The sequence below is a fragment of the Pseudomonas sp. NPDC090201 genome, assembly GCF_044746825.1.
GTDB lineage: Bacteria > Pseudomonadota > Gammaproteobacteria > Pseudomonadales > Pseudomonadaceae > Aquipseudomonas > Aquipseudomonas putida_AD.
The window spans coordinates 794757-1025442 of record NZ_JBIVCX010000001.1 but is presented as its reverse complement, the minus strand read 5'-3'; the positions used below and the strand labels follow the sequence as shown (position 1 = coordinate 1025442).

Here is a 230686-nt window from a genome sequence, read left to right as displayed (position 1 = left end):
ATCGCCTTCAAGACCTCGGCCACTCACGGCCGCTGGCGTCACAACGCCAAGGGCGAATACAACCGCGAAACCCAGGATGACCTGACCACCACCAACAACTGGAGCGCCGAGTACTCCATTGACCGCTTCCTGACCGACAAGTGGTTCTGGGATGGCCGCCTGACCTACAAGCACGACGGCATCGAAGACCTGCGCCGCCAGCGCACCGTGGGTACCGGTCCGGGCTACCAGTTCTGGGATGACGAGTTGGGCGCGTTCAAGGTCGGCACCCTGCTCAACCGTACCGACTTCGAATATTCCAACGGCGCGAAAGACAATTTCTACTCGGTTTCCGGCACCTGGGACTACAACCGCTACCTGATCGGCAAGAAGGTCGAGTTCTTCACCAACGGTGAAGTGGGCAAGCCTATCGGCAGCGTTGCGGACTACAGCCTGGATACCGAAGTCGGCCTGCGCTACAAGGTCACCGAATGGGCCTCGCTCAACGTCAAGGCCGAGAAGGACATCATCAGCGGCTCCGACGACGGCAACCTGAACAAGACCCGCTACACCGCAGGGTTTGGTGTGGCCTGGTAAAGCCTGCTTTATAAAGGTTGTATGCCAGTCGCGTAGTTGGCTGGCAACACGACCTGTAGGAGTGAGCTTGCTCGCGATTGCGTTGTGTCAGGTGTCGATGACTGTGATGACACACCGCTATCGCGAGCAAGCTCACTCCTACAGGGGCAGTGCTGAGTCGAAAAAAATTACGCGAAATCCCCGCAAAATCGTCACGCATCCTCAATCTGGCACCCGTTCGCGATAACGATTATCGTGTGGCCTCTACCTTCTGTTCAGGAGCCACACCATGAGCGTCAAAGCCAACCGGCAAGCCCGAGCCCTGCTGCTCAAGGAGTATCGCGGCGTGCTGTCGACCCATTCCAAGTCGATGCCCGGTTATCCCTTTGGCTCCGTGGTGCCGTATTGCCTGGATGACCAGGGCCGCCCGCTGATCCTCATCAGCCGTATTGCCCAGCACACCCACAATCTGCAGCGCGACGACAAGTGCTCGCTGCTGGTGGGCGAGCGTGAGGCCGAAGACATCCAGGCCGTAGGCCGCGTGACCGTCATGGCCCAGGCGCAGAAACTCACCGACGAAGCCGCCATCGCCGCCGCAGCACAACGCTACTACCGCTTTTTCCCGGATTCCGAGAGCTACCACAGCGCCCATGATTTCGATTTCTGGGTCCTGGTGCCGGTGCGCTACCGCTACATCGGCGGCTTTGGCGCGATCCACTGGCTCGACGAGGTGGCGCTGGCCAACCCGTTCGCGGGTCAGGCCGAGACCGGCATGGTCGAGCACATGAATGAAGACCACACCAAGGCCATCGCCCATTACGTCGAACTGGCCGGCCTGCCGCAAACGGAGCCTGCGCAACTGGTCGGTATCGACGCCGAGGGCATGCACCTGCGCATCGGCCAGGGCGTCTACTGGCTGGCCTTTGCCGAGCCTTGCAATACGCCGACACAAGTCCGCCAGGCCTTGGTTCAGCTGGCTCACGCCGAAAAATGGCCGACCGTTGAAGCAACCGAGGCTTGAATTAACGACTTTGCGACTTCACCTAGTGTCTACTGGAAGCCTTCTTCCGTTGAGGAAACTATTTGATGCGCGCTTTTCTACTGCTTTTATTGCTTTTTCCGGTGCTCGAGCTGTTCGTGCTGGTGAAAGTCGGCATGTCCATCGGTTTTCTGGCGACCTTCCTGCTGGTCGTCGCCGGTTCCATGCTCGGGATCTTCGTGATTCGCGTCGCAGGCCTTGCGACCGCCATGAGCGCCCGTGAAAGTCTGGCGCGGGGCGAGTTGCCCGCGCAGCAGATGATGGACGGCCTGATGATGACAGTCGGCGGTGGCCTGCTGGTGCTGCCCGGTTTCATCAGTGACGTGCTGGGCCTGATCTGCCTGATGCCGTTCACCCGCCGCCTGCTGGCGAACAAGGTGCGCCAGCGTGCCCAGGCCCAGGCCGACCGTCAGCGTGCGTTCGCCGACGACCTGCGTTCGGCGGGGCCGATGAATCCGGGTGCTGCTCGTCCCGGTGCCCGTCGCCCCGAGGTGATCGAAGGTGAGGTCATCGAAGGCGAGTACGAACCTGTCGACAAGAAGTGATCCGCACTGCGATGCGAGCACGGCACCTTCGGGTGCCGTGTCCGTTTTCGTTCCCGGGGTTTGTAAAAAAAAAATCCGGCCAGCCTTGTAATCAGCTTGCACGCCCTTATGTATGGGTCACCGCAAGGTTTCTGGCGCATTTCGTCAGACCGTATTCTGCGGTTCGCCTGCGAACCGCAACCGGCAAGCCCGGATGTTTTAACCGGCCGGTGTCAGCACCGGGCGTTCAAAAACCATAATTAGGAGATCGACAATGAAGCTTCGTCCTCTGCATGACCGCGTCGTAATCCGTCGCAGCGAAGAAGAAACCAAGACTGCTGGCGGTATCGTGCTGCCAGGTTCGGCTGCTGAAAAACCAAACCGTGGCGAAGTCATCGCTGTCGGCGCTGGTCGCATCCTGGACAACGGTGAAGTACGTGCGCTGGCCGTGAAAGTGGGTGACAAAGTGGTGTTCGGCCCTTACTCCGGCAGCAACACTGTGAAAGTAGACGGCGAAGACCTGCTGGTGATGAGCGAGAACGAAATTCTCGCGGTCGTCGAAGGCTGAGTTGATACCCCGCATTTCCCGTTACTACAAAGTATTTAAGGAATAACGATCATGGCTGCTAAAGAAGTTAAATTCGGCGACGCTGGCCGTAAAAAGATGCTGGCTGGTGTAAACGTCCTGGCCGACGCCGTCAAAGCGACCCTGGGCCCGAAAGGCCGTAACGTCATCATCGAGAAAAGCTTCGGCGCTCCTCTGATCACCAAAGACGGTGTATCGGTTGCCAAAGAAATCGAACTCAAAGACCGTTTCGAAAACATGGGCGCGCAGCTGGTCAAAGACGTTGCCTCCCGTGCCAACGACGACGCCGGTGACGGTACCACCACCGCTACCGTTCTGGCTCAAGCCATCGTCAACGAAGGCCTGAAAGCCGTCGCTGCCGGCATGAACCCGATGGACCTCAAGCGCGGCATCGACAAGGCGACCATCGCCATCGTTGCTGAACTGAAGAAACTGTCCAAGCCTTGCACCGACACCAAAGCCATCGCTCAGGTCGGCACCATCTCGGCCAACTCCGACAACTCCATCGGCGACATCATTGCCGAAGCCATGGAAAAAGTGACCAAAGACGGCGTTATCACCGTTGAAGAAGGCACTGGCCTGGAAAACGAACTGTCGGTTGTAGAAGGCATGCAGTTCGACCGTGGCTACCTGTCCCCGTACTTCATCAACAAGCCGGACACCATGGTTGCCGAGCTGGACAGCCCGCTGCTGCTGCTGGTTGACAAGAAGATCTCCAACATCCGCGAAATGCTGCCAGTGCTGGAAGCCGTTGCCAAAGCCGGCCGTCCGCTGCTGATCGTTGCCGAAGACGTCGAAGGCGAAGCCCTGGCGACTCTGGTCGTGAACAACATGCGTGGCATCGTCAAAGTCGCAGCCGTCAAGGCGCCAGGCTTCGGCGACCGTCGCAAGGCCATGCTGCAGGACATCGCTGTCCTGACCGGCGGTACCGTTATCTCCGAAGAGATCGGTCTGAGCCTGGAAACCACTACCCTGGAACACCTGGGCAATGCCAAGCGCGTCGTTCTGAACAAAGAAAACACCACCATCATCGACGGTGCTGGCGTTCGTACTGACATCGACGGCCGTATCGCCCAGATCCGTCAGCAGATCGGCGACACTTCGTCCGACTACGACAAAGAGAAACTGCAAGAGCGTCTGGCCAAGCTGTCCGGCGGCGTTGCAGTGATCAAGGTCGGTGCTGGTTCCGAAGTTGAAATGAAAGAGAAGAAAGCCCGCGTTGAAGACGCCCTGCACGCAACCCGCGCAGCCGTCGAAGAAGGCGTGGTACCTGGCGGTGGCGTGGCGCTGGTTCGCTCGCTGCAGGCCATCTCCGAACTGAAAGGTGACAACGCCGATCAGAACGTCGGTATCGCTCTGCTGCGTCGCGCTGTTGAAGCGCCACTGCGCCAGATCGTTGCCAACTCCGGCGACGAGCCAAGCGTAGTCGTCGACAAGGTCAAGCAAGGTTTGGGTAACTTCGGTTACAACGCAGCTTCCGGCGAATACGGCGACATGATCGAAATGGGTATCCTGGACCCGGCCAAAGTGACTCGCTCTGCTCTGCAGGCGGCGTCCTCGATTGCCAGTCTGATGATCACCACCGAAGCGATGATCGCTGACGTGGCAGAAGAAAAGCCTGCAGCTGGCGGCATGCCAGACATGGGCGGCATGGGTGGCATGGGCGGCATGATGTAAGCCAGCCTTACCCCGATGTACAAAAAACCCCGCTTCGGCGGGGTTTTTTTATGGGTGGGATTTTTTGAAAGGGGGCGTTGGGTTTTAGCCTGGTTTGGGATCGCCACGTTGATGCCCTTCGGGCGCATCGCGGGCAAGCGCGCTCCTACATTTTTTGCAACGTGCCGCATTCTGAAAGATCACCTTGTTCGCCTTTGGCATTCCAACCCGATTTCAAGTGAACCCCAAAGGCTACCAACTCGGTCCATGGGGCATGGCACGTTGCAACAAATGTAGGAGCGCGCTTGCCCGCGATAGCGCCCGCCAGGGCATCAGAGTAACGATCCAAAGCCAACTACCCCGAAACCGCCGCCCCCTCGACCACCTTGTCTTTCCCGCCCACCGGCCGGTACAACACGGCGTAATAGGCCCCCAGGCAGATCAGCCAGCAAAACACCGCCGTCCAGATGTTGTGAGAGAAGAAATGCGCGCCCTGCAGCATCCGGCCGACGGAAAACACCGTGCCCAGCCCGAATGCGAAGACCAGCCCGGCCTTGGCCAGACGGGGCTTGCGATCGCGAAACACAAAGAACAGCGCAAACAGGGTAAAGCCAGTCGCGGCATGACCACCTGGCCAGCAGCGACCCGGTTTGTCAGTCTGTGGGCGAGGGGCCAGCAGTTCGCTGTAGGTTTCCTGGCCGCCGAATTCGGTCAGGCTCCAGGGACACTGCACGGAGGTCACCACTTTGACCGGCGTGACGAAGCTGGTGGACAACGCCATCGACAGCACCAGGCAGCCAAGCTCGCGTTTCCATGACTTGAGCGGCCCGACGAAGAAAGAGGCGACGAAACCGGCAAATGACAGCACCCCCATTGCAATCACGGCCTGTTTGGCGCGGTCGTGAAGTATGTTTTCCAGAAAGTAACTGTGCTTGCCGATGAACCCGCCCGCAGCCGGATCGTAGGCCAGCTTGGCGATGTCCATGTCCAGCGAAGTGAGTTCCAGCAACAGCAGGGTGATGGCGGTGATCGCCGGAATACCCAGATAAACCCAAAGGTTGATCGGGCGCGAGGCGGGCCGTTCGAAAACGTCTGACATGGGAAATCCCGTGTAATGGCAAGGAGGTTGACCGAGAGCGTTCGGCAGTCTGTACCCCGGCCTGTCGCCGGGCTGTGAATCACGAGTGAAAAAAACGTTATGCACTCGGGCGCTGGCCCTCGGGCGCGCTTGGCCTTAAGCTGCCGCCAACTCTGACTCATCGAGTGCACAGGCTTGCGCTGTGCCCGGGTCACGCCGACAACCGCATATGGAGACATGCACCCATGAGAATTCTGCTGGTTGAGGACAACCGCGACATCTTGGCGAACCTGGCCGACTACCTGGGTTTGAAGGGCTATACCGTGGATTGCGCGCAGGACGGCCTGTCCGGACTGCACCTTGCCGCCACCGAACACTACGACCTGATCGTGCTCGACATCATGCTGCCCGGCATCGACGGCTACACCCTGTGCAAGCGACTGCGTGAAGATGCCCGTCGCGACACGCCGGTCATCATGCTCACCGCCCGCGACCAGCTCGATGATCGTCTGCAAGGCTTCCGTTCCGGCGCCGACGATTACCTGCTCAAGCCCTTTGCGCTTTCAGAGCTGGCTGCGCGCATCGAGGCGGTCCTGCGTCGCGCCCAGGGCGGCGGCCGGCGCACCTTGCAGGTGGCTGACCTGATCTATGACCTGGACACCCTGGAAGTCACTCGCGAAGGCCGCATGCTCAAGCTCAACCCGGTGGGCCTCAAGCTGCTGGCCGTACTGATGCAGAAGAGCCCTCATGTGCTGCGTCGCGAAATTCTCGAAGAAGCATTGTGGGGCGACGATTGCCCGGACAGCGACAGCCTGCGCAGCCACGTCCACCAGTTGCGTCAGGTGATCGACAAGCCATTCGCCAAACCGCTGCTGCAGACCGTGCACGGTGTCGGATACCGTCTGGCCGAGGGCCGCGATGGAGTTTAAGCAGAGCCTTGCCCAGCGGATCATCATCGCCTTTGCGTTGATGAGCGCGCTGGTGGCCGGGTCGTTCGCCATGGGCATCGTCGCGACGGTGCACCTGGTGGAAGAAAAGCTGATCTCGTCAGGCTTGGGGGGGGACCTCACCCGCCTGTTGTTGATGGACAGTGTCGAGGACTGGAGCCACCGGCCCGAGCCCGACCAGTTGTTCTATTTCAGCGGCGGGCCGGGTGACTTCGAATTGCCCAAGGATCTGCGGCATCTGGAGCCGGGCTTTCACGAAGTGTTTCGCGGCCCGCTGTCGTACCACGCCATGGTCGAAGTAGTGGACGGCCGTCATTACGTGCTGCTGCAGGATCAGAGCGACTTCGAAGAGCGCGAGCGCGTGCTGTTCGCCGTGGTGCTGGTGGGCTTCGTGCTGGCGCTGGCGCTGGCGGTTTTCCTGGGCTGGGTGCTTGCCCGTCGGGTCATGGCACCGGTGGTGCGCCTGGCGCGCCAGGTACGCCATCGTGACCAGTTGCTGGGCCTGGCACCGCCTCTGGCCCCGGACTATGCGGCCGATGAAGTGGGGGAACTGGCAGTGGCCTTCGACGCCACCCTGGGTCGCCTGCGCGATGCCTTGACCCGCGAGCGCATGTTCACCAGCGACGTCAGCCACGAGCTGCGCACCCCGCTGATGGTGCTGGCAAGTTCTTGCGAACTGCTGCTGGAAAACCCGGCGCTGGATCAGCGCGCCCGTGCCCAGGTCGAGCGCATCGAACGTGCCTGCGAAGAGATGCGTGATCTGGTGCAGACCTTCCTGATGCTGGCCCGCACCCAGCGCGACGACGCCAGCATGAACCCCCAGTTGACCCTGCAGGGCGCGGCCCAACAGCTGCTGACCCTGTGGCGCGAGCCTATCGAGGCCAAGGGGTTGTTGCTTGAATACCACCCCGAGCATGCGTCCCACGGCAATTACAACGCGACCTTCCTGTACGCGGTGATGGGCAACCTGCTGCGAAATGCGCTGCACTACACCGATCACGGCTTCATTCGCCTGACGCTGCTGGCGCAGGGCTTTACCGTCGAGGATTCGGGCGTCGGCATTCCCGAAGAAAAGCGCGAGGCGATGTTCCAGCCGTTCGTGCGCGGTAACGAGAAGCGCGGGGAGGGCCTGGGGCTTGGGCTGTCGCTGGTTCAGCGGATCTGCGAGAACCAGGGCTGGACGGTAAGCCTGGACCACATGCAGCCGAATGGCTGTCGATTCAGCGTCGAATTCAAGAAACGTACGGAGTGATAGCGGCAACACCGAGTTGGTACAAATGTACAGACAATGTAAAGTTTGCTGTGATCGTGCAGCTTATGGCCATATGCTAGCCCTATCTTCTGGTAAAACCTCGTAACATTTGCGCGGCGCTCTGGACGTTTTTTTCACATTCAAGTGACCTGAGGATCACGTAAATCCCCTTAGTTTTGGCGGTATCACCTTCAGGAGATACAGCCATGAGCAAGCGGGTAGAGCTTGATTTCTCACGTAAATACGACGACGAGCACGCCAGAAAATATTTTCGCAAGCACCGGGACGGATTCGCCCGGCAGATGTCTGATCGTCGCGACAAGCAGTTGGCCCGCCGCGCACTGGCGCTGGCAGGTGAGCCGGGACTGGTTCTGGACCTGCCCTGTGGCGCCGGTCGTTTCTGGCCGCTGCTGGCGGAAAAGGCCAATCGGGTCATCATCGGGGCCGACAATTCGGCGTCGATGGTCAAGACCGCCTGCGAGTCGCAGCCGGCCGAGGTGGTGAAACGGGTACAGCCCTTGCAGACATCTGCATTCGCCATCGACATGCCTGACAACGCTGTAGACAACATCTTCTGCATGCGTCTTTTGCACCATGTAGGAAACCCGGAAGACAGAGCAGTGCTGCTCAACGAGTTTCATCGAGTCACCCGCGACAGCGTGATCATTTCGTTGTGGGTCGATGGCAATTTCAAAGCCTGGAAACGCAAGCGTGCCGAGCGTAACCGCCATCAGGAGGGTTACCAGAACCGCTTTGTGTTACCGGTGGCCACAGTCGAGGCCGAGTTCGAACAGGCAGGATTCCGCATCCAGGAACGACTGGATTTCCTGCCGTTGTACGCCATGTGGCGAGTGTATCTATTACGTAAGAGGTAACAGGATGGCCGTGGATTTCGCAGCTGAGTTGACCGTTCCCGCCAAGGACCGTTTTGCCTATTTCTGGAATACCAAGGGTGATTGGGTAGAAGAGCCCAACGTTCGTCGCGGTGGGGAAAGTGGCGTTCAGCGTGTCGTGTCGGAGAATGGCCGCCTGCTGTACGTCAAGCGCCAGGTCGGTCACATCTACCGCAGCTGGCTGCATCCCTTCGGTCGCCCGACGGTGCTGCGCGAGCGCGATGCCCTCGAGGGCTTGCGTCAACTCGATGTCAACGTGCCGCGCATGGTGTTCTGCGGTGCCGAGCGTGACGAGAACAACCAGTGGCGAGCCCTCTTGGTGACCGCTGCGCTGGAGGGCTACGACGAGTACGAGAACTGGCTGAAGGCCGGTGGTCGCGAGCAGTTCGGCGAGGCTGTTCATGAGCAGATGCTCAAGGAACTGGCGCAGAACCTGGCGCGCATGCACAAGGGGCGCTGGCAGCACAGTTGCATCTATATCAAGCACGTTTTCGTCCGCGTGGTGGGCGAGGGTGCGAACGCCAGGCCTGAAGTGGCGCTGCTGGATCTGGAGAAATGCCGTCAGCGTCTGACCGCCTACGGCGCCGCCCAGCACGACATGAAGCAGTTGCGTCGCCATTCGTCGTTCCAGCCTGCGGACTGGAAGAAGCTCGTCTACTTTTACGAGACGGCGTTTGGCAGCCCCATCAAAGGTTTAGATCGATGAAGTTAGAACTGGCGCGAGGTTTGTTTGTAGTCGGGGCGTTGGGCATCGCATCCATAGCCATGGCAGCCTGGGAGCAACCCAGACCGAAGATTCTGAGCGCAGTACACGGCGAGGGGCAATGTGCCTTGCCGCGGGTGGCGAAGATCGACTCGCCCGTTCGCCCGGATCACGATCTGCTGTTGTTGATGTTCGGGCTGGCCCAGGGTTCGGGGCCGCAGCATTGAGAGCACCATGTGACAAAAAAGCCCCGAGGATTCGGGGCTTTTTTGTATCTGTTGGCTTTGGATTCTTATGGTGATGCCTTCGGGCCTTGTCGCGGGCAAGCGCGCTCCTACATTTGTTGAAACGTGCCATGGCCTGATGGACCGAGGCTAGTAACGCGATCCATCTGATGCGGCACGTTGCAAAAAATGTAGGAGCGCGCTTGCCCGCGATGCGCCCGAAGGGCCTCAATGTGGCGATTTCAACTCAACCCCGCCCTCACGCTGCGACTTCGAATCCCGTCCTGCCAACAAGGTGTAGAAACAAGGCAACACAAACAGCGTAAACAACGTCCCCACCGACATCCCCGTCGCGATCACCAGGCCGATGTCGAAGCGGCTCACGGCGCCTGCGCCGGTCGCGAGGATCAACGGCACCATGCCGAACACCATCGCAGCGGTGGTCATCAGCACCGGGCGCAGGCGGATGGCGGCGGCTTCTTCCACCGCCTCGCGGGCGCTCAGGCCCTTGTCTCGGCGCAGCTGGTTGGCGAATTCGACGATCAGGATGCCGTGCTTGCTGATCAGGCCAATCAGGGTCACCAGCCCCACCTGGGTGTAGATGTTCAGCGTCGAAACCCCGAGGAACAGCGGTATCAGCGCCCCGCAGATCGACAGTGGCACCGTCACCAGAATCACCAGCGGGTCACGGAAGCTTTCGAACTGCGCAGCCAGCACCAGGAAGATGATCGCCAGTGCCAGGCCGAACGTGACCCACAGCGCATTGCCTTCCTGCACGAACTGCCGGGACGCGCCGGCGTAGTCATAGGCGAACCCGGCCGGAGCTTCTTCGCGGGCAATGTCGCGGACCGTGTCGATGGCTTCGCCCATGCTCACCAGCGGAAAGCCCGAGATGATCGCCGAGTTGAGCTGCTGGAACTGGTTGAGCTGACGCGGTCGTGCCCGGTCGCTGACCGTGATCAGGGTCGACAGCGGCAGCATCTTGCCATCGGTGTTTTTCACGTAGTAGTTGGACAGCCATTGCGGGTTGTCGCGGTAGGCTCGCTCCACCTGGGCAATGACCTTGTAGCTGCGGCCATCGATGGTGAAACGGTTGATCTCCGCCTCGCCGAGCAATGTCGCAAGGCTGCCGCCCAGGTCCTGCATGGACACCCCCATCTGCGCCGCCTTGGCGCGGTCGATATCGACCACCACCTCCGGCTTGTCGAACGCCAGGTCCACATCCAGGAAGGCGAACTTGCCGGATTCGGTCGCGCGTTTCTTGATCCGGTCGACCACCTCCAGCAGCGCCGCGTAGTCGTTGGGCGTGTTGATCACGAACTGGAACGGCAGGCCCTCACCGGTGCCCGGCAGCGACGGCAGGTTGAAGCCGAAGATCTGCAAGCCGGTGATGCCTTCGAGCTTGGCCTGGACTTGCGGCAGCAATTCCATCTGGGTGCGGCTGCGCTCGTCCCACGGCTTGAGCAGGAAGCCGCCGACGCCGGTCTGCACGCCGTTGAAACCGTTGATCTGGAACGAGGAGTAGTACTCCGGGAACGCCTTGAAGATACTGATGAACTGGTCGGTGTACTTGTTCATGTAGTCGAGGTTGGTCGGCTGCGGCGAGGTGGCCATCATGAAGATGATGCCCTGGTCCTCGTCCGGCGCCAGTTGCGACTGGCTGAACTTGAGGAACACCGGAATCAGGCACAGCACCAGCACCGCGAACACGATCACCACCGGCCGCGTGTTCAGCGTGCCGTGCAGCAGGCGCTGATAGCGGGTTTTAAGGCCGTCGAAGATCCGGTCGAGGCGGTGGGCAAGGCCGCTGGGGTTCTCGTCGTGGCGCAGCAGCATCGCGCACATCATCGGCGAGAGTGTCAGGGCGACGATGCCGGAAATCACCACGGCACCGGCGAGCGTCAGGGCGAACTCCTTGAACAGCGCACCCGTCAGCCCCTGCAGGAAGCCGATGGGCGCGTACACGGCCGCCAGGGTGATCGTCATCGAGACCACCGGCATGGCGATCTCGCGGGCACCCTCCAGCGCAGCATCGAGGGGCGTCTTGCCTTCCTCGATGTGCCGATGGATGTTTTCCACCACCACGATCGCGTCGTCCACCACCAGGCCGATGGCCAACACCATGGCCAGCAGCGTCAGCAGGTTGATCGAGTAGCCCATCATTTGCATGAAGAACAACACGCCGATCATCGACAGCGGGATGGTGATCACCGGGATCAGCACCGAGCGCAATGCGCCCAGGAACAGGAAGACCACCACGATCACGATCAGCACGGCTTCGATCAGGGTCTTCGCGACCTCGTGGATCGAGGCCTGGATGAACAGCGTGGCGTCGTAGGCGATAGAGGCTTTCAGGCTCGGTGGCAACTGGCTTTCCAGCTCCGGCATGATGCGCCGCACTTCCTTGATGACGTCCAGCGGGTTGGAACTGGGCGTGCCCTTGATGCCGATGTACACCGAAGGCGTGCCGTCGAACGAGCTGACGGTGTCGTAGTTTTCCGCGCCCATCTCCACCCGCGCCACATCCCCCAGCAGCACGCGGCTGTCGCCGACGGTCTTCAGCGGGATGGCGGCGAAGGTCTCGGGGGACTTGAGGTCCGTGGTGGCGTTGACGCTGGTGACGATGTACTCGCCCTTCACCTCACCGGCCGCAGAAAGGAAGTTGTACTTGCGCACCGCATCCGTGACGTCGTTGGCGGTCAGGCCGAAACCTGCGAGCTTGACCGGGTCCAGCCACAGGCGCATGGCGAACACCTGGTTGCCGAGAATCTCCGCCTCGGCCATGCCCGGCAGCGTGGCGAGCTTGGGCTGGATGACCCGGGACAGATAGTCGGTGATCTGCGGGTTGTTCAGCTCCGAGCTGTAGAAACTGATGTACATCAGGGCCGAGGCGTCGGCGGCTTCCTTGCTCAACACCGGGTCTTCGGCGTCCTGCGGCAGCTTGTTCTTCACCTCGTTGGCCTTGGCCAGCAGCTCGGTGTAGAGCCGGTCGCTGTTGGAGCCAATACGCGCGTAGATCGAGATCACCGAGAAGTTCTGGCGGCTCACCGAAGTCATGTAGTCGATGCCTTCGGCGCTGGCCAGGCTCTGCTGCAACGGCTGGGTGATGTAGCCCTGAATGGTCTCGGCGTTGGCGCCGGGGTAGGCCGTGGTCACGGTGATCAGGGCGTTCTCCATCTGCGGGTATTCGCGGATGGTGAGTTTGCTGAACGCCTGGAAACCCAGCAGCACGATCAGCAGGCTGATGACGCTGGCCAGGACCGGGCGGCGGATGAACGGGTCTGTGAATGCCATCGATGAAAGCTCCTTTGACAGTCAGGTCGATCAGTCAGCAGATCCGGGCTTTGAGCCCTGGCTGTGCTGCTCGACGGGGGCTGCCGTATCGGCGCTGATGGCGACGCTGGCGCCGTTGTCCAGCTTGAGCTGGCCTCCGGTCACGACCTGTTCGCCGGCTTGCAATCCCTTGCTGATGATGACGAATCCGCCCCGGCGCTCGCCGGTCTGCACGAAGCGCCGCTCCACGGCCAACTGCGGTTCGCCTTTGCTGTTGTTTTCCGGCTTGCCGTCGGCGCCTTTTTTCGGCCCCACGACGAACACCGAATTGCCGTACAGCGTGTAGGTGATGGTGCTCTCGGGCACCACCAGCTCACGGCTGTCCTGGCCGAGGATGACCGACAGGCTGGTGAACATGCCGGGCAACAATTTGCCGTCAGGATTGGGCAGGGTGGCGCGGATCAGCACGTTGCGGGTGGCGTCCTCGACCTTGGGGTTGATGGCGCTGATGCTGGCGTCGAACGTGCTGCCGGGGTACGCGGCCACGCTGACCTGCACTTTCTGGCCGATCGCCAGTTTGGGCAGCATTTGCTCGGGCACGAAGAAGTCGGCGTAGAGGCTGCTCAGGTCCTGCAAGGTAGCGATCACCGTACCGCTGGCCAGGTAGTCGCCGACGTCCACCTGACGAATGCCGATGGTGCCGCTGAACGGCGCAAGAATGCGCTTCTTGGCCAATGATGCGTTGAGTTGGGCGACGGTGGCGGCGGCTTTCTTCTGGGTGGCCGCGAGCTTGTCGAACTCGCCGCGGGAAATGGCCGCGTCGCCCACCAGCTTGCTGCCCCGGGCGTAATCGACCTGAGCCAGACCCAGGTCCGCTTCGGCGGTGCCCAAGAGGCCTTTTTCCACGTCGCTGTCCAGTTGCAGCAGGGGCTGGCCGACCTTGACCTTCTGCCCGGATTCGAACTGCACAGCCTTCACGGTGCCGGCGATTTCCAGGCTCAGGTCCACGCCCTGAAACGCCTTGAGGCTGCCGATGGCGGGCAGGCGATTTTCCCACGAGCGTTCTTCGACGACCGCGACGGCAACGTTGATGGGCGGTTTGGGGGCAGAGAACTGCTGGATCTGTTTGTAGATCGAAAAGGCCTTGTACCCTCCCAGGGCCAGTACCACGATCACCACTACAGCCAGCATGAGCAACATACGGCGACGCAACATATTCCACTTCCTTGGAAAACGGATGAATCAGGCGAGCACGCTATTCGTGTCTTATTTTAGATCGTTACATGGATGCCCTTCGGGCCTGGTCGCGGGCAAGCGCGCTCCTACGTTTGTTGCAACGTGCCGCATTCTGATGGACCGCGTTGCCAGCCTCGGTCCGTCAGGCCATGGCACGTTGCAAACAATGTAGGAGCGCGCTTGCCCGCGATGCGCCCGAAGGGCATCCGTGTATGTCCCTCAAGCCAACTCCCAAAACCTTCAAACCAAATGCAAATGGTTGTCCCACAACCCCGCCGGCAATTCCAGCGGCTGGGGCGCGAGGATGTTCTGGCGGCAATCATAGAACCGGCAGCGGCCCTGGCCCGAGGTCACCACGAAACCGTCGGCCACGGCGCCGACACCGGCGCAATCGGGCAGTGGCGCATCGAGCTTCACTGCGCCGCTGTCCAGGTCCCAAATGAAGAAACGATTGCCGCGCGGCGCTGTTAAGGCCACCAGACGTAACTCATTGTGGATCGCCACGCTGGCGGTGTAGTGCGCCATCGCCTGCAACTGCTGTTCAGCCACGGGAAAGGCCTGAAACGGCTGTCCTGGACGCTTGATCGCCAGCAACTCGGCGGACTCGTGGGACGGCCCCATGAACTGCTGGCCGGCCACGATGGTGCCGTCGCGGGCAACGGCCATGTGGCGCACGCTGTTCATCTGCTGGCTCAGTGTCTCCTTGCTCAGCAGCGTACCGTCACGCTGCATCAGCACCAGGCTCGGCTCCATGGCGTCGAGGTTCATCTCCACGCGGCTTTCGGCCTCGGTGCGAATGCCGCCGTTGGCGACCGCCAGGGTTTCACCGTCAGGCATCCAGGACACCTGATGCGGGCCGATGCCGTGGGTGGGAATCTCGCCGCTGTGCTCCAGACGCTCACCGTTGAAGCGATAGACGCCCAGCAGCCCCCGACCGGGATCGGTGGTGTCGTTTTCCGTGGCGTACAGCCACTCACCGCTCTTGTGGATCACCGCGTGGCCGTAGAAATGCCGGTTGGGCCGTGAAGTGATGGTCTGCAACAGGCGGCCGTCGCGCAGGTCGATCAGGTAGCTTTCGGTGCCCGGACGGCGGGCGACGAACAGCGCAATCGAAAGGGTAGGGTGATCGATGATGTCGTGGCAACGCTGGGCCACTTGCGTGGCGAACACCCGCGTGCCATCCACCCGGTAACCCACGGCGTAGTGGCGGCCGTCGCTGTCGTCACGGGCGGACAGCAGCAGCGGGCTTTCCCCTTTTTTGCGCAGCAGCGTCCAGCCACCCAGCGTGCAGGCGCTGAGAACGAGGCTGCCCAGCGCAAGAGCCTGACGTCGCAACATATCAGTCACCATCGTTGGCGTTGAACCCCAATTGAATGCCTAGCGCCTTGGCCAGTTCGCCCTCGTGCAGGCGATGCACCACGTTGAGGCTGTCATAGAACGCATTCAACTGCTGACGGCCCTGTTCGGTCGCCAGCAATTCGACCAGCGGCGGCTTGAGCGCGGCCAGCTGTTTGCGGCTTTCGGCATAGGCGGCGTCGATCTTGTCGGCCAGCGGTTTCTGCTCGGCAGGCAACAGGCCACGCAGGCCTTTGTTGTCGACACCGGACCAGACGGTCTCGGCACTGGCCAGGCTCGCCTGCAGGCTGCTCAGCGAAGCCTTGCTGCGCCATGCATCGGCCTGGAACGGCTGAGGTACGCCTTTGGACTGGCGGCCCAGAGGCGTGCCTAGCTTCTTCTTCAGGGTGTCCAGCGCCGTCACCTGAACACGCAGCAATTCGGCGATGGCTTCGTGGGAATCGGCGTAACGCTGGTTCGGAAACTTGCTCAGTTGCGCGAGCATGCCGTCGGTGCTGTTCCAGCTGTTGAGGATCTCCTCTGCCAGGTTTTTCTGACGTTCGCCGATGGCGGTCAGCAGCGGGCAGTAGAGCGCTTTCTGGTCGGCAGCCGCCATGTCGATGTTGGCGTCGAACAGGATGTATTCATAGGCCGACAGGCCTTGCACCACCACGCTGGACTTGGCCAGGGCTTCGGCAGTGATCTGCGGCTGGGCAGTTACCAGCTGCTCGACCTGACGGCCCACGAGGTTCTTCTTGTCAGGCCAGAACTGCACCTGCCAGGAACGGTTGCCCTCGGCCAGCGGGCCGATCAGCAGCGGCTGCAATTCGGCCCAGGCCTTCTGCGCGTGAAGGAAGTCGGCACGGGCCGTGTCCAGGTCGCTCTTGCCCTGGCAGTAGGCGAGGGCGCTGACCGCCAGTTGCCGGTCGGCGTCTACCCAGCGGCTGTAGGTCGGCAGGATCACCTGCTTGGCGATGGCAGCGGACGTCACGGCTTGCGGATCCGAAGGGGCGCAGGCGCCCAGCGCGAGGGCGGCAAGGCCGGTGAACAACAGCTTGGGACGGAACATGCCCGGCTCCTTATTTGCAAAAAGTTATAGAGAATTCAGAAACGCCAGCAGCGCAGCCCGCTGCTGAGCGTCAAAAGCCAGGACCTGGCGCTGGGCCGGCAGCGCTTCGCCGCCGTGCCACAGCACCGCTTCCATCAGATTGCGGGCGCGGCCGTCGTGCAGGAACTGGGTATGACCACTGACCGTCTGGGTCAGCCCGATCCCCCACAGCGGCGCCGTGCGCCATTGCTGGCCGTTGGCCTGGAACTCGTTGAGGTTGTCGGCCAACCCTTCGCCCATGTCGTGCAGCAAGAGGTCGGTATAGGGGCGAATCACCTGGTTGGCCAGCTCCGGCTCCGGGGCGTTGGCCGAGGTGGTGAACTGCGGTGTATGGCACTGCTGGCAACCGGCCTTGAAGAACAGATTCTTGCCCTCCAGCACTTGCGGGTCGCCCACGTCGCGGCGCGCCGGAACACCCAGGTTGCGTGCGTAGAAGGTCATCAGCCGCAGGATATTGTCGCTGACTTCCCGCTCGCCATCCGGCCCTTCGCCGTTGGGTGCCTCAAGGCAGGCGGTCTGGGTCGGGGTGCAGTCATCGCGGGTCTTGAGGCTGGACGTCAGACCCATGTCGCCTGCCAGTGCATGGGCATTCTGTTGAAGCACGGTTGGCTGTGAGGCTTTCCAGCCAAAGCGCCCGAGCACGACTTTCTGCCGGACATCATCCCAGACCCAGTTGGGTTTGCCGGTGATGCCGCTGCCGTTGTGGTTCTCGGCGTTGGCGTTGGCCAGGATCGCCGTTTCGGGGATCGCCTCCAGAAGGCCAAGGCCGATCATGGGCGGCGCAATACGGGCCGAAGCGCGGGTTTGCGGGTGCATCGGGCCGTATCCCAGTTGAGTGATCTGCAGGGTCGGGCGGCGCAGTTGCACCGGCGTGCCGTCGCGGAAATGCACGGTCAGGGTGTCGTAGACCACGCGCACCTTGCCTTCGGGCACCACTCCGGGAACTGCCATGTCCTGCAATTGCGTGCCGTACACCGGCTCAGGCGTCAGGCCCATCTGCTGGATCTGCCTGGCGTAGGCGGGCGTACGCTCGCCCGGCTCATCCGGGATGGACAGGCGCACCAGCATGGAAACGGCGTTGTCCGCGCCGGGCTCGGGCGGGTGTCCGCGGCCGTCCTTGATGTGGCAGTTCTGGCAGGCGTTGGTGTTGAACAGCGGCCCCAGGCCATCCCGCGCCGTGGTGGTCGAGGGTGCGATGACCCAAGGGTTGCGGAAGAAACTGTTGCCGACACTGAAATCCAGCCGCCGCGAAGGTGACAGGTTGCCGGAGGGCAGGGAGAACGCGTTGCGGTCGTTCCGGTTGACCGTCGCAGCGCCGCCCGATTGTGCTTCGCCAGGTTCTGCCGAAGTAAAACGCGGGGCGTCATCGCACCCACCGAGGGCCACAGCCATCAGCAGGAAAAGCGAAAGACGGAGCCGCACAGTCATACAGATCCTGCAAAGGGCGTGAAATCGGGGCGAGCAAGCTTACCAGCCCCGCCTGTAGGGAATAAGAGGGATTTGCGTTTGGAAGCGCCTCTCGCAATAGGTTGTTACCAATTAGCGCTCCGCCCGGAAAGGCGAAGCGCAGTGCGGTTCACATGCCGGCAATTTCCAGCGTCGGGTTTTCGATCATCAGTTGCATCAGGCGTTGTTCACCCTCGACCACTTTGAACGAACGGTAGTCGCCCACGGTGTCGAGCTGCCGTTCTCGCTCGCGGATCGCCAGCTCCTTGGCCCGTTCATAGCCGTAGTACTCGACCCGGAACGACTTGGTGACACTGCTGCCATTGCGCAGCGTGGTGCGCGCCACCCAGTAGGCAGTGCCTGTGTAGCAGCGGTAATGCACGCCGGGATAGCCGCTGGTGTTGGTGGCGATGATGCGCTGACGGATGTCCCGGCTCAGGCGGGGCAGGTGGTTGAGCAACAGTTGGTCGCGACAGGCGTCCGCCGCCTTGCGTGCCGCCTCGCGACCGCCGTAGCGGGAGAATGAGAACAGTCGGTTGAAGGTTGTGCCGTCACGATAGATCGTCACCTTCCAGGCACGAGGCCCCTTGATGCCGACCAACAGGTGGATACCGTAATCGTTGGCTTTGAGTTTACTGACGCGGCGCCTTTTCTTGTTTCCTCTGGGCACTTTCTGTCTCCTCCTGGATGGGATGGGGCAAGGAAGTACGCATCATCGGCGGCGAAAACCCAGTGTTCAATCCGACATCGGACGATCAGGAAATGCCCTACAAAATTTACGGATCGGTCCTGAAAAGCCTGTTTTTACAAGGAGTTTCAATATTTTTCAGAGCATGAAAAATGCCGATCCATTTCTGGATCGGCATCCGGTGTTACTGCCTGCCGCGCGCCGCAAGACGCGCCTGGGACTCGGGATCAGAACTCGTGATCGGCGTTGTCCGGATTCAGGTCGGTGATGCCCAGTTTGCCTGCGGCCTGTTCGATGGCGCCGGTCTGCTTGACCAGTGCTGCGATGGCGTCGCGAACCACCTGGTTGCCAGCAGTGTTGCCTGCGGCGATCAACTGATCGAAGTGCTCGCCCTTGTTGGCGTGATCGACGATGACCTGCAACTTGGCCTGGGTAGCGTCCAGGTCGGCGCGCAGGGTGGCGTCGGTGGCGGCATCGGCTTTTGCCACCAGCGACGACAGGCTCGGGCCGCTGACTTTGCTGCCGTCTACGCGGGTGTACTCGCCCAGATAAACGTTGCGGATGCCCAGGCCGTTGTAGAAGTGCGAGTTGTGGGTGTTGTCGCTGAAGCAGTCGTGCTCGTCTTCGCTGGAGTTGGCTTCCAGCGCGACCTTCATGCGCTCGCCCGCCAGCTCGCCCAGCGACAGGCTGCCCATGCCGAACAGCATCTTGCGCAGGCCGCTGTCGCCTGGTTCGGCTTCCAGCGAGGCGCGATAGTTGTCGGCAACGCCCGGCTTCCAGTTGTTGACCATTTCTTCCAGGTCGCTGACCAGCAGGTCGGTGACCGCCTTCAGGTAGGCGCGACGACGGTCGTTGTGGCCACCGGTGCCGCCTTTGCCGTCGATGTAGTCGCTGGCAGGACGCTCCCCGGCGCCTGGGCCGGTGCCGTGCAGGTCCTGGCCCCAGAGCAGGAATTCGATGGCGTGGTAGCCGGTGGCGACGTTCGCTTCGGAGCCGCCCAGCTCGTTCAGGCTGGCGAGTTTCTCAGGGGTGATTTCGCTGACATCGACCTTGTCTTCGCCAACCTGAATCGATTTATTGGCGATGATGTTGGCGGTGGCGCCCGGGTTGCCGAGGGCGTGCTGGTAGTCCTTGGCGACGTAGTCGATCAGGCCTTCGTCCAGCGGCCAGGCGTTCACCTGACCTTCCCAGTCATCGATGATGGTGTTGCCGAAGCGGAAGACTTCGGTCTGCATGTACGGAACGCGGGCGGCGAGCCAGGCATCGCGCGCGGCCTTGAGGGTCGCGTCGTTTGGCGTGGCGAGGAAGGCGTCGACCGCGGTGCTGAGTGCCTTGGCGGTGGATTCGGCGTCGCTGAATGCGGCAAAGACCATGTTCGCGTAGTTCGCGACCACGGCCTTGGCCTCGGCATCGCTGGTCTGGGCTGGCGCTGGGGCCGGAGCGGCAGCGGGCGCCTGTGCGGCGGCTGGGGCCGGAGTGGGCGCGGCAGCGGCGGGCTTGTCCTTGCCTTGGTCGCAACCGGCCAGGGCGATAGCGAGGGCCAGCAGACTGGCAGTTGCCAGGGGCGTACGAATCATGACGGAATCCTGCGTCGAAAGTGTGTGTGAACGGTGGCGAACGCCAAAAAAAGCTGCGACATAATGCGAAAGATTTGCATTCGGTGTAAAGGCGAAACGCCGTTACGCAGGCGGGGGAGATATTTCAAGCTGTTACAAGAATTTACAGCCAGTCAAACGTCCGGACGACTGTAGGAGCGCGCTTGCCCGCGACCGCGCCGTGTCAGTTCCCCATCCGGTCTGACAAATCGCAGTCGCGGGCAAGCGCGCTCCTACAACGCCCCTCGCTACAGCACCCCGACGTAGGAGCGCTGGGCGTTCTTGAGGTAGGACAGCAACTCCCGGGCCGGCAACGGCTTGCTGTAGAAGTAGCCCTGACCCTCGTGGCAGCCTTCGGAAATGATGTAGGCCTCCTGCTCGGTGGTTTCCACACCTTCGGCAATGACCTGCATTCCCAGGCTTTTGCCGAGCTGGATGATGGCGCGCACGATGGTGGCGTCGTCATCGTCGTCGATCAGGTCCTGAACGAAGCTCTTGTCGATCTTGATCTTGTCCAGGGGCAGGCTTTTCAGGTAACTCAGCGACGAGTAGCCGGTACCGAAGTCGTCAATGGCGATCAACGCCCCCGAGCGGCGCAGGCTGAGCAGATGCTGGGCGGCGGTGCTGATGTCTTCCATCAGGCCGGTTTCGGTCACTTCCAGCTCCAGGCTGCGCGGCGGCAGGCGATGGATCTGCAGCAGGTTGTTCACCACCCGTGGCAACTCGGCGTGGTGCAACTGGACGGTGGACAGGTTCACCGCCATGCGCAGTTCGGAGAAGCCCTGGTCGTGCCATTCGCGCAGTTGCTTGCACGCCTGGTCCAGCACCCACTCGCCGATGGCGATGATGGTGCCGTTCTGCTCGGCCAGCGGAATGAACTGGTCGGGCGGCACGAAGCCATGTTCCGGGTGAATCCAGCGAATCAGTGCCTCGACACCGACCACGCGCTGGTCGCGATAGCTGATCTGCGGCTGGTAGACCAGGTGGAACTGGTTGCGCACCAGTGCCTCGCGCAGGTCCTTTTCCAGCTCCCGGCGGCGACGCATCTCGCTGTCGACGCTGGCGATATAGAACTGGTAGCGGTTGCGTGATCGGGTCTTGGCCAGGGTCATGGTCTGCTCGGCTTTTTGCAGCAGCTTTTCGGTGCTGTCGCCGTCTTCGGGGAACAGGGTGATGCCGATGGTGGCGCGCAGGCGGATTTCCTGTTGGTCGACCGCGAATGGGGCTTCCAGATCATCGAGGATGCTTTGCGCCAGCTCCGCTGCTTCGTAAGGTTGTTCGATGTCGGCCTGCACCAGCGCGAACTGGTCGCCACCCAGGCGCGCCAGTGCGCCCAGGCGTCCGCTGTGCCCACGCAGCCGATCGGCCAGGGCGAGCAGCAACTGGTCGCCAGCCTGATAGCTGAATTGTTCGTTGATGCCCTTGAAGTCGTCCAGGCCTACGCAGAGCACGGCGACGCGGTGCTGCACGCGGCCTGAGTCCACCAGAATCCGGTCCAGTTGCTGCTGCAGTTGCTGGCGATTGGGCAGGCCGGTAAGGAAGTCATACTGCGCCATGCGCAGCAGGCTGGACTCGGCTTCATGGCGCAGGTGGGTGTTGCGCTCGATGGACGACAGCAACTGGTTGGCGGTGGTGACCCAGATGCCCAGTTCGTTCTTTTCGTGACCCTTGAGCAGCGGCAGTTGATGCTCGCTCGGGCGGTCCGGGTTGATGCTGGTCAGGTGCTCGATGATGCGCGAGAGCGGCTTGGTCAGCAGCCAGTGATAGACCAGGTACAGCACCATGCCCATCGCCAGGGCACGCAGCACGCCGGAGATGAAGATGATCAGGGAATTGGTCAGGAAACCTTCGCCATAGGTGGCGGTGTCCAGGGTAATGCGCAAGTCGCCGTAATATTCGCTGTAGGGGCTGCGGCCCACCAGTTGCGTGGTAAAGCTGCGCTCCTGGCCGAGGATGGGATCGGTCAGCCAGCGGGTCGGGGTTGCGGCCAGATCGCGGGTCTTTTCGGCCAGCAGGGTCTCGTTGGGATGGCCGATGGAGGCCATGCGCACGGCCTTGTCCTGAAACAGACCTTCAATGACCTGCATACCCATCTCGCGGTCCAGGCTATAGACAGCCTGCGTCGAGGGGTCGCGGAACATGTCCAGAATCCGGCCGGCGTCAGTGGCCACCGCCTGGCGGGTCTTGTAGGCGTCGTACACGATCTGCGCGCAACTGAGCACAACGCCCACGACCAGCGCCGATAGCAGCACCACGCGTAGCAGCTTCACCGACAAGCTGTTCTTGAGTTCCAGCTTCAAATGGGCATTCCTTCATCCATGCGATAGCGGGTTGTTGCAAGCATTGGCATGCACACAGTCCACGTCAAGGTCCTGATACACCCTTGACCTGTTTCATCCAGATAACGATTTCCTGCGGGCAAGTAAGGCTATCGGTACTGTGTCGGTAGAAAGCAGGTGGAACTTGAGCGGCAATTCGTCTAATCGGGCCGCCACTGATATTAGTCCGCTATCGTTGTCCGACGATACATAAAGGACGAACAGAAGGCGAAAAAAAACCCGGACATGCCGGGTTTTTTTCAGACAACCATCTGATGCGCGGATCAGGCGGTGAAGGTCTTGCCTTCGAACTGCTCGGCAACGAACTTCCAGTTGACCAGGTTCCAGAACGCCTCGACGTATTTTGGACGCAGGTTACGGTAGTCGATGTAGTAGGCGTGTTCCCAGACGTCGCAGGTCAGCAGCGGGGTGTCGCCGTTGGTCAGCGGGTTGCCTGCACCGATGGTGCTGGCCAGGCCCAGGGAGCCGTCAGCCTTCTTCACCAGCCAGCCCCAGCCGGAGCCGAAGGTGCCGATGGAGGTCTTGCTGAACTCTTCCTTGAACTTGTCGAAGGAGCCGAACGCTGCGTTGATGGCATCAGCCAGTGCGCCGGTAGGTTGGCCGCCGGCGTTTGGCGCCAGGCAGTTCCAGTAGAAAGTGTGGTTCCAGACCTGGGCTGCGTTGTTGAAGATACCGCCCGAGGAAGTCTTGACGATTTCTTCCAGAGTCTTGCCTTCGAACTCGGTGCCCGGCACCAGGTTGTTCAGGTTCACGACGTAGGTATTGTGGTGCTTGTCGTGGTGGTATTCTAGGGTTTCCTTGGAGATGTGCGGTGCCAGAGCGTCATGTGCGTAAGGCAGCGGCGGCAATTCGAAAGCCATGGTGATTCTCCTACTCAGGTCAGGTTGCGGTTAGCGCAAGGCCGATCACGGGCGGCCGTACAGAGTATGCGTCGGTGAGTTTCTACTCTTTTGCGACACAGGGGCAGGATCATAGCACCGGCCCCAGACCATAACCACGCAACAACTGTGTGGGATAGAGGTTCCAGAGCGTTGGCAGGAATAATGGGTTGGGCATCAAGCGCCGAGCTTTGATCGTTCCCACGCTCCGCGTGGTAACGGCTGTCTTGACGCTCCGCGTCTTCCCGCGACGTTGAGGTCGTGTGCATATCCGTTGTCGCGTTGGCTGGGCTTATGGGTTTCGCCCCTTACGGGCGACCTACTTTCCTTACGGGGAAAGTAGGCAAAGCCATTGCGACAGGCTGGGGCCCTTCGGGCTTCCCTCGCTCCGGCGCCGTTCCGGGGGCACGCCGTCCCGTCCATATGAGCGCCGTCCATGGCCCGCACGGCTTTCGCGGCATCCATGCCGCTCATCCCCCTACACGACGCCTGCGCTCGGCCTGGCGCCTTAACGTCGCATTTGGCGGCGCCTGCACCATCGCGTAAGAAGATCAAAATCAACATCTAAAACACACCACCGTCCCGTAGCAGCACGGCTTGCCGGCGGGGGCGGCCTTGAGATCGCCCCCGCCGGCAAGCCGTGCTGCTACGGATGATCTGCGGCGCTCTTGTAGGAGCGCGCTTGCCCGCGACGACGACCGTAAGATCGCCCTCGCCGGCAAGCCGGACTGCTACGGGTCGGTGTTTGCATCTATAGGAGCGCGCTTGGTCTGGGCCGCATTCGGACGACGGCGGCCTCAAGATCGCCCCCGCCGGCAAGCCGTGCTGCTACGAAGGGCTCACGCCGATCTGATGAGTTGCACGGCCACGCTGAACATCATCACCGCGACCATCAAGTCCAGTAGCCGCCAGGTTGCCGGGCGGGCGAGCCAGGGGGCGAGCCAGGCGGCGCCGATGGCCAGGGTGGAGAACCACACCAGGGACGCGCTGGCCGCACCGGCCACGTAGGCGCCGGGCATGGTCTGCTGTGCGCCGAGGGAGCCGATCAGCAGCACGGTGTCCAGATAAACGTGGGGGTTGAGCAGGGTCACCGCCAGTGCCGTGAGCAACACCGCGCGGCGGGAGCGCTGGCCGCTGCCGTCACCCTGTTCCAGGCTTTGCGGCGTCAGGGCGCGGCGCAGTGCCTTGGCGCCGTACCACATCAGAAAGACCACGCCGCCCCAGCGTGCAATGGCCAGCAGTGTCGGGTTGTGGGCCAGCACGTTGGCCAGGCCGAAAACCCCGGCGGCCACCAGCACCGCATCGCAGAGGATGCACAGCACCGCGACCGACAAGTGATGTTCGCGGCGCAAGCTCTGGGCCAGGACGTAGGCGTTCTGGGTGCCGATGGCCATGATCAGGCCAAAGGCGACCAGCAGGCCGTTGAGGTAGCTTTGCCACATGGTGTCGTGCTCCGGGAATTCGATGAGGCGAGGTGCATTTGAGGTGGCCATTGTCGGTGTAATGGCTGTATAAGAAAAAGCAATAATCATCATCGCCCATTAGGAAAATTGATGTTCGACTACAAGCTGCTTTCAGCCTTGGCGGCAGTGGTGGAGCAAGCCGGATTCGAGCGTGCGGCGCAGGTGCTGGGCTTGTCGCAGTCGGCCGTGTCGCAGCGGATCAAGCTGCTCGAAGCCCGTGTCGGCCAGCCGGTGCTGGTGCGTGCGACGCCGCCGAGTCCGACGGACATCGGCCGCCGCCTGCTCAATCATGTGCAACAGGTGCGCCTGCTGGAGCGCGATCTGCAAAGCGTGGTGCCGGCACTGGACGAGGGCGGCATGCCGGAGCGGCTGCGCATTGCCCTGAACGCCGATTCGCTGGCGACCTGGTGGGCGCCTGCCGTGGGCGATTTCTGCGCCGAGCGCGGGTTGTTGACCGATCTGGTGGTCGAGGACCAGGACGTGGGCCTCAAGCGCATGCGCGCAGGCGAAGTGGCGGCCTGTGTGTGCGCAAGCGAACGGCCGGTCGCCGGCGCGCGCAGCCTGCCGCTCGGCGCCATGCGTTACCGTGCCCTGGCCAGCCCCGATTTCATGGCCCGGCATTTTCCCCACGGGGTGACGGCAGAGTCCCTGGCGCGCTCCCCGGCACTGGTGTTCGGCCCGGATGATTTCCTGCAGCACCGGTACATGGCGTCGCTGGGTGTCGAAGGCGGGTTTGCGTACCATCTGTGCCCGTCCTCCGAGGGTTTCATTCGCATGAGCGAGGCCGGGATCGGCTGGGGCCTGGTGCCGGAATTGCAGGTCAAGGAGCAGTTGGCCAGCGGCAGGCTGGTGGAATTAATGAGCGATCGCTGCATCGATGTGCCCTTGTACTGGCATCATTGGCGCAACGGCGGGCAACTGTTGAATCAGTTGACCGACCATCTGGCGAAAAAAGCCGGGCAATGGTTGGTGCCGCTTGAGGGACAATGAGCGTCATCCACTGGTCGTCGCAAGGCCATGATGCCCTGTGGGAGCGAGCTTGCTCGCGAATGCTGACTATCCGCCACCAGAGATGTGGCGGATGTACTGGCCTCTTCGCGAGCAAGCTCGCTCCCACAGGTTTTGCATAAGCCTTCGCGGCCGACGATTTCCTGTGCATAGAGATGTGGAGCGGTAAATGAAGATTCTGGTCACCGGCGCAAGCGGCTTCATCGGCGGGCGCTTTGCGCGTTTTGCCCTGGAGCAGGGCTTGAGCGTTCGGGTCAATGGCCGTCGCGCGGAAGGTGTCGAGCATCTGGTGCGGCGCGGGGCCGAGTTCATACAGGGCGATCTGAATGATCCAGACCTGGTGCAGGCGCTGTGCGATGACGTCGAAGCGGTTGTGCATTGTGCCGGGGCGGTCGGCACCTGGGGGCGGCGCCAGGATTTTCATCAGGGCAACGTGCAGGTCACCGAGAACGTGGTCGAGGCCTGCCTGAAACAAAGGGTACGTCGCCTCGTGCACCTGTCGTCGCCATCGATCTATTTCGATGGCCATTCGCACCTCAATATTCGCGAAGAACAGGTGCCCAAGCGTTTCCACAACCACTACGCCGCGACCAAATACCTGGCCGAGCAGAAAGTGTTCGGCGCCGAGGAGTTCGGCCTGGAAGTGATCGCCCTGCGTCCCCGTTTCGTGACCGGGGCAGGCGACACCAGCATCTTTCCGCGGCTGATGCAGATGCAACGCAAGAAGCGCTTGTCGATCATCGGCAACGGCCTGAACAAGGTGGATTTCACCAGCATCCAGAACCTCAACGAGGCGCTGCTGAGCAGCCTGCTGGCCAGCGGTTCAGCCCTGGGCAAGGCCTACAACATCAGCAACGGCACGCCGATTCCGGTCTGGGACGTGGTCAATTACGTCATGCGCCAGATGCAGTTGCCGCCTGTCACGCGCTACCGCTCCTACGGCCTGGGCTACAGCGCTGCGGCGCTCAACGAGGCGGCGTGCATGCTCTGGCCGGGCCGACCTGAACCGACGCTGTCGAGAATCGGAATGCAGGTCATGAGCCGTGATTTCACCCTTGATATCAGCCGCGCCCAGTATTATCTGGATTACCAGCCCAAGGTCAGTGTCTGGACCGCTCTGGACGAGTTCTGCAGTTGGTGGAAAGCCCAGCACGGCGGGGCGTTGTGAAACATCGACCATTGAGAATGGTCTTGATTAGCGGCGGTTATAATGCCGCCAGCAGATTTACCGGTTTTTAAAGGGAACCCCATGCGTAAAGATCCGTATGACGACGTCGATGACGTCCCGAGCCTCAGCGCCAAAGATGACGATGACGATTTCGTCCCCTCGGCCGGCGCCCGCGAGCGCACCACGGTCTATTCGCGTACCACGCCTGTGGTCAAGGTCAAGGCGCCTGGCACCGGTGCGCTGTGGGCGTTGATCGGCGCGTTGTTCATTGCGTTCTGCGGCCTGGGCTGGTGGAGCTTTCAACAGGTCTCGTTGATGGAGCAGCAACTGGTCGCGACCCAGGAAAGCTTTGCGCGCATCAGTGAGGAAGCGGCGGGGCGCCTGCAGGCGATTTCCGGCAAGGTCGTTGCTACCGAGTCGGTTGCCACCAGCGGTGGTGAAGCGATGAAGGCGCAGATCAAGGAGCTGCAGGATCAACTGGCCGAGCAGGGCAAGCAGGCGCAAGGCGTGGCGGGTCTGCAGGGCGGGCTGGACAAGCGACTGGAGCAGATCAGCAGCCAGTCGACCCAGCAGCAGGCGACCAATCAGCAGTTGCAGGAACAGCTCAAGGCGGTGGCCACCGAACTGGCTGCGGTGAAGGCGGCGATGCCTGACGGCAAGTCGGCCCAGGCCGAGCAGGAGCGTCTGGATACCCAGATCAAGAGCCTGAGCGCGGATGTCGCGAACCTCAAGAAGAGCAACAACAGCCAGGCCATCGAGCGTCTGGAGCAGGACATGATCGTGCTCAAGAGCGAGCAGGACAATCGTCCCGCTGCGGCAGCCCAGTCAGGCGCCAGCACCCAGGAGTTCGATGCGTTTCGCGGTCAGATGACCCGGAACCTGAACACCTTGCAGAGCCAGATTCAGAATCTTTCGCAGCAGATCAATGCGCGGCCTTAGATAGGCTGGCCATCGCTACATGGATGCCCTTCGGGCGCGGTCGCGGGCAAGCGCGCTCCTACATCTTTTGCAACGTGCCATGGCCTGATGGACCGAGGCCAGCAACGCGGTCCATCAGAATGCGGTACGTTGCAACAAATGTAGGAGCGCGCTTGCCCGCGACCAGGCCCGAAGGGCATCAAGGTAACAATCTAAAGCCTTGAAACGGCTGACGCCTTACATCGCCGGATAATCCAGATACCCCACCGCACCCTTGCCATAGAACGTCTCGGGACGCGGCTCGTTCAGCGGTGCATTCTGGGCGAGTCGTGCTGGCAGGTCAGGGTTGGCGATGAACGGCACGCCGAATGCCACAGCGTCAGCCTTGCCACTGGCCAGCCACTCATTGGCCGAGGCCTTGGTGAATTTCTCGTTGGCGATGAACACCCCACCAAAGGCTTCTTTCAGGCGTGGCCCCAGGCTGTCGTCCAGTTCACGCTCGCGGGCGCAGATGAACGCCACGCCACGTTTGCCCAGTTCGCGAGCCACGTAGGTGAAGGTCTCGGCCAGGTTGTCGTCGCCCATGTCGTGGGAGTCGGCACGGGGAGCCAAGTGCACGCCCACACGGCCCGCGCCCCAGACTTCGATGGCCGCATCGGTGACTTCCAGCAACAGACGCGCGCGGTTCTCCAGCGAGCCGCCGTAAGCGTCGGCGCGGGTGTTGGTGCTGCTTTGCAGGAACTGGTCGAGCAGATAGCCGTTGGCGCCGTGGATTTCCACGCCATCGAAGCCGGCCGCCTTGGCGTTTTCGGCACCGGTGCGGTAGGCCTCGACGATGTCTTCGATTTCAGCCAGTTCCAGGGCGCGCGGCGTCGGGTAGTCGGCTTGTGGACGCACCAGGCTCACGTGGCCCTTGGGTTGAATGGCGCTCGGCGCGACAGGCGCCTCGCCGTTCAGGTACATCGGATGCGAAACCCGGCCCACATGCCACAGTTGCAGAACGATCTTGCCGCCGGCCGCATGCACGGCCTTGGTGACGTTGCCCCAGCCGCGCACCTGATCGTTGGACCAGATGCCGGGAGTGTCCGGGTAACCTACGCCCATCGGCGTGACCGAGGTCGCTTCGCTGATAATCAGCCCCGCCGAGGCGCGCTGCACGTAGTACTCGGCCATCATCGCGTTCGGTACGCGGCCTTCGTCGGCACGGCAGCGGGTCAGCGGCGCCATGATGATGCGGTTGGCCAGTGTCAGCTCGCCGATCTGGATCGGATCAAAAATCGTAGTCATCGGGGATATCCTCAATGAAGTCTCAGGGGTGAATCCGCAGTCTTTTGTCGCAAACGCCGATGCGCTGATTCTCGGCGATCAGTTGGCAACGGCAGCCAGCCCGGCATCGCCGCGCTGACGGAAATTGATCAGGGTGGCCAGCAAGGCCAGCACCGCCAGCGCACCGGCTGCCAGGGGCACGCTGGTCAGGCCATAGCCGTGGGCGATGACGCTGCCGCCAACCCAGGCGCCCAGCGCGTTGCCGACGTTGAAGGCGCCGATGTTCAGCGTGGAAACCAGGTTGGGTGCGTCCTTGCCGAAGGTCACGACGTTGATCTGCAGGGCAGGCACGGCGGCGAAACAGGCGACGGCCCAGAGGAACAGCGTCACTTCGGCGGGAATCAGTGCAGCGCTGGTCCAGCTCAGCACGGTCGACACCACGGCCATGGTGATAAAGACGCCGATCAGCGTGGCGGCCAGGCGCCGGTCTGCCAGCTTGCCGCCGATGATGTTGCCAACGGTCAGGCCCAGGCCGATCAGCATCAGTGTCCAGGTCACGCCCCGAGGCGAAACACCGGTGACCTCGCCCAGCAATGGCGCGACGTAGGTGAACAGCGCGAACACCGATGCGGCGAACAGTGCAGTCATGCTCAGCGACAGCCAGATACCGCCGCCCTTGAGCATGGCCAGCTCGGCGCGCATATCGATTTTCTCTTCATTACGGTTGGCCGGCAGGAAGCGGATCAGGCCGATGAAAGCGATCACGCCGATCACGGTCACGGCGTAGAAGGTCGAGCGCCAGCCGGCCTGCTGGCCCAATGCGGTGCCCAGTGGCACGCCCAGAACGTTGGCCAGGGTCAGGCCGGTGAACATCAGTGCTACCGCCGAAGCGCGGCGGTTGGCCGGAACCAGGCCCGCTGCCACCACCGAGCCAATGCCGAAGAAGGCACCGTGGCACAGCGCGGTCACGACTCGGGCAAACATCAGGATGTTGTAGTCGGCGGCGACGGCGCAGAGCAGGTTGCCCACGATGAAGATGCCCATCAGCGTCACCAGCGCGGCTTTGCGCGGCAGCCTGGCGGTGGCCATGGCCATGAACGGCGCGCCGATGGCCACGCCCAGCGCGTAGCCGGTCACCAGCCAGCCGGCGCCGGGAATGCTCACGCCAAGGTCAGTGGCGACATCAGGCAACAGGCCCATGATGACGAACTCGGTGGTGCCGATGGCGAAGGCGCTCAGGGCCAGAATAAGTAGCGAAAGAGGCACGTGGCGTCTCCTGGAAGTCGTGGCTAGAGCTGTTCGCTCAGGGCCTTCAAAAACGCCTGGATGGCGTCTTCATTGCGTTTGAAAAAGTGCCACTGGCCGTGCTTCTTGCTGGAGATCAGCCCGGCGCGCTGCAGCGTTGCCAGGTGCGCCGACACCGTCGATTGCGACAGGCCCGCGCGCTGGTCGATCTGCCCCGCACAGACACCCAGCTCCAGGGAGTGGTGCTGGTCGGGGAAGCAGGTATTGGGTTCTTTGAGCCAGTTGAGGATCTGCCGGCGGACCGGATGAGCCAGGGCTTTTATTATTTCGTCGAGGTCGATAGGCATGTCGTTCTCAATCTGTGTGTAGCGGTATATCGCGATGGGGCGAACTTTATATCCGTGCATCGCGATATACAAATATGTTTCGGTGCTAAGCTCAGCCTGTTTCGCTATATCGGGTTATAACGATATGGTTTTTGCCCTGTAGCAGTCCGGCTTGCCGGCGTCGCGCCCTCAAGGTCGCTGTCGCCGGCAAGCCGGACTGCTACGGGGATTGTGCCTTCTGCTACATTGGCCTCCATGAACTACCTCGCACACCTCCATCTGGGCGGTCAGTCGCCCGCGCAATTGCTCGGCAGTCTCTATGGCGATTTCGTCAAAGGGCTATTGCCGGGGCGCTTTCCCGTGGACATCGAAGAGGCGATCCGGCTGCATCGGCGCATCGATGTGTTCACCGATGCCCACCCGGTCATCAAGCAGGCCATGGGCCGCTTCCCTGCCGAGCGCAGGCGTTACGCAGGCATCGTGCTGGACGTGTTTTTCGATCATTGCCTGGCGCGGGACTGGCCGCAGTACTCGGACGTCTCCCTGCACGACTTCACCCGCAAGGTCTACCGCGTGCTGGCCAGCGAACCTGCATTGCCCGAGCGCCTGGCCCTGATCGCCCCGCGCATGGCCGCGCAGGACTGGCTGGGTTCGTATGTGGATTTCGAGGTGGTGGGCGATGCGCTGGCCGGGATTTCCCGACGCCTGTCACGCCCCGAGGGACTGGCCGGCGCCATGCAGGAACTGCAGGCGCTTTATCGGCCGTTGAGCGAAGATTTCAGCGAGTTCTATCCACAGCTTCAGGCCTTCGCTCAGGCGGCCCTGGCGGATGCCGCCGGGCGAACCTCGGCAGGCTGAGCCACGTCGCCGGTCTTCTCACCGAACAACGCCACCTGCACCGCTTGCTGAGCTTCGAACGCCAGAGCAGCGCGTTCCTTGCCCTGCGAGGCAAGCGGCTTGAGCAAGTGGATGTGCACGTCACTCACGTCATTGGCGAACAGCCGACGCAGATGCGACAGCAGGTCATCGTCACCGATGAACGGAGCGATCTGATCGGGCTTGCCGTTGCGCAGGTACTGGATCGCTACCGGTTGAACAGGCACGCCGGTATCGATGGCGCTGGACAGCAGGCGACCGTGGAACGTGCGCAGGCTGCGGCCATCGGTGGTGGTGCCTTCCGGAAAGATCACCAGCGAATGATTGCCGGTCAGGTGCTGGCCGATCTGTTTCTGAATCAGCTTGCTGTCGCCCGACCCGCGACGGATGAACAGCGTGCCGGCCTTGAGCGCCAGCCAGCCGGCGACCGGCCAGGTGCGCACTTCGGCCTTGGACAGGAACGACAGCGGCGCCAGCTTGCCGAGGATGGCGATATCGGTCCACGACACATGGTTGCTGACCCACAGCATTGGTTGGGCGGGCAGTTTGCCATGGACGGTGACGCGAAACGGCAGGGCGGCGGTCAGGCGCGCCATGAACCAGCTGGTCCAGCGTTGGCGACGGGCCATGGAGTTGCCGATGCGCAGCCGTTCCATCAGGGCGAAGGTGCCGGCGATGGTCAGCCCCAGGGCGATGACCCACAGCACGCGGATGACTCGCGCATGACTGCGCAGCGCGCTCATCACACGGCTGCCTTGAAGTGACGGGCATAGCGCGGGCAGAGTTCGTCGCGCTTGAGCAGGATGAACACGTCGGCCACCTGGAAGTCTTCGTCCCAGCAGGGCTCGCCGCAGATCTTCGCGCCCAGGCGCATGTAGGCCTTGAGCAGCGGTGGCATTTCGCAGATGACGTTGTTCGGGATGTCCAGGCTTGGCAGCGGGTTTTTAGGCTCGGCACGCAGGTGCTCGGTGCTCAGGTAACGCTCGCGCAGGCGCTGCATGATGGCGTGAGCCTGGATGCCGCCGTCCTGCATCGGGATGCTGGCGCAGCCCATCAGGTAGCTGTAGCCGCCTTCGTTGAGCACTTCGGCCAGCTCGCTCCACAGCACCGCGATGGTGCCGCCGTTGCGGTAGGCCGGGTCGACGCAGGTGCGGCCCAGTTCCAGGATCGGACCTTGCAGATGGCCCAGGCCATGCAGGCTGAATTCTTCTTCGCTGTAGAAGCGGCCCAGGGTGTTGGCGGCCTTGTGGTCCAGCAGGCGGGTGGTGGCCACCAGCTTGCCGCTGTTCAAGTCACGCACGCCGATGTGCATGCAATGTACGTCGTAATCGTCGATGTCCAGGCCCAGTTCGGCGCCCTTGAGCTTGGCATTGAATTCGCCGCTGAACACACTGAAGCGCAAAGCCTGTGCTTCCTGCATGGCTTGAGGCCCGATCAGGCGCTCGGCCTGCAGGCGACGTTCGGAGCTGGTGTCTCGAATACTGGCGATCTGAGTCATGTGGCGTCTCCGTGGGCCAGCCTTCGTCCAGGCCGGTCGACTGATTATTCGAAGCATTGCTGTACGAATGCAGGCTAGGGAGGGCCGATGTCATGACCATTAAGCTTTGGTGATGGTTGCGTGACAGGGATTCGGGAGTAGGGTTGACCGGTAAATGATTCAACCGCTGACGAGCACATCCCCCGTAGCAGCACGGCTTCCCGGCGGGGGCGATCTCCAGGCCCCCATCGCGGGCAAGCGCGCTCCTACAGGTTTGGGGTAAACCACACTCGTAGCAGTCCGGCTTGCCGGCGGGGGCGATCTCCGGGCCCCCATCGCGGGCAAGCGCGCTCCTACAGGTTTGGGGTAAACCACACCCGTAGCAGTCCGGCTTGCCGGCGTCGGCGATCTCGAAGACGCCCCCGCCGGCAAGCCGTGCTGCTACGGGAAGGCGGCGGAGCGTGGGAACGATCAACAATGTAACGATTGGCTGCTAGGGTTTCTCGCATCGCGTATTCGAGACCCCTTCATGAGCCGTCTGCTATTCCTTCTGCTGCTGTTGACCTGCTCAGCCGGCGCACAGACCTGGCCTGACGAACAATGGCCTGTCCACAAACTCACACCCAGCCCCGCCCTCAAGGACCTGGAAACCTACGCCTTCCCGCCCCGCGATGAGCAAGAGCGCAAAGGCGTGCGCACCGACGCCCTGCTGATCATCCACGACGGCGAACTGGTCTACGAACGCTACGCCGGAGTGACCACGGCCCAAACCCCACACCTGACCTGGTCAATCAGCAAAAGCATCCTGGCGACGGTACTCGGCGTGGCGTTCGGCGAGGGGCGTTTCAAGCTCGCTGATCCGGTCGCCAGCTTCTACGCCCCGTTCAACGCCCATCCCGATATCAGAGTCCAGGACCTGCTGCACTGGGCCTCGGGCCTGGACTGGCAGGAAGACTACGAATACGCGCCGCTCGATTCCTCAGTGGTGGCCATGCTCTACACCCGAGGTCGCACCGACATGGCACGCTTCACCGCCGAGCACCCTGTGGCCAGCGCCCCCGGCACGTCCTATCGCTATTCCAGCGGAGACAGTACGGTCCTGGCGGCAGCATTGCGGGGAATGGTCGGCGAGGCCGCCTACGCCGACTATCCCTGGACTGCACTGTTCGACCCGCTGGGCATCACGAGCGCCGTCTGGGAAACCGACGCCACGGGCACCTTCGTCGGTTCATCCTATGCCTACATGACTGCCCGGGATCTTGCGCGCATCGGCCTTTTGATGGAGCGCCGCGGCCAGTGGCAAGACCGCCAGTTACTGCCAACCCAATGGGTGGATTTCAACCTCGCGCCGTTCAAGTCGCAAACGCCGACCAGCGAAGCGCCAGGCGGCCATTGGTGGCTGAACAAGACCGCTGACGGCCCTGGTCCCTGGCCCGATGCGCCGCCCGACACGTTCGCCGGGCTGGGCCATTGGGGCCAGGCGCTGTATGTGATCCCCAGCGCAGGCCTTGTGATCGTGCGTTACGCCGATGATCGCGACGGAACCTACGACCACGACCAGTTGCTCAAGCTGACGTTGAAAGCCGTGGCCGGGGAGGGTGTCAAATGACTGCACAGAAAAGCTTCATCCGCCGCCGACCGTTCAGCAGCCTGGGCGTCCTGATCCTGCTGGTTCTGCTCGCGCTGATCTGGACCTGGCGCGTCCAGTTGCAGGCATTTCCCACGATCATCAGCGCCTACACTGCGAAGGAGTACTGCTCCTGCCGCTATGTGATGAACAATCCTGTGGATTACTGCCAAAGCTATGTGAAACAGTGGCTGCCCAGCACCCTGACCGAAAGCCTGAGCGAAAAACGCATCACCGCCACCGGCATGGGCCGCGAGAGCAGCGCACAGTGGCAGGGGCTGCGGCAGGGGTGTCGGCTGGTGTCCCCGGCGAGTTGATGGCGAACATCCCCATTTGCCTGTGGTCTGACTGCCGGATAAGGTTGCCTCAACCGCGCATCTGGAGTTCGCATGCCCATTCTCACCCGCCTGTTGCTGGCCTCGCTCGCTGTGCTTGCGCTGCCTGCCCAGGCGAACTGGTATCTGGATAACGAGTCTTCGCGACTGTCGTTCATCTCGACCAAAAACGCCGATGTTTCCGAAGTGCATCGTTTCCTCAACCTGCACGGCAAGGTCGACACCAAGGGGGTTGCCGAACTCGAGGTCGAGATGGATTCGGTGAGCACTGGCATTCCCCTGCGCGACGAGCGCTTGCGCAGGCAACTGTTCGACATCAAGCAGTTCCCCGAAGCACGAATCAGCGCGCAACTGGACATGCGCCCGATCAACGCGCTCGCACCCGGTGCGCAGCTCGAATTACGCCTGCCGCTGAAGGTGCAATTGCACGGCCAGTCGCAAAGCTACAGCGCAGAACTTCTGGCCACGCGCCTGGATGACCGGCGTTTCCAGGTGGTGACCCTTGAGCCACTGGTGCTGCATGCCGAGGATTTCGGCTTGCTGCCGGGGCTGGATGACTTGCGCAAGGTGGCGGGTCTTTCAGCCATCGGTTTCTCGGTGCCGGTGGGCGCCGTGCTGATCTTCACGGCGCGCTGATCATGAGAGGCGCGATCTTTCCGTGGCGAGACGACAACCAGTTCAACCTGCTGATCGACGGGCCGGCGTTCTTTCCGCGCATGATCGCCGCCATCGACGCGGCCGAACAGCAGGTGGACCTGGAGTTGTATCTGGTGGAGGCCGGGAGCTGTGCCGAGGCGGTTGTGCAGGCGCTGGTCAATGCGGCCAGGCGCAAGGTGATCGTGCGTTGCCTGTTCGATGATTTCGGCTCGCTGGCGTTCACCCTGGGCCTGCGCACCCGGCTGACCGAGGCGGGCGTGATTCTGCGCTTCTACAACCGCGTGCACTGGCGGCGGGGCATCCGTAATTTCTACCGCGACCACCGCAAACTGCTGCTGGTGGACAAGGAGCTTGCGGTGGTGGGCGGAACCGGGGTGACCGACGAATTCTGGCGCCCCGATCAGGACACCAGCGAATGGCACGAAGTGATGGTGGAAATTCGCGGGCCGCTGGTGCTCGACTGGCAGGCGCTGTTCGACCGGCAGTTCCACGCCAATGCCCGGCCCCGTGCCTGGCGGCCTTCGGAAAATTTCGGCCTGCCGCGCCTGCCCAAGGCGCCGGTCAGCGGACAAGGGCTTGGTCGGGTGGCCTACGCCGACTCCCGCCAGCACCGTGACATCCTGCAATCCTTGATTCACGCCCTGTACACCGGCAAGAAGCGCATCTGGCTGGCGACGCCGTATTTCCTGCCGACCTGGAAAGTCCGCCGTGCCCTGCGCCGGGCGGCTTCAAGAGGCATTGATGTGCGCCTGCTGCTCACCGGCCCCCGCACCGATCACCCGTCAGTGCGATACGCCGGGCATCGCTATTACCCTCGATTGCTCAAGGCCGGGGTGAAAATCTTCGAATACCAGCCGTGTTTCCTGCACCTGAAAATGGTGCTGGTGGACGACTGGGTCAGCATTGGTTCATGCAATTTCGATCACTGGAACCTGCGGTTCAACCTTGAGGCCAATCTGGAAGCCCTCGACCCGGCGCTGACCCGGGCGGTGACCGAGAGCTTCGAGCGGGATTTTCTGGTCAGCAGCGAGATCAGCCTGCAGGACTGGCAGGCCCGGCCGCTGTGGCAGCGGGTCAAGCAACGGATCTGGGGCTGGGTGGACCGGCTGGTGGTCAATGCGCTGGATCGACGGGGCTGATTGCTTTCGGCGCCTGTCTGCTGCGTAGCAGCACGGCTTGCCGGCGGGGGCGGTGGGTCAGTCCAAGCGTGCGTGTCTGACACAGCGCCGTCGCGGGCAAGCGCGCTCCTACAGGGGTGATTTGAGACAGGCACCCTGCCACGGGACCACCGACGACCTTGCGTGTGTAGTACTACGCTGTTACCAGCGCCTGCAATATCGGCGATATACTGGAACGACATCTCACTCACCGCAACGGGTTCGGAGGGCTTGCGCACATGGCTGCCAAGAAAATTCTCATGCTGGTCGGCGATTACGTCGAAGACTATGAAGTGATGGTGCCGTTCCAGGCGCTGCAGATGGTTGGCCATACGGTGCATGCCGTCTGCCCCGGCAAGAAGAGGGGCGAGGTGATTCGCACCGCCATCCATGACTTCGAAGGCGATCAGACCTACAGTGAAAAACGTGGCCATAACTTCGCGCTGAATTTCGATTTCGACAGCGTGAAGTCCGCCGACTATGACGCACTGCTGGTGCCCGGCGGGCGGTCTCCCGAATACCTGCGGCTCAATGCCGATGTGCTGGCGCTGGTGCGCGAGTTTGGTCGCGACAACAAGCCCATCGCCGCCGTTTGCCACGGCCCGCAACTGCTGGCCGAGACAGGCGTGCTCAAGGGCAAATCCCTCAGCGCTTACCCTGCCTGCGCACCCGAGGTGCGGCTGGCCGGTGGCGAGTACGTCGAGATCGGCATGGAAGAGGCGCACACCGACGGCAACCTGGTCACAGGTCCGGCATGGCCTGCTCATCCGGCGTGGCTGGCGGCGTTTCTGAAGCTGCTGGGCACTCAGATCATCCTGTAGAACGCGAGGCGTCATCATGTGCGAACTCTACGTAAAAGCCGACCCGATCCTGTACGAATCCCGCTCGCGCTCATTGCGCATCTGTGGCGTGGTGACCACCTTGCGTCTGGAAAACCAGTTCTGGGACATCCTCGCCGAAATAGCCGGGCACGACGGCATCACCACCAACCAGTTGATCAGCAAGCTCTACGAAGAAGTCATGGATTACCGGGGCGAGGTGGTGAATTTCGCCTCGTTTCTACGTGTCAGTTGCATGCGCTACCTGAGCCAGCATCGGGTGAGCGCCACACCCTTGAGCCTGGTGCGCCACGCTGCGACCTGAATGCCCATGAAAAAGCCCGGCACAAAGGCCGGGCTTTTCGGGGTTGCCAGAAAGTGCTTACTGCACTTCCACCGCCAGGCTCTCACTGATCTTCTTCTGCCAGATGGCAGGACCTGTGATGTGCACCGACTCGCCTTTGCTGTCGACCGCGACAGTGACCGGCATGTCTTTGACTTCGAACTCGTAGATCGCTTCCATGCCCAGTTCAGGGAATGCCAGGACCTGCGATTTCTTGATCGCCTGGGCCACGAGGTATGCAGCACCGCCGACGGCCATCAGGTAGACGGCTTTGTTGTCCTTGATCGCGTCGATAGCGGTCGGGCCGCGCTCGGACTTGCCGATCATGCCCAGCAGGCCAGTCTGCTCGAGGATCTGACGGGTGAACTTGTCCATGCGGGTGGCGGTGGTCGGACCGGCCGGGCCGACCACTTCGTCACCGACCGGATCGACCGGGCCGACGTAGTAGATGAAGCGGCCTTTGAGGTCAACCGGCAGGGTTTCGCCCTTGTTCAGCATCTCGACCATGCGCTTGTGCGCCGCGTCGCGACCGGTGAGCATCTTGCCGTTGAGCAGGACGGTTTCGCCCGGCTTCCAGCTCTGCACGTCTTCGGGCGTCAGGGTGTCGAGGTTGACGCGGCGGGCCGACGGGCCGGCTTCCCAGACGATTTCCGGGTAGGCGTCCAGCGGTGGCGCTTCCAGCGAGGCTGGACCGGAACCGTCGAGCACGAAGTGGGCGTGACGGGTGGCGGCGCAGTTCGGGATCATGCAGACCGGCAGCGAGGCTGCGTGGGTCGGGTAGTCCATGATCTTGACGTCGAGCACGGTGGTCAGGCCGCCCAGGCCCTGGGCGCCGATGCCCAGCTGGTTGACCTTCTCGAACAGCTCCAGACGCATTTCTTCCAGACGGTTCGACGGGCCGCGAGCCTTGAGCTCGTGGATGTCGATGGATTCCATCAGGACTTCCTTGGCCATGACCGCAGCTTTCTCGGCGGTGCCGCCGATGCCGATGCCGAGCATGCCAGGCGGGCACCAGCCAGCGCCCATGGTCGGCACGGTCTTGAGGACCCAGTCGACGATCGAATCGGACGGGTTGAGCATCGCCATCTTCGATTTGTTTTCCGAGCCGCCGCCCTTGGCCGCCACGTCCACTTCCACGGTGTTACCCGGGACGATGGAGTAGTGGATGACCGCCGGGGTGTTGTCCTTGGTGTTCTTGCGAGCGCCTGCCGGGTCGGCGAGGATCGAGGCACGCAGGACGTTTTCCGGCAGGTTGTAGGCGCGGCGCACGCCTTCGTTGATCATGTCGTCCAGGCTCATGGTGGCGCCATCCCAGCGCACGTCCATGCCCACGCGTACGAAAACGGTAACGATACCGGTGTCCTGGCAGATCGGACGATGGCCGGTGGCGCACATGCGCGAGTTGATGAGGATCTGGGCCATGGAATCGCGCGCGGCGGGCGACTCTTCGCGCAGGTAGGCCTCGTGCATGGCCTGGATGAAATCGACGGGGTGGTAATAGGAGATGAACTGCAGGGCGTCGGCGACGCTCTGGATAAGGTCATCCTGCTTGATCACGGTCATGGGCGTTCTCCTCTATCAGGCGGGAACATTATATAGGGCGGCTCGCGCGGGTGCGTCGGGCAATCGCGCAAACGGCCTTTGGCTCGGCTACCGCTCAGGCGCTGCGGCAGGAAAAGGCGCGGCAGTATACCCCTTGGCCCTCGGCGCGACACCCTGTCGCAGGATAAACGTTGGTCTAAGGCGGGCAGGGCGCGCCGAACGGCAGTGTCCGGCGGGCTGAATCATCGCTCACCGGGCACAGCGGGGCTCATGCTGGATTGAAGGTCCGCCAGGTCGCCAGTTCGAAATGCTCGCCGGCGGCAAGGCGTTCCTGTGGTGCTCCGCGCAGTCGCTTGAGAAATGGGATCTTTTGCAGAGGCAGGTTGGTGTGAATGCCTTTTGGGCTGGTGAAGGTGCTGAGCGCGTTCAAGCGTTCGATAGTGGCGACGTAGATAGCTTTGTCGTACCCGACCACCGGCCTGCGCAACACGTTGGCCATAGCCTGTGCTGCGCCGCTGGATCCACCTTCGGAGGCAAGCAGTATGAGAGGGCGACCCGCAGTGTAGTCGGCAAGACGGGGCGCGATTTCGCGTCGGGCTACATTCGCGGCGGGTTCGAATATACCTTCAGCGTTGAGTAGATAGCCCTCGCCGCTCCCGTGGGTTCTGAAGCCCCTCAGGTCGTCCCCCCAGAGTCTGTTGTGAAATGTCACCTGAGGCACACCGGGTGGATGTTCGAGCAGGACCTCGGTTTGATGGTACCTGTACAAATTCGGAGTGGGCGCTCTCGCCCTGCGCCCGGCAAATCTTGCGACCGGGCCGGACAGCCCGCTCAACGCGCCAGCCGCAAGGCCCGTGCCGAGCGAAACCCAGCCCAGAACGCTGGCGACGTTTTGATCGGCACCGGTGTGCTCGGCAACCAGGCCGGCCACGCCGGTCCCCAGGGACACAAGATCCAGCATGCCTGCGGCGAGGACCATCATTGCGCTCGGTGTCAGCGCTGCCGAACCGGCGTAACAGATGGAGGCGCCTACTGTGAGAAGCGCGCCAAAACCTGCGATCGCCGACGCAACACCAATCGCCAGACCCGCGCCTGCCAATGCGTAATTCACCCAACTGTGTCCGTCCGGATCGATGCGGTTGACCGGATCGCCTGCGCAATAGGCATACGGGTTGATGCCGCCCGCGCCGAACGGGCTCTGGCTGTCCGGGCTCAGGAAACACATCAGCACCGGATCGTAGGGGCGATAATCGCCCAGTATCTGCCAGCCTGTCAGGGGCTCACGCCGTTGTCCGGCGAATCCGAAGGCCGTGCTGTCGGCCCCTCCGGCTTGAGCGCCGTGGCTGGTGTAATGGCGTGTGCGTAACTGATCGTCGGCTTCAAGGCGCACACTGCCCTGTGCGTCGCAGCCGAGCAGGGTGGTCCGACGGATGCCGGCCGCCACTTTGCTGATCGCGAACAGACCCTGTTCGCCCGAGTGAAATTGCAGGCAGGCATTGCCCGTCAGTTCGTGGGTCAGCTCGTCGCCGCTGAAAAAACTGCGATTGAGAACGCCATCGACGATGCGATCTGCCAGCCGGCCACGGGCAGTGTATCGGTACTGACAGCGCTGATTGTTGTAGTGAACTTCGGTCAGCCGATCCTGCGCGTTCCACACCATGCGCCGGCCCAGGCTGTCGCGGATGACTCGGCCACAGGCGTCATAGGCGAGCCTGATCACCCGCGGCCAGGCCGCATGGGTGTGGGTGACCTTCACCAGTTGCACCGGGTTGTTCACGGCATAGGTGAACAGGGCCTGGTCCGAGCTGCCATCAGCGTACCGGGTGACCACCTTTTCGTGGCCGTCCAGTGCATTGAAGGTGAACGACTGGCGCAGGATCCGGTTGCCGAATGGATCCTCAGGCGCGCAAGACTCATCGGCAGCATAGTTGATCAGCCGGCCTCGCAGGTCGTATTCGAAGGTTTCCGTGCCCGTCTGGCCATTGTCGGCCCAACTGCGTGAAGCGATCTTGTCGAATGCTGAATAGCCAAGGGTCTGAGTGACTGTCCGGGAGGCAGTGGTTCCTGTTTTGTCGACTTCGGTGCAGGTGAAGGTACGGGTGGATTCGCGGCCGAGGCTGTCGTAGGTCAGGGTGGTGGTGAGGGTGCGCTGGTTATCCGGGTCGTCCACGACGGTACGCACCAGACGCGACAGTGCATCGTAGGCGTAGTGGCTGGTGAGGTTGCCTTCCCGGGTGTGCGTCACTCGACCCTGGGCATCGAAGCTGCGCCGATGGCGGACCCCTTGCGAATCGTCGAAGCCCTGCAGCAAGCCGTTGAGCGAGTAATGCCATCGGGTTTCGTGGCAGGCCTGGTCGATGGTCCAGTTGTCCTGGCTCGGTTGGCCAGCAGCGCTGAACCCGAATGCCTCGGTCCCGAGCGCCCCGCTGGCCGAGACCGGCATGCCCAGCCTGTGATAGGTGATCCGCTGCACAGGCTCTGCGTCAGGTGTGACGCTGAGCAATCGGTTGTTCAACTGCGGTTCGTAGGTGAAGGCAACACGTTTTCCGTCAGCGAGCGTGTTAGCCGTGGGCGGAAGCTGCCCTTCGCGGTAATCGAAAAGCGTGGTGTAACCGGCAGCGTTGATCGAACGTTGCCGGCCGAGGCCGTCGAAGATCTGGCGACCTAGAATAAGAGGTGTGATCATGGTTCCGATCCTTGGAAGTTGAGTTCAGGGGCCGTTCGGGGATATGGCCGGATGGGCGCCTTAGAAGGGTGTGACCCTGCCATCAGGGTGGTAGATGTTTGACTGCGCTTCCCGAAAAGTGGCTTTCCAGGCCTTGACCGGGTTGCCCGAAGTCCGCAGGCGCTCAAGGTAGGGGATAGCTTCCAGCGGAGTATTGGAGGCATTGCGTGCGTTCTGAAGATTGGCGAAGCCTTTGACATACACCTTGTTGGAAAACCCTTGCACCGGGCGGCCCAGTTCCCGGGCGATTTCCAGCGCCGCGCCGTTTTTTCCTCCCCAGCACGACAAAAGCACAAAGGTGTCGTCCGCAGCCGTTCCAAGGGACTGAAGCCTGGGTGCGATCACATCTCTGGCGACGTCGGCTGCGCGCATCACATTGCCATTCGCACCCATGAGCAGAGCGCGGGCAGGATCGCCGTGGGTCAGTAGCGCGGCCCGGTTGGTGGCGTGATAGGTTTCGATGAAGCCGACGTCCACGGCTCTGGACGTGTGCTGGGCCAGGACTTCGCCGTTGCCCAGGCGGCCAGGTTTGGGCGGCATCCAGCCCTGTTTCAAGTCAAAGGATCTCTGGCGCATGCCCGCACGCCTCAGGGCGCCCAGCTTCATGCCTGCCCCGGCACCTGCCAGACCGGTGACCAGAGAGATACCGCCGAGAATGTCCGAGGCGGTGCCGCTTTGCCCCGTGGCCTGAAGCACTGTGCTCGCAACGCCTGTGGCCAGGGATACGATATCCAGCGTTGCCGCCGCAAGTGCAATGATCTGCGCGGTGGTCAATGTACCCAGCCCGGCACTCAACAAGGCCCCGGCGGCAGGCAATGCAGCCTGCAGACCCGGAATCAACGCCAGCGCACCCAGCGCGATACCGACCCCAACCAGCGCGTGATTCACCCAACTGTGGCCGTCGGGGTCGACGCGGTTGACCGGATCTCCCGCGCACCACGCGTAGGGGTTTATCCCGCCACGGCCGAAGGGGCTCTCGGTGTCCGGGGCCAGGAAGCACATCAGCAGCGGGTCATAGGGGCGGTTGCCACCGGGTATGTAAAACCCCGACAGGGGTTCGCGCAGCTCGCCAGCGTAGCCGAATGCCAGATTGCCGGATCGGGAGACGTCCGCGCCATGGGCGGTGTACTGGCGCCGGCGTACCGTGCTGTCGGCCTCCACGCGTACGCTTCCCTGAGCGTCGGTGCCGAGTAGAATGGTTTTGCGAACACCGCCGCTAACCTCGTTGATCGCAAACAACGCACCCATGTCACCGATCAACTGGACGCTGTCGCTCCCCGTTTGCCTGTGGGTGAGTTGGTCGGCACTGAAAAAATCCCGGGTCAGTGTTTTGTTTACCAGACGGTCAGTCAGCTGCCCGCTGGGATCGTAGCGGTAGCTGCAAGTACCTGCCGCTGAACGAACTTCGGTCAGTCGCCCCTGGGTGTTCCAGCTCAGGTAACGACCCAGGCTGTCTGCAATTACGCGGCCGCAGGCGTCGTAGCTCAGCGTGATGTTTTTGGGCCATGAAGGGTGGGTGTGAGTGATCCTCGTGACGCGGGTGGGATCGTCGCTGGCGTAGCGGAATCGGGCTTCGTCGCGGGTGCCGTCGGCATAGGTGGTGATTACGCGCTTGTGACCGTTCAACTCATTGAATGTGAATCTCTGCTCGACGATCCGGTTGCCGAATGGGTCTTGCACTGCGGCGGCAGCGTTGGCGGTGTGGCGCACGAGACGGCCGCGCTCATCGTACTCGAAGTGTTCTTCGCTGCGTTGCTCGCCGTCTGTGCAGATTCTGGAAGTGATCTGATCGAGTGCCGAGTATCCCTGGGTCTGGGTGATCGTCCTGACGCTGGCTCCAGTGGCCTGCACGATGCTGAACGTGCGGGTGTGCTCGCGGCCCAACGGGTCGTAGGTGATGGCGGTAGTGAGGGATTGCCCGGTTTGTGGATCGGTTACCCTGACGGTCCGTGGGCGCGACAGCTCATCGTAGCTGTAAGTGGTTTCCACGGTGCCGACGCAGGTTTTCGCGACGCGGCCTTGCGCATCGAATTCCCGCCGATGGCTCACGCCCTGGGCATCACTGAAGCCTTGCAGCAGGCCACTGAACGACTGTCGCCACGTGCTGGTGTAAGTCGTCCCGTCCACGGTCCAGCGGTCCATGAGCGGCTGGCCGGATGCGGTGAACTCGAAGGTCTGCGTGCCAAGGGCGCCTGTGATGGACGTGGGCAGGCCGTGTTTCGGATGACGGTTGATGAGTGTGGCCGTCTCGCCGTCGGCGGCGACACCGAGCAACGGTTGGCCCAGGTTTTTTTCATATTTGAACAGGGTGACCCTGCCATCGGCCAGGGTGTTCGACGCGGGTGGGAGTTGCCCCTTGTTGTAGTGAAACACGGTGGTGGTGCGGCCCACTTCAACGCTGAGTTGGCGGCCAAGGCCGTCGAAGGACTGCCGGCCGATGATGGTTGCTGTGTTCATGTCTTCGATCCTTGAAGAAATTACCGGCCAACGGGAAGCCTTCGTCAGGGCAAGGCTTCCCGCCAATGTTCGTGGCTACCGAGAGGTCCTATCTGGAGTTGGCGCGGTGACGGCGATGGTTTCGGGATGGTTGCCATCGCTGTGCGGGGCGTATGTCCAGTTCACCACCGTGGCGTCGGCCAGCCGTTGTTCGGTGAACCGTCCGTACACATCCAGCTTCACGGTGGTCACGCGATCCGGGAGACCGGGCACCGCAAGGGTGGTGCGGGTGACACGGTCCAGCCCGTCGCGCAGCCATGCGCTGCTGCGAACCAGCGTGCCATGGGTGTCGTACAGCTCGGCGCGGATGGCGCTGCCCGCCGCGTTGTGCCAAGTCAGGGTATGCGGCCCTTTCACTGTTCCGTTCTGCTGCCATGCCTTGAGCGTGAGCTGCACCGGATCGTGCTGGCTGTGACTCACGACCCCGTTGGGCGCGATGCTCTGGCTCACTTGCCCCCAGTCATCGTAACGGGTGTCGGTGGTCAGCTTGAGGGGCGTGACCAGTGCCGGGTTGTCAGGGTCGCGCAGCCAGTCCTGCTGGGTTTCGCTGATGGTTCTGCCTTCGGCATCGAACAGGTTGCGACCGATCTCGCGGAACGTGCCCGGCGCGTGATCGAGGTCTTCCAGCTCGATGCGTACGCTTCGCCCCTCGCCGTCGAGCCATTGGCGGTGATGCTGACCGGTGGCAAGCACGTTCTCGATCATCACCGGGTTTTCGCCCATGAGTACGTGCTTGAGCGCGACCTTGTCCCTCACGTGATAGGTGGTGGTGCAACGGGCTTCATAGGGGCTGCCAACGGCCGTGACCACAAGGGTCACGCGGCCGAGGCTGTCGTACTCGTAGCGCGAAACCGCTCCGGCTGCATTGGTTTCCCGGACCACTTGGCCGGTGCCCAGCGACCGCGTGCTGCTTTGGCTCGAACGCACCTGATCGGTGTTCTCGAAGCCGATGGTGGTGGTGCGAGTGGTCACTTCGCTGTCAGTCAGCTCATAGTCGTAGCGGGTGCTGGTGGCCTTGCCGTTGAGCGTGGTGACTTTGCTTCTGATGCGGGCGTAGTGCGGGCCTTTCTCCGTGATATAGGTCTGGGTCGTGGACTCGATTTCCCGTGAGTGAGATTCATCGCGGGCCGTTTCATGTTCTACCACTACGCATGGGCGCCCGCCCTCGATGAGCGAACCCAGCGCTTTATAGGTATAGGTGGTGGAGGTCTCTGATGCCCCGCCAAAGCTGCCGTCGGCCAGGCCCAGCGGCCTGGTGGTTTTCTTTTTCAGAAACCTGACGATGCCCAGAGGGCTGGCTGGGCAGAGCTTGGGATCCTTATCACCTTCGGCAGGGTAATACTCGCTGTGCTCTTCGATGCCGTTGGGCGTGCGCGTGAACAGGACGTTGCCGAACCTGTCATAGCGATACTCGGTCTGCTCGCTGCGCCTGAGGTTCGCGGCGCTGTGGTCGATGAAGGTCAGGGTCTGTTTGTGCGGCAGTTGGCACCAGGCGGGTTGATCCTTCCAGAGGGTGTCCGCAGCTATGCCGTAGGTGGTGTCCTGACGGATTTCGCAGTGGCCCCGGCGGCTGGTTTCCTGAGTGAGCAGGTGAAAGCGGTTCCAGGTCCGGGTGATGGTAGACAGCGGCTTTCCCTTGGCGTCGGTCTGGGTTTCGACCACGCTGTAGCGGTATTCCTGCTCCACTTGATAGAGATTGTCGCGGCCCTTCTGCCAGTCGAACGCCTGGGCGCTGGCGTAACCCAGGAAGTTGTGCGCGCCGATCCATGCATAGGTGCGGTGCAGCCGGGTATGGTCTGCGCCCGAAGAGTGGGTCCATCTCAGCACCCTCGGGAGGACCTCGAACGGCGCGCCGTCCGGAAGCTGATGGCCATCTTCGCCCTTGGCCCAGGTCACGGTGTCCGACGCCCCCAACGGGGTGATGAATTCGGTGGGCAGCAGCAGGTGAGTGGTTTCATCCAGAGGATGGTGGTCGTAGGCGATGGTGCAGGGTGTCTTGATGCCAGGGAGGTGAACGGCCACCAGCTTGTCGTTGGTGGTGCGCATCCTCAAGGTATGTGCTTCGCGCCCGGGCGCGGAAAATTCGATCTCGCCTTCGTCGTAGGCGACCTGCAGCAGCGTCCGCATTTCGTCGCGGATGCTCCTCAGCCGCAAGCCACTGCGAAACGGCGACCAGCGCACATGAACCCGTCGACCCTCCGGGCTGCGCATTTCGGTGACCAGAAACCGGCTGCTGTCTTCCTGGCGGGTCAGTATCTCGCTCTGGCCATTCTTGTACTCCACAAGGTAGGCATCGCTGCCCAGGCACGTGACCGCCATCGACTTGAGCTTGGCATCGAGCAGTTTCAGTTCGCTGCCCGGGGTGGTGGCCGGGCTGTCGGTGTCGACTGCAAAACTCTCCCCCGACGACAGGCGCAACGAGGGAGCGTCCTGATTGAGGTCCAGTTCGCTCAAGTCCAGCGACCAGCCCAGCCCGAAACCCTTGTCGTGGGTTGAGCCCAGCACGCTGAACGACAGCGTGGGGTTGAGGCTGGGGCCGCACATGTTGTTGGCGGGGATGATGGGAAGCTGGAAGGCCAGGGTGAATTGGCCGGTGCGGGCATCGACACCGGTCTTGATGAAATCGGTGAAGTTTGTGGCTTGTGTGTGAACACCTGAAATGGGCATGGAAAAATTCCGCAATGTCGTCGATCGTTGTCGGACGGGCACGCCGGTTCAACTATGACGGCTGAGAGGGCAGACCCGAGAGAAGTGAATGCACCGTGTTAACGAAGCATTCTGAAATCCATAAAGTTGCCCGCCCCCTCAATTGTCATTTTGATTTTGTACTTGTTACCGTACTGGTCGAGCACGGCGAAGGACCCTGGCGCCGGCGGCCCTGCCTCCGGTTTTGGGTCGATTCCACGTAATTGGAGCCGGATGAAATTCATGGCACCGGCGCGGGTGTTAATGGGGACGCTGAGGTGCCGATAGCCAAAGGCTTGAACTTGACTGAGAGGATCGACTAGATAGTGGAGGTTCATTTCCACCGATGGTGATGCAAAGTTGTTGCCCCAGAAAACTTCGCCGTCATCCCGTTCACCCAGAAAGGTTGCCGCCAATCCATCCTGAAATGCGGCATCGGCATCGACTATCCTGAAGGCTGGATTTTTGAACTCCAGATGATACAAGTCGATATCGACCGCCGTTTTCACTTTCCATGACTTGCGATCATGCTCGACGACGTCAGTCACGGTATCCATGAGCGCATCAACCCGCTCAAGCTTGAAGTCCGAACGCTGCCGGTTCGGACTGGTAATCGTCTCGACCTTGACCGATGAATTGAAGACGCTGGTGTGGCTGACGTAGTGGCTGTCTTCGTCACGGGTCACGGCGGCGTAGAGGGTCTTGATCGACCCTCCGGACGCGGTCGAGGAAACGTAGAATTTTCTGGAACAGGCCGTGGACTCCAGCAGCCGCGACGGGGCCATGCCTGTGTCGGCGTAATATTCGAACCGCTCATCCCGCTTGCGGGAAACCCGGTACTCGCCTGACAACTCTCGATACTGCCCATCATCATCAAGCGTGACCAGCCGGACGCTGTTCAGTTGCTCTTTGGTGATGCTCTCGCCCTTGCGGGGTGTCAACCCAACCGAAACTTGAAGCTGGTTGTTTCCGTTGTTGAATATCCGGTTCGAGTTGGAGGTGATGTTGATGTTCAAGCGGCTCAGCCAGTCGGCTTCGTTGATAGGTTTCATGCTGTAACCATCCTTGGTTTGTAAGGGCAGGGTTGCAGTGGAGGCTGCCTTGCAACTGGCTCCCCTACTCCGTCGGGATCCCATAGAGTTCGAAATCGACCAGGCGTCCGTCATACATCGTGAAGTTGATGAGATTGCCGTCCTGCTCCTGCGTCATTTCAATCAGGTGTTCATGTCCGTATTGGTCAAAGACGCCGAAGATCCTGGGCGCCCGGTACGCTTCACCCAGCACTGCGCCTGCGCCGCGCAACTTGAGCCGGATGAAATTCAGTGCACCGTCGCGGGTATTGGTCGCTACGCGGATGTGTCTGTAAATGAAGGTACTGTCTGCGGCGCGTGGATCGACCAGGAAATGAGCGTGCCGCTTGTAGATCCGTGGCAAGGGGGCGGTGGGCCAGCCGATTTCCTCCGCGAGCTGGGTATCGTCGTTGAAGTCGGAGTAGAAACAACCGGATCCACTGAAGAACGGTACGCGGACATCGACGATCCTGAAGGCCGGGTTCTTGAATTCAAGGTAGTAGAGATCCACATCGACGGACGTCCTGGCTTCAAAGGTGCTGTCATGCCAGCGGTAGGTATCGGTCACCGTGTCCTGGAGCAGGTCGACAGCCTCCAGCTTGAAGTCCGAGCGCTGGCGGCGCAGTTTGGTATTCGTCTCGATGGTCACCGATGAGTTGAAGATGCTGGTGTGGCTGACATAGTGCTCATCCGGCGCCCTGGTGATGGCAGCGTAGATGGCCTTGCGCGAGCCCCCGGAGGCGATGGAGGTGATATAGAACTTCTTGCGATAAGTGGTGGACTCCAGCAGCGCGGAGGGCATGGAGCCGGTATCGGCGTAATATTCGAAGCGCTTGTCCCGCTCGTCGGCGTAGCCATACTCGCCTGAGAGCTCCTGATAGCGCCCGTCATCTTCGAGAGTGACCAGTTGTATGCTGTCCAGCTGTTCCTGGGTCACGGTCTGGCCGTTGCGCGGCGTCAGGCCGACGGAAACCTCGAGCTGGTGGTTTCCGTTGTTGAATATCCGGTTCGAACTGGACGTGATGTTGATGTTGAAACGGCTCAGCCAGTCGGCTTCGTTGACAGGTTTCATACTCTGGACCTTCCGTGGTTGTTGAGAGGGCTCCAGAGTAGCGAGGCGCCTTGCGGGGGCTGATATATATATTTATCGCGTCGTTGGGGATCGGTATGCGAATGTGTCCGAGGCCTGGACGCGTCGCGCCGACGCACGGCGGACCGATACCTGCGCATTTGGCCCCTTGGCCAAGGCCGGGCACGTTGGCGAAACGCCACGTTTCCTCTACATTGACCACTTCCCGGATGATCGATGTACCCGGCCTGCGATGCGACCCATGTCCATCTCGCCACCCAGGACGAGCCCCAGATCCATGACCAATCAACCTCCCGTAGCGGGATCGATACAGCGCCTGTTGTTCAAGCGCTTCGCGCTGGCAGCCGCCACCTACGTCCTGCTGACTGCGCTGGTCTGGGTGGCATTCTGCGCAGGCTATTACCATGCGACGTTCTTTGGGGTGTGGCTGGCCAGCGTGCTGGTGCTGTTGTCGCAGGGCATCCTGAGCCTGGTGTTCTTCGGTGGTCACAACCAGCGATTCAAGGACCCCAGCCTCACTGAGTTTCAGGTGCTGATGGGGCTCGGCTGGCAGACATTCCTCTTGGCCCACATGGACGCTGCCCGTGGCACCTTCCTGGTGCTTTACGTACTGGTATTGTTATTCGGACTGTTTCACCTGCCGCCGAGAGTCTTCACCCGCTGTGCGCTGCTGGCGCTGGCGGGTTTCACCGGTCTGAACCTGTGGGAGGCCTTCAATGGCCAGCTCGACGACCCGGGCCTGGCGGCCCTTCAGACCTGCGCGCTGTTCATCGTCCTCGCCTGGCTGTGCCTGTATGCACGGTTCGTCCAGACGTCCAGACAGCGCATGCATCAGCGTCGGATCACACTGCAGGCCCACCAGGAAACCCTGCGCGGCATGATGTTCCAGCTTGAAGAACTGGCCTCTACCGACGAGTTGACCAACCTCTACAACCGCCGCCATTTCCTGCGCCTGGCCACCCGTGAGCTGGAAACCATGGAAGGCAATTACACCCTGGGCCTGGCGCTGATCGACCTCGACCACTTCAAGCGGGTCAACGATCAGCTCGGGCATTCTGCCGGGGACCGGGTATTGCAGGTGTTCGCCACCACGGCCAGCCAGTGCCTGCGCTCCGATGACATTCTGGCGCGCTACGGCGGTGAGGAGTTCGTGTTGCTGATTCCCCGCGCCACCCGCGCGCAACTGGTCGATTGCTGCGAACGGGTGCGCGTGGCGTTCGAGCAGGTATCCATTCCCGGTCTGCCGGGTCTTGAGCTGAGCCTGTCGGTGGGGATGACGCTGATCGAATCCGGCGATGATCTGGACCGTGCCCTGCAGCGCGCCGACCAGTCGCTCTACCGCGCCAAACACCAGGGTCGCAACCGCTGCCATGGCGCCTGGGATTACGTCGATGCCTGAGCTGCGTGCCGGTGATCGGCAGTGGAGCGTTGCGCCGGGCGCCAGCCTGCTCGATGCTCTCAATGATGCAGGGCTTTCAGTGCCGTTCAGCTGCCGCGCGGGCAGTTGCCATGCCTGCCTTGTGCGCTGCACCAGTGGCGAGCCGCTGGATGGCCTGCCCGAAGCACTCGATGCCGCCAAGCGCGAGCAGGGCTGGCGCCTGGCTTGCCAATGCCGGGTGGTGGGCGATCTGGCCGTGGAAATCTTCGATCCGCTGCGTGACGGCCTGCCGGCGCGTGTCGCAAGTTGTGAATGGCCAAGCCCGCATGTATTGAGGCTGCGCCTGGCGCCCGAGCGTGGGTTGCGTTATCGCGCCGGTCAGCACCTGGTGCTCTGGACCGCCAATGGCGTTGCCCGCCCGTACTCGCTGGCCAGCTTGCCGGGCGAGGACCCGTTCCTGGAATTTCATCTTGATTGCCGCCTTCCCGGCGCCTTCACCGATGTGGCACGCACCCTTGCGCCGGGTGATTCGGTGCGGCTGGGAGAATTGCGTGGCGGTGCCTTGCATTACGACCCTGACTGGCAAGCGCGGCCCCTGTGGCTGCTGGCGGCGGGCACCGGGCTTGGGCCGCTGTGGAGTGTGCTGCGCGAGGCACTGCGCCAGGAGCATCAGGGGCCGATCCGGGTAATGCACGTGGCCCACGAGCATTATCTGGCGAGCGAACTTCAGCGGCTGGGCGAGGAGCATGCACAGGTGCAGATCGAGCTGGTCGGGCCGGATGCATTCCAGGCTGCACTGGCCGGGTTGCGAGTCGCTTCTCGGCAAACCGTGGCACTGGTCTGCGGTTCGCCTTCGAGCGTCGAGGCGTTTTCGAAGCGGCTGTTCATTGCCGGATTGCCGCGAGGGCAGTTGCTGGCCGATGTGTTTCTGGAAAAGGCCTGACCGTCTCTGCCTGAAATGAAAAAGCCCCGTGCTCTTGCGAGACGGGGCTTTTTCGATCACAGCAGCGTCTTACACGATCGGGTCGCCGACGTGCAGGATCTTCATGCCGTTGGTGCCACCGATGGTGTGGTAGCTGTCACCCTTGGTCAGGATGACCCAGTCGCCTTGCTCGACCAGACCGCGTTTGACCAGTTCGTCCACAGCCGACTGGCTGACCTGACCCGCAGGCAGCGAAGCCGGGTCGAACGGAATGGTGTACACGCCACGGAACATGGCGGCGCGCGCCTGGGTTTCGCGGTGTGGGGAGAACGCGTAGATCGGCACCGAGGAGCGGATGCGCGACATGATCAGCGGGGTGTAGCCGCTTTCGGTCAGCGCGATGATCGCTTTGACGCCCGGGAAGTGGTTGGCGGTGTACATGGCCGCCAGCGCGATGCTTTCGTCACAGCGGGTGAACGAGTGACCGATGCGGTGGCTGGAGGTCTTGCCGGTCGGGTGACGTTCGGCGCCGACGCAGATGCGCGCCATGGCTTCAACGGCTTCGACAGGGTAGGAACCGGCAGCACTTTCAGCGGACAGCATCACGGCGTCGGTGTAGTCGAGCACGGCGTTGGCCACGTCGGACACTTCGGCGCGGGTCGGCATGGGGCTGGAAATCATCGATTCCATCATCTGCGTGGCCACGATCACCGCTTTGTTGTGGCGACGTGCGTGCAGGATGATTTTCTTCTGGATGCCCACCAGCTCCGCGTCACCGATTTCCACGCCCAGGTCGCCACGGGCAACCATGACCGCGTCGCTGGCGCGAATCAGTGCATCGAGGGTTTCGTCGTCGGCAACGGCTTCGGCGCGTTCGATCTTCGCCACCAGCCAGGCAGTACCGCCCGACTCGTCACGCAGCTTGCGGGCGTATTCCATGTCGGCGGCGTCGCGCGGGAAGGAAACGGCCAGGTAATCCAGGTCCATTTCAGCGGCGAGCTTGATGTCTTGCTTGTCTTTTTCGGTCAGGGCCGGTGCAGTCAGGCCGCCACCGCGACGGTTGATGCCTTTGTGGTCCGACAGCGGGCCACCGATGGTCACGGTGCAGTGCAGGGCATCGGCGGTCTGCGTGTCTACGCGCATGACCACTCGTCCGTCGTCGAGCAGCAGTTCGTCGCCTACGCCGCAATCCTTGACCAGATCGGGATAGTCGATACCGACGATTTCCTGGGTGCCTTCAGTCAGAGGATGGCTGGTGGAGAAGGTGAACTTGTCACCGACTTTCAGCTCGATCTTCTTGTTGGCGAATTTGGCGATGCGAATTTTCGGGCCTTGCAGGTCACCCAGCAACGCAACGAAGCGGCCATTCTTGGCGGCGATGTCGCGGATCAGCTTCGCGCGAGCCTTGTGCTCGTCGGGCGTGCCGTGGGAGAAGTTCAGGCGGGCAACGTCCAGGCCCGCCAGAATCAGCTTCTCGATGACTTCGGGCGAGTTACTTGCTGGGCCAAGTGTGGCTACGATTTTGGTGCGACGAACGGACATGCACAAACTCCTTAAATGAAGCGCAGCGAGAGGCTACTACTGTATTGGCCTGTAGTCATTGTTCCTTTGCACTACCTTGTCGCCCAATCACTGGGCAATAGGCAGATCGGCAGTACCCTTCAATCGGTCTTGAAGAAATCCGGCGATGCGCCGATACAGTACAGAGCACAGGAGACTCTCATGCGAATCGTGATGATATTAGTGGCGCTGACTGCATTGGGCGGTTGCACACGCTGGGCGATGAACAGCCATCTGGACAATGCCAACCGCGCGTACGCCAAGGGCGACTGCGATACGGTCATGTACAACCTGTCCAAGGTCGACCGCGAAAGCCGTTCGCGTCGGTACGTTCAGCCTGAAGTGTCGATGTTGCGCGGGCAGTGCCTGGAGCGCCAGAAGTTCTACGTCGATGCGGTGCAGACCTATCAGTTCATCGTGACGCAGTACCCCTACAGCGAATACGCATTCCGGGCGAAGGCGCGTCTGGATACGCTGCATCAGTTGGGCTATGACAACCTGGCCCCGCCTGCCGTCACGCGACCTGCTTCACTTTAGTTACACTCATCTGGATAGACGGTGGTTTTTTTGAGTGGATGTCGGCGCAAGTTGAGCTAGGCTGGAAAACGGTAGGGACCTAAAGATTTCATCACAGGAGTGAGGAAGTGCGCGCTCCATTGCCGAAGCGGTTATCGACAGGCTTTGTTTATCGCCAAATCGAATAATCGGACGAGTGACTTCGGCAATCACTGGTGAGTCAGATGACGTCCCTGTTGTAATAAACAGGTTGGTTCGACTGTGCCTGACCGACAGACGAATCTCTTAGCATTAGCGCGGCCATGCTCAATGGCTACCCGAGGACCAGTGTCCAATGCTTAATGAAAGACGAATCGAACGTCACCAGCTTCCGTATTACCTGCAGGTGTTCAATCGCTACACCGACAAACCGATGGGCTGCCTGGGCAACGTCTCGGAGCAGGGGCTGATGTTGATCAGCGACCTGCCCATTCTGGTTGCCGCCGACTTTCAACTGCGCCTGAAAGTGCCGGATGAAAAGAACGGGCTGTATCACATCGATATCAACGCCAGTTGCCTGTGGTGCCAGGAAGACGAAACACCGGGTGTTTTCGACTCCGGGTTCAAGATTCAGGCTGCGCCACCAGAGTATTTCCACCTGATACAGGCCTTGCAGCGCTATTTCAGTTTTTATCCACTGGAAGCGTCTGCCTGATACCGGTGCCCTATAGAGTGCCGGCTTTTTTCCAGGTCAAGTACCGATTGACCAACTGCGGCCCGAGTTCTCCGGGCCGCACATCCAGTATCGCAATGCCATGAGCACGCAGGCGCTCATGGAGGCCTGCGCGTGCGTTGAGGAAATCCACCGTGCCGCAATAATCCAGCGCTTGCTGCCAGCTCTGTACCGGGGCAAGCCGCTGTTCGTCGAGCACCTCCTCGCGAAGGCTGGCAATCAATACGCGATGGTGGCGGCTCAGGTGCTTGACTGCAGCGAGCAGCTGATCGTCGTCCTCATCGCGCAGGTTGGTGACCAGCACCACCAGCGCGCGCCGTTTCTGCCGGGCGAGCAATTGCCGGATCGCCGCGCCGTAGTCGGCGGGGTGGCGGGTGCTGTCCAGGTCGTAGACGTGGTTGAGCAGCAGGTTCAACTGGCTGGCGCCCTTGACCGGAGGGAGGTGACGATTCTGCTCGGCGGCAAAGGTCGAAACACCCACTGCGTCGCCCTGGCGCAGCGCGACGTAGCCCAGCAGCAGGCAGGCATTGAGCGCGTGATCGAAATGGCTGAGCTCGCCATCCTGGCTGCGCATCCGGCGCCCGCAATCGAGCAGGAAGACAATCTGCTGGTCCCGCTCGTCCTGGTACTCCCGGGCAATCGGTGTGCGCTGGCGGGCGGTGGCCTTCCAATCGATCTGCCGCAGGCTGTCACCCTCGCGAAATTCGCGCAGTTGATTGAACTCCAGGCCCAGGCCCCGACGTTGGCGCTGGCGCACGCCGATCTGGCTGAGCCAGTTGTCGACCCCTTGCAACTGGCCGCCGTGCAGCCTGGTGAAGTCGGGGTAGACCCGTGCCGAGCTGGAAGCCGGCAGGTAGCGCCGCGACAGCCACAGGCGCAACGGGCTGCGCAGCTGGATCTCGATGCGCTCGAAGGTGAACAGGCCCCGGCTGGTGGGGCGCAGACGATAGCTCAAGCGTGCGCTGCGCTGCGCCCGCAGAACCACATCCTGGGACAGGTGTTGGCCTTCGAATCGGTTACCCGGCCCCACGGGCCCATGATCGAGCATCGTCAGCGGCAGGGCACGAGATGAATCCTGGGCGATCTCGATGCTGACGTCGCTCCAGCGACCCAGCGCCAGGCTGCCGGGCAGGTGCCGCTGGACGCGAGGGGAGGGCAGGCGCCACAACCAGAAGGCGTCCAGTGCTGCCAGCCCGCCGATCCCCCAGAACAGCACCCAGAACAGGCCATCGAGTTTTGCCACTGGTCCACGCCCCAGCGCCTGGAGAACCCCCAGCAAGAGGGCGATCCCGGTCAGGCTGGCAAGCCACCAGAGCAGGCGCGGGGAGGGCTTGAGCAGTTGCTTCATTGGCGCGGCGCCGGGACCTGATCGAGCAATTGCTTGAGCACCTGATCCACCGACATGCCTTCGATGTCCAGTTCCGGCGACAGCCTGACCCGATGCCGCAGCACCGCCAGGGCGCAGCCCTTGATGTCATCGGGAATCACGAACTCACCGCCGCGCAGCAGCGCCCGAGCCCGCGCACCGCGCACCAGTGCGATGGAGGCGCGCGGCCCTGCGCCGAGGGCCAGGCCCGGCCAGGTGCGAGTGGCGCGAGCCAGCCGAACGGCGTAGTCGAGCACCTGTTCATCCACCGGCAAATCGCTGGCGATGCGTTGCAGCGCCTGCACATCCTTGGCGTGCATCAGGGTGCGCAGAGGCTGCACCTCGAGCATGTCCGAGCGGGTGGAGCGGGTCACCTGGCGGACCATTTCCAGTTCCTGCTCGGCCTGGGGGTAATCCATGCGCAGCTTGAGCATGAAGCGGTCAAGCTCGGCCTCGGGCAACGGATAAGTACCTTCCTGCTCGATGGGGTTCTGGGTCGCCAGCACCATGAACGGCTGCGGTACCGGGAGGGCGCGGCCTTCGAGGGTGACCTGGCGTTCCTGCATCGCTTCGAGCAGGGCTGCCTGGGTCTTGGCCGGCGCGCGGTTGATTTCGTCCGCCAGCAACAGATGAGTGAACAACGGGCCCTTGCGCAGCTTGAACTGCTCGCTCTGCATGTCGTAGACCGCATGGCCGGTGACATCGCTGGGCATCAGGTCCGGGGTGAACTGTATGCGGGCGAAATCCCCGCCAAAGCAGCGTGCCAGGGCACGGACCAGCAGCGTCTTGCCAAGGCCGGGAACGCCTTCGAGCAGCACATGGCCGCCGCCGATCAATGCGGTCAGCACGTCATCGATCACCGTGTCCTGGCCGATGACGGCCTTCTGCAGCTCGTGGCGCACGGCCTGGGCCAGGTGGATGGCCCGTTGCCGCTGCTGCGCCGGATTGCTGGCCGGGGCCGGTTGATGTTCGGCGTCCCGTTGCTCGGCGGCGGGCTGCTCGAGGTGTTCGGCGGGGCTCGCTACGCTGCTCGACGGGCTGGTCGGTTGATCGCTCATAAGGCATTCCTGAGGGTTTGCAGGTAGGCAACCTGACGGGTGAATTCGCTGCTGGAAAGGCGCTCTTCAAGGCGCGGGCGCAGTGCGTGGCCGATGTCACTGGTGGGCTGGCGCGTCACGCGCGCCAGCATTTGCCACTGCTCGGTGACCGGCAGTGCGTCGAAGCCTGGGTGGCGCTGCCGGGCACGGCGCAGGATGTCCTGCTGCAAGGCACGCAGTAACGCCTGTTGGCCTCTGCGGCGCAACATGAAATCGGCGCTGGCGCGCAAATGCTCGCCCAACTGGCGACGGGCCAGGGAAGGCTCGGGTTGCAGTGGCCCCTGACGCATTCCGGCATGCCAGAGCCCTGCCCCCAGGCACAGCGCCAGAGCCAGCAGGGCCTGGGGGAAGTACTTCCAGAGCAGGCCGAAAAGATCGTCGTGATCGGTGCGCAGCAACATCGTGACATCGCTGTCCTGGCTCAGATACCACAGCAGCCAGGCGTTGTCGTACTTGCCGATGGCGCGGGTTTTCCACAGGTCCGCATCCGTCAGCACGGTGATCAGCCCGTCGCCGTAGACCATCTGCAGCATGTGGGTTGCATCCGCGCTGTTGGCCCATGACTGGGCATGATCCTGCGGGTCGTCCAGATGGAAGGCCGGGTCGAAGCTCATGTACGCCGGATCGCTTTCGTTCTGCACATACAGGCGCGTCAGTTCCGGCCAGGGCGTGGGCGGCGCCTTGACGTCCGGGGTGCTCAAGGGGATGACCGGCTTGAGCTGCTCGCGCTCCCGGCGTTTGTCCTGTTCGCGCAGGTCGCGGGTGAGGAACTGGCGAATCTGCAGTTGATCGAGCAACGGATCGCCGCTGCGCCCCTTTTCTTCGTCCCACAGTTGCTCGGCGACGAACAGCAGCCGTCCGCCGGCGCGGGTCCAGCTAAGCACGCGCTTGATTTCGGCCGGGGTCATTTTCTCCCGGGTATCGAGCAGCATCAGGGTCTGCGCCTGCTCGCCAGTATCGGGGAGCGTGTTCAGCGCCTGGATGGTCCTGACTGAAATCCCCCGCTGGCTCAGGAAGGTTTCGGCGGCCAGGTAAGGGTTGGCTCGCACTTCCGGAGACGGCCCCTGATCGACCGTTTCCTGATAGTGCTCCAGTTTCTTGAGCCACGGCACGGCAGCGGCGATAACAGACACCACAACCAGCGCTGCGACTAGCATCCCGAGGCGTCTGCTCATGTCGGCGCCCCGGTTCCGAACAACTGCCGCCAGTCATCGCACAGGGCTTTGTGCACCGCAGCAGCCGGTAGCTGGTGCCCGTAGGCGAGATTCTGCCAGTGCCGGGTGAGCTCCCGGCTGTAGCTGTGAAGCGAGGGCTGGTCCAGTGCGGCGACGCGCTCCAGTACCTGGCCTTCGGTATCGGCGTTTTTCAGCGGCAGTTGGTAGTCCGTCAGCAACCGGTTGAGCAGCCCCCGGTACAACAGGCTCAGGGCCTCGCGCGGTGACTGCTGCCAGAGCCTGTCTGCGGCAGCGGCGATGTCATCAGGCAGGCTTTCGGCGTTCACCTGCAGGCCAAACAGTTGCTGGGGGACGTCATGCCGTGTTTTTTTCCTGCGGGGCGTGCGATTGACGAAGGTGGCGAACCAGCTTCGGTAGCGCCAGATCACCCACGCCGTCAGTACGCCGATCGATGTCCACAGCAACACTTCGAACACCGTCGACAGGGTTTTGCCGACGTTGAGCAATTGCACGATCAACTGCGCCAGCCAGTTGGGCGTGTCGCTGGTTTTAGCTCCGTGTTTCTTTTCGGGCAGGCGCCAGCCCGAAACAGGTTTTGGATTCTTGAAGGGCGGGCTGTCCAGCACCGCCTTGATATCGGCTCGCGAGTCCTGACTGTTCAGTGCCTGGCCCAGCAAGCGGGCAGCGGTAGGCCCGGCTACCTGTTCATCGGCCAGTGGTGAATCCAGTGGCGGCAGTGGACAGCTGTAGGGTTGCTCATCCAGAGGTTCATCCGCCATGACCGGCTGCGAGGCCAAACCGAATGCCAGGGAGCAGCCGATCAACAGGACGTAGGCGCTGCCAATGACGCGCTGGCGCAGGCGACGGAACGTCAGTTCGATGTCCCAGCCCTCTAGCGTGGTGCGCCGATTGAGGTAGAGGGCGAAGCCACAGGACACGTAGACAGGGCCCCAGATCACCAGCACCAGGGCGTAGAACGCGTTGGTCAGGTGTTCGAGCCAGTTCCACCGGCCTTCGATGTCCAGCAGGCTGCGCCATGACCAGTCGAGCTCGATCTGCTGGGGAAGCAGCGCATAGAACAGCACCAGCAGGCCGACCCAGAGGGAAAGTTCCAGCGAGCTGCCCATGGAGGTCAGGCAGCGCGCCACCCGCAGGTTCTTCTCCCCCAGCAGGGCGATCCGCTGTGCGCGGGCCAGGCCGTCTAGCCCTTCGAGTTGCTGAACCGGCAGATTGAAGCTGCGGCTCAGGCTGAAACGCCGCCACGTCAGGCTGGCGATCAGCTGTGGCTTCAGGGCGCGCGGCCATGCCTTGAGTGCCTGCCTGAGCGAGGGCGCCTCGCCGAACAGCGCCTGGGACAGGATCAGCAACGGCAGCCGTTCGAAAGCGGGCTTGAGCCACCAGAACAGCAAGATGGCCAGGGTCGGGTAATCCCAGAGCAAGGCAGTCAGCAAGGCGAAGACCGGGATCGTGACAATCGCCCAACTGCTCATCAGCAGACCCCGATGCCGGCCCGCGAGTACGACGCCCAGGTCGACCGCTTCCCAGGGATTGCGTGGGCGAATGGCGACGCAGGATTCAGTCAGGCGCATGGGCGGTGCGTCCGGCGAAAGTCAGATAGGCGGCCACCAGGGCCCACAATGCGGCGCCGACCAGATACTTGGTGACGGGGTGTGGCCAGGTCATCGATGACCAGTACGCCTCGATGAACGCGGCAATCAGCAGGAACAGCATCACGCCGCCGATCAGGCGCACGCTGGTCTTGGCCGCTATCCGCAAGGCTTCGCCCCGTCGCAGCGGGCCGGGGGCCAGCAGCGCCCAGCCCAGCTTGAGACCTGCAGCGCCCGCCAGGGCAATGGCGGTCAGTTCGAATGCACCGTGGCCGACCACGAAGGGCCAGAAGGTTTCGCCGAAGCCGACGCGGGTGAGGTGCCCGGCGACGGCCCCGATCATCAGCCCGTTGAACAGCAGGAAGAACAGGCTGCCCAGGCCAAACAGCAAGCCGCTGGCGAAGGTCTGAAAGGCGATGCCGATGTTGTGCATGATGTAGTAGCCGAACATCAGCCAGTCGGCGCTGGCCCCTCGCTCTGCCGCCTGGCCCAGACGCCGTGCGGCGGGGTCGTACATGGCTTCCATTTCAGTCACGTCAGCGGGGCTGACCACGCTGTAGATCAGGTCGGGGAAGGCGTGGACCAGCAGCCCCATGACGATCAGGCTGCCAAAGAACAGCCCGCCGGCCAGGGCCACCAGACGCCATTCGGCGCGCACCAGCCGTGGAAAGTCGGCCAGCACGAAACCCAGGACTTGCGCGCCGAACTGGCTGCGATGCCGGTAAAGCTGCTGGTGGCCGCGCATCGCCAGTTGTTGCAAGGGCTCGACCAGGTGCGTGCTGTAGCCGCGCTCCTGCGCCAGTGCCAGGTGCTGGCAGACTTGCCGGTAGTGTTCGGTGAAACCGTCCCCGGCCTGGCTGCTGCCCCGGCTGCGCTCGAGTGCTTCCAGGCGCTCACCGAAGTGCGTCCAGCTCTCCTGATGACGTTGTTCGAACTGGCTCTGTTTCATGGCGAACCCGCCAGACCACGGGCCACGCCGTTCAGATGATCGACGGCATGAGCCGGGGACGCGGGTGAGGGCATCTGCAACGGCACCGCCAGAATCGAAGCCAGCTCCTGGGCGCGAGCGGGTGAGAGCGCTTGCTGGCGCTCGGCGAACTCCAGCACCGCGCGCTGTTCCTCAAGCGTCAGCACCAGGGGCACGAGGATTGGTTCCGCCTCGGGCAGGACTGGCCGTTGCGCGGGGGCATCGCGGTAGATCACCAGGGTGCCCGCCGCCAGATCGCCCAGGCGTTTGAACCGGGGATGCTGCAGGCAGGTGAACGCCCCCAGGCAGTAGCCGACCGGCAGCATGTCGACGAAGCGCAGCAGGTTGCGCAACAGCGAAGCTGACCAGCCGACCGGCGTGCCGTCGTCGTGGACCACGCGCAGGCCCATCATCTGTTTGCCAGGCGTGCGGCCCTGATTCAGCACTTCGAACAGCACCATGTACCCCCAGTTGGCCAGAAACAGCGCCAGCATGAACAGGCCGGTGCCGAAATCCCCAAGGGCGCCAAGTACCAGGAACAGGGCTGTGAGCAACGCGCCGCGTATCAGCAGGTCGAATGAGAAAGCCAGCGACCGGGACAGCAGGCCGGCCGGGCGCAGGACCAGGTCGATGCCCTCCGGGGTTTCCATGCGGATGCGGGTGTCCAGCGGGGCAGGCTGCGCAGCGATCCTTGGCCAAGCTTGCGAGGAGGACATTGTGGGGAAGGGTACGCCTGGAAATAAAGTTTGATGCTAGCCAGCGCGGCAGTGCTAAGCAACCGGAGGTTTCATCGGATAGCTGTGGGAAACGTCTCTAATTGTCAGTGCCGGCCTCGGGCGGTCAGGCGACGAGGGTTCATCTGTTAAACTGCGCCGATCATCTGTTCAGGATCCACCCGTGACTTCCAGCATCTTCTGGTACGACTACGAAACCACAGGGATCAATCCGCGCAATGACCGGCCGCTGCAGGTGGCAGGCATTCGCACCGACGATCAGCTCAACGAGATCGGCGAGCCGGTCAATCTCTATTGCCAGCCCAGCGATGACATCCTGCCGCATCCGGCTGCGTGCCTGGTGACCGGCATCACCCCGGACAGGCTGGCCGAGAAAGGGTTGTGCGAAGCTGATTTCATGACCCGCGTGCACGCCGAACTGTCCTTGCCGGGCACCTGTGGCGCGGGCTACAACACCCTGCGTTTCGATGACGAGATGACGCGCTACAGCCTGTACCGCAACTTCTTCGATCCATACGGGCGTGAGTGGCAGGGCGGCAACAGCCGCTGGGATCTGATCGATGTTGTGCGTACGGCCTATGCCCTGCGCCCGGAAGGTATCGTCTGGCCGCAGGAAGAGGGCCGCGTCACGCTCAAGCTTGAACGGCTGACTGCCGCCAATGGCATCGATCACGGGCAGGCCCATGACGCACTCTCGGACGTGCGGGCAACTATTTCGCTCGCGCGTCTGATTCGTGACAAACAACCCAAGCTCTACGACTATCTTTTCCAGTTGCGCAGCAAGCACAAGGTCCAGGACCAGATACGCCTGCTGCAACCGCTGGTGCATATATCGGGGCGGTTTTCCGCAGCGCGAAGTTATTTGAGCATTGTTGTCCCGCTGGCCTGGCACCCGACCAATCGCAACGCACTGATTGTCTGCGATCTGTTCCACGACCCTCGCCCGTTGTTGGAGCAAGACGGCGAAACCTTGCGCCAGCGCTTATATACCCGGCGCGAGGACCTGGGCGAAGGCGAATTGCCGGTTCCCCTCAAGTTACTGCATATAAACAAATGCCCGGTAGTCGCACCTTTTAGCGTGCTGCGCGAGGAAGATCGTCAGCGCTTAGAGTTGGATCTGGATGTCTACAGGCAGCGTACCATCGCGCTGCGGGAAGGTCAGGAAATCTGGCAGGACAAGTTGAAAACGGTTTATGCCAGCGAGGAATTCGCTGTCAGCCAGGATCCCGAACAGCAGTTGTATGATGGTTTTATCAACGACCGCGATCGCCGGCTTTGTGAACAGGTTCGTATTGCCGAGCCGCAACAACTGGGCAAAGAGGCGTGGCCATTCGATGATCCACGACTTCCCGAATTACTGTTCCGCTACAGGGCACGCAATTTCTCGGAAACCCTGACTGTCGAGGAGCATCAGCGCTGGCTGAGCTTTTGCCAGTTGCGCCTGAGTGATCCGCAGGCCGGGGCGCCGAACACGCTCAAAGCCTTTACCCGCGCCCTGATCGAACAGTCGCTCAAGGCCACGCCAGAGCAGCTCAAGGTGCTGAGCCAGTGGCAGGACTACGCATTGCAACTTCAGCAACGCGTGGGGTTGTGACCGTTATTGAATCCGCAAGCCGACCCATAAAAAACGCCAGCATCGGCTGGCGTTTTTTCATGTCGCACATCACTGTACAACGGCTGGCGTACTACCCGGGGGATTAGCCCAGCAGGGTTGCCCAGCTTTCAACTTCGTCACCGCCCCACTTGGCTTTCCACTCTTTCAGAGTCTTGTGGTTGCCGCCTTTGGTTTCGATGATTTCGCCGTTGTGCGGGTTCTTGTATTGCTTGACCTTGCGTGCGCGCTTGGTGCCGGTAGTTTTGACGACTGCGCCGCGTGGTGCTTTCAGTTTGGATTCTGGATCCAGCAGCGCAATGATGTCGCGCAGGGATTTCTGGTATTCGCCCATCAGCGTGCGCAGTTTGCCTTCGAACTCAAGTTCTTTCTGCAGTTTGTCGTCTGCTTGCAGGTTTTGCAGGCGGGCTTGCAGTTCTTTGATGGCTTCTTCTGTTGCGCGGTATTCGTTGATCAGGGACATGAGGGCTACCTATGTTGTGATGGGCACGTCGTAATGACGCAATAATAGGCAGAGTATTAGGCCAAGTAAACATTTAAGATAAGTTTTATCTGACGCATTTTGAAATAGCTGTACAAAAAGGTCGTTCGAAGAAACAAGAGTTGTGCAGCCCGGTGCAAAACAGCGCCTCTGTTTAGTGCAGTTATCGCGGGCCGGCCTGGCAGGTGCGCGCGCCTCGAAAACACTGACCCATTACCGCCGATCGGATCCTGATTCGGGCCCTGCAAAATCATCCTCACCCAAATACTGCACAGTCGCCGGGTAATCGCTAGAATAGCCGCCTTTGCGAAGTTCTGGAGTTTCCCCTCATGCGCACTTTTCGTCTGGTGATTGCTTGCCCGGACCGCGTCGGCATCGTTGCCAAAGTCAGTAACTTTCTGGCGTCGTACAACGGCTGGATTACCGAAGCGAGCCATCACTCTGACAACCTCAGCGGCTGGTTTTTCATGCGTCATGAAATCCGTGCCGATACCCTGCCGTTCGATATCGAGGGATTCCGCGAGGCGTTCGCGCCTATCGCCGAAGAGTTTTCGATGGATTGGCGCATCACTGATTCGGATCAGAAAAAGCGCGTCGTGCTCATGGCCAGCCGTGAATCGCATTGCCTGGCGGACTTGTTGCACCGCTGGCACAGCGATGAACTGGACTGCGAAATCGCCTGCGTGATTTCCAACCACCAGGACCTGCGCAGCATGGTCGAGTGGCACAACATCCCTTACTACCATGTTCCGGTCGATCCGAAAGACAAGGAGCCGGCGTTCGCCGAAGTCTCGCGTCTGGTCAAGCAGCATGAAGCCGATGTCGTGGTACTGGCGCGCTACATGCAGATCCTGCCGCCGCAGCTGTGCCGCGAATACGCGCATCAGGTGATCAACATCCACCACAGCTTCCTGCCGTCGTTCGTCGGTGCCAAGCCGTACCACCAGGCGTCGCTGCGCGGCGTGAAGCTGATCGGCGCGACCTGCCACTACGTCACCGAAGAGCTGGACGCAGGTCCCATCATCGAGCAGGACGTGGTGCGTGTCAGCCACCGCGACAGCATCGAGAACATGGTGCGTTTCGGTCGTGACGTCGAGAAGATGGTCCTGGCTCGCGGCCTGCGCGCGCACCTGGAAGACCGCGTGCTGGTGCATGACAACAAGACCGTAGTGTTTGACTAATCGCCAATTGTAGGAGCGCGCTTGCCCGCGACCGGCCGTGTCAGACACATCATAGGTGTCAGGATGGACGCGGTCGCGGGCAAGCGCGCTCCTACAGGCAGCATTCTGGAGTCTTTCACCATGACCAACCCCCTCGATAAGGCCACATCCAAGGCACCGCCCACCCTGGGCGAGGGTTGCCTGAGCCGCTATGACCCTGACGCCCTGTCGCCTGAGGATGGCACTGACTTTGAAGGTGCGGCGCAGTTGTGGGAGCAGTTGAAGCCTGACGCCAAGTCCGATGACGAGCCTTCAGGCAGTCTTGATCCGCAGTAGCTTCATCAACAGCGGCCTGCCCACCATCAGCAGGAACACTGGCCCGCCCGCCACCAGATAGAAGTAATAGGTGACGATGCGCCAGATCAGGATCGCAGCCGCCGCCGTCGATTTCCCGACCATGGGCGCCAGCAGCGCGGCCGAGGTCAGTTCTGCTGCGCCTGCGCCGCCCGGTGACAGGCTGAATTGACCGGCACTGAGCGACAGCATCTGCACCAGAAACGTCCACGCCCAGTCGATATCCACGCCCAACCCCAGCAACGCCAGGTACATCACGCTGTAGCGCAGGCTCCAGTGGATGCAGGTGAGCACGAATACCTTGAACAGGATGCGATGGGGCATCTTCCAGGTTTCGGCCAGGGCGTCACGAAAATGCAGCAGCTTGCGCGCCCAGCGGATGCGGGTGCTGTTCTTGCGCTTGAGGGCCTTTAGCAGCTTTCCGTTGAACAGGATGATGCGTCGGTGATAACGGGCGAACCCTGCACAGGCGCACAACCCCGCGCCGATCAGCAAGGCGCTGGCGATGAGCATCCATTCCAGGTTTTCACTGAGCTTGTGGAATACCGCGTAGACCAGGATGCCGATCAGGGCCAGCAGAAAGAACAGCAGGTCATTGAGCTGGTCGGTGGCAAAAGCCGCCGTGCTCTTGGCCGGGCCGATGCCGCAACGTGACAGCAGCGCCACCAGTGTCAGTGGTGCACCGCTGCCTCCGGGCGTCGCGCAGTAGGCGAACTCGGTGGCCATGACCACCGCCAGGCTCTTGCGCATGCCGATGCCCTGGGCACTGTCTCCCAGCAGCAGACGCAGGCGCATGGTGTTCATGCACCAGCCCACCAGCACCATGGCGAACATTCCCAGCAACAGCAGCAGCGGAAAGTTGCGCAGCCGATGAAACATGTCGAGGCCGCCCATGAAGAAGGGGATCGACAGGGCCAGGATGAGAATGACAGCCAGCCATACGAGTCGCTTCACGCGGCGGGCCCGGAATCATGGCTCAAGGGGGCGGACCGGGCGGGCCGTTCTGGGGTATGCACGATGGGCACCTTTTTGTTTTGCGTCCTGTGTGGACCGTCCGCAGGGAGGGATGTTCGGCAAGCCTCGTTGGGTCGAGCGCCATTGTAGTGGTCATTTCGCGGGTTGAACTAGAGTGAAGAAACCGTCGCCGGCTGTCGAGGTGGGTCGCCGACGGCCATTTTTCGACAGACACGACCAGCGGGTGACCACATGCCGGATTCTCTACAGATACTCATCGGCGCCAGCCTCGACGGCCAGCCGGTCGGGCAGGCCATGCGCCTGGCCAACCGCCACGGACTGGTGGCGGGCGCGACCGGGACCGGAAAAACGGTGACCCTGCAGCGTCTGGCAGAAGTATTCAGCGATGCCGGTGTAGCGGTGTTCGCCGCCGACATCAAAGGCGATCTGTGCGGGCTGGGTGCGGCGGGCAATCCACAGGGCAAGATCGCCGAGCGGATCGCCGGGATGCCATGGCTCAATCACAAGCCCCAGGCTTATCCGGTCACGCTGTGGGATGTGCACGGCCAGTCCGGTCATCCGTTGCGCACGACGCTGTCGGAAATGGGCCCGTTGCTGCTGGGATCCCTGCTCGAACTGACCGACAGCCAGCAGTCTGCGCTGTATGCGGCGTTCAAGGTCGCTGACCGCGAAGGGCTGTTGTTGCTGGACATCAAGGACCTCAAGGCGCTGCTCAACTACCTGCGCGACAACCCGCAGGTACTGGGTGAAGACAGTGCCTTGATGACTACCGGCTCCAGCCAGGCGCTATTGCGCAGGCTTGCAGTGCTGGAGCAGCAGGGCGCTGAAGCCTTGTTTGGCGAGCCAGCGTTGCAGCTCGAAGACATCCTGCACCCTGCGAGCGACGGGCGAGGGCGCATTCATCTGCTCGACGCCAGTCGTCTGGTGCATGAGGCGCCCAAGGTCTACGCGACCTTTCTGTTGTGGCTGCTGGCCGAGTTGTTCGAGCAACTGCCCGAACGCGGAGACGCCGACAAACCGCTGCTGGCCCTGTTCTTCGATGAGGCGCATCTGTTGTTCGCCGACACGCCCAAGGCCTTGCAGGATCGTCTTGAACAGGTGGTTCGGTTGATTCGCTCCAAAGGCGTGGGCGTGTATTTCGTCACCCAGTCCCCCGGGGATTTGCCGGACAACATTCTGGCGCAACTGGGGTTGCGGGTTCAGCACGGGCTAAGGGCCTTCACCAGCAAGGAGCAGAAATCCTTGAAGGCCGTGGCGGATGGCTTTCGCCCCAATCCTGAATTCGATGCGCTGGCGGTGCTCACCGAGCTGGGGATCGGCGAGGCGTTGGTGGGGACGTTGCAGGAAAAGGGGACGCCGGAGATGGTCAGGCGAGTGCTGGTGGCGCCGCCGCAATCGCGTATCGGGCCGTTGAGCGAGGCCGAGCGGGCAGCGTTGATCGCGCAATCGCCACTGGCCGGGCATTACGACAAACCGGTCGATCGTGAATCGGCCTACGAGATGTTGCTGGCGCGCAAGGTGCCAGAGGCCCAGGCGGCACCGGCAGCCGAAGAAAAGTCCGAGGGCGGGTTTGCCGATATGGCGGGCGGGTTTCTCGGCGGATTGGCGGGGCAGGCGGTCAAGAGCGCCATGCGCCAGGCGGCCAGTCAGATTGGCCGGGAGTTGGTGCGCGGCTTGATGGGATCGTTGTTGGGCGGGAGCAAGAAGCGGCGCTAAAGCTAGTAGCAGCGCGGCTTGCCGGCGGGGCGATCTTGAGGACGCCCCGCCGGCAAGCCGTGCTGCTACGGGTCGTATGTCACAGTTTCCGTAGCAGCCGGGCTTGCCCGCGGGGCGATCTCAAGAGCGCCGCCGCTGGCAAGCCGGTCAGGTGTGCATCACGCCAACGCTTTGGACGCCAGCCAGAACAGGCCGGCCGACAACGCGACGGTGGCCGGCAGCGTCAATACCCACGCCAGCAGGATGTTGCGCACGGTGCCGCCTTGCAGGCCGCTCTTGTTGGCGACCATGGTTCCGGCCACACCCGAAGACAGGATGTGGGTGGTCGAAACCGGCAACGCGAACACGTTGGCCAGGGCGATGGCGCTGGCGGTGGTGATCTGCGCCGACATGCCCTGGGCGTAGGTCATGCCCTGCTTGCCGATCTTCTCACCGATGGTCAGCACCACACGTTTCCAGCCGACCATGGTGCCGATACCCAGCGCCAGAGCGACCGCCAGGATTACCCAGAACGGTGCGTATTCGGTGGTGGTCGTCAGGTCCTTGCGCAGCTTCTCAAGATCGGATTTTTCCCGCGCGTCCAGCGATGGCAGCTTGCTGACCTTGCGTGCGGTGTCATCCAGGCACAGCAGGTAGCGGCGCACTTCGATGCGGTGCTCCGGTGCCAGGCTGTGGTAGTCGGTCACGCCCTTGAGGGTGTTGAGCAGCGCGTCGATGGTCGGCTCGGTCTGCTCCGGGTTGCAGCTGAAACGCTCGGGCAGGTCCCCGGTTTTCGACTTGCCCAGCGCCAGGTATTCGCCCAGCGTCGCATTGTTGCGCTGATAGAACTGGGACAGGTGCAGGGTCGCGTCGCGGGTGCGCTCGATCTGGTAGGTAGTGGTGCTCAGGTCGAGTACGAACTGCGCCGGCACGATACCGATCAACACCAGCATGATCAGGCCGATGCCTTTCTGACCGTCGTTGGAGCCGTGCACGAAGCTGACAGCCATGGCCGAGATCACCAATACCAGGCGATTCCAGAACGGCGGGTGCTTCTTGTCGTCGATGGTGCGGCGCTGTTCCGGGGTCTTGTGCATCTTGGACAGCGGGCGCCAGGCCTTCAGGCCGATCAGCACCAGGGCTGCGACGATAAAGCCCATCAGCGGCGAGAACACCAGCGAGGCACCGATATCGATCGCCTTCTGCCAGTTCACGCCATCGGCCAGCGGAATGTGATTGATCAGTGCGTTGGCCAGGCCCACGCCCAGGATCGAGCCGATCAGCGTGTGGGAGCTCGACGCCGGAATGCCGAAGTACCAGGTACCCAGGTTCCAGGTGATCGCGGCCGCCAGCAACGAGAACACCATCGCCAGACCGTGACCGGTGTTGACGTTGATCAGCAACTCGACCGGCAACAGGTGAACGATGGCATAAGCCACGCCGACGCCCCCGAGCAGCACCCCGAGGAAGTTGAACACACCAGAGAAAAACACCGCCAGGTGGGGCGGCATGGCCTTGGTGTAAATGACTGTCGCCACCGCGTTGGCGGTGTCATGAAAGCCGTTGATGAACTCGAAGGTGAGGACGAAAGCCAGGGCGAGCAGCAGGCTCACAATCACCCAGGCATCCAGTCCGCTGAATAAATCGATCATGGAAGGTTTTCTGACCCGGTATTAAGGGGGCGGGATTATGACAGAAAAAAAACTAATCGATAGGCAAGCCGCCAATTGGTAGCGATCTGCAACGAAATTTCTGTCCGGCCACCCCATTGACTTCCTGTCGGGAAGCAAAAGGCATGCTTCAACCTTAGCTGAAACCGGGTCGGGTGCAGGCAGGGCGTGATGGTCGTCCTGCTTGAAGCCTTGGGCAGCCTGGAAGATTCACGGCTCTTCTTTGAGCTCGTTTTCCATTTTCTGCAGTTCTTGCTTGAACGCCTGGTCGAGCAGGCTGGCACGTTTGCGCCATGGCTTGCGTTCAGGCTCGGGCTGAGCGGCGTAGGTGGTTACCTCACCGCCGTAGACTTCCTTGTAACGTTGTTCCTGGCGCTCTAATTCTGCGCGCAGTTCATCTTTGGTCACGTTGTTACCTGATGGTGTCGAGTTTGATTCTGGCGATAACGCAGTGGCGGGAAGTACTGAAGGCCATCGGCAAGTCGACTGGAAAACAACCAACGCGACGAGTCTTGGGCAACAGTATTGAACACTTCTGTCACAAGCGGCTACGTACACCAGAACGACAAAGCTGTCGTAGCTACATTCACTTTGATCCGGGTTGCCAGAGTACTGGCGTATTGACCAGGCTTGCGGCCTGTCTATCGCCGGGCAATGCACTCGGGTAGTGCACGCGTTGCGTGGATTGGATCCAGGCCTTGTTGGTCTGGGAAGCCCGCGCCATGGCGTAATAGCATGTCAATTGACGAGTACTATCTCCAAGAAGAACGCTTGAGTCAACTCTGTGCAAAGCCGTAATTGAATTAATGAGGATTAAATCTGATTTCTTGTACGAAGCGTCCGAAGTTTGTAGCAGCGGATGTCGTGACAGAAGTTTGTTATCTCTGTTGCCGAATGCCTGAGACAAAAAACTGGCGGCGTAATTCCATGGAGTTACGCATCGGGGGATCGGCGGAATGTATCTGAATGTCTACAAATGACATTGTTGATGAAGGGCGTGGAGACAAAAACGGCCTTGCGGTTAGCAAGGCCGTTGCCTGGGACTTCTCAGTGGGTACCTGACCAGTATTTCCAAGAAGCCACACAGTGGCGTGTGAAAGGTATAAGCAACAGCGCAGCGGGTCAATTGCGATTATCGGCCAGTCGTTCGATAATCGCCCAAATCCCCCTTGCCGTCGTTCGAAAAAGAGGCGAGAGTGGCGCTATAGATGGCCTGCGTGGCTGCGACGAACGGTGTCAAGATGAACGATCAACTGCGTAATTCATTCGCCTCGCTGGCTCCGCCCATCGTCGCATCACCTGCCAAACGCATTGCCGCCCTCACCGGTGATCCTGATTTCATGACGTCGCTGGCCCGTGGGCTGGCGGTCATTCATGCGTTTCAGGAGCGCAAGCGTCACTTGACCATCGCGCAGATCAGCCATCGCACCGAAATTCCCCGCGCGGCGGTCAGACGTTGCCTGCACACGCTGATCAAACTCGGTTACGCCACCACTGACGGACGTACCTATTCGTTACTGCCGAAGGTGTTGACCCTGGGTCATGCGTATCTCTCGTCGACACCGTTGGCTGTTTCGTCCCAGCCCTACCTGGACCGGATGAGCAACCAACTGCACGAGGCCTGCAACATGGCCACGCTCGAAGGGGACGACATTCTCTATATAGCCCGTTCTGCGACTACCCAGCGGCTGATTTCGGTGGATCTGGCCGTGGGCGGGCGCCTTCCGGCGTATTGCACCTCGATGGGCCGGATTCTGCTGGCAGCGCTGGACGATGTGTCATTGCATGAGTATCTGGATCACGCTGACCTTCAGCCCAAGACGAGCCGCACCCTGTGCACGCCCGAGGCCTTGCTCGAATGCCTGCAGCAGGTTCGCCAGCAGGGTTGGTGCATCGTCGATCAGGAACTGGAACAGGGCCTGCGCTCGATTGCCGTGCCGGTGTATGACGCCTCGGGCCAGGTGTTGGCGGCGTTGAACGTCAGCACCAGTGCCGGGCGAGTGGCGCGCAGTGAGCTGGAGCAGAAATTCTTGCCGATCATGCTCGATGCCAGCCGGGATTTGAGTGCGCAGTTGTTTACCTGAGTTCGCTTGGGGGCGGCGGCGTTCTTGAGATTGCTCCCGCGGGCAAGCCCGGCTGCTACGGGAGCTGTGGCGTTCTGTATATCCAGGGCTTACCGCGCACCGTAGCAGCACGGCTTGCCGGCGGGGGCGATCTTGAAACTGTCGACGCCGGCAAGCCGGACTGCTACGGGATGACCCCTCCACAGGATCTGTTCGGTTATCGAACGCTTAGTCGATTATCGGATTGTCCCGCTGTGCGCTCAGGCATAACCTCCATCACATCCTGGCGATGCAAGCGTGTGCCGTTGCCAGACATGGTCAGGTAATGGGAGAAACATGATGCGTGACGTTTTTATCTGCGATGCAATCCGCACTCCGATTGGCCGGTTTGGCGGCGCGTTGGCCACCGTTCGTGCTGACGATCTGGCCGCGCTGCCGATCAAGGCCCTGATGGAGCGCAATCCTTCGGTGAACTGGAACGAGGTGGACGAGGTGTTCCTCGGTTGCGCCAACCAGGCCGGCGAAGACAACCGCAACGTGGCGCGCATGGCCGCACTGCTGGCGGGCCTGCCGTACACCGTACCGGGCGTGACCCTCAACCGCCTGTGCGCCTCTGGCCTCGATGCCGTGGGCAGTGCGTTCCGTGCGATTGCCAGCGGCGAGATGGAGCTGGCGATCGCCGGCGGCGTGGAGTCCATGTCCCGCGCGCCGTTCGTGATGGGCAAGGCCGACGCCGCCTTTGGCCGTGGCCAGAAACTGGAAGACACCACCCTGGGCTGGCGTTTCGTCAACCCGCAGATGAAAGACCAGTATGGCGTGGAAACCATGCCGCAAACCGGCGACAACGTTGCCGAAGACTTCAAGGTGTCCCGCGAAGACCAGGACGCCTTTGCCCTGCGCAGCCAGCAGCGCACCGCAGCAGCCCAGGCCAGCGGCTTCTTCGCTGAAGAAATCGTGCCGGTGCGCATCGCCCACAAGAAGGGCGAAACCATCGTCGACAAGGACGAGCACCCACGCGCCGACACCAACATGGAAGCGCTGAGCAAGCTCAAACCGGTCAACGGCCCGGGCAAGACGGTCACGGCAGGCAACGCAGCGGGCCTCAACGATGGCGCGGTGGCGCTGATTCTGGCGTCCGCCGAAGCGGTCAAGAAACACGGCCTGACCCCACGCGCCCGCGTACTGGGCATGGCCAGCGCCGGTGTCGAACCTCGGGTTATGGGCGTGGGCCCTGTGCCTGCGGTGCGCAAACTGGTCGAGCGTCTGGGCCTGGCCGTGTCGGACTTCGACGTCATCGAACTCAACGAAGCCTTCGCAAGTCAGGGCCTGGCGGTGATGCGCGAGCTGGGTCTGGCGGACGATTCACCCAAGGTCAACCCGAACGGCGGCGCCATTTCCCTCGGCCATCCCCTGGGGATGAGCGGGGCGCGTCTGGTGCTGACGGCGTTGCATCAATTGGAGAAAACCGGCGGCAGCAAGGGACTTGCCACCATGTGCGTCGGCGTAGGACAGGGCCTGGCTCTGGCGATAGAAAGATAAACGACACACCACGCGATCAACCACCCGAGCCCATCGGTTTGCCTCCACGAAAAGGCAACCCGAGGGCTTGGGCGGTTGTCCTTGTGATGTCGAAGTGTTACTGCTTAAGTCTTAGTGTTACAGGTTATGTCGTAGACTGACTGGCCTTTAAAAAATATGGGGAAACAATAATGACAACGACTCACTACACCGGAGAAGAAAGGAGCAAACGGATCTTTGCGATTGTGGGTGCCTCTTCGGGCAACCTCGTGGAATGGTTCGACTTCTACGTCTACGCCTTCTGCGCCATCTATTTCGCACCGGCTTTCTTCCCGTCCGACGACCCGACCGTGCAACTGCTCAACACCGCAGGCGTGTTCGCTGCGGGCTTCCTGATGCGTCCTATCGGTGGCTGGCTGTTTGGCCGTGTCGCCGATAAGCATGGCCGCAAGAACTCCATGATGATCTCGGTCCTGATGATGTGCGCAGGCTCGCTGGTGATCGCCTGCCTGCCCACCTACGCCTCGATCGGTGCCTGGGCGCCATTCCTGCTGCTGGTGGCGCGACTGTTCCAGGGCTTGTCGGTGGGTGGCGAATACGGCACCACGGCCACCTACATGAGTGAGGTGGCCCTACGCGGACAGCGCGGTTTCTTCGCCTCGTTCCAGTACGTGACCCTGATCGGCGGCCAACTGCTCGCCGTGCTGACGGTCGTGATCCTGCAGCAATTTCTCAGCGCTGACGAACTCAAGGCCTACGGCTGGCGGATTCCGTTCGTGGTGGGTGCCATCGCCGCCGTGATCTCGCTGCTGCTGCGTCGCTCGCTCAAGGAAACCACCACCGCCGAAGTGCGCAAGGACAAGGATGCCGGCAGCATGTCCGCGCTGTTCCGCAATCATTCCGGCGCGTTCATCACCGTGCTGGGTTACACCGCCGGTGGCTCGCTGATTTTCTACACCTTCACCACGTACATGCAGAAATACCTAGTGAACACCGTGCACATGGACGCCAAGACCGCCAGCTACATCATGACCGGGGCGCTGTTCATGTACATGTGCATGCAGCCGGTGTTCGGCGCGCTGGCCGACAAGATCGGGCGTCGTGCCTCGATGCTGTGGTTCGCAGGCCTGGGCACGATTTGCACGGTGCCGATCCTGATGACCCTGAAAACCACCACCAGCCCGGTTCTGGCCTTCGTGCTGATCACCCTGGCGCTGGCCATCGTCAGCTTCTACACCTCGATCAGTGGCCTGGTGAAGGCCGAGATGTTCCCGGTGCATGTTCGCGCGCTGGGCGTGGGCCTGGCCTACGCCGTGGCCAACGCCATCTTCGGCGGCTCGGCGGAATTCGTGGCCCTGAGTTTCAAGAACATGGGCTCGGAAAACACCTTCTACTGGTACGTGACCGCGATGATGGCGATCGCCTTCCTCTTCAGCCTGCGTCTGCCGAAGAAGCCGGAATATCTGCACGAAGATCACTGACGTCATTACGCGCGCCTGCGATCGGGCGCGCGTCATCCATACTCTTCAACGACTTTCTCGCAAAGTGCTCGACATAAAAGGGAGCTGCTATGGCATTCGTACAACTTGAAAATGGTGAAATGCATTACCAGATCGACGGCCCAGCCAATGCGCCGGTGCTGGTGATGTCCAACTCGCTGGGGACCGACCTGCACATGTGGGACGCGCAGGTTCCGGCGTTGAGCAAGTCGTTCCGGGTGGTGCGTTACGACACCCGCGGCCATGGCAAATCCCTCGTGACCCAAGGGCCGTACACCATCGAACAACTGGGGCGCGATGTGCTGGCGCTGCTCGATGCGCTGAAGATCAAGCAGGCGCATTTCTGCGGGTTGTCCATGGGCGGCCTGATCGGCCAGTGGCTGGGTATTCACGCCAATGACCGCCTGCACAAACTGATCCTGTGCAACACCGCAGCCAAGATCGGCGGACCGGAAATGTGGGATCCGCGCATCAAGATGGTGGAGGAGGGCGGCGAACAGGCAATGAAGGAACTGGGCGCCGGTGCCGTAGGACGCTGGTTCACCCCGGACTTCGCACGGGACCACGCCGACAAGGTTACGCCGGTGACCGACGTCCTGGCCTCGACTTCCTCCCTGGGCTACGCGGCCTGTTGCGCGGCGGTACGCGATGCCGATTTCCGCAAGCAGTTGCACACGATCACGGTGCCGACGCTGATGATCTGCGGTAGCCACGATGCAGTGACCACGGTGGCCGACGGGCACTTCATCCAGAACCACATTGCCGGTTGCCAGCTCTCGGATTACTACGCGGCGCACCTGTCCAATGTTGAGTTGGGTGAGGTGTTCACTTTGCGTGTGACGGAGTTCCTGCTGAGCTGAATGCGCGCCGCCTGCCTCGTAGCAGCACGGCTTGCCGGCGGGGGCGTCGTGTCAGGCAATAAATCTGTGCCTGATCCACCGCACCCGCCGGCAAGCCGTGCTGCTACGGGATCGCGGCGGTACGGTAATCCGAGACAATAAAAAACCCACCAAGAGGTGGGTTTTTTATTGAGCGATGAATCAGAACATCCGCATCGGCGGCACGTCGCCCGCCGTCGGTTTCTTCTCGCCGGTCTGGGTCTGTTCGTACCAGCCGCCACCCAATGCCTTGTACAGGTTGACCTCACTGGTCAGCTGCGACAGGCGATCGGTGATCAACGACTGCTGCGCGCTGAACAACTGACGCTGGGCGTCGAGGAAGGTCAGGTTGCTGTCGACGCCGATACGATAACGACGCTCGGCCAGGCGGTAGTAGTCCTGGTTGGCGGTGACGAAATCGGTCTGCGCCTTGAGCTGGTCGGTGAAGGTCTTGCGCGAGGCCAGGCCGTCGGAGACTTCCTGGAACGCGGTCTGAATCGCCTTCTCGTAATTGGCAACGCCGATGTCTTTCTGGATCTTGGAGTAGTCCAGGCTGGCGCGCAGGCTCCCGGCGTTGAAGATCGGCAGGTTGATCTTCGGCGTGAACAGCCAGGTGCCCGAACCGCCCTTGAACAGGCCGCTCAGATCACCGCTGGCGGTCCCGGCACTGGCCGTCAGGCTAATGCTGGGGAAGAACGCCGCACGGGCCGCGCCGATGTTGGCGTTGGCAGCCTTGAGGCTGTACTCGGCCTGCAGGATGTCAGGACGGCGTTGCAGCAGTTCGGACGGCAAGCCAGGCGGCATCTCGTTGAGCATGTCGGCGCTCAGCGGTTTGGACGCTGGCAGGTTGGCTGGCAGACCGGTACCCAGTAGCAGGACGAGATTGTTCTCATCCTGTGCCACCAGGCGCTGGTACTGCGCCAGCTTGACCCGGGCGCTCTCGACGGACGTGCGCGACTGCGCCAGGTCCAGTGCCGAGGCCACGCCGACTTCGCTGCTGCGCGAGGTCAGACGGAAGCTTTCTTCGAAGGCGCCGAGGGTGTCCTGCGTCACCTTGTACAGCTCTTTGTCGGCCTGCCAGGTCAGGTAGGCGTTGGCGACGTTGGCCACCAGGCTGATCTGCGTGCTGCGGCGGGCTTCTTCGCTGGAGAAGTACGTCTGCAGGGCTTGCTCGCTCAGGCTGCGAACGCGACCGAACAGGTCCAGTTCATAGGCGCTGACACCCAGGCCCACCGAGTACTGGCTGGTGATGCCGGCCTGGCCGCTCTGGGACAGATCGGCCGGCACCCGCTGGCGGGTCCCGGTGGCGTCAGCCGCGACCGCCGGGTACAGGTCCGCACGCTGGATGCGGTACTGCGCCCGGAAGGCGTCGATGTTCAAGGCCGCGACACGCAGGTCGCGGTTGTTTTCGAGGGCAGTCTGAATCAGTTGTTGCAGCGCCGGGTCCTGGAAGAACTGGCGCCAGCCTTGCTCGGCGGCGGCCTGGTTCGCCGCCTGGGCCGGCGAATACGCCGGGCCTTGCGGATACTGGGCGGCCACCGGTGCTGCAGGCTGCTTGTAATCGGGGATCAACGAGCAGCCGCTAAGAACGATCGCGGTCACTGCCAGAGAGATCAGGGACTTGCTCATTGGCCAGCCTCATCGTGTGGGATATGTTTCTGTTTGCTCTTGAACAACCCGGACACCGATACGAAGAACAGCGGTACCCAGAAGATCGCCAGGATGGTCGCGGTAATCATACCGCCGATCACGCCTGTACCGATCGAATGCTGGCTGCCGGAGCCTGCGCCGGTGGAGATGGTCAGCGGCACCACACCGAGGATGAACGCGGCAGACGTCATCACGATCGGTCGCAGACGCATCCGGCACGCTTCGACCGCTGCGTCGATCAACGACTTGCCTTGCTCATGCAGTTCCTTGGCGAACTCGACGATCAGAATCGCGTTCTTCGCCGCCAGACCCACCGTCACCAACAGGCCCACCTGGAAGAACACGTCGTTGGACAGCCCTCGCAGACTGGTCGCCATCAGCGCACCGATGACACCCAGCGGCACCACGAGCAGTACGGCAATCGGAATCGACCAGCTTTCGTACAGCGCTGCCAGGCAGAGGAATACCACCAGTACCGAAATTGCATACAGCGCCGGTGCCTGGGAGCCGGAGAGACGTTCTTCGAACGACAGACCCGTCCAGGAATAACCGATGCCCTGCGGCAACTGCTGCGCCAGCTTCTCGATCTCGGCCATCGCCTGACCGGTACTGTAGCCCGGCGCCGGAGTACCGAGAATCTCCTCGGCCGGTACACCGTTGTAGCGCGACAGTTTTGGCGAACCGTAGACCCACTCGCCGGTGGCGAAGGCGCTGAACGGCACCATGGTCCCGCTGGCGTTGCGCACGTACCACTTGTTCAGGTCCTCAGGGCTCATCCGCGACTTGGGATTACCCATGATGTAGACCTTCTTCACCCGACCGCGGTCGATGAAGTCGTTGACGTAGTTACCGCCCATCGCCACCGACAGCGTGGTGTTGATGTCGGTTTGCGTCACGCCAAGGGCGCGGGCTTTTTCGTCATCGATGTTCAGCTGGTATTGCGGCTCGTCCGTCAGGCCGTTGGGGCGCACGCCTGCCAGGATCTTGCTCTGCGAAGCCAGGCCCAGCAGCTGGTTACGTGCCTGCATGAGTTTTTCATGGCCAAGGCCAGCCTGGTCCTGCAGGTACAGGTCGAAACCGGTGGCGTTACCCAGTTCCAGTACCGCAGGTGGCACCACGGCGAAGGACATCGCGTCACGGAAGCCGAAGAAGTGTTGCTGGGCACGCTTGGCGACTTCGAACACGCTGTTGGACGAATCACGCTCATCCCACGGCTTGAGCAGCACGAATGCCAGGCCCGAACTCTGACCGCGACCTGCGAAGTTGAAGCCGTTGACCGAGAACACCGATTTGACGCCCGGGTCGGTCAGCAGGAATTCGCGCATCTTGTCCAGGGTGCCCTGGGTCCGCTCGGCGGTGGAGCCGGGCGGGGTCTGGACCTGAGCGAAGATCACGCCCTGGTCTTCTTCTGGCAGAAACGCAGTCGGAATGCGGGTGAACATCCAGATCATGCCGGCGAAGATCAACAGGTACGCCAGGAACGCCGGGAACTTGTGGCGAATGACGTTGCTGACGCCGCGCTCATAGCTCAATACGCTGCGGTCGAAAGTACGGTTGAACCAGCCAAAGAAACCCTTGCGCGGCTGGCCGTGCTTTTCAGGGTCGATGGGCTTGAGCATCGTGGCGCACAGCGCCGGGGTGAAGACCAGCGCGACCAGTACCGACAGCGCCATGGCAGACACCACGGTGATCGAGAACTGCCGGTAGATCACGCCCGTGGAGCCGCCGAAGAAGGCCATCGGCAGCAGTACCGCCGACAGCACCATGGCGATACCGACCAGAGCGCCCTGGATCTGCTCCATGGATTTGCGGGTGGCTTCCCGAGGCGACAGATGCTCCTCGGCCATCACCCGCTCGACGTTTTCCACCACGACGATGGCGTCGTCCACCAGCAAGCCGATGGCCAGCACCATACCGAACATGGTCAGGGTGTTGATGGTGAAGCCGGCTGCGGCGAGGATCCCGAAGGTACCGAGCAATACCACCGGCACCGTCATGGTGGTGATGATGGTGGCGCGGAAGTTCTGCAGGAACAGGTACATCACCAGGAACACCAGAATGATCGCCTCACCCAGGGTGTGGACCACGCCGGTGATGGATTCCTGGACCACAGGCGTGGTGTCGTACGGGTAGACCGCTTTCATGCCAGGCGGGAAGAACGGCTCCAGACGGCTGATCGTCTCGCGGATGGCCTTGGAGGTGTCCAGTGCGTTGGCACCGGTCGCCAGCTTGATCGCCAGGCCCGAAGCCGGTTTGCCGTTGAACTGTGCGTCGACGCTGTAGTTCTCGCCGCCCAGGCCGATGGTCGCGACGTCTTTGAGGCGGACTTGCGAACCGTCCTGGTTGACCTTGAGCAGGATGTTGCCGAACTGGTCGGCGTTCTGCAGGCGGGTCTTGCCGATGATGGTGGCGTTGAGCTGCTGGCCCTTGACCGCAGGCAGGCCGCCGATCTGGCCGGACGACACCTGGACGTTCTGCGCGGTGATCGCCGCTTTCACGTCGACCGGGGTCAGCTGGTAGTTGTTCAGCTTGTCCGGGTCGAGCCAGATGCGCATCGCGTACTGGGCACCGAACACCTGGAAGTCACCCACACCCGGGGTACGGGCGATCTGGTCCTGGATGTTGGAGACGATGTAGTTGGACAAGTCTTCCTTGCCCATGCTGCCGTCTTCGGACACCAGGCCGATCACCAGCAGGAAGTTCTTCACCGCCTTGGTCACGCGCAGACCCTGCTGCTGCACTTCTTGCGGCAGCAGCGGGGTGGCCAGGTTGAGCTTGTTCTGTACCTGAACCTGAGCGATGTCCGGGTTGGTCCCCTGGTTGAAGGTCACGGTGATGGTCATGCTGCCATCGGAGTTACTTTCAGAGGAGATGTAACGCAGGTTGTCGATACCGTTCATCTGCTGTTCGATGACCTGCACCACGGTGTCCTGCACGGTCTGTGCAGACGCACCTGGGTAGGTCACCTGAATGGCGATGGCCGGTGGCGCAATGGCCGGATACTGGTTGATCGGCAGCTTGAGAATCGACAGCGTGCCGACCAGCATGATCACGAGGGCGATAACCCACGCGAAAATGGGTCGATCGATGAAAAACTTCGACATGAATCAGTTACTCCCTTGGGCGGGAGCCGGGGCGGCAGCCGGTTTCACGTTGGTGGCGTCCGCTACGGTCACCTGGGCACCGGGCTTGACGTACTGCAGGCCTTCGGTGATCACGCGATCACCCGGGTTCAGGCCCTTGTCCACGACCCAGTCAGTGCCACTGGTACGGGTGGCCACCAGGCTGCGCAGCTCGACCTTGTTGTCCTGGTTGACCACCAGGGCGGTCGGTGTGCCTTTCAGGTCACGGGTCACGCCTTGTTGCGGCACCAGGATTGCTTTCTCGTTCACACCGGATTGCAGGCGGGCGTGCACGAACATGCCAGGCAGCAGGGTGTGGTTCGGGTTCGGGAACACTGCACGCAGGGTCACGGAACCTGTGGTCTGGTCGACCGATACTTCGGAGAACTCAAGCTTGCCGTCAACCGGGTACTGGCTGTTGTCTTCCAGGGTCAGCTTGACCTTGGCGGCGTTGTCACCGGCCTTCTGCAGCTTGCCGCTTTCCAGTTCGCGGCGCAGACGCAGCATCTCGGTCGAGGACTGGATCACGTCGACGTAGATCGGGTCCAGTTGCTGAATGGTGGCCATCGCATCGGTCTGGCCATTGCTGACCAGGGCGCCTTCAGTCACGAGCGAGCGACCGATACGACCGGAAATCGGCGCATACACTTTGGTGTAGCGCAGGTTGATTTCGGCGTTCTGCACGGCAGCCTGGGCTTCGCGGGCGTTGCCCACTGCGGTGTCGTATTCCTGACGGCTCACGGCCTGTTCGTTGATCAGCTGCTTGTAGCGACCGGCCAGCGAGTTGGTGGCATCGTAGGTCGCCTTGGCGCTGTTCAGGTTGGCTTCATACACGGCTGGATCGATCTGATACAGCTGCTGGCCGGCCTTGACGTCGGTGCCTTCGGTGAACATGCGCTTGAGGATGATGCCGTTGACCTGCGGACGCACTTCAGCGACGCGGTAGGCGGTGGTGCGGCCCGGCAGGTCGGAAACCAGCGTGTAGGGCTGGGGCTGGATGGTCACGACGCCGACCTGAGGAGGTGGTGGGGCAGCAGCTGCCGCTTCTTCCTTCTTACTGCATCCGCTGAGCAGCGATGCCAGGGCGACGGCAGTGACCAGTACGGTAACAGCTGGCTTGAATTGCATGAAAATCCTCGGGTCAGGAGCAATGCTCATGAGAAGTGAAAAGGGCTTAAAGGGTTTTCCGGCTGGATAAGTAGCAAGCTAATGAATATACTTACGTTCACGGTTGTTTGTAAACACCCGCACGTGCGACAGACGAACGCACTGCCGGTATCGATCGCTCTCGCGGGACAAGGCAATACAAATGCCGCCCGCTATGCTGTTCAGGCCACTCGACCGCAGAGCCTGAAGCATCTTCATTGAGGTTTTACTGCCATGGTTCGACGCACGAAAGAGGAAGCACTGGAAACGCGCAGGCAGATTCTTGAAGCCGCCGAGCAGGCTTTCTTCGAGCGCGGCGTGGCGCGCACCACGCTGGCCGACATCGCGACCCTGGCAGGGGTGACTCGGGGCGCCATCTACTGGCACTTCAGCAACAAGGCCGATCTGGTGCAGGCGATGCTCGACAGCCTGCATGAGCCGCTGGAAGAAATGGCGCGCGCCAGCGAGAGCGCCGACGAATTGGACCCTTTGGGATGGACACGTAAGCTTCTGGTTCATTTGTTTCAGCAAGTTGCTACGGACCCAAAAACCCGCCGCATCAATGAAATTCTTTTTCATAAATTCGAATTCACCGATGAAATGTGCGACATGCGGCGCCAGCGGCAATTCGTCTGGCTTGACGCCAACGAGCGAATCGCCCTGGCTCTCGGCAACGCCGCGCGTCAGGGGCAGCTCCCCGCTGACCTGGACTCGCAGCGAGCGGCCGTTTGTCTGCATGCTTATATACACGGCATTCTGGGCCAGTGGTTACTGGTGCCTGACAGCTTCCCTCTGTACGAGGACGCCGAACGACTGGTCGATACCGTTCTGGATATGCTTCGTTACAGCCCCGCCTTGCGAGGCGCTGCGCCCCGGCGCCCAGCCGATGCCACCGCACTATAACGGCGTGGCGCATAGCCTGCATCTATACCTAGGTTCTACCGGGTTGAACAGGTGGTTTACCTGCTCTTTACCCTGAAATTTCTGTCATTCAGCCGGGCGACAGCAACGGGCCGTTCAGCGGTCCTTGTCTTCGCGGCCACGCAACACGGTGTTGGGCATCGCCAGCGCCGCCGACAACCCCAGTAACGAAACGGCGGCGCTTGCCAGCAACAAGTGCTGGAACGTCATCGCCAATTGACCTCGCAACAGCTCAAGCGCCGGGCCACTGACCTTGTTCAGGCTGTCCATCAACAGGTTCCCGGACTGCCCCTCGCCACCGATCGCGCCAGCGCTGAGCTGATCCAGACCGGAGCCTGCCAGCATCGCCAGCAACAGCGCCGACATGCTCGCCACACCCACCGCGCCGCCCAGCGAGCGGAAAAGGTTGGTGGTGCTGGTGGCCACGCCCATGTCTTTCATTTGCACCGAATTCTGCGAGCCCACCAGCGACGTCGGGAACTGCAAGCCGCAGGCGATGCCGGTCAGCACCATGAACAGGCTGGTCAGAATCACCGAGTCCGCCGGGGTGAAGGCAATGCCGATGATGGTCAGCGGCATCAGCAACGCGCCGCTGAGGATGATGGGTTTGTAATGGCCGGTCAGCGAGGTGCGGCGGCCGCCGAAGTAGGCGCCCATGGGCATGCCGATGGCCAGCGGCATCAGGTGCAGCGCTGCACTGTCCGCACCGCCGCCGGTGACAGTCTGAAAGCGCAAGGGCAGCAGGACGATCAGCGAAATGGCCTGGAAGTTGGTGAAGAACACCGTGCACCAGCACAACACCGCACTGCGGTTGGCGAACAGGTGCATCGGCAGCAATGGCTCGCGCGCGCGGCGTTCATGGACAACGAACAGCATCAGTGCCAGCAGGGCCACGCCCAGTTGCGTCAGCACATGAGGGTTGCGCCAGCTGTGGCCCTGGCCGATTTCGGTGATGCCCAGGAGCAGCGCGGTCAGGCCGACGATCATCAGCACCGTCCCCAGGTAGTCGATGATCGGCTTGCGCTGCGGTACCGGCAGGCCGATGAGAGTCTTGCGCGCCACCCACCAGGCAATGAACCCCAGCGGCAGGTTGATGATGAACACCCAGCGCCAGGACAGGTATTCGGTCATGAAACCGCCGAGCACGGGGCCCGCGACACTGGCGACCGCGTACATGCTGCTGAAATAACCCTGATAGCGGCCACGCTCGCGGGGTGGCACGATGTCGCCGATGATGGCCTGGCTGACCGAGACCATCCCGCCCGCACCAATACCCTGCAGCACTCGCGCCAGCACCAGTTGCTCCATGTTTTGCGCCATGGCGCAGAACAGCGAGGCGAGGGTGAATGTTCCCAGGCCAAACAGCATCAGGCGCCTGCGGCCGTACAGATCGCCCAGTTTGCCGTAAATCGGCACGGCGACGGTCAGGGCTACCATGTAGGCCGAGATCACCCAGGCGAGGAGGTCAAAATCGTTGAACTGGGCCGAGATGGCTGGCATCGAGACCGCGACGATGGTCTGGTCCAGCGCACTGAGAAAGACGGCCATCATCAGCGCGAAAAGAATGCTGCGGATGTCCGTATGGGATTGATTCAGACTGGTCACGGGGCAGGACTCGAACAGGCAGTTTGACCCGCCGCAACCACGGCGGGGGGAATGTGCCCAGTCTAATCCGTTAGCTTCCTAATCGATACCAGGCTGATGCCGTTTTATCGAGTCAGCTGGATGGGTCAGCGCAGTGAGCTGAAGGTGGCATCGGCGGGGGCGCAATGGCCGAAGGTGCAGACCAGTGCACCGCGTGGCTGTTGTCGCAGTTGTTCGATCCGGTAGGCGCCTGCGCCATAAATGGCCAGAACCACTGCAACGGCGACTACATAAACGCATTGTCTTTTTATTGTGGTTTGCATGACAGTTGCCTCGATCCGGTTAAAAAATGATCTTTTCTACGGATAAGGTCAGTGTAGGCCCGTATCGGGGGTGATGGCGTGGTGATGGGTATTGAATGTTTATATCGGTAGCGCCGGGGTGTTGGCGTTATGACGATGGAACTAAATCTGCTGATCGCGGTGATCGTTGCCACGCTCCGCGTCGGCTTGCGATGCTGACGTTGCGTTTATATCCGTTCGCGATGGTGATGCTGATTCAGTTTTCCGCCCTTACGGCGGGTCACTTTTTCCAAGAGCTGAAAAAGTAACCAAAAAAGCCCTGCGACAGGCTGGGGTCCTTCGGACTTCCCTCGACTCCGGCGTCGTTCCGGGGGCACGCCATGATGGGCCATCCATGGCCCGCACGGCTTTCGCGGCATCCCTGCCGCTCATCCCCCTCCAAGACACCTGCGCTCGGCCTGGCGCCTTAACGTCGCGCCCTGTGTCGCCTGAACCATCGCGCACCAAGATCAAAAGCAAGATCAAAATCTTTGGTTGTACACAGCTCCGTAGCAGCACGGCTTGCCGGCGGGGACGTCCTCAAAATCGCCCCCGCCGGCAAGCCGTGCTGCTACGGGCCGGTGCTCGCATCTGTAGGAGCGCGCTTGCCCGCGACGGCGGCCTGTCAGTCACATCTTCATCACCCGACACACCGCCATCGCGAGCAAGCTCTCTCCCACGGCCTCCGGCCAGAAACAGAACGAATTCACCCCACCAACCCGTAGCAGTCCGGCTTGCCGGCGTCAGCGCCCCCAAAATCGCCGACGCCGGCAAGCCGGACTGCTACGGGTCGGTGTTGGCATCTGTAGGAGCGCGCTTGCCCGCGACGGCGGCCTGTCAGCCACATCTTCATCACCTGACACACCGCCATCGCGAGCAAGCTCCCTCCCTCGGCCCCCGGCCAGAAACACTTCGAGGCCACCCCACCTAACCCGTAGCAGTCCGGCTTGCCGGCGTCAGCGCCCCCAAAATCGCCCCCGCCGGCAAGCCGTGCTGCTACGGGGCGGTGTTCGCATCTGTAGGAGCGCGCTTGCCCGCGACGGCGGCCTGTCAGCCACATCTTCATCACCTGACACACCGCCATCGCGAGCAAGCTCCCTCCCACGGCCCTCGGCCAGAAACACTTCGAGGCCACCCCACCAAACCCCTAGCAGTCCGGCTTGCCGGCGTTGGCGGTCTTGAACGCGCCGCAGGCTTTGGATCAGCGTTGTGCCGCCTGGATCAGCAGCCAGTCGAGCAATTGCTGAAGGTGCGGGGAAGGTGCGGTGCGGTTGGGGTACACGAAATAATAGGCCGCGCCGGTGCGCACCTTGAGGTCGAACGGGGTGACCAGCCGTCCGGCGCTGAGGTCTTCGCCGATCAGGGCCCAGTCGCCCATCGCCACCCCCGAACCCTGGGAGGCCACGGTCATCGCCAGGTCCATGGTGTCGAAGTGTTGCCCCTTGCCGAGGTTGCTGAGCCTGACGCCTGCTGCCTTGAGCCACTGCCCCCAGTCTTGCTCGCCCAGGGTGGGGTGCAACAGCATGTGGTGTTCTAGGTCGGTGAAATGCCCCAGAGGCTGGGCGGCTTCAAGCAATGAGCGTGAACACACCGGAGTCAGTTGTTCGTCGAACAGGTGGTGAATCTGCATCGAATCGTCAGGATGTACGCCGTACACCACCGCAGCGTCAAACCCTTCATGGCGAAAATCGACGCCATGGGCGATGGTCGTGGTCAGCTCGACGGGAGCGTCCGGGCGTTCCCTCTGCCACTGCATCAACCGGGGCAGCAGCCAACGGGTGATGCAAGTCGGCGCCTTCAATTGCAGTGCCTGGCGGCGTTCGCCGACCTGATCCACAGCGTCTTCGATCAGCCCGAAAATATGCTCGATACGTGGGAACAGCTCGCGCCCCTCGGGCGTCAGGTTCAACCCCCTGGCCTGGCGCTGGAACAGCCTATAACCCAGATGACTTTCCAGCCCTGCGATCTGCCGGCTCACCGCACCTTGAGTGATGTGCAGCAATTCGGCAGCCCGGGTGAAATTGCAGCATCGGGCAACCACCAGAAATGTGTGCAGCGAGGGCAGGGGAGGCAATCGTTTCATGGGGCTACTGGTCATGAGGCATGAGCTGGGGACATGGCTAAGCATGACATTTTTTGCGTTGTCACCGATATCTCCCCGCAGGTCCAATGTTCGCCATATCTGCCGCTTTTTCCAGGCAGACCCGTGAACCGGCAATCAGAACAACGAAAGGTCCAGGCATATGGCGACGTGCGGCGAAGTATTGGTCAAGTTACTCGAAGGCTATGGCGTCGAGCAGGTGTTCGGCATTCCCGGTGTGCACACGGTGGAGCTGTACCGTGGGCTGGCCGGTTCTTCGATCAGGCACGTCACTCCGCGCCATGAGCAGGGCGCAGGCTTCATGGCTGACGGCTATGCACGCACCAGCGGCAAGCCGGGGGTGTGTTTCATCATCACCGGGCCTGGCATGACCAACATCACCACCGCCATGGGTCAGGCCTATGCCGACTCGATCCCGATGCTGGTGATCTCCAGCGTGCAGTCGCGCAGCCAGTTGGGCGGCGGGCGCGGCAAGCTGCATGAGCTGCCTGCGCAGGGAGCTCTGGTTGCAGGCGTGGCGGCCTTTTCCCACACGCTGATGTCGGCGGCCGAGTTGCCGTCGGTGCTGGCGCGGGCCTTTGCGCTGTTCCAGGCAGGGCGTCCGCGGCCGGTGCACATCGAAATCCCGCTGGATGTGCTGGTGGAAAACGCCGATGACCTGCTCACCAGCCAGCCGGTGTCGGTCACCCGTGCAGGCCCGTCCCCTGCGGCGATCAAGCAGATGGCGAGTCTCTTGGCCAACGCCAGGCGGCCGTTGATTCTGGCCGGTGGCGGCGCCATCGATGCCGCACCTGCACTGACCCGCCTGGCAGAACAGCTGGACGCGCCGGTCGCGCTGACCATCAACGCCAAGGGCATGCTGCCTTCGCACCATCCGCTGCTGATCGGCTCGACCCAGTCGCTGGACCCGACCCGCGAGATCATCGAGGGCGCCGACGTGGTGCTGGCCATCGGCACCGAGCTTGCGGAAACCGACTACGACGTCACCTTCCAGGGCCATTTCAAGATCCCGGGCACCTTGCTGCGCATCGATATCGACCCCGATCAGACGGTGCGCAACTTCCCGCCGAAAGTGGCGTTGGTGTCCGATGCCACAACCGCTGCCCAGGCGCTGGTCGACGCTGTGGGCGAATTGACTCTCGCCGAGCGCTCCCAGGATTGGGGCAGCAAACGCGCCGCCGCGCTGAAAGCCACGCTGGACGCCTCATGGGATGAAGCCACCCGCGGGCAGACGCTGTTCCTCAACACCGTGCTCGAAGTGCTGCCGGAGATCGTGATCGTCGGCGACTCCACCCAGCCGGTCTACACCGGCAACCTGACGCTGGATCTGGACAAGCCACGCCGCTGGTTCAACTCATCCACCGGCTACGGCACCCTGGGTTACGCGCTGCCGGCTGCGATTGGCGCCTGGCTGGGCAGCCAGGACGCAGGCGAGCGCAACCCCGTGGCCTGCCTGATCGGCGACGGCGGCCTGCAATTCACCCTGTCGGAGCTGGCCTGCGCGGTCGAAGCGAAGACTCCGATCATCGTGCTGCTGTGGAATAACCAGGGCTACGAAGAAATCAAGAAATACATGGTCAACCGCGCCATCGAGCCGGTCGGCGTGGACATCTACACCCCGGACTTCATCGGCGTCGCCAAGGCGCTAGGCTCTGCGGCGGAAGCGGTGGACGGCGTCGAGTCCCTCAAGGCAGCGCTGCTGACGGCAAGCGACCGTCAGGGGCCGACCGTTATCGAAATCGACCAGCGCGGCTGGATGAATGGGTTGAAAGCATCGTGAGTGAGGCAACTGTGTTGAGTCCGGTTCTGGCAGGTCTGTACATCGATGGCAAATGGCGCTCGGGCGACGAGCAATTGCCGGTTATCAATCCTTCAACCGAGGAGCGTCTGGCCATCGTCACCGGTGGCGATGCCCGTGCGGTGGACGATGCAGTCCATGCGGCTCGCGCAGCGTTCGGCGGCTGGTCACAGACCACTGGCGCGGCGCGGGCGATGATTCTGCGCAGAATTGCCGAAGGGGTGGCGGCGCGTCGCGAACGGCTGATCGAACTGCAGTCGAGCAACAACGGCAAGCCGGGCTTCGAAGCGGCCATCGACGTGGACGATGTGATTGCCACCTTCAACTATTACGCCGACCTTGCCGAAGCGTCCGATGGCCAGCAGGATCGCGCAGTGCAACTGCCTGTCGAAGACTTCACCGCGCGGCTGCGGCGTGAGCCCTGTGGCGTGGTCGGGCTGATCGTGCCGTGGAACTTCCCGATGGTCACCACCGCCTGGAAACTGGCCCCGGCACTGGCGGCCGGTTGCTGTGTGCTGCTCAAGCCGTCGGAGGTCACGCCACTGGCCGAGCTGGAACTGGCGCAGATCATTGCCACCAGCGGTGTTCCGGCAGGCGTGTTCAACGTCGTCTGCGGCACGGGTGTGTCGGTGGGCGCGTCGTTATCTGCGCATCCGGGGATCGCCAAGGTTTCGTTCACTGGCAGCAACGCCGTGGGCGTGCAGGTCATGCAGCGCGCCGCCGAAACAGTGAAAGGCGTGAGCCTGGAGCTGGGCGGCAAATCTTCGCTGCTGGTCATGGCTGATGCCGATCTGGACCTGGCGGTGGATCTGGCCAGCGGCGGCGGCTACTTCAATGCCGGGCAGATGTGCTCGGCCACCAGCCGCGTACTGGTTGCGCAGGAGATTCTGGAGCCGTTTCTCGAGCGTCTGCTGGCCAAGGCCCGGTCGATCAAGGTCGCAGGCCCAGGCAACGAAGACGCCGAGATGGGCCCGCTGGTGAACCAGGCGCAGTACCGGCGCGTGGTCGCGCATATCGAGGCGGGCAAGGATTCAGGCGCGCGCCTGCTGTGCGGCGGTGTGCGGCCGGCGGATCAGCCTCGCGGCTATTTCCTCACCCCGGCGATTTTCACCAACGTGCCGCTGGACAGCGCCTTGTGGCGTGAAGAGATTTTCGGGCCGGTGCTGTGCGTGCGCGGTTTCAGCTCCCAAGCCGAGGCCATCGCCCTGGCCAACGACACGCAGTTCGGCCTGGTGGCCAGTGTGGTCAGCCGCGATCTCGACGCCGCCGAGCGTATCGCCAACGCCCTTGAGGCGGGGATGGTGTGGATCAACGCGCCGCAGGTGATCTTCCCGCAGGCCTCATGGGGCGGCTACAAGCAGAGCAGCCTGGGGCGCGAGCTGGGGCCCTGGGGTCTGCAGGCCTTCCAGGAGATCAAGCACGTGGTGCGCGCGGTCTGATCACAGCGTCTTGCGCAGGCGCGCCAGATCCCGCAAGGGCGGCGCGCCGAACAGCCGGCTGTACTCGCGGCTGAATTGCGAGGGGCTTTCATAGCCCACCTTGTACCCGGCCGCCGACGCTTCGAGCCCGTCGGACAACATCAGGCGGCGGGCCTCCTGCAATCGCAGCTGCTTCTGATATTGCAGCGGGCTCATGTTGGTCACGGCCTTGAATCTATGGTGCAGGGTCGAGACGCTCAGGTTCACTTCCTTTGCCAGCTCATCGATACGCAGCGCTTGCTGGAAGTTTTCGTTCAGCCATTTGATGGCCTGGGTCACGCGATGGGTCTGGCAGTTGGAAATGGCAATTTCGTACAAGCGATAGCCTTCGCTCCCACGCAGCAGGCGGTAAAGAATTTCCCGGGTAATCAGCGGTGCGAGCATGGGGATGTCTTTCGGGCTGTCGAGCAGGCGAATCAGCCGGATCACGGCGTCGAGCAATTGCGAGTCGATGCGCTCGACATACATCCCGCGTCCGCTGGGGCGGCTCGGAACGCTCATGGGACCGGCCTCCGCAATCAACGCATTGATTTGCGCAGGGTCGATGTCCAGGCGCATCGCCAGGTGCGGCTCGTCCGGTGTCGCGTAGATCACCTTGCCGCTGATCGGCAGGGCGACTGACAGCACCAGGTAATTGAGCGGATCGTAGGTAAACACCTCGTCACCCAGGGTCACGTCCTTGCGACCTTGGGCCATGATGCACAGCGCTGGATGCACAAGCCCCGGCACCGATTGCTGGGCATGATCGTGGCGCACCATGAACAGGGACTTGATGACGGTCTGAAAACTGCCATCGGTCGGCGCATGCCGGCGAATCAGTTCTGCCAGCTCGGCGCGCTGTTGCTCCATCTGCGGGGTCAGTTCTGCAATGGGCTGGCTATCTGTCCCGGCTGGCGGGGCGGAAGAGGCGACGGTGGGCAGCATGGGAAACGTCCTCTGGCGATGCATCGATGGGGCACAGGATATTTTTGTGCAATCGACGACGGTAGACGAATACTGCCGGATGATTGCCCGATTCTGCATCAGGTTGTTGCAGCGTGCGACGAAACCCCTTGCCCATCGGGGTTTATTGCTCAAAAGTCCAAGGCGGGCTGTGACAGCTTTGTGACGGCTCCCGGCCCTGAAAAAAAGTGCCGGCGCAGGATCAGGCAATTACCGGGCAGTAATTGGCTAACGACAGTTGCACCCATGCCCCTAATCTTCATTCCCGGCCGCAAAGCATTTCCTCTGTCGCGGCTGGACCAAGGGAGCACGGACAATGCAAAGCACCTCCATCGTCAGTCATCTGGTATACGCCCGCGCCAGCGCCGGGAACAGCGTGCAACTGGGCGCACGCCTGAGCACCTTGATTGCCCAGACCTCGAGAACGGCCGGCTGCCTGCATTTCGCCTTGCAGCGGTCCATGACCGAGCAGGATCTGTGGGTCATTTCCGGATTGTGGGCGGATAAATCCGCGATGAACGACTGGTTTGCCAGCCCGGAACTGAATGTATTCGCCGAGTTGATGAGTGAGCGAGTAGTGAGCAGCCTGGATTTTCAGACGTTTGCCAATGTGACGGCATTACAGGCCAGGGCCGCTTATGCCTTGCCGGATGCGCGGATGGCAGGATGATTGGCCTGGCTGTGAATGGCGCCGATCGCGAGCAAGCTCACTCCTACAGGTGCGCGCGGTTTCTTGTAGGAGTGAGCTTGCTCGCGATGGCGTCATCCCAAGCGATGAAAGTTGGCGGTTTTCAGGCGGCTCAGGTTTAAAATCCCTGCCTTTCCCTACCAAGGCAGATCTTGCTCTTATGGCACGCAAAGAATTCCAGCATCACGAAGCCGTTTCCGCCGCCGTTCCAGGTGAGGGCGGGTACAGTGCCGCCATCGCGGTCAAAGGCCTGGGCGCCGGGGGCGCGCCGACTTTTCACCGACTGCTCGTCGACCAGAAATTCAAGACTGCGCTGGACGCCGATCAGGCCGCCGTACAGGAGCTGGAGCGGCTGATCGACGTGACCAGCGAAGGCGAACTGATGTTTGCCCAGGACTGATCAGGCCTTTGGCCGGTACATCTTGAACAATGCCTCTGGGCCCAGCTGAAAATAGTCGGCCGGGCCACCGCCGCGCAGTATCGGCTCACCGGCAGCGGTGTCGTAGACGCCGTCCTTGAGCAGCCGCTTCTCGATATGCACGGCCACCACCTCTCCCAGAATCAACCAGCTCGGCACGACCTCTTTATCGGCGCGCTGCAACTGGATGATCTGCGTCACCTTGCACTCGAACGCCACCGGCGTTTCCTTCACCCGTGGCACTGACACGATGCGCGACGGCGCGGCTGTAAGGTTCGCCAATTCGAATTCGTTGATGTCGGCCGCTACCGGCGCGCAACTGGCGTTCATCTGCTCGGCCAGCGGGCGGGTGGCCAGGTTCCAGACGAACTCGCCGGTCTGTTCGATGTTGTTCAGGCTGTCTTTGCGTCCGATGCTGCAAAAGCCAATGATCGGCGGCACGTAGTTGAATGCGTTGAAAAAGCTGTAGGGCGCAAGGTTCAGGTTGCCCTGAGCGTCTTGGGACGAAATCCAGCCGATGGGACGTGGACCGACGATGGCGTTGAACGGATCGTGGGGCAGGCCGTGGCCTTTGGAGGGTTCGTAGAAATGAATATCGTCTGACATCGCGGCTCCTGGGAAATCAGGCAGAACGGGGCGGCTGCTGGTGAGCAATCAAGGCCGTCATAGTGCAAGCGCAGCGCCGATGATGCCAGTCCTTGCCCGTTTTGCAGGCAAAAAAAAGCCCGACATAAGCCGGGCTACAAAGGGAGTTCGGAGGAGAACTGTGAAACGTGAAGCGTGAAACCTTGAATCAGCTGACGCGGTTGGCGCCTACGTGGTCAGCGCCGTCAGCGGCCAGGCGGTTTGCACCGACGTGGTCAGCGCCATCGGCGGCTTGGCGGTTGGCGCCTACGTGGTCGGCACCATCAGCGGCCAGGCGGTTTGCACCAACGTGGTCAGCGCCATCGGCGGCCTGGCGGTTGGCACCAACGTGATCAGCACCATCAGCGGCCAGGCGGTTTGCACCGACGTGGTCAGCGCCATCAGCGGCTTGGCGGTTGGCGCCTACGTGGTCGGCACCGTCAGCGGCCAGGCGGTTCGCACCGACGTGGTCTGAACCATCGGAAGCCTGACGATAAGAGCCAGTGTGCGAAGCATTAGTGTGGGAAGAACCACCTTCGGCGACTACATTGCCGCTCACTGCAGAATGAGTATCCGAAACAGGCAGGGCGAAAGCGCTCGATGCCAGGATGGACAGACTAAGCCCAAAAAGGATGTTTGAAGTTTTCATGAGGGTTGCTCCAACTAAGTTCAATAATTTTTTCAACTTGGGTATGGAGCTAATGTTACGCGCGTACGGATTAAGTAGAAGTTAACAAGCTTGCTAACGATCATCGTTGAAAATGATAGTCCTCTGCAGCGCCCGGTTTTGAGGCGTTCCAGCGATTTTGGCTTCGAAATGGGGCGAAAACTGTCAGAACCGACAGTTCTGCATGTTGACAGATTTGATATTGTGTGATTTTTGTATTTGCTGCGTATCTGTTTGCGTGATGAGGCCCGATTCAGCCGATCCATGTCGCCATTTGCGCAAATAGCGATTTTGACCAGTCAATGTCCGGGAAAGGCCCGCAAATTCAAGGGGTTTGAGAATCTGGCCTGGCAGAAAAAACTAAGCCCGGCAGAAGCCGGGCTGGGAAGGAACAGCTTTTGAATCAGCTCAGGCGGTTTGCACCGACGTGATCTGCACCGTCAGCAGCCAGACGATTTGCACCAACATGGTCAGCACCGTCAGCGGCAACGCGGTTGGCACCTACGTGGTCAGCACCGTCAGCGGCAACGCGGTTGGCACCAACATGGTCAGCACCGTCAGCGGCAACGCGGTTGGCACCTACATGGTCAGCGCCGTCAGCGGCAACACGGTTGGCACCTACATGGTCAGCGCCGTCAGCGGCAACGCGGTTGGCACCTACGTGGTCGGCACCGTCAGCAGCGACGCGGTTGGCACCTACGTGGTCAGCACCGTCAGCAGCGACACGGCCGATGTTGGTGTGGGAAGAGCCGTTCTCTGCAACTACCGGTGCGTTGACTTGTTTGGTTGCGTCAACACTTGGAAGTGCAAAAGCGCTGCTAGCCAGAATCGAGAAAGCCAGGCCGAAGATCAGTTTGTTAGTTTTCATGGTAGTTGCTCCAGATCGATTTAAGTAGTGGGTAACTCGGTATGGAGTTAACTTTACTCGGCTCTGGATTATTAAGAAGTCAATCGCATTGGTAGCGAACATCGCTGAAATTGATACTACAAAAACCGGTTGAAGATTCAGTGGGTTAGCTGCCATGGCAGCGAAAAAAAGGGCGGCTCACCTGAGTGGCCGCCCCCTTCATTGCGTACGAGAAACCCGTAGCAGCCCGGCCGGCAAGCGGAACGCCGCCCGGCCGGGCGCTACGGTCCGTGTCAGTCGGTTTCGATCCGCGAGTGCTTCTGGGTGTCCTTCATGAACACGTAGACCAGCAGCGATACCGCGATGCAGCCCGTGACGTACCAGTAGTACCCGGTCTCCATGCCAATGCTCTTGAACCACAGCGCGATGTATTCAGCGGTGCCGCCGAAGATCGACACGGTCAGTGCGTACGGCAGGCCGACGCCCAGTGCGCGGATTTCGGTAGGAAACAGCTCGGCTTTGACCACCGCGTTGATCGAGGTGTAGCCGCTGACGATGATCAGCGCCGCCATGATCAGGAAGAACGCGCCCCACCAGGTCTGGATGGTGTGCAGGGTGCTGAGGATCGGCACGGTGCAGATCGTGCCCAGCACGCCGAAGGCGATCAGGATCGGGCGGCGGCCGATCTTGTCCGACAGTGCGCCGATCACCGGTTGCAGGCACATGAACAGGAACAGCGTGGCAGCAGAGATGGTGGTGGAGTCGGAGATGCTCATGCCGACCGTGTTCACCAGGTATTTCTGCATGTAGGTGGTGTAGGTGTAGAACGCCAGCGTGCCGCCCATGGTGAGGCCGACCACGGTCGCCAGTTCCTTTGGATGACGCATCAGGGTGCGCATCAGGCTTTCCTTGGCCTTGTCCTTTTCCTTCTTCTGGGTGAAGGATTCGGTTTCTTCCATGCCGCGACGCAGGAACAGCGCGACCACTGCGCACAGGGCGCCGATGGCGAACGGGATGCGCCAGCCCCAGGCGTTCAGTTGCTCGGTGGTGAGGGTCTGTTGCAGCACGATCAGCACGCCCAGCGCGATGAGCTGCCCGGAAATCAGGGTCACGTACTGGAAGCTGGAGAAGAAGCCGCGACGCTCCTTAGTCGCCATTTCGCTGAGGTAGGTCGCCGAGGTGCCGTATTCGCCCCCCACGGACAGGCCCTGCAGCAGGCGGGCGAAGACCAGCAGAATCGGTGCGCCGACGCCGATGGTTTCATAGCCTGGCGTCAGGGCGATGATCAGCGAGCCGAAGCACATCAGCAGCACCGAGGCCATCAGCGCAGCCTTGCGGCCCTTGCGGTCGGCGTACAGGCCCATCAGCCAGCCACCGATCGGGCGCATCAGGAAGCCCACGGCGAAAATCGCGGCGGTGTTGAGCAGTTGGGCGGTGGTGTCGCCCTTGGGGAAGAAGACTTTGGCGAAGTAGAGGGAGAAAGCGGCGTAGACGTACCAGTCGTACCACTCGACCATGTTGCCGACCGAGCCTGAGAAAATGGATTTCAGGCGGCTTCCGGTGGTTTTTTCAGCGACAGGCGTGGCAGCCGATCCGTGCGGGACAGCGTTGGGAATAGCCATAGGTTTTCCTGCAAGTCATTGTTTTTAGAGGAGCGCAGCGATGCGGTCTGACCTGGGTAATAGCAGGAGGTGTGCCAAGGGTTGAGAGGCCCGGTCTAGAAGGGTTTGCCGTGTGGTGATGAGCGGAAATCCGCCGATTGGCCCTGCATGCATAAGCAAGATTTCGCCGATTCATGAGGGCCTGTAGGAGCGCGCTTGGTCTGGGCCGCATCCGGACGACGCGGTGTGTCAGTCAGCGTATTTGTCACAGATACACCGCCGTCGCGGGCAAGCGCGCTCCTACAAGGTTGCGTCGTTTGAGAGGAACTGTTCGCGCACCAGCCCATGGCGCTGCATCTTCTCGTTCAGCGTCCTGCGCGGCAGCTGCAACTCGTGCATCACGGCCTTGATGTCGCCCTTGTGCCGGCTCAGTGCCGAACGCAGGCAATGGGCTTCGAAAGCCTCTTGCTGGGCTGCCAGGGACTGACCGCTGGGCGGCTCGACCGAGGCGGGACTGTCCAGCCCCAGCAACTGCCGCTCGGCAGCGTTGGCCAATTCGCGCACGTTGCCGGGCCAGTCGTGGCTGAGCAGATGGCTCAATTGGCCGCCGCTGAGCACCGGCGCCGCGCGGCCCAGACGTTCTGCGGCCTGGCGCGAGAAATGGCCGAACAGCAGCGGAATGTCCTCGCGCCGTTCACGCAAGGGCGGCAGGCGCAGTTCGGCGATGTTCAAGCGATACGCCAGGTCTTCACGGAAACGTCCGGCGCGGGCCTCTTCGAGCAAGTCGGGCTTGGTGGCGGCGATGATGCGCAGGTCAACTTCGATACTCTGGTTGGAGCCCAACCGCTCCAGGCGCCGGTCCTGAATCACCCGCAACAGCTTGACCTGCTGGGCCAGCGGCATGCTTTCGATCTCATCGAGAAACACCGTTCCACCGTGGGCGAATTCCAGCTTGCCGATGCGCTTGCCCTGGGCGCCGGTGAAGGCACCGCTTTCATGGCCAAACAGCTCGGCCTCGAACAGCTGTTCGGGAATCGCCGCGCAGTTCACCGCCACGAAGGGCTTGTTTGCCCGAGGCCCGAAGTCGTGCAGGCAGCGGGCGACCATTTCCTTACCGCTGCCGGTCTCGCCGCGGATCAGCACGTTGACCGGCAATTGCGCCAGATCCAGCACCTGACGGCGCAGGGTCTGCATGGCCAGCGACAGGCCCAGCAGCGTGGCGTCGAGCCGGGTGCGGGTGTCGGCCTGGTGAAGCAGACGGCGGTTCTCCAGCACCAGTTCGCGTTTTTCCAGGGCGCGGCGCAGGCTGTCCAGCAATGTTTGCGGGGTGAAGGGCTTTTCCAGGAAGTCATAGGCGCCGTCGCGCATGGCGTCCACGGCCATGGGCACGTCGCCGTGACCGGTCAGCAGAATCACCGGAAGGTCAGCGTCCCTGGCGCGTAATTGACCCAGCAGCTCCAGGCCGCCCATGCCGGGCATGCGTACGTCGCTCAGGATCACGCCGGGAAAGTGTTCCGGCAGTTGCTGCAGGCAGTCTTCGGCGCGGCTGAACAGCTGTACCTCGAAGCCTGAAAGTGACAGCCACTGCTGCACCGCCTCCCGGATGGGAGCTTCGTCGTCGACCACGATCACCGAGTTCAACATGCGGGTTCGACCTCCGGGGCACGGTTCAGGGAAAAGGAAAAGCGCGCGCCGTCGTTCAGGTTCTCGGCGCACAGGCGCCCGCCCGATTCATGGACGATGGCGTAGGACACCGCAAGCCCCAATCCCAAGCCATCGCCCACCGGCTTGGTGGTGAAGAAGGGGTCGAAGATGTCGGGCAGATGCTCGGCGTCGATGCCGCCACCGCTGTCGCCAACCGACAGCTGCCACTGGTCGCCATGCTCCTGGATACGGATTTCCAGGCGTTTATGCGGTTTGTCGCGCATCGCATCCAGAGCGTTGCGCAGCAGGTTGATCAACACCTGTTCCAGACGTATGGCGTCGCCACGGACCCAGGCCGGGCGGGTCAGGTCCAGTACACAGCAGATGCGTTCATCGCGGATGCGCGCATCGAGGAGCAACAGCGCCTGATCCACCACGCAGGCCAGGTCCAGCCGCTCGCGCAGGCCGCTGGGGCTTTTGCGGGCGAAAGTCTTGAGGTGCCCGGTGAGGGCGGCCATGCGCGTCAACTGTTGGTCAATCGGCGCCAGCGCCTTGTAGGCATCGTCGATCCGGCCATGATCAAGCAGCAGGCGCAGCGTTGCCAGTTGCATGCGTTGAGCGGTCAGCGGCTGGTTGATTTCATGGGCCAGCGCAGCGGACATCTGCCCCAGGGCCGCGAGTTTGGCGGATTGCACCAGCCCGTCCTGGGCGGTTTGCAGATCCCGGGTGCGCTCTTCTACCAGTTGCTCCAGTTCTTCGCGGCTGCGCTGGCGCAGTTTTGCCAGACGCCAGCGCTGGTAGAGGAACAGGCCCAGAAACACCAGGGTCAGCCAGGCACCTGCCGCCGCCAGTCCGGCGTTGCGAATGTCTTCGTTGGCCGGTTGCGGTTTGCGCAGCAGATGCAGTGTCCAGCCTTCCGGTTGCAGGGGCAGCGATTGCCACAGGTAGTCCGCCGGTCCGTTGGGCGCTTCGACGCGGTTCAACTGGCTGCTTTCGTTGAAGGTGCGAAGGGGCTGCCGGGTCAGGGGCGCCAGCGGTTGTTTGTCGTACTGACGTGTGCTGGCCAGCTCGGCGCGGTCCTGTTCGGACAAGTCATGCAGGGCGCGATAACGCCAGCCGGGCTGGTTGGCGATGAACACGATGCCTTTTGCGTCGCTGACCAGCAGCAAGTCATCACCCTGGGCCCAGGTGTGTTCCAGGTCGGGGAATTCGAGCTTGACCACCATTGCACCGATGAATTGCCCGGCATCGTCGCGCACGGCATTGGCCAGGAAGTAACCGGGAATGCCGCTGGTCACGCCCACGGCGTAGAACCGCCCGATGCCGGTGGCTTTGGTCTGGGTGAAATAGGGGCGAAAGCCGTAGTTGTGCCCGACGTAACTGCTGGGCAGTTTCCAGTTGCTGGCACCGACGGCAAGCCCGTTGCGATCCAGTAATTCAAGCGTCGAGGACTGCGCCGCGCCGTTGATCTGTTCCAGCTTGAGGTTGAGCGCCTGGGTCGTCTGCGGATCGACCGGGCCCTTGAGCGCGTCACGCAATTGCGGGTCCAGAGCCAGCACGGCCGGCAGGGCGCGGTAGCGCTCGATCAGGGTTTGCAGGGTGTTGGCGTATAGCGACAGTTGCGACTGGGCACGCGCGGCGTCGTCTTCCAGAGCGTGGCGCTGGGCCTGATGCATCGCCAGCGTGGCCACCATCGCGGCACCGGCGAGGATCAGGAGCACGTAGAGAAGAAGGCGAGCGGAGCGGGGCATGGTATCAGCCTGTACTCGACGATTTTCCGGTGGGTACACGGTCCGTAGCAGCACGGCTTGCCGGCGGGAGCGTCCTTGAGATCGCTCCCGCCGGCAAGCCGTGCTGCTACGGGACGGTATCGCCTGTAAGTCGATACTTACTGCAGAGTAAAGGTGGTTTCCTTCACGTCTGCCGAGTCCAGGCCGATCATCAGTTTGAAATCGCCCGCTTCGGCCGCGTACTTGAGCGACGGGTTGTAGAACTTCAGGTCTTCTTCGGTCAGGGTGAAGCTCACGGCTTTTTCTTCGCCCGGCTTCAACATGATTTTCTGGAAGTTCTTCAGCTCTTTCACCGGACGGCTCAGGGACGCCGCAACGTCGCGCAGGTACAACTGAACCACGGTTTCACCCGCGACCTTGCCGGTGTTCTTCACCTGAACGGTCGCTGTGATCTTGTCCTTGCGGGTCATCTTGTTGACCGACAGCACGATGTCCGAGACGCTGAACTGGGTATAGCTCAGGCCGTAACCGAACGGGAACAGCGGGCTGGTCGGCTCCTCGAAGTAGTTCGAGGTGTAGTTCGAATCGTTGACGCGATACGGACGCCCGGTGTTCAGGTGGTTGTAGTACGCAGGCACCTGGCCCACGGAACGCGGGAAGGTCATCGGCAGTTTGCCCGACGGGTTGTAGTCGCCGAACAGCACGTCAGCCAGCGCGTTGCCGCCTTCGGTACCCAGGAACCAGCTTTCGACCAGTGCATCGGCTTGCTTGTTTTCCTCGCCCAGCGCCAGTGGCCGGCCGTTCATCAGCACGATGACCAGCGGCTTGCCGGTGGCCTTGAGGGCCTTGATCAGGTCACGCTGGCGACCCGGCAGCACGAGATCGACCCGGCTGGCGGCTTCGTGGGACATGTTGCGCGACTCACCGACCACCGCAACCACCACGTCGGCGCCTTGAGCGACCTTGACCGCTTCGTCGATCATCTCCTGTTCAGGACGGCCATCGATGTGAATCTGGTCGTCCATCTTGTTCAGGTAGGTGATGGCTTCCTGGTTGTCAGTGACGTTGGAACCTGCCGCATACACGAGCTTGGCCTTGTCGCCGACGGCATTGGCCAGGCCGTCGTAGGCGCTGACGGTCTGACGGGCAAGACCCGCTGCCGACCAGCTGCCGAGCATGTCCAGCGAGCTCTTGGCCAGCGGACCGACCACGGCGATGGTGCCTTGCTTCTTCAGAGGCAGGGTTTCGTTGGCGTTCTTGAGCAAGACGATACTCTTGCGTGCCACTTCGCGGGCTTCGGCGCGGTGCAGGCGGTTTTCCGCGTTGCGGTCGACCGGGTCATCCACGGCGGCGCCGATGCGCAGGTACGGGTTGGCGAACAGGCCCATTTCCCACTTCGCGCCGAGCACTTCACGCACGGCGTTGTCCACTTCCTTGATCGACACTTCGCCGCTCTTGACCAGCGCCGGCAGTTCTTCGCCGTAGGCCTTGTCGTTCATGCTCAGGTCAACGCCCGCCTTGATGGCCAGCTTGGCGGCTTCGCGGAAGTCCTTGGCCACGCCGTGGTCGATCAATTCCTTGATCGCGCCGTGGTCGCTGACGGTGACGCCCTTGAAGCCCCAATCCTTGCGCAACACGTCCTGCAACAGCCAGGTGTTGGCAGTGGACGGCACGCCGTTGATCGAGTTGAGGGCGACCATCACGCCCCCGGCACCGGCATCGACCGCCGCGCGGTATGGCGGCAGGTAGTCCTGCTGCATGCGCACCGGACTCATGTCGACGGTGTTGTAGTCGCGACCGCCTTCTACTGCGCCGTACAGGGCGAAGTGCTTGACGGCGGCCATGATGCTGTTCGGCGCCTGGGTGCTGGTGCCCTGGAACGCACGGGTCATGGTGGCGGAGATGCGCGACACCAGGTAGGTGTCTTCGCCGAAGCCTTCGGAGCTGCGGCCCCAGCGGGCATCACGGGTGATGTCGACCATCGGCGCGAAGGTCATGTCCACGCCGTCAGCTGCCGCTTCGATCGCCGAGACGCGGCCGGCGCGGGTGATGGCGTCCATGTCGAAGCTCGAGGCCAGGCCCAGGCTGATCGGGAAAATCGTGCGCTGGCCATGAACCACGTCATAAGCGAAGAACATCGGAATCTTGTTGCGGCTGTGCAGTACCGCGGCGTCCTGCATGGCGCGGTTGTCGGGCAGGACCACGGAGTTGAACGTGCCGCCGATGCGACCGGCGGCGATTTCCTTGGCGATTTCCGGCTTGGGCATCTCCGGGCCGATGCTGATGAGGCGCAGCTGGCCGATCTTTTCGTCCAGGGTCATCTGCTTCATCAGATTGGAGATGAATGCACTCTTGGCCTGTAGCGTGGAGAGATTGCTGGCGGGTGTGGTGGCTGTCTGCGCCCAGGCGGACTGACTGGCCAAACCGACGACAAGACTCAATAAACACAGCTTATTCATGAATGATTTTCTCAGGACCTTGGCCGGCAACTCGCGCGTAATACCGGGCAGCCTTTGTTTTTGGTGTGAAACCTTTGGTTTTTATTGTCGCCAGGGCCGTGAGCCGCTGAACTCCTGATGCATCCGGGCATCACTAGCGCAGCGAGTTTTATCCGATTGCGCCCTGGCAATCCAGAGCCCTGATGACGCGATGGGGCAAGATTATGCCGGGGATCGTCCGATTTAGCTAAAGTCATGTCTGACGGGTGATTCTCCGAAGACGGATCGAAGGGCAGGAAGGAGCGTACAGACCATGCAAATAGAGCGTTACGGGCACATTCGGGGCAGTCGTTACAATTTGTCACTGACGCTGCTGATGTTGCTGAGCACCTTGCTGGCGGGCTGCGGCATCAACAACATCCCCACCTACGACGAACAGGTCAAATCCGCCTGGGCCCAGGTGCAGAACCAGTACCAGCGCCGTGCCGACCTGATCCCCAACCTGGTCGAGACCGTCAAAGGCTACGCCAAACAGGAACAGGAAACCCTGACCGCCGTCATCGAGGCCCGGGCCAAGGCCACCTCGATCCAGATCGATGCCAACACCCTGAACGATCCGGCCAGGCTCAAGCAGTTCCAGGACGCCCAGGGTCAGTTGACCGGGGCGCTGAGTCGCCTGATGGTGGTGTCGGAGCGTTATCCGGATCTCAAATCCAACCAGAACTTCCTCTCGCTGCAGTCGCAACTTGAAGGCACGGAAAATCGCATTGCCGTGGCCCGGCGCGATTTCATCGCCTCGGTCGAGCGCTACAACACCGAGATCCGCACCTTTCCCGGTCGGCTCTGGCATACGGTGATGTACAGCGACTTGCCGATACGCCCCAACTTTGAAGCCACTGCTGCGGATGCCGACAAGGCCCCGCAAGTGAAATTCTGATGCGCCGCCGCGCGCTGTTGCTGTGCCTGGCAATGTGCCTGGCGCTGTTTGCAAGCGTGGCCGAGGCTGCGCTGAAATTCCCGGCCTTGAGCGGTCAAGTGGTCGATGAGGCCGGGATGATCGACAACCAGAGCCGCGAGCACATCGCGCAGATGCTGCGTGCCCATGAAGAGCTGACCACCGAGCAGGTCGTGGTGGTCACTGTGCCCAATCTGCAAGGCAGCACCATCGAGGATTTCGGCTATCAACTAGGGCGCTTCTGGGGCATCGGCCAGCAAGGCAAGGACAACGGCGCGCTGCTGATCGTCGCGAAGGAAGAGCGCAAGGTGCGCATCGAGGTGGGGTATGGCCTTGAGGACCGTCTCACCGATGCCCAGTCTTCGGTGATCATCAACCAGATCATCACACCGGCGTTCAAGCAGGGCGATTTCGTCACGGGTATCACCCAGGGCGCCGAGGCGATAGTGCAGGTGCTGGGCGGCGATCCGTTGGCCGAGCCCGTGGTCGGGGCGTCGGGTGGCGACGATGTGACGGACTGGAAGATGAGCCTGTTGTATCTGGTGCTGTTCGTGGCCTTCATCTATATCAACATGCGCTGGGGCCGTGCGTTCGGCGGGCTAGGCGGTGGCTATATCGGCTCGGGCGGCGGTGGCGGTTTTGGGTCGGGCGGCTCCGGTGGTTCGGGCTCGGGGGGCATGCGCGGCGGTGGCGGCAGTTTTGGCGGCGGCGGTGCGTCCGGTGGCTGGTAGTCGATCATTGAAAAGGGTTGTTGTGCATGGCATTGCTTAATGAAGACGAACAGCGGCAGGTCGCCCAGGCTGTCGAGGCGGTCGAGCGGCTGACCGACGCGGAGCTGGTCACGGTACTGGCCGCCAGTGCTGACGACTACGCCTATGTGCCGCTGATCTGGGCGGGCCTGGTGGCGTTGCTGCTGCCGGGGCTCATCAATTTCTACCCTGGCTGGCTCAATGCCAACGAGCTGCTGTTGACGCAGATCGCGACCTTCATCCTGGTGGCGCTGGTATGCCGGCATCCGGACGTGACCTCGCGCCTGGTGCCCGCTTCGGTGCGGCACTGGCGGGCCGGGAGCCTGGCGCGGCGGCAGTTCCTCGAACAGAACCTGCACGCCACTGCCAATGGAACCGGGGTGCTGATCTTCGTCAGCGAGGCGGAGCGCTACGTTGAAATCATCGTCGACGACGGGATTGCCCGGCACGTGGACGATCTGGTCTGGCGCTCGATGGTCGATGTCTTCACCAATCAGGTGCGCGACGGCAAAGTGCTCGAAGGCTTTCTGGGTTGCATTCGGTCATGCGGCGAAGTGCTGGCCGACCAGGTGCCCGTGACCCAGCCACGCAATGAACTGCCGAACCGGTTGGTGGTACTGAACTCGTAGCAGCACGGCTTGCCGGCGGGGGCGTTCTTCAGGTCGCCACGCCGGCAAGCCGGACTGCTACGGGGGGAAGGCCGCGCCATAATAAAATGCACACATTGATCGTCCCGGCCTTAAAATACCGCCCTCGCATTTTCTGCTTCCGAGGCTGTACCCGATGTCCGCCACCGCACCCACCGCCGCTCCGGCACAGGATCACCGCGCTCAGTTCCTGAGCCTGCTCGACACCTGCCTGACCCAGAACTCGCTCGTCAAGCTGGTGCTGGCCAAGCATGTCGGGAGCGAAGCCGGGTTGCAGCGGATCATCATCAAACCCACCACGATCAAGGACCAGCCGTGCCTGTCCTTCGTCTACCGCTACCAGACCCGCGACATCACCAAGAATCACCCGCTGGCCGAAGCCCAGGCGCTGATCGCCGACCTTTTGCCGACGTCGTTCAAGAACGCCCACCTGCTGTCACTCACCGATGAAATCCAGCTGGAGTTCAGCAAGAAGGGCAAGACCACGCTGTTTCGCAACTCCTCCCAACAGCAGCGCGAGGCGCCTTCGGCCGGGCATGACCGTGAGAAAAAACGCTACTTGGAGCTGAGCCGTCCGTTCCTCACCGACCTTGGCGTCACCAACAGGCAGCATGAGCTGATTCCGGCGATGTCGCGCAAATGGAAGCAGATCAACAAGTTCATCGAGGTGTTTTCCCACGCCCTGACGACCTCGCCGATCAAGCTCGACAAACCGGTGACCGTGGCGGATTTCGGCTCGGGCAAGGGCTACCTGACCTTCGCCATTCACGACTACCTGCGCAACACACTGCAGGCCGAGGGCAACGTCACCGGCGTCGAACTGCGCGAAGACATGGTCACCCTGTGCAACGACGCGGCGGCGAAGCTGGAGCATCCGGGGCTGGTGTTCAAATGCGGTGATGTGCGTTCGGTGGCGCCGAGCGAACTGGACGTGATGATCGCGCTGCATGCCTGTGACATCGCCACCGATTACGCTATTCACACCGGCATTCGCTCCGGGGCATCGATCATCATGTGCTCGCCGTGCTGCCACAAACAGATCCGCTTGCAGATCCAGAGCCCGACGCTGCTCAAGCCGATGCTGCAATACGGCCTGCACATGGGCCAGCAGGCCGAAATGGTCACCGACGCGCTGCGCGCCCTGTTGCTGGAGGCCTGTGGCTATGAGACCAAAGTGTTCGAATTCATTTCTCTGGAACACACCAACAAGAACAAGATGATTCTGGCGGTCAAGCGCGCAACCCCTGCCGATCCGGCCGAGCTGCTGGCGAAGATCCAGGAATTGAAGACCTTCTACAACATCAAGGAGCAGTGCCTGGAGACGCTGCTCCAGGCGGATGGGCTGCTTGGTTAAACCCGGGTTGCCACCACGGGCCTGGGCGCGATGACGGCCGTCTTGCGCCCGATGGCCAGGGTCACCACGACACCTGCGGCGAAGATCCAGGTGATCGGGTCGATGTGTTCACCGAAGAACAGCGCCGAAAACGCCATGGTGAAGAACAGCTGCACAAGTTGAATCTGGCTGACCCGGGCAATGCCGCCCATCGCCAGCCCCGCGTACCAGGCAAAAAAGCCGATGAATTGCGAGAACAGCGACACGTAGCCGAATGCCCACCAGGCGCCTGGCGAAATCGGCCCCTGATGTTGCGATGCCAGGTAGCCGACCGGAACGATCAGCACCGGAATCGAAATCACCAGCGCCCAGCAGATCACCTGCCAGCCGCCCATCTGCTTGGCCAGCCGACCGCCTTCGGCATACCCCAGGCCGCCAATGGCTACAGCGCCAACCATTAACAGATCCCCCGCCTGAAGATTGCCTGCCCCGCTGATCAGCGCGTAGCCCAGTACCAGAACGCTGCCCATCGCCGCGCAGACCCAGAAGGCTTTCGACGGTCGCTCGTGTGACAACCACGCCGCGTAGATCGCCACCAGCAAAGGCTGCAGCCCGTTGACCAATGCCCCGTGGGAGGCGGGCAGGGTTTTCATCGCCCAGGCCGAAAGCACCGGAAAGCCGATGATCACCCCCAGCGCAACCACCATCAGCGCCTTGAACTGCGCGCGCGTCGGCCACTTCTCCCGGCGCCAGAGCAACAGCGCCGCCGCCGGTATCGCCGCAAACAGCGCGCGGCCCAGGCCGTTGAGCAGAGGATGGATTTCCTGGACGACAATGCGGGTCATGGGCAGCGTCAGGCTGAAGATCACCACCCCGATCAGCCCGAGGGCCATACCGGTGTTTTCGCGAGAGGACATGTTGAATCGTGCCTTGTTGTTATGAGTCGGAACAGGCATCCATTCAGCCATAAAACCTGCGCCAGCCCCCTTAACAGATACCGACAGAATCGACCGTACACTTCCCTCAAGGAGGGAAATGCCATTCATGAGGATTTTTCGCAGCAGGGCTCAGGCGGACTGAATATTGGTTCAAAACTTGAATGCAATCTTGCTGCAACAGTTTGAAGGTCAAATAGCTGCCGTCGAAATTAGCCAGGAGAACAATCGTGTCGGTCATCGGAAAGTGGGCGTTGCAAGGTGTCGTGATGTTGCTGTTCGCATGGATGGCGACTGTAGCGGCTCAGTGGTCAGCGAGCGTCGGCAATTCGACGAGCAGCGACCGCCTTGCCGCCTTGACCAGCACCCGGATCGGCACCGGGGCCCTCGCCGTCGGCGTCAACAAGCATGCAGCCGGTAACGTGGTCGTGGCCGGGGCCTTGTCGGAAGGTAACGAGTAAGCCATCGGCGCTGGGAAGATTGGAAGCGGCGTTGGTTTGAGGGATCAGAAACCGGACCTGTCGAGGTCCGGTTTTTTGTTTGTTGCCATAAAGATGAAGGATTGTGGTAGAGAAAAAATTTCTCTAGTATCTGCGTCCATGGCTACCGTACAAAGCGACCGCAATTGGAAAATCAAGATTTATCCGGACGATCATGCACCCCCTCATTTTCATGTGCAGACGCCGGACGGTGAGTCGTTAGTGCAGATCGACGGCTTGCGGATACTCGGCAAAGGCGCCGAGCCAAAAGCCCTGAAAGCCGCCCTGACATGGGCTCGTGCTCATACCGCGCAACTCTGGCGGATATGGTACGAGCAGAACCGGAGAACCTGACCCATGGCCACCAAACTACGCATCGCCAGCGTGCAGCCCCTGCCTGGCCGACAATCTCTGAATATCGAATGGAGCAACGGCAAGCGCTACACCGTTGATCTTTCGTCGCTTATCGAGCAGTTTCCGGCACTCGCCCCTCTGAGGGAGGATTCACGCTTCAGCCAGGTGACGGTGGGCGAATGGGGATTCGATGTAACCTGGGGCGATGACATTGAACTGGCGGCATCGACCCTTCACCGGTTGGCGCTGGAGCAATCGGGCGAAGTGATGCCGACACAGGATTTCAAGCAGTGGATGTCGAAAAACAAACTGTCGCTGTCTGCTGCCGCAGTCGAGCTGGGTTTCACCCGCCGAACCATTACCGCCTATAGCAGCGGTGCCGCGCTGATCCCCAAGCATGTGGCGCTGGCGTGCAGAGGGTGGGAGTACGAGCATCGCTGAAGCCGGGCCGGCTATCAGCCCTTCTTCTGCTCCACCATTTCCTTCAACCGGGCCACCGGCACTTGCAACTGCGGATCGCCGAGCGGGTGGGTTTTGGCGTCGAAGAATTTCAACTCGATGTTCTGCCCCTCGAACAATGCCGTGTAGCGGCGCTTCTGGTGCTGGATGAAGGCTTCGCTGCGGGGCAGGATCGAGATGGCCAGGGTCTTGGGGCGGGCTTGAAGTACGGCGTCGAGGATGTGCCGGTCCTGTTTGCCCAGCGCGTGGCCGAAGATGCACAGTGCGCCTTCATGTTGCGCCAACTGGGCGTGGCAGTACGACAGGTAGTCCGAGCCGCGGATGATCTTCATCTTGTCGGCGCTGCGGCCCTCGCAGACGAACAGTGGCACATCCTCCAGCGCGTTGACCGCGAAACTGCCGAGCAGGGTGCTTTCCGATGAGAGCAGCTTGCGTGCGCTGCCGTCGAAGTTCTTCACCAGGTGCATGCCGCCGTGCAGGTAAAGGATGCGTGTGGCATTGCTCTCGGTGCGATGCAGGTTGAACACGGCGTCGTCATCGAACAGGTCGTCGAACGGTTGCGCGCCGTGCATCACGGCCCAATAGGCGAGCAGGTCGTAGTTCGTCGAATAGACGGTCGCGTACTGACTCAGCGCCTTGCTGATCTGCGCGACGCTCGATGCCTGCATCAGGCGCCACGGGATATGCGCTGAGCGGATGCCGTGAATCAGCGCTTCCTTGATCGCGAAGTAGCGGTTGCGCGGCGACGACGAACTGATGGTCAGCGCGGCGTTGACCCGCATGGCGACCTTCAAGCCACTGAGCACAGGCTCGAAATTCTCGGTCTCCATGGACTTGAACAGCGCAAGCTCGGTCGCGCTCAGGGGCTTGTTGCGCGTGGTCTGCGCCAGTTCGAACAGCGAGTCATAGGAGAAGTTTTTCCACACCGCCAGGCTCGCGCCATTGCCCAGCAACAATCCGGTGCAGGGGTGGGCGGTTTGCAACTGGGTCCAGTCGGCCAGTTCGGCATCAAAATCCGTGAATTCCATTGTCTCGCTTCGCAATCAGGTGAGCAGGCTGACCTGCGGCCAGAACGGAGTGGACTTATAGGAAAGCGCGGTCGGTGTTGTCAACGCCCGATCATTCGTCGCACCGCCTGGCAGATATTTCGAACTGCCACACAGCGCCTGTTTCTAACCCTTGAACCCCAAATCCGGTTCGCTTGAGAGGCGATCATGAAAACCGATCCTGTGAACACCGCCGCCGCCCAGAGCCCCGGCCCGAACCCCAATCCCATGGAAACGACGAAAGGCACTGAAGCCGAGCGTCAGGCCCGTGAATTCGAACGGGTTGAAAAGACTGACGACCAAGCCCGCGAAACTCCACCACCACAGACCTGGAAGCACCCGGACGATGGGAAAAGCCTGTCAGAAAAAGACGAAGAAATACCGCTCAAACCCTGACGACCATCTGTCCAGTGCGCGCCTTCACGCGTGCCGTCGGGTGTAACGTCTTTCGGGATAACTGCACACAACACTCTCGAAACGAGAGGGAGGTTTCCATGCACAGTGCGATGCTCAGCAAAACGCATTTCAATGGTTACGACGTGATTAACGTCAACAACGGTCCATGGCGGGTCTGCACCCATCACGACCGCCTGGCGAGTTTTGGTACTCGTGAGGAGGCAATGGCGTTCGCTGCGTCTTTGCCGGCGCATCAGGAGCGTACGGCGATGCGGGCGCAGGAAAGCGTTGTGGAGATGAAAGCGCCCGAGGCGAAGAAAGCGGCGCCGAAGGCCAAGTCGAAGAAGTAGCGTCGGGTTTTCGAGAGCCTCAAGGTCATTGAGGCTCTTACCCATGCTGTTGTCATGCAACGCCTGCGAACAAGCTTTCATAGGGGATGTGCAAGCCGTCATGCAGCCGCTTGATCATGCTCACGCTCAGCCTGCGTTTCCTGTTCAACACTTCCGAGACTCGCCCACTGGGCCCGATGAACGGTTCCAGATCTCGAGGTGTGAGCCCTTGTTGATCCATTCGAAATTTAATGGCATCTACAGGGTCGCTGACATGAATCGGATAATGCTTGTTCTCGTACACCTCTATGAGCGTGACGAGGATTTCCATTTCGTCTGCTTCAGGGGTTCCCTCATCGGCTTGAAAGATGACCTCCAGCCGTTGGAAAGCCGCCCGCAGATCGGCGTCGTCTCGAATTGGTTTAATATTCATTGACTGTCTCCGCATCGATCTCATCGTATCGCTTGTGTGTGCCTACAAATTTCACCCAAACAATTCCTGCTCGATACTGTATCTCAGGAATCCGACGACATTCATGGTCGATCGTCAGCGTGAAATGTAATGAATTGTGTTATTCCCCCATCCCGCGCATCCCCATTACAAATCCCTGAAAGTCCGGTAAATCGCGGTTGATAGAATTTCGCTGTTGTGAATGCGATCTATTCTCCTCCACGAAGGCCGACTGATGTCCTCCCCAACCCGACTCAACCTTTCGCGCGGCGCCAGCCTGTCGCCTGTATCACCTCGTCCCCAAACCCTGGCTCCCCTGATGGGCCTGGCGACATTCATGGCGTTGCCGATGTCGAGCTGGGCTGCGGATCAGGCCCAGATCAATGGGCAGACGGTCACGGGTGACCTGACCCTGCCGGCCACCAGCATCGAGAGTCAGAGCGATGCGCCCTACAACAGCGACAGGCTCAGTTCGTCCAAGTCGACCGAGCCGCTGCTGGACACGCCGCAAAGTGTGACGGTCATCAACTCGCAGGTGCTCAAGGAGCAGAACGCCCAGAGCCTCAAGGATGCGTTGCGCAACGTGCCAGGCATTACCTTCAACTCAGGTGAAGGTGGCGGCGGGGTAGGGGACAGCCTGACCATTCGCGGTTTCAATGCCGACGGCAACATCTATCGCGACGGCGTGCGCGATCCGGCCAAGTATTCGCGCAACGACTTCTTCAACACTGAATCGGTGGAAGTGCTCAAGGGCTCAAGCTCAGCGGGTTGGGGCGTGGGCGCGACCGGTGGTGCGGTCAACCTGGTGACCAAGGCGCCAGTGCTCGATGACTTCAATCATGTCAGCGCAGGTGTCGGCACGGCAGACTACCGTCGTGGCACGCTGGACGTGAACCACACCCTCGACGGTCTGGGTGAGGGCGCCGCATTTCGCTTGAACATAATGGGTAACAATTCCGGGGTCGACGGTCGGGACTGGGTCAATGACGAGCGCTACGGATTCGCGCCGTCGCTGGCGTTGGGGCTGGGCACCGACACCCGTTTCACCCTGGCCTACGAATACATCCACGACAACAGCAACCCTGACTACGGCATCCCGACCGTCAACGGCACTAACGGCAGCAGCCCGAGCCGTGCCGGTGGTGCCAGCTGGAACAGCTATTGGGGCTGGCGCAACCTGAACTACGAGGACAATGAATCCCATCGCCTGAACATGAAGTTTGCCCACGACTTCAACGATGCGGTGAGTTTCGACACCCAGTTCACCTATTTCCATCTGGATCACGACTACTTCATCACGACCCCAGGCGGCGACGCCACGGCGGGCGCTCCGGGCATTCAAGCGGGCAGCGGCATTTACCGGCGCAACGTCAACACGCCTGCGCGCAGCCAGACCAACGAGACTTTCAGCAACCAGACCAACCTCACGTGGAAGGTCGACACGTTCGGCATCGGCCATACGCTGGTGGGCGGTTTCGACCTGAGCAAGCAGACGCTGGACTCCAAAACCGGCGCCCTGACCGCCGCCGACCGCGCGCGTATGGGCAGCCTGCCGGTGGCGAGTAACGACTGGTCGCAATACCCCTTCAGCGCCAACACCTACACCTCGGCCAAACAATCGGTGGAGCAGACGGACAAGGCGTTCTACCTGCTCGACACCCTGAAGTTCAACGACAACTGGCAGCTGCACCTGGCCGCGCGTCAGGATCACTTCGACACCCGCGTGACCGACAACGAAAGCCGCGCCAGCCAGACCGGCGCCTGGACTGACCTGGGCAATTCCGATCAGTCGGAAAAGCTCACCAGCGTCCACACCGCGCTGGTGTACAAACCGGTGCACAACGGCAGCTTCTATATCAGCTACGCCAACGCCAAGCAGCCTTCGGGCGTGTTGGCCGTGGCGCAAACCGGCAGCATCGCCTCGACCAAGGGCGATCGCGGCAAGACCTACGAATTGGGCACCAAATGGGAACTGTACGACGGTGCGCTTGAGCTGACCGGCGATGTGTTCGAGACCAAGCGTCAATTGACCTTCATCGATGATGACGAAGGTACGGCCTTCACCGGGGGCGAGGAGCGCGTGCGCGGACTCGAGTTGTCCGGCACCGGCAACATCACCCGCAACTGGTCGGTGTATGGCGGCTACATTCACGAAAACAGCAAGCTGACCAAGGCCTACAACGGCTCCGAGGAAGGGCTGGAGCTGGCGAACACCCCGCAGAATGCGCTGAACCTGTGGACCACTTACAAACTGCCGATGGATGTGTCGGTCAGCTATGGCGTGCGTTACGTCGATGAGGTGAAGATCTATCGCGGACAGGGCGCTGTGCTGACTCGCTCAGGCCAGACCACCGTACCAGACTACGTCGTCCACGACGCCATGGTCAGTTGGCAGGCTACCCCGGATCTGGATGTGCGCATGAACGTCAACAACCTGTTCGACAAGCACTACTGGTCCACCTACAACGGTCGTGGTTACGGTCTGCCGGGCGCCGGTCGCGGACTGATGCTGAGCGCCGACTATTCGTTCTGACAGTATCAGCTCCAAACCTCTGGGTGGCCCGAAGCGCTGCGGCTTGTTTTCGCAGCGCTCCGGGTTTAATCTCGAAATGAAATTGCCCAAGCGACGGATTATTGAAATTCGAGATAGCAGGTGAGACTTTGGACGTCATTGATCTGAAGGTGGTCGACGCGGTTGCCCGACATGGCAGCATGAACAAGGCGGCTGTCGAGCTGAACACCGTGCAGTCGAATGTTTCCTCAAGGATCCGTTCGCTTGAAGACGAGCTTGGCGTTTCGTTGTTCCAGCGCAGCGCCAAGGGCGTTCAGGTCACTCCCGCCGGCAGGCGCATCCTTCCCTATGCCGCCAGGCTTTCCAAACTGCTCAGCGACGCATCCGCCGCAGCCCGCGACGACGGCCAGCCCGCAGGTGTGCTGGAGATCGGCACGCTGGAAACCACTCTGGCCTTGCGCCTTCCATTGTTGATTGCCCGCTTCGCTACCGCCTGGCCCGATGTGCGGCCGCTGATTCGTACCGGCACCACCAGTAGCCTGATCCAGGATGTTGTCGATTGCAGGCTCGAAGGCGCCTTCGTTGCGGGCCCGGTCAGTCATCCCGAACTGCTCTGCGAAACGGCCTTTCAGGAGGAACTGGTACTGGTGACCTCCCGTGCGGTTCGCTCGCTGGACGCCGTGAACAGCATTGCGCACCTGAAAACCGTGGTGTTCCGCATCGGCTGCTCCTACCGGCAGCGGCTGGATTCGGTGCTGGCCGGCATGGGCATTCTGGCGCCCGAACCCCTTGAGTTTGGCTCTATCGACGCGATCATTGCCTGCGTGTCTGCAGGTGTCGGTATCACCCTGCTGCCCCGAGGTGTCGTCGCCAACGCCTGGCAGCAAGGGTTGGTGGCGGTTCATGAATTGCCGCCTGCTCTGTCCAGCGTGGAAACCCTGTTCGTACGGCGTCTGGACGGCCATTTCTCCAGTGCCCTGGCGGCTTTTCTCGACAGCGTGCATCAGGACAACGCCGCTCGCCTGCGCGCCGTCCCACAATTCGCTTGAAGTTCATGTGGCTGCGTGGTTTGCCCGGCGCGCAGCCACCAGATCGATGACAAGGGCCAGCGCAATGGCGCCGGTGCCGATCAAGAACAGCAGCGCATAATCCCCGCCGGTTGCCGAAAACAGATACGAAAATCCATAGGCCGCCACCGCCTGGAACAACGCAAAACCCACCGTCGCCGTGCGCCACGCCGGACCTTGCTGCGCGGGGTGATGCGCCAGCAATTCCTGCACCCGGCCCAGTACCAGCGGCACTGTGCCGGTAACGAATGCCCCCACCACGATGCTCGATGCCATCAGCCAGACACTACCCGTCGTGAGCGCCGGTATGCACACGCAAATCCCTTCCAGAATGAACGACAGGCGCAAGGCCCGGCCAAATCCAACCCGGTCCGCCAGCACCCCGGCCAACAGCGGCCCCAGCGTGGCCCCGATGCCGAACAGCACCCAATACTGCGCCCCGACCTCAAGCCCTTTGCCCAGGCCATGGGCGACGAACGCCACCAGGAAAATCATGTGCGGCACCCAGCCCGCGGCATTCAGCGCGTACTCGGCATACAAAGCCTTGAGGGTGTGATCCTTCGACTGACGCGGATGCTGACTCGCGGTTGCGGGCGCCGGATCCTGCTTCGGCCAGCCCAGCCAGGCAATGGCGGTGAACGCCAGAGAAATTACCCCCAGCCCGAGCCAGGTCTGCTGCAAACCCAGCTGCAACAACAGCGGCACCAGGGTTCCTGACGCAGCGACCCCCACGCCCACCCCCATGAAGATGATCCCGCCTGCCAGCCCGCGTTTAGAGGGCGAAATGTGCGCCAGCACCGCCGGCGCAGCCAGCACCATCAACGCCCCTCCGCTGATGCCGGACAGCAGCCGCCAGGTAAAAAACCACAGATACGACACCGGAAACGCACAGGCGATAAATGCAACACTGGCCAGCAACATCATCGCCCGCAGCGCAAATGCCGTGGACGAATTCTGCGCCATCACCCGTCCCGTCAACGCCCCGATCAGATACCCCGCCAGATTCGCCGCACCCAGATACGCCGCTTTCGAAGAATCGAACCAACCTGCATCGATAATCGCCGGCAGCAGGGGCGTATAGGCAAAGCGAGCAAGACCAATACCCACAAGGCTCGCGGAAAAACCTGACGCAATCCCCCATTTGCTGTTGTGGGATTGATCGCGGGATGTGGGGCTGTGAGTGGATGCCTGAAGCTTGCTCATCGTCGTCGCCTGCTGAATTCGGTTGGAGTCAGCGTACGCGCGCGCAGGGTATCTCAAGAAGCGAAAAGAAGAGATTGGGGGTATCTGTTATTGAGATTGTTGATGCGCATGAGGAGGCAAGGTATCTGCCGCTTGATAGGCAAACGGATGACTTGCGAAGTGCGGATCGGATCGAGCTTTAGCGCTTGGCTGGACGAAGGGGCGTTGCGGGAGGGAAGACTGGAGCGGGTGAAGGGAATCGAACCCTCGTTATCAGCTTGGGAAGCTGGAGTAATGCCATTATACGACACCCGCTTTTGACGCTTGCAGCGGCTGACTTTGTACCAGATGCAGGCACTGAATTGAAGCGTTAAATGCGTTGCGGGCCAAATCCTTTATTGCAATGACAAGGGTCGGGATTCATCCGCCGAGGGCTGTGAGGCGGTGGCTGGCGGATGAATCCGTTCCTTGAGACCGGCATGGTCAGATTGCAAATGCATGGTTCGCGTGTACCTGTCGGTAGCGGTTTCGGCTGGGCTCGGGCGCCGGGGTGAGGAAGCTCAACAGGGCGTTTCGCGAGTCCAGGCAGGCGCTTTTATGCTCCATGTCTAAAAAGTGGCCTGCATTCTTGATGGTGCTGAAGTGGCAGTCACGCACGTGGTTCTTGAACAACCGGGCGTCGACGGCCGAGGTGTATTCGTCCCATTCCCCGTTCATGAACAGCACCGGAACATTGATCCGTTTGGCGGCCTTCAACTGTTTGTGCGTGGTGGCTTCCATCACATGGTTGATGTGGTGGTGCATCTGCGCGTACTCGTGCAGGTCCAGAGAGCTGACGTGTCTGTAGTTGAAGCGCTTGAACAGCGACGGCAGGTGTTTGCCGATGGTGCTGTTAATCAGCGTACCGACTTCGTAGCGATCGAATGCACCCAGGTGTTGCTGGCCACGTTGCAGGTAGTCGCGCATCGGCTCGTTGATGACCGGTGAGAAAGAGCTGATCACGGCCTTCTCGATGCGCTTGGGCCGGTGGGCGAGGGCCACCAGGGTCGGCGCGCCGCCCCATGAGAACGACATGATGTGTTCTGCGTTGAAGTGGTCGATTAGCTCCAGCAGGATCTGTCCTTCGGTTTCCTTGGTCAGCGGCCGGTCGATGATGTTGTGGGGTTTTGATTTGCCCGCGTAAGGCTGGTCGTACAGCACCACGTTGAACTGCGGGTGCAGGTTGCGGACGGTCTGGGCGAAAGATGCAGTAGTGGCCAGTGAGCCGTTGACCAGGATGATGGTCTTTTCTGCGGCATCTGCGCGATAGAACTCCGTGTAAACCCGAAACTGGCCCTGTATATCAAGCACAGCGATTTCTGGCCTCATATCCATGTCTCCTGACGAAAAAACAGGTGTGCGCGCAACCACGTTGCACGAGTTTCGTGACAGGTAGGCAATAGCCTTGAAGGGGGCCCATGTCGGATCGGAACAGCTTGTCCGACAGGTATTGTTATTGGCGGGCGGTTTGCCGAACGTGTCGCTTCGAGGCGGTCGTGACGACAAAAGGTTTCTTAGAATAGGTTGGTGACTCATCAGTCACATGTGGACCGACGATTGGATTCAAGCAGGCGATCCCGGAACCCGCAAGTGCCGTTCGTGAATTGTCCTACACGACCTGCCGGGCGGTCGAAAGACGTCAGATTTGCTGAATCTCTTCAGCTGTCAGCGGCCGGTACTGCCCGGGGGCAAGCGCAGGGTCGAGCACCAGTGGGCCCATGCTTTCGCGGTGCAGGCGCACGACCTTGTTGTCGAAGAAGCCGAACATGCGCTTTACCTGATGGTAGCGGCCTTCGACGATGCTCAGGCGGGCGCGGTGGCTGTCCAGCAGGGTCAGTAGCGCGGGCAGGGTGGTGAGGTCTTCGAAGGCGAAGTAAAAACCTTCGGCGAATTTTGTGACGTAGTGCTCACCGATTTCCTGCTCGGTTTCGACGTAGTAGATCTTCGGCAACTTGGTGGTCGGCTGGGTGAGGCGGCGGGACCACTGGCCGTCGTTGGTGATGAGCATAAGCCCCGAGGTGTTGAAGTCCAGGCGACCGGCGATATGCAGGTCGTGCTTGTCGGGCTCGTCGAGCAGGTCCAGCACGGTGGGGTGTTGCGGGTCGACGGTGGCGCTGACGCAACCTTGCGGTTTGTGCAGCATGAAGTAGCGCGCGGGTTTGCCGGATTGCAGGAGTTCGTCGTCGAGCATGACCTGGCTGAACTCACGGACTTCATGCAGCGGATCTCTGATGGTCTGGCCATCGACCCTGACCCGGTTGGCCAGCAGTGCAAGGCGCACCTCCTTGCGGCTGAAGCGGGGCAGGTTGCTGAGGAAACGGTCGAGGCGCATGGGGTTTGGGTCGGTGTGTGGGCCCTCAATGGTACGTGAAAACCTTGGAGCTGGATTGACCTTGAGGACGCCCCCGCCGGCAAGCCGTGCTGCTACGGGCGTGGGGCGGCGCAAATCGTTGTAGCAGCCGGGCTTGCCCGCGGGGCGATCTTGAGGACGCCCCCGCCGGCAAGCCGTGCTGCTACGGGGTCTGTGTGGGTTCGAGGAGGCCCGCGCAGCGCGGACACAGGCACGCCTTGTTGCGCAGTTCTTCGGGCAGCGCGGCCAGGACGGCGGGGTCGATGGTTTCGCTGAAGCACCAGCAGGCCTGGTCGGCCGTGCGTGGGTCGGCCAGGGTGCATTTGTTGCTCTGGCCGCAGACGGGGCAGGTGTCCGGGCTGGTTGAAACGGTGGTCATGCGGGCTCTGCCATCTCGGTACAGACCCGATTGCGGCCGCTCTGTTTGGCGCTGTAGAGCGCCTGGTCGGCGCGGGCGATCAGGCTTTGCAGGGTGTCGCCTTCGTGCAGCTCGGTGAGGCCCAGGCTGACGGTAACTTGCAGGGCCGAACCCGTGAACACGTAGGTGTGTTGCTCGGCCAGCAGGCGAATTTTCTCGGCGACGCGTCGGGCACCGCTGGTGTTGGTGTCCTTGAGCAGGATGATGAACTCTTCGCCACCCCAGCGGCAAATGATGTCGCTGTCACGCAGGCAGCGTCTGACGTCGTCGGCAAACCCGGTGAGCACTTCGTCACCGGCCAGATGACCGTGGGTATCGTTCAGACGCTTGAAGTGGTCCAGGTCCAGCAGCATGGCCGACAGCGCCTTGTGGTCACGACGAGCTTCGGCAATGGCGCTCATGGCGACCTGATCGAACCCGCGCCGGTTGGGCAGACCGGTGAGGCTGTCGAGCATCGCCTGGCTCTCGATGCGCATCTGGAAGCGGCGGATGACGCGATTGAGCAGGTACAGCACCAGCAGCATCACCGCCAGGCAAATCGTAAGGTTCAGGTACAGCGACTGACGAATGTCGGTCAGTGCGCCGTCCTCGCGCTTGTCGACGAACAGGTACCAGTTCAGCTCGGGGATGTATCGCACGTTGAGAAAATGCGAGTCGTCCGGCGAGTCGTATTGGTAGCTGCCGCTTTGCGGCTTGGGCATTTGCTGGCGCAATTCCTTGAGGTCGGGAAGGTCGCGCAGCACCTGGCCGATCTTCGCGCCCTGCGGCCCGCCCTCGGCGCCAGTCAGCACCAGGCGCCCGAAAGCGTCGACGAAATACACGCTGCGTTGGTAGCGCTGCTGGTAGCGGTCGATCAGTTTGATGACGGCATCGACGGTCAGCCCCACGCCAGTGGCGCCGATGAGCTGGTCGTTGTAGTCGAAGACCTTGTAGTTGATGAAGAAGGTCAGGTTGTCCTTGTTGGCAAGGTCCGGGTCGACGTTGATTTCGTACGGCTCGGCCATGTCGCGCACGCGGTAGTACCAGACATCCCGGGGCTCGTCGGGGCTGATCTTTTTCAGCACGCCCTTGGCCTGGTAATAGGTCAGGCTTTTGTTGGAGACGAAAAACGAGGTGTAGGCGCCATAGTGATCCATCACCTCCTTGAGGTAGCGGGTCATTTGTTGCGGATCTTTCTCTCCGGCCACGACCCAGTCACGCACGAAAGTGTCGCGCGCCATCATCGAGGAGATCAGCACCGGGCGCACCAGGTCCTTCTGGATCTCGGAATAGACCGTGTCCGAGGTCAGGGGCAGCTCGGTGTTGACGATGCTGTCGCGGATGGCGTCTCGCGAGGCAAAGTAGCTGAGCAATGACGTCGCCAGAAAGCCGCTCCCCAGAAGGATCACTAACGTCAACAACAGGGAGCGCTGTGAGTGGAGCGTGGAACGAAAGGGCATGACCAGTCCGCTTGAGTGAAAAAGAGTCCATTAATAGAGACATGCTAGCCTGAGGCCACCCTGTTGCGCCATGCCAGCCTCGCTTTTATGAACCGGATGTTTCAGGGCGTGATCCTGTGCGTTCCCCCGGGCGCATCGAATGCCGGCGCTCGTCCCAGCACTGCCTTGATCGCCGAGCATCGACAGTGCACCAGCAGGATCTTGTCGTAGTGAATTCCCAGGCGTTGCAGCTCGTTGAACAGTTCTTCCAGGCTTGGGCTGGTGACGCCGAAGCGATTGCGTATGGTCAATACGTCCATCGGCGTGGCCGGCACTGTCGGCCAGGATGCGTGTTGGCTGTCGCTGACGAAATTGCTGATGTCCTGGTAGCTTTCGTAAGCGTCGCTCTGGAACTTCATCAGCTTGTAGTTCTTGATATGCCCCGGCAGGGTGGTGCCCGCCAGCAATCGTTTGCCCTCGGTCAAGGTGGCGAAGGGCGCCACGCCGGGCCCGGGGACGGCGCGTGTGTTGTCCAGCAGTGCGTAGGGCTTTATCAACTGGCTGACCACCTTGTGCAGCCCGGGGTCGACCAGTTCATGGCCATGGGGGGCATACAGCCGAAGTTCGGTGCCGTTGGGTATCTGTGTCGCCCGGCTCCAGGGCAAATGGTAGCCGTGGCTGCTGACCACAAGCGTGCGGGCCTGGGCGCGTTGGGAAGTCCACAGCAGGAACCGCTGTCCCAGCTTCCACACGCGCACCGATTCGCTGGCGAACGCTCGGTTGGCGGCCACATCCCAGTTTTTCAGGGTAAGACCTGTGTTGAAGTAAGGGCTGAGCACCGTTTTGCGTGGATGGGTGAGGCGTTGCAGCCAGGTGCCGAAGTTGCGCAGCGGCACGGAAGGTGCCACGGAGGGCGCAAGCCTTGCCCTCGCGCCCACCCGCATGAAGCTTCCCAGCAGGCGTGGGGTCGCGGGGCCCAGTTGCAGCAATCCCAGAGACAGGATCGCCACCAGCACCTGGCGACGCTCCGCATCACGGTCGCCGGGTAGACTGGCCGCCTGAATCTTCAGTGCCAGGCTGGCGGCGCTGGCGGTCAGCGAGGCAATGGCCACAGGTGGCAGCAGCAAGGCCATCGGCGCCAGCATCAATTGCAGGCGATCGACCCACCGCGACCAATAGTTCAGCGTGAGTTCACGCTGGGTGACGATGCTGTCTTGCGCATCATGGAGGCTGTCGCTGCGCAAATGCTCAAGGATGAAGCCGGTGGGCGATTGCGCCACTTCGTGCATGAAAAACACATGATTGCTGGCCTTGTGGATGGCATCGTTGTACAGCCTGATGGATGTGGGCCGCAGTATCGAGGGCGGCAGCGGCGGCTGTTCCACTCCCCCCCAGATCTGCAGTATGTAGTCCAGCCGCTCATGGAAGCGCATCGGCATGTACTGTAGAAGCGTCCGACGCCAGTCTTCATTGGCCGCCGATTGGCGAAGATGGGCGACCAATTCTGCTCGGTCCCGAAGCTCCACGAATGTGGCTTGCTGACCTGACTGATACAGGATCCAGCCAGGCTCGCGCTCATGGTGCAGTAACAGCAGGCCCGGACAAGGCGGATTGACGCCACCGGTCAGGTGACCGCTGTCCAGTTGGAAACCCAGTGCGCTCCAGCGCGTCTGACGTGTGATGGGAGACGTGCGGTCCTCCTCCAGTGCGAGTACCAGGCAATTGAACCCCTTGCGCGTCAGCTCGCCGTTTTTCAGACAAAACAGCGCCTGCGCTATCAGGGTGGACGAGAGTGCGCGCTCGATGGCCGTGGCTTTGCGTTCCCAGAAGCTGTTGAGCCGCGCGGTCATGACCTCCAGAAACCCGATGCTTCTGATGTAGGCCTCGATGCTGGCCGCCTTGACCGGAATTTCCTTTTCCTGCTTCCAGGTGCCTTGCCCGCTGAGGTCGGTGTAGACCACCCAGCGTCCCCCCAGGTCGTCGTAACCGCTCGGTTCAAGGGCCCGGAAATTCTGTACCAGCGCCTGGCCGAGGGCGACCGGGCGCTCGCTCGGCACTATCAGGATGTTGGTCGCCGGGGTTGTTGCGCTACCCCAGGGCTTTCTCGACGTCCCCGGCCGGTAGCGGATGAACACTCGCCTGGGGTCCAGATCGATCCCGTGGGCCTGTTTGAGCCACTTGCCCATGATCCGGTCAGCCACTACGTGTGGCGTAGGAATGCTCTCGCGCAGACCGGGTTCGCTGTGCCAGCAGCCCAGCGCAGCGAGGATTGCCAATGCCGGTTCTATGGGAGGCAGCAGGTAATCCTGTTGCGGCAGCTCACTGCCGTCGAACACCTCCAGAAACCCTTCAGTCTCGGGGTGTATCAGGGCAAACAGACGCTGTGCATTGCACAGGTAGGTAAAGACATCGCTGATCTCGCTGCCCAGTTCAAGGCCATTTGCAGTCGGTGCCAGGTTCAGATGCAGGCGGTGCCAGGGCGATGCGTTGAGCGCCTGCATCACCTTCTCGGGTTTCCAGGGGGCGGTATCGCTGATGTATTCGTGACAATAGGGTTGCTCGCCCAGCACGTGGATGTAGCAATGCCCGGTGGTCCGGGAGCGCTGGTGGAATACCCCCGGGATGGGGTCGTCGTTGAGCATCACGCCGTGCAGGGTCGAACGGTGGGTCAGTGCGGTTGTGCCCAGGCGCTGCAGGGTGTCCGGCAACTGCACGAGCCCCAGCACATCCAGCCCGAGCCGGTAGCCGTCGCTGCTGATTTGCCGACGTCGTTGTTGATGATCCAGGCCGTCCAGAAACGACAGCTTGGCAAGCATTTGCCAGGTCTGGCCGTGACGGGCCCAGAAGTGGCTCAGCTGCTGGTCGTATTCCCACGACCAGTTGCCTTGCAACAGCAGCTTGAAGAGTTTTTCCAGGGTAAAGCCCGGCAGGTCATCATGCACCGCGCGGTCGGGAACCGCGCCGCGTTGCAGGGCCAGCAGCGAACGGGTTTCCAGGGTCATGCGCCCCAGTTGCCGCAGGGACAGGCGCCATTCGAAGTGTTCATTGCCAGCGGCATCCACTGCAGGATCCTGATCGGTGGTGAAGTCGACATGCAGCGCGTCCAGGTTCACAGGTTTGCCCAGATGGCTGGCCAGGGCCTGACTCCAGCGTTCATCCAGCCAGGTCAGAATCGAGGGCGGGCAGTCCAGCGCCAGTTGCCAGGCCTTGAGCAGCCAGGGCGAGCCCGAGAGCAGCCTTGCCACCCGCCGGTTGCGCAGTCTTGCCAGATGTTTGTGATGCAGCGTTGCAGGTGGGGTGCGGGGTGGGGCGGGGTTGCTGTTGGTGTTGTCCATGGCGGGCATTCAGTGAGCTCAAAAGCTGCTCACTATGGCGATTTCTGGCGGCAGAAAGCGGTAACTATGTACCACCATCGTCTGTCGCCATGGTGCTTGTTATTGCGGTGCACAGATGCCGCAGGGGCAAGGCGCGATACCGGCCGCCTTGCCCGCAATTGTCAGCCTTGCGCTTGCAGCACCACCACTCGCTGCCCGGAGCGCACGGCCGAACCCGGCTGCACGCGAATCTCGCTGACCACCCCGGCAAACGGCGCCAGCACCGGGATTTCCATTTTCATCGACTCCAGAATCACCAGCGTGTCGCCTGCCTGCACTTGCTGCCCGACGCTGACCTGTACCTGCCAGAGGTTCCCGGCGATGTGGCTGTCCACGCTCATCTGCCCCGGCAGCAGCGCAGCCTCCTCGGTGAGTTCGGCCACTGCTTCGTCGCTTTCGAACGTGGCCTGGCCGTTGGCGATCCAGCGCTCGCGCTCGGCGTTGAAGGCGCTCTGTTGCTGAGTGCGAAACGCCTGGATGCCTTGGGCTTCCTGCGCCAGAAACGCCTGGTATTCAGCAAGGTTAAGCGTGCTGTGTTCGATCGAAAGCGGGTAGCGCCCCAGCGGGAAGTCGCGGCGGATTTTCAGCAGTTCATCGGCGCTGACCGGGTAGAAACGGATCTGGTCGAAGAAGCGCAGCAGCCAGGGTTTGCCGTCGAAGGCTGCGATGTCCCGGTAGCGGTTCCACATCTGCAGGGTGCGGCCCACGAACTGGTAACCGCCGGGGCCTTCCATGCCATAGACGCACATGTAGGCGCCGCCGATGCCCACCGAGTTCTCGGCGGTCCAGGTGCGCGCCGGGTTGTACTTGGTGGTCACCAGACGATGGCGCGGGTCCAGCGGCGTGGCCACCGGCGCACCCAGGTACACGTCGCCCAGGCCCATCACCAGGTAGCTGGCGTCGAAGACCGTGCGCTGTACTTCGTCCAGATTGGGCAGGTCGTTGATACGGCGGATGAACTCCAGGTTGCTTGGGCACCAGGGTGCATCCTTGCGCACCGTGGTCATGTATTTCTCGATGGCCAGCTGACAGGCCGGGTCGTCCCAGGACAACGGCAGGTGCACGATGCGCGAAGGCACTTCCAGGTTGTTGCTGGCGCACACGTGTTCCCATTCGGCAGCGACGATTTTCAGCAGGTCGGCCAGCGGCAGCTGTTCCGGCTGGTAATGCACTTGCAGCGAGCGAATGCCGGGGGTGAGGTCGATCACGCCATTGAGTTGTTTGCTCTCCAGCGCCTGCATCAGCGCGTGGCCGCGGAAGCGCAGGACCAGGTCCAGCTCCGGCGCGCCGATTTCCAGCAGCAGGTGGGTGTCGCCACTCAAGCGCGCTTTGATGCGGGTGTCGTTTTCGCCGATGTCCAGAACGACGGGGGACTGTAGGAGCGCGCTTGCCCGCGATGACGATTGTTCTGCCTCTACAAGTGTGTCGGATGTACGGGCCTCGTCGCGGGCAAGCGCGCTCCTACAGACGAGCGAGCGGGCGTGCTCTACGGTGACCGGGATGAACCTGACCTTGTCCCCCGCCTTGAGCTGCCCCAACTGCCACAAATCCGCTTCGATGATCGTCACCGGGCACACGAACCCGCCCAGGCTCGGCCCGTCCGGTCCGAGGATCACTGGCATGTCGCCGGTGAAGTCCACGGCGCCAATCGCATAGGGATTGTCGTGAATGTTCGAAGGGTGCAGGCCTGCTTCACCGCCATCGGCACGCACCCACTCAGGCTTGGGCCCGATCAGGCGCACGCCGGTGCGGCTGGAGTTGAAATGCACTTCCCAGTCGGTGGCGAAGAAGGTCTCGATATAGCCTTCGGTGAAGTACTCCGGCGCGCCGTGGGGGCCATAGATCACCCGGATATCCCGCACGTCTGGCAGCTCTGCAATCTGATGCGACGCAATCTGCCGTCCCGCTTCACGGTCGGTCAACGGCGCCAGGTGCAGCACGTCGCCTGCGCGCAGCGCCCGGCCGGCATGGCCGCCGAACTGGCCCAGGGTGAAGGTGCTTTTGCTGCCCAGATAATCCGGCACATCCAGCCCGCCGCGCAGGCACAGGTAGCTGCGCGCGCCTGATCCGGCGATGGTGCCCAAGGTCAGGGTCGAGCCTGCGCGGATCAGGATCGACTGGTTCATCGGCTGTGCCTGGCCATCGAGCGTCAACGGGATCACGGCGCCGGTCACGGCCACCACCGCATCGGTGTTGAAGCGCAGCATCGGCCCGCTCATGGTGATTTCCAGCGCGGCGCAGCCTTCGGCGTTACCCAGCAGGCGGTTGCCCAGGCGCAGCGAGCGACTGTCCATAGGACCCGAGGGCGGTACGCCGACGGCCCAGTAGCCGAGCCGTCCGGGGAAGTCCTGCACGCTGGTCTGGGTGCCGCCGCTCAATACTTCGAAAGTGTCGGCCTGATAGACCAGGCCTTCCAGGCAGCGGGTCCACGGCTGGCCGCTGGCGAATGGCGCATCCTCGATGATCTGGCGCAGGTAGTCGCGGTTGGTTTCGACGCCATACAGGCGAGTCTCGGTCAGCGCCCGGGTCAATCCTGCGCTGGCCGATTCCCGGTCCGGCGCCCAACTGATGACCTTGGCGATCATCGGGTCGAAAAACGGCGGGATCTCGCAGCCCGCTTCCACCCAGGTGTCGATGCGCAGGGCCTTGCCATCGGCGGCGGGGAAGTGCACCGAGGTCAGCAGGCCCGGGCTTGGCTGAAAATCGCGGCCCGGATCTTCGGCATACAGACGTGCCTGAATGGCATGCCCCGAAGGTTTCAGATTCGCGATCAGTTCCTGCAACGGCGGCAGGTCACCGGCGGCCAGTTGCACCATCCAGCTCACCAGGTCCACGCCCCAGACCTGCTCGGTCACACCGTGCTCGACCTGCAAGCGGGTGTTCACTTCAAGGAAATAGAAACGCTGATCGTCGCTGTCGAAGACGAATTCGACGGTGCCTGCGCTGCGATAACTGACGGCCTTGGCCAGTTTGATCGCGGCCGCGCACAGCTCATCAGCCATGCCTTCGGGCAGGTTTGGCGCCGGGGTTTCCTCGAGGACTTTCTGGTTGCGCCGCTGCACCGAACAGTCACGCACGCCGAGGGCGATCACTTCACCACGGCCATCGCCGAACACCTGCACTTCCAGGTGTCGAGCGCGCTGAATGTATTTCTCAATGAACACGCCGGCGTCGCTGAAGTTGTTCTGCCCCAGACGTTTGACCGCCTCGAACGACTCGCTCAGTTCGCTGGCACTGCGGCACACGCGCATGCCGATGCCACCGCCGCCCGCGGTGCTTTTCAGCATCACCGGATAGCCGATGGCGTCTGCCGCTCCCAGCGCATCTGCAAGGCTGTCGAGCAACTCGGTGCCTTCGAGCATCGGCACGCCGTGTTGCCTGGCCAGTGCGCGGGCGGTGTGTTTGAGGCCGAATACGCGCAGTTGCGCAGGCGTCGGGCCGACAAAGGCGATCCCCGCGTCTTCGCAGGCCTGGGCGAAGGCGGCGTTTTCGGAGAGAAATCCGTAGCCCGGATGAATCGCCTTGGCGCCGGTGGATTGGGCGATGGCGAGGATCTTGTCCACCGCAAGATAAGTCCCGGCCGCGCCGCCTTCGCCGAGGCTGTGGGCCTGCTGCGCCTGGAGAATGTGCAGGCTGGCGGCATCGGCTTCGGAGTAGACCGCCACACCCTCGACGTTGAGGGCGCGCAGGGTACGCAGGATGCGGCAGGCGATGGCGCCGCGGTTGGCGATCAGCAGTTTGTCGAACATGGTTTTTACCCCAGGGATCGCGCTCGTCGATCCCGAACCGGGTAGCGGGCCGTCCCGCTGTTGTACGCGTTGCGCGAAGGCCGTCCCTCGCGCCGAAATCCTTCAATGCAAACCTGTGCCGCTCAATCCCAGACGAGCAACTCGGCCGGCGTGGGGTTGTAGCCGTTGCACGGGTTGTTCAGTTGCGGGCAGTTGGAGATCAGCACGATCACGTCCATTTCCGCCCGCAGCTCGACGTATTTGCCGGCAGCGGAAATGCCGTCCTCGAAGGTCAGCCCACCTTCGGCGGTGACCGGCACGTTCATGAAGAAATTGATGTTCGGGCTGATGTCGCGCTTGCCCAGGCGCCCGTCGTGGGAGCAGGCGCGCAGGTAGTTGTCGCGGCAGCTGTGCATGTGGCGTTTTTCCAGGGCGTAGCGCACGGTGTTGCTCTCTTGCGCGCAGGCGCCGCCCAGGGTGTCGTGGCGTCCGCAGGTGTCTTCGACGATGGTCAGCATCGGCTTGCCAAGGTTGGAATACAGCACGCTGCCTTTGCTCAGGTAGACGTTGTTCTGTTTGCGCAAAGTGCGTTGCACGTCGTAGCGCTCGCGCGGGTTGGCCAGGCTGTAGAACAGCGTATCGACGGCCTGGTTACCTTCCAGATCGAGCAGGCGCAGGGTCTGTCCGGCCTTGAGTTCGGTCAGCGACGGCTCGCCTGCCGGGATGTGGGTAATGGAAATGGGGGCTTTCTTGGCGGCGGTGGTCATCAGAAGGTCCTCAGGCGAACAGGCGGTCGGTGTTGATGAAGCCGCGCACGTTTTCCTCGCGCGAGGTGCGGCAGTGTTCGGCGACGCTGGGGTCGGCCTTCATCCAGCTCAGCTTGACCGGCTGTGGTGCGTATTCGGGGTTGGGGTCCATCGGGTGTTGCAGCGCCGTGAGCACCACCAGCGTGTCCATCGGCGCGTACAGCTCGATGTAGTCGCCGGCTTTCGAGTTGCCGGGCACGAAGGCCAGTGCGCCTTGATGGTCCACGTTGACCCGGCTGAACAGGTTGAGGGTCATCAGCAGGTCCGACAGGCCCAGGCCCCACTTGCCCATTTCCACCAACAGGTTGTCGGCGCCGTTGCGAAAGAAGCCGTTGCGCAGTTCCTGGTAGCGGCCCTGGCCGTATTTTTCAGTGACTTCTTCAGCGCACAGCACGCCACCGAGGCTGTCGCTCCAGCCGCAGGTGTCAGCGGTGATGGCCGCCAGCACGCGGCCCATGTCCGAGTACAGGCAGTGGCCGGCGGTGAGCTTGGCGGTGTGCTGGCACTTGAGGCTGTCGGGCAGGTTCAGACGCTCGGTTTTTTCATGGGCGTTGAACAGTGTGAGGCTCACGTTGGCACCGCCGTTGAGGTCGGTCAGGCGCAGCAACTCGCCCCGCTTGAGCACGAACGACAGGTGGCCGCCACCGGGCAGCAGTTCTTCGGCGAATACCGGGAATACAGCGGTTGAGTCAGTCATGGTTGAAATCCTTCAGGCCGATTGCAGCGATTCGATGGCCGCGCGGGCGGCGCGACGGTCGCTGTTCAGGGGAATGTCGTAGGTGATGCGGGCGCCATAGGCTCCGGGGGCGTGCGGGTCGATGCGAACCTTGTCGAAGACCATCAGGCGCGTGCCCAGGTTGAAGCCCTCGGAGAGGTCGTGAGTGACCATGAACACCGTGAGTTTCGTCTCGCGCCACAGCTCCAGCAGCAGGAAGTGCATGTCCTTGCGAATGCCGGGGTCCAGAGCGCCGAAAGGCTCGTCCAGCAGCAGTACGCGAGGCTTCATGATCAGCGCCTGGGCGATGGCCAGGCGTTGCTGCATGCCACCGGACAGTTGCGTCGGGTATTTGTCCAGCGCATGGCCCAGGCCGACCTTGTTCAGCAGCGCGGCGGCCTGCTCGCGGGCGTCGAGCTTGGCACCGCCGAACAGCCGGCCCAGCAGCCTGGCCCTTGGCAGTTCCAGGCCCAGCGCGACGTTGTCCAGCACCGAAAGGTGCGGGAAAACCGAGTAGCGCTGAAACACCACGCCACGGCTGGCATCCGGTTCATTGGCCAGCGGCTGGCCGTCCAGCAGGATCGTGCCTTTGCTCGGCACTTCCTGGCCCAGCAGCAGGCGCAGGAAGGTCGATTTACCACAGCCGGAGGCACCGACCATGGTGCAGAACTCGCCCTCGGCGATGCTCAGGTTCAGGCCTTCGAGCACCACCTGTTCGCCGTATTGTTGCCAGACGTTTTTTACCGAAATGAAGCTCATGGCCGAGCGCCCTCGTACCAGGGGAAGGTCTTGCGGGTCAGGGCTTTCAGGCCCCAGTCCATCAGCCAGGCGAGGAAGGTGATCCAGACTACGTACGGCAGGATCATGTCCATGGCCAGATAACGACGCACCAGGAAGATCCGGTAGCCCAAACCGTCGGTGGAGGCGATGGCCTCGGCCGCGATCAGAAACAGCCACGCCGAACCCAGCACCAGCCGCAGCGAGATCAGCAAACGCGGCAACAGTTGCGGCAGCACCACCCGCAGAATCAGCGTCCAGGTCGAGGCGCCCAGCGTCTGCGCCTTGATCAGCAACTCCACCGGAATCTCCCGGGCGCGCTGCTCCAGATCGCGGGCCAGCACCGGGGTGATGCCGATCACGATCAGCATCACCTTCGACAGCTCGCCCAGGCCGAAGACGATGAACAGGATCGGCAGGATCGCCAGCGGCGGCACCATCGACAGCACCGTCAGTAACGGCGACAACGGCGCGCCGAACAGCGGCAACACCCCCGAGGCGATACCCAGGCACAGGCCCACGACCGCGCTGATCGCAAGGCCGATGGCCAGGCGTTGCAGACTGGACGCGCTGTCCTGCCAGAGCAGGTATTCACCGGTGCGCTGATCGGGCACGAAGGCTACGCGTTTGATCGCATCGGTCATCTGCACGGCGCTGGGCAGCAGCTTGTCGTTGGGGTTTTCCGTCAGCCGCGTCGCCGAGCCTGTGAAGTAGGCGAACAGCAACAGGGCGAACGGCAGGATCACCAGAACCAGGCGGCTGGCGCCATCGGGGCGGCGGTTTATCAAGCGCATGTCAAATAACCTGTTTGAAGCGGATTTTAACGTGATCGCTGCGGCCTCTTCGCGAGCAAGCTCGCTCCCACAGGCTCTGCGTATAGGCTCGCCATCCCACGTCCTCTGTGGGAGCGAGCTTGCTCGCGAATGGCTGTCACGGATTGCAGAGCAGGTCGCCCAAGCCTTTACAATTTGCCGTCAGCGGCCAACTGCACGTAGCTGGGGTCGAAGTGCAGCTTGAGGTTGCCCTTGTCGCCTTCGGTCACGCTGTTGGCGAAGCTCATGCCCACGGCGCTGGCATCCTTGGCGCCTTCGCCGAGCAGGCCGTGCTCGAAGGAGAAGTCCGCGACCTTGCGCATGGTGACTGGCAGCTGTTTGCTGGTGGCAAACTCCAGTGCCTCTTTGGGCGTGGCGAACAGCTTGGTGGTGTCCAGTTGCGACTGGAAACCTGCCAGGTCCGTGCCCGAGGCCTTGGCCATGTGTTCCAGTGCGGTTTTGGCTTCGGCGTTTTTCGCGTTCATCAGGGCGACGACTTCGAACCAGGCGCCGGTCAGTGCCTTGCCCAGTGCGGGGTTGTCTTTGAGGGTCTGGGTGTTGACGACCATCATGTCCATGATCTCGCCCGGGATCTTGCTGGAGTCGAACACCTGGGTCACGCCCGGCTTGGCCTTGATCTCGGAGAGCATCGGGTTCCAGGTGGTCACGGCCTTGACCTGATCGGTGTTGAAGGCGGCGGCGATGTCGGCGTCGGAGGTGTTGACCACTTTCAGGTCTTTCTCGGTCAGGTCTACCGAGTCCAGCGCGCGGGCCAGCAGGTAGTGCGAGACCGACAGCTCAACCAGGTTGACGTCCATGCCCTTGAGGTCGGCGACCTTTTTGCCATCGCCCTTGATGACGATGCCGTCATTGCCGTTGGAGAAGTCGCTGACCACCAGCGCCGTGCTTTCCACCCCGCCCGCAGCCGGAATGGTCAGGGCGTCCATGTTGGTCATGGTGCATCCGTCGAACTGGCCGGCGGTGTACTGGTTGATCGATTCGACGTAGTCGTTGAGTTGGGTGACCTTGATGTTGATGTTGTACTTCCTGGCCCACTTGTCGACGATGCCCTGGGTCCCTGCGTACTCCCATGGCATCCAGCCGGCGTAGATGGTCCAGCAGACGTCGAAGTCCTTTTTCGGGGCGGCGGTGGCCGAGAGGCTCAGGGCAGCGATGAGGCCTGCGGTCATCAGGCCGAACAGACGGGATTTTTGCATCGTGAAAAACCTCCAGTAACGAAAAGGGGCGGGCAGGAGTCCGGCGACACCAATGGTGTCCTGTCTCCCGGGCTTTTATCCCGCCGTGTAACCTCTACTGGAGGTCGTCGACTCTCGGACCAGCCACTCGCTTGAAGCGAGCCGGAACCCTAGTCGGCTATTTGCAAATTGTGGTGCCGCGAACCTTGAGTGACTCCTGCACAAGGTTCGCTTAAGCGAGAGACGTGCCAATTATCGGCAAACCATGCGGGCTGTGGCGCGGGCGGGAAATGGCGGAATAACAAGGTGCATCGGGGTGCACTGTTGCGGGGCGCCGTCTGGCGGAAGGGTTTTACAGTGGGGCACTCGGGAGGGATCTTGCGGTCTTAATTTACGTTCTCGGCAGTTATGAGAACGCCGACCAGCGCCGCTGGTTTGAGCTCTATCGCGGTCCAGGAGGCCGCCATGTATCGACGAAGCTTGCACCTCAAAAGCCTGATGGCAGCTTTAATGACCTTGTCCCTGGCCGGTTGCTACGGAGGCTACTACGAATCGGAGACCTACACGCAGCCCGTCTACAGCAGCGGGTACAGCAGCGGCTACGTGTATGACAGCTATCGTCCCTACGGGCCGACCGGGTATTACGGCGGCTCCTCGGTCTATTACTCGTCGCCGCGTTATTACTCGGCCCCACGGTATTACTCGCCACCTCGTTATTACGCGCCTCCTCCGCGCTACTACGGGCCAGGCTACGGTCGCCCGGGCTACGGCGGCGGCCACTGGAATGGCGGTGGCGGTGGTGGTAACTGGAACGGCGGCTCCGGCTACCGTCCTCCACCCACAGGCCCAAGGCCGGGCATGGGCGGTGGCGGCTGGAATGGTAACCACGGCGGTGGCGGAGGCGGCGGTGGATTTGCCCCGTCCAGGCCATCGGGCGGCAACATGAGGGAGGACGGCAACTTCGGTCGCGGCGGTCACGGCGGACCGGGTGGCGGCAACCGCTGAATTCAAACCCACACCAAAACGGCGCTCTCAACAGCGCCGTTTTAATGAGCTACGCAATCCCTGTAGGAGCGCGCTTGCCCGCGACGGCGGTGTGTCATTCACCGATGCATCGTCTGATACGACCTCATCGCGGGCAAGCGCGCTACTACAAATATCGATTCAGTAACCTGACAAATCCGCCAGCGGATGCCGGCCTTCCCACGCCTTCTCGAAATGCGCATCCACCACCGCCAGCGGGATCTTGGCAATGTCCTGCCAGTGCCAATGGGGCGTGTGGTCCTTGTCGATCAGTCGCGCCCGCACACCTTCGGCAAACTCAGGATGCCGGCAGCAATTGAGGCTCATGGTGTATTCCATCTGGAACACTTCGGCCAGGGACAGATGCCGGGCGCGCTGGATCTGCTCCCAGACCAGGTGCGCGGTCATCGGGCAGCCTTCGCTCAAGGTTTTTGCCGCCTTGGCCAGCAGCGCATCGCTGGAATGCAGTTGACGCTTGAGCGCAGTCCACGCGCAGGCAATATCGGCGACATCCAGCAACTCATCGATCTGCTGGCGACGAGGCAGCCACTGCGGCTCCGGGCGTTGATCCAGTGCTTCCTGCTCCAGCGCCTTGAACAGACTGTTGAGCTGCACGGCGGTCTGTTCCTGCCAGTTGAGTTGCAGCAGCCGGTCGATCATTTCCTCCTGCTGGCCGTCGAGCAGGAAGCGGTCCGCCAAATCCAGGTCCAGCGCATCGCGCCCGTTGATGTGCGAGCCGGTCAGGCCCAGGAACAGCCCCAACTTGCCAGGCAGGCGCGACAGAAACCAGCTGGCGCCAACGTCGGGGTACAGGCCGATGTTGATCTCGGGCATCGCCAGGCGGCTGCTCGGGGTGACGACGCGAATGCCGGCGCCTTGCAGCAGGCCCATGCCGCCGCCGAGCACATAACCGTGGCCCCAGCAGATCAGCGGCTTGGGATAGGTGTGCAGGGCGTAGTCCAGGCGATATTCCGCCGCGAAGAACTGCGCTGCCAACGGTGGGACTTTTCCGGGCTTGCCGCGAGCAGCCTCAACCAGCGCACGTACGTCGCCGCCGGCGCAGAACGCTTTTTCACCATTGCCGCGCAGCAACACGCAGACGATTTGTGGGTCGCTGGCCCAGGCGTCGAGACGATCCTGCAACGCCAGGATCATGGGCAGTGACAACGCATTGAGTGATTTTTCCGCGTCCAGCGTGGCAACGCCCAGACGGGCGCCGTCGGTTCCGGTGAGCTCTTCGAATTGCAGATTCATCGTGACCTCGTGTTCGTGGAACAGGCTTTCATCAAGGACTGGGAGTGCTGCCTGCGCCGGGAAGTTGCACCGAACTGATGCAGTGGAGTGTAGGAAACCCGTGGCGCGTTGCGCTGGAAATAAATGGTGGTTGCCCCTAAAGTCCGCCCATTGTTTTTCCGGATATGACCATGACCGACGACGACCGCATCAAACTCGAGCCCAGCTGGAAGCAGGCCCTGCGCGAAGAATTCGAAAAGCCCTACATGGGCGAACTGCGCGAGTTCCTGCGCCAGGAGCACGCGGCAGGAAAGGAAATCTATCCGCCTGGCCCGCTGATCTTCAACGCCTTGAATTCGACCCCGCTGGACAACGTCAAGGTGGTCATTCTCGGTCAGGACCCGTACCACGGTCCAAACCAGGCCCATGGCCTGTGCTTCTCGGTACAGCCGGGTGTGCCGGCGCCGCCGTCGCTGGTCAATATCTATAAAGAGCTCAAGCGTGACCTGAACATCGACATCCCCAACCACGGCTACCTGCAATCCTGGGCCGACCAGGGCGTGCTGATGCTCAACACCACCCTGACCGTCGAGCGGGCCAATGCGGCGTCTCACGCTGGCAAGGGCTGGCAGCATTTCACCGACAAGATCATCGAAACCGTCAGCGCCCATCAGCCGCATCTGGTGTTCCTGTTGTGGGGCTCTCACGCCCAGAGCAAGAAGAAGCTGATCGATGCGTCCAAACACCTGATCCTGACCTCGGTACACCCCTCGCCGCTGTCGGCCTACAAGGGTTTCCTCGGCTGCGGGCATTTCGGCATGGCCAACAAGTATCTGCAGCAGAATGGATTGACGCCGATCGAGTGGCGGTTGCCCGCTAACGTCTGATCGCCCCTTGCCCGTAGCAGCACGGCTTGCCGGCGGGGGCGTTATTAAGGACGCCCCCGCCGGCAAGCCGTGCTGCTACGGGTGGGTATTTCGTCAGGTCGGTTGCTTGTTCCAGTACCTGAACAACGGCTCAGCCAGAAACAACACAAACAACAGCCGCATCACCTGCATCGCCGTCACCAACGGCACCGACAACTGCAACACCTCCGCCGTCAGGCTCATCTCGGCGATGCCACCGGGCATCATGCCCAGGGTCAGCGAGCGCAGATCCAGGTGCGTTGCGGCGCTGAGGATCCAGGCGCACAGCGCGGCGATGCTCATGGTCAGCGCCGTGCCGATCAGCGTACGGCCCATGAATGACGGCGCGCGGCGAAAGAACGCACGGTTGAAGTGGCAACCCAGGCCGCTGCCGATCAGCCACTGGCCGATCTGGCTGCCGCCGTTGGGCAGGCCGGTGTGCAGGTCGAAACCGACGCTGACCACCGCACTCACCAGCAACGGCCCGAACAGCCACGGGTTGGGCTGTTTCAAGCGTTGCCAGCCCCAGGCAACCAGCGCGCCGAGGGGAAACAACACCGCCAGCCAGGTCCAGTCCACCACAACCGCGTGGGAGGGCGGGGCACCGTTGCCCATCAGGTATTTGAAGATCGCCGGAACGCACAGCACCACCGCCAGCACCCGCAGGCTTTGACCGGCGGCGACGTTGCTGAGGATCGCGCCATTGCGCGCGCCGAGGTTGACCATCTCCCCAGAGCCGCCGGGCATGCTGGAAAAGAACGCCGTGGCGCGGTCTTCGCCGGTGCGCAGCATCAGCCACACGCCGACCACGCTGGAGACGCTGGTCACCAGTGCGCCGATGAAAATCAGGCCAAAGTGCGAAAGGACTTGTTCGATGACGACCGGGGTGAAGTGCAGGCCGATGCCGATGCCGACCACCCATTGGCCGCATTTGCGGCCGCCGGGGATTTCAGCCAGCTGCCACGGGGTGAGGCAGCGGATCAGGATGATCGCCAGCAACGAGCCGACCATCCAGGGCAAGGGCCAGCCGACCTGGCTGGCGAGGTATCCCCCCAGCAGGCCGACCAGCGGTGTTCCCCACCACGTCTTGAAGGGCCGGTCAGACATCGGCCAGTGCGCGACGCTGAACGCTGCGCTTGCGCCAGATGCGGATCAGCGGCAGGACCAGCATGAACGCAGTCACGACCCACACGCCCAGGGTGATCGGGCTGGACCAGAGGATGTCCATCGAGCCGTTGGAGATCGACAGCGCGCGACGCAGGTTCTGTTCCATCAGACCGCCGAGAATGAAGCCCAGCAGGATCGGCGACAGCGGGAAGTCCAGCTTGCGCAGGATGTAACCGAAGATGCCGATGCCGACCATCAGGAACAGGTCGAAGGTGGTGGCGTGAACCGCGTAGACGCCGATCCCGGTGATGATCGCGATCACCGGCACCAGTGCCCAGTTCGGCACGGCGAGGATGCGGGTGAAGATGCGGATCATCGGGATGTTGAGGATCACCAGCATGATGTTGGCGATGAACAACGACGCGATCAGGCCCCAGACGATGTCCGGTTGCTGTTGGAACAGCAGAGGGCCGGGGGTGATGTTGTACAGCGACAGCGCGCCGATCATCACCGCGGTGGTGCCCGAACCTGGAACGCCCAGGGTCAGCATTGGCACCAGTGCACCGCAGGCGGTCGCGCCGATGGCGGTTTCAGGAGCTGCCAGGCCGCGCATGTCGCCTTGTCCGAATTTTCCGCTCGCGCCTGCGATACGTTTCTCGGTCATGTAGGTCACGGCGCTGGCCAGCGTTGCACCGGCACCCGGCAGCACGCCCATGATGAAGCCCATCAGGCCGCAGCGGATGTTGACGATGAACACCGAGCTGGCTTCCTTGAAGTTGAACATCATGCGCCCGGTGGCTTTCACCGCTTCCTGGCCGCGATGAGTCTTCTCCAGCAACAGCAGGATTTCACTGACCGAGAACAGGCCCAGCACCAGCACCACGAACTGAATGCCGTCGGCCAAGTGGATGTTGTCGCCGGTGAAGCGGTACACGCCGCTGTTGGCGTCGATGCCGATGCTCGACAGGAACAGGCCGATCAGCGCCGCGACGAAGGTCTTGAGCGGTCGGTCACCGGCCATGCCGCCGAGGCAGACAATGGCGAAGACCATCAGCACGAAATACTCCGCCGGTCCGAAGGCAATCGCCCATTTGGCCAGCAGCGGGGCGAACATCACCATGCCGCAGGTGGCGATGAAGGCGCCAATGAACGAACTCCACGCCGACAGCGACAACGCAACGCCAGCCAGGCCCTGACGAGCCATCGGGTAGCCGTCCAGTGCGGTCATTACAGTGGACGCTTCACCTGGAATGTTGAGCAGGATCGAGCTGATGCGCCCGCCGTACTCGCAGCCCAGGTACACCGCCGCCAGCAGGATCAGCGCCGATTCAGGCGGCAGGCCAAGGGCGAAGGCAATCGGAATCAGCAGCGCCACGCCGTTGATCGGGCCCAGACCCGGCAACAGACCGACGATGGTGCCGATCAGGGTGCCCGAAAGGGCGGTGACCAGGTTGTACGGGGTCAATGCGACGCCGAAGCCCTGGCCGAGGTAACCGAGCGTATCCATATCAGTTCTCCAGAACGTCGAGCAGGCCCAGGGGCAGAGGCACATCCATCACTTTGTCGAAGAGCACGTACAAAAGGATGCTCATCAAGGTGGTGATGACGATGCTCGGTAGCCAGCGGCCGCCGTACAGGCGGGCCATCGGAATGCCGATCAGGATGCTGCTGAGCACGAAGCCCAGAGGCTCGAAGCAACCCGCGAAGATCAGCAGCAAGGCGGTGCAGGCAGTGATCTTGATCAGGGTTTCACGATCCAGCGGCGGCTCGTCTTCGGAGTGCTTGATCGGTGCCGGACGAAACACCATGTACAACAGCGAAATGCCCATCAGCCCCAGCATCAGCAGCGGAAACGCGCGGGGGCCAACAGGTTCGTAGGAAAACGGGGCCTGATAAGGCCAGGCCATCAGTGCCAGGCCGATACAGGCCAGCAGCAGCACGAAGGCGAACAGTCGTTGCAAGACCATAGGAAGCTCCTGGGCAGCGCCTGTTTCAGAGGCGCTGCACCTAGTCGATCAATCGAGAACCGGTTAAGAGGGTTCAATCACTGAATCAGGCCGAATTCCTTGGCCAGCATCTTGTAGTCCGCGACCTGCTTCTTCACGTAGGTGTCCAGCTCAGGGCCGGTCATGGCGAAGGGGAACAGCTCGCGCTGGTCACGCAACTTGGCGAAATCTTCGGAGGCCAGCAGTTTGTCGAACGAGGCTTTCCACCAGTTGTATTCCTCGTCGGTCACTTTTGGCCCCAGGTAGAAGCCACGCACCACCGGCCAGACGATGTCGTAGCCTTGCTCTTTGGCGGTCGGGATGTTCTTCATTTCCGGCTCGTCCAGGCGCTCCTCGGAGAACACCGCCAGCAGGCGCATGTCGCCGCTGAGGATGTGCGGCATGGAGTCGGAAATGTCGGTGGAACCTACCTGGATGTGGCCGCCGAGCAGGGCCGTGGCGATTTCACCACCGCCTTCCAGGGCCACGTATCGCAGGTCGCGCGGGTTGATACCGGCGGCCTTGGCGATCAGCGCGGTCTGCATCCAGTCCTGGCTGCCGACGGTGCCGCCGGAACCGATCACCACTTTGCTCGGGTCGGCTTTGAGCGCCTTGACCAGATCGTCGAGGCTCTTGTAAGGCGAATCTGCTTTCACAGCGATGGCGCCGTAGCTGGTGCCGACGGCTGCCAGCCAGCGCACCGCGTTTTCATCGAAGCGACCGAACTTGCCTTGCGCCAGGTTCAGCAGCGAGCCGCTGGACCACGCCACCAGGGTGCCTGCATCGGCCGGACGCTGAGCGACCACCGCGTTGTACGCCACCGCGCCCACGCCGCCTGGCATGTAGGTAACGCGCATCGGCTTGCTCAACAGCTTCTCGTTGACCAGCGCGCTCTGCGCCAGCTTGCAGGTCAGGTCGAAGCCGCCGCCGGGGGAGGCCGGGGCGATGCATTCAGGACGGTTGGGTTCTGCGGCCCACAATTGAGTGGCCACCAGCATGCAACTGGCAGCGACGCTGATACGGCGCAACGATAGGTTCATGGTCAGTCTCCGACGGAGTTGTTGTTTTTAAAGGGCGTACGGTCAGGCAGATACGGACGGGAATGCAGACGTGACGACACATCGCGCGCGCAAGCGGCGAAGCGAACTCAAAACAGGACGGGATTCAGACGGCACAAGGGCCTGTGATTGCAGTGATGGCATCACCGATGACTCCGATATTGTTTTTATTGTTGAAAACGCATCGAGGCGTTTTTCGTCACGACCCTGGGGCGTTACGCAGGCCGTGAATGGCGCAATCGTAACGAGTCGTGACCGGATCCTAATCAGTGAAGCTTTCATCAACCTTTCAACTACCTTTCATGAACCTTTCGTCAGCCGCACAGCCGTCGGTTCTGTCTATTCTTTAAATGTTTCAGCTCTTCACAGACGGCGGCGCGTCTGTAAACTCCGCCTCCACCAAACGCCTCAATCGGGAGAAACCGATGCGTGTCCTGCTCGTCGAAGATCATCTGCAACTGGCCGAAAGTGTCGCGCTGGCGCTCAAGGGCAGCGGCCTGACCGTGGACGTGCTGCATGATGGCGTTGCCGCCGACCTGGCTTTGAGCAGCGAAGAATACGCGGTCGCGATCCTTGACGTCGGTCTGCCGCGCATGGACGGTTTCGAGGTGCTGGCGCGTTTGCGTTCCCGGGGCAAGAACACCCCGGTGCTGATGCTCACCGCCCGCAGCGACGTCAAGGACCGGGTCCACGGGCTGAATCTCGGCGCCGACGACTACCTGGCCAAGCCGTTCGAGCTGTCCGAGCTTGAAGCGCGGGTCAAGGCGCTGCTGCGGCGCAGCGTGCTGGGTGGCGAGCGCCAGCAGCGCTGCGGGGCGCTGGTCTATGACCTGGACACCCGCCGCTTCACCCTGGGCGATGACACGCTGACCCTGACGTCCCGCGAGCAGTCGGTGCTTGAAGCGCTGATCGCCCGCCCCGGCCGGGTGATGAGCAAGGAGCAACTGGCCTCGCAGGTGTTCGGCCTGGATGAGGAAGCCAGCGCCGACGCCATCGAGATCTACGTCCACCGCCTGCGCAAGAAGCTCGACGGGCATCCGATCGCCATCGTCACTTTCCGTGGTTTGGGTTATCTCTTGGAAAGCCGGGATGTTTAACCCGTTCCGCGCAGCCGAAAACAGCCTGCGCTGGCGCCTGCTGTGGAACCTGGGCTTGTTGTTGGTGGTGTTGATGATCGCCAGTGGCATGAGCGCCTACTGGAATGGCCGGGAAGCGGCCGATACGGCCTATGACCGCACGCTGCTGGCCTCGGCGCGCACGATCGCGGCTGGCCTGTCCGAGCGCGACGGCACCCTGAGCGCCGACGTGCCCTATGTGGCTCTGGACACCTTTGCTTACGACAGCGCCGGGCGGATCTACTACCAGGTCAACGACATCGACCAGAAGCTGATTTCCGGTTACGAAAATCTGCCCGCGCCGCCATCCGGCACCCCGCGCACTGACGATTATCCTGCGCTGGCCAAGTTCTACAGTGGCCGCTACCTGGGACAGGACGTGCGGGTGGTCAGCCTGCTCAAGCCGGTGAGCGAGCCGAACATGAACGGCATGGCCGAGATTCGCGTAGCCGAGACCGAGGAACAGCGGGTGAGCATGGCCCGGGCGCTGATGGCCGATACCCTGCTGCGGCTCGGAATGCTGGGCGGCGGTGCGTTGTTGCTGGTGTGGTTTACGGTCAGTGCGGCGCTGCGTCCGCTGGATCGCCTGAGTGCGGCGGTGGAGGAGCGCGAGCCCGATGACCTGCGCTCGCTGCCGTTGGTGGAAGTGCAGCATGAACTGCGTCCGCTGGTGAGTTCGCTCAACCACTTCACCGAGCGCCTGCGCATGCAGTTCGAACGGCAGGCGCAGTTCATCGCCGACGCTTCCCATGAACTGCGCACTCCGCTGGCGGCTCTCAAGGCGCGGGTGGAATTGGGTTTGCGCGATCAGGAGCCGGCCGCGTGGCGCAGCACCCTTGAAAGTGCCGCAACGGGTACTGACAAGCTGACCCATCTGGCCAACCAGTTGCTGTCTCTGGCGCGTATTGAAAACGGCGCTAGGGCGATTGCCGAAGGCGGCGCCGAAGTGCTCGATCTCACCCAGTTGGCGCGGGAGTTGGGCATGGCCATGGCGCCGTTGGCCCATGCCCGCGGCGTGTCGCTGGCGCTTGAGGCCGACCAGCCGGTGTGGATGCGCGGTGAGCCTACTTTGCTCAACGAGTTGCTCAGCAACCTGGTGGACAACGCCCTGGCCCACACGCCCAAGGGCGGCAACGTTGTGTTGCGGGTGCATGCGCCTTGCGTGCTGGAAGTCGAAGACGACGGCCCGGGCATCCCGATGCACGAGCGTGACCGGGTGTTCGAGCGGTTCTATCGACGTCAGCAGCAGGGCAATGGGGCAGGATTGGGATTGGCCATCGTCGGAGAAATCTGCCGCGCACATCTGGCGAAAATCACCTTGCACGACGGCGCAGAGCAGGGCCTGAAAGTCCGCGTGACCTTCCCGGCCCCCGAAACCGCTTCGTAGCAGCACGGCTTGCCGGCGTCGGCGGCCTCGGAATCGCACCGCCGGCAAGCCGTGCTGCTACGGGGAGTGGTGCATCGACAACCGTGGGACCTGGCTTGCCCGCGAAGGCGTCCGGCCAGTGCTTCGATGGTGCCTGATCCGCCGCCTTCGCGGGCGAGCCCGCTCCCACAGATCGGGGCCAGACGAAGGTCGCAGCATCTCAACAAACCCCGTAGCAGTCCGGCTTGCCGGCGTCGGCGGCCTCGGCATCGCCCCGCCGGCAAGCCGTGCTGCTACGGGGAGCGGTGCATCGACAACCGTGGGAGCGGGCTTGCCCGCGAAAGCGTCCGGCCAGAAGCTTCGATGGTGCCTGATCCGCCGCCTTCGCGGGCGAGCCCGCTCCACAGGTCGAGGTCAGACGAATGTCGCAGCATCTCAACAAACCCCGTAGCAGCCGGGCTTGCCCGCGGGAGCGGTCTGTCAGGCTCAGTAGAGCAGCGTCATCGCCTCGTTCATTTCGTTGATCAGCGCACCGTCGGCCATGTTCAGGCCCAACTGGTTGACCGCCGGCATTGCCATCACATCCAGATTCGGATACGGCCGGCCCGTGGCTTCGTGCACATGCACGGACGCCACCTGCACCAGATCCACATAATCAGCCTGGGTCGAAACGCGGGTGAAGTTCTGAAACTGCCGGGGAACGATCGCCAGCGCTTCGGGGAAGTCCCACGAGCGCAACAAACGCTCACCAATGATCGGGTGAATGCGCTCGATGACATGGTTCAGGCTCACCGGATCGGCCAGCAATTCGAAGTTGTCTTCGGCGTAGGTCAGGATGGGCAGCACACCAATCAGATGCACCAGGCCCGCCAGTGTCGCCTTGTCGGCCTTGAGCATTCCACGGCGCTGGCTCAGCGCGCTGCTGACCCCGGCCACCTGCAGGCTGAGCTTCCAGATGTCGCGCATCTTGGTTTCGATGACCTCGGACTTGGCGTGGAACATCTGCTCCACCACCAGCCCGATCGCCAGGTTGCAGCTGTAGTTCACGCCCAGACGACGCACCGCGGTCAGCACGTCGCTGACCTCGAAGTTAGGCCGCAGCAATGGGCTGTTGACCACCTTGATCAGGCGGGCGGACAGCGCGGTGTCGCTGCCGATCACCTTGGAGAGGTCGGCGATGGTGATTTCCGAGTCTTCGGCCGCCAGACGGATTTTCATTGCCACTTCAGGAAGCGTAGGCAGAAACAAGGCGTCCTTGTCGATCGCCTTGATCAGGTCCCTCTGCACCTTGTCAGCCATGCTACTCATACGAAATCTCTGGATATTGCATTACGACCAGCGCCGCGTGCCGTGCGATGGCAGGGGCGCAGACCACTGCGCTGACGTCTGGCACGGTTGTTATCGCTGCGGTTCAACGCTGGGTTTCAAGCTTGGCATCCAGAGTGTAGGGCAGCTCTGCCAGTTGCAGCGGCTGGCCTTCGGGTGCGCGCAGATGAATCTGACCGTTCTCCACCGCATCGGCCTGCAACACCGCCAGCAGTTCTACAGCGTTGCCGCTGCGCGCTGCAATCACCACGTTGCCGGCAGAACTTGTGTGAACGGGAGAGAACAGCTCGGTGCCAGGTTCAGGAAGGTCGGTGCCCTCCAGCGTCAGGCGATACAGGCGACGCTTGAGCTTGCCCAAGTACTGCATGCGCGCAACGATTTCCTGACCGGTGTAGCAGCCTTTCTTGAAGCTGACGCCACCAACGGCCTGCAGGTTGATCATCTGCGGGATGAATTCTTCACGGGTCTGGCCGAACACCTGACCGATACCGGCGCGGATCTGGCCCAGCAGCCAGTCGTTCAGCGAGCCTTCCGGCAACTGCGCGGCCAAACGATTGCGCAGATCGGCAGCCCCCTCGGCACGAACCCAGAGTTCTGCGCGGGCAGGGGAGACGCGAATGGCGACCAGATCATTGGCGCGGGCGACCGAATCGGTCTCATCCGCCAGCTCGAGGCCCAGGCTGGCCAGAGCGGCCTGACCGTCGTTCACGCCGAATCGCACCCAGGCCGGACTTTCGTCGGTCAGCTTGGACTTGGAGAAGACAGCGTATTTTTTCAGGTCCGCCAGTTGGGCTTCGATCAGCTCGCTGGCCATGGCCATTACCACGCCATCACCTTCCAGCAGAATGCGGAAACTGGATTGCATGCGGCCCTTTTGCGTGCAGCGGGCACCGAGCGTGGCCTTGGCATCGCTCAGGTAATCCATGTTGCAGGTCAGTTGGCCTTGAAGAAACTTGCTGGCGTCCACGCCGCGAACGGCAAGCACACCTTCGTGGGACAGCGGGCAGAAGAAAGCTGAATCGGCCATGGGTCATCGCAGGGAAGAAGTCTGGGGCACCATCATAGTGCCGTGCTTCGTTTATGCAATCCATTGCGACTAATCGCGGGTACGCCAACCGGATTCGCCCCTGTATACTCGCCGCCAAATTCGAGGAGCGCCCCATGGTCGAAGATGTTGAACTCAACCGTCTCTTTTGGCACAGCCGCCGCGGCATGCTCGAGCTGGATGTCCTGCTGGTGCCGTTTGTCAGAGAAGTCTATCCATCGCTCAATGACGTGGACCGCGCACTGTATGTGCGCCTGCTGACCTGCGAAGACCAGGACATGTTCGTCTGGTTCATGCAGCGCGGCGAGTCGCAGGATCCGGAATTGCAGCGCATGGTTCGCATGATTCTGGACCGTGTCCAGCCGAAATGACCGGTTCGAATGCCGCTGGCGGGGTTCCAGAATCCTGCTGACGGCATATCTGGGCTGCCTGTCGCTGGCCCTTGTGTCGACACTCCTTCTTGCAATCCCGGCGTGGGCCAAGGCCCTCGGCGTAGCGCTGTGCCTGTTGCACGGAGCGCGCTACCTGCGCCGCTCGATCCTGCTCGACGCCCCGGACGCGCCGACTGCCCTGCGCCGGGACAGCGGCGGCTGGCAGTTGTGGAGCCGCCGTCATGGCTGGCAGCCGGTGCAACTGCGCCCGGACAGCGTGGCGCTGCCGTTCCTTGTATTGCTCAGGTATCGCCCTGCGACGGGCCACTGGCTGGAGCGTCGCTGGGTGCGCACTGTGTGCATTGCGGCTGACGCCATGGCACCGGACGATCACCGGCGCCTGCGTCTGCGGCTCAAGTTCAGCCGTCGAAGGTGGGCGGTGCCAGAATAGTGTCCACCGCTTCCGGCAGCATCTCTGGATAGTCCAGCGTGTAGTGCAGCCCACGGCTTTCCTTGCGGGCCATGGCCGAAGCGATCATCAGCTCTGCCACCTGGGCCAGGTTACGCAACTCGATCAAATCGCGGCTGACCTTGTAGTTGCTGTAGAACTCGTCGATCTCGTCAAGCAGCAGGCGCACCCGGTGCTGGGCGCGTTGCAGCCGCTTGTTGGTGCGCACGATGCCCACGTAGTCCCACATGAAGCGCCGCAGCTCGTCCCAGTTGTGGGCGATGATGACGTCCTCGTCCGAGTCGGTCACCTGGCTGGCGTCCCACTGGGGCAGCCCCTGTGGCTGGGGGATTTGCGGCAGTTGCGCGACGATATCGGCGGCGGCCGAGCGGGCGTAGACGAAGCACTCCAGCAACGAGTTGCTGGCCATGCGGTTGGCGCCGTGCAGCCCGGTGAAGCTGGTCTCGCCGATGGCATAAAGCCCCGGTACGTCGGTGCGGCCGTGCTGGTCAACCACCACGCCACCGCAGGTGTAGTGCGCAGCAGGCACCACGGGAATCGGCTGGCGGGTGATGTCGATGCCGAATTCCAGGCAGCGTTCATAAACAGTGGGGAAGTGGGTTTTGACGAATTCTTCTGGCTTGTGGCTGATGTCCAGATAAACGCAGTCCACCCCCAGGCGCTTCATTTCATGGTCGATGGCGCGGGCCACGATGTCTCGCGGGGCCAGTTCGGCGCGGGAATCAAAGCGCTGCATGAAGCGTTCGCCGTTGGGCAGCTTCAGATAAGCGCCTTCACCACGCAGGGCCTCGGTCACCAGGAAGCTCTTGGCCTGCGGGTGATACAGGCAGGTGGGGTGAAACTGGTTGAATTCCAGATTGCCGACCCGGCAGCCCGCCCGCCAGGCCATGGCGATGCCGTCGCCGCAGGCGCCGTCGGGGTTGCTGGTGTAGAGATAGACCTTGGCTGCGCCGCCGGAGGCCAGAATCGTGAAGCGGGCGCTGTGGGTATCGACCTCGCCGGTGCTGCGGTCCAGCACGTAGGCGCCCAGGCAGCGCTGGCCGTCCAGGCCCAGGCGGCGTTCGGTAAGCAGGTCGACCGCGACGCGCTGCTCCAGCAGCTTGATGTTCGGGCGTGACTTGGCCTGGGCCAGCAGCGTGCGGAAGATCGCCGCCCCGGTGGCGTCGGCGGCGTGAATGATACGCCGATGGCTGTGCCCGCCTTCGCGGGTCAGGTGGAATTCGAAACCGCCGTCCACTACTGCCGAGGTGTCGTCGCGGGTGAACGGCACGCCCATGTCGATCAGCCACTGAATCGCTTCGCGGCTGTGCTCCACCGTGAATCGCACGGCGTCTTCATTGCACAGGCCTCCGCCGGCATTGAGCGTGTCTTCAACATGGGATTGCACGGTGTCGGCGTTGTCCAGCACCGCCGCCACGCCGCCCTGGGCCCAGAAGGTCGAGCCGTTGGCCAGATCGCCCTTGCTCAGCACCGCAATGCGCAGGTGGGAGGGGAGGGTCAGCGCCAGGCTCAGGCCGGCAGCACCGCTGCCGATCACCAGTACGTCATGTTGAAAGTGTCGACTCATTGTTCTCTCGGCTTCTATATGGCCTGTGGCTGCGTACGAAATGTCCCGACGCTCGGTGATTGTGCAGTGAAAACCCCATCACCTTCGCATCAAAACATTTCCAACGGAGCCTAGTATGTAAGGTGTAGTGGCGGCACAATGGCCAGGATTTTATGGCAATTGTGAATCGCAGCGGGGGCGGATTGTGCGCTACTGCGCGGTATTGTGCATACCGTCCGGCGGGCTATTTCGATCAGGCACTCATGATCGGATTGGATCCGTCTGACACGGCGGTGTGCGTCTCACGCTCTAGAACAAATAGTGGGAACTTTTCATAAAGCCCTACGTTCAATAGAGGGTTGCCGATAAAGGGACAGCGTCGGCGTTCTGCAAGGGTGGTTTGATCACCTGCGCAAGCGCTTTCGACGACAAGATTATTCACGCAGCCGACTTGGTTCGAGCTGCGTTTTTCGTGCGGGCTACCGACGCTCGCCGGAAACTTGCTTGAAGGGGGGAGAACTTTTGCGTAAAGCCCGAGTCTATGTTTGCAAGCCTGTGAGCCAGCCTCTGCAACACTCCTTTGAGCTCTATGAGGAGTGTTCATGCTAACCCAGGAAGAGGATCAGCAACTGGTCGAACGCGTACAGCGCGGCGACAAGCGAGCCTTTGATCTGCTAGTGGTGAAATATCAGCACAAGATTCTTGGGTTGATCGTGAGATTCGTCCACGACACCCACGAAGCCCAGGATGTTGCGCAAGAGGCCTTTATCAAGGCCTACCGCGCGCTTGGAAACTTTCGCGGCGACAGTGCGTTCTATACGTGGCTGTACCGTATCGCCATCAACACGGCGAAAAACTATCTGGTGTCGCGAGGTCGGCGGCCGCCGGACAGCGATGTGAGATCTGAAGACGCGGAGTTCTACGACGGCGATCACGGCCTCAAGGACATCGAGTCGCCGGAACGGGCATTGTTGAGGGATGAGATCGAGGGCACCGTCCATCGGACCATCCAGCTACTGCCAGAAGATTTACGTACTGCTCTAACTTTGCGTGAGTTTGACGGTCTGAGTTACGAGGACATTGCGAGCGTTATGCAATGCCCGGTTGGTACCGTGCGCTCTCGCATCTTCCGCGCTCGGGAAGCCATTGATAAAGCCCTGCAACCTTTGTTGCAGGAAACCTGAGACAGCGGCGATAGCCATATGAGAGGAACCGCCATGAGTCGTGAAGCCCTGCAGGAATCGCTGTCCGCGGTAATGGATAACGAAGCGGACGAATTGGAATTACGTCGAGTGCTCAATGCAATCGACGATGCGGATACACGTGCCACATGGTCGCGTTATCAGATTGCTCGTGCAGCGATGCACAAAGAACTGCTGATGCCTCATCTGGATATCTCGGCCGCTGTATCCGCCGCCATCGCCGACGAAGTCAGCCCGCTCAAGGCCGGTCGTGGTCCTTGGCGTACGCTGGGTCGCCTGGCTGTAGCTGCGTCGGTCACCGTCGCCGTTCTGGCCGGTGTGCGCCTGTACAACCAGGATGAAATCGCCGGTGCCCAACTGGCACAGCAATCGGCACAGCCTGCCAACATCGCCATGCCTCAGGTAAAAGGCCCGGCAGTCCTGGCTGGCTACACCGAGAGCAACGACCAGACCCCAGGCCCGATGGCCAGTGGCGTATTGCAGAACCAGGCCGGCTGGCATGACCAGCGTCTGCCAGGCTACCTGCGTCAACACGCCCAACAAGCTGCGTTGAAAGGCACTGAAAGCGCTCTGCCATACGCACGTGCTGCCAGTCTGGAAAACCGTTAAGGAGGATCATGCGCGCCATCCGTCTATTGCCGCTTCTGCTTGGTGGATGGCTGGTCCTTCCAGCTCATGCCGATGACGCGCAAGACCAACTCAAGCGTCTTGCGCAGGCAGAGCAACAGCAAAGCTTCCAGGGCACGTTCGTCTACGAGCGAAATGGGAGCTTTTCAACTCACCGAATCTGGCATCGCGTCGCCGATGGCAAGGTTCGTGAACATCTCCTACAGCTCGATGGCTCCGCCCAGGAAGTACTGCGCGTTGACGGCATGACTCAATGCGTCAGTGGTACATTGGTTGCGGGTGTCTCGAACATTCCGGATTCGCCGGCCCATGGCTTCGACGCTGCCAAGCTGTCGTCCTGGTATGACATCAAGGTCGCCGGGGATTCCCGCGTGGCCGGTCGTCCTGCCGTGGTCGTGACGCTGACGCCCCGCGATCAGCATCGTTTCGGTATCGAACTGCATCTGGACAAGGAAACCGGGTTGCCCCTCAAGTCGCTGTTGTTGAGCGATAAAGGGCAGTTGCTCGAGCGTTTCCAGTTCACCGAGTTCAACACCGACGCGCCGACTGACCAGGCGCTTGAACCCAGTGGCGACTGCAAGCAGGTCGAAGTGGCCAAGGCCAAACCCGAGGCGCAGAAGCCTGCGGTGGCCTGGCATTCCGACTGGCTGCCGCCCGGCTTTGAGCTCAGTGGCGCTGCAGCACGCAAGGACCCCGACTCCAAGGCGCTGGTCACCAGCCTCATGTATGACGATGGCCTGGCGCGCTTCTCCGTGTTCATCGAGCCTGTGAGCGGGGCCGCCGTGACGGACATTCGCACCCAGCTCGGCCCGACCGTCGCCGTGTCCCGGCGCCTGACAACGCCCAAGGGCGATGCCATGGTGACTGTGGTCGGCGAGATCCCGATCGGCACGGCTGAGCGCATCGCGCTGTCCATGCGCAATGGCGATGCCGCGCCGCCGGCCGCTGCCAAGAAGTAATCTGCCTGAACCGGTACGCTCACTATGAAAAAGGTTTCATATTGGGCGTTCCGGGCCTCTAGCCTAGCAATCGCGGGCTCTGCACGAGATGCTGAAATGTTTGGTCAGCTTTGCAGGTTGCAATCACACTCTTTTTTTTCTATAGGTCACAGCTTCGCAGCTCTGGCCTTTGTCGTTTCAGCTTTCAGAAAGCTGACCTGGAGTAAAACACTGGTTAAGAGCCCAACACTGAGCAAGACTGCACTGTGTGAATGCTCCTCGAACCTGTCGGTTCGTACCGCTTATCCATGCTCGTTGTGAACGGGAGCCGTATGTCGATACCACGCTTGAAAACCTACCTGTCCTGGATGGCCGCCGTGCTCATGCTCGGGCAGGTCCTCACTGCCCAGGCAGAAGCCCTGCCTGACTTCACCACCCTCGTGGAGCAGGCGTCGCCTGCCGTCGTGAACATCAGTACGCGGCAGAAAATGCCGGAACGTTCGGTGGCCCAGGGCCAGGTGCCCGATCTGGAAGGCCTGCCGCCGATGCTGCGTGAGTTTCTCGAGCGCAGCATGCCGCCAGGATCGCGTCCGCCAGGGTCCGGAAAGGGCGATCGCCAGCGTGAAGCGCAGTCCCTGGGCTCGGGTTTCATCATCTCGGCCGACGGTTTCATCCTGACCAACAACCACGTGATCGACGGCGCCGACGAGATCCTCGTTCGCCTGTCCGACCGCAGCGAAATGAAAGCCAAGCTGATCGGCACCGACCCGCGCACCGACGTTGCGGTCCTGAAGATCGACGGCAAGGACCTGCCCACCGTCAAGCTGGGCAACTCCGACAAGCTCAAGGTGGGTGAGTGGGTACTGGCCATCGGCTCGCCATTCGGCTTCGATCACTCGGTGACCAAAGGTATCGTCAGCGCCAAGGGCCGCAGCCTGCCGAACGACACCTATGTACCGTTCATTCAGACTGACGTCGCGATCAACCCGGGCAACTCCGGTGGTCCGCTGTTCAACATGGCGGGCGAAGTGGTGGGTATCAACTCGCAGATCTTCACCCGTTCCGGCGGCTTCATGGGCCTGTCGTTCGCCATCCCGATCGATGTGGCGATGGACGTGGCCAACCAGCTCAAGGCCAACGGCAAGGTCAACCGCGGCTGGCTGGGTGTCGTGATCCAGGAAGTGAACAAAGACCTGGCCGAGTCGTTCGGTCTCGATAAACCGGCCGGTGCGCTCGTCGCCCAGGTTCTGGAAGACGGTCCGGCGGCCAAGGGTGGCCTGCAGGTCGGCGACGTGATTCTCAGCGCCAACGGCACGCCAATCGTCATGTCGGCAGACCTGCCGCACCTGATCGGCAACCTGAAGGACGGCAGCAAGGCTGAACTGGACGTGATCCGCGACGGCAAGCGCCAGAAAGTGACGGTCACCGTCGGCGCATTGCCTGCCGAAGGCGAGGAAATGGGCGCCGCCGATGCGGGTGTCGAGCGCAGCAGCAACCGTCTGGGTGTTTCGGTCACCGACCTGACCGCCGAGCAGATGAAGTCCCTGGACCTCAAAGGCGGCGTGGTCATCAAGGACGTGCAGGACGGTCCTGCCTCGATGATCGGCCTGCAGACGGGCGATGTGATCACTCACCTGAACAACCAGGCGATCACCACCGCCAAGCAGTTCACTGAAGTGGCCAAGGGCCTGCCGAAGAACCGTTCGGTGTCGATGCGAGTGCTGCGCCAGGGGCGCGCCACCTTCATCACCTTCAAACTGGCCGAATAATCAGTCATGACGGAAAAGGAGCGGCAGGATCGCTCCTTTTTTGTGCCAGAAGGGCGCCCGGATTTGCCGCTGCACGTGCGCAGTGACGCCCGAGCGTTCCTTCAGGTACAATTCCCGGCTATTTTCGGCGGGCAGTCTGCCTGCAATATTTTTCGAGTGTTGATCCGTGAGTGATTTGAGTCATATCCGCAATTTCTCCATCATCGCCCACATTGACCATGGCAAGTCGACGCTGGCTGACCGTTTCATCCAGATGTGCGGCGGCCTGTCCGAGCGCGAAATGGAAGCTCAGGTGCTTGATTCCATGGACCTGGAGCGTGAGCGCGGGATCACGATCAAGGCCCACAGCGTTACCCTCTATTACAAGGCGCGGGACGGCAAGACCTACCAGCTGAACTTCATCGACACCCCGGGCCACGTGGACTTCACCTATGAAGTCAGCCGCTCGCTGGCCGCCTGCGAGGGCGCGCTGTTGGTGGTCGATGCCGGTCAGGGCGTGGAAGCGCAGTCCGTCGCCAACTGCTACACCGCCATCGAACAGGGCCTGGAAGTCATGCCGGTCCTGAACAAGATGGACTTGCCCCAGGCCGATCCGGATCGCGTCAAGGACGAGATCGAGAAGGTCATCGGTATCGATGCCACCGACGCCGTGGCGTGCAGCGCCAAGAGCGGCATGGGCGTTGACGAAGTGCTGGAGCGTCTGGTCCAGACCATCCCGGCGCCGACCGGCGACATCGAAGCGCCGTTGCAAGCGCTGATCATCGACTCCTGGTTCGACAACTACCTGGGCGTCGTCTCCCTGGTGCGCGTGCGTCACGGCCGCGTCAAGAAGGGCGACAAGATCCTGGTCAAGTCCACCGGCAAGATCCACCTGGTGGACAGCGTCGGTGTGTTCAACCCCAAGCACACGGCAACAGTGGACCTGAAAGCGGGCGAAGTAGGCTTCATCATCGCCGGCATCAAGGACATCCACGGTGCGCCGGTGGGTGACACCCTGACCCTGAGTTCCACCCCGGACGTCGAAGTGCTGCCAGGCTTCAAACGCATCCAGCCTCAGGTCTACGCCGGTCTGTTCCCGGTCAGCTCCGACGATTTCGAAGACTTCCGCGATGCGCTGTCGAAGCTGACGCTCAACGACTCGTCGCTGCAATACCTGCCGGAAAGCTCCGACGCGCTGGGCTTCGGCTTCCGTTGCGGCTTCCTGGGCATGCTGCACATGGAAATCATCCAGGAGCGCCTCGAGCGCGAGTACGACCTGGACCTGATCACCACGGCGCCAACCGTAATCTTCGAGCTGTTGCTCAAGACCGGTGAAACCATTTACGTCGACAACCCGTCGAAGCTGCCGGATCTCTCCAGCATCGAAGACATGCGCGAGCCGATCGTGCGGGCGAACATCCTTGTGCCTCAAGAGCACCTGGGTAACGTCATTACGCTGTGCATCGAGAAGCGCGGTATCCAGCACGACATGCTGTTCCTCGGCACCCAGGTCCAGGTGACCTACGACTTGCCGATGAACGAAGTGGTCCTGGACTTCTTCGACCGTCTGAAGTCGACCAGTCGCGGTTATGCGTCGCTGGACTATCATTTCGATCGTTATCAGTCGGCGAACCTGGTCAAGCTCGATGTCCTGATCAACGGCGACAAGGTCGATGCGCTGGCGCTGATCGTGCACCGCGACAACGCTGCCTACAAAGGCCGTGCGTTGACCGAGAAGATGAAAGAACTGATTCCTCGTCAGATGTTCGACGTGGCAATCCAGGCAGCCATTGGCGGCCAGGTTATCGCGCGTACAACCGTCAAGGCACTCAGAAAGAACGTACTGGCTAAGTGCTACGGTGGCGACGTGAGCCGTAAGCGCAAGCTGCTTGAAAAGCAGAAGGCCGGTAAGAAACGCATGAAGCAGGTCGGCAACGTGGAAATTCCACAGGAAGCCTTCCTTGCAGTGCTCAGGTTGGAATAATCAGGCCCTATGTCACTAAATTTCCCGCTGTTGTTGGTCATTGCCGTTTTTGTCTGCGGTTTGCTGGCGCTGATCGATCTGATCGTGTTGGCGCCGCGTCGGCGTTCGGCCATTGCGAATTATCAGGGCAGCGTGAGCCAGCCGGATGTCGCCGTCGTCGAGCAACTGAACAAGGAACCGCTGCTGGTTGAATACGGCAAGTCGTTCTTCCCGGTCCTGTTCATCGTGCTGGTGTTGCGTTCGTTCCTGGTCGAGCCGTTCCAGATTCCTTCGGGATCGATGAAGCCGACGCTGGATGTGGGCGATTTCATCCTGGTCAACAAGTTCTCCTACGGTATCCGTCTGCCGGTGATCGACATGAAAGTCATCCCGGTAGGTGATCCGCAGCGCGGGGATGTGATGGTGTTCCGCTACCCAAGCGATCCGAACGTCAACTACATCAAGCGCGTTGTCGGCCTGCCGGGCGATAGCGTGCGCTATACCAACGACAAGCAACTGTTCGTCAACGGCCAGTTGGTCGCCAAGCAATTGATCGGTTCGGAGCCCGGGACCTTGGGCAGCGCCGAGCTGTACAACGAGAAGCTGGGTGAGGTCGAGCACCAGATTCGTCAGGAGATGAGCCGCTACCGCGCGCCGCCTGACCACGAGTGGAAAGTCCCGGCCGGCCATTACTTCATGATGGGCGACAACCGCGACAACTCCAATGACAGCCGCTACTGGGATGACCCCAACATTCCCAAGGAAGAGCTGGGCATGGTTCCCGACAAGAACATCGTCGGCAAGGCCTTTGCCGTGTGGATGAGCTGGCCGGAGCCGAAGCTGAGCCACCTGCCCAACTTCTCGCGAGTCGGGTTGATCAAGTAACCGCTGCGGCGCTGTGTGACACAGCGCCGTATGTCATTTCAGCGGTCTAAGCTTGCGGGGTTGGCCCTGCATGCCGCAGGGACAGACTATTCTTGAGGGCACACATGACATCTGCCGGTTCGCAAAAAGGCTTGTCGTTCATTGGGTGGCTGGTTTTGCTGGCCGTCCTTGCATTTGCAGCAAGTACCGCAGCCAAGGTAGTGCCGCATTACCTCGATTACATGTCGATGAAGAAAATCATCGAAGCCGCCGGCACCGACAACGCCGCGGAGATCAACAGCAGCAGTGATTTCCATGACTATGTGGCCAAAGGCATGCAGGTCAATAACATTCGGGATTTGGATTTGAACAAGGCGTTAACAGTGACGACGGAGAACAACAGGTTCCTCGCCCATTTGAAATACGAACAACGAGAGCCACTGATCCAGAACATCGATCTGGTGGTCAAGTTCGACCACGAATTCAGCGTGGGTAAACCGTGAGCGTGTCATTGAGTCGCCTGGAGCGTCAGCTCGGCTATACCTTCAAAGACCAGGAACTGATGGTTCTGGCCTTGACCCACCGCAGCTTTGCCGGACGCAACAACGAGCGTCTGGAATTCCTCGGTGATGCCATCCTCAACTTCGTGGCCGGTGAAGCGCTGTTCGAGCGTTTCCCTCAGGCCCGTGAAGGCCAGTTGTCGCGTTTGCGTGCCCGCCTGGTGAAAGGCGAAACCCTGGCTCTGCTAGCCCGCGGATTCGATCTGGGTGAGTACCTGCGCCTGGGCTCCGGCGAATTGAAGAGCGGCGGTTTCCGGCGTGAGTCGATTCTGGCCGATGCCCTGGAAGCGCTGATCGGTGCGATCTACCTGGATTCGGGCATGGAAATGGCGCGCGAGCGCGTGCTGTCCTGGCTGGCCAGCGAGTTCGACAGCCTGACGCTGGTCGACACCAACAAGGACCCGAAAACCCGGCTGCAGGAATTCCTGCAGTCCCGCGCCTGTGAACTGCCGCGCTATGAAGTGGTGGACATCCAGGGCGAGCCGCATTGCCGAACCTTTTTCGTCGAATGCGAAGTTACCTTACTGAATGAAAAAAGCCGGGGACAGGGTGTCAGCCGTCGCATTGCCGAACAGGTAGCCGCGGCCGCAGCACTTATCGCCCTTGGTGTGGAGAATGGCAATGACTGATACAACTGCAACACGCTGTGGCTATGTCGCCATCGTTGGCCGGCCAAACGTGGGCAAGTCGACGCTGCTCAACCACATTCTCGGCCAGAAGCTGGCGATCACCTCGCGCAAGCCGCAGACCACCCGCCACAACATGCTGGGCATCAAGACCGAAGGCGACGTGCAAGCCATCTATGTCGACACCCCCGGCATGCACAAGGGCAGCGACAAGGCGCTCAACCGCTACATGAACAAGACCGCTTCGGCGGCGTTGAAAGACGTCGACGTGGTGATCTTCGTCGTGGACCGCACCAAGTGGACCGACGAGGACCAGATGGTTCTGGAGCGCGTGCAGTACGTGACCGGCCCCCTGATCGTCGCGCTGAACAAGACCGACCGCATCGAAGACAAGGCCGACATGATGCCGCACCTGGCCTGGTTGCAGGAGCAGTTGCCCAACGCCCAGATCATCCCGATTTCCGCGCAGCAGGGGCACAACCTGGAAGCGCTGGAGAAGGTGATCGCCGAGCAGTTGCCGGAAAACGATCACTTCTTCCCGGAAGACCAGATCACCGACCGCAGCAGCCGCTTCCTGGCCGCCGAACTGGTGCGCGAGAAGATCATGCGCCAGCTGGGTGCGGAGCTGCCGTACCAGATCACTGTCGAGATCGAAGAATTCAAGCAGCAGGGCAAGACCCTGCACATCCATGCGCTGATCCTCGTCGAACGTGACGGCCAGAAGAAGATCATCATTGGCGACAAGGGCGAGCGCATCAAGCGCATCGGCTCCGACGCCCGCCGCGACATGGAAGTGCTGTTCGATTCCAAAGTCATGCTCAACCTGTGGGTCAAGGTCAAGGGCGGCTGGTCCGACGACGAACGCGCCCTGCGTTCGCTGGGTTACGGCGACCTGTAAGCACTTGTTGCTTCACTTGTGGGAGCGAGCTTGCTCGCGAAGAGGGTGTAACGTTCAACATCAATGTTGACTGGCACATCGCTTTCGCGAGCAAGCTCGCTCCCACAGTGGTTTCAGTTGACCATGAGTCTGTGTTCGTTCATCGAGAAGTGCATGTCCCCAAACGCTCCCGCCAGCCAACTAGCCTACGTGCTGCACAGCCGGCCCTACCGGGAAAACAGCGCGTTGGTGGATTTCGTCACGCCTCAGGGCCGGCTGCGTGCCGTGCTGCGCAGCGCCCGTGGCAAGGCAGGCTCGCTGGCGCGGCCTTTCGTGCCGCTGGACGTCGAGTTTCGCGGGCGCGGTGAGCTGAAGAACGTCGGACGCATGGAGAGCGCAGGCATCGCCGCCTGGCTTGAAGGCGATGCGCTGTTCAGCGGCCTGTACCTCAATGAGCTGCTGATTCGCCTGCTCCCCGCCGAAGATCCCCACCCCGGTGTGTTCGAACACTACGCCGCGACGCTGGCAGCCCTGGCCGAAGGGCGCGCGCTGGAACCCTTGCTGCGATCTTTCGAGTGGCGTCTGCTGGACGACCTGGGTTACGGTTTCGCCCTCGATGCGGACGTCAACGGCGATCCGCTTTCGAGCGACGGCATGTATCGCCTCCAGGTGGACGCCGGCCTTGAACGGGTGTATCTGTTGCAGCCCGGCCTGTTCCAGGGTGCCGAACTGTTGGCCATGTCCGAGGCCGACTGGGATGCGCCGGGCGCGTTGTCGGCGGCCAAGCGCCTGATGCGCCAGGCCCTGGCGGTGCACCTGGGTGGCCGCCCGCTGGTCAGCCGTGAACTGTTTCGCAAGCCCTAACCAACAAGACCCAGGCAGGCGCGATTCGCCTGTCCAGATGAAGTTTCAGGAGAACAAAGTGACCCACAGCACCCGCATCCTGCTCGGCGTGAACATCGACCACGTCGCCACCCTGCGTCAGGCCCGTGGTACCCGTTATCCCGATCCGGTCAAGGCGGCACTGGACGCCGAAGAAGCCGGGGCCGATGGCATCACCGTGCACCTGCGTGAGGACCGTCGTCACATTCAGGAGCGCGACGTGCTGCTGCTCAAGGACGTGCTGCAGACGCGCATGAACTTCGAAATGGGTGTGACCGAAGAGATGATGGCGTTCGCCGAGCGTATTCGTCCGGCGCACATTTGCCTGGTGCCGGAAACCCGCCAGGAACTGACCACCGAAGGCGGCCTGGACGTCGCAGGCCAGGAAGCGCGGATCAAGGCCGCGGTTGAGCGTCTGTCGGCCATCGGCAGTGAAGTGTCGCTGTTCATCGACGCCGATGAGCGCCAGATCGAGGCCTCGGCCCGTGTCGGTGCGCCCGCCATCGAGTTGCACACCGGACGCTACGCCGACGCCGAGACCCCGACCGAGGTGGCCGAAGAACTCAAGCGCATCGCTGACGGCGTGGCGTTCGGCTTGAAGCAGGGACTGATCGTCAACGCCGGCCACGGCTTGCATTACCACAACGTCGAAGCGGTCGCGGCGATCAAAGGCATCAACGAGCTGAACATCGGCCACGCGCTGGTGGCCCATGCGCTGTTTGTCGGCTTCAAGTCGGCGGTGTCGGAGATGAAGGCGTTGATTCTGGCGGCTGCCAGCAAGGCCTGATCGCGTATATCGCTGAGCCCTGTAGGAGCGCGCTTGCCCGCGACTGCGGCGTGTCAGTCGATCTGGCTGTGACCGACATGACGCAATCGCGGGCAAGCGCGCTCCTACAGGTGGGCGGCCCTCAGGCCTTGCGCCCGACGATCACCGCTCTGCGCGGCGCAGGCAGGCCTTCCACGGTCTTGCTGTGGTCGTTCGGGTCGAGGAAGTCGCCGAGCGACTGATACTTCATCCATTCGGTACTGCGCTGTTCTTCGACCGTGGTAGTGCTGACATCCACGCAGCGCACATCGACGAACCCCGCCCGGCGCAACCACAATTCCAGCGCAGGCACCGACGGCAGGAACCAGACGTTGCGCATCTGCGAGTAGCGGTCCTCGGGCACCAGCACCTGGTGCACGTCGCCTTCGACGACCATGGTTTCCAGCACCAACTCGCCGCCCTTGACCAGGCAATCCTTCAACGCCAGCAAGTGATCGATCGGCGACTTGCGGTGGTACAGCACGCCCATGGAAAACACCGTGTCGAACCCTTCAAGCCGAGCAGGCAGGTCTTCCAGCGCGAACGGCAGGTGCCAGGCGGGCAGGTCGGGCAGGTAGCGCTGCATCGCCTGGAACTGGCAGAAGAACAGCCAGTTCGGATCGACGCCGATTACGCTGTCGGCACCGGCGCCCAGCATGCGCCACTGGTAGTAACCGTTGCCGCAACCCACGTCCAGCACGCGCTTGCCAACCAGATCCAGATGGGGTGCGACCCGCGACCATTTCCAGTCCGAGCGCCATTCGGTATCGACATGCACGCCAAACACATCGAACGGCCCCTTGCGCCAGGGCGAAAGCCCCATGAGCGCGGCACGGGTCTGTTCGCGGGTGGCGTCGTCGCAGTCGGTGTCGAGGACGAACGCATCCTTGAGTTCGACCCGGCTTGGTGTCAGTGCGGCCAGGGCGTTCAGCGCGCCTTGCCAGCGCTCCAGATCGCCATGGCCTTTTTCCATCTTGGCGTCGAGTTGCGCTTGCAGGCCTTGGGCCCAGTTGGACAGCGGGGTGCCCGCCAGGCGGCGGACCAGTGGGGCGAGATCAATCATGGCAGGGCAATCAGAGAGGCGAAATTGAGGCACTGGAACCAGGGCACGACTTTGCTGAACCCTGCGGCCAGCAGGCGTTCGCGATGCTGTTCGAGGCTGTCGGGTTTCATCACGTTTTCGATGGCGCTGCGCTTCTGGGCGATTTCCAGTTCGCTGTAGCCGTTTGCGCGCTTGAAGGCTACGTGCAGGTCGGTGAGCAGGGCGTGTTCTTGGTTGTCGTCGAAACGCAGCTTCTCCGACAGGATCAGCGCACCGCCGGGCAGCAGCGACTGACGAATGCGCGTCAGCAAGGCCAGGCGTTGTTCAGGAGCGATGAATTGCAGGGTGAAGTTCAGGGCCACCACCGAAGCCGGCTGGAATTCGAGGGCGAGAATGTCGCCTTCGATGACGTCCACCGGCAGCAGTTCCTGGAACATCGAATCCTGTGCATTGAGGTACTCGCGGCAGCGCTCGACCATGGCGGCAGAGTTGTCGATGGCGATCACCCGGCAATCGTCGGTGCGCACGTGGCGGCGCAGGGCCTGGGTCACCGCGCCCAGGGAACTGCCCAGGTCGTAGAGCACGCTGTGGGGCTGGGCGAACTGCGCCGCGAGCACGCCAAGGTTCTCGACGATGGTCGGGTAACCGGGCACCGAACGCTTGATCATGTCCGGGAACACCCGCACCACGTCCTCGTTGAAGGCGAAGTCGGGCACCTGGCCCAGCGGCTGGGCGAATATGCGGTCGGGTTCTTGGCTCACGGCGATTCCGAAGGATGAGGCGAAAAGTGCGGCATTTTAGCCAAATGTGCCGCGATGCTGAAACCTCATCTCATCGTTCGGGCGTTTGCCACTCAATTGACCGTAATTGCGCAATCGAACGTGCGCTCGGGGCGGACCTCGGGTGCCCAGGGTTGTTGATAGACCATCATCAGATGCCCCGTCCCTGCACTGGCGGCCTTGTAACGCCACACCGACTGCCCGGATGTGCCGACCATGCCGATGTCCTGCGGGCTGTTGAACACTTCCGGCCCCATGGCGTTGAGGATCGAGGGCGCAGGGTTCTGCATCAGCCAGCGGTGCCCGGTGGTGGGGTTGCTCGGCAGCATGAGCATCAGGGTCTGGCCGGTCTTGAGGGTGATGGGGCAGTCTTTCTGATCTTCCAGGGACACGATCTGTTTCGGTTGCTGGGCACAGGCGGCCAGCAGGGCGAGGCTGAACGGGACGAGCAGACGGGCAGGGGACATGGAGGCTCCGGACGTGGGCTACTTGGGTCGGAGCATAACTGAAGAACGTGTGAATGCTAATCGCATCTCGGTACGAACTGTAGGAGCGCGCTTGCCCGCGACGGCGTCGTGTCAGTCAACCAAGCTGTGACAGACATGACGCAATCGCGGGCAAGCGCGCTCCTACCGGTCTTGTGGAGGCCGGAAGGTTAGAACAACACCTTCGAAACATCCGAAAAACGCTTGGCGAAGTGCACGGTGATGCCTTCCTTGAGGTAGTCCGGCAGTTCTTCGAAGTTGCCGCGGTTGGCTTCCGGCAGGATCAGTTCGAAGATCTTCTGCCGCCGCGCCGCGATGACCTTCTCGCGCACGCCGCCAATCGGCAGGACATGCCCGGTCAGGGTCAGCTCGCCAGTCATGGCCACGCCTTTCTTCGGCGCCTGGTTGCGCGCCAGGGAAAGCAGCGCGCTGGCCATGGTCACGCCGGCGCTAGGGCCGTCTTTTGGCGTGGCCCCTTCGGGCACGTGCAGGTGAACGAAGGCCTCATCGAAGAAACCCTTGTCGCCGCCAAACTTGGCCAGATTGGAGCTGACGTAGCTGTAGGCGATTTCCGCAGACTCCTTCATCACATCCCCCAGTTGCCCCGTCAGCTTGAAGCCACGGTTGTGGGTGTGAATGCGCGTGGCCTCGATCGGCAAGGTGGCGCCGCCCATGCTGGTCCAGGCCAGGCCAGTAATCACGCCGGTGCCGGACAGCACCTGCTCGTTGCGGAACACTGCCATCCCCAGGGAGGCTTCGAGGTCTTTCGGCCCGATCTTGACCACGGTATCCGGGTTGTCCAGCAGCTTGACCACCGCCTTGCGCACCAGCTTGCCCAGCTGTTTCTCCAACTGGCGCACCCCGGCTTCACGGGCATAGCCGTCGATCACCGCCCGCAGGGCGCTGTCGCTGATGGTCAGGCTGGACTTCGACACACCGGCCTTTTCCAGCTGCTTGGGCCACAGGTGGCGCTTGGCGATGGCCAGTTTTTCTTCAGTGATGTAACCGGACAGGCGAATCACTTCCATGCGGTCCAGCAACGGGCCGGGAATCGAATCCAGGGTGTTGGCGGTGCAGACGAACAGCACCTTGGACAGGTCCAGCCGCAGGTCCAGGTAGTGGTCGAGGAATTCGACGTTCTGCTCCGGATCCAGCGTTTCCAGCAGCGCCGAGGCCGGGTCGCCCTGGTAGCTCTGGCCCATCTTGTCGATCTCGTCGAGCATGATGACCGGGTTCATCACTTCCATGTCCTTCAACGCCTGCACCAGCTTGCCCGGCTGGGCGCCGATGTAGGTGCGACGGTGGCCCTTGATTTCAGCTTCGTCGCGCATGCCGCCGACGCTGAAACGATAGAACGGACGACCCAGGGATTCGGCGATGGACTTGCCGACGCTGGTCTTGCCCACACCGGGCGGGCCCACCAGCAGCACGATGGAACCGGCGATCTCGCCCTTGTAGGCGCCCACCGCAAGGAATTCGAGGATGCGGCTCTTGATGTCATCAAGGCCTGCGTGGTGCTGGTCGAGCACCTTGCGCGCGTGTTTGAGGTCCAGCTTGTCTTCGCCGTAGACGCCCCACGGCACGGAGCTGGCCCAGTCCAGATAGTTGCGCGTGACGGCGTATTCCGGCGAGCCGGTTTCCAGCACCGAGAGCTTGTTGATCTCTTCATCGATGCGTTTGCGCGCCTGGGGCGGCAGGGTCTTGCCTGCCAGGCGTTCTTCGAACTGTTCGATGTCGGCGCTGCGGTCGTCCTTGGTCAGGCCCAGCTCCTGCTGGATGACCTTGAGCTGTTCCTTGAGGAAGAATTCGCGCTGATGTTCGCCGATCTTGCGGTTCACTTCGGCAGAAATCTCTTTTTGCAGCCGCGCGACTTCGACTTCCTTGCGCAGCATCGGCAAGACTTTTTCCATGCGCTTGAGCACGGGCACGCAATCGAGCACTTCCTGCAGCTCAACGCCGGTGGCGGAGGTCAGGGCGGCGGCGAAGTCGGTCAGCGGCGAAGGATCATTGGGGCTGAAGCGGTTGAGGTAGTTTTTCAGCTCTTCGCTGTACAGCGGGTTGAGCGGCAGCAGCTCCTTGATCGCGTTGATCAGCGCCATGCCGTAGGCCTTCACCTCGTCGGTGGGCTCGTTGGGCTGGTGCGGGTATTCGACTTCCACCAGGAATGGCGGGCGGTGGTGCTTGAGCCAGGTCTTGATGCGCACGCGGCTCAGGCCCTGGGCGACGAACTGCAGCTTGCCGTTCTCGCGGCTGGCGTGGTGCACCTTCACCAGGGTGCCGTACTCGGGCAGTGCCTTGGTGTCGAAGTGGCGCGGGTCTTCTGGCGGCGTGTCCATGAAGAACAGCGCAAGGGAGTGGTGATCGGATTTGCTCACCAGCTCCAGAGTCTCAGCCCAGGGCTCTTCATTGACGATGACCGGCAGGACCTGGGCCGGGAAGAAGGGGCGGTTGTGAATCGGGATGATGTACACCTGGTCCGGCAGATTCTGGCCGGGCAGGGCGAGGCTTTTGCTGTCCGAGTGAAGAATTTCGTGCTCGTGATCGACGTCGTCTGAGGCGTGGTTCGAGTCGCTTTGCTGGTCGCTCATGGGGCACCTGCATAAATGGAGTTGAGGCTTAGATGGGGCAGTCTTGCTCAGGTTTCAATAGTTGAGGCCGATAGCATTGAATACGGACGTCGATAGAGAAATATAGGTGGCTTGTGCCATTCGTCGGCGACCGTTGAGTGATGGCTTTATAGTGGCCTTTATTGCATGATCTTTCTGCAGGGTGAGGTTACTCTGCGCGCGACGCTGCAACACAAAGCCAAGGCCGGCGCTATTCTTTTATCGACCACGCCGTTTTTGGATCCCACGTATGAATCCGGTTGTATCTACGTTCCTGCTGGCAGCGACCCTTCTGGGCGCCTGCGCCAGCCATGCTGCAGGTCTCACGGCTGACTTCGTCGATGCTCAGGGCAAGCCCCTGAACGATGTCGTGCTCACGCTGCAAGGCCCTTCCGGCAAGCCGGAGCCGGCGCCCAAGGCCGACATGGACCAGCGCGACCAGCGTTTTGCGCCTCACGTGCTCGCAGTGCGCACTGGCACACAAATCAAGTTTCCCAACAGCGACAACATCCGCCATCAGGTGTACTCCTTTTCTGCGGCAAAACGTTTCGAACTGCGCCTGTATGGCGGTACGCCATCGGATCCGGTGCTCTTCGACAAGCCCGGCGTGGTGGTGCTTGGCTGCAACATCCATGACTGGATGCTCGGCTACGTGTACGTCACGGACGATCCATGGTTTGGCGTGAGCGATGAAAAAGGCACGCTGACCCTCGACCAGATGCCAGCCGGCCACTACGTGGCTACGCTCTGGCATCCCCAGGCGGTGGACATGCAACCGGTATCGGGCGGTGAAATCGACATTCCGGCCACAGGCCTGCACCAGCACTTCAAGCTGGCGGTGCAGCCCAAGGCCGACGACATGCCCGCAGCGCCGCCGTCCAGCGCATTCGGCGATGCCTTTCACAAAGCAGCCCACGAATGAAATTGCGTATCGGCTTCCAGGCCCGCATCGCCAGCGTGCTGATTTTGCTGCTGCTGATCGTGGTCGTCGCGGTGTTCGTGGCCGTCAAGGCCGCGACCCAGGATGCCGTGCGCAAACAGGCCCAGGTGCAGTTGGAGGTGGGCACCCGGGTGTTCGAGGGCTTGCTGGAGATTCGTGGCAAACGGTTACGCGATGCCGTGCAATTGTTGTCCAGTGATTTCGGCTTTCGCGATGCGGTGGCCTCCGCCGACTCTGCGACCATTCGCTCGGTGCTGCTCAATCACGGTGCCCGCATCGATGCCTCGGACATGTTCCTGCTGGGCATGGACGGCAAGGTCCTGGCCAGCACCGTGGCGCAGATTCCCGAGGGCTCGCCGTTCCCGTACATGCAGGCGCTGCGTGAACTCAAGAGCAAGAACCAGTCGATGCTGATCGTGCCGCTGCAAGGCAAGCCGCACCTGCTGGTGGAAAGCACGGTCATGGCGCCCTTGCCCATTGCCCGGGTGGTGATGGGGTTCAGCATGGATGACGACCTGGCCCGGGAGTTGCGCTCGCTCAGCGGTTTGCAGGTATCGTTTCTGTCCATCGTGCATCAGGCCCCGGGGCAGATCATCAGCACCCAGCCAGAGGCCCTGTACGACAGCCTGCAAGGGCTGATGCTCACACCCGCCAGCGACCAGATGCAGATGACCACGCACCAGGATCAGAGCTTTCTGAGCAAGACCCTGCACCTGGGCACCATCAGCGACACCGACGGCGAGGTCGTGGCGCTGCTGCAGAGCCCGCTGGACACCGCCATGAAGGCGTTCGCGCCGCTGGACGAAAAACTCTACTGGATCACCCTGGTGGCGCTGGCCGGTTCCCTGGTGGGCACGCTGTTGCTGGCGCGCAGTGTGTCGCTCCCGGTGCGTGCCCTGGCCCGGGCCGCCAAGCGGATCGAGGAGGGTGACTACCTGACGCCGGTCATGCTGGCCCGCAGTGACGAACTGGGACTGCTGGCCGGCGCACTCAATTCCATGCAGACAGGCATCGCAGAGCGCGAGCAGCAACTGGCTCACAACGCCCTGCACGACGGCCTCACCGGGCTGCCGAACCGGGCGCTGGCGATGGAGCGGCTGGGCAGCGCAATTGCCGCTCAAAGGCCGGTGGCGCTGCTGTATCTGGGCCTGGAAAACTTCCGCGCAATCAATGACAGCATCGGGCCTGAGGGCGTCGAGCAGCTGTTGCAGGTCATTAGTGAGCAACTGCAACTGCCGCTGCGGCCGGGCGATACCGTGGCGCGGCTTTCCGGTCATGAGTTCCTGTTGCTGGTGCACCACGCCGAGACCGATTCTGCGGTGGCGGTGGCCGACCGCTTGCAGCGCTTGCTGCTCAAGCCCCAGCGCATCGCCGACCACGATATTTCCCTGGACGCCTGCATCGGCATCGCCGCCTACCCGCTCAACGGCGATTCGCCGTCGGAGCTGGTGCGCCGCGCCTCCATTGCCCACCAGGATGCAACGCAAATGCCGGGGCGCCTGCAAGTGTACGAAGACGGCCGCGACCTGGCCCACCAGCGGCAGATCTGCCTGATTCGCGATCTGCGCCACGCCGCCCGCAATGGCGAACTGGCGCTGCATTACCAACCCAAGCTGGATATCCGCAACGGCCGCGTGCGTCAGGCCGAAGCCCTGCTGCGCTGGCAACATCCGCAGTTCGGCAATGTTTCGCCGGCCGAATTCATCGTGCTGGCCGAGCGCACCGGCAGCATCCAGATACTCACCGGCTGGGTGATCGAAGAAGCCATGCGCCAGTTGGCCGAGTGGGGGCGCCGCGGCCTGCACGTGCAGCTGTCGGTGAACATCTCGGCGGACGATCTGCTCAGCGGCGATCTGGCCCACCGCGTCTCGAGCCTGCTCAAGCTGTACCGCGTGCCTGCCGAACAACTGGTCTTCGAGATCACCGAAAGCGCCGTGATGCGCGAGCCCGAGCATGCCCTCAAGGTGCTCAATGGCCTGCGCGAGTGCGGCATTAGCCTGTCGGTGGATGACTTCGGCACTGGCTACTCTTCCCTGGCGCACCTCAAGCGGCTGCCGGTGCAGGAGCTCAAGATCGACCAGTCGTTCGTGCGCAACCTGGACGAAACCAGCGAGGATGCGGTGATCGTGCGTTCCACCATCGAAATGAGCCATAACCTGGGGCTCAAAGTGGTCGCCGAGGGCGTCGAGTACGAACACAGTTTGCGCCTGCTGGAGCGCTGGCATTGCGACACGGCGCAGGGCTATCTGATCAGCCGGCCACTCACGGCGGTCGCGTTTGAAGCATGGATCGCCAAATCCCACCATTCCCCGAGCATGATGGTTCACTGATTGGTTCACGTTTATGGCACGTAGTCTCTCGGCTGTTTTCAGCCCTGTGGTGTTGGCAAGTCTGGTGGGCGGTTGCGTGACAGCAACAGCGCCTTTTGTTGCGGCCGATCAGGGGCGCCTGATCGCGACCGGGGGCGCCAGCAGTATCGAAGGCGCCGCCGGTGGCGGGATCATCCCGTGGGCGGTGCTGGCCAATTACGACGAAAAGGGCGAGTGGGGCGCAAATGCCTTCGCCACCCACGTCAATTTGCCGGACTACACCCTGGACGTGGTCGGGATGGCCGCTTCCTACGGTAACCGCGTGGAAGTGTCCTACGCCCATCAGCGGTTCGACCTGGGGTCACTGGTCAATAAATTCAGCCTGCCCGAGGACAACCTCACCCAGGATGTCTTTGGCGTCAAAGTGCGCCTGTTCGGTGACCTGATCTACGATCAGTTGCCGCAAGTTTCCCTGGGCGTCGAGTACAAGCATCAGAACGATTTCCTGATCCCGAGCCTGGTGGGCGCCCGGCGCGATTCGGACGTCGAAGGCTACCTCACCGCCAGTCGCCTGTTCATGGGCGCGGCCTTTGGCTACAACCTGGTGGTCAACGGCGGCGTGCGTTACAGCCGGGCCAACGAAACCGGCCTGCTGGGCTTCGGCGGTGATCGTCGCGACACGCGCAGCGTTTTGAAAGAAGGCTCGGTGGCGCTGCTGTTCAACCCGCGCTGGGCGGTGGGCGTCGAGTACCGGGAGAAGCCGGACAACCTGTCATTTGCCGGGGAGAGCGATTGGGCCGATATGTTTGTCGGCTGGTTCCCCAACAAGCATGTATCCGTGGTGCTGGCCTACGCACGGCTGGGAGAAATCGCCACGCTGGATAACCAGAACGGCACGTATCTGTCTGTGCAGGGGAGTTTCTGATGGGCTGGCCGCTACGTTGGTTCGGTGCGCTGGGCCTGGCGCTGCTCGTCGGCTGCGCCCAGCAGCCGCCCAGGGATGACAGCCTGTATCAGGCGCTTGGGCAGCGCGCCGGGATCCAGAAGATCGTCGAAGGTATGTTGCTGCACATCGCGAAAGACGAGCGCATCGTCGAGCATTTTCGCAAGATCGACATCGTCCGCCTGCGCGACAAGCTTGTGGAGCAGTTTTGCGTCGAGGCGGGCGGCCCCTGCCGCTACACCGGCGACAGCATGGCCGAGTCGCACAAGGGCCAGAACCTGACCCGCAGTGATTTCAATGCGCTGGTGGAGGACCTGATCGATGCGATGGATGAGCAGAACATCCCGGTAGCGACCCAGAACCGTCTGCTCGCGCGGCTGGCGCCGATGCGTGGGGATGTGATCGAGAAGTAACCACCGCACCACAACCCCGTAGCAGTTCGGTTTGCCGGCGATTGCGACCTTGAGGGCGCCGTCGCGGGCAAGCGCGCTCCTACAAGGGTGAGGGACACACATCCGTAGCAGTCCGGCTTGCCGGCGGGGGGTGATCTTGCGGACGCCATCGCGGGCAAGTGCGCTCCTACAAGGGTGAGGTACACACACCCGTAGCAGCACGGCTTGCCGGCGGGGGCGTTCTTGAGGACGCCTTCGCGGGCAAGCGCGCTCCTACAGGGGTGAGGGACACACATCCGTAGCAGTCCGGCTTGCCGGCGGGGGCGCTCTTGCGGACGCCATCGCGAGCAAGCTCACTCCTACAGGGTTGAGGTCAGCCACACCCGTAGCAGCACGGCTTGCCGGCGGGGGCGATCTTGAGGACGCCTTCGCGGGCAAGCGCGCTCCTACAGTAACAGGCACCGCAAACCCCGTAGCAGTCCGGCTTGCCGGCGTCGGCGCTCTTGCGGACGCCCCCGCCGGCAAGCCGTGCTGCTACGGGATTGGCGGCGGCAATGAAAAAGGCGGTCACCTTTCGATGACCGCCTTTTTGTTTACCGCGCTACCGAATCACTACGGCAGTTTGTAGGCAATGATGTAATCGCCCATGCGGGTGCCCAGCGAGCCGTGGCCGCCGGCGACGATCAGCACGTATTGCTTGCCGTCTTTGCCGGTGTAGGTCATCGGGGTGGCCTGGCCGCCTGCTGGCAGACGTCCGGCGAACAGCTCCTTGCCGGTTTTCACGTCATAGGCACGCAGGTACTGGTCCAGGGTGCCGGCCAGGAAGCCGACGCCGCCTGCGGTGACCATCGAACCGCCCATGCTTGGCACGCCCACTGGCAAGCCGATTGGCACTGGCGTGTTGTCGCGGCTGGTGCCGTTCTTGTGCTTCCACACCACCTGGTTGGTGGTCAGGTCGACAGCGGCCACGTTACCCCAAGAAGGTGCCTGGCACGGCATGCCGAACGGCGACATCAGCGGATGCATGATGACCGCGTAAGGCGCGCCGGTGTTCGGCTGCACGCCGCTGGTTTCGCTTTCACGCTTGCTGCCGGCTTCCACTTTGGCACGCGGCACCAGCTTGGAGACGAAGGCCATGTAGTTGGGGCTGGTGAACATCAACTGACGCACCGGATCGACCGACACGGCGCCCCAGTTGAACACGCCCACGTTACCCGGATAGATGATGCTGCCCTGCTCGGACGGAGGCGTGTACTGGCCTTCGTAACGCAGTTCCTTGAACTGGATGCGGCACAGCATCTGGTCGAAGGCGCTGCCGCCCCACATGTCTTTCTCTTTAAGCTCAGGCGGCAGCATGTTCAGCTGCGAACGCGCTTGGGTCGGCGAGGTGTGGTCGCCTTGTGCGGCACCGGTCGGCGCAGGCACTTCGTCGATCGGCACAATCGGCGTACCGTCGCGGCGGTCCAGTACGTACAGGCTGCCTTGCTTGGTCGGCTGAATCACGGCCGGCTTCACGCCGTCCTTGGTTTTCAGGTTGATCAGGGTTGGCTGGCTCGGTACGTCCATGTCCCACAGGTCGTGGTGAGTGAACTGGTAGTTCCAGCGCACCTTGCCGGTGTTCACGTCCAGCGCGACCAGGCCTGCGCTGAATTTCTCGGCGCCAGGGGTACGGTCGCCGCCGTACTGGTCAGGCATCTGGTTGCCCAGGGGCAGGTAGACCAGGCCCAGTTTCTCGTCGACGCTGGCCAGCGACCACATGTTCGGCGCGTTGCGCGAATAGAACTGGTCCGCCGCGATAGGTGCGGTGGCGTCCGGGTTGTTCGGGTCCCAGTTCCACACCAGCTTGCCGTCGTGCACGTCATAGGCGCGAATCACGCCGGAAGGCTCGTTGGTGGACTCGTTGTCGGTCACATGGCCACCGATGATCACCAGGTTACGGGTGATCGCGGCAGGCGAGGTGGAGTAGTAGCCACCGGCAGTGAACGGACCGATGTTGGCGCGCAAATCGACCGCGCCCTTGTTGGCGAAGTCTTCACAGACTTTGCCGGTGTCGGCGTTCAGGGCGATCAGGCGGGCGTCGGCGGTCGGCAGGTACAGGCGACGCGGGCACGACGTGGCAACGGCCTTGCCGGCGTCCGACAGGTCGGCAGCCGGGGCGCCTACGTCGGTCTTGGCATAGGCATCTTCGTCGTAGTACGAAACGCCACGGCAGGTCATGTGCGCCCAGCCAGTGAAGTTTTTCGCGCCTTCCTTGGAGATCTGCGGGTCGTAGCTCCAGATCGTCTTGCCGGTGTCAGGGTCCAGCGCCAGCACCTTGCTGTGCGGGGTGCAGGCATAGACCATGCCGTTGACCTTGAGCGGGGTGTTTTCGTTGGTCAGCTCGACCGGGTCTTCAGCCGTTGGCAGGTCGCCGGTGCGGATGCGCCAGGCTTCCTGCAACTTGCCGACGTTTTCAGGGGTGATCTGCTTGAGCGGCGAGTAGCGGTTGCCGTGTTCGGAGCGGCCATAGGCCTGCCAGTCGCCTTCAGGCATCGGCTGCGGGTCGTAGGCGACGCCTGCGTCGTCACGATCCAGCGTGCCCTTGATTTCACCGGGGCTGGTGAACTGGCTGGCCAGTGCGGTCAGGCCTGCCAGCACCACGGCGATGCTCAGTGCAGTGCTCGGCATGCCGCCAGGCTGACCACGCAACAGCGGGCGGCGGAACCATGGCAGCAGCATCACCAAGCCCAGCACGAACCACAGCGACAGGCGCGGCACCAGTTGCCACCAGTCCAGGCCCACTTCCCACAAGGCCCAGACGGTGCTTGCAAACAGCACCAGCGCGAACAGGCCCAGCGCCGAGCGACGGCCCATCATCAGCAACACGCCGGTGCCGATAAAGCCGATGCCGGCCAGCAGGTAGTACAGCGACCCGCCCAGTGTCAGCAGTTTGATACCCCCGGCCAGCAAGGCCAGGCCCATGACCAGAATCACCAGTCCGAGCAAGCTCGGCAACAGGCGACCCTTACTGAAAGCACCGTCAGTGCTCATAGTGTCGTACTCCGTAACGATTAATTGGTTGACGCCAAGTCCCTTTGCAGCGTGGGGCTGAAGCTTTGAAGCCACAGCCTTCACGCTAGTTCCTCAAATGCGGTATAGAAAGGTGGATCAGAACGAGGACTGAATCTTCAGGCCCGCCACCAGCGCGTCATCGACCTGGCTCACGCCGCCCGGGTGACGGATGAATTGCAGGTTGGGGCGCACGGTCAGCCAGTTGGTGACGTGCACGCCGTAGTACAGCTCGGCGTTGTATTCGGTGTCCTGAACGGGCAGGAAGGACGAATCGTTGTAGTCGCTGAGGTTTTTGGCCTGGTTCTGCAGGTTGATGTTCTTGCGGTACGCGGGGTTAACGTGGATGCGGCCAACCGCCAGGCCGATGTCATCCTTGGGACGCGCGTCGAACGGGCCGGTGTAGGTGGCGCCCAGTGCGACGTAGTTGTCGATCATGTTGGTTTTCTTGTCGTGCAGGGTGCCGTTGGCGAACAGGCTCAGGCCCCGGCTGTTGTCGCTGGCCTGGCTCGTCACCTGCTGGCGCAGGGTCAGCCACATGCCGTGCTTGCTGGACGACGGCGCATGCTCTTCACCGCTCAGCGCTGCGTAACCGCCATTGCTGTCCTTGTAGACGTCCGTGCTGTCGGCGGTGCTGTAGTAGTAACCCAGGCGGTATTCGCCCGGCAGGTCATTGACCTTCGGCGCCCAGACCAGCTCCACCGGCAATACGGCGCCCTGGGTGCCGCTGCCGCTGAGCTTGAAGTTGTTGTCGTTTTCCAGGTTCGACGGGTTCTGCTCGAACGCACCGACCTGCACGAACAGCTCGGGAGTGAGCTGGAATTTGACGCGCATGGCCCACTGGCTGATCGGCCAGTTGTACCAGATGCCGCCGCCCCAGTTGCCCACTTGCGAACCGCAGAACGACAGGTTCTGGAAGTCGCAGGGGAAGGTGTTGAAGTCTTCGCCTTCGTTGAAGCGACCGACCTTGACGCTGAGCTTCTGGTCGAAGAATTTCTGCTGGTACCACAGGTCGGTCAGGCGCGTGACGTTGCCACGGCCCCAGACTTCCTGGGACGAGGAGATAGTGCCAACGCGCGGGTCGCCGATGCGGTCGTTGCTGATGTTGTCGCCGTTGCGGTTGGTCAGCGTCACCTGGAACTCGGCGTCATGCCAGCCGAGGATCTTCTGCAGGTCCATGTGCGCGCCGAGGGCGAACTGGTCGGCGTAGCGGGTGGCCTTGTCATGGTTGTAGCCGCCGTGCAGGTTGGAACCCACTTCCACGACCGTGTCGAGCTTGAAGTCATAGCCCTGCTGCGAAAGCTCCGTGCGCTTGCCGCCCCAGTCGCCCAGCATCCAGGGAGATTCACTGTCGAACGCGGGTGTGGCCTGGGCGCAGGTGGCGAGGGTCAGCGTGGCGAGCCCCAGAAGGTGGCGATGACGGATCGGGCGAAGGTGGGTGCAGCGTTTCGAATGGAAAGGCATAGGGCGATGAATTCTTTTTGATGATCTGGGTACGGCGCAGCCGCGTGCTGCGTCGATAAGCCGCGTGGCAAAACTTGACAGATTGCGAAGAGAAACGATTCAGCTCTCAACGCGGCGCGATGATAGGGGGCTAATCATTTTTTAAAAAGACGATTTTGCGACATGAATAGTTACATATCGCGCAACAGTGTTGAAAAGGTGGGGTAGCGCTGTCCCTTAGTGTGGGTAAGGGTTGGACAGAGCGACAGATGTGACGGGGGATGGATAACCTTTACAAAGGCTGACACCAATCTCCGTAGCAGCACGGCTTGCCGGCGGGGGCGGTGTGTCTGTGACGAATGTTTTGTCTGACACACCGCCCCCGCCGGCAAGCCGTGCTGCTACGGGGCCGAGGTGGATTCGCGAATCAGAACGTCGTGCGCAGCCCTACCTCGATGCTGCGCCCCTGCGCCGGGGCGATGTCGCGCAGGATGGAGCTGGCGTAGCGCACGGTCTGGTTGGTCAGGTTCTCGCCGTTGACGAACGCCAGCCACTGACTCTCACCCACGTTGAATTTGTAACCGGCGCTGGCCCCCAGCGTTGTATAGCCGTCGGTGCCGCTCTCGTTGTCCGGCACCCGGCCTTGGGAGGCGGCGTGTTCGACGTCGATCCGCGCCTGCCACTTGTCCAGCTCCCATACCAGCCCGCTGTTCAAACGCAGCGGGGCGATGCGCGGCAGGGCTTCGCCAGTGTCCAGATTGGTGGCGCGGGTGTAGTCGCCCGAGAGCTCCAGCGCGAATTTTCCGTACTGGCTTTCGCCCAGTTTCCAGCGATCTTGCGCCTCGAATCCGACAAAGCGCGCCTTCACGCCCGAGTAGGTGTATTCCGGAATGCCGTCCGCGTCCTCCTCGCCGTCATCATTGAGCGTACGACCTGTCCCCAACAGCCCGATGTAATTGGAGAAGCGGCTGTAGAACACCCCGAAACTGCCCTTGTGCGTGCCGTTGTCGAAGCGCAGCGCCAGGTCGCTGGAGACGGCCTTTTCCTTCGACAGATCGGCGTTGCCGAGTTCGTAGGTGCCGGTCGCGACGTGGGCGCCGTTGGCGTACAGCTCGTAGAAGGTCGGGGCGCGCTCGGTGTAGCCCAGGGTGGCGGCCAGCGACCACACCGGGGTCAGGGTGTAGACCGCACCGGTGGACAGGCTGCCCGCAGTGAAACTGCTGGAGCTGTCGGCGTTGGCGAAGCGCTCCTTGCCTTGCGCGTCCGGATCCACCGTGGTGTGTTCCAGGCGCCCACCCAGGCTCAGTTTCAGGCGGTCGGTGGCTTGCAGTTCTTCGAGAATGAACAGGGCGCCTGTGTCGGTATCGGTCTGCGGGACGAAGGCTTCTTCGCCCAGCGCCGAGAACTCGCTGCGGCTGACCTGTGCGCCGATCACCCCGTTCAACGGGCCGATGGGCTGGTGGCGCGCTTCGACACGGGCCTCGTAACCCTTGTTCTTGAAGGTGGTGCCGACTTCGCCGTCCTCGATCTCCATGTGCTTGTATTCGGTGTAACCGGCGTCGAGTTTCACCGAGCTGAACGGGCCTGCCAGGTTGCGGATTTCCGAAGCGAACGCGTAGTGATCCTGCTTCATGCGGATGCGCACGTCCTGTTCGGCGGGCGATCCGTAGTTGGCGTCGTAGTTGCTGTAGGACAGGCCCGCATAGCCGTCGTCCCAGGTGTAGGAACCACCGATGGCACCGCCGTCCTGACGCCCGTCGCTGTTGCCCAGACGGTGCTTCTTGTCGCCGCCATCGGGATCGCGGGCGCGTTCGTCGGCGGTGCGGGCGTAACCGGGAATCTTCAGATCGTTGAATTCCCGGGCATTGGCGTCCAGGTGCAAGGCAAAGGTGCCGTTGCCCGCTTCCAGCTTGCCTGCGCTGCTGCGAGTGGTGTCGGCGCCGCCGTAGCGCAATTCGCCGGCACCGTGAATGCCTTCGATGGCCTCGATGGGGATGCGGTTGTCGAAAGTGTTGACCACGCCGCCAATGGCGCTGCCGCCATACAGCAACGCAGCCGGCCCGCGAACGATTTCGATGCGGTCAACGTTCACCGGGTCCAGCGGCACCGCGTGGTCGTAGGACAGCGACGAGGCATCCAGCGCGCCCACGCCATTGCGCAGCAGGCGAATGCGGTCGCCGTCCAGCCCGCGAATAATAGGCCGGCTCGCGCCGGGTCCGAAGTACGACGAAGAGACGCCCGGTTGCTTGTTCAGGGTTTCGCCCAGGCTGCCTTTCTGTTGCAGGGTCAGGTCGTCACCGGTGAGCACGGTACTGGGTGAGGCCAGTTGATCGCTGCCCAATGGGTTGGCGGTGATGGTTTGCTGTTCAAGCTCGATGGCGAATGCGGGAGAGGCGACCAGCAGCGCGGTGGCCAGTGGCGTGAGGCGCCAGAGCCGGGATTTCGAGGGGCGGGACATGCAGCGGTTCCTTGGCGGAGGTGAGACTCAATGGTTAGCTTTTTATTGTTATAACATAACATTAAAATTGCAATCATTTTGCAATTGCCCGTTTCCGCGCGATGCCTGTAGGAGCGCGCTTGGTCTGGGCCGCATTCGGACGACCGCGGTGCGTCAGACACTACATCGGCGACTGCCACACCGCATCGCGGGCAAGCGCGCTCCTACAATGTCTTCACACCCATCGCGTGCTCCGCTAAGGTGCGCACCTCTCGACCTCATCACTGCACAGGCCTGCCATGACCACACCCAACACCGACCCGCTGCACGGCGTGACCCTCGAGCAGATTCTCAACGCACTGGTCGAGCACTACGAGTGGTCGGGCCTGGCCGAGCGCATCGACATTCGCTGCTTCAAGAGCGACCCCAGCATCAAGTCGAGCCTGACCTTTCTGCGCAAGACGCCCTGGGCGCGGGAGAAGGTCGAGGCGTTGTACGTGAAACTGGCGCGCACCAAGCGTTGGTGATGCCTGTACAGGGATCGCCCGTGATGCACAGCCAGACACTGCAACTGAGGCCAGGACAACGCACCTACGCCACTGCCGCCATGCTGCTTGGCTGGTTCGCGCTGGCGGTGCAGTTGTATCTGGTGTTGTGGGGGCGCTGGACCGATCAGGCCAGCCTGCTCGGCGGGCTGGTGAAATTCTTCAGCTATTTCACGGTGCTGACCAACACCCTGGTCGCGACCGCGCTGACCTGCGCCATCACCGATCGGCACTCGGCGGGCCATCGCTTTTTCAGATCACCTGCTGCGTGCAGCGGCATCACCGCAAGCATTGTGGTGGTCGGCATTGCCTACAGCCTGCTGCTGCGCCATTTGTGGAGCCCGCAGGGCTGGCAGTGGCTGACCGATGAACTGCTGCACGACGTCATGCCGCTGGTGTTTCTGGGGTATTGGTGGCTGTTCGTGCGCAAGGGCACGCTCAGGGTCAAACACGTCCTGGCGTGGATGCTGTACCCGGTTATGTATTTCGGTTATTTGCTGTTCCGGGGCGACATGATTGGCGATTATGTCTACCCGTTCCTGGACATTGGCACGCTGGGCCTTGCGGCAGCCATGACCAATGCGCTGGGTGTGCTGGCGGGCTTCGTGGGGGTCGGTTTGCTGATCTGGCTGGTAGATAAAGCAAGATCGCCCCACCCAGCCCCGTAGGAGCGCGCTTGCCCGCGATGCGGTGTGTCAGACGACACACACCTCCCTGAACTGACTCGTCCGTAGCAGCACGGCTTGCCGGCGGGAGCGGTGTGTCAGTCAACTTTTTCATCGCTGACACGCCGCACCCGCCGGCAAGCCGTGCTGCTACGAGGAATGCGGCGTTGGGTTAATCCTCGTCGGAACCCGCAATACGCCAATAGCCCGCCGCCTTCACCGCCGCTTCATCAAGCTTGAACTCATCGAGCAGCACCCGGCGTACCTTGCGCGACAGCGACGACTCAGTCGCCACCCAGGCGTAAAGATCCCCCTCGGGCAGCGTCAGTTGGCGCGTCACTTCCAGCAGATCCCGCTCACCGCGCACCACCCAGATCACCTCCACCTGGGCTTGGCTTTCCAGCGTCTGGCGCTCGGCGTTGTCTTCGATTTCCACCACCACCAGCGCACGGCGATTGCCCGGCAGTTCTTCCAGACGGCGGGCGATGGCGGGCAGGGCGGTTTCGTCGCCGATCAACAGGTAGCTGTCGAACATGTCCGGCACGATCATCGACCCGCGGGGACCTGCGATGAACAGAAACTGACCGACCGCAGCCTGGGCCGCCCAGGTAGCGGCGGGCCCGTCACCGTGCAGCACGAAATCGATGTCCAGCTCGCCCGATTGCGCATCGTAGCGGCGCGGCGTGTAGTCGCGCATCGCAGGACGAGGGCCGTCGTTGCTCGAACCGGGCATGAAGTCTTCCAGCGCGGCCTGTTCTTCTGGCGTGGTCGCGAACAGCAGTTTGACGTGATCGTCGGTGCCCAGGCTGATGAAGCCTTGCAGTTGCGGACCGTGCAAGGTAATGCGGCGCATGCGCGGGGTGATGTCGGTGACGCGCAACACTTGAAGTTTGCGCCGCTTGATTTCATGGCTGACGCGGTGGATCGATTGCTGTGAATTCATACCGGCTTCTCCGAACGGGTGTGGGGGGCGTCGACAACGGCTTTGGCGGTTTCGTTGAGCAGGTCGCGCACGCGGATGATTTCGTCCGGTGTCCAGCGACCGTGATGCATTTGCAGGGCGTGGCGGAGGTTGTGCACCGCCTCGTGGATCTCTGGCGGGCGGTCATGGCCGCGCAGTGAGCGTTTGCTGACCTCGATGCGCATCTTCACGCCATCCAGCGCCACGGCCTGTTCCACCAGGAATTGCTGGCCGGCTGCGGTGATCTGGTAGCGCTTCTTGCCGCCTTCGGCGTCGCCTGTGATCAGCTCGCTTTCTTCAAGAAAGGTCAGGGTCGGGTAGATCACGCCGGGGCTTGGGCTGTAGGCACCGTCGAACAGGCCTTCGATCTGGCGGATCAGGTCATAGCCGTGGCAGGGCTGGTCGGCAATCAATGCCAACAGCAGCAGCTTCAGGTCGCCGGGCGCGAAGACCCGAGGGCCGCGTCCACCGCGCTCGCGGCCGGTGCGTTTCTCGAATCCATCACGCCCGTCGCCGTGATCGCCGAAGTGCGGGCGGTGGTGATGGGGGTGGTCGTGTGAGTGGTCTCTCATCGTCTTTCATCTCTCTCTCGTTACGTTAGATATACCTTAAGATATATCTTAAGAAAGATGCAAGATGTCTCAAGACGAACGGTTCTCATTTGTGGAAGGTCAGGCACAGTCTCGTAGCAGCACGGCTTGCCGGCGGGGGCGTTGTGTCAGTGATGAATGAGTTGACTGACACACCGTCCCCGCCGGCAAGCCGTGCTGCTACGGGGTCTGTGGCGAGGCTTAAAGTGTTGCCGCCACCTGCGTCGCCGCAGGCGCCTTGCATTGGGTATAGGTGCCCGCCTGGAGGTACGGATTGAGAATCGGCGCCATGCCCTTGAGCACCTGGACGGGCAGGGCCGAGGTGAACTTGAAGGCCTCGGCGGCGCGGCCCGGTACGTAAGCCGTCAGGGTGCCGAAGTGGTTGTCGCCGATGTAGAACACGAACGTCGCGGTGCGGTTGATCGCCTTGGAGGCCAGGATCCGCCCGCCCGAGCCAAAGCTTTCGATGCGGTTGTCACCGGTCCCGGTCTTGCCGCCCATGGCCAGCGTGGTGCCGTCCGGCGTCTTGAACGTGCCCGACACCCGTCGCGCGGTGCCCGCATCCACGACCTGAGACAGGGCCTCGCGCATCGCCCCGGCCACTTGCGGCGACAACACGCGCTTGCCCAGTTCCGGGTTGTTGTTGAGCAGCGTTTCATAGGGCGTATCGGCGGCGAAATGCAGGCTGTCGATGCGTAGCACCGGCAGGCGAATCCCGTCGTTCTGAATGATGCCGATCAGCTCGGCCAACGCCGCAGGACGGTCGCCTGAACTGCCAATTGCAGTCGCCAGCGAGGGCACCAGGTGGTCGAACGGATAGCCCAGGCGCCGCCAGCGCTGGTGGATGTCGAGGAAGGCTTCGATCTCCAGCATCGTGCGAATGCGGTTGTCACGGGCGCTCTTGTGCCGGCTCTTGAACAGCCAGCTGTACACCTCCTGACGCTCGAAACGGCTGGCGGCCACGGCGTCCTTGAAGCTCGCTTCGGGGTTCTGCAACAGGTAGCCCACCAGCCACAGGTCCAGCGGGTGAACGCGGGCGATATAGCCTTGATCGGGCAGGTCGAACTTCCCGGGGCCGTAGGCGTAGTACAGGTCGTCGAGGCGCTTCTCGGTGAGCGGCGGCTGGGTCTTGTCGATCACCACATGGGCTTTGACGAAGGCGCTGAAAGCACTCTGGCTGGCATTGGGCAACAGGTAGCGGTGCACCGCCGCGATCCGGCTGGCGGACGGATGAACGCCATCCATGAAGGTGTCGAGCCGATCCTGTGTGGTCTTGTTGCGGTAGCGCTTCCAGAACTTGAGCAGGAAGGATGTGCCCTCGCGGTCAGCAAAATCCGCGAGATACTCCTGACGCCGCGGGTCGCTGTCGTCCTTGAGCAGCACGGCGCTGTTGTTCGGGCCCTGGTAGGTGACGTAGCGCACCACATCGCGCATCAGGCGAATGAACGGCAGGTTGATCGACTCGCGCAGTGCTTCGCGCAGGGTCGGATTGCGGGCGTTGTCTTCCTTGCGGAAATTGTTGAAGTGATGCAGCCCGCCGCCGGTGAAAAAGTTTTCGCCGGGGCTGGCCGAATATTTGCGGTCCAGGGCTGCGGCCAGCATCTTCGACAGGTCGCGGTCATTGTTCTGCATCAGGTAGTCCAGCGCCCAGCGGCTCAACTGGTCAGGGGGCTCGACCGGCACTTTCTTGAGATCGGCATTGCTCATGCCCGAGTACTTGTCGTGCAGTTCCTGGATGATCTGCAGGTAAGTGGTCAGTACCCGCATCTTGGCGGTCGAGCCAAGCTCCAGCTTGCTGCCTTCGTTGATGTCGAACGGCTGGTCGGTGCTGTCGGTCTGCACCCGCACGCGGGAGCCGTCGATGTCGCGCTCGAACAGGGTGAAGCTGTAGCGCACCGCCTGGGTGCTGGTAGGTGTCAGCAGGTGTTCGCCGAGCAGGCCCAGTTTGCCCGCGACCTCCGGATTGGCGAGGTCACGCAGGTACTGGCCGACGCTGACCTGCAGATCATTCTGCAGGGTGCTGGTGGCCGACAGGTCCAGGCGGTCGAGGTCGTACAGCGGCCGGTCGAGCATGTTGGACAGGCGCGTGCGGGCGACGGTGATGCCCTTGTTGGTCTCGATGGGCTGCACGGTGGGTTGCTGCACCCAGTCGCGATAGGTGACGGTGGCGCCCAGCGCCGCATCGGCCAGGGATTGCTCGATCACATTGTTCTGCGCCAGCACACGAATGTGGCTGTCTGTCAGGTCAGCCAATTCCTTGCGGCCCTTGGCCAGATAATGCGAAGGGCGGCGCTGGGCGATCACCAGCGACAGCACTTCGCGCAGGGCCAGGCCTTGGGCGGCGAGGGTCTTGGCATCCCTGGCGGGGCTTGCCAGCAACTGGTTGGTGCGGTCGAAATCAGCGCCGTACCAAACCCGCAGACCCTCGGCCATCCCGTGCACTTCGCCGTGGCCTGGCACTGCCGAGAGCGGCACGCTGTTCAGGTAATCGCGCACCACCCGCTGGCGAGCCTCCATGGTTTCCTGACCTGGCTGGTAGGCTCGCACACTGGCCGAGACCATCTGGCGGATTTTCTCGGCGCCGGATTGAGTCAGGCCGTCGGGGGAGTGGCGGTACTTCTCCAGTTGGGTGGCCAGGGTGCTGCCGCCTGCCGACTGACCGGGCAGGCCGACCAGTTTGGCGACCTGGGAAACGGCAGCCTTGAGAAAGCGCGGCCAGTCCACGGCGGGGTTGGCCAGCGGATGTTTGCTGTCCAGCAGGTCGCGGTTTTCGATGAACAGCAGGCTGTTGACCAGCACGGGCGGGATCGAGGCGAAATCCGGATAGAGCTGTTGCGGGTAGGTGAATTGATACAGCGCATCGCCGCGGCAGTCGGAGATGGTCAGGCCAGACTGGCTTTTCTCCTGATAGGGCACGAAAAAACCGCGTTTCACGTAGGAAACCAGTTCTGGTGAAAAGCGCGATTGCTCGGTGACGCGGTAGTCGCGCTTGAGCAGGCGCGGCAGGAAGTCGCCCAGAGCCGAATAGCCCAGGCGCTTGTCGAACGGGCCATCACCGGGATAGATGATCGCATCGCTTGGGCCGCTTTCGACGCGATAGTTCAGGTCCCGGGCCAACTGGCTGAATTCCCGGGCCTGCAGCCTTGAAGAACGGCTTTCCGTGGCGATCACAAATCCCAGGATCACCAAGGCCACCAGAATCAATACCAGCAGCGCCCGCCACACATGACGACCATGGCCTGAGCCCGCTGGCACCGGAACCTTCCCCTGACTGTCAGCCTTGACCGCAGCCTTCTTTGCATCGGAATGCCACAAAGCGCCCATATCGTTGGCCCGGTTAAACCTGTTAATCGCACCTGATTACAAGCTTAGACGCTGGGCGGGGAGGGTGAAAAATTTGTGAACAAGTTGTAGCAGAGCGGGCTGCGGGTCAACACCACGACTGACCAGCGATTGCGCACTCAAGATCGCCGACGCCGGCAAGCCGTGCTGCTACGGATTTGCGGTGTCATACACATCCCAAGCCCACCCCGAATCCCCCGTAGCAGCACGGCTTGCCGGCGGGGGCGGTCGTGAATTCGCTACCTGCGGTCAGCCGTGCGGGGGCCTCAAACCTTCACCACCTGCGCAACCTTCGGGCTGCCCAACCGCTTGTTGAGTTCCAGCCAGTTGGACAGCAGCAACATCAGCCCCAACCCGAGCAGGGCGGTGATGACGCGCATTTGCCATACGTCGCCTGCCAGCGCATTGACCCCGTCGGCCAGCGGCGCGAGGAGCACGCCCAGGCAGAAGATTTCCAGCGAGTAGCGGCCCATGCGGCAGGTCTGCCGGGCGGGCCAGTTGTCCAGCCAGGTCTGGGTGGCGGGCAGCAGTTTGGCGACGACGTACACCAGCGCGATGAAGTGGATCAGGCGCAGGGGCGAGAGGTCGGTCTTGCTGATCGGGTAGATCAGGTCGGTGAACGCCTTGGGCAGCAGAGCATCGTGGACGGTCGGGAATTTCCACAGGAAGGTGATGGTGCCCGCGATCAGCATGTACAGCGCAGCGATCAGAAATACCGGCTGTTGCCACACTGGTCGCGCCGCCGGACGAGGCTCTACAGCACGCTGGGTGTACATGGCAAAAGCGCCACCGAGCACGAAAATCAACTGCCAGGCCACCGGGTTGAAGTACCAGTACCCACCACCTTCATAGGCGCGCAGGTTCCAGCCGAACAGCGGCACCATCAGGTACAGCCCGAACGACAGCCCCACCGCGACCGCCGCGTTGCGCAGCATGATCGGCAGGATCAGCGGCAGCGCACCCATCAGCAGGATGTACAGCGGCAGCGGGTCGGTCAGGTTGGGTTTGAAGCGCAGCAGCAGTTCGTCTGCCAGCGCCTGTTGCGGGTTGCCGACGAAATACTCCAGGCCCATTTCGCGCACCATGTCGCGGGTGTCGACATGGTTGTTGGCGACGAACACGATGCCCATCAGCAAGGTCAGCAAAAAGATGTGCGCGACGTAAAGCACCCAGGTCCGCTTGAGGATTCTCAGGCAGGCGACCACGTAGCCATCACGCTGCGCCACTCGGCCATAGGCCGTCACGGCCGCGAAACCGGCCAGGAACACGAAGACCTCCGCCGCATCGCTGAAGCCGAAATTACGCAGGGTCAGCTGCGCGAAAGGGTTTTCCGGTACGTGATCCCAAAAAATGAAGATCAGCGCCAAGCCTCGAAAGAAGTCGATTCGATGGTCGCGTCCGTTCGTCATGACGGTGAACTCTTGCAAGACTGTTTAAAGAAGATAGCCATCAGTGGCTCAGGTTCAACGCCGGCCAGGGAGGCTGATCGGCGGCGCGAAGGGTGGCGGTTTTGTCACATAATTGCAAAGATTGCGTATTACAGGATGTCTCCGGCCCCAACGGGCATAGCCGACAGCCGGTCATGCGCAAGTCATGCCGAGCGACTTCACTGCAAGGACAGGACGATCATGATCCGGCCCCGCACCGGATCAGCAGTTGACCAGGACGGTCACCCACTCCGGAACGTCAATCATGGCACCGCTGCACAGGTTCGCGCGCTACAGCCTGGTCGGGTTGGGTAATACCGTTCTCCATGCGGCCGTTTTCGTCGCGCTGCATGGGGGCTTCGGCCTGTCGCAGACCCGCAGCAACCTCGCGGGCTTTCTCGCCGCCGCCTCCCTGTCGTTCTGCCTCAACGCGCGTTTTACCTTCCAGACTTACCGCTCATGGCGTCGCTATTGGGTGTTCATGGCGTTTATGGCCTTGCTGAGCCTGGTGATCGGCGCTCTGGGCGACGCCTTTGCCTGGTTGCCTGCGGTGACGATTGTGGTTTTTTCAGCCAGCAGCCTGGTGATCGGTTACCTGTTCTGCAAACGCGTGGTGTTTGCCGGAGGCCAGTCATGAAAGTCTCGCTGGTGGTGCCGCTGTACAACGAGGAACATACGGTCGAGCTGTTTTATCAGGCCATCCGGCAGGATCGCGGCCTGCAGGGTTGGCGCGTTGAAATCGTCTTTGTCGACGACGGCAGCCAGGACTCCACCGGTCGCCGCACCAAGGCCCTTGCCGATGCTGATCCGGATGTCGTGCTGCTGACCTTTTCGCGCAACTTCGGCAAGGAAGCCGCGCTGTTTGCCGGCATCGAGTACGCCACTGGCGATGCGGTGATTCCGGTGGACGTGGACTTGCAGGATCCGGTCAGCGTCATCGGCCAGCTCATCACCGCCTGGCAGGCAGGTGCAGAGATCGTGCTGGCCAAGCGTCGCCATCGTGATGCCGAAAGCTTCTTCAAGCGGCATTCGGCCGCTCTGTTCTACAGGGTACTGCGCCGAATTTCCTCGACCCGGATCGAAGAAAACGTCGGTGATTTCAGGTTGCTGGATCGCAAGGTCGTGGATGTCATCAAGGGGATGCCCGAACAGCAAGTGTTCATGAAGGGCATGCTGGCCTGGGCCGGATTCGACACTGTGACCGTGGAATACGACCGTGTCGCCCGGGTCGCGGGACGCAGCAAGTACAACGTGTGGAAGTTGTGGAATCTGGCCCTCGACGGCATCACGTCTTTCAGCACTGTGCCATTGCGCATGTGGACGTACATCGGCGGTCTGATTTCCATGTCCACGCTGTTGTTCGCCGGATACCTGCTGCTCGATTACGCCGTTAACGGCAATCCGGTGCCGGGTTATTCCTCACTGATGGTTTCGATTCTGTTTCTGGGTGGGACGCAACTGATCGGTATCGGCATTCTCGGTGAGTACATCGGCCGGATTTATCTGGAGAGCAAGCATCGGCCACGTTATGTGATCAAGGAGGTGGTTATCCATAGAGGTGATTTCCCGGCCGGCGATAACCTGACGGACAGAGATGCCAGTCGCCATGTTTGACAAGTGCCTGAAGCCCTTGGGTTCGCGACAGTTGATCATGGTATTTGCCATCGCGACGCTGCTGTTTGTCTTCCCGATCATCCAGGCGGATTATCCCTACGGCGATGATGTGCCACGTCAATTGTTTCTGGGGGAAGACCTGTGGCGAAGTCAGGGTCGCGGGTTGATGCAGGTATTCCAGGCTGTAGTGGGCTTCAGTTCGCACTCAGTGGATGTATTTCCATTGCCGCTGTTGTTGATGCTGCCCGTGCTGGTATTGGCGCTGGCCTCATTGACACGCCACTACTTTCGCAAGCCTTGCCTGTTCGATTGTTCAGTCGTTCTGCCGCTGCTGTACAGCCCATTCTTTCTCGGCAACCTGAGTTATCAATACGACGGGCCGATGATGATTCTGGCGTTATGCTGCGTCATCTTTGCCATTACCTTCAAACATCGGCACTTGGGATTGCGCACAGTAATTCCCGGCCTGCTGCTGGTGGCGGCTGCCAGTCTTTATCAGATTACGCTGCAGGTGTTCGTTGCCCTGTGTTGTATCGAATGCCTGCGCGGCATCTGTGACGGCGTTGACTTGAAGTCAATATTGCTGGGGATTGCCGAGCGCATCTTGCAATTGTCGGTCGCCTGCATTCTCTACTACTTCACGGCCTTTCAATTCTATGCCAGTTGGCGCGGGACGCTGGCCCATGACGGCGAGGGCTGGGGCGCATTGATCACAGCACGGCTGAGCAAAGTGGCTGAAGTCATCGGCCTGCTCATTACCGATGGCAACCGGATGATCATGGCGTTGCTGGGCGTGGCAGCGGTGGCGGGTATCGCGCTGATGCTGGTTGCCGTACTGCGCTCGGAACGCAGGCTGACGGAACGAATGGCGTGCGTCGTCCTTTGCGCCATTGCGTGGTTGGTGATGATGATTGCGGTGCCAGGCATCATTTTAGTCATCGAAGATTTCGCACTTAACTGTCGATCACTGATGGCAGTGTCCTGTGTGATGGTTGCGGGGTTTTATTTCGCTCGCAAAGCGCTTGGGGAAATACATCCGGCAGCGTCTGGGCTGTTGCTGATCCCGTTAGTGTGCATGCTGTCTTTCTCCTTTGCGTACGGCCGCGTCCTTGTGGCGCAAAAAACACTGGAGACAAGTGTGGTGCAGAGCATCGGCTACGATCTCTCCTCTCGCGCTGAACTGCGCAAGATTCAGGACTTCTACCTGATACCTCCAGAAGATTTGCGACTGTGGCTGCCGGCGGTGGCGGGCACTCTGGAGCAGATGCCGGCGTTGGCGTTCATTCTCGACAAGACGCAAATAACCATGGCCGAGAGATTTGCAGTGGCGGGTTTCAATAATGTGGCTTCGAAAACGCGGCAGTCATTCATGGACGCGACTGTCGACACGCATCCTCAAGTGCTGGTCAATAATCTGTTCTACGACATCGTGCGGATCGGGAACATCGGTTATATCGAGTTGAAAACACCAGAGGGCAGTGGCCGGTACAAGTTCCACTGGTGATGCCGCGATCAATGGCGCCCCATTGATCGCGGCGTATCAGGCTTAAATGATATCGTTCGGCTCGAAGCTGTCCGCCCGCGCCATGCGCCACATGCGCGAATAGAAGCTGTCGTCGACGATGCCGTTGAGCAACTGCCCCGGTTGCAGGAACACGTGGGACTGGGAGAACAGCTTGACCTCGGTCGGCGACTGGCGACGCACCAGATGCTTGGCTTCCAGTTGCGACGGCGAGTCCAGGCCAGCGGCGGCGATCATCTCGGCCAGGGCGTGCAGCGTGCTGCGGTGGAAGTTGAACACCCGCTGCGCCTTGTCCGGCACCACGAGTGCGCGCTGGCGCAGCGGGTCCTGGGTGGCAACGCCGGTCGGGCATTTGTTGGTGTGGCAGCTCTGGGACTGGATGCAGCCGATGGCGAACATGAACCCCCGTGCCGCGTTGGCCCAGTCGGCGCCGATGGACAGCACGCTTGCGATGTCGAACGCGCTGACGATCTTGCCGCTGGCGCCGACCTTGATCTTGTCCCGCAGGTTCAAGCCCACGAGGGTGTTGTGCACGAACAGCAGGCCTTCGCGCATCGGCAGGCCCATATGGTCGGTGAACTCCACGGGGGCTGCGCCAGTGCCGCCTTCGGCACCGTCGACGACGATGAAGTCCGGCAGGATGCCGGTTTCCAACATGGCTTTGGCGATGCCCATGAATTCCCACGGGTGGCCAAGGCAGAATTTGAAGCCCACCGGTTTGCCGCCTGACAGCTCACGCAGCTTGGCAATGAACTGCATCATCTCGGTAGGGGTCGAGAAGGCGCTGTGCCGCGACGGCGAAATGCAGTCCTCGCCCATGGGAATGCCACGGGTGTCGGCGATTTCCCGGGTGACCTTGTGCTTGGGCAGAATCCCGCCGTGACCCGGCTTGGCGCCCTGGCTCAAAAAGTTTAAATCTTCAGTATGTTGACCTAAAAACATAGGCTGATTGATAGGGACTGTGAAGTGGTCACGTTGTATTAGCTATGAAGTTAATCCCTGCTCGACTCCGGTAGTCATTCTCATCATAGATCTTCTGGTTGTTTCCAATGCTAACCAAAGGATAGTACCTATATAATATATTAATAAGTAACGCCTGACTTTCGGTAGGGTTTTGGCTAAACCCTAGTAATTGCGGGACGAAAGCTACGTCCATGTGTCAGCTGAATAAACTATGGTGCCAGATTTGAAATCATGCTTTGATTTGCAGCTGTATGGCGCGATCGGATCTCATCTTGCACGATGCTTGAGAGGTAAGGGTCGAGATGGGGGCTAGAGCTAACTACTCTTGTATCTTAGCGTTAGCACCACTAGACGGGTGATCGAGAATGAATAAAAATCCTGAAGATTAATTCCTTGAAGGGGGCGTAAGTGGGGCGAAGGCGAATCAAAGTCGAAGTCGATCAAGAGTTATTGCACGCGCAGACTCAGCAATGTTTCGATGTGACGGATGAAGATGGTCTCTATCCATTTTCTAATACATTCGCTTGGCGTCCTCAAAATGGAAAGGACAAGGGAAAGCAGGTATCGCTGACGTTGGATGCCGAAGCAACTTCCAAAATGGAGGTGCTCTCCAAAGCAAACAACACTTCTAGATTTTTTTACTCCGAGTTTAGAGAATGTTATCCGTGGGCAGTAAGAGCCCTGAGTCGGGGAATTAAAACCTTATGTGTGGGTAAGCGGGTTTCGCACTCCGAAGGTTCATATACAAGAAACAGTGTCGGGGTATTTTTAGCCTTTTGCAGGCGTGAAGAAGTTAAGTTGGATGATTTTGAGGACCTGAGTTTTCAGCTTCTCTGCCGGTGGCGAAGCGACTTGCGCTTAGACGAAAGGAATAGTCGTTACAAAGCCGCGTTATTTAGGCGGTTTTGCAAGTTGCTAGAACTGTTAATGGGGACTGAGGAGTATCCGGTAAAGTTCTCAGTTCCAGTATATCAATCAGATGCACCAGACCAGTTGCCGCCTTACGGTGATGCGGTCATGTACCAGTTAATTGCCGCAGCTATCAGTGATATTGAGAGAGTAATGGTTGGCGCGGAACGATTTCGAGAGCTTACTGAAGATATTCTAAAAGCAAACCCGCCAAGGTGGCCATTTGATAAATATGACTGGAAGATTCTAATATCCGATTTCGTTCAGGGCGGATGTAGTGTCAGACGTGCCGCTGAAGACATGATTGGTGTTGACGAGGCGGCGAGATATGAGCTGACGCGCAAAAGTAGTTATGTATATAGTCGTCATCCCGAAGCATTCAGTTTGTTTTTTGAAAAAGTTGGACTTGTTGGTCATTCTGGGGATGGCGAGCCATTAGCAGCATTGCGGCGCCTGGATGAGAAAGAAGTTTCGAGTCGAGATTCATTGTTTCCGTTTTTTCTATTTTTTATAATCACTTCGGGGGCGAACAAGGAAACGGTGTATAGTTGGAAGAGAAGCTACAAAGTAGACGGGAAAACTATATCTCCACTCGACTGGAAAGATCCATTCGATCCGTCCAGGTGCCGAGTCAGAGGAATTAAATATCGCGGTAAAGGCAAGTTGGTTGCCAGTGCGGAAGACACTTGGATTCAGATAGCCGATGACGGAATCTACCCCATTCTAAAATTTTTGATTTGGTACACTGAGCCATTATCTATTTTAAATGAGACTGTAGCAGCCGACTCTGAGTTGCACGAGAGCTTATGGTTGTATAGAGAAAAAAGCTCAGTGTTCAGCTATGAAGGGCGTGATGCATTCTCAGTTGCATCTCAATCATTTTTAAAGCGGCATGAAATTTCAGATGTTCAATATGATGAAGATGGCAGCTTTACCGCTAAGAGAATCATGTCGTTGGACAGCAGGCGTTTCAGAAAAGTGTTTACGGCTAAAGAGCTTTTGAAAGCGATCAAAAGCTCTCAGAATTTCCAAGAGTTGGCAAATCAACTTCAGTGCGCACTGCATCACGCTCAATTCGATACAACCTTAGCGAGTTACATGTCTCTCGGGAAATCCAAAGATATTATTGACGTCGGAATATTTACTTTGCAGTCGCAGATGATAGAGGCAGCTCGAAAATTTAGAGGCGCCCGGATTGAACACTCCAATGTGTCGGGCAGGCCTGGGATCTACACCGCATGTGCAGATCCTGCGCACCCTGATTATGAGAAGGCGTCCACCCACGTCACATCCGAGTGTGGTGAATATGATATGTGCCTTGGGTGCACTCAAAGTCGGGTATTCAGCATTCATCTACCCCGCATAGCAATGCGCATTATTCAATATGAAAGTTTTAAAATAACTCTATCTCCTGACGCGTGGGAGAGTGCTTTTGGAAACAAAACTGCTCGTGCGTACGACGTCCTAGCTGGCTGGTCCAAAAAAGAAGAGGTTGAGCAAGCTTGGCAGCAAGCGCGCGCTGGAAATGTCTTTCTACCGCAGATCATTGTCCGAGGGTAATTGGATGAGTTCTACGTCATTGTCTCCAGAAGTTGTAGAGAGTTCGAGTGAACAGCCCGATGTTGTCAGTATTCGATGGGCTGAATTGGGCAACGCTGCAAATACCTACGCTAAGCGAAGCGTATGTGCATCGTCCGTTTTTGATCAAGATAACTGGGATTTTCGTGCGGAGGGTGTAGATAGGTTATCTTTTGACTCCCTCATAGGTCATGAAGGGCAGCGATATCTGCCTATCAGGCTATTACTCAAAATGGTCGCACTCGTACTATTGGGGTTTAACGCTAGATTGGACAGATCTTACAGAACTGCCCACAATATCCTGTATGGCGGAAAGCAGTTAATCAGATGGCTTTTACATCGAGGTTATCTATCGTCCAGTAATCCCGGAGGATATTTCAAACTACCTAGCGAGCTTCATGCAGAAGAATTACAGTTGTTTTATGATGAAGTTGCTGCATCTCCATGGCATGATAATACTAAATTTGATAAGGTGCGTTTTTTATCAGAATGGTGGCATCTCTCATATTCTAGCGATTATTTGCCGAGTTGTTTAAGGTTGTCTTCTGATCCGTTCGGCGGTAAGAAAGTAGGCGATCTATTTAGTAGTAATAATTTAGAGGGGCGGGCTTACAGGGCTGAAGATGATGACGACGCGCGTGGGTGGTTGCCGATACCTTTGGAATTCGCATTCCCTATTGCTAAGGCGGCGGTAGAATATATTGACCGATACGCAGTCTCCCTTGTTAAGTATTATGAGGTGGTCTATGAGGGCGTAGTTAGCATTAAGAAGGGTCATACTGTTACCCGGGGACGCATTGTGACTGAGTGTGCGGCACGTGGCATTACGCTTGAAGAACTTGGGAGTAATCTTCCATTTTCATTGAACTTTATGCGCTATGCATCACCCTCAAATCCCAGAAAGTATACCTACCGATTAGATCGTAAATGTGCGGATCAGGCTTTTTCCTATATAAAACGTGCTGCGATTGTAGTGATTTTATTCACCACGGGTATTCGTGCTCGTGAACTAAGAAGACTGAAGGTTGGATGCTGTGTTCCAGATTACCGGATCGGTGTTGATAATTTTTATCGCTTGACTGTGACGGTGCAGAAGACGAGCGCTGAGTATGCGTCTGGTCAGCGGATCACGATTCCTGTGCCAGAAATAACCTACCGAGCAATAAAAGTTTTGGAAGCTTTAGGGCGTGGAAATAGACGTGGCGAGATTCTGATTGCTCCGCTCTATAATAACGAAAAGGAAGATCGTGTTACGGATACAGTGTGTCACCAAACTGTTCTCAACTATTTGCAGAGCTTTTGCGAAGACAGTGGCATAGATTATCGACCACACCCTCATCAATTCAGAAAAACAATCGCAGGTTGGTTTGCAATGAACAGCCCAGTCTTAGGACCCTTACTTGTTATGACGCTGTTTTCGCATAAGAAGCTCAGCATGACTGAGATGTATTTTCGGAACAACCCATTAATCAGATCCGCCCGTGAAGAAATTCTCTTGGAGCAGTCGCTCAAGTTAGTTCGAAGCATCAGCCACGCCGCTACGTCGGGGAAATTGGCGGGGCCTTCTGGAGAGCGTTTGAAGGCTGGCGTAGCGGCAGATCCTCTTTTTCGCGGCCTGACAGGCGACCAGCTTGCAGTCACCATTGAAGAATACCTAAGAGAACGCGCATTTCATGGTTCGAATCATTTTTTACTAACCCCGCTAGCGATCTGCATGTTTAACCCCGATGACGATAATGAAAAGCCGTGTACTTTGCTGATTGCCAGTACCTCGTCGGACGGCGAAGATTCAGCGTTAAATGCGCTTCCCCTGCCTAGCGCGTGCGTAGGCGCCAAATGCGACCATTGTCTGTTGACAGACTGCCAGTCGGGGCCGCTTGAGCAATCGCTTCAGTTTTACCAAGAACTGATTGAGGGAGCTGTGGCTGAGGACTACTCCCAGAATCTGCATCTGATCAATACTGCTCGTGAGTTCGTAGCGGATTACACGCCGCTGCTGGAGCAAATCAGGTGAGCGAAAATTGGCTCAAGCTCAAACGTGCGCAAGACGCCCTGGAGCAGCTCCGCACAGAGTGCTTACGAAACGGTAGTAAGATGGCCGTGGCTCGGCTGGCGGTTCTGTGCGACGTTGATAGAAAGTATTTCTATGGCCATATCAACACGCCTGATGCTGATCTTCGCCTACGCTGGAAGTCACTGGGCGATGAGGTTAGAAGTTTCAATTTGTCTAGGCTCCCGCTGCCGCCGCATAGTCACGAGGATCCATTATCAGTAGAAGATAAACTGCGCAACGCACTGATCGAGAACTACGGTCTCGTAGAAACTGCGGGGCAGCTAACGTTGGTCAACAATCGATTAAAAGACCATCTGTCCCAAGCAAAGGAAAAGTGCGAGATTTTGGAAGGCCGCGTTAAGTTGCTGGAAGCTCGTCATAGCCCATCTTCAACGTCGAATGGCCCAATTGTATCGTTTACGCAAAAACCAGTTGTTGTGTCACCGGATTACTTCGCTGAAGGCAATGACTCCTTCAGCAGGACCAAGGCATGGGTTGCTGCTATCAGTGAATTGAAGCTAATGTTAGCGAGGCCGGTTGTTAAAGACTTATACCTAACTATAGGTGTCCCTGGGTGTGGCAAGACGACTTGGGCAGGTGCTCTACATCCCGCGCAGCGTTTGCCATTGGTTTTTGATGCATGCAACCTCACTAAGTCAGACAGATATGAGGTTTTAGATGCTGCTAGTCGCTGCGATAATCTGCGCCGTATTGCAGTAGTATTTTATGTCCCGCTGGAAGTTGCTCTTCACAGAAATAGACAGAGGATTGAAAGCAAACGCGTGCCGGATAATAAAATATCTAAGATGTACGCGTCCATCGAGTATCCTCAATTATTCGCTGATGATGAGATTTTCGATGAGATTATCATTGTCCGCTCGGGAAGGGATCAATGTACCTAGAGTTTGTTCGTTCAGAGAGTGGCGTCATAGTTCCTCACGTCGGTGGGAACTTGTCGTTTCCATTGGTCAAGTATTTCATTTATTTAATTAATACTCCGATGGAGAGAGGAGGGCGTAGAGAAGCACAGACCATTCAAAATATTTATACGCACATGAAAATCTGGATGGACTACTGTGCTGATCTCTCGCTTGGTTATGACTCTGTTACCTACGAGATCCATTTGGAGGCACTCCGCAGTTCTCTCAAAAGCCGGGGAGTGAGTTCTGAATCATTTAACATCTATTACAGATCGTGGAGAAGCTTCTATGAATGGTGTGATAATGAGGGTATATCGCACCTGATGCGTTTCCCTGCGAAGCATACTCTCGTCCGACAACTAGATACCTCTTCTCGATCTAATTCAGCAAGAGTTTCGGGGGGGCGCATAGAGGTTGATCCCGGCCTAGAAAGTGTTGATCAAATTTCTGATTACAAAGACAAAATATTAACACATAGGGAATTTTCGGTGCTCTCAGATGAATTGGAAAAGTTAGACCCGGTTTATAAGTATATTGCTTACATGATGGTAACCACAGGGTTGCGAATTGGCGGGGCGATTCAAATTCCTCTTGGGGCTGATGCCCTCAATCCGGGTTGGTTGCGTTACCCAGAGCTACACGCAAGTGGGAGTAGTTTTCAGAAGCTGGCTTATATTCCCAAGGGCCGTAAGGGAGTGCGTAGGTGTATCGTTGTCACAGATGCATTGGGTGTGCTTCATAACGAATACGTAACTCTAGTAAGACCAAAAAGAGCTGTCGCATATCAACATGATAACGGTATAAATTCATCTGTACCGTTGTGGCTGAATTCCAAGGGGAAAGAGGTGACGCGTCATGAGATTTGGGCGGCGTTCCGCGCGGTTTCCGAATTAATTGGTCGGCGCATTACTCCGCATTTCCTGCGCCATACGTATGCTTCCTATATCGTCTATCACTACTTCAAAGCCAATGGTTTAACTCCAAATCTAGCGTATATACATGATATACATGAGCAGTTACGAATACAGCTGGGCCACCGTGACATCGAAACCACTAAAAAATACATTAGGACTGTCATCAGCGTTAAGATGGAGGCTTGGTTGCCAGTATTGACTCCTCACGTACGGCAGTTAGTTGATAAAAATTTGCCAGGTAAAGTGCTGGCTGCGGTCACAAATTTTTTTGAACCACATGGTCACAAATAATAGGCGCATTTAAGCGTGCCTTTCCATTTGCGCCGTGTTACCAGCCAGTCCGTAGGAGGTGGTGCGTCAGCGAGCTACTGTCAGTGTGCCTCTATCACTCTGCTTACAAGGAAGAGCGAATCAAAGCTTCTATGGATTACCTGGGGGGAGCTTTTGTCCGATTCAGACTGACGCCGCAACTAGGAGTCAAGCGGTGCCAACGTCGGCGCTGCCTAGATTGCCAAGTTATTTGAGCAGCTTGATCCGCCTCGTGCACCGTTGCCCCACCGGCAGGAATTTATGACTTTAATTTTCTTAAGCTATGCGGCCGGTAATTCACCAACGAGACATTGCGGTCAGCATTCATTGCATCAGACCACCGAAGGTGAGGTCAGGACCGCCCATCATGGCAATCGATATGATAGCCACAAGTCGTGAGGCCACTACGCGGCGAACAAATAGGGTTGAAGACTTCTTGTAGGTTTATATGTCAGCATCTGGATGCAAGCGTCAGATGGCGTTCCTGACTATTATGGAAGGTCCGGCGGTTGAGTAGGAGAGGAGTCTGTACCCAATGATGGCAGGTTGTTTCGCACCCTTTGACCATCCCATCAATTCAATGTCATGTGTCGTCCTGACAGCTTCAAACAGAACATTCCTAGGGCCGGTCGCCCTAGGTTTACGAGATACTCCGCAACTGCCTCTCAAAAATGTGCCAGAGCCTTGCCAAATTTCTAGATAGCGAGAAGGCTTCAGGGGGGCAGCTAAGTGAACTCGAACCATGCGATAGTTGTAGTTATGTTGTTTCATTGGCGAGTCTTCTTACGAGAGAAAGAGCAGCACTGATGCCTGTGTGAGATAAGCTGTAATAAAACTTATCATTATCAAACTTTGCTTCAAAGTGAGGGCTAAAGCGCTGATTAAAAAACCTACTCACATTGTTCTTGTCTACCGCTAGAGTCTTTTTGCCTTTTCTTCGAAGGTTTGGGATGTTTTGGCGGGCGTTTTTCGCTATTTGAGTGGTGGTCAGAGGTGGAGATTTTTTTTTGTGATCGATCAACATGGACACTAAAAGTGCCTGTTCCAAAGGTAAAAATTCTACCATTTTCGAAATGTCACAATTGAATGGTATGAGCTGGGCGTTGTCTGTTAGATTGTTGGTGGTTCTTTTTATATATTCAAATAACGTTTTTTCATTAGGAATTATTGCAGCGTGCTCACGAATTCCATCAAGGCCCATTGAGTTTTGGATTTCATTTTTGCGTTCAAATTCTGCAAAGCTGATTGGAGCATCGTATCTATTTCTGATTTTATTCCGCTGGTACCTTACGTCTAGACTGCTGTCAATGTATAGTACCTCCAGGTCGATGCCAGATAGCTCCTCTTTTAGTATCTTAATTTCTTTCGGGGAACGAAAGCCTGTAATTACTAGCCCCGTTTTGTTTGAATTTTTAACGTACTGTGATATCTGTCGAGCCACTATTCCAGGATCTTTTTTTAGAGCGTCTTTAGCAAAATCTTGAATCTTCATTTCCGTTGCATAGCCATGCCTGGTGTAAAGCGCGCAGCGCATAAAATCACTGGCTTCAATATGGCGGTATGCATGCAGTCTTGCCAAAGCGGTAGCGAGAACAGTTTTTCCTGCACAAGTAGCTCCGCAGATTATGTAATTCCGTCTCGGAAACAGCTCACCTTGCAGTGGTTTGTCATACAACTGTTGTGTTTCAAGAAGATCTTTGTCCTTCAGAAAATCAATAAGCTGTTGGAGTGCGAGGTTTCTGAAGTCGTATTGTAGGCTCGAATTTAATGGCAATTGACTTATCGGCTTTTTTGCACCGTTGGGAACGAACCATTTATTAAAAGTTTTATTGTCTAGCCACGGATAAAGTTTATTAGTCTCAAAAGGTGTTTCTGCTTCTACTATAGTGCCTTCCGATTTTCCCACAAAAACTTTGTAGGTCTCTTCAGGTGAACTTCTAAGGTTGGGTGGCAGATACAGGACGATATCGGATCGTACTGTTACATTCCTATTATTGCCAAGCTCTTTTAGCTGCCTGTCAAGCTCAGTAAATGATGTTTCTCGCATCCAGTATTTGACATCAACACCGGGAAACTCCCGCTCAGTGCTTAGTGCTTCGATTGCAATGGATGTATCTTCGATAAAGAAAATTTTATGCTGATTTTTGGAAACGAATCGTGCAAGCAAGGATGTGTCTTCAGCCGTATTTGATTCTTCAATCTCAGTGTCCGAAAAAAATGCAGGTTGACGCTCTTCATCATTGCTGCTAAGTGTTTTGGCTAACCTTAAATTAGCGCTTTGTACGCTTTCTTTGAGGAGGAGGTCTCTGTCTTCGATACGAGGCTCATCGTAAGGTTTACCATAATTTGGCGGTGGCAGCAGTAGAATTGGCTGCTCACGTAGCAGAAACTCAAAATGTGCTATTTTTGTTAAATTCGATGATAGGAAGACGATCTTAATCAATTTCTACCACTCTCCCATGATTGTTAGGTGAGCATTTTGCGAATATATGGTTTCCTGGAAGGGTCATCCTATCAGCGATATTCTGGACGGTAGGAGCCATGAAGTAGATTGCAGGCCCTAAGCTAGAAAGGCCAACACAGGAAGCGCCTGACTCTGCCAGATTCGCCCTCAGTTCACGGAGTTCAACTGACTGCGCCATCCATTCGGCGTTCTTCCACTGGTAGTTTTGCGTCGCATTTATGGCTGAGCAGAAAGTATTAAAGTCTTCTTCGATAGCCGCGCAGGCTAGCCCTGATAAAGCTTGGTAGATAGATCCATGGACTGAGTCGGGCGCTATAGGGCAGGTTTTTTTAAAAAATTTTACCTCGTCGTCTCCTGATATACGGTTTTCACTCAGCGGGACAAAGACGCCGATAGTCCAAGCCGCAGGAAGAGGAACATTGATCAAATTTATTGGCTGCTGTCGTGGCGCATTTCTGGCGGAAGATGGGCCTAGTTCCAGTTCTGCATGCTTCACCCCAAAATCGACATTCAACCCTCCTTTAAAGTAAGTGTTAATTCCCACACCTGAGGTGCCTCCTCTTCCGGACGTCGATATTAGCTCAGCTTGTGTACATGGAATTTTATTAAAGATGCTTGCTGCTTCGACGCAAGCTAATTTCGTGGCCGTACCCGTACCGAATCCGCTGTGGGGAGGAGGTCCCGATATGAAAGTGATTTTCATACTTCGCTGATAATGCCCTGTAGCGTATATCTGCCGCATGAAGCTTACAAGACGACTTTCCTCCTCAACGGTGTAGGGAATGGGACGCTTGTCGATGATCTGTAGTGATTGACTCGGAGAGAATTCAATCACAGTATCTAGGCCATTAATGCAAAAGCCGACCCCCCCGTTTTGCCTATATCCGGTGTTGCTCATATCGAATAAATTTACATGTATCCGGGCAGGTGTGGTGATTTTTATTATGTTATTCATAGTCATCGGACGCATTGGCTATGGTTTCGTTGATATATTCGAGGTATAGTCGAGTGTAAAGGCCGTCTTTGTTGAAGTTTATCGCCGGTGTATCTTTGCTTTTTTTGTTCTTGAATATTGGTCCAACTACGCAGTTTGATCCGGCTAAAAAGATACTGTGTGTTGGTTCGAAGTCGTAGTAGTTGATCTTAAAAAGCGTAGGGTATCTTTGATTTATTTCAGCGGACTGTGGCAACGTTTTGTTGGTAAAGTCTGCACGATCTGCCTCACTTAAGTACTTGGTTTTCGGAACCAGCAGCGTGACCTCAACACCCCTTGCCAGAGCTTCGGACAGATCCTGCGCCCCGTAGACATCCGGGTTAGCAAAGTCATCTAGCAAACGGTTGCAGGTCACTCCAATAACAATTATTTTGTCACTGACTTTTGTTGATTTTATCAATTTTCGATAGTATTCAGGGTCTTTCCTGTTTATTAGAAACTCAACAAGACCGTGTTTTTTGTACTCTTCAAGCTTCTTTTGCTCTAAGTATTGAGTAAAAAATTGTAGTGCTGCAATACCAATGCCAGACACTAAACCGCTTAGTACGCCAATCCATCTGCTGTCCGCATTTGGGTCGGCATAAATTAGTATTCCCGTCAGAATCAACGTAAGCCCCACAAGAAATGCAAAATATACTCGGGGTGCTTGAACTACAAAGTTATGTTTCAACATGTCCATTATGGTGCGCCTATAATAATTACTTCCTTTTTGGGTTTTTTGCTCAATGCATGTGGCATATCATGCTCAAGCAAGGTCACATCTTTGAATTGCGTTTTAAAAAAATTGGATATGGTTTCAATCTCGGGGAACGCATCGTGAACATATGAGAGGCAAACGATAGATTTTTCGTGCTTTTCAATGAGCGAGAAAAGATTTTCTTTGAACGTTTTTTTATCAGTCCATTTGAGCATGCTTTCTGGGCTTGGAATTGGATGGTTTCGTTTTGAAAGGTCAACCATTCCGGCCCATCTTTCAGGCATGCAGATGCCCTCAAGAAAATGATATCTGTCCATGTATGAGATATCTTGCTTTTTTACAGGCACGTAAGGCGGGTCTAGGTAGACGAAATCATACTCCGCCGGTATATCGATTGCATCTGTGCACGGAAGAACCGTAGGCGTAAATTCTGACGACCATCTAGTCTTATGGATCTCGCTCAATGCCCGGCTCATCAGTACAGAAAAAGGCCTCTCCCAGGTTGCCCAATTTCCGAATTTAGTATCCTTAGTGTTGTTTTCTCGTAAGTAGAGGTTCTTTCTGTGAAACAGGTTGAAAGGTCTTTTTTGCAGACAAGCTTGCATTAGGCAATATAAAATCTCAGATTTTTTCAGATGGTTTTCAATTTTTGATAACTCTGCTATTGCCCCATCAAGCCACATGTTTTCTGTGTTGGTGTAATATATTCCGGCATAGTGTTCGGATATGAAACCGGATGTGGGTTGGATGCTGTCGTAAAATTGTTCCAGATCAAAATGCGTTGTTGCACATTGTTCATTCGATAGTAATGCTGTGGCAATCGTTCGATTTGATTCTAAAAGATCGTTATAGGTAACTTTCTTGTTAATGTGTTTAAGCGCTAGGGATACGGTGGATGTCCCGCCAAACACATCTACTGCGGTGGTGAAATTATATTTATTAAACTCCCCAAGCATCCATTGAACGAGCCTGCGCTTGCTACCGTAGTAGCGTGTTTGTGGAAGGTAGACAGAGTTTGATTCAGGTGTTGAGGCTTGAGTAGCCATCTGGTGAAAAGAGTTAACTAGCGTGTTAGTGCGGTCTTCAGAACTGGGTTGCGTCAAAGTGGACGAGCGAGCTTGTGAGCATCGAGCCTGCTGTTCTAAATTTTTCGAACTCTCACGTGGAGGGGGAGTAAACATCTGACGCTCCGATAATACCGTTATGTCTTTGCACGGGTGCCACAATGTTTTGAACTGAGCTGCTACGATATCTTGGCATGTCGCTTCGAAAATTTAACAAACTGGCGACCATTATGGCGAATTTCGGCGAATTGCTAGCTGTGGAGACAGGATAGTAGCTTCCGCGACTGTGCGAGCCTCCCCCGTACGCTCCGCTGCATTGCTCCACCTCTGTGAAGCTGACCTCAGCACGGCCCCTCATCGTATTTTGTGCTTCCATCGCCTTCGGTCAGCGAGAATACCACTTCGTTGTTCTCGGCGTGTTGGCCCAATGGCAATTTTGATTAGCGACCGTCAAGCTCATGACCGAGTATGCTGCCGCATTTTTCAGCGTAGTTTTTGGCATGTCAGTCTGGCTTATGACTGGCCATGCCCTGCTAACGTTAGGCGGCTGGGAAGGGGGCGGCAAAGGTCGTGCTGCCAATTACATCCGAACGCCTTCTCACGTCACCACCGTCGTACTTGGCAGTTTCTATCACGATAAGCAACCCAAGCATCTGACAGCTAACGGCTTCAGCTCTGTCTCTCCGGCGGGGGGCTCAGCTCTAATCAGCTGGCAAGAATGATCCAGGCGAGGGTGATGACGAGTTCTTGGGCCACTTTCGCTAGGGCAAGATCCTGGAGGTCTGCGATCAGGCGCTGGGCTCGACACGCTGATTTTTTGATGTGCTCCAGCAGACTGGCCTCCTTCGTCGAATGCTCGCCATGAATCAGCTGGTCGATGCTATGCGAATGGCTCCAAGTGGGTTTCAGATTGTTGCGATTGCAAGTATCGTCTCCTCAAACCAAGCTTTTGCATTGCCTTATCATGGGCCGCTTTCAAATCGACTTTGGCTTGACGCTGTGCAGCCGCTTCGGCCTTTTGTCCGAAGCTCATAAGCTTGCTTCGAGCGTTTGAGCAACTCGCGCTCGTACCGGTCCGTGCCGCTGAAAAGCGCAAGTCCTCAGAAAGTCCGTAGGCAGGATTCTGTCTGATGCGATTACATAGCTTCTAACTCGCCCTCAACGTCATCATTTTATAGATATTATCGGTTTTAGTAGGCTTTCCTGCCCATGACGCTGCTGAGCAGTAGCCTTCTAGGTCTGGTAAGCAGCACCCGCATCGCAGTCTGCGCGGTGACTATGGACCGGCACGGTTTCAATCCTAAGAGCGGCGCGAGCCCCAGGGCTGGTGCCAGAGCCGAGAGGCGAAGGGGTGGACTGCGCGTTGATTGGCATGCTGAACAAGCAGCAAAGGGTATCCAAGGCACCGCTCTGAGGGATGTGAGCATTCATCTATCCCTGGAGTTCTTTCACGCCTGAAGCCACGGTATCGACTAGTGCTAAGGCATCGACTTGACGCTGCTCTGCGACTGCGAGGGTGAGCAAGGCGAGGGGATCGACGTCGAGGATAAGCGCAATTTCAGTCACGAGTAACCAAGTCGGGGTGCGCTTGCCTCTCTCAAGCTTGCTTACGTAGCTTTCCGACACGACGGTGTAGAAGGCCTCTTGGGTCAGACCTTTGGCGAGCCTAAGCCGACGCAACGTGATGCCAAAAGCTTCTGAAAATTCCACTCAATTACCCAGCCAGAAAAGCTGGTATTTGACCAAAACTTCGTTTAGATTAACTGGGACATAAGTCCTAGCTGCAATGTTTTCATATTATTATTAGGCACCTTGAGCACCTCGGTCGTTACCTCCGCCGATTTTACAGTGCTCTGAAGCTTGTCATATCTGGGTGGCCTGTATGGTCTGGACTAGGAGGCTGAGGAGTGTGGACACTTTGTAGGTAGATAGGGCGCCTCGGATACAACCATTGGGAGATTGCTAACCTTTTCAAGCGTATTCCTGAAACCCAAGCTAAGGAGGGGAGGCCAGCAGCGAACAATACTAGCGTCAGTGTTATTGTCATTATAGGAGTTGCAAGTGAACGAAGAACTTGAGCGCACTCTGTTGTCGAAGTTTCCCGCGATTTTCAATATCAAGGAATCAGACCCTGATGACTATCTGTGGGGAATCCACTGCGGCGATGGTTGGGGCCCTCTGATAGCAGCCATGTGCAGACAACTACAGTTTCACGTTGATACCACAGCCAGGCCACAGGTCGTTGCTACCGAAATCAAACACAAGATGGGAATTCTGAGGTGCATGTTTTCCGGTGCTGATGACTATTGCAATGGCGTGATCGACACCGCAGTCGCTATGTCATACGTAACCTGCGAGCTGTGTGGGAATAAAGGAATGATGGCCCGAGGGCCAAAAGGCTGGGTTCGTGTGCTGTGCGACCAGTGTCGTCTCGATAATCCTGGCTAGACACGTTCGTTAACGCAACTGCATCAATCCATAACCGATGAGGATCAATATCGTGTTTCAGACCCACTCGAAAGCACCACTGGGCGGTGGTGCCTACAGCGATACCTTCTACGACCACGTCTCTCATTCTTTGGAAGCCAAGCTGTTCTGCGCCAAAGCCTGCTATCTAGGTGAGCGCCCCACAGATTTTCCAACCCATCGGATGATGATGACGCCCAGTCTTGCGCTGCTAGATCGAGTGTTGAGCGGGAAGGAGAAGGGCGTATCAATCGACACCATCCAGGTTTTGTCTCCAACCGATTCTGATTCTGCGGAAAAAGGGGCATACGGTTTGGGGCAGGTGAATAGGATAACGCGGCTCAAGCCTGGGCGAGGGCTGCCGCGTTATCTGGTGGAGACATCTGCGGGTAATATTTTGAGCGGCGATGTGGATGGGCGTTGGGGTAGCTACACGCGAACTGTTTTGTTCGATTCCACTATCTCGCCCCCTACCATTGAAGCCGAGGCTGAGGCGCACAGCGGAGAACCGAAGATCGGTGACATTCGTACTGATGTGATCGTCCGTGTCTTAGACCTCTATACCGTACACGGGGAGTTGACGGAGCGCTGGTGGCAACAAGGGCATCCTAAATTGGGTAACAAGGCGCCAAGCGAACTTAGGACGATAGCCGAGTACCAGAAGCTGACTGCCTTGCTCCAGGAGCTGGAGCGCGATTGGCTAGGGAGGCGCGGGCAAGATCGTGACTGATTACTCAAGCCTCATTATGGCGAATCATCCGGATCTTCTGCGGCGACTGCTTCAGCATTTCAGTGAGGAGTACACATTGGATGACGGTCGCACCCCATGGCGGGTCCTCCGCTCGCGTGTTTCATCGCCGCGTCTAGCAGATGTTTATGTGAAGGACCTTGATCCGGCAGGATGCACTGAAGTGGGCGACAGTTTTTTAGAAAAGCACACCATGCTCGCCGACCGACCCCAACGGACGTATGGGATGAGCCTTGAGCGTTGGAGGGAAGTCTCGTCCTCGATCACCGAAGTCGAGACCTTCGCGTTCAGGGATGGGACCATTAGCCGAATTCAAATTTGGCCCTTCGATCCACTGTGCCTTCCGCCAGAGGAGATGAAGATTGCTGTTGCTGTGTCCTACACGGCTCTGGAGTTGATCAGGGAGCCGAGAATTGTTGGAGCCATTAATGACTTGCTGCGGGAGTACAACGTCCAGGCAGACCCAGATGAGACATAGTACCTTTGGTAACACTGCATAAGCCCCTATGGAGTGATACTGACGTCTGGACGTTGATCAATTCACGGCTCGTTCATATCTAAGGGGGCTGCGCGCGGTTTGCCTCCTTTTGCCGACAGCTGATGGTCGCAGATGCCTCAGCGTAGGATAGCGATACATGAATAGTAGGTGCACGGACCATGCGTACGACTTTCGCTTGTAGTCAAGCTCGTCGACGACTCCGTCGTCTGCTCGCGTTGGTCAGGGAGGGTTACACCTTTGCCATAACCAAAAACGGGCGAGAAATGTGCCTTCTTGGTGGCTTAGAGCTTGAAGAATTTAGCTGAAACGCTTTTAAGTGCCACTTAGTAACCTATAACGGATACTCACAAGCAGGACGTAAGGAGCCTTTGGCCGCTAAGCGCGATGGGGCTTACATTACGCATTCCGAAGGAGTGATTAAATGTCCATGAAGCTTTCGCACGACGATGTCCTAGGTTCGCTCAAAGCTTTAGACGACGACATCGAAGCTCATCCAGACCAAATCAAACCGCTTGACCCCACCATCGCACTCCGAGTCCAGAATTTGGTGCGCGAAGTGGAGATCGATCTAGAAGCCCCGCTGAGTCGTGAGCACGAGTGAGATTGTAAGGGGGGTGGCGCCGTCCAATACTCGGCGTTCAGCTGCGAGGTTTCTCGATCAATTCATTCCTGAGCATGCTCGTGAGAGGAGACCACCGTGCGTCTGCCGTGGATGTCCACTATCCTCTGGTCCGGGTTGGTTGTGATTATCACTGAGTCTGTCTCTAGGTCCAACTGGGTCACAGCTAGCCCTGCGAAGAGCATCAGGTCTTCATCCTCGGGTCTGATGTAGAAAAGCTGCCTCTAACCTACTAGCGCCCCCTTCAACTGTGGATTAAACACCGGTCGCCCCAAACTGGCTATCGTAGTGAACGAACAACGAGCACGGATTGCTCTAGGCTCATTTTTGAATCATGAATCAAACTCAATTGCAATTCGGTCAATAACGTCATCATTTGGGAGCACAAGAGCGCCCTCTGTGACACAGTAGAAGTTGTCTTGTCCATCCAGAAAAGTATGTGATACGAAAACCTTTTCATATGGCGAGGCTAAAAGTGTTGTGTACGGATCGAAGCCGGCGTTCGCTACCTTGCTGACTCCCAATTCCAAATAAGAATCAAGGGATCTAGGCATTGGGTAGTTAGGAAGTGAAACGAAATCTACCTTCTTGCTTCCATATTTTCTAATGTGGGACATGACTTTGAGTGATGCACACTTTTTATGGAGATTAAATGGCTCCAAGTGGCTCAGAACCAGTTCATCACGCTCTACTACGGACTCTGGATGAAAGCAAGTCGTAACGTGAAAGCACTGGACGAGTTCAGTGATGCTGCGACGTATCGCGTATTCGCGAGAAAGTGAAGCGCCGAATCCCGCAGGATCAATAGAAAAACTTGAGTCAGCCATAGATGCCATAAAAACAGGTATTTCGAACTCATTCGCCAAGCTGAGCAAAATAATTTTTCCAGATATGGCCTTTTCCGCCCGGCCAAGCAATTGCACAAGTGCACTCGGCAGGGAGGAGCGATCAACCTCATTTACTTTGTTTATGTGGGGCGACAAAAAAACAGAAACTAGAAAATTTGAAAATACATGCCTTTCTACTGATTCCAATAACCCGTGAATTATCGCTTCTTCCGCTGTGCAGCCTATTGCCACACCACTATTGGTTGCATATCTATTCATTGACGAGTAATCGAACTCATCATATGCTAGCGGCCTATACCCATCTGCAATATCATCTAAATATTTTGGAGCGCTCAACGCTACAGGGTAAAGAGCTTGGATATCTTTACTTAAACAGTTGTATAACCGGAATGGTAACTTGCTTTTGTGATCCGTGGTGAGAGTCTCTAGTGCTCTATTGATTCGCAGGTGTGTTGACGCTAGATAATCTCCGGCCGAAAAATAATGCACACTTGAGTCGCTGATGTGCTGCGACTGACTTAGATAGTGTTCCAATGATTCGAAAGCAGCCCCTGTAAGCGCCGAATTTCTGGGTCCTTTGCCGTAACCAAAATCCATCTGCTCATCGTATTGGTTAGACAAAATGCATTTTGCTGTCTTCAGTCCGTCGCCTGCCCAGTATACATGTGATTTCAATCCAAAAAGATCGCGAACAAAATCAAATCTTAAGAGGGCTTCCGAATATGGGAAAGCCCTTTCTGCTGGGAGGCCTGAAAGCATATTTAGTCGCGCCTAGTTATTCTTTTGACTTTGTTTTTTTCTTTGCAGAATCGGATTCTTTTTGCTTTTCTTCGAGTTTTATAAGTCGAGACTGAAGTTCTTCTATTATTTTTAGAAGCGCTTCTTCGTTGCCAGTAAGGTTTTGATCGGAAAGTGCGTCGAACCCTTTAACTAAGTTGACGCGACGCTTGTGGTCGTAAACATGTTTCGTAGGTCCAATTTTCTTGGCCATCTGGCATCTCCTATTCTATGAACAATATATAGTTGGCTCGCAATTTGATGGTAGCTGTGAAGGCCGGTTTGTCCAGTGGGTTTTATTAGAAGCCATGCTCCTCGGGCTTCAACGGAGATGCGCGCCAGGACCATGCCGCTTTATGGACTCGCCGAACAAATCCTCGAATATGCTGAAATACGCCTGAATCCCTGATCCGAGCCCCATGATCGCTGTTCTCGCTCTGTCGAGTCTGTGGATGGCTCGAAACCAGATGATCGGGCTGGTTGGGTTGCGCTTAGCAAAGACAACGAGGCAAAACCGCCCCCACCGCCCGCTGCATCGTTCGATTTTGAAAAAAACGCGCTGCGCGCCGAGCCACTTACGACTGGCCACCAACGCGCTGATCGTAGATTCCCCAAGAAGTCTGAAGACAGTTCAAAGCCTCAACATATCCCGTTTATCAGGCAGTTACGGCACGATTTGCCTACGGCCGATTGCGGACTAGTCTGCAACCTCTGCAAGGAGCTGAGTGGCGAGAGGTGCACTTTCAGTGTCACTAAGTGCGTAACGAGAGACCAGATATGGCCTGGCCCCTACAACACGAACGCATTCAAAGGCCAAGCCCCAACAACGCTGGCTGATTTTTTTGACCTGAAGAAATACCCAGGCAAACGCGGTTTGCGCAAAGCTCCACAGGCAAACCTCGAATGGGCCCTGATGGCTGACGGGGTCCCACGTGAGAAGGTCTATGCGACGCTTGAAACGGAAGAGGGCGTAGCACGGGCGTTAGCTAAGCTCGACACCATCAAGAGCCAGGTTATCTGGTGGGAAGCAGGTGCACAGCCACCGCAATTACTGGCGGACGGTCAGGTAAGCATGACATCGGCATGGAATGGTCGCATCTGGGCAGCACAAGCCAAGGAGAAACAGCCGTTCAAAATCATCTGGGATGGCCAGATGTACGACATTGATGTGTGGGCTGTTCCTGTCGGGGCTCCGAACAAAGCCAAGGCAATGGATTTTGTTCGATTTGCTACGTCCTCCCCCGTAATGGCTGACCAATCGCAGTACATCGCCTACGGCCCGACTCGGACCTCTGCCCAATCACTCGTACATGCGGACATGAAAACGCACATGCCCACCGACCCTCAGAATTTTGCAAGTGCATTGCAGGTCAACTCGGAATGGTGGGGTGATCATGCTGACGAGCTGAACGAGCGCTTTAACGCCTGGTTGGCGAAGTAGGATTAGCGGGGCCCGAGAGCGCGGGACTCGCTAAACATTGGAGTACCAGCTCCAGTGAGGATCGCCTGCTAACTCTTCGGCAGGCCCAATGGATTGGATGGTTGTTCATTTCGCCCGGCGCTTGCGCCGGGTTTTTAATTCACGATGGGTGAATGATCAATCATTCAGGCTGGACTCGGTATCTCCTGCGACATCCGACCGACAGCCGCCATCCCAGGGAGCACGGATACGTACACTAGGGCACTAGGTGACACTCATTACTAAGCGCGCTACCTGAGCTTGGGGTTGGGTAGATAAAGGTGTGGACCTATTCCACCAATGCTATTTCTATACAGACGTTTCTACACAAAGACTTAATGCGTTCCTGACTTTCCTTTGTAATAACCACTTCTCCGGCGGAAAAGTTAGAAGTAGATCCTACGCCTTTCAAAGGGCTAAGTTTTTCCTGGATTGAAAAGGGGGCACATAGGCGTAGGCGTTGCTGAACCCTCTCGCTCCAGTAGGATATTGGAAAAGAAAGGACATCAGGGCTGCGTCGAAATGCAAGAACATCATGAGTTGCTGTTGCAGAATCAATAAACTGAAACAAAAGTGTCCCGGTATTAAATTTTCCTAGTGGGCGTAATCCGGCATCGCTAAGTATCTCAAAAATGTCTCTAAAGCGTTTTCCTCCCAATCCCCTTGTAAACTGGTTCACGATTTCTTCTGTGACGTTTTTTTCGCCCATTTCAGCCTGATACCTTTTGAATAGCAAATCATGGTGCCGCAATTACCACCCACAGCATCAGCTGGTTAAGCCTTGAACGGTGTGAATGAAACGCACGAAATGATGCAAGAGTTCATGGTCTTCCTCCGTGATTCCGTCTGGATCAAAATGCATGACATCGTTTCTAATAATTCTCACCTTGTCTAATTCTTTGATAAAGGTTTTTCGATCTACTTTTAGGTTTGTTTTCGACCATAGGCTTTGATCCTCGAAAAGACGAACATACTCGCCAAAAGTAAGGTCGGCTACTGACTCGATTTCTCGACCGTTATCGGAGGGGTTGACGATGCTTGCGAGTTCACCTTTTGTGAAGCGTCCATCAATGAGTGTTCTAATATGATTTTCGATCTCGGCCAAGAGTAGGAAAGGCTCTGAAAGCTGTTTAAACTGAGTGCTTAAGTCGGTCGTGGTGATTATCCCAGTGATTCGCTGATCTTGTGAGCGGACGAGTACGTAAGAGTATTCAACTATTCGTGGCAGCGCAGAAAACAACGAATCGCCAGAGTTTATTTCTCGATGAGGCTTCATGAAATCACGAACTCGGTTTGAGGGAGCAGCGGTTAGCGCTAGCCTCGGCGCGATGCTCTCCCAACTAATAACCCCTTTTACATCCCGTTCATTCGTCATGACCGGTAACTGAGAGAAGTCATGCCTCAGCATCAGCGTTATAGCCTCGGTTAGCGAGCTATCTGGCGTGACAGTGATCAATTTTACATTCGCGGCTTCAAGTCGGCTTACTCTAAAAGCTGGCTCAGCTACGGCGCCTGACACATACTGAGGCGTCAACTCCGGTTCTGCGACATCCGCACCAACTCTTTCAATATCAGGACCAGAGGTTACTGGGATTGCCGACGAATCTTCATCACCTAAATCTATCAGCGGAGCATAAATCGCAACTTTTGCATCCAATGGAACACTGTCAAAGTCGGGACGTGTGACCACACCGAGCGATTCGAGAACTTTGCGAATTTTGTACGAAACCCTATAGCCTCTTCGTTCAGCCCCGAACCAACTAATTAGCTCTCTGACCGATACGGGGCTTGACTCCATGCCAGGGCCCAAATCTTCGAGAATTTTCTCCAGCCTTGCCATCGTCGAATCTGTCAATTATCAATTCCTTTTGATGGGAGTTAGATCAGCAGTAGACCACAGTCTATCTAGGGATACGCAAGGACTCTATTTTCGAGTCTTTCGACCGGACGATCGTGCGCCTGCATTCGCGGCAGCTCATAGGGAAGGATCTGATCGTGCAAGTCAACACACTGAGCAACGGCAGGCAGAGTGTAGATCTTGGGATATTTACGAAGGATCAAATAATTTTATTAAAAACAGAATGTTACACGCCTAGGCTTGGAAGGTTTGTAGGTCTACACCTTGAACGTATAACTTTTGAGATATCTTGATCTCGATCATCCGCACCTGCGGATCCTGCGCCTGTTTGGCAAAGCGCTCGGGGTCGAAGCGGCCATCCTCGGTACGGCAGCCAAAATAGCCGCTGCCCAGCTCCCAGGTCAGGTCGCCGCCGTTTTCACGGTGGTAGGGGCTGATGCTGCCTTCACCGGTGTCGTGGGCGAAGTTGCCGAGCTTGGCGCCCTTGTTCAGGGCACGAATGGCGTTGGCACTCAGGGAGCCGAAGCTCATGGCCGAGATGTTGAAGATCGACGCCGAGTACGGCTGAGTGCACTGCGGGCCGCCCACTGTGACACGGAACTGATTGGGGTCGGCCAGCGGCGCCGGGCGCATGGAATGGCTGATGAACTCGAAGCCCGTCTGGTACACATCGATCAGGGTGCCGAAGGGTTTGTCCGCCGACTCGTTCTTGGCCCGGGCGTACACCAGCGAGCGCTGGGCGCGGGAGAAGGGCAGGGCGTCGCTGTCGGATTCGAGCAGGTACTGGCGGATTTCCGGGCGGATCTTCTCCACGGCATAGCGGATGTTGCCCAGGATCGGGTAGTTGCGGCGCACCGAATGCGGCACCTGAATCAGGTCGAAAATACCGATCAGGCTCAGGATTGCAGTGGCGAGGGTGAAGGGCCACAGCCATTCGTGGTGCAGGAATGGCAGGCTCAGAAGTGTGAACAACACACAGCCGACAAAAAAGGCGTAGCGGCTTAAAAGGGACAGGCTCATAGGCGATCCTTTAGGTCTTGACACGGTTGAAGGATTAGCGCTGTGCCGCGCTTTTTTTCGTCAGAATGTGTAAAAACTACTGCGCTCGATGATGCCGCGTTAAAAACAGGCGAAAAATGCTCATTTAGAGCAGCTAAACTCCGCTTTTTCGCCTGTTTTTGCCTCGCCTCACCTTCGCTCGTGACGTTTTTACACCCTCTGGGCAAGACTTTGTTTCACCTCAAGCGCTCTGCGCCTGAAGAAAAATCGAAAACAGTTCGGACTGCGATTTGATCCCCAGTTTGCTGTAGATATGTTTCTTGTGTACGCGCACGGTCTCGGCGGAGATATCCAGCTTGCGCGCGATCTCCTTGCTGGAACAGCCGCTGAGCATCAGCCGGCCGACGTCCAGTTCCCGGGCGGTCAGTTGCGCGCCGCGGCTCTGCTGCACCGAGGCCTCCAGTTGCGTGCGCCAGTCAGCGGCGGGCAGCGGGGCAATCACCGGCTCCTCGTCCGAGGCAGGTTCAGCCAGCTCGAAGGGTAGACGCTGGCGCAGCAATGCGATGACCCAGGGTTGAATCATGGAGAGCAGGGCAATCTGTTCGGCAGTGAAACGACGGGTCGAGCCCAGTGAGAGGCACAGCGTGCGGTCGTGATCGAGCTGGCAATTGAACTGGATTTCGTCGGCCACCACATTCAGACGAAAGTATCGTTGGTAATACTCAGTCAGTTCAAAATGCTCCGGCGCCACTTCCGCCAGTCGGAACAGGCCGCCCTGCGAGCGCTCCCGGCTGGCGATGTAGAAGGGGTCGAGCAGGTACAGGCCTTTGAGGTAGTCCTGGAACAACTGGTCAGGGCTGCCGTCTTCGGCCGGGCTTTCGGCGAACACCAGTGGTCGCTGGCCGGAGCTGAATTGCAGCGCCACCCAGCTATCGAATTCGACGTACTGATTGAGCAGGCGCACCAGTTGGGCCCAGAAGTTCGGCCGGTCCAGCGCTTCGATCAACTGTGCGACCGAGCGGTGCCAGGCGATGTCCGCAAGTGCGAGTGTCATGGATCTACCCCTATTGGGTTACTACAGCTGCGTAATACCCCGTAATACTTGGCATTGCGCATACTGCCCGCAGAGCAAGGGTCAGGCCAGCTTTTTGTACCTGACCGGTATGCGACTCGATAAGGAGAACCCATGAAGGTCGAATTCGCCCAATTGACGGGCCAGGACAATGGCACTGCCCATAACCTGAAAAACGCGCTGAACGCGATTGCCGCCTGCGCCAGCGACACGGCGTTGATCGTGTTCCCGGAAACCCACTTGATGGGCTTTCCGTCCAGCGAAACCGTCGGCGAGATTTCCGAGCCGCTGGACGGCCCCACCGTTCAGGCGGTGCAGCAGGCCGCCCGGGCGCGCAACGTCTCGGTGGTGATCGGCATGGCCGAAAACGACGAAGGGCGCTTCTACAACACCACGTTGCTGATTACCCCCGAGGGCATTGCGCTGCGCTACCGCAAGACCCACCTGTGGGCGTCCGACCGTGGCGTGTTCACCCCTGGTGATCGCTACGCGACCTGCCTGTGGAACGGCCTGCGCGTGGGTATGCTGATCTGCTACGACATCGAATTCCCCGAGTCGGCCCGTGCCCTGGCGCAACTGGGCGCCGAGCTGATTATCGTCACCAACGGCAACATGGACCCTTACGGCCCCACCCACCGCACCGCGATCATGGCCCGCGCCCAGGAAAACCAGGCGTTCGCGCTGATGGTCAACCGCGTGGGCGAAGGCGATGGCGGCCTGGTGTTCGCCGGCGGCAGTGCGCTGGTGGACCCGTTCGGCACGTTGCTGCACGAAGCCGGCCGCGAGGACTGCCAGTTCAGTGCCGAACTGGACCTGAGCCAGTTGCAGGCGGCGCGTCGCGACTACCGCTACCTGGACGACCAGCGTCTGCGTCTGCCGGGCGAGGTGGTCGAGCACGCCAATGGCGTACGCGAATTGTTGATTCCAAAACGCTGAAAAAAAGAAGGGAGGGCCGGTCGCTCTGGCACTTTGCACAGAGCATCGGCCGCCATCTCCCTCGTTAGCTGTTCATAAAAAGAACGCCTCAAGTTCTGCCGCACTTTTCTCTGCCATAAAACCTATAAATTCGGAGTAGTCGCTCATGGCTCGTTTGCAACGTACCCTTTCGCTGGGGTCGGTGGTGCTGTTTGGCATCGCCTACATGACCCCCATCATCGTGCTCGGCACCTTTGGCATCCTCGCGCAATCCACCGGCGGCATGGTTCCGGCGTCGTACCTGGCGGCGCTGGTGGCGATGTTCTTCACTGCCATGAGCTACGGCCGCATGGCGTCGGCGTTCCCGGTCGCCGGTTCCGCCTACAGCTACGTGCGCAAGGCCATCAGCCCCAAGCTGGGTTTCATCGCCGGCTGGGCGGTGTTGCTCGATTACCTGTTCCTGCCGATGGCCATCTGGCTGATCGGAGCTGCGTACCTGGGCTCGGCATTCCCCTCGGTGCCGCAACCTGTCTGGGTGCTTGCGTTCATCGTCATCACCAGCCTCATCAACATCGTCGGCCTGAAGCTGGCCAACACCGTCAACGCCCTGTTGATGATCGTGCAGTTCCTGGTGCTGGCCGCGTTCGTGGTGCTGTGCATTCATTACATCGGCGGCGACGCCAGCAAGCCATTGTGGACCCTGGCGCCGTTCATCAACGGTGACATGCAGATGCCGCTGATCATGAGCGGTGCGGCGATTGCCTGCTATTCGTTCCTGGGCTTCGACGCGGTCAGCACCCTGACCGAAGAAACCCGCGATCCGCGCAAGACCATCCCCAAGGCGATCATGCTGATTACCCTGATCGGCGGGCTGATCTTCGTCGGCGTGTCCTACTTCGTGCAGCTGGCGCATCCGTCGGCCCAGTTCGATAACGTCGACTCGGCAGCCTATGAAATCGCCCGCAACATCGGCGGCGATCTGTTCGTCACCATCTTCCTGATCGGCCTGATCGTCGGCCAGTTCGCGTCGGGCCTGTCGGCCCAGGCCAGCGGTTCGCGGCTGCTGTACGCGATGGGCCGCGACGGGGTGTTGCCCAAGTCGTTCTTCGCAGGCCTGAGCGAGCGCTTCGGCACGCCGGTCAACAGCATCCTGCTGTGCGCCGTGGTGGCGTTGCTGGCGCTGAAACTGGACGTGACCACCTCGACCTCGTTCATCAACTTCGGTGCGTTCCTGGCGTTCAGCCTGGTCAACCTGTCGGTGATCTTTCACTACTGGATCGGTGGCGAGAAGCGCGGCCTGCGTGAGCTGGTGTTGTTCCTGATCTGCCCGCTGATCGGCCTGCTGGCGGACCTGTGGCTGATGGTCAGCCTCGACAAGCTGGCGATCATGCTGGGCGTGAGCTGGCTGGTGATCGGTTGCATCTATCTGGCCTGGCTCACCGGCGGTTTCCGCCGCCAGCCGCCGGAGATGGATTTTCAGGAAGCTACCTAAAGTCCAAACCGCGACCGTGTAGGAGCGCGCTTGCCCGCGATTGCGGTGTGCCTGCCACTCATTGGGTGGCTGATACACCGCCGTCGCGGGCAAGCGCGCTCCTACAGGGTGGGATTTCGTTCTGCATTCCGTCCAACAAAGGTGCCGGGGGCTGGACTAACGGCGCAAATTGCTTTTAGCTCTGCGACCTGAAATCCAGGAGCTTCCCCCTTTGAAAAAGTCAGTCGCCATCGTTTTCGGTGGGCAATCCTCCGAACATGAAGTGTCGTTGCAATCGGCGCGCAACGTGATCAACGCGATTGATCGCAACAACTATTACGTCACCCTGATCGGCGTCGACAAGCAAGGCCACTGGCTGCGCTTCGACGAGCGCGACTATCTGCAGAATGCCAACGACCCGGCGCACATCAAGCTCAGCGAGTCCGGCCGGCTTCTGTCCCTGCGCCCTGGCGCCCAGGGGCCGCAGTTCGTGGAAGCGGAAACCGGCCTTGAAGTGCCGCGCATCGATGTGGTGTTCCCGCTGATTCACGGCAGCTACGGCGAAGATGGCGCCTTGCAGGGTCTGCTGCGCATGCTCGACATTCCCTTCGTCGGCCCCGACGTGCTGGGTTCGGCGGCGTGCATGGACAAGGATGTGACCAAGCGCCTGCTGCGCGACGCGGGTATTGCCGTGGCGCCGTTCGTGGTGCTGCATCGCGGCGAAACGGTGGATTTCGTCAACGTTTCCGCGCAACTGGGCCTGCCGCTGTTCGTCAAGCCGGCGTGCCAGGGCTCTTCCGTGGGCGTGAGCAAGGTCACCGATGAGGCCAGCTACACAGCGGCCCTGAAGCTGGCGTTCGAATACGACAACAAGGTGCTGATCGAGCAAGGCATCGTCGGGCGTGAAGTGGAATGCGCGGTGTTGGGCAACCACGAACCGCAGGTCAGCGTGTGCGGCGAAGTGGTCGCCAACGACGATTTCTACGCCTACGACACCAAATACCTGAACGACGGCCAGGCGCGCATCGCGATTCCCGCCGAGTTGCCGGATGATCTCGCTGAGCAAGTGCGCGAAGTGGCCTTGCAGGGCTATCGCGTGCTGGGTTGCGCGGGCATGTCGCGGGTGGATTTCTTCGTCACCGAGGCGCGGGAAATCATCATCAACGAGATCAACACCATCCCCGGTTTCACTTCCATCAGCATGTACCCCAAGCTGTGGCAGGCCAGCGGCTTGAGCTACCCGGAGCTGATCGACCGGCTGATCGTGCTGGCGCTGGAACGCGCCGCTGAAACCCGCGCGCTGAAAACCGAGGTGGTGCTGTGAAGGTGATTCGCATCGCCGCAGCCTTGCTGATTGGCGCCGACGGTCGAACCCTGCTGGTGCGCAAGCGTGGCACCCAGGCGTTCATGCAGCCGGGTGGCAAGATCGATGCGGGCGAGTCGCCTGCCCAGGCGCTGGCGCGGGAGCTGCACGAAGAACTGGGACTGGTGGTTGCGGCGGAACAGGCGCAGTTTCTCGGCGAGTTCTCTGCCGTGGCGGCCAATGAGCCAGGTTTTGAGGTGAACTGCCAGTTGTATCGGCTGGATGTTGCCCAGGACCTGGTGCCTGCGGCCGAGATCGAGGAGGTGGTGTGGATCGATGCCGGGAGCGTCGATCACCTGCACCTGGCGCCGTTGACCCGGGATTCGATCTTGCCGTTGTACCGCCAGTTGATCGCCTGACCCATACCTGTAGGAGCGCGCTTGCCCGCGACAGCGGTACACCTGTGCAAAATGTCGTCGCTGACACACCGCCGTCGCGGGCAAGCGCGCTCCTACAATTGGAGTTTGCTTATCTGACGGCACTCACCCCATCCAGCGTCGAGAACGACGTGTCCTTGGCCGTCAGCAGGAAATCGCGCATGTACGGCGCATCCAGCATGTCGGCGCGGACGGCGGCGTAGAGCGTCGCGAACAGGCCTTTTTCCCCCAGACGCTTGGCTTTGACATAGCCCCGCGAGCTGTATTCATGCAGCGCCCAATGGGGCATCCCGCACACGCCACGGCCGCTGGCGACCAGTTGCATCATCATCACCGTCAGCTCCGAGGTCCGCACCTGCGCAGGCTCCACGTCGGCGGGCTCCAGGAAACGGGTGAAGATATCCAGCCGGTCACGCTCCACCGGATAAGTAATCAGGGTTTCGCTGGCCAGGTCACCGGGCACCACGAACGGCTTGCCTGCCAGCGGATGCTGATTGGCGACCGCCAGCATCGCCTCGTAGGTGAAGAGCGGCACGTAGGTAATGCCCGGCAGATCCACCGGGTCGGAAGTCACCACCAGGTCCAGATCGCCACGGGCGAGTGCCGGAAGCGGGGCGAAGGCAAAACCCGACGCCAGGTCCAGCTCCACTTCAGGCCAGGCATCGCGAAACTGGTCGATGGTCGGCATCAGCCACTGGAAACAACTGTGGCACTCGATGGCCATGTGCAGACGCCCGGCCACACCGCCCGCCAGGCGTGAAATATCACGCTCGGCGTTGCGCAATTGCGGCAACACCGAATCGGCCAGTTGCAGCAGACGCAAGCCGGCGCTGGTGAAGCGCACAGGCTTGGTCTTGCGCACGAACAGCGGCATGCCCATGCGCTCCTCCAGCTCCTTGAACTGGTGCGAAAGCGCCGATTGGGTCAGATGCAGACGATCAGCCGCGTCCACCAGGCTATCGGCCTCACGCAGGGCATGAAGGGTTTTGAGGTGACGAATTTCAAGCACCGGGGCGCTCCATGAGCAAATTTTGTGATAACAAAGAATACGATGAGTTTGCCTCATGAAGAATGCGCTGTCGACATACCCATCTCAAGGTACTCACCGAACCGCTTTTTCTTGCAGCTTGAAGCTTGCCACTTGAGGCTGCCGCTACCGTTGGTACATCTTCATCAAACTGTCACGCAAGTGTGGCAGCGCGCCTGACAAAACTTCATCAGACTCGCGGCCTACTGGGGTTCTGCGTTTCGGTGTTTTTCATGCGGGTTTTATTCTTCCTGGCTGCCTTGTTGTGCAGCCTGCCGTCTTTTGCGGCTTCTCGATGCGATGTCAACGTTCCCACGCAAGTGGCCGAGCTCAATGAGGTGCACCTGGCGTATCAAAGTATCGGTCGTGAGTCCGATCCGGCATTGCTGCTGGTCATGGGCCTGGGCGGGCAGTTGATTCACTGGCCGGACGAGGTCGTGGTCGCGCTGTGTCAGCAGGGTTTTCGGGTCATTCGTTACGACAATCGCGATGTCGGCCTCTCCACCTGGGTTCAGGCACCGGCCACTGCCAACCTCACCTATGAGGTGCTGCGCTACAAGATCGGTTTCCCGGTGTCGGCGCCGTATTCGCTGACCGACATGGCCCAGGATGCCCTGGGCCTGATGGACGCGATGCACATTCAGCAGTTTCACGTGCTGGGCGCGAGCATGGGCGGCATGATCGCCCAGCATCTGGCTGACATGGCTCCAAAGCGGGTGGAGAGCCTGACGCTGATCATGACCAGCTCCGGCGCACCGGGCCTGCCGATGCCAAGCCCCGCATTGCTGCAATTGCTCGCCCGCCGTGGCGCACCTGACCGACAGACCGCCATCGAGCAGCAGGCCGATCTGCTGGCAGCGCTGGGCAGCCCTGAAGTCAAAGACGACCGGCAGAAGCTGCTGCAACAGGCGGCGATTTCCTACGACAGAGCGTTCAATCCGGAAGGCGTGAAACGGCAGATTCTGGCGATCCTGGCAGAGCCCAGCCGCGTCGAATTGTTGAACCGCCTGCGGGTGCCGACCCTGGTGGTCCATGGCACGGCGGACCCGCTGTTGCCGGTGATGCATGGCGTGCACGTCGCCGCGCACATTCAGGGCAGCCAGTTACGGCTGATCCCGGGCCTGGCCCACAGGTTCCAGGAAGCGTTCAAGGCGCCGTTGCTGGCCGCGGTGTTGCCGTACCTGCGCGAGCACCGTGAAGACGTGTCCCACGTCGCCCAGCTCTGAAACGCACCACATCTGTAGGAGCGCGCTTGCCCGCGACGGCGGTGTGTCAGTCACCTGATTCGTCACGGACACTACGCCTTCGCGGGCAAGCGCGCTCCTACGGGTGCAAGCACAGGTTTTTCTCTGAACCGGGATCGGCGTATCGTGCAACTTTCCTTTGCACGAGACTGCCATGAGCACTCCACTGAAAATCGATTTCATCTCCGACGTGTCCTGCCCCTGGTGCATCATCGGCTTGCAGGCCCTGGACCAGGCGCTGGATCATCTGGGTGCCGAGGTGCAGGCACACGTACATTTCCAGCCGTTCGAACTGAACCCGAAGATGGGCCCGGACGGTCAGGAAATCTTCGAGCACATCTCTGAAAAGTACGGCTCGACCCGCGAGCAGTATCAGGCCAACGCCGAGAACATCCGCCAGCGCGGCGCGGAGCTGGGGTTTGTGTTCAAGCAGGGCGAACGCCGCATTTACAACACCTTCGATGCCCACCGCCTGTTGCACTGGGCCGAAGGGGAGGGCAAGCAACACGCCTTGAAACTGGCGTTGTTCACCGCCTATTTCAGCCAGCACGCCAACGTCTCCAGCCACAAGGTGCTGGCCGATGTGGCCGAGAAAGTCGGCCTGGACCGCGCCCGTGCCGAGCAGATCCTGGCGTCGGACGAGTTCGCCGGCGAGGTCCGCCAACTCGAACAGCTCTGGACCTCCCGCGGCGTCAGTTCAGTGCCCACCATCGTGTTCAACGATCAATACGCCGTGTCGGGCGGGCAGCCGGTGGATGTATTTGTCGGCGCCATTCGTCAGATCATCAGCGAGCAGGCGAGTGTAGTGAACCCGGCAGAATAACCGGCCCCGTAGCAGTCCGGCTTGCCGGCGTCAGCGATCCAGATGGCGCCGTCGCCGGCAAGCCGGACTGCTACAAGGTATTGCGTTGCCCTTCTGCCTCCCATTTTTACCCTATCGTCTACCCAGCGCTTGAAAAAATCGCTTGCTCCCACCCACCTCTTTCGGATATCAATTTGTACATGATTAGACAGGTTCGATTTGACAAGAAAAAACGCGTGGTCGACGAACTCGCCCGACGCATCGAAACCGGCCAGATGGGCTCCGGCGAACTGTTGCCCGGCGAGAATCTGCTCGCTCAGGAATTCAATGTCAGCCGCGGTACGTTGCGCGAGGCGTTGTCGGAGCTCAAGCGCCGCAACTACATCGCGACCCAGACCGGTGTCGGTTCGATCGTGACCTTCGACGGCATCTCGCTGGACCAGCGCGCCGGCTGGGCTCAGGCCCTGGCCGACACCGGCGCCCGGGTCAGCACCGAGATCCTGCGCCTGGTCGCGGTCCGGCGTCCCGATTTGTCGGCCCGTTTCGGTACCGAGGAGTTCATCGCCCTGGATCGCCGCCGCACCTCGTCCGACGGCAGCGTGGTGTCGCTTGAGCGGGTGCTGATCCCGGCAGTCAACGGTCTGGAAAACCTGCCCCGTGACGGACTGATCGATGACTCGTTGACCGTGACCATGGCCGCCCATGGCTACGTGGGTGATCGCGGTGACCAGTGGATCGGTGCCGAGCCGCTGAACGCCGATGACGCCGCGTTGATACTGCGCGAGCCGGGCACCGTTTTTCTCAAGGCGATTCGCACTACGTTCGATCGCCGCCAACGTTTCATGGAGCACGTGGAGAGCCTGTTGGACCCCGTGCATTTTCGTCTGCATCTGGCATTTGGATCTTCTACATGACTGCATTGATCGACACTCGCGACCGCGCCTTGGCCGCTTTTTACGGCCTGGCACTGGGCGACGCGCTGGGCATGCCCACGCAATCACTCAGTCGCGAACAGATCAAACAGCGTTTTGGCCGCATCACCTCGTTGACGGCCGCCGATGCCGACCAGCCCATCGCGCCGAACATGCCCGCAGGTTCCATCACCGACGACACCGAGCAAGCTGTGCTCGTCGCTGAACTGCTGGTGTCCGGTGGCGGCCGCATCGATCCGTCGGACCTGGCCCAGAGCCTGATCGACTGGGAAGCGGTGATGCAGGCCAAGGGCTCGCAGGACTTGCTTGGCCCATCCACCAAGCGCGCGATTGAAATGATCCTGGCCGGCCACAGCCCCGAAGAGGCAGGGCGCTTCGGCACCACCAACGGCGCGGCCATGCGCATCACGCCGGTGGGCATCGCGGCGGACGTGCTGGACGAAGGCGCGTTCGTCGAGTCGGTGATCCAAGCCTGCCAGGTCACCCACAACACTACGCTTGGGATCGCCAGCGCCGCCGCAGTGGCCGCCGTGGTATCGGCGGGCATCAACGGTGCAAGCCTGGTCGACGCACTGGACATCGGCGTGCGCATCGCCTCGCGCGCCGAAGGCCATGGCCACTGGATTGCCGGCGGCCGCATTTCGGCGCGGATCCGTTGGGCGAAGCAACTGTGCGAGGCGGCGGACAATCACCAGCTCGCCGACCTGATCTACGACGTCATCGGCACCTCGGTGGCCTCACAGGAGTCGGTGGTCGCAGCCTTCGCGCTGGCCCACCAGGTCGCATCCGGCCAGTTGCCGGCCTTCGATGCGCTGTGCACGGCGGCAAGCCTGGGCGGCGACACGGACACCATTGCAGCGATCCTGGGGGCGATGCTCGGCGCCTGCCAAGGTATGGGCGCCTGGCCTCACGGGCTGATCGAACAGATCAAGGCCGTGAACAGCCTGGACCTCGATGAGCTGGTCGAACACCTGCTGTCCCTGCGTGCAGTCTGAATCAGCCTGATCTGACCACTGCACCACCGAACAAGAGAAACATGCATCGCCCCTGAACTCAGCGGTGATCCGGGGTCGATTCGCGCCGATATCGGTGTGAATGGCCCAATCGACACGGACGTCACTTGCTTTGCGTACTGCCCACAACCAGAACAAATGGCAACAGGAGCATTTCCCATGACGTCATCCAACGCCAATCAAGGCGCAGGACAGCTTGAAACACGCGGCATCGAGCCGGTTCCGGAAAACGAGTGCAACGGCCATCCGCTGCAACTGTTCTGGGTCTGGTTTGCGGCCAACATCAGCATTCTCGGCTTGCCCCTGGGCGCGACCCTAGTGGCCTTTCGCGGGCTGTCTATCGGCCAGGCCATCATCGTGGCGATTCTCGGCGCGGCGGGTTCCTTCGCCGTGGTGGGGGTGATCTCCATCGCTGGCCGTCGCGGCCGTGCGCCAAGTCTGACGCTCTCGCGCGCCATTTTCGGTGTGCGCGGCAACATCGGTCCTACCATTGTTTCGTTGATGTCGCGCCTGGGCTGGGAAACGGTCAACACCACCACCGCGGCCTTCGTGCTGTTGTCGTTGTGCTCGATTCTGTTCGGCACTGCGGTGGAGGCGAAGAACTCACCGGGCCTGACCCTGCTGTTCATCGCCATTTTCGTGCTGATGACCCTGACCGTATCCGGCCTGGGCCATGCCACGCTACTGGTCATCCAGAAGTGGGCGACCTACATATTCGGCGCGCTGAACATCGTGGTGGGCGGCTTCCTGATTGCTCACATCGACTGGGCCGCCGTGTTCAATGCCACCCCGGCACCGCTGAGCGCGATGATCATCGGCGTCGGCACCATGGCGGCGGGCACCGGCATCGGCTGGGCCAACGCAGGCGCCGACATGTCGCGCTACCAGCACGCCAGTGTCAAGGCCACGCGCCTGGTCGCCTCGGCGGCTTTCGGCGCGGGCATTCCGCTGGTGCTGCTGATTACCCTGGGCGGCCTGCTGTCGGTGGGCAACGATCACCTGGCCTCGGCCACTGACCCGATCATCGCCATTCGCGAACTGCTGCCCACCTGGATGGCCGTGCCGTACCTGATTACCGCCTTCGGTGGCCTGCTGCTGTCGAACAACCTGTCGGTGTATTCGGCGGGCCTGACCACGCTGACCCTGGGGCTGAAGATCAAGCGCGTGCATGCGGTGATCGTCGACATCGTGGCGATCTTCGCCGGCTCCATCTATTTCATGCTGATCGCCGATAGCTTCTACGGCCCGTTCATTACCTTCATTTCGATGCTCGCCGTGCCGATCACCGCGTGGGTCGGGATCTTTGTGGTCGATCTGATTCACCGCCACTACTATTCGGCCAAGGACCTGATGGACGTCACCCCGAGCAGCGCCTACTGGTACAGCGGCGGCGTGGAATGGCGCGCGCTGGGTGCATGGGCGCTGGCCATCGTGCTGGGCTTCAGTTTCACCACCGTCGCCACCACGCCGGAGAACGTGCTGTTCAAGGGCTTCCTGTCCGATTCCTGGTTCGGTCATAACGGCCTGGGCTGGATCGTGACCTTCGTGGTCGCGGGCGGTCTGTACGCCATTCTCGGTGGTTCCCGCGACCGCCGCGTCGTTGCCAAAGAGGCTGCTCATGCCCGCTAGATTGCTGTACACCGGCCAGGTTGTGGTTGACCTGATCATGGCCCTCGATGCGCTGCCCCGTTCGGGAGGCGATGTGCTTGCCAGCTCGGCGGCGTTCGAGACCGGTGGCGGTTTCAACGTGATGGCTGCGGCCCGTCGCAACGGTTTGCAGACGGTCTACCTGGGGCGTCATGGCAAGGGGCGATTCGGTGATCTGGCGCGTCAGGCCATGACCGCTGAAGGCATCGAGGTGGCCACGGCTGCGTCGAGCGATCAGGACACCGGGCTGTCGGTGGCGCTTATCGAGCCGTCGGCGGAGCGTTCGTTTATCTCCTATGTCGGGGCCGAAGGCGGGTTGTCTGCTGAGGACCTGCAAAGCGTTGTCGTGCAGCCGGATGACTTCGTGTTTGTCAGTGGCTACAGCCTGCTGCACAAGAACAAGGTATCGACACTGCTGAGCTGGCTGGGCGAACTACCGCAAGGCGCGGGCGTGGTGTTCGATCCGGGCCCGCTGGTGAACTCGCCGGATGGCGCCGAGATGCAGGCGGTGCTACCGCTGATTACGCTGTGGACCAGCAATTGCGAGGAGGCGCTGCGTTTCACCGGGTGCGAGGCGATAGCCGATGCGCTGGCGAAACTGGCGCAGTGGCTCAACGAGGATGCGCTGATTGTCGTGCGGGACGGCCCACAAGGTTGCTGGATCCGGCAGGGCAGCGATGAACAGCATGTACGCGGTTTTCCGGTCACGGCCATCGACACCAACGGCGCGGGCGATGCCCATGCCGGGGTGTTGCTGGCGGGGTTGGCGTCTGGCCTCTCTGCGCAACAGGCCGCCTTGCGCGCCAACGCCGCAGCGGCCATTGCCGTCACCCGCTGGGGCCCGGCAACCGCGCCCCTCGCGGCCGAGGTCGACGAAAAGGTCGCAGCAAACCCGTAGCAGCGCGGCTTGCCGGCGGGGGCGGTGTATCTGTGACGGATGTGTTGACTGACACACCGCCCCCGCCGGCAAGCCGTGCTGCTACGGGTCGTAGGCGCCAGTCGTATGGTGATCAGCGCACGATCTTGTCCACGTGAATCTCCAGCTTCTTGAGCCGGTACCAAAGGCTGCGCTCGGAAATCCCGATCAACTGCGCGGCCGCTGCCTGCACCCCGTTGGTCTCGTGCAGCGCGGCGAGGATGTAGGCCTTTTCGACTTCTGCCAGCGCGGCGTCGAGGTCCTTGGGGATGCCCGGCCCTTCGCTGAGAATGCTGGCGGCCGAGCTGTCCAGCGGTTTGGAGCCGAACAGGTACGCCGGCAGATCCGATTCTTCGATGGTCTGTGAAGAGGCGACGATGGTCGCCCGTTCAACGCAATTCTGCAGCTCGCGGATATTTCCCGGCCAGGGATAGCGGGCCATCGCCAGCAGCGCTTCGGGGCTGAAACCGGTGATGCGCTTACCGGCCGTGGCGCCGAGCACGTGGGCGAAGTGGCGGGCGAGGGCGGGGATGTCTTCGACCCGCTCGCGCAAGGCGGGCAACGGGATCGGGAATACGTTGAGGCGGTAGTACAGGTCCTCGCGAAACTCCTTGCGCGCCACGGCATCGAGCAGGTTCTTGTTGGTGGCTGCGATCACCCGCACATCGACCTTGCGCTCGCGAGGATCGCCCACCGGCTCGATCACCCGCTCCTGCAAGGCACGCAGAATCTTGGCCTGCAACGCCAGCGGCATGTCGCCCACTTCATCGAGAAACAGCGTGCCCTTGTCGGCCTGTTGAAAGCGCCCGATGCGGTCGGACACAGCGCCCGTGAACGCGCCTTTCTTGTGGCCGAACATCTCGCTTTCCAGCAGGCCTTCGGGAATGGCTGCGCAGTTCACCGCCACGAAGGGTTTGTCCGCGCGATTGCCGTGCTTGTGGATGGCCCGGGCGACCATCTCCTTGCCGGTGCCGCTTTCGCCGGTCAGAAGAATCGTCGCGCTGCTTTCACGCACCGAATCCACGGCCTGCAAGACGCGGCGAAACGCAGGGCTTTCACCCACCAGGCTGTCGATCTGCTGGTGCTCATTGAGTTCGGCGCGCAGGCGCTGGTTGTCGCGCAGGATGTCGCGAAACTGCAGGGCTTTCTGTACCGTGATGTCCAGCTCGTCGATGTCGAACGGTTTGCTGATGTAGTCATAGGCGCCGTTGCGCATCGACTGCACGGCGTTCTTGACCGTGCTGTAGGCGGTCATGACGATCACCGGTAATTGCGGAAAACGCTGCTTGATCTCGGCCAGCAGTTGCGGGCCGTCCATGCCGGGCATGCGCCAGTCACTGATCACCAGATCGATCTCTTCACGTTCGAGCACGGTCAGCGCGTGCAGCCCGTTGCCTGCGGTGAACACCTGAATGCCGTTCTGGCCGAGGGCCGAGGCCAGCAGGTCGCACAGCTTGGGTTCATCGTCGACCACCAGCACGTTGTGGCTCATGCCTGTTCTCCTTCATCGGCCGGCAGATAGAGATTGAATGTCGCGCCAGCGCCGTGTTCGCTGATGCACTCTACACGACCGTCGTGGTTCTCCATGATCGAAAACACCTTGGCCAGCCCAAGCCCGGTGCCCGATGCCTTGGTGGTGACGAAGGGGTTGAAGATGCGCTGGATGACTTCCGGATCGACGCCCTGGCCGGTGTCGATGATGCTGATCCGGGTGATGGGGCGCTCGCTGTCCGCCGTTTCCAGCGCGATGGATAAGGTCAGCCGTCCACCTTCGGGCATGGCGTCGATGGCGTTGAGGATCAGGTTCAGGCAGGCCTGGGTCAGTTGCCGTGCATCGGCGTACACCGTGGCGCCTGGCGTCTGCTCATCGATCACTGCCTGCACGTTGTGGGTCGCCAGTTCCGGCGCGCAGAAACCCAGTACGTCTTCCAGCAGGCCGCGTGCAGATTGCGTCGAGCGGATCGGCGCGCTGGGTTTGGCGAAGTCGAGGAATTCGGTGATCAGGTCGTTGATGCGCGTGACCTCGCTGATCACGTACTCCAGATGCCGCATGTCGGTTTCCGGCAGGCTGGCGCGGCGGTGCAGCAACTGGGTCGCGGTCTTGATGATGCCCAGCGGGTTGCGGATTTCATGGGCCAGGCCCATCGCCACTTCGCCCAGGGTGTGCAGCCGGTCGCGCCTGCGCAGTTGCGCTTCCAGATGCTGCAGCTCGCGCAGGCGCTCGGTCATGTGGTTGAAGGTCACGCTCAGTTCGGCCAGTTCGTCGCCGCCGATGACCTCGACCTGACGATGGTAATCGCCTGCGGTGACCGCCCGAACGCCCTCTCGCAAGCCGCGCAACGGACGCGTCAGGTGCTGGGAAACCAGCGAGCCAACCCCCAGCGACAATGCCGAGCCAACCAGGAAAATCGCCAGGAACAGGTTGGTCTGGTTGACCAGCCCCACCAGCGAAGAATGGCGCAGCAGGCCGCTGAATATCACCCCTTGCAGCTCGCCGTTGTCGTTGAGAATCGGCGAGTACAGACCGCTGTAGCGCGGTGTCGATTGCTCGCTGGCGGCCTTGGTGTCGCGCAGGATGGCTTCGATGCGCGGCGGCACCTGGGGCGGGTGGTCTTCGAAGCGCTGGGTCGAGAAGATCTCGCCGAAGCCTTCGCTGTTGCGCAGGTACAGGCGCAGGTCCAGGGAGTGCACATCGGCGACGCTGGTGAGAAAACTGTTGTCCAGGTAAGTCGCGATCACCAGCTCGTAATCGACCCCGCCCTGCAGGGTGTGAAAGGTCGAGACCACGGTACCGACAGCGCTGCCGCCTTCGTGGATGGTCTGCAGCACCGCCTTGGGCGAAAGGCTGATCTGGCTGACGATGTCGTCGGCGGCGGTGGAAAACATGACCTTGTGATCGTCGCTGCGGATCAGCGCCACCACATCGATGCCCATGGCGTCCGCGACATCGGCGATCAGCTTGTCACGCTTGCCGCCGGTCTCGGCGTCGGGCCGTGCGTAGGCCTGGAACAACTGCGCCACGCGGGCGTTGTTGTGCATGATCTCGGTGGTTTCGTCGATGACGATCTTGGTCGATTCCTGCAACCAGATGCGCACGTTGCTCTCGAAGATCTGCGACAGGGTGGAGGCGGCCAGCTCGGCGGCGATCATGGTCGGGATCACGCTGACCAGCCAGAACGCCAGCACCAGCTTGCGCTGCACGCTCCAGCGCGAGAGGGAAAACAGTGAACGGGCGGAGCGTTCCGGAAATTCAGTCATCGATGTTCGCTTAGTGCCGCAGCCATGGCAGGATCGGAACGGTCGGGGCGGATGACCCGTTTGACCAGTTTGAGCACGGTGTTCATTACCCGGTTGCGATGGCGGAAGAACAGCAGGTTGGGCTCGAAGCGACACCCGAAGCGAATCTTGCTCGCGTACCCCGCCTGGCCTGCCTCGTACACCGGAATGCGATTGTGGATGCAGTACTCGACATTGGCCAGCCAGCTGCGTGCATAGAGGTTGTGCTCCCGGGTGCGTTCCAGGTCGTGGGCGAAAATCTTGTCGATCAGGCGTTGCTCGTTCAGCAGCATCAGATTGAACGCCACCAGGCGGTTGTCGATCCAGTACAGCACGCACACCGCGCGCTCGCCGAGCTGTTCGAGGATGCCGGTGAAGTAGCCAGGCCCGAGCCGTTCGAATTGTAGATCACTGCGCGCAAGCGTCGCTTCATAGAGCTGCATGATGTCCGGCAGCACATCATCGATCTCTCGCCGCCACTCGATACGCGGTGCCGGACCGCGCAAGGTGCGACGCAGATCCTTGCGGGTGGATTTGCCCAGCGACCCCAGGTAGGCATCCATTGACGGGTAAGTCACCGGCAGCAGGGCGCTGGGCAGGCTGGGCATCGCCTGCAACCCTGCACGGCGGCAGGTTTCGGCCCAGAGCGGTTCCTCGCCGGGCGCATCCTTCACCGCCAGCAGGCCCACGCCCAGGCTGTCGGCGTCCTGCCGCGCCCGCTGCAACAGCCGGTTGAACACCTCCTGACGCCGATGCCCGGGGACGTGGCTGGCGATCCCTGCGTTGCAGCGTTCGGCCACCGGCGAGCCGACGGCGTACAGCTGCAGATCGAACACCCCGGGCCACAGGCGGTTGAGCTGTTCGGTCAGGCGCTTGCCCACGCCCTGCATGGTGGTATCGAGGCTGTAGCGGGTGACGAACGCAGGCGCCACGCCCAGCAGCAGCGGGCCGTCGAACACCGCAAGGTAGCGCCAGGTGAAACGCTCGATACCGGCCTGCTCGACCGCCAGATAGAAGTCCCAGTCCTCCAGTTGGCCGGGAAAGCAGTCGTTCCATTCCTCACGGGCGATGAAACGGATGCTGGAAAAGGCATGGGTGCTGATCATGATTCAGGCCAGTTGAGGTTGATCGTCAACGCCGAGCGGCTGACTCACTGGTGCGGGGTCCAGCTGTGATCCGGCCTGCACCTGAGTCTCGATGAAGGAGGCGCTGAGGTCGATGACCTGCCGATATTCCAGGTCCACAGTGATCATGTGATAGCAGTTGTCGAGCAGCACCTTGACCACCGGTGCGCCCAGGTGACGCTCGACGTAATCGGCGTTCCAGCGGCTGGTGATGTCGTCTTCCAGCGAATGCAGCACTAGCGCGGGGGCGTCTACGTAGGGCATGCCACGCTTGGCCACGGCGATCAGCCGATGCAGTTCGCGCACGCTGACCCCGGACATGGTCAGAAGCCCGGCGTTGCTGCTTTCGCCTTCCTTCATCTGCTTTTCGACGATGGCGCGCAGGCGCGGATTCTTGATGCCGTAGGGCGGCTTTTCGTTGAAGCGGCAGATATGCACGCCGAACGGCACCATCATGTAAATGTGAGTGAACTTGGCCACGAACGGCATGTTCCAGCCGTCGTAGCGCAAGGTCGTGGAATACAGCAAGAGCCCGGCGATTTCACCGGGGTGCTGCGCGGCCATGTGCATAGACATCACGGCGCCCATCGACAAGCCGCCGACGAACACCTGGCGGTGCCGCTGGCGAATGCCGACGAAGGTGCGCAACGCGCTCTGGTACCAGTCGTCCCAGCGAGTGCGCTGCAGGTCGTCGTTGTCGCCGCAATGCCCGGCCAGGGTCGGCACGTACACCGTGCAGCCCCGGTCGGCCAGGCCCTGGGCCACCCGACGCAACTCCGTCGGGGTGCCGGTCAGGCCGTGGATCAGCAACACCCCCACGGCGCCGTTGCCGAGAATGAACCCGGCATCGCCTTCGCCCATGTCGATCGCAGTGTGCGAGGGCGTCGGGCTCATCGTTTCATGGCCCGGTGCAGCAGGCGGTCGAGCAGGGCGATGCCCAGGTCGATCTCCGGGTAGCTGATTTCCAGCGACGGCGCGAGGGTGATCACGTTCTTGTAGTAACCGCCCACGTCCAGCACCAGTCCCAGGCGTTTGCCGTCGATTTCGATATCGCCTTTCATGCCTTCCTCGACCATGAAATCCAGTGTCGCCTTGTCCGGGGTGAAGCCGTCCGGCGCGCAGATTTCGGCACGCAGGGCCAGGCCCAGGCCATCGACATCGCCGACGATCGGGTAGCGTTTCTGCAGGTCGCGCAGGCCTTCGAGGAAGTACTTGCCCTTGTTCATGACCATCGAGCCGTAGTCGGTTTCCGAGGTCATCTTGAACATTTCCAGCCCCACCGCCGTGCCCAGCGGGTTGGAGGCGAAGGTGGAGTGGGTCGAGCCTGGCGGGAAGATTTTCGGGTTGATCAGCTCTTCGCGGGCCCAGATGCCGCCCAGCGGGTTGAGGCCGTTGGTCAGCGCCTTGCCGAACACGATCACGTCGGGTTTGACGTCGAAGTGTTCGATCGACCACAGCTTGCCGGTGCGATAGAAGCCCATCTGGATTTCATCGACCACCATCAGGATGCCGTGCTGGTCGAGCACGTGCTTGAGTTCGCTGTAGAAGTTCATCGGCGGGATTACATAGCCGCCGGTGCCCTGGATCGGCTCGACGTAAAACGCGGCGTATTCGCTCTGGCCGACTTTCGGGTCCCAGACGCCGTTGTATTCGGTCTCGAACAGGCGGGCGAACTGCTTCACGCAGTAGCTGCCGTATTCTTCCTTGGTCATGCCTTTGGGGCCGCGAAAGTGGTACGGGAACGGGATGAACTGCGCGCGCTCGCCGAAGTGGCCGTAGCGGCGGCGATAGCGGTAGCTGGAGGTGATCGACGAGGCGCCCAGGGTGCGACCGTGGTAGCCGCCTTCGAAGGCGAACATCAGGCTCTTGCCGTTGCTGGCGTTGCGCACGACTTTTAGCGAGTCCTCGATGGACTGCGAGCCGCCGACGTTGAAGTGCACGCGACCGTCCAGGCCGAATTTGTTCTTGGCGTCCACCGCGATGGTTTCCGCCAGCTCGATCTTGCCCTTGTGCAGGTACTGGCTGGCGATCTGCGGCAGGGTGTCGATCTGCTGCTTCAAGGCATTGTTCAGGCGCGGGTTGGCGTAGCCGAAGTTCACCGCCGAGTACCACATCTGCAGGTCGAGGTAGGCCTGGTCGCTGGTGTCGTAGACGTACGAGCCTTCGCAGCGGCTGAAAATGCGCGGCGGGTCGATGTAATGGACGGTGTCGCCAAAGGAGCAGTATTTGGCTTCTTTTTCCAGGAGGAGCTGGTCTTCGGCGGTGGCGATGCGGATATCAGACATGGTGGAAGAGTTCCTGGGATTCATTGGAGAGGTGAACGACGGGCGCCGGCAGGCTGTGAGGCAGCAGGGCCAGCAAGGCAGGGAGTTGGGCGAAAGAGTCGAAGCGCGCATGGGGGATGCCGTTGTGCACGCAGTGGTCGGCCAGCCGGCCCTTGGCGAAGACGAAATCGGCGGTGCTGGCCACGCACATGTCGGACTTGCCGTCGCCGATCACCAGCACGCGTTTGTCAGCGGGTGTGGATTTGCATTTGCAGTTGCCGGAGGCCGCGCGGCAGGCGTCGCTGGCGTGGGGGAAGACGATGCGCCAGCTGTTCTGGTCCACCTGACGCAGGCCGTTGGCGATGATCGGCAGCAGCGGCACCTGGTGGCGCGAGAGGATGCGGGCGATGCCTTGTTCCAGGCCGTCGCTGACGATGTCCAGGGTGGCGCCCAGGCCGATCACGTGTTCGACGAACGCCGGGAAGTCGGGGTCGATGGTGACGCTGTCGAAGTAGTCCAGCAATTGCGCCGGAAACGCCTTGACCAGCGCCAGTTGGCGGCTGAGGCATTCCCGCGAGCCGATGCGGCCGTTGAGCCACTCGTCTTCGATGTCTACCCAACTGGGATCGGCGAAGCGTTCGAGAATGTTGTCGATCACGTCGGTCGGGGTGATCGTCCCGTCGAAATCACACACGATATGCCAATGCATCATCTGCGTTTGCCTGTCTTGTCCAAAGAGAGAGCGGGCGAAGGGCTCGCCGTGTTGCTCGTGGCAGGGCAAGAGCAGGGACTGTGCCAAGGGCATGAAAGCCCGCAGGGCCGGGGTTGTGGCAGTTGCCGGAGGTGACTGGAGGGGTGCGGAGCTACAATTTTTGTAGCTTGCTACAAACAACATCAGTGCTTGCGCTGGTGGTCGCCTCTGGGGATTGATGCGCGCATGTTCGCTGCCCCGAGACCTCTGCGATGACCCTTCTGCCGACCTGTTTCAAACGCCGCCTGTGCATCGCCGGGCTGCTCTGCGCCGCGTATTTCAGCCCGGCGTGCCATGCCGATCCGCTGACCGGCGACGCGGGCGTGGGCGTGGCCTACCAGCCCCACGACCCCACCGGCACGCGCTACGAAACCCGGCCGATTCCCTATCTGGACCTGTCCTGGGGGCGGGTCAATCTGAGCTCTGACGAAGGTTTGTCCTGGGATGCGCTCAAGGCCAACGGCTGGAGCGCCGGGCCGTTCGTCAACTACGTCGAGGGCCGCACGGCCAACGGCGCGCTGCACGGTCTGCATGACGTGTCGGACATGGGCGAGGTGGGTGGCTTCGTCGAATACAGCCCTTCGGATGCCTGGCGTGTGTTCGCTGAAGTGGGCCGCACCTTCGGCGGCAGCAACGGGCAGGGCGGGGTGTTGGGGCGTGTCGGCGGCGAGCTGGATTACCCGCTGGGCCACGGGATATTCGGCGGCACGACGCTGGCTGCGCACTACGCCAACGCCGAGCAGGCGCAGACCTTCTTCGGCGTCAGCGGCGCAGAGTCACAGGCCTCCGGCATTCGCGCCTACAACGCCAGCGGCGGTTTCCAGAACCTGACCCTGACCCAGAGCGTAGCCTTCCCGATAGCTGCGAACTGGTCGCTGATCACCAGCGCCAGCTGGATTCACCTGGTGGGATCGGCCGCCGACAGCAGCATCGTTCGCCAGCAAGGCCGTGTGAATCAAGGCGAGCTGGACGTCGCCGTGGCGTATCACTTCAAGTAGCTCGCGGGTTGGTCTGGGCCTTGCAATGAGCCGAAGCACTCATCGTTTTCGAGGAAGTTCTTCATGGCTCGTCCCGTTTACCGCTGGCTTGCGTACTCGCTCTGGGACATTGTCCCGATTGCCATGGCGCTGGCCCATTTCGCTTTCGTGCTGTGGCTGGTCATGGCCTTTCACAGCCTGTCGTGGTGGGCCATCGTGCCCCTGGCGCTGGTGTATGCCGTCAGCCTGTCGTGGAGCATCAACAGCATCTCCCACAACCAGATCCACAACGCCTATTTCACTCACAAGGGCATGAACCGCGCGTTCGACTTGCTGCTGTCGGTGACCATCGGCTTCTCCCAGACCATGTACCGCGACATCCACAACCGCCACCATCGCGGCAACTCCGACCGGCCCAACGACAAGGGCGAAACAGTCGACCCGCTGTCGATCTACCGCTATGGCCACAACGGCGAGCCAGAGGCGCTATGGCGCTATGTGTTCCTCAGTGCCTTTCGTGACGAGCCCAAGAGCTATTACGAGGACATGAAGCGCAAACACCCTGACGATGCGCGCTGGGCGAAGGTGGAAATCTACGTGACCGTCGCGGCCTACATCGCCCTGGCGTTCCATGACTGGCATGCGGTGCTGCTGTTGCTGCCGTTCTGGTACCTGGGGCAGTCGCTGTCGTCGTTGAACGGCTATTACGAGCACCTGGGCGGCAACCCCGACCTGCCAATTGCCTGGGGCGTGAGTTCGTACAGCCCGCTCTATAACCTGATCTGGATGAATAACGGCTACCACGCCGAACACCATTACCGCCCGAAGATGCACTGGACCAAGGTCAAGGCGTTCCACAGGGAGATCAAGGAGCAGCAGCGGATGATGGGCGTGAAGGAGATACCGGTGTCCCATGGGTTGGGGTTTTTGTTGGATCATTCCGGGACGAAATAAAATTCTTATTTTGTTGCCCTGCGGGCCTTGTCGCGGGCAAGCGCGCTCCTACATTTGTTGCAACGTGCCATGGCCTGATGGACCGAGTGCGTAGCCTTGGTGCCCAGCTCGAGTTCCGTGCCGTCAGCTTAAAAGGCTGTGCACTCGGTATGCCGGATGCGGCACGTTGCAACAAATGTAGGAGCGCGCTTGCCCGCGATAGGCCCGTAGGGCATCAACGTAACAATCTAAAGCCAATATAAAGAGCCTTCACGACTCTCCCTCTGCCAACAACGCTATCCCGCCAATAATCACCCACACCCCCAGCCAGTGCAGGGCGCTGATGTGTTCGCCCAGCCCCAGCCACGACCCCAGCAGCACCACCACGAACACCAGCGAACTTAACGGAAAGGCCAGCGACAGACTGCTGCGCCGCAGGATCAGCATCCAGCTCAGGAACGAGCCCACATAACAGCCCACAGCCCCCAGCACCGCCACATTGCCCATCGCCGCCAGCAGCCAGTCCAACCCAAACGGCATCGCTGCCAGCCCATCGCCCCCGACCTTCAGCGCCAGTTGCGCCGCGCTTTCGAAGCCGATCAACAGCCCCCACAACCCAATGCTCGCGGCGCGGCTTTCCAGCCAGCGCCAGGCCGGTTTTTCATTCAGGATTTGCTCATTCATCTATGGATTTCCTGGCCACAACATTCGACTGATCCAGCCCGGCCCTGCGCACCAGCCAGCCCAGTAATCGGGTGACCCACGCACGGCGGTGATGGAGATAATGGTCATTGCCCAGCAGTCGGCAGCCCAGGCGGAGCTTCTCGTCATAGGCCGCCTGGCTGGCTTCGAACGCCGGAATGCCCTGGGCAATGCAACGCTGCACATGGCCCAGCCAGGTGCGGTGGTAGAGGTTGTGCTCGCGGGCGGCTGCGCCATCAGAGGCGAACACCTTGTCGATCTGCCGCGTACCGTCCCCTAACAGCAGGTTGAAGCCGATCAGCCTGTCACCGGACCAGAACAGGTAGCAGATCGCACGCTCGCCCATGACGGCCAGCACCGAGCGGAAATAGTCGCCGGTCAGCGGTTCGATCTCCTCGCCGCTACGGCCCACGGTGTCGGCATACAACGCCAGCATGGGTTCGATTACATCGTCCACCTGATGCTGACGCGCTTCGATGCGCAGGTCCGATGGCGCCGCCAGCTTGCGTTTGAGCCCCTTGCGCGTTACCCGGCCGAGGCTCGCCAGATAGCCCTGCAGATCGGCGTAGGGCAACGGCAGCAGGGTTCTCGGCATTCCGGCCACTCGGGCAAAGCCCAGATGTTCCAGCGCGCTGCGCAAGGTCACACGCTCTTCGGCTACGTCCTTGAACAGGTACAGCCAGGTGCCGTCCAGACGCGACTGGCGATCCAGGGCGTCTATCAGTACCGGCAGGATTTCAGGCGTGCGCGCTAGCCAGTCCGGGGCGCAGGCAATCGAGCAGGTTTCGGTGACGGGCGAACCCACCGCCAGGATCGGCACAGAGATATGGCCGAACAGCTTCGCCAGCAGGCCGTCGAGCACCTGGTTCAGCCGTAGCCGATGGCGATAAGCCGGAGCCACCGCGATCAGGCGCTGGCCATCGCGGATCATGAAATAACGCGGCTCGACGCCAGGTAATCCGGCGTCTTCGATGGCGGCGTAATAGTCGTAGCCTTCGAGATCGTCGCTGTCGAGTTGCGCCCAGTCGCTGCGCCTGACCCGATGAATGCTGTGGCTGACCTCGACGCTCAGCGCAGAAGTGTCACTGAGCGTGACCGGGTTCCCTTGGGCGTAAATCGATTGAATCTGTGTCATGAACACCTCACGCGCCGGTGGCGCACACCAGCATGACGCCGAACGTAATGACCATCGTGCCGAGCCAGCGGCGCCGGCTGACCCGCTCGCCAAGCACCAGCCTCCCGCCCAGCACCACGCCGACGTAACTCAGGCTCGCAGCCGGAAACACCAGCGACAGCGGCGCCAGCGACAGCACCAGCAGCCAGGTGATGAACTCGACCACATAGGCGCCCACGCCAAACCAGAGCATCGGCGCGGCGGCGATCTGCACCCAGAAACTGCGCAGGCGAAACCCGCCTTCCTGCGCAGGCAGCCGGTCCAGGCCGAGCTTGAATGCCAGTTGGCCGATGACGTCGAGCAGGATCGAAAAGGCCGTCAGCAGCACCACGGTCGGGGTCATGGGAACAGCTCCTCGAACAGGGTGATCAGGACCGCGTTGGTCTGGGCGTTGCGGGCAATGTCCGCTTCACTCCAGCGCTCTGCGGGCGGCTGATCGGATTTCGCCTCCCAGCGCTTGAGCGGATTGCTGAACGCCGGGGGCGCGAACTCGCCGCAGACGTCGATGCCCAGCACCCGGGTGTTCGCGGCCAGGGCGCGGATGGCGTCGAGCAGATGGCTCAGGCGCATGCCGCCCTGATCCCAGTTGGTGGCGGCGTCTTCGCAGGCGAGCACGTCCTTGTCGATGGTGATCCACACCGCATCGGTGGGCAGGCTGGCGACCAGTTGTTCGAGGAACACCGGCCAGTCCACCTCGGCCAGGTTGTGCCAGTGCAGGTGACCGTCGATTTGCCGATGGCCGGGTCCGTCGCCGATCCTGCCCCAGACTTTCGAGGGCGGATGGCGCCAGGGGAACAATTGCAGGTCGCCACGCCTGAGTGCGCCGAGATTGCCGCCCTTGAGCTGCGGGCTTTGCAGGTCATCGCTGCAAGGCCCGAGGGTGATGACGCGTTGTACGTTGGGCAGCTTGAGCGCGCGATTGACCCACGAGCCGCAGTGGCGGCGGGGCGCGAAGTGCACCCAGTCCGGGTGGTTGTCGAAGTG

General features: G+C 60.6%; 199 protein-coding genes, 1 tRNA gene, 2 pseudogenes and 1 riboswitch (2 of these 203 only partly in view). Of the genes and pseudogenes, 95 read left to right on the top strand and 107 right to left on the bottom strand.

Features of this window, described 5'->3' with window-relative positions; genetic code table 11:
* The 5 genes from ACIPOO_RS04690 to groL form a co-directional block, all read left to right on the top strand.
* Positions 1-576, top strand: the 3' portion of a protein-coding gene (locus ACIPOO_RS04690) for a DUF481 domain-containing protein (RefSeq protein ID WP_400604768.1). It extends 432 nt beyond the left edge of the window; 576 of the gene's 1008 nt are visible here — the last part of the coding sequence; the start codon falls outside the window, past its left edge; it ends in the stop codon at positions 574-576.
* A gap of 268 nt (positions 577-844) precedes the next feature.
* Positions 845-1576: a HugZ family protein gene (locus tag ACIPOO_RS04685; protein WP_400604766.1), complete on the top strand. Its 732-nt coding sequence runs from the start codon at positions 845-847 to the stop codon at positions 1574-1576.
* Between the two features lie 65 nt (positions 1577-1641).
* Complete coding sequence (locus tag ACIPOO_RS04680; protein WP_400604764.1) at positions 1642-2139, top strand: FxsA family protein; 498 nt, start codon at positions 1642-1644, stop codon at positions 2137-2139.
* Between the two features lie 253 nt (positions 2140-2392).
* Entirely contained in the window at positions 2393-2686 is a 294-nt protein-coding gene (locus tag ACIPOO_RS04675; RefSeq protein ID WP_274135953.1) for a co-chaperone GroES, read from the top strand.
* A gap of 51 nt (positions 2687-2737) precedes the next feature.
* Positions 2738-4381 carry a chaperonin GroEL gene (groL, locus tag ACIPOO_RS04670; RefSeq protein ID WP_400604762.1) on the top strand — a complete coding sequence of 548 codons (1644 nt, stop codon included), beginning with the start codon at positions 2738-2740 and terminating at the stop codon, positions 4379-4381.
* Positions 4382-4715: 334 nt separating this feature from the next.
* Here groL and ACIPOO_RS04665 read toward each other — a convergent pair whose 3' ends face one another.
* Positions 4716-5459: a phosphatase PAP2 family protein gene (locus ACIPOO_RS04665; RefSeq protein ID WP_400604760.1), complete on the bottom strand. Its 744-nt coding sequence runs from the start codon at positions 5457-5459 to the stop codon at positions 4716-4718.
* A 224-nt stretch (positions 5460-5683) separates the two neighbouring features.
* Here ACIPOO_RS04665 and colR point away from each other — a divergent pair, with 224 nt between their 5' ends.
* The 5 genes from colR (at position 5684) to ACIPOO_RS04640 (ending at position 9460) form a co-directional block, all read left to right on the top strand.
* Positions 5684-6367, top strand: coding sequence for a two-component system response regulator ColR (gene colR, locus ACIPOO_RS04660; protein ID WP_081565296.1), 684 nt, complete (start codon positions 5684-5686; stop codon positions 6365-6367).
* Positions 6357-7637 (top strand): HAMP domain-containing sensor histidine kinase, encoded by a 1281-nt coding sequence (locus tag ACIPOO_RS04655; protein WP_274135958.1) that lies wholly within the window; start codon positions 6357-6359, stop codon positions 7635-7637. The genes colR and ACIPOO_RS04655 overlap by 11 nt, the downstream gene beginning before the upstream one ends.
* 206 nt (positions 7638-7843) lie before the next feature.
* Positions 7844-8512: a class I SAM-dependent methyltransferase gene (locus ACIPOO_RS04650; protein WP_274135959.1), complete on the top strand. Its 669-nt coding sequence runs from the start codon at positions 7844-7846 to the stop codon at positions 8510-8512.
* A gap of 4 nt (positions 8513-8516) precedes the next feature.
* On the top strand, positions 8517-9236 hold the full coding sequence (locus ACIPOO_RS04645) for a lipopolysaccharide kinase InaA family protein (protein ID WP_400604757.1): 720 nt from the start codon (positions 8517-8519) through the stop codon (positions 9234-9236).
* Positions 9233-9460, top strand: a complete 228-nt coding sequence (locus tag ACIPOO_RS04640; protein ID WP_274135963.1) for a hypothetical protein — start codon at positions 9233-9235, stop codon at positions 9458-9460. The genes ACIPOO_RS04645 and ACIPOO_RS04640 overlap by 4 nt, the downstream gene beginning before the upstream one ends.
* A gap of 225 nt (positions 9461-9685) precedes the next feature.
* Here the strand turns inward: ACIPOO_RS04640 and ACIPOO_RS04635 are convergent, their stop codons facing one another.
* From ACIPOO_RS04635 to ACIPOO_RS04590, 10 genes are all read right to left on the bottom strand, one after another.
* A complete protein-coding gene (locus ACIPOO_RS04635; RefSeq protein WP_274135964.1) occupies positions 9686-12751 on the bottom strand; it encodes a multidrug efflux RND transporter permease subunit in 3066 nt (1021 codons plus the stop codon).
* Positions 12752-12781: 30 nt separating this feature from the next.
* A complete protein-coding gene (locus ACIPOO_RS04630) occupies positions 12782-13945 on the bottom strand; it encodes an efflux RND transporter periplasmic adaptor subunit (protein WP_400604754.1) in 1164 nt (387 codons plus the stop codon).
* A gap of 261 nt (positions 13946-14206) precedes the next feature.
* A complete protein-coding gene (locus tag ACIPOO_RS04625) occupies positions 14207-15304 on the bottom strand; it encodes a DUF1513 domain-containing protein (protein ID WP_400604752.1) in 1098 nt (365 codons plus the stop codon).
* 1 nt (position 15305) lies between these two features.
* Complete coding sequence (locus tag ACIPOO_RS04620) at positions 15306-16370, bottom strand: imelysin family protein (protein WP_274135970.1); 1065 nt, start codon at positions 16368-16370, stop codon at positions 15306-15308.
* A gap of 24 nt (positions 16371-16394) precedes the next feature.
* Positions 16395-17837, bottom strand: coding sequence for a di-heme oxidoredictase family protein (locus ACIPOO_RS04615; RefSeq protein ID WP_400604749.1), 1443 nt, complete (start codon positions 17835-17837; stop codon positions 16395-16397).
* Positions 17838-17985: 148 nt separating this feature from the next.
* Entirely contained in the window at positions 17986-18525 is a 540-nt protein-coding gene (locus tag ACIPOO_RS04610) for an AP2/ERF family transcription factor (protein ID WP_274135972.1), read from the bottom strand.
* A gap of 245 nt (positions 18526-18770) precedes the next feature.
* Positions 18771-20120 (bottom strand): imelysin family protein, encoded by a 1350-nt coding sequence (locus tag ACIPOO_RS04605; RefSeq protein WP_274135973.1) that lies wholly within the window; start codon positions 20118-20120, stop codon positions 18771-18773.
* 266 nt (positions 20121-20386) lie between these two features.
* On the bottom strand, positions 20387-22438 hold the full coding sequence (locus ACIPOO_RS04600; protein ID WP_274135974.1) for a bifunctional diguanylate cyclase/phosphodiesterase: 2052 nt from the start codon (positions 22436-22438) through the stop codon (positions 20387-20389).
* Positions 22439-22740: 302 nt separating this feature from the next.
* Positions 22741-23337, bottom strand: coding sequence for a superoxide dismutase (locus ACIPOO_RS04595; RefSeq protein WP_274135976.1), 597 nt, complete (start codon positions 23335-23337; stop codon positions 22741-22743).
* 857 nt (positions 23338-24194) lie between these two features.
* Positions 24195-24797 carry a LysE/ArgO family amino acid transporter gene (locus tag ACIPOO_RS04590; RefSeq protein ID WP_274134724.1) on the bottom strand — a complete coding sequence of 201 codons (603 nt, stop codon included), beginning with the start codon at positions 24795-24797 and terminating at the stop codon, positions 24195-24197.
* Between the two features lie 111 nt (positions 24798-24908).
* Here ACIPOO_RS04590 and ACIPOO_RS04585 point away from each other — a divergent pair, with 111 nt between their 5' ends.
* From ACIPOO_RS04585 to ACIPOO_RS04575, 3 genes are all read left to right on the top strand, one after another.
* The gene (locus ACIPOO_RS04585) at positions 24909-25808 is read left to right on the top strand and encodes a LysR family transcriptional regulator ArgP (RefSeq protein ID WP_274134726.1); all 900 of its coding nucleotides are present in this window, start codon (positions 24909-24911) and stop codon (positions 25806-25808) included.
* A 187-nt stretch (positions 25809-25995) separates the two neighbouring features.
* Positions 25996-26994 (top strand): NAD(P)-dependent oxidoreductase, encoded by a 999-nt coding sequence (locus tag ACIPOO_RS04580; protein WP_274134728.1) that lies wholly within the window; start codon positions 25996-25998, stop codon positions 26992-26994.
* Between the two features lie 81 nt (positions 26995-27075).
* Positions 27076-27933 carry an ATPase gene (locus ACIPOO_RS04575; RefSeq protein ID WP_274134730.1) on the top strand — a complete coding sequence of 286 codons (858 nt, stop codon included), beginning with the start codon at positions 27076-27078 and terminating at the stop codon, positions 27931-27933.
* Between the two features lie 216 nt (positions 27934-28149).
* Here ACIPOO_RS04575 and ACIPOO_RS04570 read toward each other — a convergent pair whose 3' ends face one another.
* From ACIPOO_RS04570 to ACIPOO_RS04560, 3 genes are all read right to left on the bottom strand, one after another.
* Positions 28150-29199 (bottom strand): alkene reductase, encoded by a 1050-nt coding sequence (locus ACIPOO_RS04570; RefSeq protein ID WP_400604745.1) that lies wholly within the window; start codon positions 29197-29199, stop codon positions 28150-28152.
* A gap of 78 nt (positions 29200-29277) precedes the next feature.
* Positions 29278-30444 carry an MFS transporter gene (locus ACIPOO_RS04565; protein ID WP_400604743.1) on the bottom strand — a complete coding sequence of 389 codons (1167 nt, stop codon included), beginning with the start codon at positions 30442-30444 and terminating at the stop codon, positions 29278-29280.
* Between the two features lie 23 nt (positions 30445-30467).
* A complete protein-coding gene (locus ACIPOO_RS04560; RefSeq protein WP_274134734.1) occupies positions 30468-30770 on the bottom strand; it encodes a helix-turn-helix transcriptional regulator in 303 nt (100 codons plus the stop codon).
* Between the two features lie 234 nt (positions 30771-31004).
* Here ACIPOO_RS04560 and ACIPOO_RS04555 point away from each other — a divergent pair, with 234 nt between their 5' ends.
* Positions 31005-31607: an ACP phosphodiesterase gene (locus tag ACIPOO_RS04555; protein ID WP_400604741.1), complete on the top strand. Its 603-nt coding sequence runs from the start codon at positions 31005-31007 to the stop codon at positions 31605-31607.
* Here the strand turns inward: ACIPOO_RS04555 and ACIPOO_RS04550 are convergent.
* Both ACIPOO_RS04550 and olsB read right to left on the bottom strand, forming a co-directional pair.
* Positions 31562-32368, bottom strand: coding sequence for a lysophospholipid acyltransferase family protein (locus ACIPOO_RS04550; protein ID WP_400604739.1), 807 nt, complete (start codon positions 32366-32368; stop codon positions 31562-31564). The two genes, ACIPOO_RS04555 and ACIPOO_RS04550, sit on opposite strands and share 46 nt — an antisense overlap.
* A complete protein-coding gene (olsB, locus tag ACIPOO_RS04545; protein ID WP_274134737.1) occupies positions 32368-33123 on the bottom strand; it encodes an L-ornithine N(alpha)-acyltransferase in 756 nt (251 codons plus the stop codon). Before olsB ends, ACIPOO_RS04550 begins: the two co-directional genes overlap by 1 nt.
* Positions 33124-33631: 508 nt before the next feature.
* Here olsB and ACIPOO_RS04540 point away from each other — a divergent pair.
* The 6 genes from ACIPOO_RS04540 to ACIPOO_RS04515 all read left to right on the top strand — a co-directional run bounded on the left by ACIPOO_RS04540 (position 33632) and on the right by ACIPOO_RS04515 (position 38021).
* Positions 33632-34711, top strand: a complete 1080-nt coding sequence (locus tag ACIPOO_RS04540; protein WP_400604736.1) for a serine hydrolase domain-containing protein — start codon at positions 33632-33634, stop codon at positions 34709-34711.
* Complete coding sequence (locus tag ACIPOO_RS04535) at positions 34708-35046, top strand: amidase (RefSeq protein ID WP_400604734.1); 339 nt, start codon at positions 34708-34710, stop codon at positions 35044-35046. Before ACIPOO_RS04540 ends, ACIPOO_RS04535 begins: the two co-directional genes overlap by 4 nt.
* A gap of 72 nt (positions 35047-35118) precedes the next feature.
* Positions 35119-35700, top strand: coding sequence for a YceI family protein (locus ACIPOO_RS04530; protein ID WP_274134740.1), 582 nt, complete (start codon positions 35119-35121; stop codon positions 35698-35700).
* 2 nt (positions 35701-35702) lie between these two features.
* A complete protein-coding gene (locus ACIPOO_RS04525; protein WP_400604732.1) occupies positions 35703-36860 on the top strand; it encodes a phosphatidylserine/phosphatidylglycerophosphate/cardiolipin synthase family protein in 1158 nt (385 codons plus the stop codon).
* 257 nt (positions 36861-37117) lie between these two features.
* Positions 37118-37699, top strand: a complete 582-nt coding sequence (locus ACIPOO_RS04520; RefSeq protein WP_400604730.1) for a DJ-1/PfpI family protein — start codon at positions 37118-37120, stop codon at positions 37697-37699.
* A gap of 16 nt (positions 37700-37715) precedes the next feature.
* Complete coding sequence (locus ACIPOO_RS04515; RefSeq protein WP_274134743.1) at positions 37716-38021, top strand: ribbon-helix-helix domain-containing protein; 306 nt, start codon at positions 37716-37718, stop codon at positions 38019-38021.
* A gap of 57 nt (positions 38022-38078) precedes the next feature.
* On the opposite strand, the gene ACIPOO_RS04510 is transcribed toward ACIPOO_RS04515, so the two are convergent.
* The 6 genes from ACIPOO_RS04510 to ACIPOO_RS04485 form a co-directional block, all read right to left on the bottom strand.
* Complete coding sequence (locus tag ACIPOO_RS04510; RefSeq protein ID WP_108236967.1) at positions 38079-39602, bottom strand: fumarate hydratase; 1524 nt, start codon at positions 39600-39602, stop codon at positions 38079-38081.
* A gap of 247 nt (positions 39603-39849) precedes the next feature.
* On the bottom strand, positions 39850-42267 hold the full coding sequence (locus tag ACIPOO_RS04505; RefSeq protein WP_400604727.1) for an RHS repeat domain-containing protein: 2418 nt from the start codon (positions 42265-42267) through the stop codon (positions 39850-39852).
* Between the two features lie 60 nt (positions 42268-42327).
* Complete coding sequence (locus tag ACIPOO_RS04500; protein WP_400604725.1) at positions 42328-44763, bottom strand: RHS repeat-associated core domain-containing protein; 2436 nt, start codon at positions 44761-44763, stop codon at positions 42328-42330.
* Positions 44764-44838: 75 nt separating this feature from the next.
* Positions 44839-47469 (bottom strand): RHS repeat domain-containing protein, encoded by a 2631-nt coding sequence (locus ACIPOO_RS04495; RefSeq protein WP_400604723.1) that lies wholly within the window; start codon positions 47467-47469, stop codon positions 44839-44841.
* 98 nt (positions 47470-47567) lie between these two features.
* Complete coding sequence (locus ACIPOO_RS04490) at positions 47568-48539, bottom strand: hypothetical protein (RefSeq protein WP_400604721.1); 972 nt, start codon at positions 48537-48539, stop codon at positions 47568-47570.
* Between the two features lie 64 nt (positions 48540-48603).
* Positions 48604-49629, bottom strand: a complete 1026-nt coding sequence (locus tag ACIPOO_RS04485; protein ID WP_400604719.1) for a hypothetical protein — start codon at positions 49627-49629, stop codon at positions 48604-48606.
* A gap of 295 nt (positions 49630-49924) precedes the next feature.
* On the opposite strand from ACIPOO_RS04485, the gene ACIPOO_RS04480 reads away from it, so the two are divergent.
* Complete coding sequence (locus tag ACIPOO_RS04480) at positions 49925-51046, top strand: diguanylate cyclase domain-containing protein (RefSeq protein WP_400604717.1); 1122 nt, start codon at positions 49925-49927, stop codon at positions 51044-51046.
* On the top strand, positions 51039-51968 hold the full coding sequence (locus ACIPOO_RS04475; protein WP_400604715.1) for an iron-sulfur-binding ferredoxin reductase: 930 nt from the start codon (positions 51039-51041) through the stop codon (positions 51966-51968). Before ACIPOO_RS04480 ends, ACIPOO_RS04475 begins: the two co-directional genes overlap by 8 nt.
* Before the next feature lie 69 nt (positions 51969-52037).
* On the opposite strand, the gene pyk is transcribed toward ACIPOO_RS04475, so the two are convergent.
* Positions 52038-53489 (bottom strand): pyruvate kinase, encoded by a 1452-nt coding sequence (gene pyk / locus ACIPOO_RS04470; RefSeq protein ID WP_274134756.1) that lies wholly within the window; start codon positions 53487-53489, stop codon positions 52038-52040.
* 180 nt (positions 53490-53669) lie between these two features.
* Here pyk and ACIPOO_RS04465 point away from each other — a divergent pair, with 180 nt between their 5' ends.
* Complete coding sequence (locus ACIPOO_RS04465; RefSeq protein WP_274134758.1) at positions 53670-54044, top strand: tol-pal system YbgF family protein; 375 nt, start codon at positions 53670-53672, stop codon at positions 54042-54044.
* A 313-nt stretch (positions 54045-54357) separates the two neighbouring features.
* The gene (locus ACIPOO_RS04460; protein WP_274134760.1) at positions 54358-54717 is read left to right on the top strand and encodes a PilZ domain-containing protein; all 360 of its coding nucleotides are present in this window, start codon (positions 54358-54360) and stop codon (positions 54715-54717) included.
* Positions 54718-54727: 10 nt separating this feature from the next.
* Here ACIPOO_RS04460 and ACIPOO_RS04455 read toward each other — a convergent pair whose 3' ends face one another.
* From ACIPOO_RS04455 to ACIPOO_RS04430, 6 genes are read right to left on the bottom strand one after another with little or no spacing between them, the layout of a single operon-like run.
* Entirely contained in the window at positions 54728-56083 is a 1356-nt protein-coding gene (locus tag ACIPOO_RS04455) for a DUF58 domain-containing protein (RefSeq protein WP_400604711.1), read from the bottom strand.
* The gene (locus tag ACIPOO_RS04450) at positions 56080-57159 is read right to left on the bottom strand and encodes an AAA family ATPase (RefSeq protein WP_400604709.1); all 1080 of its coding nucleotides are present in this window, start codon (positions 57157-57159) and stop codon (positions 56080-56082) included. Before ACIPOO_RS04450 ends, ACIPOO_RS04455 begins: the two co-directional genes overlap by 4 nt.
* A complete protein-coding gene (locus ACIPOO_RS04445) occupies positions 57156-58373 on the bottom strand; it encodes a DUF4350 domain-containing protein (RefSeq protein WP_400604707.1) in 1218 nt (405 codons plus the stop codon). Before ACIPOO_RS04445 ends, ACIPOO_RS04450 begins: the two co-directional genes overlap by 4 nt.
* Positions 58370-59962 (bottom strand): DUF4129 domain-containing protein, encoded by a 1593-nt coding sequence (locus ACIPOO_RS04440; protein ID WP_400604705.1) that lies wholly within the window; start codon positions 59960-59962, stop codon positions 58370-58372. The genes ACIPOO_RS04445 and ACIPOO_RS04440 overlap by 4 nt, the downstream gene beginning before the upstream one ends.
* Complete coding sequence (locus ACIPOO_RS04435) at positions 59949-60929, bottom strand: stage II sporulation protein M (protein WP_400604703.1); 981 nt, start codon at positions 60927-60929, stop codon at positions 59949-59951. The genes ACIPOO_RS04440 and ACIPOO_RS04435 overlap by 14 nt, the downstream gene beginning before the upstream one ends.
* The gene (locus ACIPOO_RS04430) at positions 60926-61663 is read right to left on the bottom strand and encodes an RDD family protein (RefSeq protein ID WP_400604701.1); all 738 of its coding nucleotides are present in this window, start codon (positions 61661-61663) and stop codon (positions 60926-60928) included. The genes ACIPOO_RS04435 and ACIPOO_RS04430 overlap by 4 nt, the downstream gene beginning before the upstream one ends.
* A gap of 181 nt (positions 61664-61844) precedes the next feature.
* On the opposite strand from ACIPOO_RS04430, the gene sbcB reads away from it, so the two are divergent.
* On the top strand, positions 61845-63275 hold the full coding sequence (gene sbcB / locus ACIPOO_RS04425) for an exodeoxyribonuclease I (protein WP_400604699.1): 1431 nt from the start codon (positions 61845-61847) through the stop codon (positions 63273-63275).
* A 103-nt stretch (positions 63276-63378) separates the two neighbouring features.
* Here the strand turns inward: sbcB and mvaT are convergent, their stop codons facing one another.
* Entirely contained in the window at positions 63379-63756 is a 378-nt protein-coding gene (mvaT, locus tag ACIPOO_RS04420) for a histone-like nucleoid-structuring protein MvaT (RefSeq protein WP_400604697.1), read from the bottom strand.
* A 347-nt stretch (positions 63757-64103) separates the two neighbouring features.
* On the opposite strand from mvaT, the gene purU reads away from it, so the two are divergent.
* Positions 64104-64955 (top strand): formyltetrahydrofolate deformylase, encoded by an 852-nt coding sequence (gene purU / locus ACIPOO_RS04415; RefSeq protein ID WP_274134776.1) that lies wholly within the window; start codon positions 64104-64106, stop codon positions 64953-64955.
* A gap of 120 nt (positions 64956-65075) precedes the next feature.
* Positions 65076-65270, top strand: coding sequence for a hypothetical protein (locus tag ACIPOO_RS04410; RefSeq protein WP_274134778.1), 195 nt, complete (start codon positions 65076-65078; stop codon positions 65268-65270).
* Here the strand turns inward: ACIPOO_RS04410 and ACIPOO_RS04405 are convergent.
* Positions 65247-66242: a YbhN family protein gene (locus ACIPOO_RS04405; protein ID WP_400604694.1), complete on the bottom strand. Its 996-nt coding sequence runs from the start codon at positions 66240-66242 to the stop codon at positions 65247-65249. The two genes, ACIPOO_RS04410 and ACIPOO_RS04405, sit on opposite strands and share 24 nt — an antisense overlap.
* A gap of 252 nt (positions 66243-66494) precedes the next feature.
* On the opposite strand from ACIPOO_RS04405, the gene ACIPOO_RS04400 reads away from it, so the two are divergent.
* The gene (locus tag ACIPOO_RS04400) at positions 66495-67979 is read left to right on the top strand and encodes a helicase HerA-like domain-containing protein (RefSeq protein ID WP_400604692.1); all 1485 of its coding nucleotides are present in this window, start codon (positions 66495-66497) and stop codon (positions 67977-67979) included.
* 158 nt (positions 67980-68137) lie between these two features.
* On the opposite strand, the gene ACIPOO_RS04395 is transcribed toward ACIPOO_RS04400, so the two are convergent.
* Positions 68138-69610 carry an inorganic phosphate transporter gene (locus tag ACIPOO_RS04395; RefSeq protein WP_274134783.1) on the bottom strand — a complete coding sequence of 491 codons (1473 nt, stop codon included), beginning with the start codon at positions 69608-69610 and terminating at the stop codon, positions 68138-68140.
* Positions 69611-69838: 228 nt separating this feature from the next.
* On the bottom strand, positions 69839-70036 hold the full coding sequence (locus ACIPOO_RS04390) for a hypothetical protein (protein WP_274134785.1): 198 nt from the start codon (positions 70034-70036) through the stop codon (positions 69839-69841).
* Between the two features lie 833 nt (positions 70037-70869).
* Here ACIPOO_RS04390 and pcaR point away from each other — a divergent pair.
* The 4 genes from pcaR (at position 70870) to pcaD (ending at position 75568) form a co-directional block, all read left to right on the top strand.
* Positions 70870-71712 (top strand): pca regulon transcriptional regulator PcaR, encoded by an 843-nt coding sequence (pcaR, locus tag ACIPOO_RS04385; protein ID WP_274134786.1) that lies wholly within the window; start codon positions 70870-70872, stop codon positions 71710-71712.
* Between the two features lie 315 nt (positions 71713-72027).
* Complete coding sequence (gene pcaF / locus ACIPOO_RS04380) at positions 72028-73230, top strand: 3-oxoadipyl-CoA thiolase (RefSeq protein ID WP_274134788.1); 1203 nt, start codon at positions 72028-72030, stop codon at positions 73228-73230.
* Positions 73231-73400: 170 nt separating this feature from the next.
* Entirely contained in the window at positions 73401-74690 is a 1290-nt protein-coding gene (locus ACIPOO_RS04375; protein WP_400604689.1) for an MFS family transporter, read from the top strand.
* A gap of 89 nt (positions 74691-74779) precedes the next feature.
* Positions 74780-75568, top strand: a complete 789-nt coding sequence (gene pcaD / locus ACIPOO_RS04370; protein ID WP_400604687.1) for a 3-oxoadipate enol-lactonase — start codon at positions 74780-74782, stop codon at positions 75566-75568.
* Between the two features lie 180 nt (positions 75569-75748).
* Here pcaD and ACIPOO_RS04365 read toward each other — a convergent pair whose 3' ends face one another.
* From ACIPOO_RS04365 to ACIPOO_RS04355, 3 genes are read right to left on the bottom strand one after another with little or no spacing between them, the layout of a single operon-like run.
* On the bottom strand, positions 75749-77215 hold the full coding sequence (locus ACIPOO_RS04365; protein ID WP_274134795.1) for an AdeC/AdeK/OprM family multidrug efflux complex outer membrane factor: 1467 nt from the start codon (positions 77213-77215) through the stop codon (positions 75749-75751).
* The gene (locus ACIPOO_RS04360) at positions 77212-80340 is read right to left on the bottom strand and encodes an efflux RND transporter permease subunit (protein ID WP_274134797.1); all 3129 of its coding nucleotides are present in this window, start codon (positions 80338-80340) and stop codon (positions 77212-77214) included. Before ACIPOO_RS04360 ends, ACIPOO_RS04365 begins: the two co-directional genes overlap by 4 nt.
* A gap of 3 nt (positions 80341-80343) precedes the next feature.
* A complete protein-coding gene (locus tag ACIPOO_RS04355; RefSeq protein WP_274134798.1) occupies positions 80344-81486 on the bottom strand; it encodes an efflux RND transporter periplasmic adaptor subunit in 1143 nt (380 codons plus the stop codon).
* A 252-nt stretch (positions 81487-81738) separates the two neighbouring features.
* Here ACIPOO_RS04355 and ACIPOO_RS04350 point away from each other — a divergent pair, with 252 nt between their 5' ends.
* On the top strand, positions 81739-82407 hold the full coding sequence (locus ACIPOO_RS04350; protein ID WP_400604684.1) for a TetR family transcriptional regulator: 669 nt from the start codon (positions 81739-81741) through the stop codon (positions 82405-82407).
* A 114-nt stretch (positions 82408-82521) separates the two neighbouring features.
* On the opposite strand, the gene ACIPOO_RS04345 is transcribed toward ACIPOO_RS04350, so the two are convergent.
* The 3 genes from ACIPOO_RS04345 to ACIPOO_RS04335 all read right to left on the bottom strand — a co-directional run bounded on the left by ACIPOO_RS04345 (position 82522) and on the right by ACIPOO_RS04335 (position 86433).
* Positions 82522-84030, bottom strand: coding sequence for an MDR family MFS transporter (locus tag ACIPOO_RS04345; RefSeq protein ID WP_400604682.1), 1509 nt, complete (start codon positions 84028-84030; stop codon positions 82522-82524).
* Between the two features lie 125 nt (positions 84031-84155).
* A complete protein-coding gene (locus tag ACIPOO_RS04340) occupies positions 84156-84332 on the bottom strand; it encodes a hypothetical protein (protein ID WP_274134801.1) in 177 nt (58 codons plus the stop codon).
* Between the two features lie 1219 nt (positions 84333-85551).
* Positions 85552-86433: a LysR substrate-binding domain-containing protein gene (locus ACIPOO_RS04335; protein ID WP_400604680.1), complete on the bottom strand. Its 882-nt coding sequence runs from the start codon at positions 86431-86433 to the stop codon at positions 85552-85554.
* A 160-nt stretch (positions 86434-86593) separates the two neighbouring features.
* Here ACIPOO_RS04335 and ACIPOO_RS04330 point away from each other — a divergent pair, with 160 nt between their 5' ends.
* Entirely contained in the window at positions 86594-88231 is a 1638-nt protein-coding gene (locus ACIPOO_RS04330; protein ID WP_400604678.1) for a 5-guanidino-2-oxopentanoate decarboxylase, read from the top strand.
* Positions 88232-88245: 14 nt separating this feature from the next.
* Positions 88246-89688: an aldehyde dehydrogenase family protein gene (locus ACIPOO_RS04325; RefSeq protein WP_400605188.1), complete on the top strand. Its 1443-nt coding sequence runs from the start codon at positions 88246-88248 to the stop codon at positions 89686-89688.
* Here the strand turns inward: ACIPOO_RS04325 and ACIPOO_RS04320 are convergent, their stop codons facing one another.
* Entirely contained in the window at positions 89689-90576 is an 888-nt protein-coding gene (locus ACIPOO_RS04320; RefSeq protein WP_274136693.1) for an AraC family transcriptional regulator, read from the bottom strand. It lies immediately after the preceding gene.
* 409 nt (positions 90577-90985) lie between these two features.
* Here ACIPOO_RS04320 and ACIPOO_RS04315 point away from each other — a divergent pair, with 409 nt between their 5' ends.
* Together ACIPOO_RS04315 and ACIPOO_RS04310 are read left to right on the top strand one after the other, a co-directional pair.
* Complete coding sequence (locus ACIPOO_RS04315) at positions 90986-91339, top strand: antibiotic biosynthesis monooxygenase family protein (RefSeq protein WP_274136689.1); 354 nt, start codon at positions 90986-90988, stop codon at positions 91337-91339.
* 178 nt (positions 91340-91517) lie between these two features.
* Complete coding sequence (locus ACIPOO_RS04310; protein ID WP_274136688.1) at positions 91518-91757, top strand: hypothetical protein; 240 nt, start codon at positions 91518-91520, stop codon at positions 91755-91757.
* Here the strand turns inward: ACIPOO_RS04310 and ACIPOO_RS04305 are convergent, their stop codons facing one another.
* The 7 genes from ACIPOO_RS04305 to bglX form a co-directional block, all read right to left on the bottom strand.
* Positions 91758-92381 carry a flavin reductase family protein gene (locus tag ACIPOO_RS04305; RefSeq protein WP_400604675.1) on the bottom strand — a complete coding sequence of 208 codons (624 nt, stop codon included), beginning with the start codon at positions 92379-92381 and terminating at the stop codon, positions 91758-91760.
* Between the two features lie 187 nt (positions 92382-92568).
* On the bottom strand, positions 92569-93048 hold the full coding sequence (locus ACIPOO_RS04300) for a hypothetical protein (RefSeq protein ID WP_337993930.1): 480 nt from the start codon (positions 93046-93048) through the stop codon (positions 92569-92571).
* 421 nt (positions 93049-93469) lie between these two features.
* Entirely contained in the window at positions 93470-93934 is a 465-nt protein-coding gene (locus ACIPOO_RS04295; RefSeq protein ID WP_400604672.1) for a hypothetical protein, read from the bottom strand.
* Positions 93935-94206: 272 nt separating this feature from the next.
* Positions 94207-95535: an MFS transporter gene (locus tag ACIPOO_RS04290; RefSeq protein ID WP_400604670.1), complete on the bottom strand. Its 1329-nt coding sequence runs from the start codon at positions 95533-95535 to the stop codon at positions 94207-94209.
* A 279-nt stretch (positions 95536-95814) separates the two neighbouring features.
* Positions 95815-97158: a sigma-54-dependent transcriptional regulator gene (locus tag ACIPOO_RS04285; RefSeq protein WP_400604668.1), complete on the bottom strand. Its 1344-nt coding sequence runs from the start codon at positions 97156-97158 to the stop codon at positions 95815-95817.
* Complete coding sequence (locus ACIPOO_RS04280) at positions 97152-98909, bottom strand: ATP-binding protein (protein ID WP_400604666.1); 1758 nt, start codon at positions 98907-98909, stop codon at positions 97152-97154. Before ACIPOO_RS04280 ends, ACIPOO_RS04285 begins: the two co-directional genes overlap by 7 nt.
* A gap of 137 nt (positions 98910-99046) precedes the next feature.
* Positions 99047-101347, bottom strand: coding sequence for a beta-glucosidase BglX (gene bglX / locus ACIPOO_RS04275; RefSeq protein ID WP_400604664.1), 2301 nt, complete (start codon positions 101345-101347; stop codon positions 99047-99049).
* Between the two features lie 292 nt (positions 101348-101639).
* Here bglX and ACIPOO_RS04270 point away from each other — a divergent pair, with 292 nt between their 5' ends.
* The 4 genes from ACIPOO_RS04270 (at position 101640) to ACIPOO_RS04255 (ending at position 105031) form a co-directional block, all read left to right on the top strand.
* The gene (locus ACIPOO_RS04270; protein WP_274135862.1) at positions 101640-102263 is read left to right on the top strand and encodes a LemA family protein; all 624 of its coding nucleotides are present in this window, start codon (positions 101640-101642) and stop codon (positions 102261-102263) included.
* Positions 102263-103012 (top strand): TPM domain-containing protein, encoded by a 750-nt coding sequence (locus ACIPOO_RS04265; protein ID WP_400604662.1) that lies wholly within the window; start codon positions 102263-102265, stop codon positions 103010-103012. The genes ACIPOO_RS04270 and ACIPOO_RS04265 overlap by 1 nt, the downstream gene beginning before the upstream one ends.
* Before the next feature lie 26 nt (positions 103013-103038).
* A complete protein-coding gene (locus tag ACIPOO_RS04260; protein ID WP_274135858.1) occupies positions 103039-103659 on the top strand; it encodes a TPM domain-containing protein in 621 nt (206 codons plus the stop codon).
* Between the two features lie 154 nt (positions 103660-103813).
* Complete coding sequence (locus ACIPOO_RS04255; RefSeq protein ID WP_400604659.1) at positions 103814-105031, top strand: class I SAM-dependent methyltransferase; 1218 nt, start codon at positions 103814-103816, stop codon at positions 105029-105031.
* On the opposite strand, the gene ACIPOO_RS04250 is transcribed toward ACIPOO_RS04255, so the two are convergent.
* Positions 105028-105927, bottom strand: a complete 900-nt coding sequence (locus ACIPOO_RS04250) for a DMT family transporter (RefSeq protein ID WP_274135855.1) — start codon at positions 105925-105927, stop codon at positions 105028-105030. The genes ACIPOO_RS04255 and ACIPOO_RS04250 overlap by 4 nt on opposite strands.
* A gap of 248 nt (positions 105928-106175) precedes the next feature.
* Here ACIPOO_RS04250 and ACIPOO_RS04245 point away from each other — a divergent pair, with 248 nt between their 5' ends.
* The 3 genes from ACIPOO_RS04245 to ACIPOO_RS04235 all read left to right on the top strand — a co-directional run bounded on the left by ACIPOO_RS04245 (position 106176) and on the right by ACIPOO_RS04235 (position 107219).
* Complete coding sequence (locus tag ACIPOO_RS04245; protein ID WP_400604657.1) at positions 106176-106406, top strand: hypothetical protein; 231 nt, start codon at positions 106176-106178, stop codon at positions 106404-106406.
* Positions 106407-106544: 138 nt separating this feature from the next.
* On the top strand, positions 106545-106778 hold the full coding sequence (locus ACIPOO_RS04240; protein WP_274135853.1) for a DUF4160 domain-containing protein: 234 nt from the start codon (positions 106545-106547) through the stop codon (positions 106776-106778).
* 3 nt (positions 106779-106781) lie between these two features.
* Positions 106782-107219 carry a DUF2442 domain-containing protein gene (locus ACIPOO_RS04235; RefSeq protein WP_274135852.1) on the top strand — a complete coding sequence of 146 codons (438 nt, stop codon included), beginning with the start codon at positions 106782-106784 and terminating at the stop codon, positions 107217-107219.
* A gap of 14 nt (positions 107220-107233) precedes the next feature.
* On the opposite strand, the gene ACIPOO_RS04230 is transcribed toward ACIPOO_RS04235, so the two are convergent.
* A complete protein-coding gene (locus ACIPOO_RS04230) occupies positions 107234-108265 on the bottom strand; it encodes a DUF4917 family protein (RefSeq protein WP_400604654.1) in 1032 nt (343 codons plus the stop codon).
* A gap of 186 nt (positions 108266-108451) precedes the next feature.
* On the opposite strand from ACIPOO_RS04230, the gene ACIPOO_RS04225 reads away from it, so the two are divergent.
* Together ACIPOO_RS04225 and ACIPOO_RS04220 are read left to right on the top strand one after the other, a co-directional pair.
* Complete coding sequence (locus ACIPOO_RS04225) at positions 108452-108679, top strand: hypothetical protein (RefSeq protein WP_274135866.1); 228 nt, start codon at positions 108452-108454, stop codon at positions 108677-108679.
* A 98-nt stretch (positions 108680-108777) separates the two neighbouring features.
* Positions 108778-109029 (top strand): DUF2188 domain-containing protein, encoded by a 252-nt coding sequence (locus ACIPOO_RS04220; protein ID WP_400604652.1) that lies wholly within the window; start codon positions 108778-108780, stop codon positions 109027-109029.
* Between the two features lie 52 nt (positions 109030-109081).
* Here ACIPOO_RS04220 and ACIPOO_RS04215 read toward each other — a convergent pair whose 3' ends face one another.
* On the bottom strand, positions 109082-109441 hold the full coding sequence (locus ACIPOO_RS04215) for a type II toxin-antitoxin system HigA family antitoxin (protein WP_400604650.1): 360 nt from the start codon (positions 109439-109441) through the stop codon (positions 109082-109084).
* Entirely contained in the window at positions 109431-109553 is a 123-nt protein-coding gene (locus ACIPOO_RS04210; protein WP_400605185.1) for a type II toxin-antitoxin system HigB family toxin, read from the bottom strand. Before ACIPOO_RS04210 ends, ACIPOO_RS04215 begins: the two co-directional genes overlap by 11 nt.
* A gap of 141 nt (positions 109554-109694) precedes the next feature.
* On the opposite strand from ACIPOO_RS04210, the gene ACIPOO_RS04205 reads away from it, so the two are divergent.
* Positions 109695-111992, top strand: a complete 2298-nt coding sequence (locus ACIPOO_RS04205) for a TonB-dependent receptor (RefSeq protein WP_400604648.1) — start codon at positions 109695-109697, stop codon at positions 111990-111992.
* Positions 111993-112120: 128 nt separating this feature from the next.
* Positions 112121-113020, top strand: a complete 900-nt coding sequence (locus ACIPOO_RS04200; protein ID WP_400604646.1) for a LysR family transcriptional regulator — start codon at positions 112121-112123, stop codon at positions 113018-113020.
* 3 nt (positions 113021-113023) lie between these two features.
* Here ACIPOO_RS04200 and ACIPOO_RS04195 read toward each other — a convergent pair whose 3' ends face one another.
* The 13 genes from ACIPOO_RS04195 to ACIPOO_RS04135 form a co-directional block, all read right to left on the bottom strand.
* The gene (locus ACIPOO_RS04195; protein ID WP_400604644.1) at positions 113024-114241 is read right to left on the bottom strand and encodes a YbfB/YjiJ family MFS transporter; all 1218 of its coding nucleotides are present in this window, start codon (positions 114239-114241) and stop codon (positions 113024-113026) included.
* A 220-nt stretch (positions 114242-114461) separates the two neighbouring features.
* A tRNA-Gly gene (locus ACIPOO_RS04190) sits at positions 114462-114535 on the bottom strand.
* 168 nt (positions 114536-114703) lie between these two features.
* Positions 114704-115588, bottom strand: coding sequence for an alpha/beta fold hydrolase (locus tag ACIPOO_RS04185; RefSeq protein WP_400604642.1), 885 nt, complete (start codon positions 115586-115588; stop codon positions 114704-114706).
* A gap of 310 nt (positions 115589-115898) precedes the next feature.
* Complete coding sequence (locus ACIPOO_RS04180) at positions 115899-116591, bottom strand: pseudouridine synthase (protein ID WP_400604640.1); 693 nt, start codon at positions 116589-116591, stop codon at positions 115899-115901.
* Positions 116592-116772: 181 nt separating this feature from the next.
* Positions 116773-116988 (bottom strand): cysteine-rich CWC family protein, encoded by a 216-nt coding sequence (locus tag ACIPOO_RS04175; RefSeq protein WP_400604638.1) that lies wholly within the window; start codon positions 116986-116988, stop codon positions 116773-116775.
* Positions 116985-118466 carry a sensor domain-containing diguanylate cyclase gene (locus ACIPOO_RS04170; protein WP_274135841.1) on the bottom strand — a complete coding sequence of 494 codons (1482 nt, stop codon included), beginning with the start codon at positions 118464-118466 and terminating at the stop codon, positions 116985-116987. The genes ACIPOO_RS04175 and ACIPOO_RS04170 overlap by 4 nt, the downstream gene beginning before the upstream one ends.
* Positions 118467-118567: 101 nt before the next feature.
* Positions 118568-121780 carry a dermonecrotic toxin domain-containing protein gene (locus tag ACIPOO_RS04165; protein ID WP_400604636.1) on the bottom strand — a complete coding sequence of 1071 codons (3213 nt, stop codon included), beginning with the start codon at positions 121778-121780 and terminating at the stop codon, positions 118568-118570.
* A 161-nt stretch (positions 121781-121941) separates the two neighbouring features.
* Positions 121942-125568, bottom strand: a complete 3627-nt coding sequence (gene uca, locus ACIPOO_RS04160) for an urea carboxylase (protein WP_400604634.1) — start codon at positions 125566-125568, stop codon at positions 121942-121944.
* A gap of 122 nt (positions 125569-125690) precedes the next feature.
* The gene (locus tag ACIPOO_RS04155; protein ID WP_400604632.1) at positions 125691-126314 is read right to left on the bottom strand and encodes an urea amidolyase associated protein UAAP2; all 624 of its coding nucleotides are present in this window, start codon (positions 126312-126314) and stop codon (positions 125691-125693) included.
* A gap of 10 nt (positions 126315-126324) precedes the next feature.
* A complete protein-coding gene (locus ACIPOO_RS04150) occupies positions 126325-127050 on the bottom strand; it encodes an urea amidolyase associated protein UAAP1 (protein ID WP_400604630.1) in 726 nt (241 codons plus the stop codon).
* A gap of 12 nt (positions 127051-127062) precedes the next feature.
* Complete coding sequence (locus ACIPOO_RS04145) at positions 127063-127827, bottom strand: ABC transporter ATP-binding protein (RefSeq protein ID WP_400604628.1); 765 nt, start codon at positions 127825-127827, stop codon at positions 127063-127065.
* Positions 127824-128639 (bottom strand): ABC transporter permease, encoded by an 816-nt coding sequence (locus ACIPOO_RS04140; RefSeq protein ID WP_400604626.1) that lies wholly within the window; start codon positions 128637-128639, stop codon positions 127824-127826. The genes ACIPOO_RS04145 and ACIPOO_RS04140 overlap by 4 nt, the downstream gene beginning before the upstream one ends.
* Positions 128640-128806: 167 nt before the next feature.
* Positions 128807-129874 carry a putative urea ABC transporter substrate-binding protein gene (locus ACIPOO_RS04135; RefSeq protein WP_400604624.1) on the bottom strand — a complete coding sequence of 356 codons (1068 nt, stop codon included), beginning with the start codon at positions 129872-129874 and terminating at the stop codon, positions 128807-128809.
* Positions 129875-129936: 62 nt separating this feature from the next.
* Positions 129937-130038: riboswitch (guanidine-I (ykkC/yxkD leader) on the bottom strand.
* Between the two features lie 280 nt (positions 130039-130318).
* On the opposite strand from ACIPOO_RS04135, the gene ACIPOO_RS04130 reads away from it, so the two are divergent.
* Positions 130319-130858 carry a hypothetical protein gene (locus ACIPOO_RS04130; protein WP_400604622.1) on the top strand — a complete coding sequence of 180 codons (540 nt, stop codon included), beginning with the start codon at positions 130319-130321 and terminating at the stop codon, positions 130856-130858.
* 159 nt (positions 130859-131017) lie between these two features.
* Here the strand turns inward: ACIPOO_RS04130 and ACIPOO_RS04125 are convergent, their stop codons facing one another.
* Positions 131018-132130, bottom strand: a complete 1113-nt coding sequence (locus tag ACIPOO_RS04125; protein WP_400604620.1) for an enoyl-CoA hydratase/isomerase family protein — start codon at positions 132128-132130, stop codon at positions 131018-131020.
* Positions 132131-132300: 170 nt separating this feature from the next.
* On the opposite strand from ACIPOO_RS04125, the gene ung reads away from it, so the two are divergent.
* Positions 132301-132996 carry a uracil-DNA glycosylase gene (ung, locus tag ACIPOO_RS04120; RefSeq protein WP_274135830.1) on the top strand — a complete coding sequence of 232 codons (696 nt, stop codon included), beginning with the start codon at positions 132301-132303 and terminating at the stop codon, positions 132994-132996.
* 93 nt (positions 132997-133089) lie between these two features.
* Here ung and ACIPOO_RS04115 read toward each other — a convergent pair whose 3' ends face one another.
* The 4 genes from ACIPOO_RS04115 to ACIPOO_RS04100 form a co-directional block, all read right to left on the bottom strand.
* Positions 133090-134121, bottom strand: a complete 1032-nt coding sequence (locus tag ACIPOO_RS04115) for an AbrB family transcriptional regulator (protein ID WP_400604618.1) — start codon at positions 134119-134121, stop codon at positions 133090-133092.
* A complete protein-coding gene (locus tag ACIPOO_RS04110) occupies positions 134114-135628 on the bottom strand; it encodes a tripartite tricarboxylate transporter permease (RefSeq protein WP_274135541.1) in 1515 nt (504 codons plus the stop codon). Before ACIPOO_RS04110 ends, ACIPOO_RS04115 begins: the two co-directional genes overlap by 8 nt.
* 1 nt (position 135629) lies before the next feature.
* Complete coding sequence (locus ACIPOO_RS04105) at positions 135630-136088, bottom strand: tripartite tricarboxylate transporter TctB family protein (protein ID WP_400604615.1); 459 nt, start codon at positions 136086-136088, stop codon at positions 135630-135632.
* A gap of 77 nt (positions 136089-136165) precedes the next feature.
* Positions 136166-137152 (bottom strand): Bug family tripartite tricarboxylate transporter substrate binding protein, encoded by a 987-nt coding sequence (locus tag ACIPOO_RS04100; RefSeq protein WP_400605183.1) that lies wholly within the window; start codon positions 137150-137152, stop codon positions 136166-136168.
* A gap of 437 nt (positions 137153-137589) precedes the next feature.
* Here ACIPOO_RS04100 and ACIPOO_RS04095 point away from each other — a divergent pair, with 437 nt between their 5' ends.
* Positions 137590-138261: a response regulator gene (locus ACIPOO_RS04095; RefSeq protein WP_274135539.1), complete on the top strand. Its 672-nt coding sequence runs from the start codon at positions 137590-137592 to the stop codon at positions 138259-138261.
* Positions 138254-139666 carry a sensor histidine kinase gene (locus ACIPOO_RS04090; protein ID WP_400604613.1) on the top strand — a complete coding sequence of 471 codons (1413 nt, stop codon included), beginning with the start codon at positions 138254-138256 and terminating at the stop codon, positions 139664-139666. The genes ACIPOO_RS04095 and ACIPOO_RS04090 overlap by 8 nt, the downstream gene beginning before the upstream one ends.
* 465 nt (positions 139667-140131) lie before the next feature.
* Here the strand turns inward: ACIPOO_RS04090 and ACIPOO_RS04085 are convergent, their stop codons facing one another.
* Both ACIPOO_RS04085 and ACIPOO_RS04080 read right to left on the bottom strand, forming a co-directional pair.
* A complete protein-coding gene (locus ACIPOO_RS04085) occupies positions 140132-140953 on the bottom strand; it encodes an HDOD domain-containing protein (RefSeq protein ID WP_274135537.1) in 822 nt (273 codons plus the stop codon).
* A gap of 103 nt (positions 140954-141056) precedes the next feature.
* Positions 141057-141998, bottom strand: coding sequence for a YgfZ/GcvT domain-containing protein (locus ACIPOO_RS04080; protein WP_400604611.1), 942 nt, complete (start codon positions 141996-141998; stop codon positions 141057-141059).
* Positions 141999-142132: 134 nt separating this feature from the next.
* Between ACIPOO_RS04080 and ACIPOO_RS04075 the strand changes: the two genes are divergently transcribed.
* A complete protein-coding gene (locus tag ACIPOO_RS04075) occupies positions 142133-142387 on the top strand; it encodes a succinate dehydrogenase assembly factor 2 (protein ID WP_274135535.1) in 255 nt (84 codons plus the stop codon).
* The gene (locus ACIPOO_RS04070) at positions 142371-142838 is read left to right on the top strand and encodes a protein YgfX (RefSeq protein ID WP_400604609.1); all 468 of its coding nucleotides are present in this window, start codon (positions 142371-142373) and stop codon (positions 142836-142838) included. Before ACIPOO_RS04075 ends, ACIPOO_RS04070 begins: the two co-directional genes overlap by 17 nt.
* On the opposite strand, the gene nadB is transcribed toward ACIPOO_RS04070, so the two are convergent.
* On the bottom strand, positions 142807-144423 hold the full coding sequence (nadB, locus tag ACIPOO_RS04065) for an L-aspartate oxidase (protein ID WP_400604607.1): 1617 nt from the start codon (positions 144421-144423) through the stop codon (positions 142807-142809). The genes ACIPOO_RS04070 and nadB overlap by 32 nt on opposite strands.
* Before the next feature lie 581 nt (positions 144424-145004).
* On the opposite strand from nadB, the gene rpoE reads away from it, so the two are divergent.
* From rpoE to pdxJ, 11 genes are all read left to right on the top strand, one after another.
* Positions 145005-145586 (top strand): RNA polymerase sigma factor RpoE, encoded by a 582-nt coding sequence (rpoE, locus tag ACIPOO_RS04060; RefSeq protein ID WP_037014368.1) that lies wholly within the window; start codon positions 145005-145007, stop codon positions 145584-145586.
* 33 nt (positions 145587-145619) lie between these two features.
* Entirely contained in the window at positions 145620-146213 is a 594-nt protein-coding gene (locus tag ACIPOO_RS04055; protein WP_274135527.1) for an anti sigma-E factor RseA C-terminal domain-containing protein, read from the top strand.
* 8 nt (positions 146214-146221) lie between these two features.
* A complete protein-coding gene (locus tag ACIPOO_RS04050; protein WP_400604604.1) occupies positions 146222-147190 on the top strand; it encodes a MucB/RseB C-terminal domain-containing protein in 969 nt (322 codons plus the stop codon).
* Positions 147191-147537: 347 nt separating this feature from the next.
* Entirely contained in the window at positions 147538-148938 is a 1401-nt protein-coding gene (locus ACIPOO_RS04045) for a DegQ family serine endoprotease (protein WP_400605181.1), read from the top strand.
* A 166-nt stretch (positions 148939-149104) separates the two neighbouring features.
* Positions 149105-150901, top strand: a complete 1797-nt coding sequence (gene lepA / locus ACIPOO_RS04040; RefSeq protein WP_274135525.1) for a translation elongation factor 4 — start codon at positions 149105-149107, stop codon at positions 150899-150901.
* Between the two features lie 9 nt (positions 150902-150910).
* Positions 150911-151765 carry a signal peptidase I gene (gene lepB / locus ACIPOO_RS04035; RefSeq protein ID WP_274135523.1) on the top strand — a complete coding sequence of 285 codons (855 nt, stop codon included), beginning with the start codon at positions 150911-150913 and terminating at the stop codon, positions 151763-151765.
* Positions 151766-151869: 104 nt separating this feature from the next.
* A complete protein-coding gene (locus ACIPOO_RS04030) occupies positions 151870-152247 on the top strand; it encodes a DUF4845 domain-containing protein (protein ID WP_274135521.1) in 378 nt (125 codons plus the stop codon).
* The gene (gene rnc, locus ACIPOO_RS04025; RefSeq protein WP_274135519.1) at positions 152244-152933 is read left to right on the top strand and encodes a ribonuclease III; all 690 of its coding nucleotides are present in this window, start codon (positions 152244-152246) and stop codon (positions 152931-152933) included. The genes ACIPOO_RS04030 and rnc overlap by 4 nt, the downstream gene beginning before the upstream one ends.
* Positions 152926-153828: a GTPase Era gene (gene era / locus ACIPOO_RS04020; protein WP_274135518.1), complete on the top strand. Its 903-nt coding sequence runs from the start codon at positions 152926-152928 to the stop codon at positions 153826-153828. Before rnc ends, era begins: the two co-directional genes overlap by 8 nt.
* Positions 153829-153981: 153 nt before the next feature.
* Positions 153982-154671, top strand: coding sequence for a DNA repair protein RecO (gene recO / locus ACIPOO_RS04015; RefSeq protein ID WP_274135517.1), 690 nt, complete (start codon positions 153982-153984; stop codon positions 154669-154671).
* Positions 154672-154729: 58 nt separating this feature from the next.
* Positions 154730-155476, top strand: coding sequence for a pyridoxine 5'-phosphate synthase (pdxJ, locus tag ACIPOO_RS04010; RefSeq protein WP_400604600.1), 747 nt, complete (start codon positions 154730-154732; stop codon positions 155474-155476).
* Positions 155477-155597: 121 nt separating this feature from the next.
* Here the strand turns inward: pdxJ and cmoB are convergent, their stop codons facing one another.
* The 4 genes from cmoB to lon all read right to left on the bottom strand — a co-directional run bounded on the left by cmoB (position 155598) and on the right by lon (position 160388).
* The gene (cmoB, locus tag ACIPOO_RS04005; protein ID WP_400604598.1) at positions 155598-156557 is read right to left on the bottom strand and encodes a tRNA 5-methoxyuridine(34)/uridine 5-oxyacetic acid(34) synthase CmoB; all 960 of its coding nucleotides are present in this window, start codon (positions 156555-156557) and stop codon (positions 155598-155600) included.
* Positions 156554-157297, bottom strand: coding sequence for a carboxy-S-adenosyl-L-methionine synthase CmoA (gene cmoA / locus ACIPOO_RS04000; RefSeq protein WP_400604596.1), 744 nt, complete (start codon positions 157295-157297; stop codon positions 156554-156556). Before cmoA ends, cmoB begins: the two co-directional genes overlap by 4 nt.
* 92 nt (positions 157298-157389) lie before the next feature.
* Complete coding sequence (locus ACIPOO_RS03995; protein ID WP_274135509.1) at positions 157390-157782, bottom strand: protease inhibitor I42 family protein; 393 nt, start codon at positions 157780-157782, stop codon at positions 157390-157392.
* 188 nt (positions 157783-157970) lie between these two features.
* Positions 157971-160388, bottom strand: coding sequence for an endopeptidase La (gene lon, locus ACIPOO_RS03990; protein WP_274135508.1), 2418 nt, complete (start codon positions 160386-160388; stop codon positions 157971-157973).
* 268 nt (positions 160389-160656) lie between these two features.
* On the opposite strand from lon, the gene ACIPOO_RS03985 reads away from it, so the two are divergent.
* From ACIPOO_RS03985 to ACIPOO_RS03970, 4 genes are read left to right on the top strand one after another with little or no spacing between them, the layout of a single operon-like run.
* Positions 160657-161328, top strand: a complete 672-nt coding sequence (locus ACIPOO_RS03985; RefSeq protein WP_400604593.1) for a methylamine utilization protein — start codon at positions 160657-160659, stop codon at positions 161326-161328.
* Entirely contained in the window at positions 161325-163676 is a 2352-nt protein-coding gene (locus tag ACIPOO_RS03980; RefSeq protein ID WP_400604591.1) for an EAL domain-containing protein, read from the top strand. The genes ACIPOO_RS03985 and ACIPOO_RS03980 overlap by 4 nt, the downstream gene beginning before the upstream one ends.
* A 13-nt stretch (positions 163677-163689) precedes the next feature.
* A complete protein-coding gene (locus ACIPOO_RS03975; RefSeq protein ID WP_274135503.1) occupies positions 163690-164580 on the top strand; it encodes a DUF3034 family protein in 891 nt (296 codons plus the stop codon).
* Positions 164580-165011 (top strand): group 1 truncated hemoglobin, encoded by a 432-nt coding sequence (locus tag ACIPOO_RS03970; RefSeq protein WP_400604588.1) that lies wholly within the window; start codon positions 164580-164582, stop codon positions 165009-165011. Before ACIPOO_RS03975 ends, ACIPOO_RS03970 begins: the two co-directional genes overlap by 1 nt.
* Before the next feature lie 591 nt (positions 165012-165602).
* Here ACIPOO_RS03970 and ACIPOO_RS03965 read toward each other — a convergent pair.
* From ACIPOO_RS03965 to ACIPOO_RS03955, 3 genes are all read right to left on the bottom strand, one after another.
* Positions 165603-168020, bottom strand: a complete 2418-nt coding sequence (locus ACIPOO_RS03965; protein ID WP_400604586.1) for a glucose/quinate/shikimate family membrane-bound PQQ-dependent dehydrogenase — start codon at positions 168018-168020, stop codon at positions 165603-165605.
* Between the two features lie 117 nt (positions 168021-168137).
* Positions 168138-169502: a carbohydrate porin gene (locus tag ACIPOO_RS03960; RefSeq protein ID WP_400604584.1), complete on the bottom strand. Its 1365-nt coding sequence runs from the start codon at positions 169500-169502 to the stop codon at positions 168138-168140.
* 406 nt (positions 169503-169908) lie between these two features.
* Positions 169909-171939 carry a TonB-dependent receptor gene (locus ACIPOO_RS03955; protein ID WP_400604582.1) on the bottom strand — a complete coding sequence of 677 codons (2031 nt, stop codon included), beginning with the start codon at positions 171937-171939 and terminating at the stop codon, positions 169909-169911.
* Between the two features lie 278 nt (positions 171940-172217).
* On the opposite strand from ACIPOO_RS03955, the gene ACIPOO_RS03950 reads away from it, so the two are divergent.
* On the top strand, positions 172218-172445 hold the full coding sequence (locus ACIPOO_RS03950) for a VF530 family protein (protein ID WP_274135493.1): 228 nt from the start codon (positions 172218-172220) through the stop codon (positions 172443-172445).
* Between the two features lie 23 nt (positions 172446-172468).
* Positions 172469-173131: a Pr6Pr family membrane protein gene (locus ACIPOO_RS03945; protein ID WP_400604580.1), complete on the top strand. Its 663-nt coding sequence runs from the start codon at positions 172469-172471 to the stop codon at positions 173129-173131.
* A 169-nt stretch (positions 173132-173300) separates the two neighbouring features.
* Here ACIPOO_RS03945 and ACIPOO_RS03940 read toward each other — a convergent pair whose 3' ends face one another.
* The 4 genes from ACIPOO_RS03940 to ACIPOO_RS03925 all read right to left on the bottom strand — a co-directional run bounded on the left by ACIPOO_RS03940 (position 173301) and on the right by ACIPOO_RS03925 (position 179430).
* Complete coding sequence (locus tag ACIPOO_RS03940; protein WP_400604578.1) at positions 173301-174071, bottom strand: siderophore-interacting protein; 771 nt, start codon at positions 174069-174071, stop codon at positions 173301-173303.
* Positions 174068-174661 carry a PadR family transcriptional regulator gene (locus ACIPOO_RS03935; protein WP_400604576.1) on the bottom strand — a complete coding sequence of 198 codons (594 nt, stop codon included), beginning with the start codon at positions 174659-174661 and terminating at the stop codon, positions 174068-174070. Before ACIPOO_RS03935 ends, ACIPOO_RS03940 begins: the two co-directional genes overlap by 4 nt.
* 219 nt (positions 174662-174880) lie before the next feature.
* Positions 174881-178003 carry a transglycosylase domain-containing protein gene (locus ACIPOO_RS03930; protein WP_400604574.1) on the bottom strand — a complete coding sequence of 1041 codons (3123 nt, stop codon included), beginning with the start codon at positions 178001-178003 and terminating at the stop codon, positions 174881-174883.
* Positions 178004-178287: 284 nt separating this feature from the next.
* A complete protein-coding gene (locus tag ACIPOO_RS03925; protein ID WP_400604572.1) occupies positions 178288-179430 on the bottom strand; it encodes an OpgC domain-containing protein in 1143 nt (380 codons plus the stop codon).
* Positions 179431-179713: 283 nt separating this feature from the next.
* Here ACIPOO_RS03925 and ACIPOO_RS03920 point away from each other — a divergent pair, with 283 nt between their 5' ends.
* The 3 genes from ACIPOO_RS03920 to ACIPOO_RS03910 are packed head-to-tail and all read left to right on the top strand — an operon-like array spanning position 179714 to position 182566.
* Complete coding sequence (locus ACIPOO_RS03920; protein WP_274135058.1) at positions 179714-180085, top strand: GtrA family protein; 372 nt, start codon at positions 179714-179716, stop codon at positions 180083-180085.
* The gene (locus tag ACIPOO_RS03915; protein ID WP_400604570.1) at positions 180082-181062 is read left to right on the top strand and encodes a glycosyltransferase family 2 protein; all 981 of its coding nucleotides are present in this window, start codon (positions 180082-180084) and stop codon (positions 181060-181062) included. Before ACIPOO_RS03920 ends, ACIPOO_RS03915 begins: the two co-directional genes overlap by 4 nt.
* Positions 181043-182566 (top strand): glucosyltransferase domain-containing protein, encoded by a 1524-nt coding sequence (locus ACIPOO_RS03910; RefSeq protein ID WP_400604567.1) that lies wholly within the window; start codon positions 181043-181045, stop codon positions 182564-182566. Before ACIPOO_RS03915 ends, ACIPOO_RS03910 begins: the two co-directional genes overlap by 20 nt.
* A 42-nt stretch (positions 182567-182608) precedes the next feature.
* Here the strand turns inward: ACIPOO_RS03910 and ACIPOO_RS03905 are convergent.
* Positions 182609-183490, bottom strand: a pseudogene (locus ACIPOO_RS03905) (glutamate synthase-related protein); the annotation flags it as partial.
* A 465-nt stretch (positions 183491-183955) separates the two neighbouring features.
* Between ACIPOO_RS03905 and ACIPOO_RS03900 the strand changes: the two are divergent.
* The 4 genes from ACIPOO_RS03900 to ACIPOO_RS03885 are packed head-to-tail and all read left to right on the top strand — an operon-like array spanning position 183956 to position 190212.
* Complete coding sequence (locus ACIPOO_RS03900) at positions 183956-186016, top strand: hypothetical protein (RefSeq protein WP_400604565.1); 2061 nt, start codon at positions 183956-183958, stop codon at positions 186014-186016.
* A complete protein-coding gene (locus ACIPOO_RS03895) occupies positions 185949-188048 on the top strand; it encodes a tyrosine-type recombinase/integrase (RefSeq protein ID WP_400604563.1) in 2100 nt (699 codons plus the stop codon). Before ACIPOO_RS03900 ends, ACIPOO_RS03895 begins: the two co-directional genes overlap by 68 nt.
* Complete coding sequence (locus tag ACIPOO_RS03890) at positions 188045-188989, top strand: AAA family ATPase (protein ID WP_400604561.1); 945 nt, start codon at positions 188045-188047, stop codon at positions 188987-188989. Before ACIPOO_RS03895 ends, ACIPOO_RS03890 begins: the two co-directional genes overlap by 4 nt.
* A gap of 50 nt (positions 188990-189039) precedes the next feature.
* The gene (locus ACIPOO_RS03885) at positions 189040-190212 is read left to right on the top strand and encodes a tyrosine-type recombinase/integrase (protein ID WP_400604559.1); all 1173 of its coding nucleotides are present in this window, start codon (positions 189040-189042) and stop codon (positions 190210-190212) included.
* Positions 190213-190987: 775 nt separating this feature from the next.
* On the opposite strand, the gene ACIPOO_RS03880 is transcribed toward ACIPOO_RS03885, so the two are convergent.
* The 5 genes from ACIPOO_RS03880 to ACIPOO_RS03860 all read right to left on the bottom strand — a co-directional run bounded on the left by ACIPOO_RS03880 (position 190988) and on the right by ACIPOO_RS03860 (position 197159).
* Positions 190988-192673 carry a non-canonical purine NTP pyrophosphatase gene (locus ACIPOO_RS03880; protein WP_400604557.1) on the bottom strand — a complete coding sequence of 562 codons (1686 nt, stop codon included), beginning with the start codon at positions 192671-192673 and terminating at the stop codon, positions 190988-190990.
* Positions 192666-193664 (bottom strand): beta-ribofuranosylaminobenzene 5'-phosphate synthase family protein, encoded by a 999-nt coding sequence (locus ACIPOO_RS03875; RefSeq protein ID WP_400604555.1) that lies wholly within the window; start codon positions 193662-193664, stop codon positions 192666-192668. Before ACIPOO_RS03875 ends, ACIPOO_RS03880 begins: the two co-directional genes overlap by 8 nt.
* Positions 193642-194367 carry a hypothetical protein gene (locus tag ACIPOO_RS03870; protein WP_400604553.1) on the bottom strand — a complete coding sequence of 242 codons (726 nt, stop codon included), beginning with the start codon at positions 194365-194367 and terminating at the stop codon, positions 193642-193644. The genes ACIPOO_RS03875 and ACIPOO_RS03870 overlap by 23 nt, the downstream gene beginning before the upstream one ends.
* Positions 194367-195566 (bottom strand): DNA adenine methylase, encoded by a 1200-nt coding sequence (locus ACIPOO_RS03865; protein ID WP_400604551.1) that lies wholly within the window; start codon positions 195564-195566, stop codon positions 194367-194369. The genes ACIPOO_RS03870 and ACIPOO_RS03865 overlap by 1 nt, the downstream gene beginning before the upstream one ends.
* Positions 195567-196880: 1314 nt before the next feature.
* Entirely contained in the window at positions 196881-197159 is a 279-nt protein-coding gene (locus ACIPOO_RS03860) for a helix-turn-helix domain-containing protein (protein ID WP_400604549.1), read from the bottom strand.
* A 351-nt stretch (positions 197160-197510) separates the two neighbouring features.
* Here ACIPOO_RS03860 and ACIPOO_RS03855 point away from each other — a divergent pair, with 351 nt between their 5' ends.
* The 4 genes from ACIPOO_RS03855 to ACIPOO_RS03840 all read left to right on the top strand — a co-directional run bounded on the left by ACIPOO_RS03855 (position 197511) and on the right by ACIPOO_RS03840 (position 199763).
* A complete protein-coding gene (locus tag ACIPOO_RS03855; protein WP_400604547.1) occupies positions 197511-197897 on the top strand; it encodes a hypothetical protein in 387 nt (128 codons plus the stop codon).
* A gap of 52 nt (positions 197898-197949) precedes the next feature.
* On the top strand, positions 197950-198645 hold the full coding sequence (locus tag ACIPOO_RS03850) for a hypothetical protein (protein WP_400604545.1): 696 nt from the start codon (positions 197950-197952) through the stop codon (positions 198643-198645).
* On the top strand, positions 198638-199141 hold the full coding sequence (locus ACIPOO_RS03845; RefSeq protein WP_400604543.1) for a hypothetical protein: 504 nt from the start codon (positions 198638-198640) through the stop codon (positions 199139-199141). Before ACIPOO_RS03850 ends, ACIPOO_RS03845 begins: the two co-directional genes overlap by 8 nt.
* Before the next feature lie 442 nt (positions 199142-199583).
* The gene (locus ACIPOO_RS03840) at positions 199584-199763 is read left to right on the top strand and encodes a type II toxin-antitoxin system PrlF family antitoxin (RefSeq protein WP_400604541.1); all 180 of its coding nucleotides are present in this window, start codon (positions 199584-199586) and stop codon (positions 199761-199763) included.
* 62 nt (positions 199764-199825) lie between these two features.
* On the opposite strand, the gene ACIPOO_RS03835 is transcribed toward ACIPOO_RS03840, so the two are convergent.
* The 3 genes from ACIPOO_RS03835 to ACIPOO_RS03825 all read right to left on the bottom strand — a co-directional run bounded on the left by ACIPOO_RS03835 (position 199826) and on the right by ACIPOO_RS03825 (position 201620).
* The gene (locus ACIPOO_RS03835) at positions 199826-199990 is read right to left on the bottom strand and encodes a hypothetical protein (RefSeq protein ID WP_400605179.1); all 165 of its coding nucleotides are present in this window, start codon (positions 199988-199990) and stop codon (positions 199826-199828) included.
* Between the two features lie 123 nt (positions 199991-200113).
* Positions 200114-201388, bottom strand: coding sequence for a YcaO-like family protein (locus ACIPOO_RS03830; protein ID WP_400604539.1), 1275 nt, complete (start codon positions 201386-201388; stop codon positions 200114-200116).
* A gap of 16 nt (positions 201389-201404) precedes the next feature.
* Positions 201405-201620: a hypothetical protein gene (locus ACIPOO_RS03825; protein WP_400604537.1), complete on the bottom strand. Its 216-nt coding sequence runs from the start codon at positions 201618-201620 to the stop codon at positions 201405-201407.
* Positions 201621-201854: 234 nt separating this feature from the next.
* Between ACIPOO_RS03825 and ACIPOO_RS03820 the strand changes: the two genes are divergently transcribed.
* Positions 201855-202847: an extracellular solute-binding protein gene (locus tag ACIPOO_RS03820; protein ID WP_400604535.1), complete on the top strand. Its 993-nt coding sequence runs from the start codon at positions 201855-201857 to the stop codon at positions 202845-202847.
* A 307-nt stretch (positions 202848-203154) separates the two neighbouring features.
* Here the strand turns inward: ACIPOO_RS03820 and ACIPOO_RS03815 are convergent, their stop codons facing one another.
* The 4 genes and pseudogenes from ACIPOO_RS03815 to ACIPOO_RS03800 all read right to left on the bottom strand — a co-directional run bounded on the left by ACIPOO_RS03815 (position 203155) and on the right by ACIPOO_RS03800 (position 206776).
* Positions 203155-203574, bottom strand: a complete 420-nt coding sequence (locus ACIPOO_RS03815) for a hypothetical protein (RefSeq protein ID WP_400604533.1) — start codon at positions 203572-203574, stop codon at positions 203155-203157.
* Positions 203575-203631: 57 nt separating this feature from the next.
* Positions 203632-204720 (bottom strand): CBS domain-containing protein, encoded by a 1089-nt coding sequence (locus ACIPOO_RS03810; RefSeq protein WP_400604531.1) that lies wholly within the window; start codon positions 204718-204720, stop codon positions 203632-203634.
* Between the two features lie 282 nt (positions 204721-205002).
* Positions 205003-205743, bottom strand: a pseudogene (locus ACIPOO_RS03805) (glutamate synthase-related protein); the annotation flags it as partial.
* A gap of 220 nt (positions 205744-205963) precedes the next feature.
* Positions 205964-206776: a response regulator transcription factor gene (locus ACIPOO_RS03800; RefSeq protein ID WP_400604529.1), complete on the bottom strand. Its 813-nt coding sequence runs from the start codon at positions 206774-206776 to the stop codon at positions 205964-205966.
* Positions 206777-206908: 132 nt separating this feature from the next.
* On the opposite strand from ACIPOO_RS03800, the gene ACIPOO_RS03795 reads away from it, so the two are divergent.
* The 4 genes from ACIPOO_RS03795 (at position 206909) to ACIPOO_RS03780 (ending at position 210902) form a co-directional block, all read left to right on the top strand.
* A complete protein-coding gene (locus ACIPOO_RS03795) occupies positions 206909-207730 on the top strand; it encodes a carbon-nitrogen hydrolase family protein (protein ID WP_400604527.1) in 822 nt (273 codons plus the stop codon).
* A 145-nt stretch (positions 207731-207875) separates the two neighbouring features.
* Positions 207876-209201, top strand: coding sequence for an APC family permease (locus tag ACIPOO_RS03790; protein WP_400604525.1), 1326 nt, complete (start codon positions 207876-207878; stop codon positions 209199-209201).
* Between the two features lie 211 nt (positions 209202-209412).
* Positions 209413-210504, top strand: coding sequence for a D-alanine--D-alanine ligase (gene ddlA, locus ACIPOO_RS03785; protein WP_400604523.1), 1092 nt, complete (start codon positions 209413-209415; stop codon positions 210502-210504).
* Entirely contained in the window at positions 210501-210902 is a 402-nt protein-coding gene (locus ACIPOO_RS03780) for an NUDIX domain-containing protein (RefSeq protein ID WP_400604521.1), read from the top strand. Before ddlA ends, ACIPOO_RS03780 begins: the two co-directional genes overlap by 4 nt.
* Before the next feature lie 109 nt (positions 210903-211011).
* On the opposite strand, the gene metR is transcribed toward ACIPOO_RS03780, so the two are convergent.
* A complete protein-coding gene (gene metR, locus ACIPOO_RS03775; RefSeq protein WP_274135070.1) occupies positions 211012-211929 on the bottom strand; it encodes a transcriptional regulator MetR in 918 nt (305 codons plus the stop codon).
* 251 nt (positions 211930-212180) lie between these two features.
* Between metR and ACIPOO_RS03770 the strand changes: the two genes are divergently transcribed.
* From ACIPOO_RS03770 to ACIPOO_RS03745, 6 genes are all read left to right on the top strand, one after another.
* A complete protein-coding gene (locus ACIPOO_RS03770) occupies positions 212181-213173 on the top strand; it encodes an alpha/beta fold hydrolase (RefSeq protein WP_400604519.1) in 993 nt (330 codons plus the stop codon).
* 172 nt (positions 213174-213345) lie between these two features.
* The gene (locus tag ACIPOO_RS03765) at positions 213346-214014 is read left to right on the top strand and encodes a DsbA family oxidoreductase (protein WP_274135073.1); all 669 of its coding nucleotides are present in this window, start codon (positions 213346-213348) and stop codon (positions 214012-214014) included.
* 179 nt (positions 214015-214193) lie between these two features.
* Entirely contained in the window at positions 214194-214907 is a 714-nt protein-coding gene (locus ACIPOO_RS03760) for a GntR family transcriptional regulator (protein ID WP_400604516.1), read from the top strand.
* Positions 214904-215920 carry an ADP-ribosylglycohydrolase family protein gene (locus ACIPOO_RS03755; RefSeq protein WP_400604514.1) on the top strand — a complete coding sequence of 339 codons (1017 nt, stop codon included), beginning with the start codon at positions 214904-214906 and terminating at the stop codon, positions 215918-215920. Before ACIPOO_RS03760 ends, ACIPOO_RS03755 begins: the two co-directional genes overlap by 4 nt.
* A gap of 177 nt (positions 215921-216097) precedes the next feature.
* Positions 216098-217567, top strand: a complete 1470-nt coding sequence (locus ACIPOO_RS03750; RefSeq protein ID WP_400604512.1) for a purine-cytosine permease family protein — start codon at positions 216098-216100, stop codon at positions 217565-217567.
* Positions 217557-218483, top strand: a complete 927-nt coding sequence (locus ACIPOO_RS03745) for a PfkB family carbohydrate kinase (protein ID WP_400604510.1) — start codon at positions 217557-217559, stop codon at positions 218481-218483. Before ACIPOO_RS03750 ends, ACIPOO_RS03745 begins: the two co-directional genes overlap by 11 nt.
* Before the next feature lie 112 nt (positions 218484-218595).
* On the opposite strand, the gene ACIPOO_RS03740 is transcribed toward ACIPOO_RS03745, so the two are convergent.
* From ACIPOO_RS03740 to ACIPOO_RS03715, 6 genes are read right to left on the bottom strand one after another with little or no spacing between them, the layout of a single operon-like run.
* Complete coding sequence (locus ACIPOO_RS03740) at positions 218596-219993, bottom strand: sigma-54 dependent transcriptional regulator (protein WP_274135078.1); 1398 nt, start codon at positions 219991-219993, stop codon at positions 218596-218598.
* The gene (locus ACIPOO_RS03735; protein ID WP_400604508.1) at positions 219990-221759 is read right to left on the bottom strand and encodes an ATP-binding protein; all 1770 of its coding nucleotides are present in this window, start codon (positions 221757-221759) and stop codon (positions 219990-219992) included. Before ACIPOO_RS03735 ends, ACIPOO_RS03740 begins: the two co-directional genes overlap by 4 nt.
* On the bottom strand, positions 221756-222883 hold the full coding sequence (locus ACIPOO_RS03730; protein WP_400604506.1) for a GNAT family N-acetyltransferase: 1128 nt from the start codon (positions 222881-222883) through the stop codon (positions 221756-221758). The genes ACIPOO_RS03735 and ACIPOO_RS03730 overlap by 4 nt, the downstream gene beginning before the upstream one ends.
* Before the next feature lie 3 nt (positions 222884-222886).
* Positions 222887-223795: an alpha/beta hydrolase gene (locus ACIPOO_RS03725; protein WP_400604504.1), complete on the bottom strand. Its 909-nt coding sequence runs from the start codon at positions 223793-223795 to the stop codon at positions 222887-222889.
* Complete coding sequence (locus tag ACIPOO_RS03720) at positions 223792-225186, bottom strand: aspartate aminotransferase family protein (RefSeq protein WP_400604502.1); 1395 nt, start codon at positions 225184-225186, stop codon at positions 223792-223794. The genes ACIPOO_RS03725 and ACIPOO_RS03720 overlap by 4 nt, the downstream gene beginning before the upstream one ends.
* On the bottom strand, positions 225179-225877 hold the full coding sequence (locus tag ACIPOO_RS03715) for an MtnX-like HAD-IB family phosphatase (RefSeq protein WP_400604500.1): 699 nt from the start codon (positions 225875-225877) through the stop codon (positions 225179-225181). Before ACIPOO_RS03715 ends, ACIPOO_RS03720 begins: the two co-directional genes overlap by 8 nt.
* Before the next feature lie 251 nt (positions 225878-226128).
* Between ACIPOO_RS03715 and ACIPOO_RS03710 the strand changes: the two genes are divergently transcribed.
* Both ACIPOO_RS03710 and ACIPOO_RS03705 read left to right on the top strand, forming a co-directional pair.
* The gene (locus ACIPOO_RS03710) at positions 226129-226914 is read left to right on the top strand and encodes a MipA/OmpV family protein (RefSeq protein ID WP_400604498.1); all 786 of its coding nucleotides are present in this window, start codon (positions 226129-226131) and stop codon (positions 226912-226914) included.
* 63 nt (positions 226915-226977) lie between these two features.
* Positions 226978-227847, top strand: coding sequence for a fatty acid desaturase family protein (locus tag ACIPOO_RS03705; protein ID WP_400604496.1), 870 nt, complete (start codon positions 226978-226980; stop codon positions 227845-227847).
* 249 nt (positions 227848-228096) lie between these two features.
* On the opposite strand, the gene ACIPOO_RS03700 is transcribed toward ACIPOO_RS03705, so the two are convergent.
* The 4 genes in view from ACIPOO_RS03700 to ACIPOO_RS03685 are tightly spaced (at most 7 nt apart) and all read right to left on the bottom strand, a layout consistent with a single transcriptional unit that may run on beyond the window.
* A complete protein-coding gene (locus ACIPOO_RS03700) occupies positions 228097-228510 on the bottom strand; it encodes an EamA family transporter (protein ID WP_400604494.1) in 414 nt (137 codons plus the stop codon).
* Positions 228503-229663 (bottom strand): peptidogalycan biosysnthesis protein, encoded by a 1161-nt coding sequence (locus ACIPOO_RS03695; protein ID WP_400604492.1) that lies wholly within the window; start codon positions 229661-229663, stop codon positions 228503-228505. Before ACIPOO_RS03695 ends, ACIPOO_RS03700 begins: the two co-directional genes overlap by 8 nt.
* A gap of 7 nt (positions 229664-229670) precedes the next feature.
* Positions 229671-230045: a transporter gene (locus ACIPOO_RS03690; RefSeq protein ID WP_400604490.1), complete on the bottom strand. Its 375-nt coding sequence runs from the start codon at positions 230043-230045 to the stop codon at positions 229671-229673.
* A protein-coding gene (locus ACIPOO_RS03685) for an arginase (RefSeq protein WP_400604488.1) crosses the window boundary here: on the bottom strand, positions 230042-230686 show its 3' portion. It continues 276 nt past the right edge of the window; 645 of the gene's 921 nt are visible here — the last part of the coding sequence; its start codon lies off the right edge, out of view — the gene reads right to left on this strand; it ends in the stop codon at positions 230042-230044. The genes ACIPOO_RS03690 and ACIPOO_RS03685 overlap by 4 nt, the downstream gene beginning before the upstream one ends.

Coding starts and splice junctions, on each gene's coding strand:
- ACIPOO_RS03730 (WP_400604506.1), bottom strand. CDS start 222,883: ATGATCAGCACCCATGCCTTTTCCAGCATCCGTTTCATCGCCCGTGAG.
- ACIPOO_RS04570 (WP_400604745.1), bottom strand. CDS start 29,199: ATGACTACGATTTTTGATCCGATCCAGATCGGCGAGCTGACACTGGCC.
- ACIPOO_RS04145 (WP_400604628.1), bottom strand. CDS start 127,827: ATGAGCTTCATTTCGGTAAAAAACGTCTGGCAACAATACGGCGAACAG.
- ACIPOO_RS03700 (WP_400604494.1), bottom strand. CDS start 228,510: ATGAATGAGCAAATCCTGAATGAAAAACCGGCCTGGCGCTGGCTGGAA.
- ACIPOO_RS04635 (WP_274135964.1), bottom strand. CDS start 12,751: ATGGCATTCACAGACCCGTTCATCCGCCGCCCGGTCCTGGCCAGCGTC.
- ACIPOO_RS03760 (WP_400604516.1), top strand. CDS start 214,194: ATGATTAGACAGGTTCGATTTGACAAGAAAAAACGCGTGGTCGACGAA.
- ACIPOO_RS03795 (WP_400604527.1), top strand. CDS start 206,909: ATGAAGGTCGAATTCGCCCAATTGACGGGCCAGGACAATGGCACTGCC.
- ACIPOO_RS04510 (WP_108236967.1), bottom strand. CDS start 39,602: ATGACCGTGATCAAGCAGGATGACCTTATCCAGAGCGTCGCCGACGCC.
- ung (WP_274135830.1), top strand. CDS start 132,301: ATGACCGACGACGACCGCATCAAACTCGAGCCCAGCTGGAAGCAGGCC.
- ACIPOO_RS03830 (WP_400604539.1), bottom strand. CDS start 201,388: ATGCTTTCAGGCCTCCCAGCAGAAAGGGCTTTCCCATATTCGGAAGCC.
- ACIPOO_RS04265 (WP_400604662.1), top strand. CDS start 102,263: ATGCGCCGCCGCGCGCTGTTGCTGTGCCTGGCAATGTGCCTGGCGCTG.
- ACIPOO_RS04180 (WP_400604640.1), bottom strand. CDS start 116,591: ATGCGCCTCGACCGTTTCCTCAGCAACCTGCCCCGCTTCAGCCGCAAG.
- rpoE (WP_037014368.1), top strand. CDS start 145,005: ATGCTAACCCAGGAAGAGGATCAGCAACTGGTCGAACGCGTACAGCGC.
- ACIPOO_RS04220 (WP_400604652.1), top strand. CDS start 108,778: ATGCACAGTGCGATGCTCAGCAAAACGCATTTCAATGGTTACGACGTG.
- ACIPOO_RS04495 (WP_400604723.1), bottom strand. CDS start 47,469: ATGCCCATTTCAGGTGTTCACACACAAGCCACAAACTTCACCGATTTC.
- ACIPOO_RS03955 (WP_400604582.1), bottom strand. CDS start 171,939: ATGTCCCGCCCCTCGAAATCCCGGCTCTGGCGCCTCACGCCACTGGCC.
- ACIPOO_RS04615 (WP_400604749.1), bottom strand. CDS start 17,837: ATGACTGTGCGGCTCCGTCTTTCGCTTTTCCTGCTGATGGCTGTGGCC.
- ACIPOO_RS04230 (WP_400604654.1), bottom strand. CDS start 108,265: ATGGAATTCACGGATTTTGATGCCGAACTGGCCGACTGGACCCAGTTG.
- ACIPOO_RS03825 (WP_400604537.1), bottom strand. CDS start 201,620: ATGGCCAAGAAAATTGGACCTACGAAACATGTTTACGACCACAAGCGT.
- ACIPOO_RS04335 (WP_400604680.1), bottom strand. CDS start 86,433: ATGAAACGATTGCCTCCCCTGCCCTCGCTGCACACATTTCTGGTGGTT.
- ACIPOO_RS04490 (WP_400604721.1), bottom strand. CDS start 48,539: ATGAAACCTATCAACGAAGCCGACTGGCTGAGCCGCTTGAACATCAAC.
- ACIPOO_RS04165 (WP_400604636.1), bottom strand. CDS start 121,780: ATGGACAACACCAACAGCAACCCCGCCCCACCCCGCACCCCACCTGCA.
- ACIPOO_RS04430 (WP_400604701.1), bottom strand. CDS start 61,663: ATGTCCTCCTCGCAAGCTTGGCCAAGGATCGCTGCGCAGCCTGCCCCG.
- ACIPOO_RS03975 (WP_274135503.1), top strand. CDS start 163,690: ATGGCACGTAGTCTCTCGGCTGTTTTCAGCCCTGTGGTGTTGGCAAGT.
- ACIPOO_RS04605 (WP_274135973.1), bottom strand. CDS start 20,120: ATGATTCGTACGCCCCTGGCAACTGCCAGTCTGCTGGCCCTCGCTATC.
- ACIPOO_RS04360 (WP_274134797.1), bottom strand. CDS start 80,340: ATGTCGAAGTTTTTCATCGATCGACCCATTTTCGCGTGGGTTATCGCC.
- pcaD (WP_400604687.1), top strand. CDS start 74,780: ATGGCATTCGTACAACTTGAAAATGGTGAAATGCATTACCAGATCGAC.
- ACIPOO_RS04280 (WP_400604666.1), bottom strand. CDS start 98,909: ATGCCCCGCTCCGCTCGCCTTCTTCTCTACGTGCTCCTGATCCTCGCC.
- ACIPOO_RS03970 (WP_400604588.1), top strand. CDS start 164,580: ATGGGCTGGCCGCTACGTTGGTTCGGTGCGCTGGGCCTGGCGCTGCTC.
- ACIPOO_RS04250 (WP_274135855.1), bottom strand. CDS start 105,927: ATGTCCTCTCGCGAAAACACCGGTATGGCCCTCGGGCTGATCGGGGTG.
- ACIPOO_RS03690 (WP_400604490.1), bottom strand. CDS start 230,045: ATGACCCCGACCGTGGTGCTGCTGACGGCCTTTTCGATCCTGCTCGAC.
- ACIPOO_RS03755 (WP_400604514.1), top strand. CDS start 214,904: ATGACTGCATTGATCGACACTCGCGACCGCGCCTTGGCCGCTTTTTAC.
- ACIPOO_RS04090 (WP_400604613.1), top strand. CDS start 138,254: ATGTTTAACCCGTTCCGCGCAGCCGAAAACAGCCTGCGCTGGCGCCTG.
- ACIPOO_RS04555 (WP_400604741.1), top strand. CDS start 31,005: ATGAACTACCTCGCACACCTCCATCTGGGCGGTCAGTCGCCCGCGCAA.
- ACIPOO_RS04310 (WP_274136688.1), top strand. CDS start 91,518: ATGGCACGCAAAGAATTCCAGCATCACGAAGCCGTTTCCGCCGCCGTT.
- ACIPOO_RS04320 (WP_274136693.1), bottom strand. CDS start 90,576: ATGGAGCAACAGCGCGCCGAGCTGGCAGAACTGATTCGCCGGCATGCG.
- ACIPOO_RS04330 (WP_400604678.1), top strand. CDS start 86,594: ATGGCGACGTGCGGCGAAGTATTGGTCAAGTTACTCGAAGGCTATGGC.
- ACIPOO_RS04575 (WP_274134730.1), top strand. CDS start 27,076: ATGCGTAAAGATCCGTATGACGACGTCGATGACGTCCCGAGCCTCAGC.
- ACIPOO_RS03800 (WP_400604529.1), bottom strand. CDS start 206,776: ATGACACTCGCACTTGCGGACATCGCCTGGCACCGCTCGGTCGCACAG.
- ACIPOO_RS03915 (WP_400604570.1), top strand. CDS start 180,082: ATGAAAGTCTCGCTGGTGGTGCCGCTGTACAACGAGGAACATACGGTC.
- ACIPOO_RS03745 (WP_400604510.1), top strand. CDS start 217,557: ATGCCCGCTAGATTGCTGTACACCGGCCAGGTTGTGGTTGACCTGATC.
- ACIPOO_RS03925 (WP_400604572.1), bottom strand. CDS start 179,430: ATGACGAACGGACGCGACCATCGAATCGACTTCTTTCGAGGCTTGGCG.
- ACIPOO_RS04655 (WP_274135958.1), top strand. CDS start 6,357: ATGGAGTTTAAGCAGAGCCTTGCCCAGCGGATCATCATCGCCTTTGCG.
- ACIPOO_RS04095 (WP_274135539.1), top strand. CDS start 137,590: ATGCGTGTCCTGCTCGTCGAAGATCATCTGCAACTGGCCGAAAGTGTC.
- ACIPOO_RS04375 (WP_400604689.1), top strand. CDS start 73,401: ATGACAACGACTCACTACACCGGAGAAGAAAGGAGCAAACGGATCTTT.
- ACIPOO_RS03735 (WP_400604508.1), bottom strand. CDS start 221,759: ATGACTGAATTTCCGGAACGCTCCGCCCGTTCACTGTTTTCCCTCTCG.
- ACIPOO_RS03720 (WP_400604502.1), bottom strand. CDS start 225,186: ATGTCTGATATCCGCATCGCCACCGCCGAAGACCAGCTCCTCCTGGAA.
- ACIPOO_RS04270 (WP_274135862.1), top strand. CDS start 101,640: ATGCAAATAGAGCGTTACGGGCACATTCGGGGCAGTCGTTACAATTTG.
- ACIPOO_RS04665 (WP_400604760.1), bottom strand. CDS start 5,459: ATGTCAGACGTTTTCGAACGGCCCGCCTCGCGCCCGATCAACCTTTGG.
- ACIPOO_RS04365 (WP_274134795.1), bottom strand. CDS start 77,215: ATGAGCAAGTCCCTGATCTCTCTGGCAGTGACCGCGATCGTTCTTAGC.
- ACIPOO_RS04140 (WP_400604626.1), bottom strand. CDS start 128,639: ATGCGCTTGATAAACCGCCGCCCCGATGGCGCCAGCCGCCTGGTTCTG.
- ACIPOO_RS03965 (WP_400604586.1), bottom strand. CDS start 168,020: ATGAGCACTGACGGTGCTTTCAGTAAGGGTCGCCTGTTGCCGAGCTTG.
- lepB (WP_274135523.1), top strand. CDS start 150,911: ATGTCACTAAATTTCCCGCTGTTGTTGGTCATTGCCGTTTTTGTCTGC.
- ACIPOO_RS03750 (WP_400604512.1), top strand. CDS start 216,098: ATGACGTCATCCAACGCCAATCAAGGCGCAGGACAGCTTGAAACACGC.
- ACIPOO_RS04680 (WP_400604764.1), top strand. CDS start 1,642: ATGCGCGCTTTTCTACTGCTTTTATTGCTTTTTCCGGTGCTCGAGCTG.
- ACIPOO_RS03985 (WP_400604593.1), top strand. CDS start 160,657: ATGAATCCGGTTGTATCTACGTTCCTGCTGGCAGCGACCCTTCTGGGC.
- ACIPOO_RS04085 (WP_274135537.1), bottom strand. CDS start 140,953: ATGAGTAGCATGGCTGACAAGGTGCAGAGGGACCTGATCAAGGCGATC.
- ACIPOO_RS03875 (WP_400604555.1), bottom strand. CDS start 193,664: ATGCGTCCGATGACTATGAATAACATAATAAAAATCACCACACCTGCC.
- ACIPOO_RS04525 (WP_400604732.1), top strand. CDS start 35,703: ATGAGAGGCGCGATCTTTCCGTGGCGAGACGACAACCAGTTCAACCTG.
- ACIPOO_RS04315 (WP_274136689.1), top strand. CDS start 90,986: ATGCAAAGCACCTCCATCGTCAGTCATCTGGTATACGCCCGCGCCAGC.
- ACIPOO_RS04650 (WP_274135959.1), top strand. CDS start 7,844: ATGAGCAAGCGGGTAGAGCTTGATTTCTCACGTAAATACGACGACGAG.
- ACIPOO_RS03865 (WP_400604551.1), bottom strand. CDS start 195,566: ATGTTTACTCCCCCTCCACGTGAGAGTTCGAAAAATTTAGAACAGCAG.
- ACIPOO_RS04580 (WP_274134728.1), top strand. CDS start 25,996: ATGAAGATTCTGGTCACCGGCGCAAGCGGCTTCATCGGCGGGCGCTTT.
- ACIPOO_RS04480 (WP_400604717.1), top strand. CDS start 49,925: ATGACCAATCAACCTCCCGTAGCGGGATCGATACAGCGCCTGTTGTTC.
- ACIPOO_RS04685 (WP_400604766.1), top strand. CDS start 845: ATGAGCGTCAAAGCCAACCGGCAAGCCCGAGCCCTGCTGCTCAAGGAG.
- ACIPOO_RS04185 (WP_400604642.1), bottom strand. CDS start 115,588: ATGAGGCCAGAAATCGCTGTGCTTGATATACAGGGCCAGTTTCGGGTT.
- ACIPOO_RS04540 (WP_400604736.1), top strand. CDS start 33,632: ATGAGCCGTCTGCTATTCCTTCTGCTGCTGTTGACCTGCTCAGCCGGC.
- ACIPOO_RS04455 (WP_400604711.1), bottom strand. CDS start 56,083: ATGAAGCAACTGCTCAAGCCCTCCCCGCGCCTGCTCTGGTGGCTTGCC.
- pcaR (WP_274134786.1), top strand. CDS start 70,870: ATGAACGATCAACTGCGTAATTCATTCGCCTCGCTGGCTCCGCCCATC.
- ACIPOO_RS04205 (WP_400604648.1), top strand. CDS start 109,695: ATGTCCTCCCCAACCCGACTCAACCTTTCGCGCGGCGCCAGCCTGTCG.
- ACIPOO_RS04135 (WP_400604624.1), bottom strand. CDS start 129,874: ATGCAAAAATCCCGTCTGTTCGGCCTGATGACCGCAGGCCTCATCGCT.
- ACIPOO_RS04255 (WP_400604659.1), top strand. CDS start 103,814: ATGTCCGCCACCGCACCCACCGCCGCTCCGGCACAGGATCACCGCGCT.
- ACIPOO_RS04620 (WP_274135970.1), bottom strand. CDS start 16,370: ATGTTCCGTCCCAAGCTGTTGTTCACCGGCCTTGCCGCCCTCGCGCTG.
- ACIPOO_RS03930 (WP_400604574.1), bottom strand. CDS start 178,003: ATGGGCGCTTTGTGGCATTCCGATGCAAAGAAGGCTGCGGTCAAGGCT.
- ACIPOO_RS04055 (WP_274135527.1), top strand. CDS start 145,620: ATGAGTCGTGAAGCCCTGCAGGAATCGCTGTCCGCGGTAATGGATAAC.
- ACIPOO_RS03705 (WP_400604496.1), top strand. CDS start 226,978: ATGGCTCGTCCCGTTTACCGCTGGCTTGCGTACTCGCTCTGGGACATT.
- ACIPOO_RS03770 (WP_400604519.1), top strand. CDS start 212,181: ATGCGGGTTTTATTCTTCCTGGCTGCCTTGTTGTGCAGCCTGCCGTCT.
- ACIPOO_RS03960 (WP_400604584.1), bottom strand. CDS start 169,502: ATGCCTTTCCATTCGAAACGCTGCACCCACCTTCGCCCGATCCGTCAT.
- ACIPOO_RS04630 (WP_400604754.1), bottom strand. CDS start 13,945: ATGTTGCGTCGCCGTATGTTGCTCATGCTGGCTGTAGTGGTGATCGTG.
- ACIPOO_RS04030 (WP_274135521.1), top strand. CDS start 151,870: ATGACATCTGCCGGTTCGCAAAAAGGCTTGTCGTTCATTGGGTGGCTG.
- ACIPOO_RS04395 (WP_274134783.1), bottom strand. CDS start 69,610: ATGATCGATTTATTCAGCGGACTGGATGCCTGGGTGATTGTGAGCCTG.
- bglX (WP_400604664.1), bottom strand. CDS start 101,347: ATGAATAAGCTGTGTTTATTGAGTCTTGTCGTCGGTTTGGCCAGTCAG.
- ACIPOO_RS03695 (WP_400604492.1), bottom strand. CDS start 229,663: ATGACACAGATTCAATCGATTTACGCCCAAGGGAACCCGGTCACGCTC.
- ACIPOO_RS04130 (WP_400604622.1), top strand. CDS start 130,319: ATGTATCGACGAAGCTTGCACCTCAAAAGCCTGATGGCAGCTTTAATG.
- ACIPOO_RS03740 (WP_274135078.1), bottom strand. CDS start 219,993: ATGAGCCACAACGTGCTGGTGGTCGACGATGAACCCAAGCTGTGCGAC.
- ACIPOO_RS04290 (WP_400604670.1), bottom strand. CDS start 95,535: ATGGCTATTCCCAACGCTGTCCCGCACGGATCGGCTGCCACGCCTGTC.
- ACIPOO_RS04440 (WP_400604705.1), bottom strand. CDS start 59,962: ATGCGCCTGACTGAATCCTGCGTCGCCATTCGCCCACGCAATCCCTGG.
- groL (WP_400604762.1), top strand. CDS start 2,738: ATGGCTGCTAAAGAAGTTAAATTCGGCGACGCTGGCCGTAAAAAGATG.
- ACIPOO_RS03790 (WP_400604525.1), top strand. CDS start 207,876: ATGGCTCGTTTGCAACGTACCCTTTCGCTGGGGTCGGTGGTGCTGTTT.
- ACIPOO_RS04435 (WP_400604703.1), bottom strand. CDS start 60,929: ATGAAACAGAGCCAGTTCGAACAACGTCATCAGGAGAGCTGGACGCAC.
- ACIPOO_RS04295 (WP_400604672.1), bottom strand. CDS start 93,934: ATGAAAACTAACAAACTGATCTTCGGCCTGGCTTTCTCGATTCTGGCT.
- colR (WP_081565296.1), top strand. CDS start 5,684: ATGAGAATTCTGCTGGTTGAGGACAACCGCGACATCTTGGCGAACCTG.
- ACIPOO_RS04410 (WP_274134778.1), top strand. CDS start 65,076: ATGACCAACCCCCTCGATAAGGCCACATCCAAGGCACCGCCCACCCTG.
- ACIPOO_RS04050 (WP_400604604.1), top strand. CDS start 146,222: ATGCGCGCCATCCGTCTATTGCCGCTTCTGCTTGGTGGATGGCTGGTC.
- ACIPOO_RS04285 (WP_400604668.1), bottom strand. CDS start 97,158: ATGTTGAACTCGGTGATCGTGGTCGACGACGAAGCTCCCATCCGGGAG.
- ACIPOO_RS04110 (WP_274135541.1), bottom strand. CDS start 135,628: ATGGATACGCTCGGTTACCTCGGCCAGGGCTTCGGCGTCGCATTGACC.
- ACIPOO_RS04075 (WP_274135535.1), top strand. CDS start 142,133: ATGGTCGAAGATGTTGAACTCAACCGTCTCTTTTGGCACAGCCGCCGC.
- ACIPOO_RS04460 (WP_274134760.1), top strand. CDS start 54,358: ATGCTTAATGAAAGACGAATCGAACGTCACCAGCTTCCGTATTACCTG.
- ACIPOO_RS04195 (WP_400604644.1), bottom strand. CDS start 114,241: ATGAGCAAGCTTCAGGCATCCACTCACAGCCCCACATCCCGCGATCAA.
- ACIPOO_RS04585 (WP_274134726.1), top strand. CDS start 24,909: ATGTTCGACTACAAGCTGCTTTCAGCCTTGGCGGCAGTGGTGGAGCAA.
- ACIPOO_RS03940 (WP_400604578.1), bottom strand. CDS start 174,071: ATGAATTCACAGCAATCGATCCACCGCGTCAGCCATGAAATCAAGCGG.
- ACIPOO_RS04350 (WP_400604684.1), top strand. CDS start 81,739: ATGGTTCGACGCACGAAAGAGGAAGCACTGGAAACGCGCAGGCAGATT.
- ACIPOO_RS04475 (WP_400604715.1), top strand. CDS start 51,039: ATGCCTGAGCTGCGTGCCGGTGATCGGCAGTGGAGCGTTGCGCCGGGC.
- ACIPOO_RS03710 (WP_400604498.1), top strand. CDS start 226,129: ATGACCCTTCTGCCGACCTGTTTCAAACGCCGCCTGTGCATCGCCGGG.
- ACIPOO_RS04225 (WP_274135866.1), top strand. CDS start 108,452: ATGAAAACCGATCCTGTGAACACCGCCGCCGCCCAGAGCCCCGGCCCG.
- ACIPOO_RS04550 (WP_400604739.1), bottom strand. CDS start 32,368: ATGAGCGCGCTGCGCAGTCATGCGCGAGTCATCCGCGTGCTGTGGGTC.
- ACIPOO_RS04045 (WP_400605181.1), top strand. CDS start 147,538: ATGGCCGCCGTGCTCATGCTCGGGCAGGTCCTCACTGCCCAGGCAGAA.
- ACIPOO_RS03840 (WP_400604541.1), top strand. CDS start 199,584: ATGTCCATGAAGCTTTCGCACGACGATGTCCTAGGTTCGCTCAAAGCT.
- uca (WP_400604634.1), bottom strand. CDS start 125,568: ATGTTCGACAAACTGCTGATCGCCAACCGCGGCGCCATCGCCTGCCGC.
- lon (WP_274135508.1), bottom strand. CDS start 160,388: ATGAGCGACCAGCAAAGCGACTCGAACCACGCCTCAGACGACGTCGAT.
- ACIPOO_RS04445 (WP_400604707.1), bottom strand. CDS start 58,373: ATGAGCAGACGCCTCGGGATGCTAGTCGCAGCGCTGGTTGTGGTGTCT.
- ACIPOO_RS03715 (WP_400604500.1), bottom strand. CDS start 225,877: ATGATGCATTGGCATATCGTGTGTGATTTCGACGGGACGATCACCCCG.
- ACIPOO_RS04675 (WP_274135953.1), top strand. CDS start 2,393: ATGAAGCTTCGTCCTCTGCATGACCGCGTCGTAATCCGTCGCAGCGAA.
- ACIPOO_RS04625 (WP_400604752.1), bottom strand. CDS start 15,304: ATGTTGCGACGTCAGGCTCTTGCGCTGGGCAGCCTCGTTCTCAGCGCC.
- olsB (WP_274134737.1), bottom strand. CDS start 33,123: ATGACTCAGATCGCCAGTATTCGAGACACCAGCTCCGAACGTCGCCTG.
- ACIPOO_RS04155 (WP_400604632.1), bottom strand. CDS start 126,314: ATGACCACCGCCGCCAAGAAAGCCCCCATTTCCATTACCCACATCCCG.
- ACIPOO_RS03995 (WP_274135509.1), bottom strand. CDS start 157,782: ATGTCCCCTGCCCGTCTGCTCGTCCCGTTCAGCCTCGCCCTGCTGGCC.
- pcaF (WP_274134788.1), top strand. CDS start 72,028: ATGATGCGTGACGTTTTTATCTGCGATGCAATCCGCACTCCGATTGGC.
- ACIPOO_RS03950 (WP_274135493.1), top strand. CDS start 172,218: ATGACCACACCCAACACCGACCCGCTGCACGGCGTGACCCTCGAGCAG.
- ACIPOO_RS04355 (WP_274134798.1), bottom strand. CDS start 81,486: ATGCAATTCAAGCCAGCTGTTACCGTACTGGTCACTGCCGTCGCCCTG.
- ACIPOO_RS04170 (WP_274135841.1), bottom strand. CDS start 118,466: ATGCCCTTTCGTTCCACGCTCCACTCACAGCGCTCCCTGTTGTTGACG.
- ACIPOO_RS04645 (WP_400604757.1), top strand. CDS start 8,517: ATGGCCGTGGATTTCGCAGCTGAGTTGACCGTTCCCGCCAAGGACCGT.
- ACIPOO_RS04640 (WP_274135963.1), top strand. CDS start 9,233: ATGAAGTTAGAACTGGCGCGAGGTTTGTTTGTAGTCGGGGCGTTGGGC.
- ACIPOO_RS04105 (WP_400604615.1), bottom strand. CDS start 136,088: ATGGTCTTGCAACGACTGTTCGCCTTCGTGCTGCTGCTGGCCTGTATC.
- ACIPOO_RS03935 (WP_400604576.1), bottom strand. CDS start 174,661: ATGAGAGACCACTCACACGACCACCCCCATCACCACCGCCCGCACTTC.
- ACIPOO_RS04505 (WP_400604727.1), bottom strand. CDS start 42,267: ATGATCACACCTCTTATTCTAGGTCGCCAGATCTTCGACGGCCTCGGC.
- ACIPOO_RS04465 (WP_274134758.1), top strand. CDS start 53,670: ATGCGAATCGTGATGATATTAGTGGCGCTGACTGCATTGGGCGGTTGC.
- ACIPOO_RS04560 (WP_274134734.1), bottom strand. CDS start 30,770: ATGCCTATCGACCTCGACGAAATAATAAAAGCCCTGGCTCATCCGGTC.
- ACIPOO_RS04125 (WP_400604620.1), bottom strand. CDS start 132,130: ATGAATCTGCAATTCGAAGAGCTCACCGGAACCGACGGCGCCCGTCTG.
- pyk (WP_274134756.1), bottom strand. CDS start 53,489: ATGTCCGTTCGTCGCACCAAAATCGTAGCCACACTTGGCCCAGCAAGT.
- ACIPOO_RS04520 (WP_400604730.1), top strand. CDS start 37,118: ATGGCTGCCAAGAAAATTCTCATGCTGGTCGGCGATTACGTCGAAGAC.
- ACIPOO_RS04530 (WP_274134740.1), top strand. CDS start 35,119: ATGCCCATTCTCACCCGCCTGTTGCTGGCCTCGCTCGCTGTGCTTGCG.
- era (WP_274135518.1), top strand. CDS start 152,926: ATGACTGATACAACTGCAACACGCTGTGGCTATGTCGCCATCGTTGGC.
- ACIPOO_RS03910 (WP_400604567.1), top strand. CDS start 181,043: ATGCCAGTCGCCATGTTTGACAAGTGCCTGAAGCCCTTGGGTTCGCGA.
- ACIPOO_RS03920 (WP_274135058.1), top strand. CDS start 179,714: ATGGCACCGCTGCACAGGTTCGCGCGCTACAGCCTGGTCGGGTTGGGT.
- ACIPOO_RS04300 (WP_337993930.1), bottom strand. CDS start 93,048: ATGAAAACTTCAAACATCCTTTTTGGGCTTAGTCTGTCCATCCTGGCA.
- ACIPOO_RS03945 (WP_400604580.1), top strand. CDS start 172,469: ATGCACAGCCAGACACTGCAACTGAGGCCAGGACAACGCACCTACGCC.
- ACIPOO_RS04595 (WP_274135976.1), bottom strand. CDS start 23,337: ATGGCTTTCGAATTGCCGCCGCTGCCTTACGCACATGACGCTCTGGCA.
- ACIPOO_RS04400 (WP_400604692.1), top strand. CDS start 66,495: ATGCCGGATTCTCTACAGATACTCATCGGCGCCAGCCTCGACGGCCAG.
- ACIPOO_RS04215 (WP_400604650.1), bottom strand. CDS start 109,441: ATGAATATTAAACCAATTCGAGACGACGCCGATCTGCGGGCGGCTTTC.
- ACIPOO_RS04485 (WP_400604719.1), bottom strand. CDS start 49,629: ATGAAACCTGTCAACGAAGCCGACTGGCTGAGCCGTTTCAACATCAAC.
- mvaT (WP_400604697.1), bottom strand. CDS start 63,756: ATGTCCCTGATCAACGAATACCGCGCAACAGAAGAAGCCATCAAAGAA.
- ACIPOO_RS04080 (WP_400604611.1), bottom strand. CDS start 141,998: ATGGCCGATTCAGCTTTCTTCTGCCCGCTGTCCCACGAAGGTGTGCTT.
- ACIPOO_RS03980 (WP_400604591.1), top strand. CDS start 161,325: ATGAAATTGCGTATCGGCTTCCAGGCCCGCATCGCCAGCGTGCTGATT.
- ACIPOO_RS03870 (WP_400604553.1), bottom strand. CDS start 194,367: ATGGACATGTTGAAACATAACTTTGTAGTTCAAGCACCCCGAGTATAT.
- ACIPOO_RS04235 (WP_274135852.1), top strand. CDS start 106,782: ATGGCCACCAAACTACGCATCGCCAGCGTGCAGCCCCTGCCTGGCCGA.
- ACIPOO_RS04535 (WP_400604734.1), top strand. CDS start 34,708: ATGACTGCACAGAAAAGCTTCATCCGCCGCCGACCGTTCAGCAGCCTG.
- ACIPOO_RS04260 (WP_274135858.1), top strand. CDS start 103,039: ATGGCATTGCTTAATGAAGACGAACAGCGGCAGGTCGCCCAGGCTGTC.
- ACIPOO_RS04340 (WP_274134801.1), bottom strand. CDS start 84,332: ATGCAAACCACAATAAAAAGACAATGCGTTTATGTAGTCGCCGTTGCA.
- cmoB (WP_400604598.1), bottom strand. CDS start 156,557: ATGATTGATCTCGCCCCACTGGTCCGCCGCCTGGCGGGCACCCCGCTG.
- ACIPOO_RS04115 (WP_400604618.1), bottom strand. CDS start 134,121: ATGTCTGACCGGCCCTTCAAGACGTGGTGGGGAACACCGCTGGTCGGC.
- ACIPOO_RS04590 (WP_274134724.1), bottom strand. CDS start 24,797: ATGTGGCAAAGCTACCTCAACGGCCTGCTGGTCGCCTTTGGCCTGATC.
- ACIPOO_RS04450 (WP_400604709.1), bottom strand. CDS start 57,159: ATGAGCGATCAACCGACCAGCCCGTCGAGCAGCGTAGCGAGCCCCGCC.
- recO (WP_274135517.1), top strand. CDS start 153,982: ATGTCCCCAAACGCTCCCGCCAGCCAACTAGCCTACGTGCTGCACAGC.
- ACIPOO_RS03815 (WP_400604533.1), bottom strand. CDS start 203,574: ATGGGCGAAAAAAACGTCACAGAAGAAATCGTGAACCAGTTTACAAGG.
- ACIPOO_RS04500 (WP_400604725.1), bottom strand. CDS start 44,763: ATGAACACAGCAACCATCATCGGCCGGCAGTCCTTCGACGGCCTTGGC.
- ACIPOO_RS04515 (WP_274134743.1), top strand. CDS start 37,716: ATGTGCGAACTCTACGTAAAAGCCGACCCGATCCTGTACGAATCCCGC.
- ACIPOO_RS04150 (WP_400604630.1), bottom strand. CDS start 127,050: ATGACTGACTCAACCGCTGTATTCCCGGTATTCGCCGAAGAACTGCTG.
- ACIPOO_RS03765 (WP_274135073.1), top strand. CDS start 213,346: ATGAGCACTCCACTGAAAATCGATTTCATCTCCGACGTGTCCTGCCCC.
- ACIPOO_RS03725 (WP_400604504.1), bottom strand. CDS start 223,795: ATGAGCCCGACGCCCTCGCACACTGCGATCGACATGGGCGAAGGCGAT.
- purU (WP_274134776.1), top strand. CDS start 64,104: ATGCGCACTTTTCGTCTGGTGATTGCTTGCCCGGACCGCGTCGGCATC.
- ACIPOO_RS04240 (WP_274135853.1), top strand. CDS start 106,545: ATGGCTACCGTACAAAGCGACCGCAATTGGAAAATCAAGATTTATCCG.
- nadB (WP_400604607.1), bottom strand. CDS start 144,423: ATGAGTCGACACTTTCAACATGACGTACTGGTGATCGGCAGCGGTGCT.
- ACIPOO_RS04305 (WP_400604675.1), bottom strand. CDS start 92,381: ATGTCAGACGATATTCATTTCTACGAACCCTCCAAAGGCCACGGCCTG.
- ACIPOO_RS04175 (WP_400604638.1), bottom strand. CDS start 116,988: ATGACCACCGTTTCAACCAGCCCGGACACCTGCCCCGTCTGCGGCCAG.